Consider the following 228177-nt stretch of genomic DNA (forward strand, 5'->3'; position numbering starts at 1 on the left):
CCGCAGGCTCCAGGCCCTCGGTACGGGGCCCGCGGACGCCGACGAGGAACACCCGCCGCAGGCCGGGGTGTTCGCGCGGGGGCGGGTGGCGCAGATCGTCGCCGTACCCGGGCTCGCCCAGGCCGTCGTGCGCAAGAATCCCGACCTCAGGGACAAACTCGGCTACTTCCCCGTCCCCGGCCGAACCGCGGCACGGCCCGGTGCCGTCTTCACCGGCGGCTCCGACCTCGTGGTCCCCAAGAACACCGACGACCGCCGTGGCGCCACGGCGGTCGTCGCGGCGCTCGCCGGCGGCAAGTGGCAGACGGATCTCGCCCGGACGATGAACTACGTGCCCAACAAGACGACCCTCGCCGACGCGGTCGAGGGCGAGGAGGGCGTCGCGGCCATGGCGGCGGGCGCCGCGCAGGGCCGGGCGACCCCCTCGTCCCCGGACTGGGCCGCCGTCGAGGCCGACAACCCGGTCAAGGACTACATGACGAAAGTGCTGACCGGCGCCGATCCCGCGACGGAGGCCCGCCGCGCCTCACGCCGGATCACCCGGACACTGTCGTGACTCCGGCGGCCACCCTGCTCGGAAGGTCAGAGCGATTCGGCCGGGCCGGTGCCGGGGGACAGCGCCTGCTCGGTCCAGATCGTCTTGCCCGGCGGCGTGTAACGGGTGCCCCACGCCTGTGCCAGCTGCGCGGTGATGAACAGACCACGACCGCCCTCGTCGGCCGTACCGGCGTGGCGCAGATGCGGTGCGGCCGAGCCTGCGTCCCGTACCTCGCAGGTCAGGGTGCGGTCATGGATCAGGCGGAGCTCGAACGGCGCGCTTCCGTATCTGACCGCGTTGGTGACGAGTTCGCTGACGATGAGCTGGGTGTTGAAGGCGGTCTCGTCGTCCACGTCCCACGCGGCGAGCTGCCCGCGGGTACGGCGGCGGGCGACGGCCACGGACGCCGGGTCGGCGTCGAGCGGCCACGCGGCGAACCGGTCGGGGGGAAAGGCCCGGGTGCGCGCGACGATCACCGCGGCATCGCCGGCGCCCAGACCTGCCGGGCGTGCGTAGACGAGGGCGTCGCAGAGGTCCTGGAGCGGACGGTCGTGGTAGTCCGGCGCCGTGGACAACGGTTCTGAGGATTCGGCGAGATACGAGGTGAGGAGCGGATCACTGGCGAACACCAGGACGCTTCCGTGCGGAACCTCGACGCCGACGGTCGCGAAGGGCGCGCCCTCCGTCGCGCCCAGCCGCGGCCCGGCCGGTATGCCGGGGACGGTGACCGTGCGGTCGGGGCACACGACGAGGGGGACCAGGGGGCCGGCTGCCGCCATCGCGCACGTGCCGGTCAGAGGGTCGTGTACCGCGTACACGCAGTCGGCGGTGAGGGATTCGCGGCGCAGCGGATCGCCGAGCGGGAGCCGGGCGCGTTCGGCGGCGAGCTGGCCCGCCGTGTAGTGCAGGCGGGCGAGCAGCTCGTCGGGGGAGAGGTCGAACGCCGACAGGGAGCGTACGGCGGTGCGCAGTTGCCCCATGGTCGCGGCCGCGTTCAGACCATGCCCCGACACCTTGCCGACGACGAGGGCGGTGCGGGCGCTGGACAGGGCGATGGTGTCGTACCAGACCCCGGGATCGGCGCCGGTGACGGAGAGGTAGGCGGTGTCCAGTGACGCGTGGGTCTCCGGGCTGCGGGGCAGCAGTTGACGCTGGACCGTGGCGGCGACCGTGTGCTCCCGTGTGTAGCGCCGCGCGTTGTCGATGCACAGCGCCGTGTGGGTGGCCAGCTCGACCGCGAGGTCCCGGTCACCTTCGTCGAAGGGGGGCGACTGTCCGGTGCGGTACAGGCTGACGACGCCGAGGGCCGCGTCGCGCAGCGCCAGGGGAACCACGAGGAGCGAATGGGCTCCCGATGAGTGGATCGCCTCGGCGCGCGGGGGATCGACGGACAGCCACGGGGCGGTCGGATGGAGCGCGACCACGCGCGGGCTCAAGTCGGCCAGGGCCTGGGTGAACGGGGTCGGAGCCGGCAGGCGGCGGACATCGCCCACCGGATGGGCCTGCGGCGGCCGCGTACGGGTGCTGCGGAACGCGGTGCGCATCAGGGGCGTGCTCGCGGGCGGCGGGGCCTGCGGCGGGTCGTCGCCGCGGATCACGGCCTCCACCACCTCCACGATCGCGATATCGGCGAACGCGGGGACCACGGTCGGGACGAGTTCCGCGCCGGTCACGACCGGATCCAGGGTGCGTCCCACGTGCCGGCGCACGGCGTCGAGCACCTCGGTGCGGGTGCGGGCCCGCTCCCGCTCGGTGACGTCGATCGCGGTGACCGCCACCCCGAGCACGGACCGGCGCGGATTCTCCAGGCGCAGCGCGGTGATCTCGAAGTGCCGCTCCGGCGGCGGGTCCCCGTTGCTTCGCGCCCGGACGATGCGCTGCACCACAGGGACCCCGGTGTCCAGCACCTCGCGCAGGAGCGCCTCCAGGTCGACGCCTTGGACGAGGTTGTAGACGTCGCGGACCGGGCGCCCTTTCAGGTCGTCCAGGGGCACGCCACGCATGCCGGGGGTGGCGGTGTTGATGCGCACCACCCGCAGGTCGGTGTCCAGCAGGTGGAGCCCGATCGGTGACTGCGTGAACAGCGCCTCCAGCATCGAGGCGGTTGTCTCGTCCACTCGCCGGCCGGGATCGCTGTGCGGCACAGGGACCACCTCCGAACTCCGTCCTGTGCTTGCTCCGGCGCACGGCTACCCCGTATCCCGGCGTGTTTCCAGCGTGCTCCGCCGTCGGCGCGACCGCACCCGAAGAACGCCCGGCCCACTGATCACGGCCCCCGTGGGAGGGCTGGACGCCATATGGCGCGCACGAGCAGGAACACTGGGATGCTGAAGGGGGAGCGCTGCCCATGTCCTGACGAACAGTGGTGGTGAGCGCCATGGCAGGGCTGGAAGAGAACGGCTCGGAACCGACCGCGCCACGCGCCGATCCCCAGGGAGACCCGTTTCTGCGCACCCGGTTCGCCCTGCCGACGCGCCCCGGGACGTTCCTGCGGCGGGAGCGGTTGGTCAGGCACCTCGACCACGCCCTCCGGACACCGCTGACCATGGTCAACGGAGCCGCGGGTGCCGGCAAGACCCTGCTGGTCGCCGACTGGGCCGCGGGGCAGGACCGGTCCGTCGCCTGGCTCACCACCGACGCGGCGGACCAGGGGTGCGGAACGTTCTGGGCGTACCTGCTCCAGGCCCTGCGCGCCTGTGATGTGCCGCTGCCCGCCGAGGTCGGCTTCCCCGCGGACGCGAACCGCGTGGACCACACGCTGCTGGCGCGACTCGCCGCCGACCTGAGTGTCCGGGACCGGCCCGTGGTGGTGGTGCTCGACGAATACGACCGGGTGACCGACCCGGAGATCGCGGACCAGCTGGAGTTCGTCCTGCACCACGCGGGTCGGGGCATGCGCCTGATCTTCGTCACCCGCACCGAGCCGTTGCTGCCGCTGCACCGTTACCGGGCGGCCGGCGACATGACGGAGATCAGGGACGCGGAGCTGGCCTTCACCCCCGAGGAAGCGGCCGCGCTGCTCGAACTGCACGGTCTGCGCCTTTCGGTGCACGCGGCGCGCGGCCTCGTCGAACGCACCCGAGGGTGGGCCGCCGGACTACGGCTGTGCGCCCTGGCCGCGCAGGAGCGCCCGGATCCGGAGACGTATCTGAAGGAGTTCGAGGCCGACCGCAGCACCGTCGCCGACTTCCTGCTGGCGGAGGTGCTCAAACGGCAGCCCCCCCAGACGCAGGACCTCCTGCTGCGCGTCAGCGTCCTCGAGCGCTTCTGTCCCGAGCTGGCGAACGCGCTGACGGACCGCAGCGACGCGGAGGCCATTCTGGCCGGGCTGCACCGCGAGAACGCGTTCGTCGAGCACCTCGGGCACGCGTGGTACCGCCTCCACCCGCTGTTCGGGGAGATTCTCCGCGCCCATCTGCGGGTGCGCCTTCCCGGCCTGGAGCCCGAACTCCACCGGCGGGCCGCGCAGTGGCTGCGGCGCTCCGGATCCCTCGCGGAGACGCTCGGCCACGGTGCCGCCGCCGGTGACTGGGAGTTCACTGCCGGTGCCCTCGTCGACGACCTCGCCATCGGTCAGCTCTTCACCGGCCTTCGCTCCGACGACCTGGCCGAGCTGTTCTCCCGGATGGGGCCCGAAGCCACGAGCCCCGCGACGGAGCTCGTACGCGCGGCCCGTGACCTGTCCCGGGGTGACCTCGACCGCGGCCTGACCCATCTGCGGCACGCCGAGCAGAGCCTGGCCGGGGAACGGATGCCGACGGGGGATGACTCGGCCGGCCTGGCGGCGGCCCGGCTGAGCTGTGCTCTGCTGGAAGCCCTGGCGGCCCGCCTGACCGGTTCGCCGGGCAGGGCGGAGGCGGCCGCGGAGGCGGCCGGGAAACTCCAGGAGGAGGTGTCCTCGCATCTCCTGGACGAGCATCCCGAACTCACCGCCCTCCTGCTGACGCACCTTGGTTCGGCGCGGCTGTGGGCCGGGTGCTTCAAGGACGCGCGTGCCGCCCTGACCACGGTGGCAGCCTGCTCCGGGGGAGCTTCGACGGCGCTCCCGCGCGAGGAGTCCCTGGGCCACCTGGCCCTGATCGACTACCTGAACGGCTGGCTCGGCAGGGCGGAGCGCAAGGCCCTGGCGGCGCTGGGCGAGACGGAGCGATTCAGCCTGCCGCAGGCGTCCGGCTCCGGCATCGGACTGCTGGTCCTGGCCGCCGTGGCCGTCGACCGCAACGAACTGGGTGAGGCCCAGGCCCTCCTCGACGCGGCGGCCGACACGCACCGCGCGATGCGGGACCCGGTGAGGGAAGCGGGGCGGGCCATCGCCACCGCACGTCTGCTGCTGGCCCGCGGCAACCCGCACGCCGCGATCGAGGCGGCCGGACCGGCCGTCGCCGCGGACGTGGTCTCCCCCTGGGCGGAGGGGCACACGGCGCTGGTGGCCTCCGCCGCACACCTGGCCGAAGGCCGGCCGGAGGCGGCCGCGGAGTTGCTGCAAGCGGTGCCCGACGACCAGCCGGCGTGTGCGGTGGGGGCCGCGCGGGCCCAGCTCGCCGCGGGCAATCCCGGCGCGGCGATCGACCTGCTCGACCGGTTGCACCCCAAGGGCCGTATCGGCCCGGGGGTGACCGTCCGGGCCTCGCTGGTGCGGGCGCAGGCCGCGGACGCGGCGGGGGACTCCGCCACCTCGCGCAGGCTGGTTGCCCAGGCCCTCCAGGAGGCACGGCGTGAGCGGCTGCGGCGCCCCTTCCTCGAAGCCGGACCGTGGATCCGTCCGTTGCTGGGCACGGCGCCACTGCGCGGGCTGGCCGCGGGCTGGCTCGCCCCCGGCCCGCCGCCACACGGCGGGCCCCGGCCCGTGGACCAACCGCCGGCGCCGGTCGTGGAGGAGCTGAGTGGCCGCGAGCGCGAGGTGCTGCAACGGCTGGCCGAGATGATGTCGACGGAAGAGATCGCCGCCGATCTGTATGTGTCGGTGAACACGGTCAAGACCCACCTCAAAAGCGTCTACCGGAAGTTGGCGGTGAACCGGCGCCACGACGCGGTGCGCCGGGCGCGCGAGCTGCGGCTGCTGTGACCACGGCCCTGTGGGGGCCGGGCCGCATGACGGACCGCCGAGGCCCCCGCGGCTGGGCAGGCGCCTTCGCGGCTCGTCCGGCTCGCCCGTGGCGGGTGAGGCGCAGGGGGAGTTCTGCGGATGCGATGGGGGTGGCGGCAGGGCACGCGCCGGCCGCTGCCCGGCCGGCCGCGCCGGCGCGCCGGGCCGACTCGGCGAGGTGGACATCGTGACGCACTGGCGGGCGCTGATCGTCCTGGGCACGGCCCAGTTCCTGATGGTCCTCGACACCTCGGTCATGAACGTGTCCATCAGTCAACTGGTCGAGGACTTCGACACCGAGGTCACCGCCATCCAGGCCGTCATCACGCTGTACGCGCTGGTCATGGCGGCGTTCATGATCATCGGAGGCAGGCTCGGAGACATCTTCGGGCGCCGCCGCCTCTTCCTCCTGGGTCTCGTCGTCTACGGCGCGGGGTCGGCCCTGACCGCCGCGGCCCCCACCCTGTGGGTCCTCGTGCTGGGCTGGTCGGTCATCGAAGGACTCGGTGCCGCGATGGTGCTGCCGGCCATGGCGGCCCTCGTGGCCGAGTCCTACCGCGGGCGGGACCGGGCCGTCGCCTTCGGCGTCATCGGCGGACTCGCCGGCGCCGGGATCGCGGTCGGCCCGCTGCTGGGCGGCTGGGTGACGACGTACCTCACCTGGCGGCTGGTGTTCGCCGGTGAGGTCGTGGTCGTCCTGGCCGTGCTGTGCTTCCACCGGGTGATCACGGAATCCCCCCGGACCGGTCCGCGCCCCCGGCTGGACGGGGTCGGCGCCGCACTCTCGGCGGCCGGCCTCGCGCTGGGCGTGCTCGGTGTGCTCCAGAGCGGCACCTGGGGATGGGTGGAGCCCCGCAACCCGCCCTTCACCGTCCTGGGCTTCGCGCCGACGCTGTTCGTGATCGGCGCCGGAGTGGCCGTGCTGGCCGGCTTCCTGCGCTGGGAGAGGCGCCGGGACGCCCTCGGTGCCGAGCCCCTCGTACACCTGCCCCTGCTGGGCAAGCCCGCACTGCGCTCCGGCCTGCTGTCCCTGCTGTGCCAGAACCTCATCCTGCTGGGACTGTTCTTCACCATCCCGCTGTACTTGCAGGTGGTTCAGGGGTTCGACGCCTTCCAGACCGGACTGCGGCTGCTTCCGGTGTCCGTCACCATGCTCGTGACCTCCATGTGCGCCGCCCGCCTGGGGCGGGTGGCCGGGCCGCGCCGGGTGGTCCGACTGGCCCTGGTGACCCTGGCCGCCTCCATCATGTGGCTGCTGGCCACCATCGACCCGGTCATCGACGACGCGCAGTTCGCCGGGGCCATGGCCCTGCTCGGCGTGGGCATGGGCCTGCTCGCCTCGCAGCTGGGCAACGTCGTGCAGTCCAGCGTCGGCGAGGAGGAACGCAGCGAGGTCGGCGGGCTGCAGTTCACGGCCCAGAACCTGGGCTCCGCGCTGGGCACCGCGCTCATCGGATCGCTGCTCATCGGCGCCCTGGCCAACGCCTTCACCACGCAGGTGGAGGACAACCCGAGCCTGTCGCGGGAAGCCCGGCAGCAGACCGGTGTCGCCCTCGAAGCGGGGATCAGCTTCGTGCCCACCGAGCAGGTGCGCTCGGCGGCCGAGCGTGCCGGGCTGCCGCCCTCCGAGGCCGACGCCCTCGCGGAGTCGTACGCCTCGGCGCAGCTCGGCGGTCTGAGGGCGGCGATTCTCGCCACCGGGGGAATCACCCTCGCCGGCTTCCTGGTCACACCGCATCTGCCGAGTCGTCCGGCCGGCCGTCCGAAGCGACCCGACTCGGGCGCTCCGGCCGACGCGATCGACCGGACCCGCTGACTTCGAGGGAGGCCGCGATGGCCGAGACCGGGCACGTCACGGACCGAGCGCGCGCCGAGCGTCGGGCCCATGCCGACTACACCGGTGGCGTCTACGGATCCATGCTCGCCGCCTCGGTGGTCGTCGGCGCCGGGACCCTGGGCTCGTTCCCGTACGTGGAGCTGGTGCTGCTGCTGTTGCTCACGGGTGTGGCGTTCTGGATCGCGCATGTGCACGCCCAGTTGTTCGGGGCGCGGATGGCACAGCAGGGCCTGGACCGCCGGATCGTGCTGCATGTGTGCCGCGACGAGTGGCCGATCGTCAAGGCCGCTGTCCCGCCGGCCGCCGCCGTGGCCGTCAGCCCCCTGCTGGGCCTCGGCGTACAGGGTGCTCTCTGGCTGGCGCTCTCGGTCGCCGTGGCGGGCCAGGTCGGCTGGTCGGCGGCCGCGGCTCGACGGGCCGGCGCCTCGTGGGGCCTGGTGGCTGTCAGTGCCTCGGTGAATCTGGTGCTCGGTCTGCTGATCATCGCGTTGAAGATCTCCCTGACGCATTGACACCGATGGCGCCCGAGCCGGGCGACGCGTCACCGGCGACGTATCACCTCCACGGGGTGAGGCAGGGACGGTTCGCCGAGGCGGACGATCGCAGGGAAGGGCGCAGCCCGCCTGTCCCCGGCCACCCGGGAGAGAGCAGCCAATGCGCTACGAGATCCGCGTCGAAGGACACATGTCGGAGACGCTGACCAGAGCCTTCCCGGAGCTGGACCACGTGGTGATGTCCGGTCAGACAGTCCTGTTCGGCTCCGTCGTCGACGAGGCGCACCTGTACGGGCTGCTGGCCCGCTGTCAGTCGCTGGGACTACGGGTTCTGGAGATGCGCCAGCTGCCGGAGTGACGTGCCCCAGGAAGACACAGGACGACCGCGTGACGTGCCCCAGGAAGACACAGGACGACCGCGGTGACCGGGTGTCCTGCGGTGCCCGCCCCATCGCCCCGGCGGTGCGCACGGATCACCCGCCGGGGGTGACCCGGTGGCCGGACTCGGGCGGGACGCTGGCCCGGTGAGATCCCCGCACACCGCCCCGTCGGCGGTCCGGGACGATCCGCTCGAGCGCGCGAGGAGGAGCCATGACCGTGCCGCGTGGTCCGACACCGCATACCGGACCGGAACAGATGTCCGACCGGGCGGCCCCCGGGCCGTCGGACGGCGATCCCGCGGAAGTGCTGGCGGCACTCGGGCGCTCATGGACGTGGATCCTGGGTTCCGCGGTCGCCACGCTCGTGCCGGGCGTCCTGGTCCTGGTCTGGCCGGACGAGACCCTGCACATCCTGGCGGTCCTCATCGGCCTGTACCTGCTCGTGATCGGGGGGTTCCGGTTCGTTGCGGCCTTCTCCCGGGACGAGCACGGCGACCGGCTGCCCGGGGTGCTCCTCGCGGTGGCGTTCGTGCTGGCCGGGGTGCTGTGTCTGAGGAACCCGTTGCAGACCATTGCCGGGCTCTCGCTGATCGTCGGGATCGTCTGGCTGGTGTCCGGCATCCTGACCCTCTACACGGCCATCGCCGCCAAGGACCTGCCCCACCGCGGTTTCGTCCTCGGCGTCGCGGTGATCGCCATCGTCGCGGGGATCGTGGTGCTGGCCCTGCCGACCGAGTCGGCCCGGGCGCTGACCCGGCTGCTGGGTCTGTGGATGGTCCTGCTCGGCCTGGCCGAGGTGGCCCTCGCCCTGGCCTGGCGAGCGGCACTCCGCAGGTCCCGAGGCGCGGGGCCGCACGGACCCGGCGGGACGGTCTGAGACCCCGGCGACCGGGAGCCGCGGGGACCGTCCGTTCACCCGTCTCGGGTGATCCGCACGGACCTTGCCGTGGGCACGCTGAAGGCGGCAGAGAACGGCTGCCGGGCGAGCGCCCGGGACGGAGGAGAAGAAATGAGTGGGCAGATGTATCTCGCGTACGACTATCCGCTGCTGAGCGTCTTCTGGTCCATGCTGGTGTTCTTCCTGTGGATCATGTGGTTCATCCTGCTCTTCCGGATCATCGTCGACATCTTCCGTGACGACGACATGGGCGGCTGGGCCAAGGCCGGCTGGCTGGTGCTGGTCATCGTCCTGCCCTTCCTCGGCGTCTTCATCTACGTGATCGCCCGCGGCAAGGGCATGGGCCGCCGTGAGGTGGCGCAGGCGCGCGCGCAGCAGGAGTCCTTCGAAAGCTACGTCCGGGAGACCGCCAAGGGCGGCGGCCGGTCCAGCAGCGTCGATGAACTCGCCAAGCTGTCCGAGATCCGCGCCCGCGGTGACATCACGGACGAGGAGTTCCGCAAGGCGAAGGAACTGGTCCTGAGCGACTACGGCCCGTCGGCAGGCGCAGGCGCAGGCGCGGGTACTGGCACCGGCGCCAACGCCGGCCCCTCCACTTCCGGTCGCTGAGCGCACCGCACGAGACGGAAACGAGGCAGCAGGATGACCGCGACACACACAGCGCACGGGCAGACGGTCGACCGGCCCTGGGCCGAAGGCCTGACGATTTTCGCGGCAGTCATGCTCATGATCGCCGGCATACTCGATGTGTGCCGGGGCATCATGGCGCTCGCCGAGGACGACGTCTTCTTCAGGACACGGAACTACGTGTTCGCGTTCAACCTCACTGGTTGGGGCTGGATCCATCTCATTCTGGGCGTCGTCGCCGTGATCGTCAGTTTCGGACTCTTCCAGATGGCGCTGTGGGCGCGCGTCGCCGGGGTGGCCATCGCCGCACTGATCATCATCGCCAACTTCCTCTCCCTGCCGTACTACCCGGTCTGGTCGGTCGTGATGATCGCTTTCTCGGCGTTCATCATCTGGGCCCTGTGCGTGGTCCGGCAGGACGAGTCCGCCGACCCGTTCGCGAGCCCGCCGCACGGCATGTGAACGAGACCTGGCCGAGCCCTGACCGGCTTGCGGCCGCCGTACGCTTCGCCGTCGGCCGCAAGCCGGTCATGATGACGCTGGTCAGGGTGACGCCGGTCAGGATGACGCCGGTCAGGGTGACAGGGGAACGATCCTCACCGCACCACGCTCAGCGACAGTGCGAAACGCCCCTCCTCGTCCGTCCACCAGTGCGTCAGGTCCAGGCCGGCCGCCGCCAGTTCGGCCCGTACGCCGTCCTTGCGGAACTTCGCGGAGACCTCCGTCCGCAGCTCCTCGCCGTCCGCGAAGTCCACCGCCAGATCCAGCGCCGGAATCTTCACGGTCTGCGCCGTCCGCGACCGCAGCCGCATCTCGATCCACTCCTTCTCGGCGTCCCAGACGGCCACGTGGTCGAAGGCGTCGGGGTCGAAGTCGGCGCCCAGCTCACGGTTGACGACCGTCAGCACGTTCTTGTTGAACTCCGCCGTCACCCCCGCCGCGTCGTCGTACGCGGCGACCAGGACCGACTCGTCCTTCACCAGGTCGGTGCCGAGCAGGAACGCGTCCCCGGGCGACAGCAGGGTCCGTACGGAGGCGAGGAACGCCGTCCGTTCGGCGGGCAGCAGATTGCCGATCGTGCCGCCGAGGAACGCGACGAGCCGCGGACCCGGCGTGCCGGGCAGCGCGAGACCGCCGGTGAAGTCCGCGATCAGCGCGTGCACGTTCAGATTCGGGCGCTCGGCGATCAGCGCCTGTCCCGCCTGGGTCAGCGCGCTCTCGCTGACGTCGACCGGGACGTAGGTGTGCAGCCCGGTCAGCTCGTCCAGCAGGTGCCGGGTCTTCTCGGAGGAGCCGGAACCCAGCTCGACCAGGGTGCGCGCGCCGGTCGCGGCCGCGATCTCCGCGGCCCGGGCGATCAGGATCTCCCGCTCCGCGCGCGTCGGGTAGTACTCCGGCAGTTCGGTGATCTTCTCGAAGAGCTCACTGCCGTGCGCGTCGTAGAACCACTTCGGCGGAAGCGTCTTGGGCTTGGCGGTCTCCCCAGGTCGAGCGGGGCCGGCGCCCCGGGGGACGGCGAGGCCGTGCAGGACGTCGGCGCGCAGGGCCGCGTCCGTGGTGTCCTCGGGCAGGGTGCGGGTGAGAAGGAACGGGCTCACGTACGGGGCTCCTTCGGTGGTGCGGATGCCATGTGGGTGTGCGGTTCACCGTGTTCCGGCGGGCCCCCCTGTTCCCGCGGGTCCTTGAGCGGGGTGAGCAGGACGTCGGTGCGGCTCGCGGCGAGCAGCGTGCGGTCCGGCACCTCCTGCCAGTGCGGATCGTCGTCGTACGGTTCGGAGGCCACAACGGTGCGGCGGCCGGGCTCGGCGAGGTACCAGAGCGTGTCGCCCCAGGCGGTCGCCGCGATCGTCTCGCCGCTCGTGAGCAGCAGGTTGAGCCGGGAGCCGGGGGCCGCCGCGGCGACCTCCAGCACGGTGTCGGCCAGCGCCTGCCCCTCCTCGTCGCCGCCGCGCAGCCGGTTCAGGACCAGGGCCCAGACGAGCGCCGAGTCGCAGCGCGCCTCCAGCGACAGCAGCTCGGTGGGCGGGAGCGAGCAGGCCAGGGGGGCCAGCGAGTCGGGCCAGCCGGCGACGGCCCCGTTGTGGCTGAACAGCCAGGGGCCGGCGGCGAACGGCGCCGCCGCGGCCTCCCCGTCCGCCCCCGCCACGGTCGCGTCCCGTACGGCGGCGAGCAGCGCGGTGGTCCGTACGACACGGGCCAGGTCGGCGAAGGACTGGTCGCCCCAGATGGGCACGGCCCGGCGGTACCGCGCCGGCACCGGGTCCTCCTCGGCGTACCAGCCCACCCCGAAACCATCGGCGTTGACGGTCCCGTACCGCTGCCGCCGGGGCGCCCACGACTGCCGGAAGAGGCTGTGCGCGGGTTCCACGAGCAGCCTGCCGAGCGGCTCCGCCGGCCCCAGGTAGGCCAGGTGACGGCACATCAGGAAGCTCCCGAGCGAGCGGTGCGGAACCCGGAGAATATCTGCCGCCGGATCGGATAGTCCCAGTTGCGGAACGTACCCCGGCAGGCCACCGGGTCCACGGCGAACGAACCGCCGCGCAGCACCTTGTGCTCAGGCCCGAAGAACACCTCCGAGTACTCCTTGTACGGGAACGCCGTGAACCCCGGATACGGCTCCAGGTCGCTCGACGTCCACTCCCACACGTCGCCGATCAACTGCCGTACGCCGAGCGGAGAGGCGCCCGCCGGATAGCTTCCCGCCGGAGCCGGACGCAGATGCCGCTGCCCGAGGTTGGCGTGCTCGGGCGTCGGGTCGGCGTCGCCCCACGGGTAGCGGGTGGAGCGGCCGGTGACCGGGTCGTGACGGGCCGCCTTTTCCCACTCGGCCTCGGTGGGCAGCCGGCGCCCCGCCCAGCGCGCGTACGCGTCCGCCTCGTACCAGCACACGTGCAGCACCGGCTCGTTCGGCGGCACGGGCTCGGTGACGCCGAAACGCCGCCGCAGCCACTGCCCCTGCTCGCGGCGCCAGTACAGCGGCGCCTCGATGGAGTGGGAGCGGATGTGGTCCCAGCCTTCGGCGGTCCACCAGCGCTCGTCACCGTAGCCGCCGTCCTCGATGAACGCCTGGTACGCGGCGTTCGTCACCGGTGTGGTGTCCAGGTAGAAGGACGGCACCAGGCGCTCGTGTGCGGGCCGTTCGTTGTCCAGCGCCCATGGTTCGGCCGAGGTGCCCATCGTGAACGGGCCGCCGGGAACGAGGACTTCGGCCGGACCGGTGAACGGCGGCGCGGGCGCGGGGTCCGGTGCCGTCAGTGCCGCGGGGCCCTTGCGCAGCTGATGGGTGATCAGCATCGTCTCGTCGTGCTGCTGTTCGTGCTGCGCGATCATGCCGAAGGCGAAGCCCGCCTCCGTCAGCGGGGTGCCACGGAACGCCGTGCTCTCCAGGACGTCGAGCGCCCGGCCGCGCACCTCCGACGCATAGCGCCGGGCCTCGTCGGGCGGCAGCAGCGGCAGCGAGGGCCGTTCGGCGCGCGGGTGCTCGAACGCGTCGTACAGCCCGTCGATCTCGGGCCGCATCGCGTCACGCCCGGCGACCGCGCGCAGCAGCCACAGCTCCTCCTGGTTGCCGATGTGCGCCAGGTCCCACACCAGCGGGGACATCAGCGGCGAGTGCTGCGCGGTGAGGTCGGGCTCGTCCACGCACGTGGTGAGGAGCGCGGTGCGCTCGCGGGCGGTGGTGAGCGCGTCGAGCGCGCGGGCCCGGAGCGTGTCGGGGTCGGTCGGGGACCCGGGGTCGGTCATGTGCGGAGGTCCTTCCCGTGGAGCTGGAGCAGCAGATCGTCGGCGGGGCAGCGACCCCGGGCCACATAGCGGTCGGTGAACTCCGCCACGGCGTTCTGCACCTCGGCGGTGGCGCCGAGCCGGGGCAGCGCCTCGGCCGCGGCCGCGAAGCAGATGACGGCGGCCTCGTGCAACTCGGGGTCGGCCAGACCCTGGCGTGCGGCCTCGATCCACAGCGGATTGCACGGAGCGGGCAGTGAACGGCCGTGCTCCGCGAGGGGTTTGACCGTCCGGTAGGCGATCTCGGCGGCCTCGGGGTCGTCGAAGAGGGCCGCCGTCACCGCCAGCGGCACGATCCAGCCGTCGTCACCCGGCTGGGCGTCGATCATGCGCAGTTCGAGATGGCCGCGCGGGCGCACCGGCGGGAACAGGGTCGAGACGTGATAGTCGAGGTCGCCGCGGTCCGGCGGGGTGCCGGACCGGGTCCACTCCCGGAAACTCATTGCCTCCGGTACCTGCCAGGGGCCGCTGTCGGCCCGTATGCACATCACCGGCGCGTCCAGCACGTGCCGGGCCCAGGTCCTTCGTGGGTCGCCGTCGAGGGGCGGGGCACTCGAACGCCCCGGGTCCATGGCGGCCCACAGGTACTGCCGGGTCGAGCGCCAGCCCGTGGCCCGCCCATGGGCCATGGGGGAGTGCGCGAACGCGGCCACGAGGACCGCGCCCAGCTGGTGCGCCAGCCACCAGCGCCGCCCGTGCCCGAGCGGCCCCGGCTCCTCGTGCCCGGCGTCCAGGCACACCTGGACGGACGCGGAGGAGCACATCATGGCGCGGCCCTCGGGTCCGGCGCGGTCCAGGTAGGACTCCATGGCGTCGTAGCGCGGCTCATGGAGATAGCGGGTCGGGGGGCTCCAGGGGTCGTGGCCGTATCCACGGAGGCCGAGACCCGCCTCGCGCAGCAGCGCGCGTACCGCGTCGAGGTCGGCGGAGACGGATCCGATGCACTCCATCAGCGAGGCGGCGGGAGCGGAGCTGAGCTCCAGCTGGCCGCCGGGTTCGACGGTGAGCGCCGAACGCAGGGGCACGGTCCGCAATGCGGCGTAGGCCGCATCGAGTCGTTCGGGTGCTACCGGGAGCTGCGGCCGCCGCAGCTCGTGGACTATCCATTCCAGTTCGACACCGAGCGTGCGGGGCGGTCCGGTCTTGAAGCAGATACCGCGGACCAGAGCCTCCACATCGGCCTCGGTGACGGCGGAGCGGGGCTCCGTACAGTCACTCACCGAATCGGACATGTCGGGATCCTCCTGAGATTCCACCATGTCGCCGGACCCGGCTTCGGTTGAGCCGGACCGGCAATGACTCGTCCCACCCAAAACCCTCGCGCCGCTTCGCACAAGGGTGCACATCGTTGTTTTTCGGACCGTTTCATAAACCGAGAACCGTTGTGTCGGGGACAGGGAAACTCTGTTGCGGCGTATGTCCAGCATCGCTCACCATTCGTTCATGAGCACGACGGGGGAGATCGCGGCAGGGGAAATCGCAGGCGGGGGCCTCACAGCGTCCACGGGGGTGGTGCTGTGAGCGCGCGCCTGCGCGCGATCGCGCGGGAGACGGAGGAGATCGTCGCGGCGGGCCGGTACCACGCGTCCGACGGGCGTGCGGTGTCGATCGCCGCGGCGGTCGAGGCCGCACGGGCCGCGACCCGGGTGTATGGGCCGGACCCTGTGGAGATATCGCAGGTCGGCCCGGTCGCCACGCTCTTCGAGGTGACCGGTGAGAGCAGCCTGGAGGCGGCCCGGCGACTGACGGAGCGGGCGGGCGATCCGGTCGCCGTACTGAACTTCGCCTCGGCCCGCAATCCGGGCGGCGGCTATCTGAACGGCGCACAGGCCCAGGAGGAGGCCCTGTGCCGGGCCTCCGCGCTGTACACGTGCGTGCTGGGGGCCCGCGCGTTCTACGAGCACCACCGGGCGCACCGGGATCCGTTCTACACGGACCGGGTCATCCATTCGCCCGCCGTGCCGGTCTTCCGAGACGACCGCGGGCGCCTGCTCGACAAGCCGTATCCGGTCGGCTTCCTCACCGCCGCGGCGCCGAATGCCGGGGTCGTGCTGCGCAGCGCGCCGGAGCGGGCCCCCGAGCTGCCGCGGGCCCTCGCGGCACGCGCCGAGCGGGTGCTGGAGACGGCGGTGACGCACGGCTACCGGCGGCTGGTGCTGGGCGCCTGGGGCTGCGGAGTGTTCCGGAACGACCCCGCGCAGGTGGCGGGGGCGTTCCACGGGCTGCTGGGTCCCGGGGGCCGGTTCGCCGGGCACTTCGAGCACGTCGTGTTCGGCGTCCTCGACCGGACGCCGGGGACGGCGACCAGAGGCGCCTTCGAGCGTGCGTTCGATGGCGAGGTGCGGGGCGCTCAGCGCCAGCCGTAGCGCTCCCGCAGCCGGTGCACCACCAGGTTGAACCGCATCCGGTCCAGGGCGCAGGCCTCCCGCCGCATGCCGCTCTCGTGCAGCCGCAGCACGCGGTCCACGGCCACCCAGGAGTCGCGTCCCGACCTGTCCCAGGGCCCGCTGCCGATCGGCACCCACTCCCGGTCGCCGTCGTGCCGCTTGCTGGAGAGCTGCACCGCCAGCAGCGTGCCGGCCGCCTCCCGGGCGACGACGAGCACCGGGCGGTCCTTGCCGCGCCCGTCGTTCTCCTCGAAGGGCACCCAGGTCCAGACGATCTCGCCGGGGTCGGGGTCACCGTCGTGCGCGGGGGAGTACTCGGTCCGCACCCGGCCCACCGTGCGGGGTTCGGCCTCGGTGGTCGCGGAAGGGCCGTGGCGGCCGGGAATGTCTTCATCGGTAAAGGCAGTCACGCGGGTCACGGTAGAGCCTGCTCGGCACGGCTCGCCGAACGGGTACGGCACTTCGGGCGTACGGGGGACAACTCCCGTACGCCCGAAGCCTTACCGTTTCACCCCTCGTCCTTCTCCACCGGCACCTTCTCCGTACGCGCGGGCACGAACCCGTTGAGCCCGGCGGCGCCGCCGCCCGCCGTCCCGTTCTGGTTCATCGACGCCAGCAGCTGGCGGGCCAGACCCAGCCCCGTGCCGCCCATGGTGAGCGCCTTGGCGAACATGTCGCCCATGCCGTCGGCGCCGTTGAGCAGCACCATGTGCTCGACGTTGTTGAAGGCGCTCGCGCCCGCCTGGACTATCTCCGGCCAGTTCTCGGCGAGTTGCTGCGCGACCACCGCCTCCTGGTTCTCGGCGAGTGCGGCCGCCCGCGCCTTGATGGCCTCCGCCTCCGCGAGACCCTTCGCCCGGGTCGCCTCGGCCACCGCGAGCCCCTTCGCCTGCGCCGCGGCCGCCTCGGCCTCACCGGTGGCCCGGGTCGCCGTCGCGGAGGCGGCACCGCGCGCCTTCGTCGCCTCGGCCTCGGCGCTCGCCGCCGTCTTCACCCGGGTCGCCTCGGCCGCGGCCGCCAGCTCCGTCTCCTTGGCCTTGGCCTGCGCCGCGGAGATGCGCGCGTCGCGGTCGGCCTCGGCGCGGGCCCGGGTCTCGTACGCCTTCGCGTCGGCCGGCTTGCGGACGTCCGCCTGGAGCTGTTGCTCACGGCGGTGCGCCTCGAGTTCGGCGACCCGCGTCTCCTGGACGACGACGTCCTGGCGCGCGGCGGCGTCGGCGAGCGGACCGGCCTGCTTGGCCTTGGCGGCCGCCTTGTCACGCTCGGCCTGGTACCCGGCTTGCAGGATCTCGCTGTCCCGGGTCGCCTCCGACATCCGGGACGCGGCCAACTGCTCGGCCTCGGTGGCGAGACGGTTCGCCTCCGCCTGCGCGATCCGCGCGTCCCGCTGCACGGCGGCCGCGTGCGGCATGGCCAGGTTCTTGATGTACCCGGTCGGGTCCTCGATCTCGTGGATCTGGAGCGAGTCGACGATCAGACCCAGCTTCTCCATCTCCGTACCGCACGCGGCACGCGTCTGCCCGGTGAGCTTCTCGCGGTCGCGGATCATGTCCTCGACCGTCAACCCGCCCACGATGGACCGCAGATGACCGGCGAACACGTTGTGCACCCGCTCCGCCATCAGCTTCTGCTGGTCGAGGAAGCGGCGGCCCGCGTTGGCGATCGACACGAAGTCGTCGCCCACCTTGAAGATGACCACGCCCCGCACCTTCAGCGGAATGCCCTGCGTGGTGACGCAGTCCACGGACAGCTCGGTCTCGTTGAGATCGAGCGACATCTTGCGGACCGCTTGCACGCCCGGCAGCACCAGCGTGCCGCGCCCCGTCACGATGCGGAAACCCATGCCTTCTTCAAGGCCTTCGGTCCGATGCTTCGAACCGGAGATGATCAGTGCTTCGTTGGGCTCCGCGACGCGCCACATGAGCTTGAAGACCACAACGATGAAGATCAGTGCGAGGACTGCTGCCCCCGCCACGACGCCGACAATCATCGGCATACGCCCCCTTTGGATGGTGCCCTGACGGCACCGAACGAACGGGAGTGTGCTCCTGTGCAAGGCCGAAATACAGACGCTGACGCGTCCTTGTCGCAATCTTGACGCGTACGGCTCTCACCTGGGGGACGGGCGGCTCAACTGTCGTACGCCGCAGCCACGTAGACGGTCCGCGGCGGCAGGTACTCGATCACCATCACCACCGTGCCCGGCTCGATCCGGTCCTGCGCGGACGCCGGATACGCCAGGAAGTGTTCCGCGCCGCCGCGCACCCGGACGATCACCTCGCCGACGAGCCCGGGGCCGATCGTGCCGGTGACCCGCCCCATCAACCCGACCATCGACGCATCGTCCATGGTCACAGCGTACGGCCCGAACTCCTCCGGGTCGCCGCCGAGTCGGCGTCCGTCGAGGCCGGAGGCCACTGTTCGTGCCATCGCCGGTCCGCCTCCAGCTGGGCGGCGAGCGAGACGAGCAGGGGTTCGCTGTGCGCCGGGCCCAGCAACTGGGCGCCCACGGGCAGGAGTCCGCCGTCTCGGCCGCCCTCGGCCGGGGAGGGGCCGCCGTCCACGAAACCGGCGGGGACGTTGACGCCCGGCCAGCCCAGCACGTTCCACGGCCAGGCGTAGGGGCAGGCGGCGATCATGGCGCGGTCGGTCCCGAAACCGTTCAGGTTCACCATCGAGCCGATGTGCGGCGGGGGAGCGGCGGTCGTCGGCGCGAGGAGTACGTCGTACACGTCGAAGAGCGCCCCGACCCGCCGGTGCAGCCTGGCCTCCGCCGCCCGTGCCAGGCGCAGGGGTGCTCCGCCGAGCAGTCGGCCGAGGCGGGCGGCGTCGCGGGTGCGCCGGTCGAGGAGGTCCGGAAACGGCGCGTCGCGCACCCACTCCGCCAGGCCGGCCGTGGCCCGCGGGACGAACGTCAGTCCGATCCGGCCGTAGCGCGGCTCCGCCTCCTCGACCACGTGCCCGAGCGCCGCCAGCCGCTCCGCCAGCTCGAGGACCCGCGCCCGTACCCGGGGATCGAGCCGGGCGGGCAGCGCCGTGAACGGGGGCTTGAGCGAGAGGGCGATCCGCAGCCGGCCCGGCTCGCGCCCGACGGCCTCCAGGACGCCGGTGGCGGGCGGGCGGTGCAGGTCGCCCGCGTGGTTGCCGCTCGCCGCGTCCAGGAGCAGCGCCGCGTCGGCGACCGTACGGGCGAGCGTTCCGTTGACCGTGATGCCCTGGAAGGACTCGGGGCGCGGCCAGGTGGAGATCCGGCCGCGCTGCGGTTTGATGCCGACCAGATGCGTCCAGGAGGCCGGGATGCGGACGGAACCCGCACCGTCCGAGCCCAGGGCGGCCGGGACCAGGCCCGCGGCGACCGCGGCCGCCGAGCCGCCCGAGGAACCGCCCGGCGTGTGGTCCGGATGCCAGGGATTGCGGGTGGCGCCGAAAGCGGGCCCCTCGGTGAACGGCCACTGGCCCAGCTCGCAGGTGTTGGTCTTGCCGACGATCACCGCCCCGGCCGCCCGCAGCCGCCGTACCGCCTCACTGTCCTCGGCCCGCGGCGGGAACTCGCCCCGACAGCCGAACGCGGTCGGTTCGCCCGCCACGTCCATGTCGTCCTTCACCGCCACCGGCACCCCGAGCAGCGGCCGCCGCGCCCCCGCCGCCAGCTCCCGGTCCGCCGCCTGTGCCTCGGCGAGCGAGGCCTCGGCGCGCACCAGCCGGAACGCGTTCAGCGAGGGCTGCGTCGCCTCGATCCGGGCCAGCGTCCGCTCGACGAGCTCGCGCGAGGTCACCTCGCCGTCGGCCAGGGCCCGGGCGCACCGGGCGAGGCCCTCGGCACGCTCGGGAGGGGTGTCGGCGCGTTCGGCAGCCATGCGGGACACCTCCGGGTGGACGACGTCTACCGAACGGTAACCGCCCGGCGCCCGACGCGGTACGGGATCTCGAACTTCCGCCCCGGAAACGGGTGTTCAGGGGTGCATCTGGCCGATGAATGTCGGGAAAGCGCTTGTTCCGAGCGGAAGTTGCCCCGGTACGGAGCGCCGCCGCCGTCTTCTGCAAAGATGCCGTACGTCATGGTGCACATACCGAACGAGCCCGTCCCTTCGCCGTCCGCACCACGCTCCGTGCCGACGAGCGCCGATGTGGCACGCCTGGCGGGAGTCTCGCGCGCGACCGTCTCGTACGTGCTCAACAACACCAGCGCCGTCCGGATCAGCGAGCCCACGCGCCGCCGCGTCCACGAGGCCGCCAAGGAACTCGGGTACGTCCCGCACGCCGCGGCCCGCAGCCTGCGCGCCGGGCACAGCCGTATGGTCCTGATCCCGACGCCGAACGTGCCGGTCGGACCGCTCTACAACCAGTTCTTCAACGAACTGCAGTGGGCGCTCAGCCGACTTGAGTACACCGTGGTGCAGTACGGCGACCTGTCGCCGCACGGCGACGAGGCGGCCCGCGCCTGGGCCGAGCTGCGGCCGGTCGCCGTCCTCGTGCCCGGCGGCGGGCTCGGGCCCCAGGGCCTGGCCGTGCTCAAGCGCTCCGGCGCCCGCGCCGTCGTCACCCTCGGCGCCGAACGCGTCGAGGGCGCCCACGCGGTGCTGCTGGACCACGAGGGGGTCGGCCACAGCGCCGGCCGGCACCTGCTCGCCCGCGGCCGCCGCGCGGTAGGGGTCGTGGTACCCGAGGAGCCCGGCTTGGAGATGTTCTCCAAGCCCCGGCTCGAAGGCGTCCGGCGGGCCCTCCAGGGCACCGGGGCCACCGTCACCGAACTGCCGCTCGCCTACGAGGAGGAGGCCGCGGCCCGCCTCGCCGCGCGCTGGCGCCCGCTGGGCCTGGACGCCGTCTTCGCGTACAACGACGAGTACGCGATGCTGCTCATGCGCGCCCTCCAGGACGAGGGCATCGCCATTCCGCGGGAGACGGCCGTGATCGGCGCCGACGACCTGATGCTCGGCCGGCTGCTGCGGCCACGCCTGAGCACGGTCCACATCGAGCTGCCGTCGGGGCGCGACCTCGCGGAGCTGGTCGATCGCGCGGTACGCGATCCGGGCGTCGCACCCGAGGTGCACGAGGTGCTCGGCACGAGGGTCGTACAGCGGGAATCCAGCTGAACGTCCGGGCCCGGCTCACGGGTCACGGGTCCCGGGGAACGCCCTCGGGCGATTCGGACCCGACTCCCCGACCGCTCCCCGGAGTTGCGCCTGCCCCGGGCCCGGGGCAGGCGGCCCGTTCCTCATCACGGCATGCCGCGAACGCCGCACGCTCGACCGGGGCGATGCCTGATCCTGAGCGGGTGCTACTCGCCCTGCTGTGCCTGAGCCTGCGCCTGCTGTGCCGCGACCGCCTTGCGGACCTCGTCCATGTCCAGCTTCCGGGCCTGTCCGATCACGTCCTCCAGGGCTGCCTCGGGCAGGGCGCCCGGCTGGGCGAACACGGCGACCTGGTCGCGGACGATCATCAGCGTCGGGATCGACTGGATGTCGAAGGCCGCGGCCAGCTCGGGCTGAGCCTCGGTGTCGACCTTGGCGAACACCAGGTCCGGATTGGCCTCCGCCGCCTTCTCGTAGACCGGGGCGAACTGACGGCACGGCCCGCACCAGGACGCCCAGAAGTCGATCAGGACGAACTCGTTGTCCGTGACCGTCTGGTCGAAGTTCTCCTTGGTGAGCTCCACGGTGCTGCTCATGGCGTGTTTCCCTCTTCCTGGTGTCGGGGGCTCGGGGCAAGCCGCTGTCCACAACGCCACCCTCCGGCGCCGTATTCCGCGCGCGTACCCGTGTGGCCAGCACGCACACCAGCTACCAGACTGACCCCATGACGGAAACGGAATCCATCGCGTACGACGTCGTGGTGCTCGGGGCCGGTCCGGTGGGGGAGAACGTCGCCGACCGCACCCGCGCGGCCGGCCTGTCCACCGCGGTCGTCGAGAGCGAGCTGGTCGGCGGCGAGTGCTCCTACTGGGCCTGCATGCCCAGCAAGGCCCTGCTGCGCCCGGTCATCGCCCGCGCCGACGCCCGCCGCGTGCCCGGCGTGAGCCACCTCGCGCAGGGCCACCTCGACACGGCAGCGGTCCTCGCCCACCGGGACTACGAGGTCTCGCACTGGAAGGACGACGGCCAGGTCGGCTGGCTCGACGGCATCGGGGCCGACCTGTACCGGGGGCACGGGCGCCTGTCCGGACCCCGCGAGGTGACGGTGACGGGCCCCGACGGTGATCGCCGGGTACTGACCGCCCGGCACGCGGTCGCGGTGTGCACCGGCAGCCGCGCCCTGCTGCCCGACCTGCCGGGCCTCGACCAGGTCGAACCGTGGACGAGCCGCGAGGCCACCAGCGCTCAGGCCGCCCCCGGCCGGCTGATCGTGGTCGGCGGCGGTGTGGTCGCCGTCGAGATGGCCACCGCCTGGCGGGCACTCGGCTCCGAGGTCACGGTCCTCGTCCGCGGGAAGGGTCTGTTGCCCCGTATGGAGCCGTTCGCCGGGGAACTGGTGGCGGAGGCGCTCAAGGAGGCGGGCGCCGACGTCCGCACCGGCACATCGGTGTCGGCGGTGACCCGCGAGGGCCCGACCGTGGTGGTGCTGACGGACACGGGCGACCGCATCGAGGCGGACGAGATCCTCTTCGCCACGGGCCGCGCCCCGCGCACCGACGATCTGGGCCTCGACACGGTGGGTCTGGAGCCCGGCTCGTGGCTGTCCGTCGACGACAGCCTCCGGGTGACGGGCAGCGACTGGCTGTACGCGGTCGGCGATGTGAACCACCGGGCGCTCCTCACCCACCAGGGCAAGTACCAGGCCCGGATCGCGGGCGCGGCCATCGCCGCCCGGGCCTCGGGCGTGCCCCTGCTGGAATCGGATCCCTGGGGCGCCCACGCCGCCACCGCCGACCACGCGGCCGTCCCCCAGGTCGTCTTCACCGACCCGGAGGCGGCGGCCGTGGGTCTCTCCCTCGCCGAGGCGGAGCGGGCCGGGCACCACGTCCGCGCCGTCGACGTCGAGTTCTCCTCGGTCGCGGGCGCCGGTCTGTACGCCGACGGCTACCGCGGCCGGGCCCGCATGGTCGTCGACGTCAACCGCGAGACCCTCCTCGGCGTGACCTTCGTCGGCCCTGGCGTGGGCGAACTGATCCACTCGGCGACGATCGCCGTCGCCGGCGAGGTGCCGATCGGCCGGCTGTGGCATGCGGTGCCCTCGTATCCGACGATCAGCGAGGTATGGCTGCGGCTCCTGGAGGCCTACCGGGACGCCTAGGGCCTGTCGTCGGACGCGTCGGTGTCTTGGACCGGCAGGACGCGTCGGTCTGTTGGGCCGGCCCGGTCCGCGACGTCGCGGCGACATCAGCCGCGGCGTCCGGGGCGGCCCCTCGCCGCGTTGGCGCACGACCGGAGTACGGCCCGGTACGCGGGTCGTACTCCGGCTCGCGACGCACCGCCCCGGAGACCGCGGCCTGACCCTGCCCGAGCCGGAACTCACCATGGGGCAGGCCCTTTGGACACGGCAGCGCGGGCACCGCGTCGGGCGCCCGCGATTCTGAGCCGACCGGCGTTCTCGGTCGGGCGGCGCGCACTCAGTCGGGCAGCGCGAACCCCAGTGCCGCCGCCGCCCGTTCCGGCGTCGGCTGGCTCCACCGCAGTGCCATCGCCTCGTTCGACGACAGCGACCGCAGCTCCGCCCGGTCGAGATAGAGCATGCCGTCGAGGTGGTCCGTCTCGTGCTGGACGATGCGGGCGGGCCAGCCGGTGAACTCCTCGTCCACGGCGCGACCGTGCTCGTCCAGCGCGGTCAGCCGCACCCGGGCGGGCCGGGCCACCACAGCCTGCCAGCCCGGCACGCTGAGGCAGCCCTCGAAGAACGCGGCCCGGTCGCTGCCGACGGCCTCGTACGACGGGTTGACCAGCACCCGGAAGGGCTGCGGCACCCGCCCCCGCACCGCCCCCACCTCCTCCGGCACCGGCGCCGGGTCCTCGATGACCGCGATCCGCAGCCCCACCCCCACCTGGGGCGCCGCGAGGCCGACGCCCGGCGCCGCGTGCATGGTCAGGCGCAGGGCCTCGACGAAGCGGGCGAGGAGCCCGGGTCCGAGCTGCCCGTCGTAGGGCTCGGCGCCGCGGCGCAGCACCGGGTCGCCGGCCGCGACGATCGGCAACGGGCCGCCGGTGGCGAGGAGTTCCTCGACACGGTCGGCGAGCGGGCGGGAGGCGGAGCGGGTGTCGGGGACCGTGCGGTCACTTTCGGATGCCATCGCGTCAGCATGCCAGGCAGATCGAGCGGCACGAGGCCCGTCCCCGCGGCCATGTGGCCCAGGTCACGTACATCCGCGGGAACTCACCCGCACTCCGCCCCGACTACTGAAGCGCCACGGCCCTCCCGGGTCCCGTGCCCCGAGGTTGTCCCACGTCCCCATTCCCCATTCCCCGTCCCCCGGAGAAGCCCGCCGATGACCACCGCTCCCTCCGCCCCAGACGCTCCCTCGACCACGACGGACGAGCCCCCGCAGTCCGGTACGCCCGGGCCCGCCAGATGGGCCCCGCTGCGCCCCCTGGTCCTGCGCCTGCACTTCTACGCCGGCCTGCTCGTGGCCCCGTTCCTGCTGGTCGCCGCGCTGACCGGATTCCTCTACGCGGCTTCCTACCAGGCCGAGAAGATCGTGTACGCGCATGAGCTGACCGTCCCCGTCGGCGACACCGAGCTGCCGATCTCCCAGCAGGTCGCCGCCGCCCGCAAGGCCCACCCCGAGGGCACACTCACGGCCGTGCGCCCCTCCCCGGAGGCGGACGCGACGACCAGGGTGCTGCTGTCCGGCGTCAAGGGCGTCGACGAGGGCCACACCCTCGCCGTCTTCGTCGACCCGTACACCGGCAAGGTGCGGGGCTCGCTGGAACAGTACGGATCGACCGGCGCGCTGCCCCTGCGCACCTGGATCGACGAGTTCCACCGCGATCTCCAGCTGGGTGAGAACGGGCGCCTGTACAGCGAACTCGCCGCGAGCTGGCTGTGGGTGATCGCGGGCGGCGGCCTCGTGCTGTGGTTCGGGCGTCGGCGCGCGCAGCGCAAGGTGCGCGGGACGAGCGGGCGCCGCCGCACCCTGGGCCTGCACGGCACGGTCGGCGTCTGGGCCGCGGCCGGCTTCTTCTTCCTCTCGGCCACCGGCCTGACCTGGTCCACCTACGCCGGCGCCAACATCGACGAACTGCGCACCTCGCTCGGCCAGGCCACCCCGTCGGTGTCGGCGGCGGCGGCCGGCGAGCACGCGGGCCACGACGCCGCGGCGGGAACCGGCGGTACCGAGCACGGCGTGGGCCTCGACAAGATCCTCGCCGCCGCCCGTGCCAAGGGGCTCGGCGATCCCGTCGAGATCGTCCCGCCCGCCGACGCGTCGTCCACGTACGTGGTGAAGCAGGTCCAGCGCAGCTGGCCCGAGAAGCAGGACTCGGTGGCCGTGGACCCGGCGACCGGCGAGGTCACCGACACGCTCCGGTTCGCCGACTATCCGCTGCTCGCCAAGCTGACCCGCTGGGGCATCGACGCCCACACCGGCGTCCTGTTCGGGCTCGTCAACCAGATCGCGTTGATGGCCCTCGCCCTGTCCCTGGTCCTGCTGATCGTCTGGGGCTACCGCATGTGGTGGCAGCGCGGCCGGGCCTCCGCCTTCGGCCGGCCGATCCCGCGCGGCGCCTGGCAGCAGGTCCCTCCGCAGATCCTCGTACCGTGCATGGCGGTGATAGCCGTCCTCGGCTACTTCGTGCCGCTGCTCGGCATCCCGCTGGCGGTGTTCATCGCCGTGGACGTCGTCCTCGGCGAGATCGCCCACCGGCGTGGGCAGCGCACTTACGGAAGGCAGGTAGCGTAGCCGGACACGCGGATGCCGGAGGGAGTCGGACATGGCACAGCGCGAGGCCAACAGCCCGCACCGCGGTTCCCGGCGCCGCGGGCAGGGCGAGCTGGAGGTCCAGGTGCTCGGCGCGCTGCGCGAGGCGGACGGCCCGGTGACCGCGTCCTGGGTGCAGGAGCACCTCGGCGGCGACCTCGCGTACACCACCGTGGTGACCATCCTGACCCGGCTGCTGGCCAAGGACGTCGTCTCCCGCGAGCGGCAGGGGCGTTCCTTCGCCTGGACGCCGACCGCCGACGTCGCGCGCCTCGCCGCGCTCAAGATGCGCCGCCTCCTCGACGGTGAACGCGACCGCGAAGCCGTCCTGGCCAGCTTTGTCACCGCGCTGCCGCCGGACGACGAACAGGTCCTGCGCACACTCCTGGACGCGGCGGACACGGCGGACGGCGGTACGGAAGGCTGACGCCTCGTGGAGGTTTTGTCTTCCTGCCGCTGGTCTCGCCGCTGGTCCTGCCGCTGAGCGCCTGGCCGGTGGCGCGCCTGGCCGAGTTGCACGCGGCCGCACCCCTCTGAGGCCCGTACACGGAAAGAGGCTGAGCCCCGTTGCCACCGGGGCTCAGCCTCTGCGTCATTGCGCTACGGATACGTCGTAGCGCTACGGATACGTCGTAGCGCGACGGGTACGTCGTTGCGCTGCGGATGCGTACGGCGCTACGGAACGAGTGAACGCTTCTCGTGCGGACGGATCACCGTGCCTCGAAGTCGCCCGCGAGCGCCGAGGCGATCCGCAGCTGCGAGTCCGCCTCGTCGTCCCGCCCCTGGCGCTGGAGCGTGCGGCCCAGCATCAACCGGGCGTAGTGCTCCACGGGGTCGCGCTCGACGAGGATGCGCAGCTCGGCCTCCGCACGGCCCAACTGGGCCGAGTGGTAGTAGGAACGCGCCAGCAGCAGCCGCGGCCCGGTCTGCTCCGGCACCTCGTCGACCAGCCCGTCCAGAATCCGCGCGGCGACGGCGTAGTCCTTGGCGTCGAAGAACATCTGCGCGCGCTCCCAGCGCTCCGCGGCCGTCCCCTGGTCGTAGTACGTCGTTTCCACTGCTGACCTCCTTCGACGCTCACAACGGCCCGGTTTGGTTGAATATTCCACGACTGGGTCGGGGGGCGGTGCCGCCCTTACAGGGCCGCAAGCTCCGCGTTCGCCCGCTCCGTCACCAGCGTCAGCACACGCCCGGCCGTCTCCAGATCCTGGGCCGGGATGCCCGCGTACAGCCGGGTCGCGATCTCCTTGCCGCCGGCCTGGATGCTTTCGAACAGCTCCCGGCCGCTGTCCGTGAGCGACACCTGACCGGGTGCCGGTTCGTCCAGCAGCTTCGCGGCGATCAGCTCGTCGACGGCCTGCCGGGCGGGTGTTTCCCCGGTCTTCAGCGCACCGGTCAGGCGGTCGACGAGCCGGTCGCGCGCGACAGTTCCGCCGGCGGCCGCGGCCGCGTGCAGGGCCACCGACTCCTCGAACGTGGTGCCGGTGCGGGCCAGTACGGTCTCCAGCAGGCCGCGACCGGCGTAGTGGGCAAGGCCTATGACCTGACCGTTGACGGTGGGGTTGGTGGTGAGGTTGGTGGTGGGGTTGGTGGTGGTCACGACTGCTCCTCTGCGGCAGGTGTGCCGAGTTCGGTGGATGTGCCGGGTTCGATCGATGCGTCGAGTGGTGCGTCGAGCAGAGTTCTCAGTTCGTGCGTGAATCGCGTCGTGCGCGGGCTGTCGAGGCCGCCCAAGGGCTGGAGGAGCTGCTCCAGCAGCCGGTGGACCACCTTGATCGCCTGCTGGGCGACCTCGTGTCCCCGCGGGGTGAGCGACAGCTGGATCGCGCGCGGGTCCGCCGGGTCGCGGGTCCGGTCGACGAGGCCGCCGGACTCCAGCGCGCGGGCCAGCTTCGAGACGTAGAGCGCTTCGAGTCCGGTGTGGTCGGCGAGCTGCCGCTGGTTGGGCCTGAGCCCGGTGCGGTGCATGCCGACCAGCGTGGCGACCAGCGAATACTGCGCGTGCGTCAGCCCCAGCGGCGCGACCGCCCGGTCGACCGCGACGCGCCATTTCATCGACAGTCGCCAGACCAGGAAACCGGGGGTCGCGCCCTCGGGGGCCGTGTCGCTCACCGTGTTGCTCATGACGGATACTGTACATAGATACTATAGCCATAGCTACTATTTTCTCGTGGTGCGACGCACCGCATCCCGAAGGGACGGGGCCGATCCGGCCAGGGGAGGGGGGATGGACTGACGGACCGTCCCGGCCGGGGCTAGGTTTGCCACATGAGCAATCTTGATCGCGAGGCAGTGCCCACGCTGTGCGGCGGCCGTGGGTTCGTGGTGGCCGAGCCGGTGCGCGAACTCCTCAGCCCCCGCAAGGTCAAGCTCGGTGAGTCCACCGAAGTCCGCCGTCTGCTGCCCAACCTAGGCCGCCGTATGGTCGGCGCCTGGTGCTTCGTCGATCACTACGGTCCCGATGACATCGCCGACGAGCCAGGCATGCAGGTCCCGCCGCACCCGCACATGGGGCTCCAGACGGTCAGCTGGCTGCACGAGGGCGAGGTCCTCCACCGCGACTCGACGGGCAGCCTCCAGACGATCCGCCCGCGCGAGCTGGGCCTGATGACGTCCGGCCGCGCGATCAGTCACTCCGAGGAAAGCCCCAAGTCGCACGCGCGGTTCCTGCACGGAGCACAGTTGTGGGTGGCCCTGCCGGACAGTCACCGGCACACCGATCCGCGCTTCGAGCACCACGCGGAACTGCCGGTCGTCACGGCGCCGGGGCTCCAGGCCACGCTGATCCTGGGCGAGGTCGACGGCGCGACCTCGCCCGGCACGACGTTCACCCCGATCGTGGGCGCCGACCTGTCCCTCGCGAGCGGCGCCGACGTACGACTGCCACTGGAGCCGGACTTCGAGTACGCCGTCCTGTCCATGTCGGGCGAGGCCCACGTCGACGGCGTACCGGTCCTGCCGGGCTCGATGCTCTACCTCGGCTGCGGCCGCAGCGAACTGCCGCTGCGCGCGGAGTCGGACGCGGGCCTGATGCTCCTGGGCGGCGAGCCGTTCGAGGAGGAGCTGGTGATGTGGTGGAACTTCATCGGGCGGTCCAACGAGGACATCGCACAGGCCCGTTCGGACTGGATGGCAGGCTCCCGATTCGGTGAGGTGGTGGGGTACGACGGCGCTCCACTGCGCGCTCCTGAACTCCCGCCGGTGCCGCTGAAACCGCGCGGAAGGGTGCGCTGACCTGGGGCTCCAGCTCAAGCGCAGGCCCCTCGCGGGACGTGGCTGTTCCCGCTCGACACCCCGTTTTCCCGAGGGGCCGACCGCTCCTGCGAAGTCCATCGACGGACAGTGCTGCGTTCTCGTGTCTGGACATCTGTAGGCGGGTTTGGTCAGCCCAATGCTGGGCTGCCGCTCGCGTGTAGGGCCAGGCCCATGCTGACTTCGGTGACTTGTGCTGGGGCAAGGTGCCCCAAGTGCGTGGGCGACGAAGGGGAGAAGAAGTCCGTGACGAGGGGGCTTTTGTGAGAATCCCCCAATGCCCCGGCGTGCCGCTGCTGCCGTACTCACCCCTTGGGCGGACCGCCATGGGGAGAGTGTGGCTACAGTGACGGCCCTCGGAAGCGGCTTGTCGGCAAGCCGGGCTCTGCTTCAGAACGGGGAACGGCAGTCAGCAGGTTCTCGCCGACCCACCGTCACCGAGTACAGCTCTCACTCAGCCGCCGTAGCCGCGCTGCGCCACAGTGGCCTGCTCCGGCGGGCGCCACTGTCCGGCCCCGCCCGCGCCTTGAAGGGCGCGACGTGCCGCTCCTCAGCCCACGCCACCCACACATTGGTTACACACCGTGACCGTCCAGTAGGATCGATCCACGCGCATGTGACCTCGCTGGTGTGGGGGTGTGCGTGTCGTCCGGACTCGGTTCACGCTTCGTCGTGGTGGGTGAGGTGGCCGTCGGTGAGCCGCCAGTAGTGCTGGTGAGGAGTTAGTTGCCAGGTCTCGTCGGCAGCGATCACCTGCGTGATCCACTCGTGGAGTTGCGGGAGGGCATGCGCTCGTAGAACAGCGCGGGTTGCAGCACGTTCAGTGGCATCGACTGGGTGGACGTCTATGCGGAAGCCAACCATGTCCGGGTGGATGCCGCGGCCGTAGTTGCGGGGGTTCGGAGCGACCCATTCGGCTCCCAGGACGATGGTCCCGCTGTCATGCCCAGTGAGGAACTGCAGGTCCGTGACACGGGTCATGTAAGGGCCAAGACGCTCGTTGATGTCGGTGGTGGTCAGTGGCCAGGCACGGTGCCGGGGCAGTCTTCGATTTCGTGCGGACATGGCAAGCAGAATGGCAGAAGGTCACTGTCGGCCCTCATGGGTGTTCTGTTCGGCGGCGGTTTCCAGAAGCTGGCGAGCGGAGTTCGCGCAGCGGATCGCGGTCTACGAGTGTGCTGTCCGGACGGCAGATGCTCGCGTGGCCGTCGTACTGGACGTAGAACCGTCGTTCCGATACAGCACCAGATTCCCGTCCTTCTGGTACGTGAACGTGTAGGAGCCGTTCTGGGAGACCAGGTACTGGTCGGCCACGAGCATGTCACCGGGCAGCATGCGGTCGCCTTGGGCCGCGGGCCGTTCCGTGTCGTATATGTAGCCGAGGGCCTGGTGGTTGAGTGTGCTGGCGATGGTGGTGTTCCCGAACCAGGGATCCATGGCGTCGGGCTCGTTCTGCCCCTGTGGCGCGCCCCGTGCTGCGGCATGTATGTCAGGTCGGAGTGCTCGTACTGCCATTGGGCCCACAGGCGGTCGATGTTGGCGTGGTGCAGCCAGAACACCGGGTCGTTCGGGGAGCTCAGCGGCCTCATGTGGCCACCGACCCACTCGTGCACCCGGTTGTGGATGTTCGGCCCGATCCAGCCTTCGAGCTGGTTCCGGAAGCTCGGGTTGCTCGTCGTGTCCCAGGGCGCGCTGTCATAGGGCGTGATCTGAAGGCAGTCGGCCACGTCCTGAGCGGTGGGCAGCGAGCCGATGTGCACCCCCAGTTCCCTGGTCAAATAGTTCGCGCCGATGTCGATCTTTAGGCAGACCCATTTGCCGGCATCGAAGGCAAAACTGATGTAACCGTCGTAAATGCCGCGGCGCTTGAGTTCCAGCAGGGCGTCGACGAATGCCGATAGCTCGGCTGTGTTCATCATTGCCTGGTCTCTGCGGACGAGAGCCATCATTGCTTCAAGGGTCAGGTGTTCGCCCCCTACCTTTCAGCGTCTGACCGGATCAGGCATCCGGCAACATATGGACGGAGAAGTTGAAAAGGCTACGGACGGCGCCGACGCCGGGGGACGGACGACATGTCGGTGCCGAGGCCTTGGGGCGCGCAACGAGCCTTGCCGTGCGGTGCACTTGAACACCGGCGACGACGGCACGCCGTTGGTCGCCCACCCCCGAGCGGCCCTGGGATTCCCGCTGTCGGTGCTTGCGGCCCTCGGCGCGGTGGGCGGGGCGTTCGACGTCGGCCTGCCGGTTGACACCGCGCCAGGTCGAGCCGTCACGCCGGGGGCTCGGCCGCCAGGAGCTGGGTCGCGGCCAGTTCGCGGTAGAGGTCGTCGTCGTCGACCAACGAGTGGTGGGTACCGACGGCGCGGACGCCGCCGTGCTCCAGGACCACGATCTGGTCCGCGTCGGTGACCGTGGACAGGCGGTGGGCGATCAAGAGGACCGTGCACCGGCCCGCGGCACGGGCGACGAGTTCGCTCAGGGCCTGTTCGTTGCGGGCGTCGAGCTGGGCCGTCGCCTCGTCGAGGAGGAGCACCTGAGGGCGGCGGAGCAGGGCGCGGGCGATGGCGAGGCGCTGTCGTTCGCCGCCGGACAGGGTCACGCCGCGCGGGCCGACGGGAGTGTCCAGGCCCTGGGGCAGGCGGGCGACGAGCGCGTCGAGGCGCGTGACGGCCAGGGCCTCGGCCAACTCCTCAGGGGTGGCCGAGGGTGCCGCGTACAGCAGGTTCTCGCGGAGGGAGCCGGCCATCACCGGGGAGTCCTGCTCGACGTACGCGATCCGCCGCCGGACCTCGGCACGCGGCAGTGCGGAGATGTCCTGGCCGCCGATCCTGATCGTGCCCGCGGTCGGCTCGTAGAAGCGCTGGAGGAGGGAGAAGAGGGTGGTCTTCCCGGCGCCCGAAAGGCCGACGAGCGCCGTCTGCGTACCGCCGGGGACCGTGAAGCCGACACCTCGCAGGGCGGGGGCGCGGCCCGGGTAGGCGAACTCGACCCCGGTCAGCTCGACGGCGGGCGGCGCGGCGTGGGCGGGGGCGGCGGCGGGCGGTGCGTCGATGTCGTCCTCGACCGGCAGCCCGGCGGCCTCCTGGATCCTGCCCACCGCGCCCAGCCCCTGCTGGAGTTGGGCGGCCCCGCCGACCAGCTGGGAGACCGGACTCGCCAGGAAGAACACGTACAGGAGGAAGGCGATCAGCTCGGAGACCGACATCGTGCGGTTCGCCACGAAGGTGCCGCCCACGCCGAGCACCACCAGGAACGCGGTCTGGATGGCGGCGCCGCCGACCATGGTGACCAGCGCGCTGTATCGGGCGCCGACCAGGCCGGCCGCGTACGCCTCGTCGACCGCGTCCTCGGCGGCCAGCGTCTCACGGCCCTCGGCGCCGTTGGCCTTGACCGTACGGGCCGCGCCGAGGGTGCGGTCGAGCACGGCGCCGACCGCGCCGACGGAGCTCTGGGAACGGGCCACTGCGGCCTTGATCCGGGGCAGGATCACGGTGATCACGACGCCGACCAGGGTGAGCACCAGCAGGGTGACCCCGAGCAGCCGGGCGTCGAGCGCCGCCATCATGAACAGCGCCCCGGCGAAGGTCAGTACGCCGTTGACCGTCATGATCAGGCCCTCGGTGGCCGCGCTCTTGAGCAGGGTGCTGTCGGAGGTGACGCGGGCGATGAGGTCGCCGGGGGCGCGCCGGTCCAGTTCGGCGACCCGCAGCCGGATCAGACGGTGCACAAGACCGCGCCGTACCTGCCGGACCACCCGCTCCGAAGTGCGTTGCTGGAGCCAGGCGTTGAGGCCGGTCAGCAGGGCGCCCGCGACCAGGAACACGGCGAGCAGCGCCACCGGGGCGACCACGCCGGCGCCGTCGTCGAGGCGGTCCAGGATCGCCTGCGCGAACTTCGGCTGCACCAGCCCCGACACGCTGGCCAGCAGAGTGAGGACGAGGGAGAGCAGCAGCACCCGCCAGTGAGGCCGCGCGTAGCCGATGAGGGCGGACAAGGAGCCGGGGGGAGTAGTGGGCGTGGGATCGTCGGTCATGAGCCTCGTACTCCGGGCACGGCCGACTCGGCCGTCAGTGTTTCGAGGCGGTCGGCGGCGGACTCGCTGCCCCCCGCGGCCCGGAAGGACTCCCCGACGGCCTCGGCCGCCTTCCGGTGGCCCTGAGCCGGATCGAGGACGGCCTCGACGGCCGCGCCGATCCTCGCCGCGTCGGCGCGGCCGAACCGCAGCCGTACCCCGGCGCCCGCGTCCACGACCTGGGCGGCCACGATCGGCTGGTCGTCACGGATCGGCGCGACGACGAGCGGGACCCCGTGCCACAGGGCCTCGCAGACGGTGTTGTGCCCGGCGTGACAGACCACCGCGTCGAGCCGTTCCAGCAGGGCGAGTTGAGGAACGTACCGGCGTACGAGGACGGTGTCGGGCACCGGGTGCTCGACCACCCCGCCGGGATCGACGAGCACGGCCCGCACCCGGTCCGCGATCCCGCCCAGCGCCTCGGCGGCCGCGTTCAGGAAACGGGCGCCGGCGTCGTTGTTGGCCGTGCCGAGGCTGACGAGGACGGTGGGCAGCGCGGAGGCCTCCAGCCACTCCCAGGGGAAGTCGTCGGGGCCCGCCGGGCGGGCGGCGACGGACGGCCCCACCAGCCAGACCCGGTCCGGCAGTTCCACCGGGCCGAGCAGCGCGCGCGTGGTGTACGCGAGCACCCCGTGCGGAGAGAACCGCGGATCCGCGGCGCCGGCGCCGCCCGTGATCCGGCGGCGCAGCTCCCCGAGCAGACCGTCGAGCCAGGCCGCGACTTTGGGCATCCCGGCCAGCGGGTCGACCAGTTCGGCGGACGTGGTGGCCGAGGTCACCCAGGGCCGCCCGAGCGACTCGGCGACCAGCGCGCCCGCCACCGCCTGCTGGTCGCAGACGACGACATCGGGATCGTACGCCTCGATCGCCGCCCGCACCCCGGGCGCCATGGCGTCCGCCAACGGGACGAGGAAGCTCTCCCAGAGGAACTGGAAGGCGGCCGGTCCCTTCAGGCCGGCGGGCCGGGAAAGACCGTCCTCGGGCAGCGCGCAGGGGAAGACGACGGCGTCCGCCCCCGCGAGACCGCGGACCAGTTCCGGATGGCCCGCCCAGGCGATGTCGTGCCCGCGGGCCGCGAGGGCCGCCGCGGTGCCCACGGCCGGGTTGACGTGCCCGACCAGCGGGGGCACCACGAACAGGAATCGGCCCATCTAGCGGGCCTCCCGCAGCGCGAGCGCCTCCTGGCCGAGCAGCCAGTCGCGTACGAGGGCGTACGTCTCCTTGGTGGCCTCCACCAGCACCGAGTGGCCGAGACCGGGCAGCACGACCGTACGGCAGCGCGCCAGGGACGCTTCCAGCATCCCGGTCTGCGCGGCGAGCTTGGACGCGCCGCCGAACACGGCGAACACCGGGCAGCGGATCGCGGACAGGTCGTCGTCGAGGAGAGAGCTGAGCGGGATCTCCTGGGCGAGGGCGGTCTCGTCCAGCACCCGGCCGGCCGCCCGGAACGGCCGGGCGTTGCGCTCGCCCGGGTTCTCCCGCAGCCACTCCTTGACCTCTCGGACCACCAGGCCGCCCTCCTCGCCGACCAGGCCCTCGTACATGCTCTGCGCCCAGGCCCGGCCCGGCGGCTCGGCCTCGATGGCGATGACGCTGGCGACCCGCTCGGGGTGGGCGGCGGCCATGGCGTACGCGATCGCCCCGCCGAAGGAGTTGCCGACGAGGTGCACCGGGCGGTTCACCGCCAGTGCGTCGAGCAGTGCGTCGAGGTCGCGGACGAAGTCCTCCATGCGGTAGCCGGTCGGCGGCCGGGAGGTCTTGCCGTGCCCGCGCAGGTCGTACATGACGACGTCCATGCCGTCCTCGGCGAGCTGCGGCGCGAGGCTGAAGTAGTAGCTGGCGAGGCTGTCGATGAGCATGCCGTGGATGAGCACCACGACGGGGCGCGGGACGTCACCCGGCCCACCCATGCGCTGGACGTGTACGTCGATGCCGTTCACCCGCAGGGTCGCCACCGTCAGCCCACCTCCGCGACGGCGAGCGACCCCACCACATAGCCGACGAGGTCACCGACGGTCAGCGCGATGATCTCCTCGAGACCGCGGTCGGCCATGAACGCGGCGAAGTTGACGCGCTCGCCGTAGAACTCGCGCAGCTGGGCGGAGAGAGTGACGAGGTCGATGCTCTCCAGCTCCAGGTCGTCGTGGAAGGACGTGTCCAGGGTGATCTCGGAGTCGTCGAGCCCGTACTCCTCCAGCACGGTGCGCAGGATGGCCGAGAGGTCCGCGAGCACGGTCGCCTCGTCCGGGGCCGACCGCGGTGCGGGGCCTTCGAGTTCAGTGGTCATCTTCGCTCTCCTGAATCGTTGACGGCCGTCCAGGCCACGACGTACTCCTTGCCGGGCTGTCCGGACGGCCGGGGGATGGTCAGCGAGGAGTGCCGCACGCGGTACTCCTCGCCCGCGACACGGACGCTCACCACGGCGCCGTCCGCCGCCGTGATCTCGAACTGCTTGGGCGCGCCGCCCAGTCCGGTGCCGCGCGCCTTCGCGACGGCCTCCTTGGCGGCCCAGAAGCGGGTGAACCAGAGTCGTTCGGGGGCTCCTCGCGGAGCCTGGGCGAGGGCTCGGAGCAGCTCGCGTTCCGGCGGGGCGAGGGCGACGGCGAGGGTGCCCTCGGGACGGTCGGTCACTTCCTCGATGTCGATGCCGCAGGGCCCCTCGGTCCTGGCCATCGCCACGGCGCTCTCGCCGCGGTGGGCGATCGAGACATGCAGGGCGGGCAGGGTCCGGCCGTAGCCGCCGGTCACGAAGGGGCGGCCCGTCGGGTCGTTGCCGACCCGCACTTCGGCGGGGAAGACGGGGCCCGCGCCGCCGTCCCACATCAGATGCCGTACGGCGTCCTTGACGGCGATCCTGCCGAGCAGCCACTGCCGTCGGCCGCGCGGTGCGTGCGCCGCGTACCGCTCGCGCTCCTCGCCCGCCAGGATGTTCCGCATGATCAGCTCGCGGGTGGCCAGATCGGGCCACTCCTCGTGGACCAGCGCCCAGCCGCCCGGCTGCATCCGGGACAGGGTGTGCCGCTCGGGCTCCCGGTCCACCGCGCGGATCCGCGGGTTGCTGTCGAAGCGGCGGTCCTGCCAGCCGGTGAACTCCGCCCACACCCGGCCCCGGTACACCAGCTGCATATCGGCTTCGAGCGTGGCGTCGGTGACCGAGGTGATCCGGATCAGGCACTCCAACCGCTCCCCGGGGGCGGGGTGCGGGCCGTGGAAGCGGATCTCCTTCATGCCGACCGGGAACACCGTGGTGCGCACCGGCAGCCTGGACATGATCCAGTAGCCGAGGAGCTGTCCCACGTTGTCCAGCAGGGCGCCCGGCGCGGGCGGGCAGACGAGCACCCCGCGCACATGCCGTTCGCCGACCGCCGTCAGTTCGCGCACGCCCTGGAAGCGCGGTCCGTGGAACATCCAGCGGCGCGAGTACAGCTCCGCGGCCGTCAGCTCGGGCTTCTCCTCCGCCGCGGCCGGGAAGGTCCAGGGCTCCGCCGGGGCCGGGAAGGCCCAGGGCGTGGCAGGCGCTGACCGCCCCTGGTCGGCGGCGAGTTCGACCACGGCCTGCGCGTACGAGCCGAGCGACGCGGTGACCCGGTCCGGGCTCTCGGGGACGATCCGTACCGGGATGTCGACCGCCGGAGTGGCCGTCACCCACTGGTGCAGCCGTACGTCGTGGACGGCCACCGCCCGGCGGCCGGGGGCGGCCCGTTCCGCGAAGTCCATCAGATGGGCGATCACGGTGGTGCCGGGGACCACGGGCCAGCTGTCGGCGGGGTCGGCCCGGTCGGGCTGCTTGAAGAAGCAGTGGTCGAGGAGGTACGGCATGGTGTCGACGGACACGTGAAGGGTGGTGTCGAGGGGGCGGGGCGCGGGGGGCTCCGTCGTACGAGGGCCGGGCACCGCGGTCGTACGTGAGCCGGGCGTGGCCCGGGTGTGGTGGGTCGCCGCCGCGGCCCCGGGCCTGCGGCGGCCCGCCGACACCACGTCCGAGGCGAGCGCCGTCGCGTCCCGCAGCAGCGCGGACAACTCAGCTCCCAGCAGGCCCTGTTCGCCGAGGGTGCCGTGGTCGCCGTGGTCGCCGACGTCCCGGGGTGGTGGGGTGGCCGGGGCGCGGCGCGGGGCCAGCGCGGCGCTCACCCGGTGGCGGGTCTCCGCGTCCAGGGAGACGTTCGCTCCGCCGAGGTCCAGCCGGACCGGCCGGCGGCCGGTGCGCGCGGGTGCGGCGGCCGCCCTGCCCAGCAGCGGGGAGAGGTCCGAAGCCGCCCCGTCCGCCCACAACGCGCTCGCGACACGGTGGAGTTGGGGCAGGCCCGAGCGGTTCGGGGAGTGCGCGGCGACCACGAGGTGCGCACGGCCGTGCAGGGTGTCGCCGATGAGCGAGCCGAGGTGTCCGGCGCCGAGCTGGACGAAGGCGCGGAAGCCCGCCGCGTACATCGTGTCCACCAGCGGCCGGAAGCGGACCGGCTCCAGCAGATGGCGGACGAACAGGTCGCGGATCGCCGCCGGTTCCTCCGGGTACGGGGCTACGGTCGTCGCGGACCACAGTGGCAGCGCGGCCGGGTGGAGGGTGTAGGTCTCGGCCGCCTTTCTGATCGGGCCGAGGTAGGGCTCCAGCATCGGGGTGTGGAAGCCGGAGCGGAACGGCAGGATCTGCGAGATCAGTGCCCGGGACCGGAACACGTCGACGAGTGCGGCGACGGCGGGCTCCGGGCCGCAGATCATCGACTGGTTGGGCGCGTTGTCGTGGGAGAGGACCACGTCCGTGCGCCCGGCCAGCTCCGTCAGCACCTGCTCGGCGGGGGCGCCGATCGCGGCGAAGGCGAGCCCGGGAACGCTCAGCGCGTCGGGGTCGAAGCCGGCGAGGAAGGCGTCGACCTCGTCCGGTGCGTGGATTTCGGCGGCGGCCATCGCGGTCCACTCGCCCAGGCTGTGTCCGGCCAGCGCGTCGGGTGCGACGCCGAGCCGGCGCAGCGCCGCGTCGAGGAGCCGGCCGAGTTCGAAGACGCCGGTGCCCTGCCGGCCCACGTCGCCCACGGTGGCGTCGGCGACGGCCCGCGACCAGGGCAGCCCGAAGTGCCGGGCGACGTCCTCGGAGTTGGGCACGAACTCGGCCTCCAGGCCGGGGAAGACGAAGGCGAGCTTGCCGCCGCCGGGCCCCAGCAGCGGGCTCGGCACGAACCACACGTCGCCCCGGCCCCGCCACCCGTCGCCCTTCGCGACCGCCTTGCGGGCCAGCGCCAGCCGTTTCGCGGTGGGCCCGACGACGGCGAGCCGCACCGGATCGGCGGCGGGCGCCGGCGCGCGTTCGTCGAGACCGGCGGCGAGGATCGCGGAGTCGTCGCGGTCCAGCAGCGCGGCCATCGCCTCGGGTGTCGGCGCGGTCAGTCGCAGCACCCGCTCCGGCTCGTAGACCTGGGCCGCCCTCGTGACCGCCACCTGTTCCAGCACCACATGCGCGTTGATGCCGCCGAAACCGAAGGCGTTGACGGCGGCCCGGCGCACGGGCTGCCGGTCGTCGGCGGGCCAGGGCCGGGCGGCGCTGATGGGGGCGAACCGGGTGCGGGCCAGCGCCGGATGCGGCTCGTCGCAGTGCAGGGTCGGCGGCAGCACCCCGTGGTGGACGGCGAGGGCGGCCTTGATCAGCCCGGCGATGCCCGCGGCGGGCATGGTGTGGCCGATCATCGACTTCACCGAGCCGATGACGGCGCCCGGTTCGTCGGCGGTCGCGTCCTTCGGTGGCGGCCCGAACACCTCGGCGAGCGTGGCGAGTTCGGCGCCGTCGCCGGCCGGGGTGGCGGTGCCGTGCGCCTCCAGGAGCCCGATCGAGCCGGGTGCCGCCGGGTCGAGCCCGGCGGCCTGCCAGGCTTGACGGACCGCGCGGACCTGGCCGCCGGAGTCCGGCGCCATGAGACTGGTCGTACGTCCGTCGGAGGCGACGCCGGTGCCGGTGATCGCGGCGTAGATCCGGTCGCCGGCGCGCTCGGCGTCGGCGAGCCGCTTGAGGACGACGACGCCGGTCCCCTCGCCGATCAGCACCCCGTCCGCGCCTTTGTGGAACGGCCGGATGCGCTCGCTCGGCGAGAGCGCGCCGAGTTGGCTGAACACGCTCCAGAAGGTGATGTCGTGACAGTGGTGCACACCGCCCGCCAGCATCACGTCACACCGTCCGTCCGCGAGTTCGCGCACGGCGTGGTCGACGGCGATGAGCGAGGAGGCGCAGGCGGCGTCCACGGTGTACGCGGGGCCGCGCAGGTCGAGGCGGCCGGCCAGCCGGGAGGCGGCGAGGTTGGGTACGAGCCCGATCGACGACTCCGGCGCCTCGGGGCCGAGGCGGTCGGTGAACGCCTGCCGTACGGCCTCCAGTCGGTCCGCGCCGAGGTCGGGCAGCAGCTCGCCCAGGGTGCGTACGAGCTGGCTCGCGGTCCGCACTCGCTGGTCGAGCCTGACCAGGCCGGGGGTGAGGTAGCCGCCGCGGCCGAGCACCACACCGACCCGGTGCCGGTCGGCGGGCAGCCGGTCCGCGCCGCCCGCGTCGGCGAGGGCCTGCGCGGCCACCCGCAGCGCGATGAGCTGGTCGGGCTCGGTGGCCGGCACCGCGGCCGGCATGATCCCGAACTCGGTGACGTCCACCTCGGCCAGCTCGTCCACGAAGCCGCCGCGCCGGCAGTAGACCCGGTCGGCGCGGGGCTCGGCGCCGGGCGCGTAGTGCTCGTCGGCGTCCCAGCGGCCGGGCGGGACGTCGGTGATGGCGTCGACGCCGGAGACCAGGTTGTGCCAGTACGTGGCGAGGTCGGGGGCGCCGGGGAAGAGCACCGACATGCCGACGATGGCGATGGGTTCGGCGCGTCCGGGGGTGGTCATGGTCACCAGCCCGAGGCGGTGTACACGACGGCGGTGTCGCCCTCGGGGCCCCAGGCCAGCTCGCGCAGCAGGCTCATGGTGCCCTCGTCGGGGTCGATGAGCCGGATGCCGCGGGCGGCGTAGTGCCGCATCAGCTCGGGGGTGACCATGCCGTGGTTGCCGTCGCCGGTCGGTGCCCACGGGCCCCAGTGGACGGTCAGCCCGCGGCGGCCCGCCCCGGCGTCCGCCCAGCGGGTGCCGAGGGTCTCCAGGGCGTCGTTGGCGGCGGCGTAGTCGGACTGGCCGCGGTTGCCGAGGGTCGCGGCGATGCTGCCGAACAGCACGGCGAACCGCGGCCCGTCCGGCAACTCGCTGATCGCGTCCAGCAGTTCACGGGCGCCGTCGGCCTTCGTACGGAACACCCGGTCGTACGACCGCGGGCTTTTCTCCGCGATCAGCTTGTCCTCGATCACGCCCGCCGCGTAGACGACGGCGTCGAGTCTGCCGTGCTCGGCGTGGATCTCCTTCACCGCCCGGCGCACGGCGTCGCCGTCCAGCGCGTCCACGGTGCGGTAGCGGACCTCGGAGCCGAGTGCGGCGAGCCGGCGCAGCGTGCCACGCACCTCGCGCTCGGCCTGGATCCGGCCGATCGCCCGTTCGATCTCGGCGGGCACCCGCAGGCCGCCCGCGATGAGCGCGGCGCGCAGTTCGCCCGTGGTGACCGCGGGGGCGAGGGCGGGGTCCTCGGCGCCCTCGGGCAGGGCGGTGCGGCCGAACAGTTCGATCCGGCAGCGGCAGGCGGCGGCCAGGGTCGCGGCGAACCGGGCGGTGATCCCGCGGGCGCCGCCCACCAGCAGCACGACCGAGTCGGTGTCGAGGCCGAGCGCGGCGGCCTCGGCCGCGCCGTCACCGGCCGGGCCCGCGCCCGTTCCGCCGAGCAGGCCCAGGCCCTCCTCGGCCATGCGCAGTCCGCGACGGGTGCCCGGGGAACGTAGCACCACCGGCTCCCGGTCGTCGGCGGTGAGTTCGGCGACGAGACCGGCGGCGATGTCCTCGGGCGCGGTGCCGGGGGCGTGCTCGACGACCCGGGCCACCGTGTCGGGGTACTCGCGCGCCACGGAGCGGAAGAAGCCGCGCAGTCCGGCGGAGGTGCCTGAGGCCAGCACCCAGCGTGGGTTGCCCGCCAGCACCTGTCGGTAGACGGGGAAGGTGTCCGGCAGGACGGGTGGGGCGTCCGGCGCGACGAGGTGGATGAGGCCGTCGAACTTCTCGTCGGCCGGGGGCTCGTCGGCGGTGAGCGCGTGGGCGCCGTGCGCGGTGAGGCGGGCGGTCAGCGCGTCGGCGACGGGTCCGGTGCCGAGGAGCAGGAAGTTCCGGCCCGTCAGCCGGTCGCCGGTGGGCGCGGGCTCGGCGGGGGCGAGGTCGAACTCCCGCATCACCAGGCGCTTGGGCGCCACGACCAAGGGCTCTGCGCCGGCCGGGGCGGACTGCGGGGTGGCTGCCGGGGTGACTTCCGGGGCCCTGGCCTCGGCTGCCTCCCCTCGGGCACCCGCCACCAGCTCGGCGATGCTCGCGGCGGTGCGTGCCTTCGCCAGTTCTTCCACGTCGGTGTCGGCGGTGGTGGTGAGGCCGAGTCGGGCGGCGAGTTCGCCGGCGATTTCGGCTCGTTTGATGGAGTCGACGCTGAGGTCGGCTTCGAGGTCGAGGTCGGGTTCGATCATGTCGACGGGGTAGCCGGTGCGTTCGCCGATCACGTCGAGCACGAGTGCGAGGACGGACTCGGCGGTCGGTGCGGGGCCCGCGGCGGGAGCGGGGGCCTGGGCAGCCGGGGCCGGGGTGGGAACGGCGCCCGGTCCGGTGACCCGCTCGACCAGCGCGGTGATGGCGGCGGCGGTGCGTGCCTTGGCGAGTTCTTCCACGTCGGTGTCGGCGGTGGTGGTGAGGCCGAGTCGGGCGGCGAGTTCGCCGGCGATTTCGGCTCGTTTGATGGAGTCGACGCTGAGGTCGGCTTCGAGGTCGAGGTCGGGTTCGATCATGTCGACGGGGTAGCCGGTGCGTTCGCCGATCACGTCGAGTACGACCGAGAGCACCGAGCCCCCGGCGGGCTCGGCCACGGCAGCCACGGCAGCCGGTGCGGCGGGCGGCGCGGTCACGGTGACGGGGGCGTCGGCGTACGTGACCGGGGCGTCGGCGTACGTGGCCGGGGCGGCGGCCGGGGCCGGGGGCCGTACCGCCGGATCCGCACCGAGATACCCCAGCATCACATCCCGCTGAGCCGCGATCATCTCCCGGCTCGTCCGCAGGAACTCACTGATCAGGGCCTCGGAGCCGGTGGCTGCCACCGGTCCGGCCGAGGTGCTGTGGGTCACGAGGGCCTCCGGGACGCGCTCGGCGGGATGGAGTGCGGCGGCGGGGATCGCGCCGTCCGCCGTGCGGATCAGATGGCCGTCGACGGTCCACGCGGCGCGCACCCGGCGAGGTGCCCGGGCGGCGTCGACCGCGCCCCGGCCCTGGAAGAGCCACGAGGTCCTGACGTCCACACCGGCGACGGCCAGTTGGGCGAGCGCGGCGAGGAATCCGACGAGACCGGTGTGCCGGCCCTTCTCCAGGGCGACCGTGCGGTGCGGCCGGTCGCCGAGGACCGTGCCCACCAGCCGGGTCAGCACCGAGCCGGGGCCGGCCTCGACGAAGACCCGGGCCCCGGCCTCGTACATCGCCTCGATCTGGTCGGCGAACCGGACCGGTGCGCCGATCTGGGCGGCGAGTTCGGCCCGGATCGCCTCGGGGCTCTCCGGGTAGCGGGCGGCCGTACGGTTCGACCAGACCGGGAAGTCGGTCGCGCCGACCGGGACGTCGGCGAGCACCTTCGCGAAGGCCTCGCCCGCCGCCGCGACCAGCGGGCTGTGGAACGCGCAGGCGACCGGGATGCGCTTGGCGCCCAGGCCCTGGGCGCGCAGCCGCTCGACGGCGGTGAGCACGTCGTCCGTGGGGCCCGAAATCACCGTCTGACGGGGCGAGTTACGGTTCGCCGTCACCACTGAGCCGTCGAGTCCCGCCGCCGCCAGGGCCGCCGCGACCTCCGGTTCGCCCGCGGCGACGGCTGCCATGGTGCCGGGATCACCGTCGCCGGCGGCGCCCAGGACGGCGGCGGCCCGGCCGCGGCTGGTCCGCACCAGCGCGTCGGGGGTGAGGGCGCCCGCCGCGGCCAGTGCGGCCAGCTCTCCGTAGCTGTGCCCCGCGGCCATCGCCGGGCGTATCCCGGCCCTGGTGAGGAGCTGGAACGCGGCGAGTCCGGTGAGCCCGAGCGCGGGCTGTGCGACGGTGGTGTCGGTGATCCGCTCCTGCTGCTCCTTGCGGCTCGCCTCGTCGAAAGCCGTCGGCGGGAAGAGGACGCGGGCCGTCGTCTCGTCGAGCCGCAGATGGCGCTGGAGTTCGGGGAAGGCCACGAACAGCTCCGCGAACATCCCCGGCCGCTGGCTGCCCTGGCCCGGGAAGAGCAGCGCCACCTCGCCCGTCTCCGTGTCGTCGGCGGTGAACAGGCCCTCCTTCGGGGCGTGTTCACCCGCGACGGCCCGGCGCAGCAGCGCCGCCAGCTCCTCGGCCGACTCGGCCACGAGGGCGATCCAGGTCCGGGCGCCACGCGTGCCGGCGGACTCCGCGCGGCGGGACGCGCCGAGCGCGAAGTCCCGCAGCCGCCACGGCTCGTGGGGTCCGGGGTCCGCCTCGACGAGGGCGAGCAGCTCGGTGGCGGCGCGCACGGCCGCCGCCCGGTCCGCGCCCCGGAAGGTGAACAGCTCGGCGGGCCACTGCTGGGCGGCGGTGACCGGCGGTGGACCGTCCTCGTAGGCCCGCAGCACGACATGGAAGTTGGTGCCGCCGAAGCCGAAGGCGCTGACTCCGGCGACCCGTTCGGCCGGCGCGGCGGGCCAGGGGCGGGCCTCGGTGTGGAAGGCGAACGGGCTGCTCTGCGCGTCCCAGGCCGGGTTCGGTTCGGCGAGGTGCAGGGTCGGCGGCTTCACTCCGGTGTGGAGGGCGAGCGAGGCCTTGATCAGTCCGGCCAGCCCGGCCGCGCACTTGGTGTGCCCGATCTGCGACTTGACCGAGCCGAGCGCACACCTGCCGGGCTCGGCGCCGGCCTCCTCGAACACCCGGGTGAGCGAGCCGAGTTCGGTGCGGTCGCCGACGACGGTGCCGGTGCCGTGCGCCTCCACGAGCCCGACCTCGGCGGGCGAGACGCCCGCGTTGCGGTAGGCCCGGGTCAGCGCGTTGTACTGCCCCTCGGGCCGGGGCGCGGTCAGGCCCAGCGCCCGGCCGTCACTGGCGCTGCCGACGCCCTTGATGACCGCGTAGATCCGGTCGCCGTCGCGCTCGGCGTCGGCGAGCCGCTTGAGGACGACGCAGCCGACGCCCTCGCCGAGCGCGATGCCGTCGGCGGCGCTGTCGAAGGGCGCGGAGCGGCCGGAGGGCGAGAGGGCGTGGGCGGAGGCGAAGAGCAGGTAGTCGTTGATGCCGTTGTGCAGATCGGCGCCGCCGCACAGCACCAAGTCGCTGGTACCGCCGCTCAGTTCCTTGCACGCCACGTCGACGGCGGTGAGGGAGGAGGCGCAGGCGGCGTCGACGGTGTAGTTGGCGCCGCCGAGGTCGAGGCGGTTGGCGATCCGGCCCGCGATGACGTTGGCGAGGATGCCGGGGAAGGAGTCCTCGGTGAGCCGCGGCAGCTGCTCCGCCAGCGCGGGCGGCAGAGTGCCGAGATAGGCGGGCAGTACGGACCGCAGCGTCATGGCGTTCGACAGGTCACTGCCCGCCTCCGCGCCGAACACCACCGACGCGCGGGCCCGGTCGAAGGACCGGCTCCCGTAACCGGAGTCCTCCAGGGCCCGGCGCGCGGCCTCCAGGGCCAGCAGCTGCACCGGCTCGATGGCGGGCAGTGAGGCGGGTGGAATCCCGTACCGCAGCGGCTCGAACGGGATCTCGGGGAGGAAGCCGCCCCAGCGGGACGGGGTCTTCTCCCCGGCGCCGTTCAGGTCGTGGTAGAGGTCGGCGTCCCAGCGGGTCGCGGGCACCTCCGTGACGGCGTCCGCACCGGCGAGCACGTTCGCCCAGAAGGCGGCGAGGTCGGGGGCACCGGGGAACATGCAGGCCATGCCGACGACGGCGATGTCCAGCGGCTCGGGGGAGGCGGCGATGGCCGGTTCCTCGATGCCGAGGGCGTCCAGCCGGGCCGCCAGGAAGCCGGCCGCCCCGGTGGTCACCGAGGCGTGCAGGTCGGCGACGGTGGTGATGGCCGAGCGCAGGACGGCGACCTCTCCGGCCATGAACATGCCCTCGGCGAGCTGTCTCTCCTCACCGACCTCGTGAAGTTCGCCCCCGGCCCGCTCCAGGCCCTTGCTGGCCAGCCGCAACCGGCCGACGTTGAGCTGCTCCAGCCGCTCCCAGGCCTCCCGGCCGGGTACGTCGCGGGCGGCCAGCTCCTCCTTGACGGCGGCGAACTCGTCGGTGAACGGGCTGCGGACACAGCGGGTGGCGTGCCCGGGAGCGGTCTCCAGGAGATCGGTGCGCTCGGCTGCGATCACCTGCCGCTGGAACAGGGGCAGTACCGCGCCCGCGCTCACGGCCTCCTCGGTGAACAGATACGCCGTGCCCATCAGTACGCCCACGGCGGCACCCCGGGCGCTCAGCGGCGCGGCGAGGGCGGTCACCATGGCGGCGGACCGCTCGTCGTGCACCCCGCCCGCGAACAGCAGCTGCAACTCCGCGGCCGTACCGTTCTTGGCGCCCGCCAGGAAGTCGTCGAGCACGCAGAGCTGCGCCTCCCACAGCGGGAAGCTGCCCCGCGGGCCGACATGGCCACCGCACTCGGCGCCCTCGAAGACGAACTTGCGCGCGCCCGCCTCCAGGAACTGCTTCAGGAGCCCCGGCGACGGCACGTGCAGGAAGGTGGAGATGCCCACCGCCTCCAGTGCGGCCGCCTGCGCGGGACGGCCGCCCGCGATGATCGCGTGGGAGGGGCGGATCTCCCGTACGACCTCCAGCTGGGCGGCCTTGATCTCCTCGTCGGCGAATCCGAGGACCCCGACTCCCCAGGGCGCGTGCCCGAGGGCGTCCCTGGTCCGCTCCAGGACGGTGCGGGTCTGCTCGGCGCCGGAGAGCGCGAGCGCGATGAAGGGCAGCGCTCCGTGGCCGCTCACCTCGGCGGCGAACGCGGCCTGGTCGCTCACCCGGGTCATCGGCCCCTGGACGACCGGCAGTTCGGTCCCGAGCGCACGGCTGCCCGCGCTGTCGGGGCCGAGGGCGGGACCCGCGCTCTTGAGGGCGTCGAGGACGGCGTCACGTACGCCCCGGACCGCCGCGTGGACGGTGCCCCAGCGCTCATGGAAGCGTGCCGCGAGGAAACCGTCCTGACCGATCTCGGGCGCCGGGGCACCGTCCGGGGCACCCCGGCGCCGTACGACACGGCGGCCGTTCTCCACGGTGGTCTCGGAGCCGTCGAGCCCGGTGAGGAGTACGGAGGTGCCGGCGGGCAGTCCGGCCTCGGCCTCGGTGAGCAGGGCGAGCTGGGTGTCCAGGACGACACCGGCACCGCCGCCCGCGACGACGGCCGCCGCGGTGTGCGGGCCCGCGCCGCCGCAGGCCCAGACCGGCAGGTCCAACTCCCGGTCGGCGAGCAGCTGTTGCACCAGCACGAACGTGCCCAGTTCGCCCACGGGGCCGCCTGCCTCGTGGCCCCGGGCGATCAGTCCGTGCGCCCCGGCCGATAGGGCCCGTAAGGCCTGCTCATGGCCGGTCACCTCGACGAGCACGCGGTGGCCGGGGAAGTCGCCCGGGGTGCACGAGGCGTCGCTGGTCAGCAGGACGGTGTGCACGCGGGCGGGGAGGTCCCGCGCGGGAAAGGCATCGTTGTCGGAGAGCCGTACGCCGAAGCCGGCGGCCGACCATTCCTCGGCGAGCGCGAGTTCCGCCGCCGCCCGGCGCCCACCCGAGGTGAGGTCGAGCACGCCGAGACCGCCGGCCCGTACGGCGGCCGCGGTGACCCGTGCCGAGGGGACGGCGAGCGGGCTCACGGCGATGACGATGTCCTCGACAGCAAACAGCCCGGAAGTATCGAAATTCGACACAGGCACGCGAACGCTCCAAATCACACGAGAGTGAGGAATGGTGGGGGAGAGCGCTTGTGCTTCACAAGGCACTGCGAAGCACGCTCATGGTTATTGCGCATCCTCGCGAAAGTCAAACTCTCAATGAGACGGTCCTTGCCGGATGTAACACTGCCGACACGGCTGCATCGGATTCCTGTGTGAACGGGCGACAGCGGCCTGACCCGAGGGCGGTTGAGGGGGCGCCGACCGCAGGCCGCGCGCGTCCTCCGCCCCAACTCATCCTGCGCGTACGTGTCCTGACGGCGCGTCAGGATGGTGTCCCGATTGGATCAAGCGGAAACGCATTGTTTCCCCAGGTGTAAATTGAATCCTTAAACAGTTCCCTTTCATATAATCAAAATTCACGCTGGGCAAAAGGGTTGGATTCGGCACTTGAGTGTGAATAGCCACGATTCGTACTCGCCGGTAGATGGCTCGTTTAGGACGCACGTTCCATGGGATCAAGCCCGCTCGGTAGCGCCTTCCGGCCGCGTGGGGCGGTCGGGCCGTGGCCGAATCCAAAAGGTCTCGGGGCGGTGGCGCAGGAGGCGTACGGGGCTTTGCGGCAGGGGAAGGGGCCGCAGGATGTCTTCGGCATCGCGAGGCGGGCCGATCAGATCAACAGGCGTTCGTCGCTGTCCTGGTCGCCCTGGTCGTCCCGCGTCGGCTGCGTGCCCGAGGCATCAGCACCGGGTGTTCGCCGAATTCCGGCCAGGAACCGGCGGACTTCACTGGATCAGCGGCAGCGCGGGGAAGGTGTGGCGCTCCCAGAGGCGCCGGGAGGTTTCCTCGGGGTAGGGGATGACCTCTGGGGCCGCGTCGAGGACTTGGACCAGCCGCCGCTCGGTGTCGTACGTGGGCCAGCCGGGGTCGCCCGTCCGTGCGAACGCCGTCCAGGACGCCCGGAAACGGGATGACAGCGCCTCGGCCTCCGGTGAGGGTTCCGTACCGGCGAACAGCAGGCTGCCGAGGTCGGCGTCGAACGTGCCGAACAGCAGCGGGATGTCCAGGCCGTGGCAGGCGCCCAGTACGCCGCCGTTGCCCGGGGCCGGCCAGGTCAGCTCGTAGACGTGGGCGCGTCCGCCGCCGGTGAGCTGCGCCTCGGCCAGGTGCAGTGAGGGCATGTGGAACAGCCAGTCGGACATGACGCGTTCGTACAGCTCGCCCGGCGAGGCGTCGGGGAAGCCGGTGCGGTAGGCCTGTTCGGCGTCCGGTCCGGGTCCGAACCTGCGCAGTGCTGCCCGCGCCTCCCCGTCGGTGATCTTTCCGAGCTGTCCGGAGAGGAGGACGAACAGCCGGAATTCCTCGCTGTTGTGACCGACGATCAGTTCGACGTCCCGGGCGGTGCCGGCCGCCAGCGCCTGCCAGGGGGTGGTGGGCAGGACCTCGCCGTCGACGACGGGGGAGAAGGGGGTCAGGGTGTGGACGACCGGCCCCCACCGGTCCTCGTACTGGCGCATCGTGGCCGCCAACGCCTCGCCTGCGGCGGGTAGTTGACGTGGGTCGACGGTGGACAGATCGGCGGCCGTGGGGCGCAGGCCCGCTTCGGCGGCGATCGCGGCCGCGATGTCCTTGGCCAGTTCGTCGGAGAAGTACGTGCCCGGCACGCTCTGGGCGATGGCCCGCCGGAAGAGGCCGGACGCGCTCGGCATGGCCAGCAGCGAGGCGATTGATCCGGCGCCGGCCGACTCCCCGAAGACGGTGACCCGGCCGGGGTCGCCGCCGAACGCCGTGATGTTCTCCCGTACCCATTCCAGGGCCGCGACCTGGTCGAGCAGACCGCGGTTGGCGGGAGCGCCGTCGACCCGGGCGAAGCCCTCGATGCCGACACGGTAGTTGAGGGTGACCACGACGACGTCGCCGTCGCGGGCGATGCGGCGAGCGTCGTAGCCGGGGCTGCCGGAGTGGCCGAGCTTGTAGGCACCGCCGTAGATCCACACCATCACCGGGCGGCGGGCACCAGGGTCCGGGTCGGGTGTCCAGACGTTGACCGTCAGCCAGTCGTCGCCCGTGGGCGCGTCCAGCAGGGCGGCGCGGCCCTGGATCCCCGTCTCCTGGGGCGGCGGCGGACCGAAGGCGAACGCGTCCCGTGTCCCGTCCCAGGCGCGTACCGGGCGCGGCGCGGCGAACCGCGCGTCCCCCACGGGCGGTTCGGCGAACGGGACACCGCGGAAGACCGCCAGGCCGCCCTCCAGGCGGCCGCGCACCGTACCGGCGGCGGTGGGGACCACGGGCTCGGCGGACCCCGGCGCCGACGCGCGGGAATCGGCTGTCGTCATCGTTGACTCCTCAGTGGTTGCCGGTGGAGCGACCTGTCAGTGGCTGCTGGTGGAGCGACCTGTCAGTGGCTGCTGGTGGAGCGACCTGTCAGTGGCTGCTGGTGGAACGACATGGTGCACCCGCGGGCCCGGACCGCTCGACCTCACCCCCGCCGAGTACTGGCTCCTGGGCCGTCTACCGGCCAACGCGGAGCGTGTGCTGTCGACAGACCCCTGCCGGGTACCGCGCGGCGCCGCTGAGGTCCGGCATGCCGACGGGGCCCTCTCAGGACCTCGCCTCATACGGGCCGCCCCGGAAGTACAGGCTTCCGTACGGTCGGGGACGGTCACCGCGCTCATGCGCGGCGTCGGAGCGGTCGGCAGGTGCCGACCGCTCGGCCAGAGCGCGCAGCGTCTCCAGACCGGCCAGGACCTCAGAGCGCTGGTCCGCCCTCTTCATCCACGCCGGCAGCCGCGCGAACATGGCCCGCGTCGGCCGCACCCCGCCACGCTCGCGCACCCGGGCGCCCACGTAGGCCGACAACTCGTCGACATGCTCCTCGTTGTAGGCCCACAGGATCCGGCCGACGCAACGGGTCTGCAGCCACAGCGGCCGCCGGAAAAACGGATCCTCACTCCCGCCCGGCACCGCGCCGACCAGCCCCGCACCACGCATCTCGGGTTCCCGGTCGGCGACGGTTCCGCACCCACCGCAAGCCAGACGGCGTGGCTGGAACAACAGCTCGCTGAAGTACCTGGGCGCGGGAAGACCAGGCCGGGGAACCACGAGCGCACGGCCGCCGCATCGTGGACAGACCACCAGCATGCGGCCGGTGAACTGGGCCAACTGGCGGCCGGGGTCGTAGTGGCGGGCAGGACCGGTACCCGGCTCGGAATCCATGACGGACACCCTCGCAGGTTCGCGACGCCGCCCGCGACCGGGTTCTCGCGCGCCCTGGCCGCCCACGCCGTCCTCGCCGGCGCGGAAGCCGGGGCCAAGGAGTTCATGACGCGGCCGCGTCGAGGCCGGACGGTGGATCGGCGCCCGCTTTCGGATGACGTCACAGCCTGTCGCCGGGGCGGACCGGCCGGCATGCCTGACGATCGCAGTCGGCCGGTCATCCCTGCCCGCCCCTCGTCCGCCCGGAGGCAGCTGTGCACATCCTGCTCGTGGCCAGCGCGTTCAACAGCCTCACCCAGCGCGCCCATGCCGAACTGCGGGACCGTGGCCACACCGTGGCGGTGGAACTCGCCCTGCCCGGCGGCTCGTTGCCGGAGGCCGTGCGGCGGCACGCCCCGCAGCTCATCCTGGCGCCGATGCTGAAGACCGCGATCCCCAGGGAGGTGTGGTCGGCGCACACGTGCCTCGTCGTCCATCCGGGGCCCGTGGGTGACCGCGGACCGTCCTCTCTCGACTGGGCGATCCACGAGGGCGCCGACCAGTGGGGTGTGACGGTCCTTCAGGCCGACGAGGAAATGGACGCCGGTGACGTGTGGGCGTCCGTTCCGTGCCTGCTTCCTCCGGTGTCCAAGAGCGACCTGTACCGGGGCGAGGTCGCCGACGCCGCGCTCGCGGCCGTCCTGCTCGCCGTGGAACGCTTTGCCACCGGAACCTTCGTTCCGCGCAAACAAGCCGACCAAGCCGGCCAAGGCGGCGGCCAAGGTGGTGGCGAAGCCGACCAAGTCGGCCAAAGCGTGGCACGCCCGGAAGGCGCCCACCCGCGCACCCGTCCGTACCTCGACCAGAGCGTCCGACGGATCGACTGGGCCGAGGACTCCACACGGACCGTCGTACGCAAGCTGCGGGCCGCGGACTCCCAGCCCGGTGTGCTGGACGTGCTGCTCGGCGACGCGTGGTATCTCCACGGCGGCCACCCGGAGAGCGTGTTGCGTGGCCACCCCGGCGAGCTGCTGGCCACCAGGGCCGGGGCGATCTGCCGGGCGACGAAGGACGGCGCCGTATGGATCCCCGAGCTGAGGCCCCGGCGTGCGCCCGGGCAGCCGCCGACGTTCAAACTGCCCGCCGTACAGGCCCTCGGCGACCGGCTTCCTCCACTGCGAGAGCACACCGTGCCCCTGTTCCCGGACGCGCGGCACCCTACGTGGACGGACATCCGCTACCGGGAGGAGGGGAACGCGGGTTTCCTCTCGTTCTCCTTCCCCGGCGGCGCGATGAGCACCGCGCAGTGCCGACGCCTGCTGGACGCCTACCGGGACGCGTGCACGCGACCCACATCGGTGCTGGTGCTGGGCGGCGAACGGGACTTCTTCTCCAACGGGATCCACCTCAATGTCATCGAGGCCGCGGACGACCCCGGTGCCGAGTCCTGGGCGAACATCAACGCCATCGACGACCTCGTCGAGGCGGTCCTGACGACGACGGACCGGCTGGTGGTCTCGGCCGTCGCGGGCAACGCCGCGGCCGGCGGGGTGATGCTCGCCCTGGCGGCCGACGAGGTGTGGTGCCGCGCGGGAGCCGTGCTGAACCCGCACTACCGTCTGATGGGCCTGTACGGCTCGGAGTACTGGACGTACACCCTGCCGCGCAGGGTGGGGCCCGCGGCGGCCGAACGACTCATGCGCGAGGCGCTGCCGGTGAGCGCGGCAAGCGCCCGGCGTACGGGACTCGTCGACCGGGTGATGGAGTGCGGCCCGCAGGAGTTCGCCGCGGAGGTCGGCCGCCTGGCGGCTCGCCTGGCGGCGCTGCCGGGAACCGCGTCACGGATCACCGCGAAGAAGAGGGAGCTGGACCGGCAGGAGAGCGTCATCCCGCCGGCCGCTTTCCGCGAGCAGGAGCTGGCCCGGATGCGCCGGACCTTCCTGGACCCGGACGCCCCGTATCACGCGCTGCGTCGCGCGTTCGTCCGCAAGGAGCGGCCTCGGCGCACCCCGCCGCATCTCAGCCCCGCCGCGGTTGCGCCATCGGGCCAGATCCCCTCCGAGGCTCACGTCACTGGAACGGCCCCCCACGGCGTCTCACCGCGACCGGATGGCTGGTACGAAGAAAGCTGACGGTCGAAATACGGACTTTCACCCCATACCTCCCTAGGAGGCGGTCCCATGACTGCGGCAACGCCGGACACGGTCGGCGCTGCGGACGCCGGAGGTGCGCCCGCCGACGAGACACCCACGATCCACATTCTCTGGATCAACGCAGGGCTGAGCTGTGACGGCGACTCGGTCGCGCTGACGGCGGCCATGCAGCCGAGCATCGAGGAAATCGTGCTCGGCGTTCTGCCAGGTCTGCCGAAGATCGCCGTCCATTGGCCGCTCATCGACTTCGAGTGTGGTCCGGTCGGTGGCTCGGACACGTTCATCGAGTGGTTCTTCAAGGGGGAGCGGGGCGAGATCGACCCGTTCGTGCTGGTGGTCGAGGGGTCCATCCCCAATGAGTCGATCAAGCCGGAGGGCTACTGGTGCGGTTTCGGGGACAACCCGGAGACCGGCCAGCCGATCACCACCAGCGAGTGGATCGACCGGCTCGCGCCCAAGGCGCTCGCCGTCGTCGCCATCGGCACCTGCGCCACCTACGGTGGCATCCACGCCATGGCCGGCAACCCGACCGGGGCGATGGGCGTGCCCGACTACCTCGGCTGGGACTGGAAGTCGCAGGCCGGCATCCCCATCGTGTGCGTCCCCGGCTGTCCGATCCAGCCCGACAACTTCTCCGAGACGCTCACCTATCTGCTCTATCAGGCGGCCGGCGCCGCCCCGATGATTCCGCTGGACGACAAGCTGCGTCCGACCTGGCTCTTCGGGGCCACCGTGCACGAGGGCTGTGACCGTGCGGGCTATTACGAACAGGGCCAGTTCGCCCTGACGTACGACTCTCCGAAGTGCCTGGTCAAGCTCGGCTGCTGGGGCCCCGTCGTCAAGTGCAACGTGCCCAAGCGCGGCTGGATGAACGGAATCGGCGGCTGCCCGAACGTCGGCGGTATCTGCATCGCCTGCACCATGCCCGGCTTCCCCGACAAGTTCATGCCCTTCATGGACGAACCCCCCGGCGCGAAGGTGTCGAGCAGCGCCAGCGGCGCCTATGGCGCGGTGGTCCGCAAGCTGAGGACCCTCACGGCCCGGACCGTGGACAAGGAGCCCAAGTGGCGCCACACCGGAGACCGGATCACCACCGGGTACCGGCCACCGTGGTGAAGCCCCGCCGCACCTGACCCGCCCCCGAGATTCGTGCAACTCCCCACACTTCCCGCGCAACGAAGGGCACGGCACAAACGATGGCATCGACGACGAAGGCGGCCGGCGACGGCAGTGGCCTGGTGGAGATGGCCTGGGACCCGATCACACGGATCGTGGGCAGCCTGGGCATCCACACCAAGATCGACTTCAAGCAGAAGCGGGTCGCGGAGTGCTACAGCACCTCGTCGGTCTTCCGCGGCTACAGCGTCTTCATGCGCGGCAAGGACCCCCGCGACGCGCACTTCATCACCAGCCGTATCTGCGGGATCTGCGGGGACAACCACGCCACCTGCTCGGTGTACGCGCAGAACATGGCCTACGGCGTGAAGCCCCCGCACCTCGGTGAATGGATCATCAACCTCGGCGAGTCCGCGGAGTACATGTTCGACCACAACATCTTCCAGGAGAACCTGGTGGGGGTCGACTACTGCGAAAAGATGGTCAAGGAGACCAACCCCGGTGTCCTCGAACTCGCCGAGCGCACCGAAGCGCCGCACGCCGGGGACCACGGCTACCGCACGATCGCCGACATCATGCGGTCGCTGAACCCCATCGAGGGCGACTTCTACCGCGAAGCCCTACAGGTGAGCCGCTACACCCGGGAGATGTTCTGCCTCATGGAGGGACGCCACGTGCATCCCTCCACGCTCTACCCGGGCGGCGTCGGCACGATCGCCTCCGTGCAGCTCTTCACGGACTACCTCAGCCGCCTGATGCGCTACGTGGAGTTCATGAAGCGCGTCGTGCCCCTGCACGACGACCTGTTCGACTTCTTCTACGAGGCACTGCCCGGGTACGAGGAAGTGGGGCGCCGGCGCGTTCTGCTCGGCTGCTGGGGAGCGCTCAACGACCCCGAGTACTGCGACTTCACCTACGCCAACATGACGGACTGGGGCCGACGCATGTTCGTCACCCCCGGGATCATCGTCGACGGCAAACTCGTCACCAACGACCTCACCGAGATCAACCTCGGCATCCGCATCCTGCTGGGCAGTTCCTACTACGAGGACTGGCAGGGGCAGGAACAGTTCGTCACCCATGACCCCCTCGGGAACCCGGTGGACCCGCGGCACCCGTGGAACCAGCACACCATCCCGGCCCCGCAGAAGCGGAACTTCGACGACAAGTACAGCTGGGTCATGTCGCCCCGGTGGTTCGACGGCAAGGACCACCTGGCCCTGGACACCGGTGGCGGCCCCATCGCCCGCCTGTGGTCCACCGCCCTGTCCGGCCTCGTCGACACCGGCTACGTGAAGGCCACCGGCCACAGCGTGGTCATCAACCTGCCGCGCACCATGACCAAGCCCGAGACCACCTTCGAATGGAAGATTCCGCGCTGGAGCAACGCGCTGGAACGCAATCGCGCGCGCACCTACTTCCAGGCCTACACCGCCGCCGTCGCACTCCACTTCGCGGAGAAGGGACTGGAGGAGGTCCGGGCCGGACGCACCCAGACCTGGGAGAAGTTCGAGGTGCCGGACGAGAGCATCGGCGTCGGATTCACCGAGGCGGTACGCGGCGTCCTCTCCCACCACATGGTGATCCGCGACGGCAAGATCGCCAACTACCACCCGTACCCGCCCACCCCCTGGAACGCCAGCACCAGGGACTCCTTCGGCACGCCCGGCCCGTACGAGGACGCCGTGCAGAACACGCCGATCTTCGAGGAGAACACGCCGGAGAACTTCAAGGGCATCGACATCATGCGCGCCGTGCGCAGCTTCGACCCCTGTCTGCCCTGCGGTGTCCACATGTACGTCGGCGGAGGAAAGACGGTGCAGAAGATGCATGTGCCCACCGGGCTGAGCGGACTGGGCGGATGAGCGCGGTATCGGCGACGAACCGCGTGACCGCCGAGCAGACCGGGCGCCGTATCGAGGACGTACTGGACCGGCTGGCCGCCACCGGCGACCCGGCGGCCGGCGCGGCGGCCGAAGAACTCGTCCGGACCCTCATGGAGTTCTACGGCTCAGGCCTGGCCCGCATCCTCCACCTGCTGTCCTCCGCCCCCGGCGGTCCACGGCCCCCGGGCGACCCCCTGGCGGCCCTGCTCGGCGACGAACTGGTCGCGAGCCTGCTCGTCCTGCACGACCTCCACCCCGAGGACCGGGACGTCCGGATCGCCAGGGCCCTCGACAGCGTCCGCGACCAGGCTCTGGAAGTGGTGGCCTTCGACGAGACGAGCGGGACCCTGCGGCTGCGGACCCGGGCGGGCGCGGGCTGCGGCTGCGCCGGCACCGGCACGGCCGCCGTCCAGGCCGCCGAGGACGCGCTCGCCTGCTTCGCACCGGAGGTCACGGCCGTCGAGATGCAGCCCGCCGCCGCCCCCGGGGAGCCCGCCCTGCTCCAGATCGGCACCGGCCCGAATTCCGGCGCCGTGGCCCGTCCGGCAGCGGCGAAGACCGCATGAGCGGGACCCGGACACCCGCCCGGGCCCCCGGCCCGGGCCCGCGCGCCCCCGGCCTGCGCAGGTTCCTGACGGAGCGTCCACCCCGCCAGGAGCGGTGCGAGCTGTGCGCGGTGGCGGTGGCCGAGGCCGACCACCGCCACCTGGTCGACATCGAGAAACGGGCCCTCGTCTGCGCCTGCGTCTCCTGCGCACTGCTGATGGAACAGCCGGGAGCCGCCGCGGGCCGCTTCCGTGCCGTCCCGAACCGGTACCTCACCGACCCGGACCACCGCCTCGACGACGGTGCGTGGGAGGCGCTCCAGATCCCGGTCGGTGTCGCCTTCTTCTTCCGCAACGCGGCGCTGGACCGGCTGGTCGCCCTCTACCCGAGCCCGGCCGGAGCCACCGAGAGCGAACTCGAACCGTCCGCCTGGACGACGGTGCTCGGTGACAGCCGCCTCGCCGTGCTGCTCGAACCCGATGTGGAGGCACTGCTGCTGCGCCGCACCGACGGCCGGTGCGAGTGCTACCTCGTACCGATCGACATCTGCTACGAACTGGTCGGCCGTATGCGCCTGCTGTGGCAGGGCTTCGACGGCGGCGCCGAGGCCCGGGCCGCCCTGGAGACGTTCTTCGAGCACGTCGTGCGACGCGCCAAGCCCGTACGCGAGGTGGGCAGGCCGTGACGGAGTTCTCCTTCGAGTGCACCGGCGTACGCGCCGACCGGTACGCCGCCGGACCGACCCTCCTGTTCCGGCTGCGCGTCACCGCGGCCGACAACGCCCGCGTGCACGCACTCGCGCTGCGCTGCCAGATCCGTATCGAACCCGCCCGGCGCGGCTATGAGTCCGCCGAGGCCGACGGTCTCGCCGACCTCTTCGGCGAGCGCTCACGCTGGGGCAACACCCTCCAGCCGGTGCAGTTCGCGCAGGTCTCCCTGATGGTCCCCGGCTTCACCGGAGAGACCGAAGTCGACCTCGTCGTGCCCTGCACCTACGACATGGACATCGCCGCGACGCGCTATCTGGCCGCGCTCAAGGGCGGCGAGGTTCCGCTGCTGATGCTCTTCTCCGGCACGGCGTTCACCGGAGCCGCCGGGTTCCGGGTCGAGCCGGTTCCGTGGGACCGGGAGGCGGCCTTCCGGATGCCGGTCTCGGCCTGGCGGGAGATGGTCGAGCAGCACTTCCCCGGCTGCGGCTGGATCCGGCTGCCCCGCGACACCATGGACGCCCTGCTCGCCTACCGCTCACAGCGGGCGCTGCCCTCCTGGGAGGCGACCGTGCGGGCTCTTCTCGAGGAGAAGGGCACCACGGACCCGCCCCGGAAGGACCCCTACCTCGCGCTCACCCGAACGACCGGAGGGACGGATCTGTGACCGTGACCGCGTTCGCCGCGCAGACCGAGGCGCGGTTCGCCCTCGCCCGGCAGGTGGCCGACGCCGTTCTCTTCGAGGGCTATGTGCTCTACCCGTACCGGGCCTCGGCGGCCAAGAACCGGCTGCGCTGGCAGTTCGGGGTGCTGGTACCGCCCGAGTGGGGTGCCGACTGCGAAGAGCACGACTTCCAGCACACCGAATGCCTGATGGAACCGAAGGCGGGCGCGACGCTGTCGGTCGAGCTGCGCTTCCTGCGCGCCCGGCGGCGGACCGTGCAGCGGATCCGCCCGGACGGCGGCTTCGACACGGTTCCCGAACTCCGGCTCGACGACCGGGTCCTGGTTCCCTGGGACGAGGGAGCCGAGGAGCGCGTCGAAGTGGTCGCGGCGGTGGACGAGCTCCTGGGCGACGGTGTCACGGTTCCCTTCACCCGCCCCGCCCTGGAGGAGGACGAGCCGGTTCTCGACGCGACGGGCCGGCCCGTCGGCCGCCTGGTCCGGCGCTGCGAGGAGATCAGCGGCGCCGTGCGGCTGTCCGCCCGCGAACTCGACGGGCCCTACCGGACGCTGCGGCTGACCGCCGTGGTCGAGAACACCTCCACCTGGACACCTCCACAGGGCCGCAGCGCCGACCGGGACGCGGCGCTGCCGCACTCCCTGGTGGCCACGCACCTCCTCATGGCCCTCAGCGCCGGATCGTTCCTGTCGATGACCGATCCGCCCGAGTGGGCGAAGGGCGCGATCGCCACCTGCCGCAACCTGCACACCTGGCCCGTACTCGCCGGCGAACCCGGCCGCGCGGACCTGGTGCTGTCCTCGCCGATCATCCTGGAGGACCACCCGGCGATCGCTCCGGAAAGCCCGGGAGCGCTCTACGACGCCACCGAGATCGACGAGATCCTCGCGCTGCGGACCGCCGCCCTCACCGACGAGGAGAAGCGCGAGGCCCGGGGCACCGACGAGCGGGCGGCCGCCGTGATCGACCTCGCGGACTCGATGCCGGCCGAGGTTCTCGAACGCCTGCACGGGGCGGTGCGGAGCCTGCGTGAGGTGACCGCCCCGCCGAGCGCCGCCGGGCCGGCCGCCGGAGGGTTCCCGGACGAGTACGGGGTGCGGCGCCCGGACACCCCGTGGTGGGACCCGGCGAGCGAGGCCGGCTTCGACCCTCAGCACGACCGGGTCGTCGTGGACGGCCGCTCGTTGGGCGCCGGAAGCCGCGTACTGCTGCGACCGGGCCTGCGCCGCACCGACGCACAGGACCTGTTCCTCCAGGGCCGCAGCGCGCAGGTCGAGGCGGTTCTGCACGACGTCGACGGCGGGGTGCACCTGGCGGTGACGGTCGAGGGCGATCCGGGCGCCGACATCCGCCGTGAGCAGGGGCGGTTCCTGTACTTCCAGCCCGACGAGGTCACACCGCTGGAGGACGACGCATGAGCGGTCCCCGGGAGGTGCCCCCAAGGACCCTCGTCGCCGGCATCGGGAACATCTTCCTCGGGGACGACGGCTTCGGTGTGGAGACCGCGCGCAGGCTCGCCGAGCGGCAACTGCCCGCACACATCGAGGTCGTGGACATCGGTGTGCGCGGGGTGCACCTCGCCTATCAGCTCCTGGACGGCTACGACACCCTCATCCTCGTGGACGCCACGGCACGCGGCGAAGCCCCCGGCACGCTGTACCTGATCGAGCACGACAGCCCCGGTGGAGGCGAGCCCGAGGGAGCCCCCGTGCTCGACGGCCACCGGATGACCCCCGACACCGTCCTGGCACTGCTGGACACGCTCTGTGCCGGTACCGGCGGACAGCCGCCGCGGCGCACCCTGATCGTCGGCTGCGAACCGGCCTCGGTGGAGGAGGGCATCGGTCTCAGCCCGCCGGTGTCCGACGCCGTACCGGAGGCCGTCCGGCTGATCGACGAGTTGCTACGGGCCGACGAGCCGGGAGAGTCCGCGCCGCGGGCCACGGCCGACGGAGCCGCGAAGTGAGGAGAGACGCGATGAAGAAGACCATCATCTGCGGCGTGGCCGGCGCCGTCCTGGCCGCGCTCGTCAGGCTGGCACTTCCCGACGTCAGACGCTACTGGCGGATCCGCAGGATGTGACACGCCGCCCGTTCGAGCGCGCCGCGCCGTTGCGGCGAACGGCGTACCCCGGCGGCCGACGACGGCGTGCCGGGCTGTCGAGCCCCGACAGCCCGCCTCTAATGGAGGCCGGCGGGCCGAGCACGGCACACCTTCCCGCGCGGACCGGGCGGCCCGGTGCCGCCCGCGACAGCGGTGGTGGAAGCCGGCCCCTGGGAGGACAGAGACCGATGCACGAGATGTCCGTCGCGCTGGCCGTGATCGACCAGGTCGAGCAGGCCGCGCAGCAGGCCGGCGATGTCACGGCGGTGCGCTCGGTACGACTCCAGGTGGGTGAACTGGCCGGTGTCGTACCCGATTCCCTCTCCTTCTGCTTCGAACTGGCCTGCGCCGGAACCGTGCTGGAGGGCGCCGACCTGGTCACCGAAGAGGTGCCGGGGCGGGCCCGCTGCGCACCCTGCGCGCGCGAATGGTCCGTCGGCATGCCGCCCCGGCTGAGCTGCCCCGAGTGCGGCGGGGCGAGAGTCGACCTGCTCTCCGGCCGTGAACTACAGATCGTCAGCGTGCACTGGGAGGACGGCCGGACGCACGCGCAAACCCGCGAACCGATCTCCGAGGAGCGCTGAACCATGTGCCGTGTGGTCGACCTGCACCAGGCCGTGCTCGCCAAGAACGACGCGAGCGCGCACACTCTGCGCGCCGAACTGGCGGCTCGCGGCACCGCGGTGGTCAACCTGTTGTCCAGCCCCGGCAGCGGAAAGACCGCGCTGCTGGAACGCGAACTGCTGCTGGCACGGGAGCGGTCGGTGCCCGTCGCCGCGCTGACCGCCGACCTCGCCACCGAGAACGACGCGAGACGGCTGGCGCGTTCGGGCGTACCGGTCAAGCAGGTGCTCACCGACGGGCTGTGCCATCTGGAGGCCGGGATGCTCAGCCGGCACCTCGACGGATGGCTGCCCGACAACACCCGGCTGCTGTTCGTGGAGAACGTCGGCAACCTGGTCTGCCCGGCCTCCTACGACCTGGGCGAGACTCTGAGAGTCGTCCTCGCCTCCGTCACCGAGGGCGAGGACAAGCCGCTGAAGTACCCCACCGCGTTCGGTCTCGCCCACCTGGTCGTCGTCACCAAGACCGACATCGCCGAGGCCGTCGACTTCGACGAGGCCGCGTTCCGCGCGCACGTCGAGCAGGTCAACCCAGGAGTCGAGGTGCTCCTGACCTCGGCACGCCGGGGCCGGGCGATCGGCGCGCTGCTCGACAGGGCGCTGGCGGCCGCGGACGGCGCGCCGCTCCACAGGCCTGTCATGGCCCGACGGACGGATGTCCTCGGACCCGCCGGCCCCGCGCACGACCACGGCCACGGCGACGGCCATGAGCATGCCCACACCGGCCCCGCGCACGATCACGGCCATGCCCACCCGGACGGTACCGGCGCCATGGCCCAGACCCGCTCGTGAGTGGTCCGCGGCCCTCGGCCGTCGTCCCCGGTGACATGCCGCGGCGCCGTCGGGTCACCGTTCGGGGCGTGGTGCAGGGTGTGGGCTTCCGGCCGTACCTGTACGGCCTCGCCACCGAGCTCGCCCTGGCCGGACATGTGACCAACACGCCGGAGGGCGTCGTCGTCGAAGTCGAGGGAACACCCTCGGCCGTCGACCGGTTCTGCGACCGGATCGCCGCACAGGCGCCCCCGCTGGCCCGCGTGGAGTCCGTCCACCACCAGGACCTGCCCGCCACGGGCGGCGGCGCGTTCACCATCCTCGCCTCCCGTGCCGACGGGCCGGTACGCACCCTGGTCTCCCCGGACATGGCCACCTGCGCCGACTGCCTCGACGAACTGGCCGACTCCGCCGACCGGCGCTACCGCCATCCCTTCGTCAACTGCACCCACTGCGGCCCGCGCTTCACGATCGTCACCGGTGTTCCCTACGACCGCGCCCACACCACCATGGCCGGCTTCGCGATGTGCCCCGACTGCGCCCGGGAGTACGCCGATCCGGCCGACCGCCGCTTCCACGCCCAGCCGGTCGCCTGCCCCGCCTGCGGTCCGAGCCTGCGTCTGCTCGTTGGCCGGCAGCCGCTCGACGGACGGCCGCAGAGCGTCGCCGGGGCGGACCCGGTCACCGAGGCCCGCACGCTTCTGGCGCGCGGCGCGATCCTCGCGGTGAAGGGACTGGGCGGCTACCACCTGGCCTGCGACGCCTCGGACCCCGCAGCCGTCGCCCTGCTGCGCCGCCGTAAGGCCCGCGGGGACAAACCGTTCGCCGTCATGGCCAGGAGCGCGGACGACATCGAGCACCTCGTCCGGCTCGGTCCCGAGGAGCGAAGCCTGCTGGAGGGCGGCACCAGGCCCGTCGTGCTGCTGCGTCGGCGTACGGACCCCTCGTACCCGGCAGGAGCACCGCGGCCGGCCGAGGCCGTCGCGCCCGGCAGCCCCGACCTCGGCGTGATGCTCCCGTACACGCCCCTGCACCATCTGCTGCTCGGTCTGCCCGGCGACGCCGAAGGGCCCCGGCTGCTCGTCATGACCAGCGGCAATGTGGCCGGTGAGCCGATCGTCACCGACGACGCGGAGGCACTGGAGCGGCTGGCGCCGCTGGCCGATGCCTGGCTCACCCACGACCGGCCGATCCAGGTGCCGTGCGACGACTCCGTGGTCCGCGTCAGTGACGGAAAGCCGCTGATGATCCGCCGAGCCCGCGGCTACGCCCCGCTGCCGGTGCCCCTCCCGCTGTCCGTCCGGCCGGCCCTCGCCGTCGGCGGGGACCTCAAGAACGCGTTTTGTCTCGGGGAGGACCGGCGGGCCTGGCTGTCCGCGCACATCGGCGACATGGACGACCTCGGCACCCAGCGAGCCTTCGGGCGCGCCACGGCGCAACTGGAGTCCGTCACCGGCGTGCGGCCCAGCATGCTGGTGGCCGACCGGCACCCCGGCTACCGCTCCGCCCGATGGGCCGACCGGAACGCGGCCGGGCGGCCCGTCGTACGCGTCCAGCACCATCACGCCCACGTGGCCGCCGCGATGGCCGAACACGGGCTGGAGGGCACCCGGCCGGTGATCGGAGTGGCCTTCGACGGCACGGGCCACGGCGACGACGGCGCCGTGTGGGGCGGGGAGATCCTGCTCGCGGACTACGACGGTTTCACCCGGTTCGGGCACCTCAGGTACGTCCCGCTGCCCGGTGGTGACGCCGCCGTGCGCCGGCCGTACCGCATGGCGCTGGCCCATCTGCGCGCCGCCGGGATCGGCTGGTCGGACGACCTCGCCTGTGTGGCCGCCTGCCCGCCCGACGAACGCCGCGTGCTGGAACGCCAACTGGAGCGAGACCTGAACTGTGTCCCCACCTCCAGCATGGGCCGGCTCTTCGACGCCGTGTCCTCGCTCGCGGGCGTGTGTCACCGGGCCGGGTACGAGGCCCAGGCCGCCGTCGAGCTGGAGGCCGCCGCGCTGAACGCGCCCGTCGAGGACGTCACCGCCTACGCGTTCGCCCTCCGGGCGTCGGAGCCGGACGGGGGCGGCGCGGTACGGGCCGACCCGGCACCCGTCCTCGCGGCGATCGTCGGTGACCTGCGAGCGGGCACCGAACCGGCTCTGGTCGCGGCCCGCTTCCACCGGGCCGTCACCGGTCTCGTGCACCGGATCTGTGTGCGGGCCCGCGAGCGTCACGGGCTGGACACGGTGGCCCTGACCGGAGGCGTGTTCGCCAACACCCTGCTCTCCTCGGCCTGCGCCACGGCCCTGCGCGAGGACGGCTTCACGGTGCTGCGGCACCACCTGGTCCCGCCGGGCGACGGCGGTCTGGCGCTCGGCCAGCTCATGGTGGCCGCCCGTGACACGGCCCGGACCGCGACCACCGGCTGAGGACTGTCCCGGCAGCACCGGGCGACGCGCGACCCACAGCAAGACAGCAAGGAGAGGCCCATGTGCCTGGCGGTACCCGGCAGAGTGCTGGACATCGAGGAACGTGACGGCACCCGAATGGCCACCGTCGACTTCGGCGGTGTGGTCAAGGAGGTGTGCCTGGAGTACCTGCCCGACCTCCAGGTCGGCGAGTACGCCATCGTCCACGTCGGGTTCGCACTGCAACGCCTGGACGAGGAATCGGCGAAGCAGACGCTCGAACTCTTCGCCCAGCTCGGCATGTTGCAGGAGGAGTTCGGCGACCCCTGGGAACAGGCGGCGGAAGCGGGCGGGGCCACCCCGCCCGTGGGCGACGCCGTCATCGAGGAGGTGCGGAAGTGAAGTACATCGACGAATTCCAGGACCCGGAACTGGCGCGCCGGCTCCTCGACGACATCCACTCCACGGTGACCAGGCCGTGGGCCCTGATGGAGGTCTGCGGAGGTCAGACGCACACCATCATCCGGCACGGCATCGACCAACTCCTCCCGGAACAGGTCGAGTTGATCCACGGCCCGGGCTGTCCCGTGTGCGTGACCCCGCTGGAGGTCATCGACAAGGCTCTGGAGATCGCCTCCCGGCCGGAGGTGATCTTCTGCTCCTTCGGTGACATGCTCCGTGTGCCCGGCACCGGTCGCGACCTGTTCCAGGTACGCAGCGAAGGCGGCGATGTACGCGTCGTCTACTCGCCGCTCGACGCCCTGCGGATCGCGCGGCAGAACCCGGACCGCGAGGTGGTGTTCTTCGGCATCGGCTTCGAGACGACGGCACCCCCCAACGCCATGACGGTCCATCAGGCCCGTCGGCTCGGCATCCCGAACTTCAGCCTGCTGGTGTCCCACGTCCGGGTGCCGCCCGCCATCGAGGCGATCATGTCGGCGCCGAACTGCCGCGTCCAGGCCTTCCTCGCGGCCGGGCACGTGTGCAGCGTGATGGGCGTGGGGGAGTACCCGGAACTGGCCGAACGCTTCCGCGTCCCGATCGTCGTGACCGGGTTCGAGCCACTGGACATCCTCGAAGGCGTACGCCGCACCGTTCTCCAGCTGGAACGGGGTGAGCACACCGTCGACAACGCGTACGCCCGTGCCGTCCGCCCGGAGGGCAACCCGGCCGCGCAGGCCATGCTCGAGGATGTCTTCGAGGTCACCGACCGGGCCTGGCGAGGCATCGGTGTGATCCCCGACAGCGGCTGGCGGCTGTCACCCAAGTACCGCGACCACGACGCCGAGTACCGCTTCTCGGTCGACGGGATCCAGACGCGCGAACCGGCCGAATGCCGCAGCGGCGAGGTTCTGCAGGGAATGCTGAAGCCGCACGAGTGCGAGGCCTTCGGCACCGTCTGCACACCCCGTACCCCCCTGGGAGCCACCATGGTCTCCAGCGAGGGCGCCTGCGCCGCGTACTACCTCTACCGGCGACTGGACATCACCACCGCCGCCCGGGAGGCGAGCCCCGTTGTCTGAGACCACCGATCTCCGCGGGCCGGCGACCCTCGAGGCCTGGACCTGTCCCGCCCCGCTGCGTGACCGGCCGCGCGTCGTCATGGGCCACGGCGGAGGCGGGGCACTCTCCGCCGAGCTGGTCCAGCACGTCTTCGCCCCCGCCTTCGGGGGAGAGGTGCTCGCCCAGATGGGTGACGCCGCCGCTCTCTCGCTGGGCGGTGTCCGGCTGGCGTTCTCCACCGACTCCTTCGTGGTGCGGCCGCTGTTCTTCCCCGGCGGCAGCATCGGCGATCTCGCCGTCAACGGCACCGTCAACGACCTCGCCATGAGCGGCGCCCGCGCCGCCTACCTCTCCTGCGGATTCATCCTGGAGGAGGGCGTCGAAGTGGAGGTGGTCGCCCGGGTGGCCGAGGCGCTGGGGGCGGCGGCGCGCACCGCCGGCGTCGAGGTGGCGACCGGCGACACCAAGGTGGTGGAGGCAGGACACGGCGACGGGATCTTCATCAACACGGCGGGCATCGGCCTCATCCCGGCGGGCGTCGATCTGCGTCCGCAGCGGGTCGTCCCCGGCGACGTCGTCATCGTCAGCGGTGCCATCGGCGTACACGGTGTGGCGATCATGAGCGTCCGCGAAGGCCTGGAATTCGGTGTGGAGATCGAAAGCGACTGCGCGGCGCTCGGCGGCCTGGTCGACGCCATGCTCGCCGTCACCCCGGATCTGCATGTGCTGCGCGATCCCACGCGAGGGGGGCTGGCGGCCGCGCTGAACGAGATCGCGGCGGCCTCCGGCGCGGGGGTGGTCGTCCGGGAGCGCGACGTCCCGGTTCCGCCGGCCGTGGCCAACGCCTGCGCCATTCTGGGCCTGGACCCCCTGTACGTCGCCAATGAGGGCAAGCTGGTGGCCTTCGTGCCGCGCGAGCACGCCGACGCGGTCCTGGGCGCGATGCGGGCCCACCCGCTGGGTGCCGACGCCAGGATCATCGGCGAGGCGGTGGAGGCCCACCCAGGGATGGTGGTGGCCCGGACGGGACTGGGCGGCACCAGGGTCGTCGACCTGCCGATCGGCGAGCAGTTGCCGCGGATCTGCTGAGACGCGGCTCCGCCCGGCGAGGAGAGGACCGGGACGGCCGGGGTGGCGCCGAGCGGGCGGCGCTAACCCGGCCGATGCCTGGACGGCGGGTCCTTGGGGTCCACACCGGTGTAGGAGGAAGCGTCCTTGCTGCCGCTGGGCCGCTGGGAGCGACCCCTGCGGCCGGTGTCCTGCCTGCCCTCTTCGGACTCCTCGGCGTACTCCTCGCCGCGCGCGCTGCCGCTCTTCGCGGTCTCACCGGGAACGGACTTCGTCTCCTCCGCGGACTTCGTCCGGCCCCGGCCCCTGTCGCCGGCGTGTTCGGCTGGGTGGAAGGAGCGGTGAGCGCTCGGGTTGTCCTGCTGACGGGTCTCATCCACATCAGGTGACCAGCCGTGCTGCCCGGTACCCCGGTGACGACTCGGGCCCTCCCCGTGCGACGGCTCGGACGAATGTGATTTCTTCGGCATGGGCCGACCTGCCTGTTCAGTGTGGGAGCGCCGGCTGCGCGTCTCCGCGATGGGGAAATTCTCCCACTATGTGATGCATTGGTCACATTGTTGTCCGGTGCGGACGGGTTCCGGACAGGCCGGGATCGGTTCCGGATTCCGGTTCCGTTTCGGGTTCGACGGTGCCTCGTCCGGCGCGGGCGGCGCGGTCACCCGCGCGCGGGCATGTGTCGCCGGCCGGCCCTGGGGTACTCGCGGCGCCGGCGGAAGACAGGGATGACCGGTAGGCCGGTACCCCGACGGCGCAGGAAAGCTTGGTACCCCCGTGCTCTCCCGGGGCGGGGGCACCAGCCTGCGGCGCGGCGGTGGACACCGGTGTACGGTGTCCACCGCCGCGCCGGATGCCAGGGCCTCAGCCCCGGCGTCGCTACGGGGTTCACGACCTCCCGGGGCCGCCGCTGCCGAACGAACCGCCGGCGCCCTCGTCCCAGCGTGGCCGCTGCTGGTTCTCGCTCGGTTTGCTTCCGGACGCGTGGAGGTCGTGCGGGGTGAGCCGTTCGCTCTCGTTCGCCGCCCTGGGGACCTCGTCGGGCTCCCGCCTCTGTCGCGTCTCGTGAACCGGCCCGGACTCCGGCAGCGTGGGCTGCTCCTCGCGTCGGGGCGGTCCCGGCTCGCGGCGGCGCACCTTGGTGCCGAAGCGCACCGCCCACACCAACGCGCCGACGATGACCAGACCGCCGACGAAGGCGGCGAACATTCCGAAAGCGGCATTCGAAGCAATTGCCTCATAGTGGGTCGTGTTCATTTCTGTCGAGTACCCCGGACCTCGGCGGCGATACCCCACAGCCCTCCGATGGTGGACAGGCGCACGCGAGCGGTCCGGTGCGCGGGCTCCGGGACGGCGGCTCCGGCACGGACGGTGATCGTGCGGGTTCGCACAGCGCGCGTCCTCGTCGGCGCCGGGTTTTTTCACGATGTCCCTGAAGTGCGCGAACGTGTGGACGGGCTCAGCCTGGACAGGCGGGCCGCACGGCATCCAGTCATCCCGAAAGGCAGCGAACAGATGGGCAGCCAGAACGGCGACGACCTCATGGGCGACGAGGTGTACCAGCCCGAGGGCCCCGAGGACCGGGAGGACGAGGGCATCCTCGACCCGGAGGACACCCTCGGCGACCGCGGATCGGACCCGTACGACGAGGGATGGTCGCCGCCCGAGCGTCCGCTCGGCGTCGAGCACGAGGGCACGACCGCGCGCGAGCAGCGGGAGGGCGAGAGCCTGGACCACAGGCTGGCCGAGGAGCGGCCCGATCCTGCGCTGGAGGAGTTCGGGGATCCCGCGGACGCCGACGATCCGGGTGACCTGCGCGACGGCGAGGGAGAGCCCCTCGACGACGAGGTCGGCGACGAGCCGGCGGGCCGTCTCGTCGCCCTCGACGAGGGTGTACGCGAGGAGGCGGAGAAGGACCTGCTCGCCGAGGACGACGCGGAGAAGGATCTGCTCGCCGAGGACGTCGGCATCGACGGCGGCGCGGCTTCCGCGGAGGAGGCGGCCGTCCACCGCGTCCCCGACGAGGACGACTATCCGCTGTAGGGCCGGTGGCCCCTGTCCGGAGGTGTTCCATGGATTCCCACACCGAGCCCGGCGTCGCGGCGCCCGACCCTCACCGCTCCGAGGTCACTCTGCGGGTCAACGGCAAGCTGTACACGCTCACCGTGGACCACCGTTCCGTCCTCCTGGACGTCCTGCGGGAAGACCTCGACCTCACCGGCGCGAAGAAGGGCTGCGACCACGGCCAGTGCGGTGCCTGCACGGTCCTCGTGGACGGCCGCCGGGTCAACAGCTGTCTGCTGCCGGCGGTCGCCCAGGACGGCCGCGACATCACCACCATCGAGGGGCTCGCCGGCACTGGTGAGGTCGTCGGCGAGGAGGGACTCGCCGGCGGCGACGGTCTCGTCGAGGGCGGCGGCGCCGGACTCCATCCGCTCCAGCGGGCCTTTCTGGAGCGGGACGCCTTCCAGTGCGGATACTGCACGCCCGGACAGATCTGCAGCGCCCTGGGCGCCCTGGCGGAGGCGGAGGCGGGCCACCCCTCCCGCGTCACCGACCCCGCCAGGCCCTCCGGGCAGCCCGTACCGCTCGGCAGGGACGAGATCCGCGAGCGGCTCAGCGGCAACCTCTGCCGCTGCGGCGCGTATACGCACATCGTCGAGGCCGTCGAGGACGTGATCCGATGAAGCCCTTCGCCTACGTACGTGCCGGCAGCGTCCAGGAGGCGGCCGACGCCCATGCCTCCCGGCCCGGCGCGCGCTATCTCGCCGGCGGTACCAATCTCGTCGACCTGATGAAGCTCGGCGTGGAGCAGCCGGCCGCTCTCATCGACGTCAGCCGGCTGCCGCTCGACACCGTGGAGGAACTGGCCGACGGGTCGCTGCGGATCGGCGCCACCGTCCGCAACAGCGACCTCGCCGCCCACCCCTTGGTCCGTGACCGCCATCCGGTGCTCTCGCAGGCCCTCCTCGCCGGGGCCTCCGGGCAGTTGCGCAACGTGGCCACCACCGGCGGCAACCTGCTCCAGCGCACCCGTTGTCCTTACTTCCAGGACGTGACCAAGCCGTGCAACAAGCGGGCGCCGGGCACCGGTTGCGGCGCCCGCGACGGGGTCCACCGCGATCACGCGGTGCTCGGCCACTCGGAGCACTGCATCGCCACGAACCCCTCCGACATGGCGGTCGCGCTCGCCGCCCTCGACGCGCGCGTGGAGCTGTACGGCGCCGACGGCGAACGCTCCGTCCCGGCAGCCGAGTTCCACCGGCTGCCCGGCGACCGCCCCGAGCGGGACACGGAGTTGCGCCCCGGCGAACTCATCACCGGTGTCGTCCTCCCCGCCGCGTCGGCCGGACTTCCCTCGCTCTACCGCAAGGCCCGCGACCGCGCCTCGTACGCCTTCGCTCTCGCCTCGGTGGCGGCGGTGCTGCAGGTGCGGGACGGCGTGGTCGAGCACGTGGGGATCACCTTCGGCGGGCTGGCCCACCGGCCCTGGCGGGCCCGGCGCGCCGAGGAGGCGCTGCTGGGTGCCGCCCCGACCCGGGCCGCGTTCGAGCACGCTGTGGATCTCGAACTCGACGCCGCCCGGCCGCTGCGCGACAACGCCTACAAGGTGGACCTGGCCCGCAATCTCGCCGTCGACGTCCTGGCCCGGCTCACACCGCCCGGCGGGGCCTGAACCGGCGCCCCACAGGCAACCGTCCGGCACACCTCAGACACCCCTCAGGCAACCCGTCAGGAGGACCCCATGGCCGACGCACCCACCGCCCTGGGCGCACCCGTCGAGCGCCGGGAGGGCCGGGACAAGGTCACCGGCACCGCCCGCTACGCCGCCGAGTATCCGCTGCCGGGCCGGGCGCACGGATGGCCGGTGCCCGCGGCGATCGGGCGCGGTGCGGTCCGCGCGATCGACGCCCGAGCCGCGCTGGACCTGCCCGGGGTGCTCGCGGTGCTCACGCACGAGAACGCGCCTCGGCTCGCCGAACCGGAGGACCCCACGCTCGCCGTGCTCCAGAACCCGCGCGTACCGCACCGCGGTTGGTTCGTCGCCCTGGTCGTCGCCGAGACCCTGGAGGAGGCCCGGGCGGGCGCCGCCGCCGTCCGGGTCGACTACGCGGCCGAGGACCACGACGTGACGCTGACCGAGACCCACCCCGAGGCCTACACGCCGGACACGGCGAACGGAGGGTATCCGGCACACCGCGAACACGGCGACCCCGAGTGGGCGTTCACCTCGGCGCCGGTCCGCGTCGACGTCGGCTACCGGCTGCCGCCGCTGCACAACCACCCCATGGAGCCGCACGCGGCCACCGCCTCCTGGCAGGGCGGCAGACTCGTCGTGCACGACTCCAGTCAGGGCGCCACCACGGTACGTACCGTCCTCGCGGGCCTGTTCGAGCTGCCCGAGGACCGTGTCACCGTCGTCGCCGAGCACGTCGGCGGCGGCTTCGGCTGCAAGGGGACGCCCCGCCCGCATGTCGTGCTGGCCGCGATGGCCGCGCGCGAGACCGGCCGGCCCGTCACGGTCGCCCTGCCCCGGCGATTTCTGCCCGCCGTGGTCGGGCACCGCGCCCCCACACTGCACCGCGTCCGCCTGGGCGCCGCGGCCGACGGGACCCTGGCCGCCGTCCTGCACGAGGTCACCACCCACACGTCCCGGATCAAGGAGTTCGTCGAACAGGCCGCGACACCCGCGCGCGTGATGTACGCGGCGGCGAACATCCTCACCAGCCATCGCGTGGTGCCGCTCGACGTGCCCAGCCCGTCATGGATGCGGGCCCCCGGCGAGGCGCCGGGCATGTTCGCGCTGGAGTCGGCGATGGACGAACTCGCCGTCGAACTCGGCATGGACCCCGTGGAACTGCGCATCGCCAACGAGCCGGACGCGGAGCCCGACAGCGGCCGGCCCTTCAGCAGCCGCCATCTCGTCGAGTGCCTGCGGGAGGGCGCCCGCCGCTTCGACTGGGCCGCACGCCCCGCGGCCCCGCGCGCCAGAACGGCGGGCCCGCTGCTGATGGGCACCGGAGTGGCGGCCGCCACCTATCCCGTCCTGGTCTCGCCGGCCACCGCCACGGCGCAGGCCCTGCCCGGCGGGGACTTCGTGGTACGGATCAACGCCACGGACATCGGCACGGGAGCCCGCACCGTCATGGCGCAGATCGCCGCCCATGCCCTCGGTGTCCCGGTGGATCGGGTCCGCTCCGAGGTGGGAAGCAGCGACCTGCCGTCGGCGCCGCTGGCCGGCGGCTCCTCGGGGACGGCGTCCTGGGGCTGGGCCGTGCACGAGGCGTGCACACGACTGCGCGCACGACTGGCGGAGGGCACGGGTCCCGTGCCGGACCAGGGAATCGTCACGAACGCCGACACCGCGGGCCACGCCGACGCCGAAAGCGCCTACGCCCGCCACGCGTTCGGTGCCCACTTCGCCGAGGTCGCCGTCGACACGGTCACGGGGGAGGTCCGCGTGAGCCGACTGCTCGGCGTGTACGCGGCGGGCCGCATCCTCAACGCCCGTACCGCCCGCTCCCAGTTCATCGGCGGCATGACCATGGGACTGGGCATGGCGTTGACCGAGGGCAGCACGATGGACCCCGCGTTCGGCGACTTCACGGAGTCCGACCTCGCGGCCTATCACGTGCCCGCGCACGCCGACGTCCGCGACATCGAGGCGTACTGGGTCGACGAGGACGACCCCCATCTCAACCCCATGGGCAGCAAGGGCATCGGGGAGATCGGCATCGTGGGCACGGCGGCCGCCATCGGCAACGCCGTGCACCACGCCACGGGCGTCCGGTTCCGCGAACTGCCCCTGACGCCTGACCGGGTGCTCGGCGGCCTGGCGACGCCGGGCTCGGTGAGTGGAGGTTAGGGCCCACTGCTCAGGATCCCCTATGGAGGGGAGGAGAGGTTTGCCCGAAACGTCGGCGGGGACTCGAACGGCAGACAACGGGAACGCAAGTGCCCGAAGTGCTGGAAGTGCCCGAAGTGCCAGAGGTGCAGGACGTGCCGACAGTGCCAGAAGCTCCAGAAAGAAGATGAAGCGTTGTGACCGCGCAGACCAACCGGAAGTCCGTCGTCTCTCGCCCCAGGACGGGGTGGGCGAAGGCCCGCCACCTGCGGGGAGACGGCGTACGTACCTGTGTCTCGGCCCGCGATGACGGCGAACGCTCCTGCTCCCCGGAGCAGGGGGCCGAGGAGAACATCGTCAGGGGCGAGGACTGAGCGGACCCGTGGCCCTGACGCCGGTGAGCCCGGCCGCGGCCCCGGACAGGAGCGACAGGTGCGGGGATGAGGGGACGGCCGTATCAGGGGCTGGCCGGGTCGTAGCCGTAGGTGAGCGGCTCGTCCTGGCTGCCGAGTGCACGCCGGTAGATGTACAGCGCCTCCACGCGTACGCCCTCCGCGGGGGCGTCGAGCGGGCAGGGGTAGGTCACTTGGAGCACCGAGGGCCGGTCGGCGACCCGCATGCGCAGGCCGTCCGCCGGTCCGCCGGCGAGTACCGCCGTCTGCGATTTCGTCGAGATGCGAAGATCCATGCCCGCACTTTAGATGTTGCGCAATCTGTGAAGTTGTGTGAGCTCTGTCACTCCCAAGCTTCACGAGTTGCGCGCCCCGATGGAACCGGATGAGGTGTTCCGGCGTTCCCACGGGGGGACGGCCGATCATCGGAGCAGTGGAGGAACACCGTGGGCGTAACTCTGGCCAAGGGCGGCAACGTTTCGCTGAGCAAAGAGGCTCCGGGCCTGACCGCGGTGACGGTGGGCCTCGGGTGGGACGTGCGGACGACCACCGGTGCCGCATACGACCTGGACGCGAGTGCGCTGCTGTGTTCCGGCTCGGGCCGGGTCGTCTCCGACCTGCACTTCGTCTTCTACAACAACCTGACGAGCCCGGACGGTTCGGTCCAGCACACCGGCGACAACCTGACCGGTGAGGGCGAGGGCGACGACGAGTCCATCAACGTCGAACTGGCCCAGGTGCCGGCCGAGGTCACCAAGATCGTCTTCCCGGTCTCCATCCACGAGGCGCAGTCGCGCGGCCAGAGCTTCGGCCAGGTCAGCAACGCCTTCATCCGCGTGGTGAACCGCGCCAACAATGTCGAACTCGCCCGCTACGACCTGTCCGAGGACGCCTCGACCGAGACGGCGATGGTCTTCGGCGAGCTCTACCGGCACGGCGGCGAGTGGAAGTTCCGCGCGGTCGGCCAGGGATACGCATCGGGCCTCGCGGGCATCGCGTCCGACTACGGCGTGAACGTCTGACGGGGAGACGAGGGAGACAAGGGAGAGCGGAAGGGGGAGGAGGGCCGAACGCCCCGGCGGAGTGCGGGGGCGGTGTCCGGCTTTCCCGGGGTGTTGCGCATGGCGAAGCGAAAGGTACGGCGACAAGCCCGCCGCCTCCTGGGCGAGGACCCGGTGGCTCTCGTCTGGTGCGAGGTTCACCGCCGCATCCCCCGGCCGCCGGAGGAGGTCCACCGGGCGGCGGGGAAGGGGCGGCTCAAGCCCGGACACCACTGGCTGCTGTACGTCGGAGCCGTACTGTTCTTCTTCGTCGTCGTCCCGATGATGCTGATCGACAGGCTGGGCGGGAGGCTCGACCGGGCGCAGGCGCCTCCCCGGAGGCAGGGGCCGACGCCCGGCGGGGGCCGTGACCGCGACCCCGGCCGGGAGGCCGCGAACGGTGTCTTCGACGGCGACTGGAGCCTGACCGCGGGCCAGTTGCTGCTGCGCTGGTACGGACGCTCGCCCAACCCCAAGCGGCTCGTCCTGCTGACCCGCGACCGAGTCTGCCTGGCCGCGTCCCCGCGCCGTCGGCTGTCGCCCACCAGGGCCGGCGACTTCCGGATCGTCGCCGAGTTCCCGGCGCGCGAGGTGAGCGTCGAGGGTGAGGCCGGACAGCCGCGCGGTTTCGCCACTTTCCGGCTGTGCTTCAGCGACGGCTCCTGGCTCGAGGTCGGCAGGCTGGGCGAGCCCGAGGACGCGGACCACTTCCTGCGCACGATCGACGACTGACCGCCACGGGCGCCGACCGCGTCCTGCTCGGTTGGGCGACGCCCCCGCCGCCTTCAGTCGCCGACCGTCGTCTGTGCTCGCGTGTCGCCCTCCGGTTCCGTCGGCACCGGAGCGTCCCGGTGTTCCGGGCGGACACGGCCGGAGCGGGCGTTCAGCCGGGCGATCAGGGGCTCGGTGTAGCGGGCGGTGAGCGGGCCGAGTACGACCAGGAGCAGCACGTAAGCGGTGGCCAGCGGGCCGAGCGAGGGCTCGATCCCGGCGGTGACGGCGAGTCCCGCGATGACGATCGAGAACTCCCCGCGCGCCACCAGCGCGCCGCCCGCCCGCCAGCGGCCCTTCACGGAGATCCCGGCCCGCCGCGCGGCCCAGTACCCGGTCGCGATCTTCGTCACGGCGGTGACGGCGGCCAGCGCGAGGGCCGGCAGCAGGACAGGCGGGATGCTGGCCGGGTCGGTGTGCAGTCCGAAGAAGACGAAGAACACGGCGGCGAACAGGTCCCGCAGCGGGCTGAGCAGCGTGTGCGCGCCCTCCGCGACCTCGCCGGACAGGGCGATGCCGACCAGGAACGCCCCTACCGCGGCGGACACCTGGAGCTGCTGGGCGATCCCGGCGACCAGAATCGTCAGCCCCAGGACGACCAGGAGCAGCTTCTCCGGGTCGTCGCTGGAGACGAAGCGGGAGATGAGCCGCCCGAAGCGGAGGGCCACGAACAGGACGAGGCCCGCGGCGGCCAGCGCGACGGCCAGGGTCACGCTGCCGGCCGCCAGCCCGGCCCCGGCCACCAGTGCGGTGACGATGGGCAGGTACACCGCCATCGCCAGGTCTTCCAGGACGAGAATGCTGAGGATGACCGGGGTCTCCCGGTTGCCGACCCGGCCCAGATCGCCCAGCACCTTGGCGATGACACCGGACGACGAGATCCAGGTGACGCCCGCGAGCACCACGGCGGCCACCGGGCCCCAGCCGAGCAGCAGCGCGGCGGCCGCGCCCGGCAGGGCGTTGCAGGTGAAGTCGACCAGGCCGGCCGGGTAGTGGGCCTTGAGGTTGGAGACCAGATCGCCGGCCGTGTACTCCAGGCCGAGCATCAACAGCAGCAGGATGACGCCGATCTCGGCGCCGGTGGCGACGAACTCCTCGCTCGCGCCGAGGGGCAGCAGCCCGCCCTCGCCGAAGGCCAGTCCGGCCAGCAGATACAGGGGGATGGGGGAGAACCGCAGCCGGGCGGCCGCCCGGCCGAGCAGCCCGAGAGAGAGGATGATGGCGCCGAACTCGATCAGCAGGACCGCGGAGTGCACAGGTTCACTCCCGTCCGAGTATCGCCGCGGCGGCGTCGACGCCCTCGCGGGTGCCGATGACGATGAGGGTGTCACCGCCCGTGAGCCGGAAGTCCGGGGCCGGAGACGGGATCGCCTCCGCTCGGCGCAGTACGGCCACCACGGACGCGCCGGTCTCGGTCCGCATCCGGGTCTCGCCCAGTACCCGTCCGTTCCAACGGGAGGCCGCGGCGACCTCGACGCGCTCGGCGACCAGCCCGAGGTCCGTGGTGTACAGCAGGCTCGCACTGTGGTGGGAGGGCTTGAGCGCATCGATCAGCGAGCCCGCCTCGGAACTCGTCAGCCGCAGCGACTGCGCACAGGAGTCGGGGTCGTCGGCCCGGTACACGCTCACCGTGCGGGCGCCGTCGCGGTGCGCCACCACCGACAGATGGCGGTGTTCTCGCGTCATGAGGTCGTACTGGACCCCGATGCCCGGCAGCGGTGTCGCCCTGAGACGTGGTGCAGACACGTTTCTTCCCCTTGCTGATGGTCTTGCTGATCGCCTTGCTGACGTCTTGGTGATGGACGTTCTGAACCCTGCCCAAAACCGTCATGCTGCCATCACTCCGTACGGTGGCGACATGGGTGTCATGACGGATGGACGCGGGCGGCGGCGAGCGGAGAGGCTGGTCGGGGCGGCGGCATGGCCGCGGTCCGGGAAAGAGGGAACGCCCCGGGAGCACCGGGGGACGCCGACCGGAGGGGACGGAAAGAGGAGCGTGTCGCTGTTCCGGCGGATCTTCCTGCTCAACGCCGTCGGCCTGACCGTGGCCACCGCGTTGCTGCTGGGTCCGGTCACCGTGTCGACCCCCGTGCTGCCCGGCGAGGCGCTGGTCGTCCTCGCGGGCCTTGCCGTGATGCTCGTCGTCAACGCCGTCGTGCTGTGGATCGGGCTCGCCCCGCTGCAACGGCTGGGGCGGGCCATGGCCACCGCCGATCTGCTGCACCCGGGGGCCCGTGCGGTCGTCACCGGTCCGGCGGAGATGGCCGATCTGATCTCCACGTACAACACCATGCTCGACCGGCTGGAGACCGAGCGCGCCACCAGCGCGGCCCGGGCCCTCTCCGCCCAGGAGCGCGAACGCCACCGCGTCTCCCAGGAACTCCACGACGAGGTCGGCCAGACCCTCACCGCCGTCCTCCTTCAGCTCAGGCGCGTCGCCGACCGGGCGCCCGAGGGGCTGCGCGCGGAGGTGAGGCAGGCACAGGAGGCCACCCGCGGCAGCCTGGACGAGATCCGCCGCATCGCCCGCCGGCTACGCCCCGGTGTCCTGGAGGAACTGGGCCTGCTCAGCGCCCTCCGCGCCCTCACGACCGAGTTCACCGCCCACGGACTGAGCGTGCGCCACCACTTCGACGGCGAACTGCCACAGCTGAGCGAGGAGACGGAACTCGTGGTCTACCGGGTGGCGCAGGAAGGGCTCACCAACACCGCACGGCACGCCGGTGCCGATCGCGCCGAACTCCGGCTCCACCGGGTCGCCGACGGAGTCGAACTACTCGTACGCGACAACGGCACAGGAGCCGGCCGGGCGCCGGAGGGCGCCGGGATCCGCGGTATGCGCGAGCGGGCCCTGCTGATCGGCGCCGGCCTCGCGGTGGAGCCCGGGCCCGACCGGGGCACCGACATCAGGCTGCGCATCACGAGCACCACGAGCACGACGAGCACGACGAGCGTGATGAACGCGACGAGCACCGGCGACCGGTCCGGGCCCCGCACCGGAACCCCTCCCCACGGAGCGCGCTGATGTCTCTTCCCCCGCCCGCCCAGCGCCCGACCCGCGTCCTGCTCGCCGACGACCACGCGCTCGTACGGCGGGGCGTACGGCTCATCCTGGACGGCGAACCCGGCCTGAGCGTGGTGGCCGAGGCCGGCGACGGCGCGGAGGCGGTCGCCCTGGCCCGGACGACGGACGTGGACCTCGCCGTCCTGGACGTCGCCATGCCCCGCATGACCGGACTCCAGGCGGCCCGCGAACTCTCCCGCCGCCTGCCCGAGCTGCGCATCCTCATCCTGACGATGTACGACAACGAGCAGTACTTCTTCGAGGCGCTCAAAGCCGGTGCCTGCGGCTACGTCCTGAAGTCCGTGGCCGACCGCGACCTGGTCGAGGCGTGCCGGGCGGCGATGCGCGACGAGCCGTTCCTCTACCCAGGGGCGGAGACCGCGCTCGTACGCACCTACCTCGACCGCGTCCACCGGGGCGAAGGACTGCCCGAGCGGACCATCACCGAGCGCGAGGAGGAGATCCTCAAGCTGGTGGCCGAGGGACACACGTCGAAGGAGATCGGCGAACTCCTCTTCATCAGCGCGAAGACCGTCGAACGCCACCGCGCGAACCTGCTCCAGAAGCTGGGCTTGCGTGACCGCCTGGAACTCACCCGGTACGCGATCCGGGCCGGCCTCGTCGAACCGTGACCCGTCGCGACGCGGTGCCGCACGCACGCGCTGCGCGCCCGCCCCGACCCGTCGCAGGAAGACTGCGGCCGGGTAGGAGGACGGCACGGCCGCGCGGGACCGGCGGTCGGCAGGGCACGGCGCCCTGACGGCGATCAGCGCCGACTTCGGTGCCTCGCCGCCCGGCTTCGCGCCGGCGCACTCGCCGACCGGCCGCTCTTCGAAACTCGCCGACCGGCGCTCGTCGAGCCGTCCGCCGCGCCTCGGTGCGGCCTGGCCGCGCAAGGTTCGGCCCCGTCGGGTGTCGGCCGCGACGGGGCCACGGGAGAACCGTCCGGTGACAGGGCCACCGGGAACCTCCGGCTAGGAGACAGCCGGCTCGGGCACCCGCGGGAGGGGTTCGGGCAGTGCGCGGGGAACCGGGCGTGCCTCGCGCAGCGTGGGCCACGGAGCCGTCGGAACCAGTGGGGCATGGTCGGCGGCCAGAGCCCGGCGCGAGAACCAAATGATCTTGCCGCCGGTATTCGTGGCACAACAGCCCCAGCCGTCGCTCATCGCGGCGATCTGCGTCAGGCAGCCGCGCGGCGCGTAGTGCGGGCGGACGTCCTGGTCGCTGTCCTGCACCGCGGTGATGAGGTGCTGACCGTTCCACCACATCTCGAGGGTGGTGTTCTTGTCCGCCGCGTGCTCGTCGATCGTGTGCAGTAGCACTTCGGCACAGTGGCAGACCGGCTCGACGAGTGTCTCCAGATTCCAGTACCGGAGATGGGCGGCCAGAATCCGGCGGACGTGTCCGATCCGTTCCGGACTGACCTCCACGTCGAGGTGGTAGTAACAGGGCGCTGCGGTCTTCATTGTCGTTGGCTCCTCACCGGCGAAGCTCCAGCTTCTCCTCGCCCTTGCAGGCCGAGCCCCGAACACGAAGCGTGAGCAGTCATCGCTTCTGAGTCAGTCTCAGGGTGAGCGGGGTACTCCATTCGCGCAACCCGAGCGGACCGGTGAACAGCTGGTTGAAATCCGAACAGGACGCTCGGTGGTCTTCCGTGCACCATGGGTAAAAGTTTTTGAATCCGTAACGGGTCGACGCCGATCCGTTACGGCCATCACCTGCACCACGGTCCCCCTGTGCTTGCACGAGAAAGTAGGAGGTGACTGGAGCGATGCTGCTGCCTGCCAGAACCGAGGTCGCCAGATATCTCCAGCGGTACCGGGCGTGGGAGCGCCTGATGCTCGCTGCTCCCGACAACCTCGTGGTACGGGGAAATTTCGAGAACACGGGTTACACCCTCTGCGTGTTGATGGGGGAACGGTGCGCCCGCGAGGCCGCGGACGCCGCCGAACACTTTCTGCGCACCGGCTCGGCGGCGGCACCGCACGAGCGGAGGACACGCACCGGCTCTCCCGCGCGCACGGCAAGCGGTTCTCCCGCGCGTACGGCAACCGGTTCTCCCGCGCGTACGGCAAGCAACGCCTGAGGTCCGTCGGTCGCGTCGGCCCGGTGCGGACCGGCCCGACCGACCGCACACCACCCCATCGCAGACCGGATCGACCACGGCCGGAGGAGGCGAAACCCATGAACCGGAATCCCGTCATCGGCCGCATACCGATCCTGGACGTCCACCCCCTCGTCGAGGGCGGCAGACGTCCCGCGAAGGCCGTGGAAGGGGAGACGTTCCAGGTCACCGCCACGGTCTTCCGCGAAGGTCATGACGCGGTCGCCGCCAATGTCGTCCTCACGGATCCGCAGGGCCGCAGCGGCCCCTGGACGCCCATGCGTGAACTGGACCCCGGGGCCGACCGCTGGGGCGCCGACGTCACGCCATGGACGGTCGGCAACTGGACGTACCTGGTCGAGGCCTGGAGCGATCCGGTCACCACCTGGCGCCATCACGCCGGGATCAAGATCCCGGCCGGGATCGACACCGAACTCGTCCTCGCGGAGGGCGCCGACCTGTTCGAGCGCGCGGCGTACGGCGTGCCGGAGGGGAAGGGGCGGAAGATCCTGCTGGCCGCCGCCGACGCCCTGCGCGACACCGAGCGCCCCGCCACGTCCCGGCTCGCCGCGGCGCTCACTGTCGAGGCGGACACGGTCCTCGCGCGGCATCCGCTGCGTGAACTGCTCACGTCGTCGGAGCCGTTGCCGCTGCTGGTGGAGCGGGAGCGGGCGCTGTTCGGTTCCTGGTACGAGTTCTTCCCGCGTTCGGAGAGCGGCCGCGTGGACCCGGTGCACGGCACCTTCGCCACGGCGGCGGAGCGGCTGCCCGCGATCGCCGGGATGGGCTTCGACGTCGTCTACCTCCCGCCGATCCACCCCATCGGAACGGCGTTCCGCAAGGGCCCCAACAACACCCTGTCGGCGAGCCGCCGGGATGTCGGGTCGCCATGGGCGATCGGCTCACCGGAGGGCGGTCACGACGCCGTGCACCCAGAGCTGGGCACGATCGAGGACTTCGACGCCTTCGTACGTCGTGCGGCGGCCCTGGGCCTGGAGATCGCCCTCGACTTCGCGCTTCAGTGCTCTCCCGACCATCCGTGGGTGGAGAAGCATCCGGAGTGGTTCCATCACCGTCCGGACGGGACGATCGCGTACGCGGAGAACCCGCCGAAGAAGTACCAGGACATCTATCCGATCGCGTTCGACCGGGACATGCCGGGGCTGATCGCGGAGACGGTGCGGGTTCTGCGGTTCTGGATGGGTCATGGGGTGCGGATCTTCCGGGTGGACAATCCGCATACGAAGCCGGTGGTGTTCTGGGAGCGGGTGATCGGGGAGGTCGGCCGGACGGATCCGGATGTGATCTTCCTGGCGGAGGCGTTCACGCGGCCGGCGATGATGCGGGCGCTGGCGGCGGTCGGTTTCCAGCAGTCGTACACGTACTTCACCTGGCGCAACAGCAAGCGGGAGCTGACGGAGTACCTGACCGAGCTGTCGGGGGAGGCGGCGGCCGTTATGCGGCCGAACTTCTTCGTCAACACCCCGGACATCCTGCATGAGTTCCTCCAGCGTGGCGGGCGGCCGGCCTTCGAGGTGCGGGCGGTGCTGGCGGCGACGCTGTCGCCGTCGTGGGGGGTGTACTCCGGCTACGAGCTGTGCGAGAACACCCCGGTGCGCGCCGGGAGCGAGGAGTACCTCGACTCGGAGAAGTACCAGCTCCGCCCGCGGGACTGGGCGGCGGCCGAGCGCGAGGGACGCAGCATCGCACCCCTGATCACCTCGCTCAACCGGATCAGGCGGGAGCACAGTGCCCTGCGCCGGCTCAGGAATGTCCACTTCCACCATGCCGACAACGACGCTGTGATCGCGTACAGCAAGCGCTCGGGCCGGGACACGGTCGTGGTGGTGGCGAACCTGGATCCGCACCACACCCAGGAGGCGACGGTCTCGTTGGACATGCCGCAACTCGGTCTGGACTGGGCCGCGTTCGTGCCGGTGCGCGACGAGCTCACCGGGGAGAGCTACCACTGGGGCAGGGCCAACTATGTGCGTCTGGAGCCGGGGCACCGGCCCGCGCACGTTCTCACCGTCCTGCGACCGTCCTCACCGCAGATCGGAGGGTCACCCACACGATGATCGTCAACGAGCCCGTCCCGGACACCTTCGAGGACACGCCCGCCAAGGACCGCGATCCGGAGTGGTTCAAACGCGCCGTCTTCTACGAGGTCCTGGTCCGCTCCTTCCAGGACAGCAACGGCGACGGTGTCGGCGACCTGAAGGGCCTGACCGCCAAGCTGGACTATCTGCAGTGGCTGGGCGTGGACTGCCTGTGGCTGCCGCCGTTCTTCAAGTCCCCCCTGCGCGACGGCGGCTACGACGTCTCCGACTACACCGCGGTGCTGCCCGAGTTCGGTGACCTGGCCGACTTCGTCGAGTTCGTGGACGCGGCCCACCAGCGCGGCATGCGCGTGATCATCGACTTCGTGATGAACCACACCAGTGACCTGCATCCGTGGTTCCAGGAGTCCCGCAGCAACCCCGACGGCCCCTACGGCGACTACTACGTGTGGGCCGACGACGACAAGCAGTACCAGGACGCCCGGATCATCTTCGTCGACACCGAGGCCTCCAACTGGACGTACGACCCGGTCCGCAAGCAGTACTACTGGCACCGCTTCTTCTCCCACCAGCCCGACCTCAACTACGAGAGTGCCGCCGTCCAGGAGGAGATCCTGGCGGCGCTGCGGTTCTGGCTCGATCTGGGCATCGACGGCTTCAGGCTGGACGCCGTCCCCTACCTGTACAACGAAGAGGGGACGAACTGCGAGAACCTGCCGGCGACGCACGAGTTCCTGAAGCGGGTGCGCAAGGAGATCGACACGCACTATCCGGACACGGTGCTGCTCGCGGAGGCGAACCAGTGGCCGGAGGACGTGGTCGACTACTTCGGCGACTTCCCCTCGGGCGGCGACGAGTGCCACATGGCGTTCCATTTCCCGGTCATGCCGCGGATCTTCATGGCGGTGCGGCGTGAGTCGCGGTATCCGGTGTCGGAGATCCTGGCGAAGACGCCGGCGATCCCGTCGAGCTGCCAGTGGGGCATCTTCCTGCGCAACCACGACGAGCTGACCCTGGAGATGGTCACCGACGAGGAACGCGACTACATGTGGGCGGAGTACGCCAAGGATCCGCGGATGCGGGCCAACATCGGCATCCGCCGGCGTCTGGCGCCGCTGCTGGACAACGACCGCAACCAGATCGAGCTGTTCACCGCGCTGCTGCTGTCGCTGCCCGGCTCGCCGATCCTCTACTACGGCGACGAGATCGGGATGGGGGACAACATCTGGCTCGGTGACCGGGACGCGGTGCGCACGCCGATGCAGTGGACGCCGGACCGCAACGCGGGTTTCTCGTCCTGCGACCCGGGGCGTCTGTATCTGCCCACGATCATGGATCCGGTCTACGGGTACCAGGTCACGAACGTGGAGGCGTCGATGTCGTCGCCGTCCTCGCTGCTGCACTGGACCCGGCGGATGATCGAGATCCGTAAGCAGAACCCGGCGTTCGGCCTCGGCTCGTACACCGAACTCCAGTCCTCGAACCCGGCCGTCCTCGCGTTCCTGCGGGAGGCCCCCTCGACCGGGGGGAACGGGGACGACCTGGTGCTGTGCGTGCACAACTTCTCCCGGTTCGCGCAGCCCACGGAGCTGGATCTGCGGGCGTTCAGCGGCCGTCATCCGGTCGAGCTGATCGGCGGTGTCCGCTTCCCGGCCATCGGGGAACTCCCGTATCTGCTGACCCTGGCAGGCCACGGCTTCTACTGGTTCCGGCTCCGCAAGGACGTCACCCAGGTCACCAAGGTGAGCTTGTTCGTGAGCTCTTGATCCATGGCCCGGAAAGGAACGCGACGCCATGCCGAAGACCGCACCGCTCCGCCCGAGCCGCCTCAGCCCCGGGCCGCTGCTGACCTCGCTGGCCGGTCTGCTGCGGGAGTGGCTGCCGACGCAACGCTGGTTCGCGGGCAAGGGCCGGCCGGTCATGGATCTCGCCCTGCTGTCGGTGACCGAACTGCACCCGGGCTGTCTGCACCTCCTGCTCCAGGCCGGACACGCCGAGCAGGCCGCCGGCAGCGGTTCCGACGAGCATTCCGTCCACGACTGCTACCAACTCTTCCTAGGTGTGGGGGAGACGGTCCCGGCCCAGCCGGCCCGTGCCGTCATCGGCCGGGCCGACGAGGGCCCGCTGGCCGGCCTGATGGTCTACGACGCCCTTCAGGACCGGAGGTCGACGGCGCTGCTCCTGGAGCGGCTGCGCACCCCGGGCGTCGTAGGACCCCTGCGTTTCGAGCGGGACCTCGGGGTGACGCTGCCCGCCGGTCTCGAGCCGCGCCTTCTCGACGCCGAGCAGTCCAACTCCTCGCTGGTGTACGGGGACCGGTACATCCTGAAGGTGTTCCGCCGCGTCCAGCCCGGCATCAACCCCGACCTCGAGGTGCCCTGGGCCCTGGCCCGACAGGGCTGTGACCGCGTACCCGCGCCGGTGGCGTGGATCCGTACCTCCCTTCCATGGGGGGCGACCCTCGGCGTGCTCCAGCCGTTCCTGCCCGATGCCGCCGACGGCTGGACACGGGCGCTCCAGGCTCTGGACTCGGGCCGGGACTTCATCGACGAGGCGCACGAGCTGGGGCGGGCCACCGCCGAGGTGCATCTGGCGCTGGCCGCGGCCTTCCCGCTCGAGTTCCAGCAGCGGCACCACAACGGACGGCTCGCGGCCGGGATGACACGGCGCCTGGAGGCCGTGGCCCGGTCCGTACCGGAACTCCTGCCGCACGCCCCCGCCCTGCGCTCGGCCTTCGACGCGCTCGCCGCCGTCGACACACCCCGTCCCGCCCAGCGGATCCACGGCGACCTGCATCTCGGCCAGGTGCTGCGCACCGGCCGACGCTGGCACCTCATCGACTTCGAGGGCGAGCCGGCCCGCCCGCTCCCCGAACGCCGTCGTGCCCAGTCGCCCGTGCGTGACGTCGCGGGCATGCTGCGGTCCTTCGACTACGCCGCGCACGCGCGTCACCCGTGGCGGCCGGACTGGGCCCGGCGTTGCCGGGACGCCTACTGCGGGGGCTATGCGGACGAGGCGGGCTGGGATCCGCGCGAGGAGCCCGAACTGCTCCGCGCATACGAGACGGACCGGGCGGTGTACGAGGTCCTGTACGAGGCCCGGCACCGACCCGAGTGGCTGCCGGTACCCATGGCGGCGATCGCACGGCTTGCCGACCGGCAGCCGCTGGGCGCAAGGAGGCCGCAGTGAACGCACATGCTGTTCCCCCCATCTCCACCCCGGCCCCGCCGTCCGGCGCTCGGCCGGCCCCGGTGGCACCGGGTGACCGCGACCGGCTCCTGTCCGGGACGCATCACGACCCGCACTCCGTGCTCGGCGCGCATCCCGTGCCCGGCGGGGTCGCCTTCCGGGTGCTGCGCCCGTACGCGCTGTCCGTCACCGTCGTCACCGACGACCTGCGCACCGAGCTGCACGACGACGGCGCCGGCTTCTTCACCGGCCTGCTGCCGCTGCGCGCCGTACCGGACTACCGGCTGCACGTGGCCTACGAGGGCACGGTCCACGAGACCGAGACGCCTACCGCTTCCTGCCCGCGCTCGGCGAGCTGGACCTGCACCTCATCAACGAGGGCCGGCACGAGGAGCTGTGGACGGCGCTCGGCGCCCGGGTGATGACCCACGCGGGGGTCCTGGGTACCCGCTTCACCGTCTGGGCGCCGAACGCGCGCGGCGTCAGGGTCTGCGGGAACTTCTGCCGCTGGGACGGGGCCGCGTTTCCCATGCGCTCGCTCGGCTCCTCCGGTGTGTGGGAGCTGTTCGTGCCCGGCATCGGCGAAGGCGAACTGTACAAATTCGAGATCACCCGCCCCGACGGCACACACACCGTGCGCGCGGACCCGATGGCCCGCCGTGCCGAAGTGCCCCCGGCGACCGCCTCGATCGTGACGGAGTCGTCGTACGCGTGGGCGGACGGGGCGTGGATGGCCGCGCGCGGCGAGCGTCCCGTGCACGAGTCGCCGTTCTCCGTGTACGAGGTCCACCTGCCGTCCTGGCGACCCGGACTGACGTACCGCCAGCTCGCCGAACAGCTCCCCGCCTACGTCGCCGACCTGGGCTTCACCCATGTCGAGCTGCTGCCCGTCGCGGAGCACCCCTTCGGCGGCTCCTGGGGTTACCAGGTCACCGGCTTCTACGCCCCCACCGCCCGCCTGGGCACCCCCGACGACTTCAAATACCTCGTCGACGCCCTGCACCGGGCCGGCGTCGGCGTCCTGATGGACTGGGTGCCCGCCCATTTCCCCCGCGACGACTGGGCCCTGGCCGAATTCGACGGACGCCCCCTCTACGAACCCGAAGACCCGCAGCGCGCCGCGCATCCCGACTGGGGAACCCTCGAATTCGACTACGGGCGCAAAGAGGTACGCAATTTCCTCGTCGCCAACGCCGTGTACTGGTGCGAGGAATTCCATATCGACGGGCTGCGCGTGGACGCCGTCGCCTCGATGCTCTACCTGGACTACTCCCGCGAGGAAGGGCAGTGGAGCCCGAACGAGTTCGGCGGCCGGGACAACCCGGACGCGGTCGCCTTCCTCCAGGAGATGAACGCCACCCTCTACCGGCGGGTGCCCGGGGTGATCACGATCGCCGAGGAGTCCACCGCCTGGGACGGCGTCACCCGCGCCACACATGACAACGGCCTCGGCTTCGGCCTGAAGTGGAACATGGGCTGGATGCACGACTCCCTCGGCTATGTGCAGCACGAGCCCGTGCACCGCAAGTACCACCACCACGAGATGACCTTCTCCATGGTGTACGCCTACAGCGAGAACTACGTCCTGCCCATCTCCCACGACGAAGTCGTGCACGGCAAGCAGGCGCTGGTGTCGAAGATGCCGGGCGACTGGTGGCAGAGGCGTGCCAACCACCGTGCCTACCTGGGCTTCATGTGGGCCCATCCGGGCAAGCAACTCCTCTTCATGGGGCAGGAGTTCGCCCAGGGCGCGGAGTGGTCGCCGGAGCACGGGCCGGAGTGGTGGCTGCTGGACGACGAGTACCACTCGGCGGGCGACCACCGGGGCATGCGGGACCTCGTACGCGATCTGAACACGCTCTACCGCGCCGAGCCGGCCCTGTGGGAGCGCGACACCGACCCCTCCGGCTTCGCCTGGGTCGTCGGTGACGCAGCCGAGGACAACGTCTTCGCCTTCCTGCGCCACGCCGCCGACGGCACCCCGCTCCTCGCCGTCAGCAACTTCTCCCCGGTCGTCCGCCACGACTACCGTCTCGGCGTCCCCGACGACATCCCCGCCTGGCAGGAAGCCCTCAACACCGACGCCGCCCGCTACGGCGGCAGCGACCTCATCTGTCCCGACCCCGTCAAGCCCGAGTCCGGCGAGATCCGGCTGACCCTGCCGCCGCTCGCCACCGTCTGGCTCCGGCCGGCCTGAGCCGTTCCCAGTTCCCCTTCGGAGAAAATGGGCCCGCGGGAAATTCGGTCCCTGGGAAACTGCGGGAATTTCCCAGGGCCGCCGTCGCCGTTACGATTCCGATTCGGCCGAATGCGCGGTGTCACATCACCAAAGCAATTGTTTTGACGGCGAACCAGGGGGGAATTTCCTCCCTAGTGCTTCGGACAGGAGGCACGTCCGATGGGAGCTGCCCGTCAGGCCCCCGGGTGTGTCCCGAGAGTTGCGTGCGCGCCCTCCCATGGCGACTGTCCACTCAGCACCGCTTGAGGGAGTTGCAAGCACCCATGCGCACCACGACTGGAACGAAGCAGCACCCGCATGACGACGCCCCCGACACGGCCGCGGACTTCGAGCGGCTGTTCGGATTGCCGGACGGGCGCGAGCGGCAGGCGCTGCGCGACGAGATCGTCCGCGCCTGGCTTCCCATGGCGGAGCGCATCGCGTGGCGCTACCGGGGGCGGGGCGAGTCCACCGAGGACCTCTGCCAGGTCGCGGCAGTCGGTCTGGTCAAGGCAGTCGACCGCTACGACCCGGCACGGGGGAACGCGTTCGAGAGCTATGCCGTCCCCACCATCACGGGCGAGATCAAGCGGCACTTCCGGGACCACATGTGGGTCCTGCATGTACCGCGGCGTGTCCAGGACCTGCGCAACCGGGTGCGGGTGGCGGCGAAGGAGCTGTCCCAGACCGTGCCGGGGCACGAGCCCACCGTCACGGAGATCGCCGAGCACGCACAGCTGAGCGAGGACGACGTACAGATCGGCCTGGAGGCCATGGACACCTTCACCGCCCTGTCGCTGGACGCTGAGCTGCCCGGAAGCGACGACGGCTACGCGCTGTCGGACGCCTTGGGCGGCCCCGACTCCGGCTACGACCTCGTCGTCGACCGTGAGGCCGTCAAGCCTTCCCTGCGAGCGCTGCCCGAACGCGAACGCACCATCCTCTACCTGCGCTACTTCCGCGGCATGACCCAGAGCAGCATCGCGGAGCAGCTCGGCATCTCGCAGATGCACGTCTCGCGCCTGATCAGCGGCTGCTGCGCCAGGATGCGCGAGGAGACGCTGGCCGATGTCGCCTAGCGAAGGAGCCGGAACGCATGCGGCCGCCCGGACGAGTCCGTCGATCCGGGCGGCCGTATGCGGCGAGCTCACTGCCGAACCCTCCCGGGGGCGGTTTGCCAGCGTGCCGTCAGTTCCCGGAGTAGCCCCGGTGGGCCATTCGAAACTCCGCTTTCCCGGCGAGACGCGAACGGCGCGGGGCGACGGCGTCAATCAGCCGGCGGAACCGGCGGTGCCCCCGGCAACTGTGTGGGCCCGCAGCGGTCGAGGGTGTCCTCCAGGGTGGCGCGGACATCGGGCGGCAGGTCGTCCCCGCTGTGTCCCCAGATGAGGATCATCTCCGCGACGCACCGCAGCTTGATGTTCGTGTGCTGCGAGACCTCCCGGAGCACGGCCCAGCCCTGGTCGGGTGTCACCCGGCCCAGGGCGACCAGCACACCGATGGCCTGGTCCACCACCGCATGGGAGGTGACGGCCTCCTTGAGCTGGCCGATCTCCTCCTCCAGCTCGACGATGCGATCCGGTTCGGCAGCGGTGGCATGCGGCTCGTCAGGACCTGAACGGGGCTTCGAAATCATCGTCCCCTCCGCGGGCGTCACGCCGTTCGGCGATGTCTGGCGTCCCTTCCATCCTCACCGTTGGGGCCGGTGTGGGCGAACCGGGCCCTGAGCGGACCTCGAACGGGCCTTGAGCGAGTCGTGAGTGGCCTTGACTGGGTTGTGAGTGGGTCTTGACAAGTGAGTCTATCTACACAACTTTGGAGGTCGAAGCCCACATGGGCGTGGGTGATGCGATGGCGGGGAGGTCCTTGGTCGTGGAGTGGACGGGTGCGAGGTATGCGGACGGGCCGACGGTCGAAGTGCCGGTCTGGATCGATGCTCCGCCGCAGCGGGTGTGGGAACTGGTCTCGGACATCGCGCTGATGCCGCGGACCAGCCCCGAGCTTCAGTCGGTGGAATGGCTCGACGGCCGCCGCGGGCCCGCCCTGGGCGCCCGCTTCGTGGGCCGCAGCAGCCACGAGGCACTGGGGGAGTGGGCGACCACCTCCCACGTCGTACGGTACGAGCCGCCACGGGTGTTCGCCTGGGCGGTGGAGGACCCCGAACTCCCCTCCTCGGTCTGGCGGTTCGAGCTGGAGGAGCGGGACGGCGGCACGCTGCTGCGGGAGTGGATGCAACTCGGCCCCGGCCGCTCCGGGCTCTCGTACGCCATCGACCGGATGCCGGACAAGGAGCAGAAGATCGTCTTCGTACGGATGCGGGAGTTCGAGACCAACATGGGTGCCACCCTCGATGTGATCAAGAAGCTCGCCGAGGGCGGCCGGGACGAGGTGGAGGCGTGATGCGTACGTCGACCACGATCGAGGCGTCCGGCGGCACCTGGCGGGAGACGGTGGACTACGTCACCGAGGCGGAGAAGCTGGGTCTCGACATCTGCTGGGTGGCCGAGGCATGGGGCTCCGAGGCGCCCTCGCCCCTGGGATACCTCGCCGCACGCACCCAACGCATGCTGCTCGGCTCCGGCATCATCCAGCTCGGCACGCGCACCCCCATGGCCATCGCCCGGGCGGCGATCACGCTGTCCAACATCTCCGAGGGACGTTTCCTCCTCGGGCTCGGCCCGTCCGGCCCGCAGGTGATCGAGGGGCTGCACGGCGTGCCGTTCGCGCGTCCGCTCGCCCGGATGCGGGAGACCGTCGAGATCCTGCGGTGCGCGGCGACCGGGGAGAAGGTCTCGTACGCCGGACGGGAGTTCACCCTTCCGCTGCCGGGCGGGGAGGCCCGGCCCATGCGGCTGTCCATGCGCGCCGAGCACGACATTCCCGTGTACCTCGCCACGCTCTCGCCGAAGATGCTGGAGCTGACCGGCCGGATCGCGGACGGCTGGCTGGGCACCAGCTTCGTGCCCGAGGGTGCCAAGGAGGCGTACTTCGACCATCTGGACAAGGGGCTCGCGGCAGCGGGGCGCACGCGTGCGGACCTCGACATCTGCCAGGGCGCGGAAGTCGCGTTCGCCGCGGACGAGGAAGCACTGCGGGTGATGATCGCGGGCCGGAAGAAGGAACTCGCCTTCAGCCTGGGCGGCATGGGCTCGGCCGGCACGAACTTCTACAACCAGGCCTACAGCCGCCAGGGCTGGGCCGCCATCGCGGCCGAGGTCGGCGAGCGCTGGCAGGCCGGCGACCGTGCCGCGGCGGCCGCCCTGATCACCGACGAGATGGTCCTCGCCACCACCCTGATCGGCACCGAGGACATGGTGCGCGAGCGGCTGCGCGTCTGGCGGAACGCCGGCGTCGACACCGTTCGCCTCTACCCGGCGGGCGACACCCTCGACGCGCGGCTCACCACACTCGGGCGCGCCCTGGACCTCGTACGAGCGACGGACTGAGGAGCGGCGTACGGGTGCGGGGTCGGGGAGCGGCGTACGCGTGAGGGACCGAGGGGCAGCCGCCGACGCGGCCGCCCCTCGGTCCGGTGGCGCTCCTACGCGGCCAGCGTCACCGACTCCACCGCCGGTGTCCGCAGCGTTCGCCGGGCGGTGGCCAGGCTCGTGCCCAGCGTCACCGCCGCGGCCACCGAGGCGATCGTGAGCCAGATCCCCAGGCCTTGGTGCGGCCACGGCGAATCCGTGCGCACGACGGTGAAGGGAACGATCCCGGCCAGCCCGGCGACGGATCCGAGGAGGACGCCGGTGACCGTCAGGATGACGCTCTCGACTCCGACCGTCCCCAGCACCTGTCCCGGGGTCGCCCCCGCCAGCCGCTGCTGCCCGAACTCCCGGCCGCGGTAGGTCGTCGCCGCGTACAGGGAGTTGATCAGCATGACGCAGGCGAAGACCACGATGATGCCGACGACCACGAGGTTCAGGGTCTCCAGGTTCTTCGCGTCGATCGACTTCGGGACGCCCGAGGCCTTGATCGCGTCGTTCTCGGCCGCCTGCATGCAGAGCGTCGCCGTCGCCACGGCGGTGAAGAGGACCAGCGGCATCAGCACGGCGGACGCCTCGGCGGTGCGCTCCCGCAGGGTGCGTACGGCGAGCCAGCCGCTCGCGCCGGCCGGCGAAAGCCGGTCGAGCAAGCCCTTCAGCAGCCGGGGCGAGAACAGCGCGAGCCCCACCGAGATCAGGATCGCCCCGTAAGCGGGCGGCGCCATCAGGGCGGCGTCCTTCGCCGAGAAGGCGAAGGTGGAGCAGACCGCCGCCCCGCCGGCCGCCAGGGCCGCGTAGGCGAAGAACTTCCGTGCCCCGGCCCGGGGTTCGCGCCGCCGTGTCGCCCGCCGCACCGCCAGGAACGCGGCGCCCGCGGCCGCGAGGACCGTGATGTCGATACCGGACATCAGGGCGACGGGGCCGAAGGAGTGGTCGACGGAGCCGGCGACCTGTCCGCTGTCCTGGAAGACGCTCAGCAGCGCCCGCCCGCCGAGCATCGCCGGACCGATCGCCAGCACCGCACCCACCAGGGCCACGACCACCGACTCACCCACCACCATCCGTTTGATCTGCGCCGGAGTCGCCCTCGAGCAGCGCAACAGGTCGATCTCGGCGCCGCGTTGGCGGACGTTGACCGTCAGCGTCGAGGCCACGGCGAAGAACACCAGCAGGGTGCCGTAGCCGCCGACGACGCTCGCCGAGGTGGTCAGCGACTCCGCGCTCACCGGGTCGACGCCCCGCTGCCCGGCGGTGTCGTACATCGAGTTGAACGTCATGATGATCGCCGCCCCGAGGAACGCGGACAGCAGCGTGGCGAGGAAGCGCCCGGGGCGCTGCCGGACGGAGCGCACGGCCAGAGCGAACACGGCTCACACCCCCGCCGTCACGTCGTCGCCCAGGTGCGCCAGACGCTCGGCGACCGCGTCGACCGTCGGGCCGTGCAGTTCGCCCGCGAGGCGCCCGTCCGCGAGGAAGACGACCGAGTCGGCGTACGAGGCCGCCACCGGGTCGTGCGTCACCATCACGACCGTCCGGCCGTGCACCCGCACCGCCTGCTGGAGCAGCCGCAGCACCTCGCGCGCGCTGCGGGTGTCCAGCGCGCCCGTCGGCTCGTCCGCGAAGATCACGCGGGGTTCGGTGACGAGCGCACGGGCGATCGCGACCCGCTGACGCTGGCCACCGGAGAGCTGGTCGGGCCGGTGGCCGAGGCGGTCGCCGAGCCCCACGGCCGTCAGCGTCTCCCGCGCCCGCTGCCGGTCGACGCGCCGGCCGGCGAGCTTCAGCGGCAGGATCGTGTTCTGCGCCACGGTCAGCGTCGGCAGCAGGTTGTACTGCTGGAAGACGAAGCCGACCCGGCCGCGCCGGAACCTCGTCAGCGCGGCCTCGCTGCCGCCCGTCAGCTCCGTGCCGTCCACCCTCACGATGCCGCTGTCGGGACGGTCGAGTCCGGCCGCGCACTGCAACAGCGTCGACTTCCCGGAACCCGACGGCCCCATCACCGCGGTGAACGTGCCGCGGGCCAGGCTGAGGGACACCCCGTCGAGGGCGGTCACGGCACTGTCGTCACTGCCGTAGGTCCTGGTGACCTTGACCAGGCGCAGCGCCTCCGCGCTCGGGGCGGACCCCGTGTCCTTGCGGCGAAACATCGTCATCACTCTCCGTCCGGCACGCCCTGTGCCCTGCCCAAGACGCTACGGAGAGCGCGGCCCCGCCACATGGGGCGCAGAACCCGTATTGCCGGGTGTACCCAGCGACACCCCGTACGGGTCACCAGAACGAGCCGACCCCCGCGCCCGCCCGGTGCAATGGACGGGTGACCGCGCCCCCGGACGACTGCCTCGCGCGCAACGAGTGGATCTGCGGGGAGTACCTGAGCAGCCGCCGCCAGATCCTCCTCGACGCGGTGGTGCAGCACCTCCAGCTGACCGCGGTCTCGGTGCTCGTCGGCCTCGTCATCGCCCTGCCGCTGGCCGTGCTGGCGCGCCGCTGGGGCTGGGCCGCCGGGCCGGTCCTCGCCGTGACCACGATCCTCTACACGATCCCGTCCCTCGCGATGTTCTCGCTGCTCCTGCCCGTGTACGGGCTCTCGGCCGCCCTGGTCGTCGCGGGGCTCGTCCTCTACTCGCTCACCCTGCTCGTACGGAACATCCTCGCCGGTCTGCGCGCCGTTCCCGAGGAGACCCGGCAGGCCGCGCGCGGCATGGGGTACGGGCCCGTCCGGCTCCTTCTGACCGTAGAGCTGCCCCTCGCCCTGCCCGCCGCCATGGCCGGGCTCCGGATCGCGACGGTCTCGGCCGTCTCCCTGGTGACCGTCGGCGCGATCGTCGGCTTCGGCGGGCTCGGCAACCTCATCTACGCGGGCATGAACACGTACTTCAAGGCCCAGGTGCTGACCGCGTCCGTGCTGTGCGTGGTCATCGCCGTGGCGGCCGATCTGCTGCTGCTCGGTGTGCAGTGGCTGATCACGCCCTGGACGAGAGCGCAGCGCGGATGAACACCCTGACCGGCGCGTGGGACTGGCTCACCGACCCGGCGAACTGGGCGGGCGCCGACGGCATCTGGCACCGGCTCGTCCAGCACCTCGTCCTGACCGTCGTCTGCCTGGTCATCAGCTGTCTGATCGCCCTGCCGGTCGCCCTCGTCCTCGGCCACCTCGGCAAGGGCGGTGCGCTCGCCGTCAACATCTCCAACGTCGGCCGTGCGGTGCCCACCTTCGCCGTGCTGGTGCTGCTGCTCCTCACACCGCTCGGCAAGTGGGGGGAGGGGCCGACGGTGGTCGCCCTGGTCCTGTTCGCCGTGCCGCCGCTGCTCACCAACGCGTACGTCGGGATGCGGGAGGTCGACCGCAGTGTGGTGCGGGCCGCCCGCGGCATGGGCATGACCGGGCGACAGATGCTGTTCCGCGTGGAACTCCCCCTTTCCCTGCCCCTTGTCATGAACGGGGTGCGGATCGCCGCCGTACAGCTCGTCGCGACCGCCACCATCGCCGCGCTGGCGGGCGGCGGCGGGCTCGGCCGGATCATCACCGCGGGATTCAATCTGGCGAGCACGCCGCAGGTGGTGGCCGGAGCCGTACTCGTCGCCGTGTTCGCGCTGATCGTCGAGGGCGTCTTCGAGGCCGCCGAGCGGCTGGCACCGTACTGGGCGCGAGGCCCGCGGTGACGTGGCGCCCGGCGCTGGCGGGCCTGCTCCTGCTCACGGGGTGCACCACCGGCCCGTCCCTGGAGAACCGCGACGAGGTCACCGCGCCGCCCGGCGACAGCAGACACCTCACCATCGGCTCGGCCGGATTCACCGAGAGCGACCTGCTGGCCCAGATGTACGCGCTGCTGCTGGAGCGGGCCGGATACAAGACCTCGATGCTGACCGTCGCCAACCGTGAACTCTACGAACCCGCACTGGAATCGGGGCAGATCGATGTCGTCCCGGAGTACGCGGCCACCTTCGCGGACTGGCTCAACGCCAAGACCCACGGTACCGACGCCCCGGCCGTGGGCTCACCCGATCAGAACGCCACGATGAGCGCCCTGCGCAAGCTCGCCGCGCCCCGCGGGCTGACCGTTCTCGACGCGGGCAGGGCGGTCGACCAGAACGCCTTCGCGGTGACGAAGGCGTACGCCCGGCAGCATCACCTCAAGACACTGAGCGACCTCGGCGGGTCCGGGCTGAAGGTGCGGCTCGCGGCGGGCGACGAGTGTGTGCAACGCCCGTACTGCGAACCGGGGTTGAAGAAGACGTACGGCATCGACATCACCGCCGTCGACCCGAAGGGCGTCGGCACCACGCAGGCGAAGCGGGCGGTCCAGAGCGGGCAGGACCAGATGGTGCTGACCACCACGACGGACGCGACCCTGGACGAGTTCGGGCTCGTCCTGCTCGCCGACGACCGGCATCTCCAGAACGCCGACAGCATCGTGCCCGTGGTCAACCGTGCGCAGGCAGGCAGCGAGCGGGTCACCGGGGCGCTCGACCGGCTCAACGACGTGCTCACGACCGGTGACCTGGCCGCCATGAACCAGCAGGTGGACAGCTGGCGGCGGCTGCCGAAGGACGTGGCCCGGTCCTACCTGACGGAGAAGGGCCTGCTGAAGTGACGGGCCGGTGCTGCGGGGCAGACGGGAGTTTGGCGACAGGCCCTAGGCATCCGCGACCGAGTCGAACGACACCTGCCCGCGCGGCACACCCAGCGCGTCCGCGTCCACCGAACGGCGCAGCGCCTCATGGAGCTTGGCCGGGGTCAGCACGCCCAGGAAACGTGCCCCGTCCAGGACGGCGACCCAGCCCGCGTCGTGCTGGAGCATCACACCGAAGGCCTCCTTCAGGGGGGCGCCCACCGGCACCCAGGAGTTCATCCGGTGGGCGAGATCGCGCACGGCGCCGCCGGCGCCGAGCTCGTCGACGCCGACCCAGCCGTGCAGGTCGCCCCCGGCGTCCAGGACGACCGCCCAGCGGGCGCCCTCCGCGTTCAGCCGGGCAGCCGTCCGCTCGGCGGCCTCGTCGAGGCGGGCGATCGGCGGCTGTTCGAGATCGTCCGCCTCGATCTCGGTCACCGACAGCCGCTTCAACCCGCGGTCGGCGCCCACGAACTCGGCGACGTACGGCGTGGCGGGCGTTCCGAGGACCGCCCCCGGCGTGTCGAACTGCTCGATGCGCCCCTGCCCGTACACCGCGATCCGGTCGCCGAGCCGCACCGCCTCCTCGATGTCGTGCGTCACCAGCAGCACCGTCTTGCGCACCGCCTCCTGCATTCGCAGGAACTCGTCCTGCAACTGCTCCCGCACCACCGGATCGACCGCGCCGAACGGCTCGTCCATCAGCAGCACCGGCGGGTCGGCGGCCAGCGCCCGCGCCACCCCGACACGCTGACGCTGACCGCCCGACAACTGGTCCGGATAGCGGGCGCCGTACGTCTTCGGGTCGAGGCCCACCAGGCCGAGCAGCTCGGCCGCGCGCGCCCGCGCCTTCGGCTTCTTCCAGCCGATCAGCGAGGGCACGGTCGCCGTGTTGTCGAGGATCGTCCGGTGCGGGAACAGACCCACCTGCTGGATCACGTAGCCGATCCGCCGCCTCAGCCGCACGGGGTCGACCGCCGCGATGTCCTCGCCGTTCACGAAGATCCGCCCCGAGGTCGGTTCGATCAGCCGGTTCACCATCATCATGGTGGTCGTCTTGCCGCAGCCCGACGGACCCACGAGCGTGACGAGTTCACCCTCGGCGACCTCGAAGGACAGGCCGTCCACGGCTGTGGTGCCGTCCGGATAGCGCTTGGTGACCTGTTCGAACCGGATCATGACCTCACGCTAACCGCGCCGGTCGCACGCCGCTACGCCGTGACCGCCCCGGGCCGGCCGCTCACCAGCACCACCTCCAGGATGCGCGGACCGTGCACTCCCTCGACCCGGTCGAGCTCGATGTCACTGGTCGCCGACGGACCGGAGATCCAGGTCAGCGGGCGCGTCGGGTCGAGGCGCAAAAGGGCCTGGGGCACCGAGGAGACCACCTGGTCCGGCACGCGTACGACACAGATGTGGTGGTCCGGCACCAGAGTGACGCGGCGGCGGCCCTGCTCCGGGCCGCCGTCCAGCACGAGGGTGCCCGTCTCGGCGATCGCCACCGTGCACGCCGTGACCACGCTGTCGACCCGGTCCAGCTCGTGCGCGGTGCTGTCGGCCCGGTCGGGGACGCGCGGGACCCCGGTCGCCGCCAGCCATTCCCCGTCCAGACCGGGCGGCACGAGCACCGACGTCGAGCCGCGGTCCGCGAGCAGCCCGGCGATCACCGCCGGCAGTCCGTCGGCCGTGCAGCGGTGCACGATCGCCCGGTAGTCCGCCAGGTTCTCGGCCAGCAGGTCGACCGTCTCCGCGACGCTCCGGGCACCGTGCTCGCGCAGATAGCTCCGGTCGACCGCCTGCTCGTACGGCGTGTCGTCCGATACGTCGGCGAGCGCGCGCCGCACCCGGCCGAGGATCACGTCCCTGCTGCTCACTTCGCGTCCTTTCCACCGTGCGTACGCTGCCACCAGTCGCGGAACGGCTCCGCGGGCACCTCCGGCAGGTCCCGGCTCGCGCTCCACGCCTTGCCCGGGCCGGGCAAGGTACGGGGATGGAAGCGGCGCGTCCGGGACGCGAGCCGTTGCCCGGCGCGCAGGGCGCCCGGGTGGCTGAAGGCCCAGCGCGCCCCGCGCATCGCGGCCCGCTCGGCGGCGTGCCCCTTCGCCGGCTTCAGTACGACCTTGGCGCCCTCCCGCGTCACGGGGCCGCCCTCCACGATCCGCTCGCGCAGATGCACCAGCACCTCGGGGATGTCGATGGCGACCGGGCACACCTCGTAGCAGGCGCCGCACAGCGAGGACGCGTACGGCAGTGACGCGTCGATCTCGCTCGCGGTGCCCCGGAGCTGAGGGCTGAGGATGGCGCCGATCGGACCCGGGTAGACCGATCCGTAGGCATGGCCGCCCGCCCGCTCGTACACCGGGCAGACGTTGAGACATGCCGAGCAGCGGATGCAGCGCAGCGCCTGGCGGCCGACCTCGTCGGCGAGCGTGTCGGTGCGGCCGTTGTCGAGGAGGACCAGGTGGAAGGTTCGCGGGCCGTCCCCGTCCGTGGTGCCCGTCCAGGTCGAGGTGTACGGGTTCATGCGCTCGGCCGTCGAGGAGCGGGGGAGCGTCTGGAGGAACACCTCCAGGTCCTGCCAGGTCGGCACGATCTTCTCGATGCCGACGACCGAGATCAGCGTCTCGGGGAGGGTGAGGCACATCCGGCCGTTGCCCTCCGACTCCACGACCACCAGTGTGCCGGTCTCGGCGACCATGAAGTTGGCACCGGAGACGCCGACCTTGGCGCGCAGGAACTTCTCGCGCAGGTGGAGGCGGGCGGCGTCGGCGAGCTCGGCGGGCGTGTCGGTGAGGCCTTCGGGCGCCGGACGTCCCCACGCGCCCATCTCGGAGCGGAAGATGTCGCGGATCTCGCCGCGGTTGCGGTGGATGGCGGGGACGAGGATGTGCGAGGGGCGGTCCTTGCCCAACTGCACGATGAGTTCGGCGAGGTCGGTCTCGTAGGCGCGGATCCCCTCGGCTTCGAGCGCTTCGTTGAGGGCGATCTCCTGGGTGGCCATGGACTTGACCTTGACGACCTCGGTCTCGCCGGTTTCCTTGACCAGCCGGGTGACGATCCGGTTGGCCTCGTCGGCGTCGGCCGCCCAGTGCACCGTGCCCCCGGCCGCCGTGACCGACTCCTCCAACTGCACCAGATACCGGTCGAGATGACGGAGCGTGTGATCCTTGATCTGCTTGCCGGCCTCGCGCAGCGCGGCCCAGTCCGAGACTTCCGCGACCGCTTTGGCACGCTTGGCGCGGATCGTATGGGTCGCGTGGCGCAGATTGCCGCGCAGGGTCCGGTTGTTCACCGCGTCATGGGCCGCCTCAGGGAAGGCCGGCATCCCGACGAACGTCCCGCTCATGCGCTCGGCTCCTCTTCCGTGCTCGCCAGGATCTCCGCGATGTGCACCGGCCGCATTGCGGTGCTCAGCCGGGCCATCGTGCCGCCGATGTGCATCAGACACGAGTTGTCGGCGGCGCACAGCACCTCGGCGCCCGTCGACTCGGCGCTGCGTACCTTGTCGGTGCCCATCGCCGCGGACACGTCGGGGTTCTTGACGGCGAAGGTGCCGCCGAAGCCGCAGCACTCGTCGGCGCCGGGCAGCTCCCGCAGCTCCAGCCCCTTGACCGCCTGGAGCAGTCGGCGCGGCCGGTCGCCAAGCCCCAGGCTGCGCAGACCGTGGCAGGTCGGGTGGTACGTCACCGTGTGCGGGTAGTACGCGCCGACGTCCGTGACACCCAGCACGTCCACCAGGAACTCGGTCAGCTCGTACGTCTTCGGCACGACCGGCGCCAAGGTCTTCGCCAGTGTGTCCCCGCGGCCCTCGGCGCGTGCCCGCTCACCCATCCGCGGATACAGCTCCCGCACCATCGCGCCGCAGGACCCGGACGGCGTGACGATTGCCTCGTACTCCCCGAATACATCGGAGAAATGCCGTGCCAGCGGCTCCGCCTGATGCCGGTAGCCGGTGTTGTAGTGGGCCTGTCCGCAGCAGGTCTGGTCCATCGGGAAGTCGACGTCGACACCCAGCCTGGTCAGCAACTTCAGCACGGCGCGGCCCGTGTCCGGATACAGCGTGTCGTTGACACAGGTCAGGAACAGGGCGACACGCATCGCGGCTCCTTGTGCTCGGTCATCGGATGAGTGCAGCGTACGCGGCGCGAAAGCCGGAGGGGAGACCCGTTCACCTGCCGGTGAGCCGCGCCTCGGCCGCCTGCCACCGCGCGGGGTCGCCGCGCGGCTCGTACCGCGCCAGGGGCTGGGTGCGGGCGACGAGTTCGCGCATGGCCGCACGGTCGCCGACCAGGCCGCCCGCCCGGGCCTGGACGAGGACGTTGCCCAGCGCGGCCGCCTCCGCCGGACCGGCCACGACCGGGAGCCCGCAGGCGTCGGCGGTGAGCTGGCACAGCAGTGCGTTGCGGGTGCCGCCGCCGACGATGTGGACGACGTCGACCGGGTGGTCGGCCAGGGACTGCGCCTCGGCGACGGCCCTGCGGTGGGCGAGCGCGAGCGAGTCGAGGATGCAGCGGGTGATGCCCGCGGGGGAGTCGGGCACGGGCTGGTCCGAGGCGCGGCAGGCGTCGGCGATGCGCTGCGGCATCCGGCCGGGGGCCAGGAAGGCGGCGTCCCCCGCGTCCACGACCGACCGCAGGGGCGGCTGCTCGGCAGCGGCGGACAACAACTGCGGCAGGTCCGGGTCCCCCCACTCCCGTACGCACTCCTGGAGCAGCCACAGCCCCATGATGTTCCGCAGATACCGGACCGTGTCGTCGAGGCCCAGCTCGTTGGTGAAGTTGGCCAGCCGGCTCGCCTCGGTGAGGACGGGTGCGTCCAGCTCCAGGCCCGCCAGGGACCAGGTGCCGGTGCAGATGTACGCGAAGCGTTCGCGCACGGCGGGCACCGCCGCCACCGCCGACGCCGTGTCGTGCGAACCGACCGTCGTCACCGGGACCGGCCCGGTCAGCCCGGTCTCCGCCAGCACCTCGGGCCGCAGCACGCCCGCCGGGTCACCGGGCCGGCGCAGCGGCGCGAACAGCCCGAGGTCGATGCCGAGCCGCCGGGCGATGTCGTACGACCAGTCGCGCGTCCGCGGGTCGATCAACTGGGTCGTCGAGGCATTGGTGAGCTCCGTGCCCGCCTCGCCCGTCAGCCAGTACGTCAGGAGATCCGGGACGAGCAACAGACGCTCGGCGTGCGCCAGTTGGGCCGAGGAGCGGGCTGCCGTCAGCTGGTAGAGCGTGTTGAAGGGCGCGTACTGGAGTCCGGTCGCCGCATACAGCTCGGCGGCGGGCACATTGGCCCACACCTGCTCCGCGATCCCCTCGGTGCGCGCGTCCCGGTAGTGCACCGGGTTGCCGAGCAGCGCGCCGTCGGCGTCCAGCAGGCCGTGGTCGACGGCCCAGCTGTCGATGCCGACCGAGTCGACCCGGCCCGCGGCCCGCAGCCCGTCGAGGACGCCCGCGTACAGCGCGAGGATGTCCCAGCGCAGCCCTTCGGGCACGCGGACGGGCCGGTTCGGGAAGCGGTGCGCCTCGGTGAGATCCAGTGAGCCGGGGCCCACGCGGCCGACCATGACGCGTCCGCTGGACGCGCCGAGGTCGACCGCGGCGTACGTGTGCACAGCGGTCACCGCAGGAACGCGGCGGCGACGCCGGCGTCGACCGGGACGTGCAGGCCGGTGGTGTGGGTGAGGTCCCCGCCGGTCAGGGCGAAGACGGCGTTCGCCACGTGCTCCGGCAGTACCTCCCGCTTGAGGATGGTCCGCTGGGCGTAGAACTCGCCGAGCTTCTCCTCCTCGATCCCGTAGGTCGCCGCCCGCTGGGCACCCCAGCCGCCCGCGAAGATGCCGGAGCCGCGGACGACCCCGTCCGGGTTGACGCCGTTGACGCGGATTCCGTGCTCGCCCAACTCGGCGGCCAGCAGCCGTACTTGGTGGGCCTGGTCGGCCTTGGTCGCGGAGTAGGCGATGTTGTCGGGGCCGGCGAAGACGGCGTTCTTGGAGGCGATGTAGACGATGTCGCCGCCCAGCTTCTGCTGTGTCATCACCCGGGCCGCCTCGCGCGAGACGAGGAAGGAGCCGCGGGCCATGATGTCGTGCTGGAGGTCCCAGTCCTTCGCGGTGGTCTCCAGGAGGGGCTTGGAGATGGAGATGCCCGCGTTGTTGACGACGAGATCGACTCCGCCGAAGGCCAGCACCGCCGCCTTGAACGCCTCGGCGATCTGCTCCTCGGAGGTCACGTCGACGGTGACGGCCACGGCCTTGTCGGGACCGCCCAGCGCGGAGGCGACGTCGGCCGCGTTCTCCGCGTTGAGGTCCGCGACCACCACGCACGCGCCCTCGGCCACCAGCCGCTCGGCGATCGCCTTGCCGATCCCGCTCCCCGCCCCCGTCACCAGCGCCACCCGGGTCGCCAGCGGCTTGGGCTTCGGCAGCCGCTGGAGCTTGGCCTCCTCGAGGGCCCAGTACTCGATGCGGAACTTCTCCGACTCCTCGATCGGCGCGTACGTCGAGACGGCCTCGGCGCCGCGCATCACGTTGATCGCGTTGACGTAGAACTCGCCGGCCACGCGCGCGGTCTGCTTGTCCTTGCCGAAGCTGAACATGCCGACGCCGGGGACGAGCACGATCGCCGGGTCGGCGCCGCGCATCGCGGGGGAGTCGGGCAGGGCGTGCCGCTGGTAGTAGGCGGCGTACTCCGCCCGGTACTCGGCGTGCAGTTCCGTCAGGCGCGCGACCGCGGTGTCCAGGTCGGCGGTGGGCGGCAGATCGAGGACCAGCGGCCTGACCTTCGTACGGAGGAAGTGGTCCGGGCAGGACGTGCCGAGGGCCGCCAGGCGCGGGTGTCCGGCGCTCGCGAGGAAGTCCAGGACGACCTCGGAGTCGGTGAAGTGACCGACCTGGGGCCGGTCCTGGGCGGCGACGGCACGGACGTACGGCGCCAGCGCCGCCGCCCGCTCCCGGCGCTCGGGGGCGCCGAGCGCCGCGTACCCCTCGATCACCGGCCCGAAGGGCTCGGCCTTCCCCCGCTCGGCCAGGAAGGCCTCGGCGGTGCGGATGATGTGCAGCGAGTTGCGCTCGCACTCCTCGGCCGTGGCGCCCCACGCCGTGATGCCGTGGCCGCCCAGGACGCACCCGATCGTCTGCGGGTTGGCCTCCTTGACGGCCGCGATGTCCAGGCCGAGCTGGAAACCGGGCCGGCGCCAGGGCACCCACGCCACGCTGTCGCCGAAGCACTCGGCGGTCAGCTTCTCGCCGTCGGCGGCGCAGGCCAGCGCGATACCGGAGTCGGGGTGCAGATGATCGACGTGGGCCGCGTCCACCAGTCCGTGCATCGCCGTGTCGATGGACGGCGCCGCACCGCCCTTGCCGTGCAGGCAGTAGTCGAACGCGGCCACCATCTCGTCCTCGCGCTCGACACCCGGGTAGACGCCCTTCAGCGCGTGCAGCCGGTCGAGCCGCAGCACCGCGAGACCGGCCTCGGTCAGCGTGCCGAGGTCGCCACCCGACCCCTTGACCCACATCAACTCGACGTCGCCACCGGTCACGGGGTCGGTGGCGGTGCCCTTCGCGGAGGCGTTGCCGCCGGCGTAGTTGGTGTTGCGAGGATCGGCGCCGAGCCGGTGGGACCGGGCGAGGAGAGCGGCGGCTTCGGGGTGGGGTGCCATGGTGTGATCAGTCCTTCGGGAAGAGATGTACATGTACTGAGGCGCCCTGAGGGGGCCCGGGGCGGTGTCCGAAGCGCGGCTTTGCCGCGTGGGCGCGGCCGGCCGCAGTGGCCCGCGGCCCGCCACCGGCCTCACCCGGTGGACGCGGCGCTGCGATCACGCTCCCCAGCCCGCCTGCTGACCACCCACCCGCTCCTCGGCGATCTTCGACGCCCACCCGGACCGCCGGTACGCGGCGACCGGGTCCGGGTCGAGCCCCGTCTCCTCGCGCAGCTCGGCGAGCAGCGGCCGTACATCGGTGTTGTACGCGTCCATGAGGACCGCGTTCGCCTCCAGCACGTCCCCGGACCGCTGCGCCGACCGCAGCGCCTCACGATCCACGAGCAGCGCCTTCGCCGTCGCCTCCTGGACGTTCATCACCGAGCGGATGATCGCCGGGATCTTCGCCTCGATGTTGTGGCACTGGTCGAGCATGAAGGCCACGTCGGACGTGAGGCCGCCGCCGCGGATCACCTCGTACATGATCCGGAACAGCTGGAAGGGGTCGGCGGCGCCCACCATCAGGTCGTCGTCGGCGTAGAAGCGGGAGTTGAAGTCGAAGCCGCCGAGCTTCCCCTCGCGCAGCAGTGTGGCCACGATGAACTCGATGTTGGTGCCGGGTGCGTGATGCCCGGTGTCGACCACGACCTGCGCCCTGTCACCGAGCTTGAGGCAGTGCGCGTACGCCGTGCCCCAGTCCGGCACGTCCGTCGTGTAGAAGGCGGGCTCGAAGAACTTGTACTCGAGCAGCATCCGCTGGTCGTCACCGAGCCGCTCGTACACCGTGGCCAGCCCTTCGGTGAGGCGGTCCTGGCGCTCACGGACATCGTCCTGGCCGGGATAGTTGGTGCCGTCCGCGAACCACAGCTTCAGGTCCTTCGAACCGGTCGCGTCCATGATGTCGACGCACTCGAGCAAGTGATCAAGGGCTTTGCGGCGCACGGCCGCCTCGGGGTGGCAGATGCTGCCGAGCTTGTACGCGTCGTCCTGGAAGGTGTTGGAGTTGATCGTCCCCAGCTTCAGCCCGCGCTCCTCGGCGTACTCGGCGAGCTTCGCGTAGTCCTCGACCCGGTCCCAGGGGATGTGCAGTGCCACGGTCGGCGCGGCACCCGTGTACGCGTGCACCTGCGCGGCGTCGTCGAGCTTCTCCTGGGGCGTGCGGGGGACTCCCGGCTGCGCGAACACCTTGAAGCGGGTCCCCGAGTTCCCGTACGCCCATGACGGCGTCTCTACGGCCTGGGTCTTGAGGGCGGCCTTCACCGCGGCGAGCTCGGTCACGTCAAGGCTCCTGTGACTTCGGGGGTGGAAGACTTACGTATGAAACGATTCAGGAGGCGAAGTTATGAGTCGCCCGAGGGGCTGTCAAGCCCTCGGGAATGAGTCATTTCCCGTGACTCTTTGGTGACCTCCGAGTATCGAAAAATTTCGACCCGTACCCATTGACGCGACCTGGATGGCTTGTCTAACGTCCCGGCAATCCAGTTGAAACCTTTCACGACGCGGTGAGGGCAGTCCCGCCGGCGTCGTCGAGGAGCCCCCATGACCCACCCGTCCGACACGGGTCCGGCCCCCGTGCTGGCGCTCGAGGACATCTCCAAGTCCTTCGGCGCCGTGCGCGCCCTGCGGGACGTCTCCCTCGAGCTGTTCCCCGGCGAGGTGCACGCGCTCGCCGGTGAGAACGGCGCGGGGAAGTCGACCCTCATCAAGACGCTCGCCGGGGTGCACCGACCGGACGCCGGCCAGGTGCTGCTCGACGGCCGGCCGACCGTCTTCCACGGTCCCGCCGACGCCCGGGACGCGGGCATCGCCGTGATCTACCAGGAACCGACGCTCTTCCCCGACCTGTCGATCGCCGAGAACATCTACATGGGCCGCCGGCCCCGCCGCTCCTTCGGCCGTATCGATCACAAGGCCACCCGGGCCGCGACCGCCGCGCTGATGCGGCGCCTCGGCGTCGAACTCGACCCCGAACGCCCCGCGCGCGGACTGTCCATCGCCGATCAGCAGATCGTCGAGATCGCCAAGGCGCTCTCCTTCGACGCCCGGGTCCTGATCATGGACGAGCCGACCGCGGCCCTGACCGGCAGCGAGGTGGCGCGTCTGTTCGGTGTCGTCCGCACGCTGCGCGAGCAGGGCGCGGCGGTGCTGTTCATCTCGCACCGCCTGGAGGAGATCTTCCAGATCTGCCAACGGGTCACCACCCTGCGCGACGGTGCCCTGATCTCCAGCGAACCGCTGGACGGCATGACGGAGGACGACCTCGTACGGCGGATGGTCGGCCGCGACCTCGACGAGCTGTACCCCAAGCAGGAGGTGCGGGCGGGCGAGGTGGCGATGAGCGTGCGCCGCCTCACCAGGGAGGGCGTCTTCACCGACGTCTCCTTCGACGTCCGGCGCGGCGAGATCGTCGGCCTGGCCGGGCTCGTCGGCGCGGGACGCACGGAGGTGGCACGGGCCGTCTTCGGCATCGACCGCTGGGACGCGGGCGAGGTCGAGGTCGAGGGACGCAGGCTGACGAACGGAGCCCCGTCCACGGCCATGGCCGCCGGGCTCGCCCTCGTCCCCGAGGACCGGCGCGCCCAGGGGCTGGTGATGAACATGTCCATCGAGCGGAACATCGGGCTCACCGGACTGCGGACTACCGTCCGGGCCGGGCTCGTGGACCGGGGCGCCGAGCGCAGCCGCTCCCTCGACTGGGCCGCCAAGCTCCAGGTCAAGTACGCGCGCATCGCCGACGCCGTCTCCACGCTGTCCGGCGGCAACCAGCAGAAGGTGGTCCTCGCCAAGTGGCTCGCCACCGGTCCCAGGGTGCTGATCGTCGACGAGCCGACCCGCGGTATCGACGTCGGTACGAAGGCCGAGGTGCACCGGCTGCTCTCCGCACTGGCCGCGGACGGAGTGGCCGTCCTGATGATCTCCTCCGATCTGCCCGAGATCCTCGGCATGGCCGATCGCGTGCTCGTGATGCACGAGGGCCGCGTCACCGCCGAGATCCCGCGCTCCGAAGCCACCGAGGAATCCGTGATGGCCGCGGCCACCGGGAGGGCCGCCGCATGACCGCCATCGAGCGGGCTGCCCCTACGACGCCGACAGCCGCCTGGAGGGCCGCCGCATGACGGTGACCGCGCCCAATCCCGCCCCCGCCGCCGAGGTGCCCGAGTCCAGTGGCACGCGGCTGGTCGACCGTGTCTTCAAGATGCGCGAACTCGCCATCCTGGCCGTCTTCCTGGTGATGATCGCCCTCACTCAGGCGGGCAACAGCGAGTTCCTGTCCGAACAGGGCATCAAGGACCTGTTGCTGAACGCGACCATCCTGGTGCTGGTCGCCACCGGCCAGTCGCTGGTCGTGATCACCCGGAACGTCGACCTGTCGGTCGGCTCCACGCTCGGCATCAGCGCCTTCGCGGCCGGTACGTATCTCCAGGGCGGCGGAAACCCCGTCGTCGCCATCGTGCTGGCCGTCCTGCTCGGCGTCGGCTTCGGCCTGCTCAACGGACTCCTCGTCAGCCTCGGCCAGGTGCCCGCACTCGTCGTCACCCTCGGCACCCTCTACATCATCCGGGGCATCGACTCCATCTGGGTCGGCTCACGCCAGATCACGGCGGCCGACCTCCCCGGCGGCTTCGTGGACTTCGGCTCCGGCGGCATCTCGGCCGTGCCCTGGCTCGCGCTCATCGCCCTGGCCGTGCTGATCGCGACCGCCTACTACCTCAAGCACTTCGGCAGCGGACGCGAGCTGTACGCGCTCGGCTCCAACCCCGAGGCCGCCCGCCTCGCCGGCATGCCCGTCCGCAAGCGGATCCTGGCCGCGTACACCTTCTGCGGAGGCCTCGCCGGGCTCGCGGGCGCGCTGTACCTGGCCCGGTTCGGGAACGTCGACTCCGGTACGGGCAACGGCTACGAACTCACCGTCGTCAGCGCGGTCGTCGTCGGCGGCATCGTCTTCACCGGCGGGTCCGGCAGCGTCTACGGGGCCGCTCTCGGCGCGCTGCTGCTCACCTCCGTCAACAGCGTGCTGCCGGCCCTCGGCGTCAGCTCCGTGTGGGTGCTCGCCATCAACGGCATCCTGCTCATCCTCGCCATCGCGGTCGACCGGATCGTCGCCCTGCGCGTGGCGGCCGCCCTGAAGAAGAGGAACGCCCGTCATGGCTGACTCCAACTGGACGCGGGCCATCCGCTGGGACACGGTCGTCGGCGCGCTCCTCGTGGTCGTACTGCTGCTGTCCTTCGGCTTCGTCGACGGCTTCGGCAACGGCCTCAACCTGTCGTTCCTCATCGGCAACACCCTGCCGATCGCGCTGATCGCCCTGCCGATGACCCTGCTCGTCGTGGCGGGTGAGATCGACCTGTCGGTCGCGTCGACGGCCGGGCTCTCCGGTTCCGTGCTGGGCGCGCTGTGGAACCAGGGCATGGCGATCGAGACGATCATCCCGCTCTGCCTCCTCCTCGGAGTCGTCTGCGGGCTGGTCAACGGCCTGCTGGTGACCCGGCTCGGGCTGCCCTCCCTCGCCGTCACCATCGGCACGCTCGCCGCCTACCGGGGCATCGCGCAGATCGTGCTCGGCTCGGACGCGGTGACCGACTTCCCCACCCAGTACCTGGACTTCGCGGCCGGACGCATCGGCGACACCTTCCTCCCGTACGCCTTCCTGCCCTTCCTCGTGCTGCTGGCCATCGCGGTGGTCGCACTGCACGCCACCCCGTTCGGGCGGTCGCTGTTCGCGATCGGCGCGAGCGAGGAGGCCGCCCGGTTCGCGGGCCTGCGGGTCAAGCGCCAGAAGCTGATCCTGTTCACCCTGACCGGCCTGATGGCCTCGCTCACCGGCGTCCTCTGGGCCCTGCACTACGCCAGCGCCCGCTACGACAACGCCACCGGGCTCGAACTCTCCGTCGTGGCGGCCGTGTTGCTCGGCGGCATCGACTTCGACGGCGGCAAGGGCACGCTCGGCGGCGCGATCGCGGGAGTCTTCCTGCTCGGCGCGCTCCAGAACGTGATGAGCCTCGTCAATGTCTCCGCGCAGTCGCAGATCGTCGTCACCGGCGTCCTGCTCGTCGTCTCCGTGCTCGGCCCGCGGGTCGCACGGCAGATCTCCGTCGCGAGGGCGGGGCGCAGAGCCCCCTCAACTCCGACCCCGACTCCGTAACCAGGCACCCTCGTAAAGGACCCCCGCCATGCGCAAGTCATCCCTCCGCCGCACCTGTGCGGCCCTCGCCGCCGTCACCTCCCTCGCCCTCGCCGCCACCGCCTGCGGCGGCACCACCAAGGACGACGTGAAGGACGACAGCGGCTCCGCCGCCACGGCCGGCAAGGCCGACCCGAACGCCGCCACCAAGAAGGGCCTGACGGTCGGCTTCCTGCCCAAGGCGGTCAACAACCCCTACTTCACCTCCGCCGACAAGGGCGGCGAGAAGGCCCTCGAGGAGCTGGGCTCCAGCTACAAGGAGGTCGGCCCGAGCAGCGCCACGGACACCTCCGGGCAGGTCAGTTACGTCAACACGCTCACCCAGCAGCAGGTGGACGCGATGGCCGTCTCCGCGCAGGACCCGGGCGCCCTGTGCACCGCGCTCAAGCAGGCCATGAAGAACGGCATCGAGGTCGTCACCTACGACTCCGACACCAAGACCGGCTGCCGCAACGCCTTCGTCTCCCAGGCGAGCGCCGAGGACCTGGGCCGCACCGAGGTGCAGCTGCTCGCCGAGCAGATCGGCTACAAGGGCGAGATCGCGATCCTGTCCGCCGCGCAGACCGCGACGAACCAGAACACCTGGATCGGCTTCATGAAGGACGAGCTGAAGGACCCCAAGTACAAGAACGTGAAGCTGGTGAAGGTCGCGTACGGCAACGACGACGCCCAGCAGTCCTTCCAGCAGACCCAGGGCCTGCTCCAGGAGCACCCCAAGCTGGCCGGGATCATCTCCCCGACCACCGTCGGCATCAAGGCCGCCGCCCAGTACCTGTCCGGCTCCAAGTACAAGGGCAAGGTCAAGCTGACCGGTCTCGGCACCCCGAACGACATGCGCAAGTACGTCAAGAACGGCACCGTCGAGGGCTTCGAGCTGTGGGACCCGGCCAAGCTCGGCGAGCTCGCCGCGCGCACGGCCGTCGCGCTGTCGTCGGGCCAGATCAGCGGCAAGGAGGGCGAGACCTTCAAGGCCGGGGACATGGGCTCGTACACCATCGGCAAGGACGGCGTGATCAGCCTGGGCAAGCCTACCGTGTTCGACGCGAAGAACGTCGACCAGTTCAACTTCTAGCCGCGGAAGGGCTTTTGATGCAGCGCGTGTGCTTTCTGCTGAAGGTCCGGGCGGACCGCCTCGACGAGTACCGCGAGCGGCACGCCGCCGTGTGGCCCGAGATGCTGGACGCGCTCTCGGCCACCGGCTGGCGCAACTACTCGCTCTTCCTGCGCGAAGACGGCCTGCTGGTCGGCTACGTGGAGACCGAGGACTTCGCGGCCGCCCGGGCCGGTATGGAAGCCACCGGTGTCAATGCGCGCTGGCAGGCGGAGATGGCGCCGTTCTTCGAGTCGCTGGACGGCGCCGGGCCCGACGAAGCGATGAAACCCCTGACCGAAGTCTTCCACCTCGCCTGACCCTGGAGCCATGGACATGAGACGACGCACCCTGTTGGCAACGGCGCTGCTGGGTGCCGTGGCCGCCCCGGGCACCGCCCGGGCGGCCGATCCCGGCCCCTCGGTCACCCTGACCGGCAGCACCCTGCTCGACGCCCGGGCCGTGTACTTCGTGTCGTACGACGGGCTGGTCAACAACAACGCGTTCCAGAAGAACGGCCTGCTGACGTACAAGGGCCACCAGTACGCGGCCTGGTACACCGCCGACCGCAGCGCGGTCGTCGCCCGCCGGACGCTCGGCGCGTCGAACTGGTCGACGCTCACCCTCGCGCACCGGCTCAAGAGCGACGACTCCCACAACGTCATCTCCATGGGCGTGTCGAAGACGGACGGGCGTCTGCACCTGAACATGGACTCGCACAGCGACGGCTTCTTCTACGTGAAGTCGGCGGCCGGACTGCTCGACAATGCCCCCGCGTGGACGTCCGCCGCCTTCGGCTCCGTAGGGACCACACTCGACGGACTCGCCCTCACCTCGCAGTTCACCTACCCACAGTTCATCGCCACGCCCGAGGGCAGGCTCCAGCTCAGCTACCGCGCGGGGATCTCCGGGAACGGCCGCAACGCGCTGGCCGAGTACGACGGTTCGTCCTGGACCGCGCTCGGCGAGTGGTCCGGCTCGACCGGCACGTACACCAGCGAGCACGGCTCCAGCACGGCCCGGAACATGTATCTGCACGGCATCGACTACGACACGAACGGCAGGCTGCACTCCTTCTTCACCTGGCGCGAGCAGTCCGCCTCCGTGATGTGCGACAGCGGTGGCATCACCAACCACGACACGGGCTATGTGTACTCGACCGACCGCGGCCGGACCTGGCGCAACGACGCGGGGACGCTCGTCGGCACCACCGGCGGCTCCGACCGGGTCGCCGTCACCGACACCGGACTCGTGATCGACCCGCTCAACCCCGACCACTCCCTCATGAACCAGGAGAGCCAGGCCACCGACTCCACCGGCCTGCCGCACGCGATCATCAGCTACGTCCCCGGGCGCTTCGGCCAGTGCACGACGAACTACGTCACCGACCGGACCGCGAACGGCCGTGCCTTCCACCTCCGCAAGAACGCCTCCGGCGGCTGGACCAAGACCGAGATCCCGATCGCCCTCAACTCCAGCCAGCGCACCAAGCTGGCCCTCGACCGGTACGACAACGCCTACGCGATCATGCCGTTCGGCCGGATCGCCGCCGCCTCCAAGTCCTCCGGGTACACGGACTGGAAGCTCCTGTACGACGGCGGCGGCCTGAACGCCTTCGGCGAGGTGGTGATCGACGAGACGCGGGCCGGCCAGGACGGCGTGCTGTCGGTCATGTACCAGGAGAAGTCCAGCGGTACGACGCCCTCGGCGCTCCATGTCCTCGACTTCGGGCTGCCCGCGTGAGGGGGGCCGGCGCGGCCGGGCGCGCATGTAATGTGAGGGCTTGCCTGCCGTTTCCCGTTTTCGTGGAGGTCTCCGCCTGATGGCCCAGTCGGTGGGTATCAAGGACGTGGCCCGCGCCGCGGGGGTTTCCGTGGGGACGGTCTCGAACGTCATCAACCGCCCGGATTCGGTCGCCTCCGAGACCCGGGCCCGGGTGCTGTCCGCGATCGACCGGCTCGGCTACGTCCGCAGCGAGTCCGCGCGCCAGCTGCGCGCCGGGCGCAGCCGGATCATGGGCCTGCTCGTCCTCGACATGGGCAACCCCTTCTTCGTGGACGTCGCGCGCGGCGCCGAGCGGGCCGCGCGCAAGGCCGGGCTCGGCGTGATGGTCTGCAACAGCGCGCAGAGCGCCGGCGAGGAGTCCGACTACCTGTCGCTCTTCGCCGAGCAGCGGGTGCGCGGGGTGCTGCTGACGCCCGCCGACGCGACGGGCCGCAACATCCAGGCGTTCCGGCGCCACGGCATCCCGTTCGTCCTGGTCGACCGGGTCGCCGAGGGCACCACCGAGTGTTCGGTCTCCGTGGACGACGTGGCGGGCGGAGCGCTCGCCGTACGGCACCTCGTCGACGCCGGGCACCGCTCCATCGCGTATGTGAGCGGGCCGCCGGGCCTGAACCAGGTCAGCGACCGCCGGACGGGCGCGCTCAACGCGCTGGCCGAGGCCGGGCTGGGGCCGGACTGTCTGCGCGAGCTGCCCACCGAACGCCTGGACGTGGCAGCCGGCCGCGACGCCGGCGCCCGCATCCTCGGCCTCGCCGACCGCCCGACCGCCGTGTTCTGCGCCAACGACCTGCTCGCGCTCGGCGTGCTCCAGGCCATGTACGCGGCCGGGGTCGGCGTCCCCGACGACCTCGCGATCGTCGGCTACGACGACATCGAGTTCGCGGCCGCCGCGGCCGTCCCGCTCACCTCCGTGCGCCAGCCCGCCGTGACCATGGGCGCGCTCGCGGCGGAACTCCTCCTGGAGGAGACGGAAGCCGAGACGGCGCCGACCCCGCACGAGCACAGGCGGGTCGTCCTCCAGCCGGAGCTGGTGGTGCGGCGCTCCAGCCTGTCGGCGCGCTGAGCGGCCGTTCAGTTGCCGTACTGAGCGCCCGGTCAGTACGGATTTCTTGATCCCCGGGCTCGGCCGCCTGCGGAACCTGTGTTCAACTGGGACGCAGCCTGGAATCCGTACGTCTCGGGAGCCCTGTTGACCGTCACCTATCGCCAGCCCGGTGTCGTCCTCACCGACCACCACTTCACCGTGCCCCTCGACCACGACGACCCGGCGGGGGAGTCCATCGAGCTGTTCGCCCGCGAGGTCGTCGCGAGCGACAAGGCGCACCAGGACGGACTGCCCTGGCTGGTCTACCTCCAGGGCGGCCCCGGCTTCGGCGCCAACCGCTTCGTCGGCACGCAGGCCTGGCTCGGGCGCGCCGTCAAGGAGTTCCGGGTCCTGCTCCTCGACCAGCGCGGCACGGGGCACTCCACACCGGCGAACCGTCAGACGCTCCCCCTGCGCGGCGGCCCCCGGGAACAGGCCGACTACCTCACGCACTTCCGCGCCGACTCCATCGTCCGCGACTGCGAGGCCATCCGCCCCCGGCTCACCGGCGGCGCCCCCTGGACCGTACTCGGCCAGAGCTTCGGCGGCTTCTGCACGGTGCACTACCTGTCGACGGCGCCCGAAGGACTGCGCGCCGCCCTCATCACCGGCGGACTCCCCTCCCTCGACGCCCACGCGGACGACGTCTACCGGGCCGCGTACCCGCGCATCGAACGCAAGGTCGCCGCGCACTACGCCCGCTACCCGCAGGACGTCGAGCGGGCCCGGCAGATCGCCGAGTACGTGCTCCGGCACGAGCCGGTCCTGAACGGCGGCTACCGGCTCACCGTCGAGGCCTTCCAGTCGCTCGGCATCCTCCTCGGCGGCGGCGAGGGCAGCCACCGCCTGCACTACCTCCTGGAGAACGCCTTCGTCCGCACCCCGCAGGGTCCGGCCCTCTCCGATGCCTTCCAGGAGGACGTCCAGAGCCTCCTCTCCTACGCGGGCCACCCGCTGTACGCACTCGTCCACGAGGCGTGCTACGCCCAGGACGACCGCCCCACCGCCTGGTCCGCCGAGCGCGTGCGCGCCGAGTTCCCCCGGTTCGACGCCGGCAAGACGCTCACCGAGGACGGGCCGCTGCTGTTCACCGGTGAGTCCGTGCACCCCTGGATGTTCGACGCCGACCCCGCCCTGCGTCCGCTGCGCGAGACCGCCGAGGAACTGGCCTCCCGCACGGACTGGCAGCCGCTGTACGACCCCGCCCGCCTCGCGGCCAACGAGGTGCCGGTCGCCGCGGCCGTCTACCACGACGACATGTACGTCGACACCGAGCACTCCCTGCGCACGGCCCGCGCGATCCGGGGCCTGCGCACCTGGGTGACCGACGAGTTCGAGCACGACGGGGTGCGCGCGGGCGGTCCGCGCGTCCTGGACCGGCTGCTCGCCCTGACGCGCGACGAGGTCTGAGGCCCGGGGCCGGTGCGGTCGCGGCAGACCGGCCGCGACCTCCGGACTCTTCAGCGCGGGGAGCGGATCGTGATTTGATCATCACGGCCCTGAACCGCCGACCGGAACGCGGCAGGGCTCCGCGGACGAGTGGGGGAGCGATGGGCGACGGGGGAACGATGAGCGAGAGCGATCTGCTGGCGGGCCGGTTCGAGGAACACCGCAGGCACTTGAGGGCCGTGGCCTACCGGATGCTGGGCTCGCTCAGCGAGGCCGACGACGCGGTGCAGGAGACCTGGCTCAAGCTCAGCCACGCCGATGTGAGCGAGGTCAGGAACCTCGCCGGCTGGCTCACCACCGTCGTCAGCCGGGTCTGTCTCAACATGCTGCGCTCGCGTGCCTCGCGCCGCGAGGAGCCCATGGACACCTTCGTGCCCGACCCCGTGGTCAGCTCCCTGGAGCGCATCGATCCCGAACAGGAGGTGCTCCTCGCGGACTCCGTCGGGCTGGCCCTGCTCGTGGTCCTGGAGACGCTGGAGCCCGCCGAGCGGCTCGCGTTCGTGCTGCACGACATGTTCGCGGTGCCCTTCGACGACATCGCGCCGATCGTGGACCGCAGTTCGGCCGCGACCCGTCAGCTCGCCAGCCGCGCCCGCCGCCGGGTCCAGGGCTCCGCCCCGGCGCCCGATCCCGACCTCGGCCGGCAGAAGCAGGTGCTCGACGCCTTCCTCGCGGCCTCGCGCGGCGGTGACTTCGAGGCGTTGCTGTCCGTCCTCGACCCGGACGTGGTCCTGCGCGCCGACGCGGGGGCCCTCGCCGGGGGTGTCGCGGTGTCCAAGCTCGTCCGGGGCGCGGCGGCGGTGGCCGAGCAGGCGCTCATGTTCCGGCAGCTGGCGCAGTTCTCGCGGCTGGTGCTGGTCAACGGCGCGGTGGGCGTCGTCACCGTGCTCGACGGGCAGCCGATGGGCGTCATGGGCGTCACCGTCGCGGACGGCAGGATCGTCGACATCTGCATCCTGTCCGACCCCGACCGACTGGCCCGCCTCGACCTCCCGGCCGGCTAGGGCCTGGCCGGCCGATCACGGGGGAGGGAAGCAGCGGCGCCCCTGGGCGGTGCGGGTGCCGGTACCGGTGGGCGGGGCCATGGGGGGTCTCCCTGCTTGAGTGAAGCCGAGAGCTTGGGGGAGTGCGTGGCCCCCCGGGGGGTCTCCGCCGTAGTCGGCCGGATCGGCGGGATCGGCTTTCGCGCCGGGCGGTCGGGTGGTCGGGCGGTCGGTTGGGTCGGGATCGGGCTTCCCGACGGGCGGCGTGGGTGGGGCGGAGTCCGTCGTAGGGTGGCCGGTATGCGAGACACCCCGGTTGACCTCTCCGAACTGCGAGCCGACTGTGCGCAGTGCTTCGGCCTGTGCTGCGTCGCGCTGCCCTTCGCCGCCTCGGCGGACTTCGCGATCGACAAGGACGCCGGGAAGCCCTGCCGCAACCTCCAGGGCGACTTCCGCTGCGGCATCCACCTGGAACTGCGGCCCCGGGGCTTCTCGGGCTGCACGGTCTACGACTGCTTCGGCGCCGGGCAGAAGGTCTCGCAGATCACCTTCGGCGGCCAGGACTGGCGGTCGGGCACCCGGGAGCACGCCCGGCAGATGGTCGACGTGTTCCCCGTCGTACGGCAGCTCCAGGAACTGCTCTGGTACCTGGCCGAGGCGCTGACCCTGCCCGCGGCCCGCCCCGTCCACGCCGACGTTCGCCGCGCGCTGGAGGCGACCGAGCGGCTCACCCGCCAGACCCCGGAAGAACTGGAGCAGTTGGACGTCGGCGCGCATCGGCAGGAGGTCAATGTGCTGCTCCTGCGCACCAGTGAACTGGTCCGGGCGGGCGGTGGCCGCCGCAAGAAGGACCGTCGAGGCGCCGACCTCGTCGGCGCCCGTCTCAAGGGAGCCGATCTCCGGGCGGCCAGTCTGCGCGGCGCCTGCCTCATCGCCGCCGACCTCACCGGCGCGGACCTGCGCGGCGCGGATCTGATCGGTGCCGACCTGCGCGACACCGATCTCACGGACGCCGACCTCACCGGCGCGTTCTTCCTGACCCAGCCGCAGCTCAACGCGGCCAAGGGCAGTGCCGGCACCAAGATCCCGGCGTCACTCACCCGCCCCGGTCACTGGACAGCGGGGACCTGAGGACACCTCCGGGTTCGCGACCGGGACGTCCTCGACGGCGGGCACCCGCCGGTCCAGCCGCAGCCGCAGCCCCTCGGGCATCAGCGTCAGCCGCTCCGCCACCCGCAGCCGGTACCCGGGCTCGGCCCGCAGCTCGTACCGGCGCAGCAGCAGTCCCAGCACCAGCGTCGCCTCGTGCAGCGCGAACTGGCGCCCGATGCAGGCCCGTGCCCCCGTCCCGAACGGTTTGAAGGTGTGCGCGGCCCGGGAACGCACCGCCTGCGCGTCGAACCGGTCGGGGTCGAACCGCTCCGCGTCCGCGCCCCACACCCCCGGATCCCGGTGCAGCATCGCCGTCAGGACCAGCGCCCACGCGCCTTCCCGCATCGGATGGACGCCGCCGAGGACCGTGTCCCGGCGGGCCTCCCGGGCGAAGGCGGGCGCGGTCGGCCACAGGCGCAGCGACTCGTCCAGAACCCGCCGCACGTAGCGCAGCTTGGCGACTTGGTCGTAGCCGGGCCGGGCCGTGCCGCCCCACACGCGGTCCACCTCGGCGCGGGCGCGCGCGGCGACGTCCGGGTGCCGGGAGAGGTAGTGCAGGGCGAAGGAGAGCGCGCCCGAGGTGGTCTCGTGGCCGGCGACCAGGAACGTGATGACCTGCCGCCGTATGTTCTCCGGGGCGAGCCGCTCCCCGGTCCCGGGACGCGCGGTGTCCAGCATCCGGTCGAGCAGGTCGCCTTCGCCGCTCGTGGTCCGGCGGGCGCGCACCAGGGCGTCGACCGTGCGGTTGAGGTACGCCAGATCGGCGGCGTTGCGGCGGGTGGCGGTGCGCAGCAGCAGCGGAGCCAGCGGCTCCGGAACGACGTTCCGCCGCTGGGCGTACGTCAGGGTGCCCACCATCGCGGTGACGAAGGGATGCGGCCGGGCGCGTTCGAACGAGCCGAAGTCGTGCCCGAACCCGGTGCGCGCGATCGTCTCCAGCGTCAGCTTGGTCATGTCGCCCGGCACGTCCACGGCACGGCCTGCCGTCTGCTCCCGGTCCCAGTGGTCGATCAGCCGCTCGGTCACGGCCAGCATCATCGGGTGGTACCCCGCCATGGCCTCACGGCTGAAGCCCGGCGCCAGGACGTCGTGGCCGAGCTGCCAGTTCGGCTCGTGGTTGTACGCCGTGAACAGGCCGTCGCCGGCGACCGGCCGCAGATTGGCGACGCCCAGGCCCACGTGCTTGGCGAACCGCGACTCGTCCGCCAGTTCGGCCGCGAGGTCCGCACCCCCCACGAAGACGATCTCCTTGCCGAAGGCCTTGCGCCGGAAGACCGGGCCGAGCCGGCGGCCGATGCGCAGCGAATCCTGCACGGGAGTACGGACGTTGACGCCCAGCACATCGCCGACGACTGGAAGCCGGTGGGGCGGATGCGGGATGCGGTGCAGCTCCGGCCAGCCCAGCTCCGCGCTGCGGAACCCCTTGGGAATCACGGTCCGCGTCGACTGCGCCATGACGCCATCTCCCTTGTGTCCACGGTGAATCGAGACTGTTGTACGTGGGTTCAATAGCGGGGTTCAGTGTCGTCCCGCTGTTGAACCGACGTCAAGTAAGGTGCGGGCATGGCCGCTAACCAGGGCGAGCGCACCCGTCGCAGGCTCAGCACCGAGGAGCGCAGGGAACAGCTGCTGTCCGTCGGGGCGCGGCTCTTCTCGGAGAGTCCGTACGACGAGGTGTGGATCGAACAGGTCGCCGAGATCGCCGGTGTCTCGCGCGGACTGCTCTATCACTACTTCCCGACCAAACGGGACTTCTTCGCGGCGGTCGTCGAGCGTGAGAGCGGGCGGATGCTGCGGATGACCGCGGCCGTCCCCGGGATCCCCGTGCGCGAACAGCTGGGTGCGGGCCTGGACGTGTTCCTGGAGTACGTCGAGGCGCACGCCCACGGCTTTCGCGCGTTCCACCGTGCCGACGCCGCCGGGGACCAGGCCGTACGGACGGTCTATCGGCAGGCGCTGGCCGCGCAGGAGCGGCAGATCCTGGCGGCGCTCGCCGCGGATCCGGAGATCGGCCGGTCGCCCGAGGAGGAGCCCGAGCTGCGGATCGCCGTACGCGGGTGGCTGGCCTTCACCACGGCCGTCTGTCTGGAGTGGCTCCGCGGGGCCGAGCTGACCCGGGAGCAGGTGCGCGATCTGTGTGCACGGGCGCTGCTCGGTGTCATCGCGCTCTGACCGGAAGCGGCTGCGGTGGTGAAGCCTGGTTGGCGTACGCCCCGATCTTCGATAGGTTAGGCAAGCCTTACCTAAGGAGGTTGGAATGGGTGACCGTCACACGTGGACGGCCGCGCCTGCCGCGGCGGAACGCGCCCGCTCCGTGCTCGCTGCCGCATGGTCCTGCGCGGTGACCGCGGAGGGCGGCCGGGAAGAGTTCGTCGGCACGCACACCGTGGCCGCGGACGGCGTGGTGCTGCTGCCCGTGCCCGAGGACAGTGCGCTGCGGGTCGCCGCGATCTGCGCGCCACGCGGAGAGCCGTCCGCCGTGCTGGAGTTCGCCGATGTGGCCCCCGTCCCCGTACGGAACCGGATCCGTGCCCGGCTCTGGATGGCCGGCTGGTTCGCCCTGGAGGAGGGGCACTTGGCGTTCCGGCCGACGCGCGTGGTCCTGCGCGGCCGGCCCGCCGGGGCGGTCGTCGTCGACCTCGACGAGTTCGCCGCGGCCGAGCCCGACCCGCTGGCCGCGGCCGAGGCCGGGCTGCTGACCCACCTCGCCGACGCCCACCCGGACGCCGTCGAACGGCTCACCCGCCTCGTCGAACACGACAGCCTGCACGGCGCCGTACGCGTACAGCCGCTCGCCGTCGACCGGCACGGGCTCACCCTGCGCGTCGAGCGGGCGCGTGGCGACGTCGACGTACGACTGCCGTTCCACCGGCCTGCCGACGACGTGGGACAGCTCACCGAACGTATGCACGTCCTGCTCGCCCAGGCCGCCCAGGCCGCGCGCCCCCGTGCGCTACAGCGGCAGCGCGCAGACGGCGACGGGTGACGCGAACGGCTCGCCCGCGAGGCGGAGTTCGCCGCTCTCGCGGTCGACGTGGAAGACGCTGACCGTGCTCGACCGCTGGTTCGCCGCGAACAGCAGCCCGCCGTCCGGCGAGAACGCGATGTGACGCGGGAAGTCGCCGCCCACCGGAACGGTGTCCAGCAGCCTCAGTCGCGCGCCGTCCGCCTCGACCGCGTACCGCGTCAGGCTGTTGTGGCCCCGGTTGGCGAGATACGCGTACGACCCGTCCGAGGTCACCAGGATCTGCGCCGGGTAGCTGGTGCCTGCGCCCGTGCCGGTGGACTGCGGGTCGCCCGGGGTCAGACGGCCGGTGGCCGGGTCGTAGGCGCAGACGGCGACCGTGTTGTCGACCTCGTTGGCCAGGTAGGCGAAGCGGCCCCGGGGGTGGAAGGTGAGGTGGCGCGGGCCCGCCCCCGGCCGGGTGTGCGCCTGGGAGGCCTCGGTGAGCGTGCCCTTCGACAGGTCGAGGCGGTAGCTGTAGACGGTGTCGGTGCCCAGGTCGACGGCGAGCACGTGGCCGCCGTCGGGGCTGGTGAGGAACTGGTGGGCGTGCGGCCCCTCTTGGCCCGGCCCTGGCGGCGGACCGGAGTGCGTGACCAGGTCCATGCGCTCGCCGAGCGCTCCCGAGGAGCCGATGGGGTGCACGGCCACGCTGCCGGAGGAGTAGTTGGCGCTCAGCAGCCAGCGTCCGCCCGGGTGCACGGACAGATGGCAGGGGGCCGCTCCGCCGGTGCCGCGCGCGCCGAGAACCTTCTTGTCCGCCAGTCGTACGGCACTCACGCCGCCGTCCTGCCGCTCGTTGACGGCGTAGAGCGTACGGCCGTCGGGGTGGACCGCCAGATACGACGGGTCGCCGACCTGGGTGACGGTGCCGGTTCCGGTGATCTTGCCCGTCTTCGGGTCGTAGGTCGCCAGACCGATGCCCGCGCCGCCGCCGTCGACGGAGGTGTAGGTGCCGAGGTACAGCGGGCGGGGACCGGAAGGCTGTGACTCAGTGGTCTCGGGCGTGGGCGCCGGGGCGGGGCTTCCGGGTGGGGTCGTCCTGGGGCTGTCACCGGGGGCGACCGGCGCCGGGATCGTCGTCACCGCGGTGGCGGCCGTGACGGCTCCGAGGAAGCGGCGCCTGCTCCAGCCGCCGCTCCGCGGGCCCCGCGTCGGTTCCGCACCACTGCTCATGCCTGCACCTCGGGTGTCGATCGTCTCGGCTGCGACAGCCACCTTGACGTGAAGCGACCACCGAGTGCAAGAAGGGCAACGGGAGTTGCGCAGGGTGCAACGCCCATCCGGGTGGTGTGCGGCGGCTACCAGTCGCCGTCCCCGACCGGCTTGCCCGGTGCGTCGCCCAGCGGCTTCACCTGGTGCGGTGAGGGCTCCTGCCAGGGCTCGTGGTCGTCGCCGAGCCAGTCGCCCACCGGCCGCACCTTGCCGAGCGTGTCCGTGGGGGCGAGGTCCGCGGCGTCCTGGTCGTAGTAGTCGAACCAGGGGAGTCCCGCGCGGGTGTAGGCCGCGCGGTCCACGGGGGAGGGCGGGGGCGCCTCGCCGGTGATGCGGCGCCACTCGGGAGGCGTCACGAGATGCACGAACACCCGACCGGCCGGCTTCTCGGCCCAGGCCCCGAGCGGCCGGTCGTCCCGGTAGACCTCCTGGCGCATCGAGCCGCCGACACCGAGACCCATCGCCGCGGCGCCGCGCGACCGGCGCGAGGGCGCACCGGCCGGTGCGGGCGCGGCGCCCGGTGCGGCGGGTGCCGCCATGGGCATCGCGGTGCCGTACCCCCCGGGCGCCGGGGGCATCTCCCGGCGTGCCTGAGCCTTTCGGCGCTCCGCGTCGCGCCACGCGGCCAGTTCCCCGTCGTTCAGCGGGAAGGACTGGAGCTGTACGCCGCCCCACACCTCCTCGCCGGTGACCTGGCCCTCGACGGTGGCGCCGAGGCCGAGGGGCACCGCCACGAACTGACGGACCGTGCCCTTCCCGGAGTTGATGCCGTCCAGCCACGGCTGGCGCGGCAGCACCACGTAGTTCTGCGGGTCGCGGGTCAGCCGGGAACTCCACGGCTTGCCCGACACGGCACACACCTTGCCCACGCCGACCTGGAGCGCGGCCGGCTCCGAGGTGCCCGCGAAACTCAGCCACATGGCTTCCCGCAGATACACCGGCAGCATCACACCGCCGCGCGACCGCCATGCGGCGGGCACCGTGTCGGGGTAGTCCTCGACGCGGCGCACCGGAAACTCGCCGAGCCCCGGAGGCAGCTCGTGCGTGCCCGTCTCGGGCAGCCGCAGGGTCCGGATGAACCGGACCTGTACTCCGCCCGGCAGTCGCAGTGTGTTTCCGTCGATCCGCACGGTGCCCTCGGTCATGAACGCCCGCTCCCCTCGTCGTCGCCGTCGTGCTCGCTCGGTGATTCCTCAGGTAGAACGACCCGAAGAGGCCCGGTGGTTCCGGCGCGGCAGGCGCACGACCCCCATACGCTGCCGCAGGCGGGTGAGGCGTGATCTGCGCTCGCGCTGCTCGCGGGTGCTGCGGTCCAGTTCCTCGAACAGCCGCCGGGAGCGGTGTTCGATGTCGAGCTCGTCCAGGATGCGGTTGACCTCCGTGAGAATGGCGCCGCGCAACTGCCACTGGCTCGCATCCCGTTGGATCTCCTCGAGCAGCAGCTGGGCCAGCTTGTCCCGGGTCGCCGCCGCGGTCGTCAGCTCCGCGGCGAGCCGGGACTCCGCGTTCTCGGCGCTGCGACTGACATCGGTGGTGACCAGCACCGCGAAGCTGACGATGGCGTTCCCGATCTCGGAGAGGAGCTGTTCCAGCACCGCGCCGGTCTCCGGCTCCAGCCAACGCTGCAGATCGCGCGCCTTGGCGAAATCGGCGAGGGTGCGGGCGAGGACCCGCAGCACGACCGTGCAGATCTCCAGCGTGTCCAGGCCGGTGCGCAGCACGATCCGGTACAGCAGCCCTTCGCGGACCCGCGGATTGAGCTTCAGGCTGTCCTCGGCCTGTCGCAGCGCCGCGTCGACCTGCACGATGTCGTGGTCGAGGCGGCGCGCCTCGTACAGCCGGGCCGTCGCCTCCTCGATGGGCGCGCGGCCCGCCGCCTCCTCCCCGATGCGCAGCATCAACTGACGGATCCGGCGCGCCAGGTCCTCGATGGACTCCGCGGCTTCGCTCACCCAGACCGGGGGAGCGAAGAGCACATTCGTGCCGAGCCCCACGACCGCGCCGATCAGCGTCTCCACCACCCGCGCCCAGGCGGTGTCCCCGACCCGGGTCACGCCCAGGACGAGCATCGCGCTGATCGCCACCTCGGGCACGAACTCGCTCACCCGGACGAGATGTCCGACGGCCAGCGAGGCGAGGATGATCAGGCCCAGACTCCACCAGGTCAGTCCCACCAGCACGCTGAAGCCGATGGCGATGACGACACCCGTCACCACGGAGTTCACCCTGCGCCAACTGGTGGTGAGGGTGGCGTAGAGCGTGACCTGAACGACGAGGAGGGCCGTCAGCGGCGCGGTGAGCGGTGCGGGTTCCGGGCTCAGGTGAAGGGCGATGACGTACGCGACAGTCGCGGCCGCCGTCGAACGCACCGACTGGACGACCACGGGCTGGCGCCACTTCCCGACCTGCGCGGTGGCCGCCGCCCACGCATCACGTACATCTCGCATCCTTGGCCTTTTCCCGTTTCACAGCTGCACCGAACGTATCTATTGAGGACCGAAACTGTCCGTAAGTGAGCCTAGGTTGTTCCCGCCTGCCGGAAATCAGGGAGGGGATCGCCCCTGGGCAACGTCAAGGGGCATCGAACTGCTCGTACAGGCACACGCGTACCTGCGCGGGACGGTCGCGGCCGGGCCGGAGCAGGCCTGGGGAGCGCCGACGCCGTGCGGAGAGTGGACCGTACGCCAGGTACTCAGCCACGCGCGACTCGATCAGCAGGCGTACGGCGCCGCCGTCACGGGGGACGGGCGGCCGGAGTCGGACTCCTTCGCGCCCGCGGACGCGCTGTCCGGCGACGCGCGGGCCGAGCTGGACGCGGTGCTGCGCCGGGTGGCGGACGTGTACACCGCACTGCCCGCCGACGCCGAGCAGGTGCCGACCCCGCTGGGCCCGCTGCTCCAGCCGCCATGGACGCCGGCGTGCACGCCTGGGACATCGCCGTGGCGACGGGCCTGGACATGCCGTTGGACGAGGAGATGGCCGACGGCATCTGGGCCGCCGCGGAGCGTCTCGCGGATCATCTTCGCGACGCGTACGGGGTGTTCGCTCCCGTGCGCGAGGTGCCCGAAGGTCCCAGCCGGGCCGAGGCGTTGCTCGCCTTTTTGGGCCGGGATCCGCACTGGGCGGCTCCCGCGTCCTGACCCGGCGCTTCCGGGTGAGCCGCGTCGGCCGGTCAGCGCGGCTCACCGGGGCACGGTGCCACGTGGTGGGCATGGCCGTACGGCCGCGTGGCCGCATGGTCGCCGTCGTGCATGCTCGCGGTCGCTGAGGCAGGCCTCAGTCTTTGCCGCCGGGTTTTCCCCACCCCCGGCGGCAGGCCTGCCGGATGGTCCGGGCCCGGGCCGGGACGAGAGCCTTGGATCATGAAACGGCATCGGACTGGATTGGCCCTGGCCCTGCTCCTCACTCTGGGGACCGTGGCGGCCGGCGTGGCGCCGGCCGCCTCCGCGACGACGAGCGGACCGGTCGTCCACGCCCTCGAAAGCGGCGCCCACCCCCTGCGGACCGTCGAACCGCAGGGCGACACGAGCGATCTACGGCCTCTCGACGGCATGATCGGCGGCGCCCGGGTCGTCGGCCTCGGCGAGGCCACTCACAGCTCCCACGACTTCTTCGCCCTGAAGCACCGCGTCTTCCGCCATCTGGTCGAGGAGAAGGGGTTCCGCACCTTCGCCCTGGAGGGCAGCTGGAGCACCGGACAGCGGCTCGACGACTACGTGCTGCACGGCAAGGGCGACCCGCGGCGCATCATGCGCGAGGAGTTCCAACGCGACTACCTGTGGTGGAACAACACCGACTATCTGGCGCTCGTCGAGTGGATGCGCGCGTACAACCTGCGGCATCCGCACGACCCGGTCCGCTTCATGGGCGACGACATCGGCTGGGTCGGACCCGAGCTGTACGACGCCGTCACGGACTATGTGGCCCGCACCCGGCCGGAGCTGACCGCCCGCTTCGACGAGCTCTACCGCGGACTGCGGCCCACGGTGGCGACGGGCACGTACATGGAGCAGTACCTGAACAAGCCGTACGCCGAGCGCAGGGAGATGGCGGACCGCACCGGCCAGGCCCTGGAGCTGCTGAAACGGCAGTCACCGGGCGCGGACCGGGCGGCGTACGAACGGGCCGTGCAGAACGCGACGGCACTCGACCAGGTCGCCCGGCAGTACGCCTTCGACTTCACGGACCCGCGGCAGATCGCCGCGAGCATGCGCTACCGCGACTCCGCGATGGCGGCCAACGTGCTCTGGTGGCAGCGGCACACCGGCACCAAGGTGCTGCTGGCGGCGCACGACGCCCATGTCGGGTACCGGACGTACGATCCGGCCAACTACCCGAAGATGCAGGGCGCCTTTCTGCACGACCGCCTCGGCTCCGGGTACGTGAGCGTGGGCCTCACCTTCGACCGGGGCTCGTTCAACGCCACCGGACAGGACGGCGCCATCCACCGCTGGACGCTGGGACCGGCCGGCCCCGGCACCAATGAGCGGACCCTCGACCGGGTCCGGTACCGCGACTACGTACTCGATCTGCGCCGGGTCGCCGCACCGGCGCGGGAGTGGCTGGACAGGGCCCGGCCCACCCGCAGCATCGGCACCGACTACCCGGACGGCCCGCACGACATCGCGCTCGCGTCCACCCACGACATACTCATCCACCTGCACCGGGTGGAGGCGGCGCGGCTGCGGGACCAATAGGGACCGACAAGCCGCCCGCGCGTCGGCTCTACAGCTTGTCCAGGAAGGCGGACAGATTGCCCACCATCCGGGCGATCTGCTCCTCCACGGTGAGGCTCTCCTCGAAGCGCGTCCCGGACTCCGGGACCTTCCTGCCGCGCACGTACAGGGAACAGGCGAGGTCGGCGCACATGTAGACGCCGACCGAGTTTCCCTCGCGCCCGGCCGCGCCCGTCTTGCGAGCCGTCATCAGGGACACCCCGTTGCCCGGGTGGGTCGTCACACACAGCGAGCACATGCTGCGGTGCAGGAAGCCGCGTCGCGAGGACGGGAAACGCAGTGTCACGCCGACCAGGCCGTCCGCGCGCTCGGTGACCAGATAGCTGCGATCGGGCGCCCCCGGATCCCGCCAGCCGAGGAAGTCCAGGTCGTCCCAGGGGCGTTCGTCCAGATCGCGGGGTATCGCCAGGCGCTTGGCCTCGCCCTTCGAGCAGTTGACGAAGGAGTCGCGGATGTCCTGCTCGGTGAGTGCTCTCATGGGGAGGTTCTCCTGGGGGTGCGGGCTTCGGCAAAACCTAGGGGTTCTAGGTTTTGCCGAAGTTACCCAGTCGAAGGATGGAGATCCAATGGTTTTGAGTGCCGGGGCGCGCCTCAGTCCGTGACCGCCTCCGGTGGCCACACCCCGGAGCTGAGCACGCCCAGCGCGTAGGCGCGGGCGACCAGTTCCGTACGGTTCGCCGCGCTCCACCGCTCGGACAGCCGCCGCAGGTGACAGGTGACGCCGTCCGTCGTCAGTCCCGTCTCCCGGGCGGCTCGGGCCGCCCTGAACGAGCCGGCCGCCTGGCGTCCGCCGGTCTGCCGGGCCTGCCGCCCCGTCGCCCCCCCCACCGGCGCCCCGGTCGGGGGCGGGTGCACTTGGCGAACGCCTCTTATGGCTTAATTTAGGACGTGACAGGCCGGAAGGGGGCCATATGGCGGCGCGGAACGGGCGGACGGTGCGTGATCTGCGGCGGGGCAATCGCACCGCCGTGCTGCAACGGTTGTATTTCGAGGGCCCGATGAGCCGCTTCGAACTGGGGCCGGCCACCGGGCTGAGTTCCGGTTCCATCAGTAACGTGGTCGCCGAGCTGGTCGCCGACGGACTGGTCGAGGAGGCCGGCAGCGTCGACTCCGACGGTGGCCGCCCGCGCATCCTGCTGCGCGTCGCGCCCGGCAGCGGCCACATGATCGGCGTCGATGTCGGCGAGACCCGGGTACGTGTCGAGCTGTTCGACCTCACTCTCACCGAACTCGCCCGCACCGAAAGGCCGTTGGAGCGTGGGTGCTACGACGTCGAGGTCGTCGTCGGGCACATCCGCGACGGCGTCGACGAGGTGCTGACGGCCGCGGACATCGCGCCCGAACGGCTCCTCGGGGTCGGTGTCGGCGTCCCCGGCATCGTGGAACGCACGCCGGGGCAGGGCGCGGTCGTCCACGGCCAGACGATCGGCTGGAACGCCGTCCCCCTCGAATCCCTGCTCCGCTCCACCGGCCGCCTGCCGGACACCGTCCCGTACTTCACGGACAACGGGGCCAAGACCCTCGGCCAGGCCGAGATGTGGTTCGGCGCCGGACGCGGTGCCCGCAGCGCCGTCGTGGTGCTCTTCGGCTCCGGTGTCGGCGCCTGTCTCGTCACGGAGGAGGTGGACAGCGGCCGGGCGCTGGAGTGGGGCCACCTGACCGTACGGGTCAGGGGCCGCCGCTGCCGGTGCGGCGCCCTGGGCTGCCTGGAGGCGTACGCGGGTGCGGAAGCGCTGCTCGACCGCTGGCGGGAGGAGGGCGGACGCCCGCCGGAGCACACCGACGAGGAGACCGCGCTGACCGCGATGCTGGCCGCGGCCTACCCGCCCGGGGGCGCCGACCCCGACCCGGCCGCCCTCGCCGTCCTGGAGGAGACCGCGGAATACCTGGGCGCGGGTCTGTCCGACCTGATCAACCTCTTCCAGCCCGAGCGCATTCTCATCGGCGGCTGGGCGGGTCTCCAGCTCGGCTCCCGGTTCCTGCCCGCGGTGCGCCGGCACGCGACGTCGTACGCACTGCGTCACCCGGCCGAGCGCGTCTCCATCGACCTCGGCAGGCTCGGCCCCGACGCGGTCACGGCCGGCGCGGCCATCCTGCCGCTCGCCGACTTCTTCGCCCGGGGCGGGCGGCGCGCGGAGCCGGCGAGCGAGGGGCCGTCGCCCGCGTGGCGTACGGCGCTGGAGGAGCGGCCGCCGCGCTGAGACCGGCGGGGCTCGGCGGACCGTTCACCTCGCTGTGTCGCTCTGTGCCTCGCTGCGCCGGGATCACGCGGTTGGCCTGCGGTTTCCGGGACGACGGGTGTTTCGGCTGCCGTGCCCGAGGTACTCGCGCGGCGCCCAGGGGGCCCCGCGAGCTCTGCGCGGGGTCCGCCGCCCTCCCGCAGAATGGAGCATGCCGTGACCGAGCACCGCCAAGAGGCTCCCGGCGAGAACGGTGACCCGATCCCGCGGGACCTGCCGGACCAGCAGGCCCGCGAGAGCGAGGATCCGTGGGACGCCGCCCCCGCAGGAAGCGGCAAGGACGACCTCGACGACGAGCCCGACCTCGACGTCCCCGACACGGACGAGGCGGGCACGGGCCGGCAGGGCGCTCCGCACGCGGCCGCCGTGAACCCGGAGCACCCCGTGCCGGACGAGCCCGCCGACTGACCCGAACAGGGAGATCTCATGGGCCTGACCGACCGGTTACGTGACTGGCCCGTCCGCAGCGGGAGCGAGTGGACGAGAGGGCGTTGGGCGGAGCCGGCCGGGCACCCGCCGTCGGTCGCGATGCGGGCACCCGTCGTCGGCCGCGAGGCGAGAGACGGGCGCTGGGAGAACGGGTGCGGTCGGGGGTGGCCGGGCAGTGGGGCGCCCTTGCCGGGGGAGTCGTGACGCCGGTGAGAACGGCGTGGCCGTTGGCCGGCCCGGCTTCGCGGCGTCGTCCCGGCCGCCCCGGCCCGCCTCAGGCGCGGGACGCGAACGCGTTCACTCCGGTGAGTTCCGCCGAGAGGTCCCACAGGCGGGCCGCCTGCTCCGGGTCGGTCGCCCAGTCCTTCACGCCGCCCCGCTCGCCGTCCGCGGACGCCGGCTCGGCGATGTCGCAGTCCTCGCAGTACACCCCGCCCATGCCCGCCAGCTGCGGAGAGGTCGCCGCCCACACCTGGGTGGCCGCGCCTTGCTCGGGCGTCTTGAAGGCGTCGGGGTGCACGAGGTCGCCGTTCTCGTCGATCCACCCCCGCTCGACCATCTCCTCCTTCGCGAGATGACGCTGCAACGGGGTGAGGATGCCACCGGGGTGCAGGGAGAAGGCCCGTACGCCGGACTCCCGGCCGAGCCTGTCGAGGTGCACGGCGAACAGCACGTTCGCGGTCTTGGCCTGCCCGTACGCCTCCCACTTGTCGTAGTCGTGCGTCCAGTGCACGTCGTCCCAGCGGATCCCCGAGAGGTGGTGGCCCCCGGACGACACGGAGACGACACGCGCCCCGCCCGGCTCGACAGCCGGCCACAGACGGTTGACGAGCGCGAAATGGCCCAGGTGATTGGTGGCGAACTGGGCCTCCCAGCCGGGCCCGACCCGGGTCTCCGGGCAGGCCATGATCCCGGCGTTGTTGATCACGATGTCGATCGTGCGGCCCGAGGCGAGGAACCGTTCGGCGAAGCCCCGCACACTCTCGAGGTCCCCGAGATCGAGCTCGTCCACCTCCACCCCGTCGATGCCCGCCACCGCCTCCCGGGCGACGTCGGGGCGTCGTGCGGGGACGACGACCCGGGCGCCCGCCCCGGTGAGCGCGCGTGTGGTTTCCAGGCCGAGCCCGGAGTACCCGCCCGTCACGATCGCGAGCTGTCCGGAGAGGTCGATGCCGTGAAGTACGTCGACCGCGGTGCTCGTGGCACCGAAACCCGAGCCGATCTTGTGCTGTGCAGTGTTCATGGGACGCACGCTACGAATTGGAGAGCACTCGAAGTCAAGTGGACCTCGCCGGGCAAAGAAGAGCCCCGACCGGATGGGGGAATCACGGTCGGGGCGGTCTGTGGTGGGTGCGCGGGGCGGTCGCCTCTCGGTGGACGGCTCCACAGGGCTTCAGCCGAACGATCGTCCCTGTGAGCACTAGGTGAGGCCCGGGGACACTGTCCCCTCCACACCCACAGTTTGTTCAAAGAAAAACTACCGGAGGGTGTTCCCCCACGTCGACGCAGGTGGGGTGACGTGCGTCACGCCGCTCGGGACGGTCCATGCCACGGCGCCTCACGCCTTCGGCGCCAGCGCGCTGTCCGGCAGTAGCGCGAGCAGATGCTCCGGATCCCGGTAGATCGCGTCCGCCCCCGCCTCCACCAGATCCGCCCGCGGGATGCCCCCGCACAGGACGCCCACGCAGGTCACCCCGGCCCGGCTGCCCGCGCGCATGTCCCAGACCGTGTCGCCGACGAACACCGCGTGCTCGGGCGGGATGCCGACCAGGCCCAGCGCGTGCTCGACGGGCTCGGGCGCGGGCTTGCCGGCGGACACGTCGTCGGCGCTCGCCGTGGCCTTGATGGCGTCGTCCGCGTCGATCGCCCGGCGCAGCGCGGACAGTTCGGAGCCGCCCGCCGAGGTGGCGAGCACGACCGTCCAGCCGTCGTCGTCCAGCCGCTTCAGCAGCCGCCCGGCGTCCTTCAGCGGGTGCAGCCGGTCGAAGTACGTTCCGTACAGGGTCTTGTGGGCGGCGCTCAGCGCGTCGACCTCGTCCTGGTCCCGGTCCTCCCCCAGGAGATGGGCGATGAGGTCCTGGGAGCCCAGGCCCACCGACCGGTGGATGTCGTGCATCGGCACCTGGTGACCCGCCTGCCGGAAGGCCTCCCACCACGTCGTGACATGCAGATGGTTCGTGTCGACGAGAGTGCCGTCGACGTCGAACACGGCGGCGCGTTCCATGAGCTGTCCTCTCCTCCTCCTACGCCGTACGAGTACCACGTCAGACGGGGTCCACGCCCGCCGGTGTCTCCCGGTCGCGGGCCCAGGCGAGCAGTTCCTCCATGGTCCAGGTGGTGATCACCCGCTCGGCGGGCACCCCGCACTCCTCGGCCCGGGCGCAGCCGTGGATCTGCCAGTCGAGCTGGCCGGGCGCGTGTGCGTCGGTGTCCACGGAGAACAGGACACCCGCCGCGACCGCACGGCGCAGCAGGCGCCGCGGCGGGTCGAGCCGCTCGGGCCGGCTGTTGATCTCCACAGCGGTGCCGGACTCCGCACAGGCGGCGAACACCTCGTCCGCGTCGAACTCCGACTCGGGCCGTCCGCGCCCGGTCAGCAGCCGTCCCGTGCAGTGCCCGAGGACGTCCGACAGCGGGTCGCGTACGGCGGCGACCATACGGCGGGTCATCGACCGTGCGTCCATGCGCAGCTTGGAGTGCACGGACACCACGACCACGTCGAGCCGGGCCAGCAGCTCGGGCTCCTGGTCGAGCGACCCGTCGTCGAGGATGTCGCACTCGATGCCGGTGAGCAGCCGGAACGGAGCCCAGCGTTCGTTGAGCGTGGCGACCACCGCCAGCTGCTCGCGCAGTCGCTCCGGAGACAGGCCCCGGGCCACCGTCAGCCGCGGCGAGTGGTCGGTGAGCACCGCCCACTCGTGCCCGAGCCGCGCCGCGGTCCGCCCCATGTCCTCGATCGGGCTTCCGCCGTCCGACCAGTCGGAGTGCAGATGGCAGTCGCCGCGCAGCAGCGCCCGCAGCTCCTCGCCGCCCTGCGCGAGCGGCGCACCGGCCTCCCGCTCCAGCTTCTCCAGATAGCCGGGCACCTGCCCGGCCAGCGCCTCCCGCACCACCTGCGCCGTCTTCGGGCCGATGCCCTTCAAGGACTCCAGCGACCCGGTGCGGACCAGCTCGGCCACCTCGTCCGCGGGCCGTGCGGCCAGTACGGCGGCGGCGGTGCGGAACGCGCGGACACGGTAGGTGGGAGCCTGACCCCGCTCCAGCAGGAACGCGATCCGGTCCAAGGCCTCCAGGGGGTCCATGACCACCTCCTCCGGCCTTCCAGACTTGCCCAGACGCGGCATGTCCGCACAACGGGAGCGGCGGGCCCGTCCGTACGATCGCGGAACGCCGACGCCGACCGCCGCACCCTGCTCACCCGGCTGGACGAACCCGGCGACGGCGGTCGCCCGCCCGCACGCCGGGCCGGGGCGGCGGCGGTCCTCGAACCGCTTCGGCGGCTCACCCACGCGAACCGCTCTACGCTCGAGACATGACCGAAATCGCATGCCCCTACGTCACCCACCCGCGGATCATGGTGCTCGGGGTACAGCCGGGCAAGCCGCCGTTCCGGATCGTGGAGATCGACGGTGAAGTGGTCGCCGAGGCGAGAGCGATCACCGACGTCCTGACGGTCGCGGCGGAGGCCGGCATCACGGTCCACGACCTCGACGACCCGGACGTGGTCCGCTGGGTCGGCGGCGACAAACACCACTGGACGCTGCGCTAGGGCCTGTCGGCTCCGGCCGGCTCCCGCGCGTCGTCGCGTCGCCCTCGTGGTGGTGGAACACGCGGTGAGCCCGGCCGGCACCGACGCCGGCCGGGCTCACCGCTCGCCTGCCCGGCGGTCTGCTCTCTATGGCTCGCTGTGGCCGGGGCGAGGCTTGTTCAGCCGACCTTCCACTTCTGGTTCGCCGCGCCCGAGCAGGACCAGATCTGCAGCCGGGTGCCGTTGGCCGAGTTGTTGCCGGTCACGTCGAGGCACTTGTTGGCCTGCGGGTTGACGATGTCGCCGGCCGCGGTGACCACCCATTTCTGGTTGGCGCTGCCACCGCAGTCCCACAGCTGGACGGTGGAGCCGTCCGCCGTGCCGTTCTCCGTGACGTCGAGGCACTTGCCCAGCGCGCGGAGCGTGCCGTCGGAGGCCACCGTCCACTTCTGGGCGGTGGTGCCGTTGCAGTCGTAGAGCTGGACGGGGGCGCCGTTGGCCGAGCTCGAACCGGCCACGTCCACGCACTTGCCGGCCAGTCCGGTGATGGGCGCGCCGCTTGAGCTGTCGCCGGTCGTCACCTTCACGTCGTCCACCACGAGCTGCTGCGGGAAGGCCGTGGAGCTGTTCGGATCGCCGGGCCAGTAGCCGCCGACCGCGAGGTTGAGGATCAGGAAGAACGGCTTGTTGAACGCCCAGGTCTTGCCGCCCAGGTCGGCGGGCGTGCGCCGCTGGTAGACGGTGCCGTCCACCGACCAGGTGATGGAGTCGGGCGCCCAGTCCACGGCGAATGTGTGGAAGGCGTCCGCGAAGGCCTGGCCCCCGGGCAGCGAGTACGCGGCACCGATGCCGCCCGTGCCGGAGTAACCGGGACCGTGGATGGTGCCGTGGATGGTGGAGGGCTCGAAGCCGACGTTCTCCATGACATCGATCTCGCCCGAGTTCGGCCAGCCGACCTGTCCGATGTCAGTGCCGAGCATCCAGAACGCGGGCCACATGCCCTGCCCGCGCGGTATCTTCATCCGCGCCTCGACCCGACCGTACGCGGCCGAGAACTTCCCCGAGGTGTTCAGGCGGGCCGAGGTGTACTCACAACGGCCGTACCAGCACTGGTAGTTGCCGGGATTGTCCTTGCGGGCCGTGATGACCAGATGGCCCTGGCCGTCCAGGGCCGCGTTGTTGTTGCCGGAGGTGTAGTACTGCCTTTCGTGATTGTTGACGTTGTCGCCGGTCTCGACCTGCCATTTCGAGGAGTCGACGGCCGAACCGGCGGCCCCGTCGAACGTGTCCGAGAAGGTGGCCGCGGCAGCGGCCACCTTCTCGGACGAGGCCGCCTTGGGGGCGGCGTCGGCTGCATCGGCGGGACCGATCGCGGCGGAGGCGATGAGCGCCGCGGAGAGTGCGGCGAACAGACATCGGCGGAGCAGGCGTGGGGAGTCCACGACTCTCCCTTCTGTACGGCTGCCCGGGGGACGGGTGTGCCGACTGGGGTGGGGGGTGCATGCTTCGCCTCTTGATTTAAGGAATGAGGTAAGGGGTTGTCAAGTCGGTGGTCCGGACCAGTAGTTGCTCAGCTCTTGCCCTTGCCGCCGCTCGTGTCCTGCCGCCGCCTCCGGCGCGGATGCACGGCCCGCCCGAGTCGCCGCCCCAGCAGCAGATAACCCAGCAGCGCGCCCGTCGTGTTGAGGATGACGTCGTCGATGTCGAAGGCGCGCCCGGTGATGAGCGCCCCCTGGACCAGCTCGACCAGCAGCATGACCAGCGCGGTCAGTACCCCGACCCGCACCAGGCCCCGGGTGCGCGGAGCCACCATCGGCAGCAGTACCCCGAACGGCACCCCGAGCAGCAGATTGCCGCCGATCTGCTTGACGGCGTCGCGCAACTCGGGCCGGCTCAGATAGGCGTGCAGGGAGCGGCCCGGATGCAGGTTGTTGTGGGTCAGCGCCTCCGAAGCGGGCGACGGCTCCAGGGTCAGCCGGGCCAGCACCGCGGCGAACGCCACCATGGTCGCGAAGGCGAGCACCATCGCCAGCAGTCGCACGGGAAGCGGCAGTGGCCGGTGCTCCGGCGGTGGTGCCGTCGAGGTGCGACGGCGGCCGAGGCCGAATTTCGAGGTGCCGGTGCGTAGCTCGGTACGGGCCATCCAACCCTCCAGGTTCAACTTCCCTCTGTCGCATGGCGGCTACCCGCTGTCCGGCCGCTGATGTCCGGTGCCCGGTGCCCGACGGCCGGGACGAGCCGTTGTCGGTGCCGGTCCCCGTCCCCTCTTCGGTTTCCGCTACCACCGGTGGGGCACTTGGGGCACCAGCCCGTCGCGCGCCGCCGTCGCGCGGAGCCGGGGCGATGCTTGGATGGCGGAACCGGCAATTCCATGCAAAGCGGAGAAAGGGGACGGCAGATGAACCCGCGTACGGCGCTGTGGGCCTGGCTTGAAGTACTCGCCTGGTGGGCCGTCCTCGCCCTCCTCTGGCTGGTGTTCATCAGCGCGGTCGACACACTGGAGCTGATCGTGGGGGCCTCGGCCTCGTGCGCCGGAGCGGTCGCGGCGCGCGGAGCGCGGCGGGCGATGAGCGCGCGGTGAACGGCTGGACCGTCGCGGCCACGGTCACGATCGCCGGCGGAGTCGGGGCCACCGTGTGGGGCGTCGCCACCGGGCCGTTGAGCCGCCGGGTCGTCGCCCAGAACCTGTCCTGCGCACTCGCCTGCCCCGGACTGCTGCTGCTCGCCCAGGGATACGAGAGGCCCGCGTACGTCGATCTCGCCCTGGTCCTCGCCCTCCTCGGCCCGGTCGGCACCCTCGTCTTCGCCCGGCTGCTCGCCGACGACCTCGCGCAGGACCCGCCGCGTGCCCGGGCCGTCACGGTCGCCGTCGCGTGCTTCGGCGGCGTGGTCGTACTGGTCCTGTGCGCGGCCGCCGGACCCGGCCGGGCCATGATGAAACTCCTGGTGACCGGGGCGCTGCTGATCGGCGGAAACCTCCTCGCCTCCCGCGCCCTGTCCGGAGGATTCTCCGGGGGCCGCCGTGGATGACCCCCTGATCTTCGTCGCCCTGCTGCTGGTCGCCGCCTCCGCGACCGCGGCCGTCGCCGTCCGCGACCCCGTGCGCCAGGCCCTCGTCCTGTCCGTCCTCGGTATCACCCTCGCCGTCCTGTTCACCGTGATGCAGGCGCCCGACGTGGCGCTCTCCCAGCTCGCCGTGGGCGCCGCGCTCACCCCGCTCCTGTTGCTCCTGTCCGTGCGCAAGGTCGGACGCCGGGCCCGGCAGGGGAACCGGAAGGGGAAGGGGAAGGCACGGTGACGCGGCGCGTACGGCTGATCGTCCTGGCCGTCGGCGGGGCGGGCCTCGCGGCCCTGCTCGTCGCCGCCTGTCTGCGGCTGCCCGGCTTCGGCGGGACACGGCACCCCTACGGAGACCGGGTCGTCCGCGCCTCCCTGGCCCGGCACACCGCCAACACCATCGCGTCCGTCAACTTCGACCAGCGTGCCTTCGACACCCTCGGCGAGATGGGCATCCTCTTCGCCTCCGTCCTCGGCACCGTCGTCCTGCTGCGCCAGACCCGCGACGAGCGAAGCGCGCGACCGGAACCCGAGGACGTCGCACTCCCCGTACGCCGGTACGCCCTCGTCGTCCTGCCCGTCGCCCTGCTCACCGGCCTCTACGTCATCGCCCACGGCCAGCTCAGTCCCGGCGGCGGCTTCCAAGGCGGCGTCATCGCGGCCACCGCCCTGCACCTGCTCTACCTCGGCGCCGACTACCGCGCCCTGGAGCGCATCCGGCCCGTCGGCCTGTACGAGATCGGCGACGCGCTCGGCGCCTGCGCCTACCTCGTCCTCGGCCTCACGGGAGTCGTCGCGGGCACGTCCTTCCTCGCCAACACACTGCTCCCGTACGGCACCTTCAACACCCTGTCGTCCGGCGGCACCGTCCCCCTGCTGAACGCGGCCATCGGCGTGGAGGTCGCCTGCGCGGTCGTCGTCCTGCTCGCCCGCTTCCTCGACCAGGCCGTCGAGATCGAGGAGGGAAGCGGGAAGTGAAGAAGGAGAGTCAGGAGAGAAAGGGCAGACGGGGCACGCGGGAAAGGCAGGAAAGGCAGGGCAGGCGGGACCGACAGGACAGACAGGGCAGACAGGAGAGGAAGGGGAGCGGCACGTGATGTCCGTACTGCCGTATCTCGTCGCCGTGTGGATCTTCCTGACCGGCTGCTACGGGCTCGCGACCAGCCGCAATCTGATCCACGCCGTGGGCTGCCTCGCCGTCTGCCAGTCCGCCACCTACGTCCTGCTGCTGACCGTCGGCTACCGCGACGGCGCCACCGCCCCCGTCTACTCCGACATCAAGCCCGGCTCGCGGCCCGTCGTGGACCCCGTCGTGCAGGCCCTCGCCCTCACCGACGTTGTCGTCGGCGCCACCGTCACCGCCCTGCTGCTCGCCCTCGTCCTCCAGGTCTCCAAACGCCACGGCACGGTCGACCCGGACGAACTGCGGGAGCTGCGCGGCTGATGAACCACCTGCTGCCGCTGCTCGTCGCCCTGCCGCTGCTCGGGGCCGCCCTCCTCGTCATGGCCGGCCGCCGGCTGCCGCGCGTGGCCGCCGAGTCGGTCGGCTGCGCGGTCTCGGCCGGTACGGCGGCCCTGGCCGTCGTCCTGCTGCTGAACTCCTCGCCGCCGCTGGTGGAATGGGTCGGGGGATGGCTGCCCAGGGACGGCGAGAGCGTCGGGATCGTCCTGGTGGGCAACGGCGCGGGCCTCGGCATGGCGGCGCTCGCCTCCCTGCTGACCGTGTCGGCACTCGCGTATTCCTGGCGCTACTTCGAGGAACCGCCCCACCACGCGGGTTCCTTCCCGGCGCTGATGCTGCTCTTCCAGGGCGGCATGTGCGGCTTCGCGATCGCGGGGGACCTGTTCGACGCGTTCGTGTTCTTCGAGCTGATGAGCGTCGTCGCCTACGCGCTGACCGGGCACCGGGTCGAGGAGGCGAAGGCGGTGCAGGGCGCGCTGACCTTCGGCGTCGTCAACTCGCTGGGCGCGTACGCCATGCTGATGGGCATCGCGTTGCTGTACGCGCGCACCGGCGAACTCGGACTGACACAGATCGGCCGCAAGCTCGACGCGCACGGCGGGCCCGACGCCCTCACCCTCGCCGCCTTCGTTCTCGTCCTCACCGCGCTGCTGGTCAAGGCGGCCGCCGTGCCCTTCCACTTCTGGCTGCCCGACGCGCACGCGGTCGCGCCGACACCGGTGTGCATGCTGCTGTCCGGCGTGATGGTCGAACTCGGCGCGTACGGAGTCTGGCGCGTCTACGGGACCGTCTTCGCCGGCCCCGGCGGCATCCCCGCGGCCGACCTGGAACGCGCCCTGCTGGTGCTCGGCGTACTGACCAGCGTGGTCGGCGCGGTCCTGTGCTGGTACCAGCGGCATGTGAAACGGCTGCTCGCGTACTCGACGGTCGCCCACATGGGGCTGTTCCTGATCGGCATCGGCACGCTGACGCCGGAGGCGGACGACGGCGTCGCGCTGTACGTCCTCGGACACGCCGGGGTGAAGGCGGCCCTGTTCGCCTGCACCGGAATCCTGCTCGACCGGTACGGCAGCGTCGACGAACACGCCCTGCACGGGCGTGCCCGGGAGCTGCGCGGGGTGGCCGTGCTGTTCCTGATCGGCGCCCTGGGCCTCGCCGGACTGCCGCCCTTCGGCACCGCACTGGGCAAGGCGATCACGGAGGAGGCGGTGGGCGGACCGCTCACCGTCCTGTTCGTCGCCGTCTCGGCGGTCACCGCGGGCGCGGTGCTGCGGGTCGTGGCGCGCGTGTTCTACGGGCTCGGGCCGAAGCCGCGGAAGGAGTCCTCGTACGAGACCACCGGCACCGGCGAGGAACCCGAGACCCGGCACCGGCTGCGCCGGATCCCGGACACCATGACCACCGTCCCCGCGGTGCTGCTGGCCGCGGCGCTCGCCGTGGGCGCGGTGCCCGGCTTCGCCGGTGTGGTGGCACGCGCCGTGAACGAGGCCGGATCCGGTGGGGCGGTCACCTCACCCCACTGGACCCTGGCCGGCGTCGTCCTGGGACTGACCTCGACGGCCGTGGCAGTCGGCCTGGCCGCCCTCGCCGTGACCCGCCCGAAGCTGCTCGGTGAGCAGCGCTGGACCGAACCGCTGCGGCACCTTCAGTCCGGGTACATCGGGGACTACGTGGCGTGGCTGCTGGCGGGGGCGACGCTGCTGGGTGCGCTGGCCCTGCCCGGCGTGCTCGGCGGCTGAGCCGGCTGACGCGGCCGCTCAGGCACCGTAGGTCACGTGCACCTCCTTGAAGCCGAGCGAACGCAGCAGCCCGTCCAGCATGCTGGTGGTGTTCTCCTCGGCGCGTTCGGCGAGTTCGCTGTCCTTGGCGGCCTCCCCGATGTGCTTGACCGCGAGCTTCTGCACGGCGCGTTCGCTGTTGGGGTTGTCGGAGAAGAGGTCGCCGAGCCGGTCCAGCAGACCGCGCTGCTTGGAGACGGCATAGGAGCGGTCGGCGTCGAGCGCGGGCTTGCCCAGCACCGCGTGCGGCAGCCTGATCGTCGCGGACGTGCGGTCGCCGTTGACCTTCACGTCGTCCTTGCCGAGCCCGCCGAGGTTCACATACGCGTCCACGGTGCCCGCGCCCACATACAGCGTGCGGGTGCCGCGGATCGCGTCCGGCAGGAGCTTGGCGTCCTTCTCCAGGTCCACGACCACCTGGAAGTTGCCCGAGGCCGCGTCGTAACGGCTCATGTCCTGGATGGACTTGAGGAGTGTGGGCCCGGACCGGTCGTGGGTGTCTTCCCCGAACAGGTCGCGCAGCCCCGGAAGCACGCTGAGCCGCAGCCCGGCGAACAGCACCACGAGTACCAGGACGAGGGCGGTGACCGCCTTCAACCAGCCGGGCATCCGTTTGCGCTCACTGGACGTCGAGCCGGGCGTCTGCTTGATGGACGTCGTCATGTCGACAGTCCTCCCTTCTCTACCCGAGTGCCCGCCACATCCCCCGACAGAACGCACGGTTGGCCAATTGATGACGCGGGCTACTCGATCAGCGCAGTGCGCGGTCGCCCGAAGGCCTGGACCACCACACCCCCTCCCCGTGCGTCAGCCCCGGCAGCCGCAGCTCGACGTCGCGCACGCGCCGGGCCGGGAGTTCACCGGTGATCAGCCAGGCCGTGCGCCCGCCCGTCGTCTCCCGGAACTCCGCGTCGTACGCGGCCAGTTGCGCTGTCACCGGGGCCGGCGCGTCGAGGGAAGCCCTCCACGGCGGAGAGCGGCAGTACCGCCCCGTCCAGCACCTCCAGGGCGCGCTCGGCCTCGGCGATGAAGTCGGGGTGCTTCGGGGTGTCGATGGGGTTGATCTGTACGGCTCCGGCGGTGAAGGCGGCGACGGCCGAACGGATGGTGATGCCGCGCCGCCGCTCGATCTCCCCGTCGTCCGTACGGGTGTCGCCGGCGTCGATGCTGCCGAGGCGGTCGATCGCGCCGGGGTTCCGAGGAATCGGCGCATTCCGGTCCCCTGAGGTCGGGCGTGTGGCGAGGTCGTGACGCGGCACCCGCCACGGCCGACCGCAAATGAATTTCCCGGGGGTCCGGTCAGTAGCATGTGGCGCGCAGCCCGGATTCGATCATGCGAGGAGCGGACCGTGCGTGACATCGCCGTGTTCAGCGGTAGTGCCCATCCCGAGCTGGTGGCGGAGGTCTGTGCGCATCTCGGTGTGCCCCTCAGTCCGTCCCGGGTGAGCCGGTTCGCCAACGACTGTCTCGAGGTGCAGCTTCAGGCCAACTGCCGCGAGCGGGACGTGTTCCTGGTGCAGCCGCTGGTCGCCCCCGTGCAGGAGCATCTCGTCGAGCTGCTGCTGATGTGCGACGCGGCGCGCGGGGCCTCAGCGGGGCGGATCACCGTCGTCATGCCGCACTACTCGTACGCCCGTTCGGACAAGAAGGACGCGCCGCGCATCTCGATCGGCGGACGGCTGGTCGCCGATCTGCTGGTGGCCGCCGGGGCGAGCCGTGTCCTGGCGATGACGCTGCACTCCCCGCAGGTCCACGGCTTCTTCTCGGTGCCCGTCGACCACCTTCACGCCCTGCGGGAACTGGCCGCCCACTTCCGCGGCCACGACCTCTCCCGGACGACGGTCGTCTCGCCCGACCTCGGCAACGCCAAGGAGGCGGCCGCCTTCGCGCGGATGATCGGGGCGCAGGTGGCCGCGGGGGCGAAACAGCGGTTCGCGGACGACCGGGTCAGTATCAGCGCCGTCATCGGCGACGTCGTGGACCGGGATGTCATCGTGCTGGACGACGAGATCGCCAAGGGCAGTACGGTGCTCGAACTCCTTGACCGGTTGCGGGAGTTGGGGCCGAGGTCGATCCGAGTGGCCTGTACGCACGGCCTGTTCGCGGCCGGCGCGCTCAAGCGGCTCAGCGAGCAGCCCGACGTGCTGGAGATCGTGTGCACGAACACCGTGCCGGTCGCCGCCTTGGAGCGCACCGGGAAGCTGCGGGTCCTCTCCATCGCGCCCGCCCTGGCCGAGGCCGTGCGGCGCATTCACAACGGCGAGTCGGTGAGCGCCCTGTTCGACGCGCCCCAGGGCGAATAGGTGGCGTGCGGTCCTCGAACTCGGCGCGTGCGGAGCTGAGTTCGAGGGCTTGGGCTCGCCCTCCGTGAGGGCGGCAGGGGGGGGCAGGGCGGCAGGGTGGCAGGGCTGTGGGGCGGCGGGACGGCGGGCGCTGGGCGCCCGGCAGGTCACCAGGATCCGGACGTGGCCTCGGCCTGCCGCAGGGCCTCGTCCAGCGACGCGGCGGGGGGTAGCAGCGTCCGCAGGCCGGTCAGGCGCAGGATGCGCAGCGTCAGCGCGTGCGTGCAGACGAGCCGCAGCTGTCCGCCCCGTCCGAGGACCCGGCTCCTGGCCCGGTACAGCAGGCGCAGCCCCGAGCAGTCGAAGAACTCGACGGGGCCGAGGTCGATCACCACGCGCGCTGCCGGGCGTCCCGTCACGGAGTCGAGCACGGGGATGATCTCCAGGGCCGCGGCGATGTCGATCTCGCCGCGGAACTCGAGGACCGTATGGCCGCGTACCCGGTGGACGTGCAGATGCCGGGTGCGCGGTGCGGGGTCCTGCGGCATGACGGCATCGCCTCCAACCGGCTCCACATGGCGGGGCTTCAGGTCACCGGTCCGGGGTGACGACGTCCTTGAGTGCTAGGACGCGACACCGGGGCCCGGGGATGCTCAACACCGCTCCCCGCACTGCAAGTTACCCTCGATGGAGTGAATTTGAGCATGTTCGATTGACATATGTCTTCGAATTGAGACTACGACCGTGCGCGCCGGGCGTCCATGGCAACGCGTGCCGGGCGCCTACGACAGTGCGTGCCAGGCCCGGGTCAACGCCCGGCGGAACTGATCGGCCTGGTGTGCGCTGAAGTCCCGGATCATCCGCTCCTCCAACTCCTGCCGGCCGCCGTCCTGACACCCGCGACGACTGTCATCGTCGTCGACGAGGTCGCCGAACGGCTCCCCTCGGCACGAGGACTGGGCGCCACGCACACCGTGAACGCGGGCGACGCCGACGCCGCCGAGGCGGTGCTCGCCCTCACCGACGGCAAGGGCGCCGGCGGGTCGTGGAGACGACCGACGGCACGGGCGCCCGCGGGGTCGTGGAGACCACCGGCGGCGTCGCCGTGCCGCGCAAGGGTGCCCGACGCGCTCGCCGCGCGCGGCACCCCGGTCGTCGTCGGCGCCCCGCCCTTCGGTACCGAAGGGCGGGGCGATCAAGCCGGTGCTGACGTTCACATGGTCAGCACGAGCTTCCCCGTGGTGCGGCCGGTGTCGCCGAGCGCGTGCGCCTTGGCGGCGTCGGCCAGGGGGAAGGTCTCGGCGATGGTCGCGCGTAGCTTGCCCGCCTCGACGAGCTCCGCGATCGCCTTCATGCCGGTGTGCGAGGCGTCCACGAGCATCCTGAGCGCCCGTACGCCGAGCCGCTCGGCCTCCTCGTAGAAGTCGTCCGACCCGACCGGCAGGATCGACACCACGATCCCGCCCGGGCGCAGTACGCGCAGTGAGCGCAGGGAGTGGTCGCCGCCGATCGTGTCCAGGACGATGTCGACGTCCCGCACGGCCTCGGCGAAGTCGGTCTCCCGGTAGTCGATCGTCTCGTCCACGCCGAGCCCGCGCAGGAAGTCGTGCTTACCGGCGCTCGCCGTACCGATCACATACGCGCCGCGGGCCTTGGCGATCTGCACGGCCACGTGGCCGACCCCGCCGGCCGCCGCGTGGATCAGCACCCGCTGGCCCGGCCGCACGTCCGCCGTCTCGACCAGGGCCTGCCACGCGGTCAGGGAAACCAGCGGCAGCGCGCCCGCCTGGATGTGGTCGACCCCGGACGGCTTGTGCGCGAAGGCGCGGGCCGGGGCGGTGACGTACTCGGCGTGCGAGCCGTGGCCGAACGGGTAGGACAGCATGCCGAAGACCTCGTCACCCGGCTTGAAGCGGGCGACGCCGATCCCGGTCGCCTCGACGACGCCGGAGACGTCCCAGCCGAGGACGAAGGGCGGCTCGCCGAGGAAGCCGCCGGTGGCGCGGTGCTTCCAGTCGGTCGGGTTGACCCCGGCGGCACGCACCCGGACCAGCACCTCGTTGGGCCGCGGCGCGGGGCGTTCCGTCTCTACTTCCTTGAGGACCTCGGGACCGCCGAGGACGTCCTGACTGATGGCTCGCATGGTGTTCACAGTGCTCATGGTGGTCCAGCCTGCCGGGGTTCGCCCGTCAGGAGAATGGCATGATTGCCAATATTCGATAGGATCGTGCCATGCGGCATGTGGAACGCGTGGTCGTCCTGGCGCTCGACGGCGTCTACCCCTTCGAGCTGGGCATCCCCAGCCGGATCTTCGGCGCGGCCGACGGCCGGTACGAGGTGGTGACCTGCACGGTCGACGGGAAGCCGGTGCGCAGCAACGCGGACTTCTCGGTCATGGTCGAGCGCGGCCCCGAGGTGCTGCGTACGGCGGACACCGTGGTGATCCCGCCCGTCACACCGGCCTCGGTCACCGCGGAACTCCCGGCCGAGGTCACCGCCGCGCTCGCGCAGATCCGGCCCGGAACCCGCATCGTCTCCATCTGCACGGGGGCGTTCGTGCTGGCGGCGGCCGGTCTTCTCGAAGGGCGGCGGGCCACGACCCACTGGCAGTTGGCGGACCACTTCCGGCGCATGTTCCCGCACGTGGCACTGGACCCGGACGTACTGTTCGTCGACGACGACCCGATCCTCACCTCGGCAGGCGCCGCCTCCGGGGTCGACGCCTGTCTGCACATCGTGCGCAAGGACCACGGCAGCGCGCTGGCCAACTCGGTCGCGCGGCGCTGCGTGGTGCCGCCGTGGCGGGACGGAGGTCAGGCGCAGTACATCGAGCACCCGGTTCCCGGGCCCACCACCACCGGCACGGCCGCCACCCGCCAGTGGGCGCTCGAACGGCTGGGCGAGCCGCTCGCGCTGGCCGATCTCGCCGGGCACGCCCGGATGAGCCTGCGCACCTTCGCCCGGCGCTTCGGCGACGAGGTGGGCATGAGCCCCGGCCGCTGGCTCATCCAGCAGCGCGTCGCCCGCGCCCGCCAGCTGCTGGAGTCCAGTGACCTGCCGGTGGACCAGATCGCCGGCGAGGTCGGCTTCGCGACCGGGGCCTCACTGCGGCAGCACCTGCACGCGGCGATCGGAGTCTCACCACAGGCGTACCGCCGTACGTTCCAGACGGCCCGCTAGTGCCGCAACAGGCAACGTTCGCCCCGTCGCGACGCCCGGCACGCGCCCCCAAGCTTGACGGGCAAACGTTGCCTGCCGCGGCACTAGAGCGCGCCGGGAGGCGGCGGTCCAGCTCGGTCGCCGGGCCCGTCCATGGCAGGGCAGGGCTCAGCCGGCGGAGCCGTCCGCGTCGAGCAGGATCCGGGCCAGCTCCGTCGGCCGGGAGAGCATCGGCCAGTGGCCGGTGTCCAGCTCGACCAGCCGCCAGTGCTCGCTCTTGAGCAGCTCGGCCACGTCGTCGGTCGGCTCGGGACCGTCGAGCAGGCACTTGATGTACGTCGCCGGAAGTTCGCCGAGCGGACGTGTCAGCACCGCCGGCTCGGACAGGGTGGCGCCCGGGTGCGGGGTGGCGCGGCCGACGAACCGTGCGATCTGCTCCTCGGTGAGGCCCTGGCCTTCGAAGTCGGGCGCAGTCAGGGGCGGCCAGACGTCGCCGTTCGCGGCGAGTACGGCCTCGAACTTCGCCGGCCCCTCCCACCAGGTGGAGACGAACGACTCGTCGACGGCCGGCACGTTCGAGTCGACGAACACGACGCGCGTCAGCCGGTCGCCGATCCGCTCGGCGGCCTGCCCCACCGGGATGCCCGCATAGCTGTGTCCGACGAGCACCACCTCACGCAGATCGAGGCGCTCGACCTCGTCGACGATGTCCCGCACATGCGTCTGCTGCCCGGCCGGCACACCCTGCTTGTCGGCGAGGCCGGACAGCGTCAGCGGATGGGCGCCGTGCCCGGCCGCACGCAGGTGAGGCACCACCTCGTCCCACGCCCACGATCCGAGCCACGCGCCTGCCACCAAAACGAATTGAGTCATGGCGGCAACGTAACGCGGGGGTCTGACATCGCCGCCCCAACACCTCGGCGGGTGCGCCCCCTTGGCCGCCGGGCCGCCCGAACGTTCCCCGCCCCAAGTGCGTCGGAGGAGGGACGGGTACGGCGTTCGGCGGACAGGAGCGGGAATGCGCAAGGGGATCGCGGCGGTGGCGGTGCTGGTCGCCATGACGGCGTCGGCAGGGTGCGACGACGGGAGCGGGGCCGATCTCGTGGTCACCGGAACGCCGCCGGCGACGCCGTACAGCGGGCCGCTGAAGGTCCCGTCCAAGAACCTCGACGAGGACAGCGCCCGGGCGGTGCGGCTCGTGGCGGGGGCGGCCGGGCGAGCCCTGGAGTGCGACGGCGAGATCTACACGGGGGCGTCGGACGGCTCGTGGAGCCGGGACGACGGCGGGGCGACGCCCGAGGAGGGGCTCCAGGCGTACTTCGACCTGGAGCAGGCCGAGGATCCGCACTACGGCTATCGCGTCGAGCGCGAGGAACGGGACCGGGTCCTGTACTCCTTCGACGTCCACGGCCGTACCAAGGTCGCCGTCGTCGTCGCCAAGGACCAGAAGGGGCGGCCCGGTTGGGGTCCGGAGTCGAGCGCGTCCTGCGACCCGGCCGAACTTCCGGCGAGCTTCACGGACTCCAAGCCCTACGAGATCTGGACCGACCGGGACGGCCGTCGCGTGGCAACGACGGTGGTGAGCAGCAATGACGGCCCGGAGCACTGCGGCTGGCAGTCCGCCGTCTTCCTGTACACCGGCCGGGGTGAGGGCGTGAGGCACTACGTGCGTGATCCGCACGGGGTGCTGGGCCGTCAGCTGCTCACCTCCGCGTACGACGGTCATGTCCGTATGCCCGCCGACGCCCACGACACGGGATACCGCCTGAACGACCGGGAACTGTGGTTCACCGGCGACAGGTCGAAGGCCTACGTACGCACGTCCGACGGGGTGGAGCTCTGGCCGGCCACGAAGGAGAGTGTGGGCTGCAAGTGATTGACGACGCCCAGGTCAGCGGCTGCGGTGCAACGCGACCAGCAACTGCCAGGCCTGATCGGCGATGTCGTCCGCCGTCGCGTCGAGGAGGCCGTGCAGCCAGTCGGCCAGCACCCCCGCGAAGGTCGCCGCCACGGCGGAGGCCACGAGCGGGGCGTCGGCCGCGCCCGCGAGGGTGCGTTCGCTGAGGCTGCGGGCGCGCAGATCACGGTGCAGTACGCGGCCGAGCGGGCCGCCACCGCCCGGGCTGAGCAGGGCGCGGTACAGGGCGGTGTGCGGGGCGAGGCCGGCGAGGAACGCGCGCAGTGCCTCGGGTGCGCGGACCGGGTCGGGGCGGCCGCGCCAGGCGTGCAGCGCGTCCACCGCGTCGCGTACGACATCGGCACAGGCGTCGACCGCCAGCGCCTCCAGGTCGGCGTAGTGCACGTAGAACGTGGCGCGGCCGACCCCGGCCCGGCGTACCAGCGCGGCCACGCTGACCTCCTCCAGCGGGTGCGCGGCGCACTCGTGGAGGAGGGCCTCCCTCAGCTTCGCGCGGGTGCGGGCGGCCCGCGGGTCCTCCCATGGCACGGGGCTCACCGGGCTCAGTGCGCGATGAGTACGGCGGCCAGGGCGAGAGCTCCTGGCAGGGCCTGGGCGAACAGGATGCGGCGGTTCGCGGTGAGCCCGCCGTACACGCCGGCGATCACGACGCACACCAGGAAGAAGACCTGCACACGGAATCCGGTCGGGTCGCCGGCGATCAGACCCCACACCAGGCCCGCCGCGAGGAAGCCGTTGTAGAGCCCCTGGTTCGCGGCCAGCGGCGCCGTGGCCCGCGCCATCTCCGGGTCGAATCCGTGCAGCCCCCGCCCGGGCTTCTTCTCCCACAGGAACATCTCCATGACCAGGATGTACGCGTGCAGGGCGGCGACCAGCCCGACCAGCACGTTCGCGAGGATCTCCATCGTCGACAGGCTCCGTTGTTCGTTCGGCCACTTCATGGACAGGTGTCCACTATAGCTGGACGGGTGTCCATGAAAATCCCGGGGTGCGGCGGGTGACGGCCGTGGCGGAAGCCCGGTGACGGTCACGGCGGTGCGGTGACTCCCTTTACGGTGATCTTGGCGCTCGTGCGACTTCCCATGTCGTCCCGCGCCCCTGCGTGCCGTTGGTCACGTGGCCGTGTTCTGCCTTGGTGAAGGGGGAGTTGACGTGTCGGGCAGCATCGCGCCGGTCGGCTGGAGCGAGAGTGAACGGGGGATGTGGGCCGCCTTCCGCCGTGGCGAGTGGTACGCGGACGGGGGCGAGGTCCGGGCCTCGGCCGTGCGCAGGCTGCTGCTCGCCCCGCCCCAGGCCGAGCCCGGCCATCCGGCCCGCCTGCGACTGCGGGACGTGCTCGTCACCGGACGCCTCGACCTGGAGGAGGCCGTCGTCGCGGCAGCGCTGCGACTGCGGAACTGCCGCTTCGAGCACGCGCCCCGTCTGGACGGCGCGTCCCTGGGCGCCCTGGAGCTGCGCGACTGCACTCTGCCGGGCCTGTCGGCGGTGGGCGTGACCATCGGCTGGAAGTGCGAGATCAGAGGCTGCCGGGTGCAGGGCGCCCTGGACATGCACGGGGCCTCGATCGGCGGCACCCTGCATCTGGAGGACAGCCGGCTGACCGGCGGTGCCGACCTGCGGGACAGCTCGGTGGGCGGCAGCGTCATCCTCCGGCGCGCCGCACTCCTCAACCCACGGGGCACGGCGCTGCACGCCAACCGGCTGCACATAGGCGGCGACCTGGACTGCCGCGGCGGACTCGTCGCGGAGGGCACCGTCGACGTGTGCGACGCCCGGGTGGGCGGCGGCGTCCGCTTCGAAGGGGCCTCGCTCACCGCCGAGCACGGGCCCGCCCTGCGCGCCCACGGCATCGACGTGGGGGCCGAGTTCAAGTGCTGCGAGGGCTTCGTCGCGCACGGCAGACTGTCGATGAGCAGCATCACCGTACGCAGCCAGCTCTGCTTCAAGAACGGTTCCATCGACGTACCGGCCGGACAGCCGGCGCTGGTCAGCCGCCGCTCCACCGCATCCGACCTCGACCTGAGCTTCAGCGGCCCCGTGCACGGCACCGTGGACCTCAGCCACACCCGGTTGACCCTCCTGACCGGCGCGCCGGGCGAGTGGCCCCTGGCGCTGCGCATGGAAGGCGTCGTCTACGACAGTCTCCTGCCCCAACTCCCGGCCGCGGAACGGCTTCCGCTGCTCGCCCGTGACCCCGAGGGCTTCACCCCGCAGCCCTACGAGCAACTGGCGGCCGTGTACCGGCTGCACGGCCGGGACGCCGAAGCGCGCACCGTACTGCTCGCCAAGCAACGGCGGCTGCGGACCACCCTGCCCTGGCCGGGGCGCGTATGGGGAGGGCTGCAGGACCTCACCGTCGGATACGGCTACCGGCCGATGCGCGCCGTGTGGTGGCTGTTCGCGATCATGCTCAGCGGCACCCTGCTGTTCACGGCCTGGCCGCCACAGGCCGTCGAACCGGGCAAGCCGCCCCACTTCCAGGCCGCCATCTACACGTTCGACCTGCTGCTGCCGCTCGTCGACTTCGGACAGGAACAGGCGTTCAGCCCGCGCGGCGGCCTCCAGTGGGCGGCGGTACTCCTCATCTGCCTGGGCTGGCTGCTCGCGACCACGGCGGCGACGGGCGCCAACCGGATGCTGCGCCGGGCGTGAGCCGGCCGGGGGATCGTAACCGGTCACCTTTGCAGGCTCGGGCGTGTCATCTCCGTAGGACGCGGGACGGTCTTCGTGCAGCGGGGCGGTCCGGTCCGAACGACGCTCACTCACAAGGAGGCTGTACCAGGATGACGACCCCACCCGCCCGCACCGCGAAGCAGCGCATACAGGACACCCTGAACCGGCTCGAACTGGACGTCGACGCCTGGGTGTCCACGGCCGGAGCCGACGGAGGAGCGCCGTATCTGGTTCCCCTGTCCTACCTCTGGGACGGTGAGACATTCCTGGTCGCCACCCCGGCGGCGAGCCCCACCGGACGCAACCTCAGCGAGACCGGCCGGGTGCGCCTGGGTATCGGACCCACCCGCGACCTGGTGCTCGTCGAAGGCACCGCGCTGCCGCTGGAGCCCGCCGGCCTCCCGGACGGCGTGGGCGACACCTTCGCCGAGAAGACCGGCTTCGATCCGCGCCGGCTCACCACCTCCTACCTCTACTTCCGGATCAGCCCGCGGCGTGTGCAGGCCTGGCGCGAGGCCAACGAGCTGTCCGGGCGCGAACTGATGCGGGACGGGGAGTGGCTCGTGACCGACTGAATCCGTGGGACGGGGTATCCGGGAGCGTAGAGACGGCGGCTGGTGCCGCCGTCCGCGCCCCGGAACCCGTGACGGAGGAAGCATGGCACTCGTAGTGGCAGGCGTCGTGGTCCTGGACTGCGCCGAGCCCGAGAAGCTCGCCGCGTTCTACAGGGAACTGCTCGACGCCGAGGAGACGGACGCGACCGCGAACCGGGTGGAGATCCGGGGAGCCGACGGGATGCGGATGGCATTCCGCCGCGATGTGATGGCGACGCCGCCGAGCTGGCCGCGCCCCGAGAACTCCCTCCAGGCCCATCTGGACTTCCACGTCGAGGACCTCGACGCGGCGGAACGCAAGGTCGTCGGCCTCGGCGGCCGCCCGCTGGACACGAAGGACGCGCAGGGCCCGTTCGAGGAACGCGGTTACGCCGACCCGGCCGGCCACTCCTTCACCCTGCGCTGCGCACGGCCGACAGCGCCGAAGCAGGGGTGAGCGGCGGGCCGGGCGGCTGCGGCCGGGTCAGTCCCGGCCGCCCTTGTTCCCGTCCGGCCACACCCCCGTGGACCGTTCGACGGCCTTCGCGCCCGTGCGGTCCACCGCGCTGCGGACTACCGCGAAGATGGCGCCCTGGACGGCCGCGGCGAACAGGATCTCGCCCCAGCCGCGGTCCTGGTCCAGCGCGTCGGGGGCGTTGTCCTCGTGGCGAATCGCCTTCCACGCCTGCTGGAAGGCGAGCCCGGCCAGCGCTCCGCTCGCCCAGCTGAGTGCGAACCCCAGAGGCTTGTATACGAGCGGGAGCTTCATCTTCTTCTGCTTGTTCCTGGCCATCCCTGTCTCCTGTGTCCTGTCTTCCGTCGTAGCCCGTCAGGGTCGTCCCTGAGCCGGGATCTCCTCGTCCTCGCGCACCGGCCCGGGCGGTGTCCCGTCGCCGAACGGCCGGCCGCCCAGCCGCTCCCGGTGATGGGGCGTGAGCCAGCCCGCGAGGTCCGGCCCGAGCGGCACGATGCCGGTCGGATTGATGCCGGTGTGGACCTGGTAGTAGTGCCGTTTGATGTGGTCGAAGTCGACGGTGTCGCCGAAGCCGGGCGTCTGGTAGAGGTCGCGTGCGTACGCCCACAGCACCGGGTGCTCGGTGAGCTTCCAGCGGTTGCACTTGAAGTGGCCGTGATACACGGCGTCGAAGCGGACGAGCGTGGTGAACAGCCGGATGTCCGCCTCGGTGATCGAGTCCCCGACGAGATGGCGCCGGTCCGCCAGCCGCTGTCCGAGCAGCTCCAGGCGGTGGAAGACTCCGGCGCACGCCGCCTCGTACTCCTTCTGGCCGGTGGCGAAGCCGGCCCGGTAGACGCCGTTGTTGACGTCCTCGTAGATGTCCGCCATCACCTCGTCGATCTCGTCGCGCAGCCCGGCCGGATACAGGTCCGGTGCCCCCTGCCGGTGCAGGGCCTTCCACTCGGTGGCCAGATCCAGGGTGAGCTGCTGGTAGTCGTTCGTGACCAGCTTCCCGCTCGGCACGTCCACAATCGCCGGCACACTGACGCCGCCCGGATACTCCGGCTGCCGTGCGTCGTACGCCTCACTGAGGTACCGGATGCCGAGCACGGGGTCGCGGCCGTCCGGGTCGAGGGTGAACCGCCAACTGCGGTCGTCCTGGACCGGATCGACGACACCCAACGACAGCGCGTCCTCCAGACCGAGCAGCCGCCGCGACACCAGTGCCCGGCTCGCCCAGGGGCAGGCGCGGCTGGCGATGAGCCGGTAGCGGCCGGCCTCCACCGGCCGGCCGTCCCGGCCGTCGGCCGTGATCCGGTCCGTGAAGTGGCTCCTGGACCGCTTGAACGCCTTCCGTCCGTACGCGCTGTTGCCGTTGCCCTCGCTCATGGCGTCTCACCTTCCCGCTGTGCCCGGATACGAGTGCCCCGCTGAGCGCCCCCCGATTCGCCGAGCCGGTCACCGTGTGAGACGAGCCGACGGGGGAAGGCGGCGAAAGTGAGCAGGACATCCTCTTCGGACTCTTCGAACCACGCTTCTTCGACCCCCGCGGACTCTTCCGCGGATTCCTCCGAGGACCCTTCTGCGGACTCGTCCGCGGACGCCTCGGACCGCAAGACCCGGATCACCGTGCTGGTGGCGCTGGGCGCCAACCTGGTGATCGCCGTGGCCAAGGCCGTCGGCGGCCTCCTCGCGGGCTCGCCGGCGCTGCTCTCGGAGGCGGCGCACTCCGTGGCGGACAGCCTGAACGAGGTCTTTCTGCTGGCCGCCCTGCGCCGCAGCCGCCGGCCGGCCGACCAGCGGCACCCGTTCGGCTACGGCAAGGAACGGTTCTTCTGGTCGTTGCTCGCGGCCGTCGGCATCTTCGTGATGGGCGGCTGCTTCTCCTTCTTCCAGGGCATCGAGGCGCTGCGGAGCGGAGCCGAGGAATCGCACAGCGGTTATGTGGCGGGCCTCATCGTGCTCGGTGTGGCGCTCCTCGCGGAGGGCGCGTCCCTGCTGCGGGCGCTGCATCAGGTGCGCGGGCAGCGGGGTTCCGCGGCGGAAGGGCTGCGGGACCCCGCGCTGCGGACGGTCGTCGCCGAGGACGGCACCGCGGTCCTCGGCGTCACGCTGGCGATGATCGGCATGGCGCTGCACATGGTCACCGGGCAGGTGGTCTGGGAGGCGGCGGCCTCGATGGGGATCGGCGCGCTGCTCGTCTACGTCGCCTACCGGCTCGGCCGCGACGCCCGTGACCAGCTCATCGGGCAGGCCGCCGACCCCGAGCTGAGCGGGCGGATCCGGGCCCTGCTGGAGGCACAGCCCGAGATCGACAGCGTGGAGTCGCTCCTCACCATGCAACTGGGCCTCCACTCCACCCTGGTCGCCGCCCGCGTCGACCTGGTCCCGGGCCTGGACAGCGAGGAGGTCGAGGACGTCGCGGTGCGCATCAAACGCTCGGTCGCCCATCTGATCCCGGAGGCCGACCAGATCTTCCTTGACGTGACGGACGCGCGAGCGCTGGCGGCGGACCGGGCGGGGGAAACAGAAAGCCCCGCCGCGACGGGGGAGCGCGGCGGGGCCTGAAGGACGGGTGCCCGGCGGCCAGGGGTTCATGCCCGCGGATTCGGAGGCGGTCGCGAACAGCTGGAAGCCGGAAGATGTGAGGTCGTCCTCCCGTCGGTACGGCGAGGAGAGGCGGCCCATACCGGAACGGGGGAGTGCGGTACGGGCCGCCGCCGTGCCCGGTGTCAGCCGGCCGGCTCCAGCACGAAGACGGGGATCTCGCGGTCGGTCTTCTCCTGGTACTCGGCATACGGGGGATAGGCGGCGACCGCCCGCTCCCACCACTGCGCCTTCTCCTCGCCGGTGACCTCACGGGCCGTGAACTCCTTGCGCACGGCCCCGTCCTGGAGTTCCACCGCGGGAGTCCCCAAGACGTTGTAGTACCAGACCGGGTGCTTGGGCGCGCCACCCAGCGAGGCCACCGCCGCGTACTTCCCGTCGTGCTCGACGCGCATCAACGGCGTCTTGCGGATCTTGCCGCTCTTGGCACCCAGGGTCGTGAGGATGATCACGGGCAGCCCCGTGTCCATGAGCGTCGTTCCCTTGGTGCCGCCGGAGCTCTCGTACAACTCCACCTGGTCACGTACCCACTGCGTCGGGCTGGGTTCGTACTCGCCCTCAAGAGGCATGACTTCCGTCCCATCGTCGCGTACGACTGCTGTCTCGTCGCGCGGCCTCACGAGCCAACTCCCAAGACCGCGCACCCAGGATTCAACACCAGCGGGCAGCGGATTCATCCGCAACGGCGAGTCGCGGCGCACCTGCCCGGCGCGGACGGTCACTGGTTTTCCGGTCACGCCGGCGACATCAGCATGCGCACCGCCAGCCCCAGGATCACCGCGCTGGACAGGAGCGCCGTCACCAGCCGACCGCGCCGCCCGGTCAGTGCCCGCCCGAGCAGCGCACCACCCCCGGCCAGCAACACCTGCCAGCTGGCCGAGGCGACGAAGGCGGCGAGGACGAAGACGCCCTGCTCCAGCGGCAGTACCGCCTGAGCGGCCCGGCTGCCGAGCACGAGTGCGGCGAAGTAGATCACGGTGGTGGGGTTCAGCAGCGTGATCCCCAGCAGCCCGAGGTACGCCCGGGCCGGGCTCGGCGGGGTCCGCCGGGCCGCGGCGGCGTGCCGCGGCGAGCGGTAGTGGCGAACCGCGGCCGTCGCGCCGCGGACCGCCAGCGCGATCAGCACCAGCCCCGACGCCCAGCGCAGTGGTACCAGCACCGGCTGGAGCGCGGCGGCGAGCGCCGAGCCGCCGAGCGCGGCCACCAGGGCGTAGAGCCCGTCCGCGGTGGCGACGCCGAGCGCGGCGCACACCCCGGTCCGCAGGGACGTACGGGCGGTGAGGGAGACGAGATAGGTCGCGACCGCTCCGACGGGCACGGCGATGCCGTAGCCCGCGAGAAGCCCCGCGACGAGCGCGGCGGTCACGACCGCGGAAGCGTAGGCCTCCGCGGTCGGCCGGGCTGCTGCTGGACCCGCACCGGACGAGCGGCGGTGGGGGTCGGCGGCAGCAAGGCTTCGATGGTGGACATGCGCAGATGCTGGGGCCGCGGGGCTGTCCGCGCAAGCGAATTACGGGGATCTTCGGTGTCCCGTCGGGTGGGCCGCCGTCGTCCTGTCGGGTGGGCGCGGACGTGTCAGGTCAGCGTCGTCGGATCGACGGCGCCGGCCAGGGCCGCCATGCCCGCGTCATTGGGGTGCAGTCCGTCGCCGCTGTCGTAGCCGGGGGCGAGGGCGCGGGGATCGTCCGGGTCCGCCATCACCCGCTCGAAGTCGGCCACACCGTCGAAGTGCCGGCCGGTGCGGATCCACTCGTTGGCCTCCTCGCGGAGGGCGTTCTGGGCGTCCGTGAGCGTGCGGGAGGGCAGCAGGGTCCCGCCGATGACGCGTACGCCCGACTCGTGCGCCTCGCGGATCAGGGAACGGTAGCCGTCGACGAGGTCGCGTGCGGTGAGCGGGCGTCCGGCGTCGTTCTCGCCGCCGAGGATGTCGTTGATGCCCGTCAGCACGATCACCGCGCGGATCCCGGGATGGCCGAGCGCGTCGTGTGCGAAGCGGCGCACGCCCGCGGAGTCGGTCCAGTCCGACAGCAGCCCGGTTGCCGCCGGTGCCGGCGTTGACGACGGCCAGCCGGGGCGCGTCCACAAGATCCGGCCAGCGGCGGTTGGCGCCGGTGGTCGTGTTCGCGCCGTCCGTGATCGAGTCCCCGAAGGCGACCAGGGTGCCGTCCACCTCGTCCGTGGTGACGGTCAGCCCGGCCAGGAAGTACCAGGAGGTCTCCGTGGCGGTGAACCCGTCGAGGCCGTCCTCGGCGGTGAGATCGCCGGAGCGCGGCGCGGAGACGTATGTCGTCTCGAAGGCGTCCCGGTGGTGGGTCGAGGGCCCGGTCGAGCCCGGCAGATACACGCTGACCAGCAGATTTTGCCCGCGCTCGACATCGACCGGCAGCACGTCCGTGAGCAGTTCCCGGCCGCGGCCGATCACCGCCTTCGTGGCACCGTCGAAGGAGACCGGCCGCGGCGGCCGACCCTCGGGGGCCACACTGACGGCGCCCACGGTCAGCTCGGCCGGGCCGTGGAGGTTCGACAGCCGCAGGCGCGCACGGGTTCCCCCGGCGCTCGGACGAACCACCATACGCACGGTCTGGTCGCGGAAGGACCGGCCGAAGGGCACCATGCTCGGAGCCCATACGGCGACGGTCTGTTGTATGCCGGTCATGGTCACCCTTCTTCCCGGCCGTCGCGTTCGTACCGCGGGGGCTTCAGGCTTCACGGCGGTGGACGACGGGTGCCTGCCCGCATCGGTGCGACGGGGTTCGGCCAGTTCCGGCATCCCGTGGACCTGGCCGAAGTTCGAGTGGCACTAAAGGTGCCTTGGGCATCTAATGGAGATCGGCAAGAGCAAGTCTTCGCCTGCGAGGTCTTTCATGACAGAGCCCGGTACGTCCGTGTCAGCGCCCGTCGCCTTCCCCCAGGACCGCACGTGTCCCTACGACCCGCCCACAGCCTACGACCCGCTGCGCGAGGGGCGTCCGCTGTCGCGGGTCTCCCTCTACGACGGACGCAGCGTGTGGGTGGTCACCGGGCACGCCGCCGCCCGTGCACTCCTCTCCGACCAGCGGCTTTCCTCCGACCGCACGCTGCCCAGGTTCCCCGCGACCACCGAGCGGTTCGAGGCCGTACGCACCCGCCGGGTGGCGCTGCTCGGTGTGGACGACCCCGAGCACCGCACCCAGCGCCGCATGCTGGTCCCGAGCTTTACCCTCAAGCGGGCCGCCGCCCTGCGCCCGCGCATCCAGGAGACCGTCGACGGGCTGCTCGACGCCATGGAGGCACAGGGCCCGCCGGCCGAGCTGGTGAGCGCGTTCGCGCTGCCGCTGCCCTCGATGGTGATCTGCGCCCTGCTCGGCGTCCCGTACGCCGACCACGACTTCTTCGAGTCCCAGTCCCGCAGGCTGCTGCGGGGCCCCGGGATCGCCGAGGTCCAGGACGCCCGTGCCCAACTGGACGACTACCTGTACGCGTTGATCGACCGGAAGCGGAAGGAACCCGGGGACGGGCTCCTGGACGATCTCATCCAGGAGCAGCTGAACCGGGGCACGGTGGATCGCGCCGAGCTGGTCTCCCTGGCGACGCTCCTGCTGATCGCCGGACACGAGACGACGGCGAACATGATCTCGCTCGGTACGTTCACCCTGCTCCGGCATCCCGAACAGCTGGCCGAGCTGCGGGCCGAGCCGGGCCTCATGCCCGCCGCCGTGGAGGAGCTGCTGCGTTTCCTGTCCATCGCCGACGGGCTGCTGCGGGTGGCCACCGAGGACATCGAAGTGGCCGGTACGACCATCAGGGCCGATGAGGGCGTCGTCTTCGCGACCTCCGTCATCAACCGCGACGCGGCCGGCTTCGCCGAGCCCGACGCCCTGGACTGGCATCGCTCGGCCCGCCACCATGTCGCCTTCGGTTTCGGCATCCACCAGTGCCTCGGGCAGAACCTGGCCAGGGCCGAGATGGAGATCGCCCTGGGCACGCTCTTCGAGCGGCTGCCCGGCCTGCGGCTGGCGGCGCCGGCCGACGAGATCCCCTTCAAACCGGGCGACACGATCCAGGGGATGCTGGAACTCCCCGTGACCTGGTAAGAGGCTGCGGTCCATGCACAACGACAGCAACAACAGCAACGGCAACAACTCCCACAGCAACGGCAACGTCAACAGCAACGGCAGCAACAGCGACGACAACGTGATCGTGATCGACCGGGACCTCTGCATCGGTGCCGGGCAGTGCGCCCTGACCGCGCCCGGTGTCTTCACCCAGGACGACGACGGATTCAGCGAACTGCTGCCCGGCCGGGAGGACGGGGCAGGCGACCCGATGGTGCGCGAGGCCGCACGGTCCTGCCCGGTGGGGGCCATCACGGTCCCGCGGTCGGCAAGCTGACGCCTGAGGGGGCCGCGGGCCCGGGCCGCTCGCCCGCCCTGGACGGCCAGGTGGAGCCGGCGCGGGTGTACGGGGCCGGCGACGATCACCTCGTACGACGTGATCGGGTCCTCCTCGACCGGCGGGGTGAGCGCGACGCGCGGTCGTCCGCCCGGCGCCATGAGGACTCCCACGGCCCGTTCACGAGCGCCGTCCCCGCGACGCGCGACCGTCGGCGGAGCAGCGGTACGGTCTGCTCCGCCACGGCCCGCGCACCCTTCAGCTCCGTCGCCGCGCCCGGCGGCAGGGCCGCGGTGTCGGGGGCCGACGCTGCGGCGGCCCCGCTGCCGACGGCTCGGAAGGGCCGGTTAGCGGCAGGCCTCCAGGAGGACCCGCGCGGCCTGCTTCGCCTGATCGGCGGGGTCCGTCGTGCCGTTGATGCCGGCGGTGACCATGGCGCCCTCGGCCAGCAGGTACAGCTGGTCGGCCAGGGACGCGGGCAGGCCGGCGTCGGAGACCAGGCCGGCCAGATAGCCCCGGAAGGCCTGCTTGTGGGCGCGGACCTGGGCGGCCACGCGGGGTGAGACGGCGCCCAGTTCGCCGTACGAGTTGATCCAGGCGCACCCGCGGAAGTCGCTCTCGGCGAACCACTGTCGCAGCCAGTCGAACACCGCGAGGATCCGCTCCCCGGCGTCCCGGTGGTGGTCGACGTGCGCCGCGAGCCGCTCCCGCCAGTGGATGTCGCGTCGCTCCAGATACGCCTCGACCAGCTGTTCCTTGGCGGGGAAAAGCTGGTAGAGCCGCTTGAGCGAGACGCCGGACGCGCCGCGGATGTCATCCATGCCGACGGACTGGATGCCCCGGCCGTAGAACAGCTTCTCGGCGGCGTCCAGCGCCTGCTCGCGGGCGACTGCGATCTCCATGAACGGGCCACTCCTTGGCGTTCCCAGGTGCTCTTGACGTAGAGAACCATCGTTCTCTACGTTAGCAGCCAGGGTCCTGAGAACGTACGTTCTCCATGTTCGGCCCGTCAGACGGAGAGGCATCCCATGACCGACGACCGCCCGCCCCTGCCGCCCTTCACCCGTGCGACCGCGGCCCAGAAGGTCCAGGCCGCGGAGGACGCCTGGAACACCCGAGACCCGCACAAGGTCTCGCTCGCCTACTCGCCGGACTCGGTCTGGCGCAATCGCGACACCTTCGTCACCGGCCGCGCCGCCATCGTGGAACTGCTGACGGCCAAGTGGGCGCGCGAGCGGGAGTACGCCCTGCGCAAGGACCTCTGGGCCTTCGACGGCAATCGCATCGCCGTCCGCTTCCAGTACGAGTGCCAGGACGCCGACGGCCAGTGGTGGCGCTCGTACGGCAACGAGCTGTGGGAGTTCGACGAGCACGGACTGATGACGCGCCGGGAGGCCGGCATCCACGACGTGCGGATCGAGGAGCGGGAGCGGCGGATCCTCGGGCCCCGGCCGGAAGCGGAGCGAGGGCGGTCCTTCCCCGTTCAGTAGGGTTCCCGCGTGACTGAACAGGCCGAGAAGCCCTTCCTCTACCTCGTTGTCTGCGCCGCCGGAATCGCCGCGGACGTCGGTGAGTTGATCACCGCGGCACAGGAGCGCCACTGGCAGGTCGGCGTCATCGCGACGCCGCTCGCCACGGGCTTCTTCGACACCGCCGCGGTCGAAGCGCGGACCGGCCGCCCGCTTCGCTCGGCCTGGCGCTCCCCGGGTGACCCGCGCCCCTTCCCGGCACCCGACGCCGTGGTCGTCGCGCCCGCCACCTTCAACACGGTCAACAAGTGGGCGGCGGGCATATCCGACACCCTCGCGCTGGGCACCCTGTGCGAGGCGTACGGACTCGGTGTCCCGATCGCCGTCCTGCCCTGCGTGAGTGCGGCGCTGACGGCCCACCCCGCATACCGGGCGAGCCTGGAGCGGCTGCGGGGCATGGGGGTGCGGTTCGGCGACCCGTACTCCGGGGACGTGGGGGAGGACGGCCGGCGCCCGGAGTTCCGGTGGGAGCGGGCCCTGGATCTGCTCGACGGCCGATGACGGTGCCCGCGGCCCCCGACGCCGCGGCGAGGACGGCCGGTTGCCGTCAGTGGCCGGAGCATCGCGCGCTGCTCCGGCCGGAGGTGGTCACCGTGGGCGCGTACGACCTCCACGGTCTTCCTGCCCGCCTCGCTCCGGCCCGGTCGCGGCTCCACGGTGACCCGGCCGTCCACACCGGCGCCGCCGCGCAGCCAGGGACGGCGGCCGGCGAGGCCGCCCCGAGCAGCAGCCGACGGCGTACGGTCGCCCGCGTCGTCGCGGCCTGACGTCAGCGGGTCCGGCGGATGTAGTCCGTGCTGCCGGGCGTCGACACCAGCACGTCCCGGCGCACGATGCTCAACCGGCCGCCGTAGCCCGAACGGGCCTTGCGCAGACCGCTGTCGGTGTACTCGATGACGAGCACCCGGTCGTCGAACGCCTTCGCGTACGCCCCGCACTCGTCGTACGCGCCGCACTCCTCCGCCACCGCGAAGTCGAGCCCCGCCTTCTTTCTCACCCCGGCCAGCTCCACCGTGTTCTTCTGCGCGATGGCCAGGTGCCGGGCGTGCGCGTGGGCCGAGAGCAGGCGGACGAAAGCGGTGGCGTCCTGGGCGGTGAGCAGGTGCCGGGAGCGGGTGTAGCTGTCGTAGTTGTCCGGTTCGACCGCGTCGAAGCCCTTGGCGGCGCAGCCGTCGATCCAGCGGTTGACGCGCGCCGCCACCCGCTCGCGCTTGGCCGCCGTGCCGATGTCGAGCAGCGGCTCGTCCCAGTCGCGGTCGATGACCACCTTGCCCCGCGCGTCCCGCAGCAGGAGATCGGCGGGCCACTTCCCCCGCTCGCTCGGCTGGGCCTGGAAGGCGTTGACGTAGCAGACGTTGTAGAGGCCGGGCGCGGGCGAGGCCGCACGGTCGCGGCTGACGACGCGGACGCCGGACGGCGGGCGGTAGGCGCCGCCGATCTGGTAGTCGAAACCGGCGTGGAGCGGGGGGAGCCGGACGGAGGTGGGCGCGGTGGCCGTGGCGTCCGGCTTCGGTTTCGGGGAGGCGTCGGTGGGGCCTCCGTCGGCACCGCAGCCCACGAGCGCCGTGAGGGCCATCAGCGCGGCGGCCGTGCCGGCTCCTGCGGCACGGGCAACACGCTTGACGGGCATGTCCGCTCCATCAATCGCGAGTACGACCCCGCCTCGGACGCTTCGGCGTTCCTGGCGACTCTGGCCGGGCTTGGACGTGACTCCGCTACCGGCTGGGCGCACCTCTGTGTGCCGGAGCGCGCGGCCCGGCACGCCAAGATCAAAGCCGTTCGCGACGGCCCGCGTCAAGGCCGTGCCGCCGTCGTGGTCACGATCACGCCACCGCGCGGGCGGCCGGTCGCCCGACGGGGGCGCGACACGGCGACGCCCCGCCGGCGCTCGGTCCGCTCATGGAGCCCCGCGCCCCGGCCGGGTGAACCTTCCCGTGGAACCCTGACCCGCGGTCTATTGTCAGGACATGACAGGAGACCGCATCGCGCTGGCCGTCCACGACCACGGGGGCGACGGCTCACCCCTGCTCCTTCTGCACGGCGCCCGGCGCACCCTCGCCGACTGGGCCGCCGTCGCCCCGCTCCTCGTACCGCGGCACCGGGTGCTGTCCGTCGATCTGCGCGGCCACGGTCTGTCCCCGTCCGGGCCGTGGAGCCTCCCCGAGGTGCTGGGCGACATCGAAGCGGTCATGGAGGAGTACGGGATCCCCGGCGCGCTGCCGGTCGGCCACTCCCTCGGCGGCATGATCGCGGTGCTGTACGCCCTGGAGCACCCGGAGGTGACACCCGGCGCGGTGAACCTCGACGGATACGGGTGGGGGCGACCGGACCAGTACGTCGGGCTCGACGCGGAGTTTGTGGCGGAACACCGCCGGCGGCTGCCGAAACTGGCCGCCGCGACCTGGGGACAGCCCCTGCTCGCCGGCGGACTCAAGGACCTGCTCGCCCGGGAGCGGGCGACGTCGGACCGGCTGGGCATCCCGTACGAGCTGCTGGAGGCGGGCGTACTGCGCTCCGTCCGCGAACGGCCCGGAGGCGGCCTCGAGGTGCGCCCCGAGCGCAGGCACGCGCTGGAAATGCTGGACTTCATCGAGTCGTTGGACCTCTTCGCCCTGTTCCGGCGGATGACCCGCCCCCTGCTGCTCGGCTGCGCTCTGCGGCCCGCGGCGTCCGTCCCGGGACTGAAGTGGTTCGACGACCTGATGGCCGCCTACGCCCGAGGGCTCGCCCGCGACCTCGCCGAACTGGCCGCCCAGCGACCAGATGTGACGCTCGCTCAGATCGACAGCACACATGACATGCTGCTGGAGAACCCGAGGGCGGTCGCCGACGCCATCCTCGACTTCGCCTCCTGACGCCGGCCGTACCGAAGCCCGCTGGACGGGGGCGCCGCCCGAACCTGCCGAGCCGGCTGGCGGCGGCGTGTCGCTCTCGCCGTCCCGTCTCGCGCACCTCGTCGCCGAGCCGCTCGGCCGGTCCCCGATGCGGGCGCTGCGCGACGCCGGGCTGCCGCACGCCGCACGGCTCCTGGAAGCCACCGAGCTGTCCGTCGAGCGCGTGGCCGCCGCCTCCGGATTCGCCGACCCGTTCCCCTTCGGCCGGGCATTCCGGCAACGCTACGGAAGCCCGCTCGGCCGTCTACCGGACCGGCCTCGAACGCAACGGTCCCTGAATTCCGGGCAGAAGGGGGACGGGACGTTACCCGAATTCCCGCCGTAGGGCGAACCGGCTGACCTTTCGTCAACTTCATGGCCCCCGCATGAATTGTGGAAAGTGAGGAGGGCGCTTGTTGACTCTCGGTGACCTGTGCAAAAGTGTGATCGTCAGCGCGCGGTCAATTGATTTTTCCGCTGCGCGTCTACGGCGTTCCTGTTCGCCGCCCGCTTCGAAAGAGCCGTCCGGGACGGGTGTTCGGGATGTCGGACCCCCACAAGGATGCTGCCTCCGTGTTGCCGGTCGGGCAGTGCGTCCAATGGTCTGGACTATTTCCTGCGGAACTTTGGAGGAAAGTGGACGTGAATGATGGGGTCCGGTCGAATTCCCCCGACCCCGCCGCGTCGCACGAGGTGACGGACGAGCAACTCGCGGCCGAGCTGAAGAAGTTCGCCGGGAAGCGGACCGTGCACTATCCGGTGAGCGAACTCCTCGCCCGGCACTGGGAGGAGGCCTTCTCCTACGCGCGACTGTGCACGGACGGGGCGCACCCCGCCGGAATGCTCACCACGGCCGCGTTCACCAGGCTGTTCGAGGAAGCCGCACGCCAGGGCGGCCCGACGGCCGCCTGGCGTCCCCAACTGCTCGTCGCGATCCGCCGGATCGCGGCGGAATGGGACTCCGACCACCGCCGGCCACTGCTCCATCCCGAACTGCGCTCCGACCCCGGGGCGACGGGCCGGGCCGCGGCCCGGCTCCTGCCGCCGGAGAACCGACGGCTCGTGTCCCGCGCGTTCCAGCGACTCGCCGAACCCGCCCGCTGCCTGCTGTGGCACACCCAGGTGGAGGGCGAGGCCATCGACATACCGGCCGCCCTGCTGGGCCTCGACGCCGACGGCGCGGCCGTGAGACTGGAACGGGCCCGCGAACAACTCCGTGAGGGCTGCCTCGACGTCCACCGGGAATTCGCCGCCGGGGACGAGTGCCGACGCTACGCGCGTCTACTCGACGTCTCGCTGCGGCGCGGCGACGATGCCCTCGACCCCGATCTGAGCGACCACATGGCCGGTTGCGCGCACTGCCGGTGCGCCGCGGAACAGCTCAACCGCTTCTACGACCGGCTCCCGGTACTGCTGGCCGAAGGAGTGCTCGGCTGGGGTGCGCGGGAATACCTCGACTCACGGGGCGAACGCGCGCCCGGGACCGTGGAGAAGGCGGCGGGCCGCCCGACCGCCGCGGCGCCGCCGGCCGTCGTGGCCGACGCCCGCATGGACTTCACGGCCGACACGGGACCGGATCCCACGGCCGGCATGCCCAAGGACTTCGCGGCCCACGCGGCACCGCGTTTTCCGGCGGGCCGCACATCGGCGGGATTCGGACCGGACGCACCGCGGGACTTCCAGGCCGGCACGGGACAGGGCCCCACGGCCGGCACGGGACAGAGCCCCACCGTCGGCACGGGACCGGGTCCCACGGTCGGCACGGGACCGGGCATCCAGGCTGGCGCGGGACCGGGCATCCAGGCCGGCGCGAGACCGGGTCTCACGGCCGACACACCGGACTTCGAGTCCGACAGGCCGGATTTCGCAGCCGCCACGGGTCCGGACGGCACGGAGGGCACGGCCGAGACAGCCGACACGGCACAGGACTTCACGGCCGGCATGCCGGAGGACTTCGCGGCCCACGCAACACGCGAGTTCCCGGCGGCCGGCACGTCGCCGGGCTTCGGGACGGACGTACCGCCGGACGTCGTGGCCGACGCGGCGCAGGACTTCGCGGTCGCGGCCGACGCGCGGCTGGACTTCGCCGCCGGTCCCGACGAGGGGCTCCCGCACGCGCCCCGGGAGAACAGGAGCCCGCACCGCTCGGCGGACCCGCACGCACCCGGCCACGGCGGCACCGCGCGGTACCCGGCCGACGCGAACGCAGGTGCGGGCCCGGCGACCGATACCGGCAGCGCGCGTCACGCGTCCGACGCGGGCGCGGGCGCGCGCCCGTCGACCGACACCGGTGGGAGTGCGCGTCACGCGGCGGGGCCGGGTGACGGCTCCCGTTCGGCGCGCGCCGTGCCGCCCGCGGGTCCCCGTTCGGCGCACAAGGCACGTCGGCGCGCCCTGCGCCGCCGTCGGCACGTCGCCCTCGCCGTGCTGACGGTGAGCGCGTGTGTATTCGTTCCGCTGGCCCTGTGGTCCGGTTCCTGGTCGGGCGGGGGCGGCACGGCCGCCGGCCGCTCGTCCGGCGAACCCGGCACCGGCACGGAGTCGGGCAGCTCCGGCTCGCTGCCCTGGGTCGGCGCCGCCGCCGCCGCGCCGAGCGGCACCGTCCAGGGACGGATCCGCAACGCGGACAGCGGGCTGTGCATCGGCATCGGCAAGAACAAGGCCGTCGCCGGGGCGGAGGCCGTGCTCGTCGACTGCACGTCGTCCGCGACCCAGCGCTGGGAGTACGAGACGGACGGCCTGCTGCGCAGCCTGGCCGCGCCCGAACTGTGTCTGGACTCCCACCTCGGCTACTCGGTCCAACTCGCGGCGTGCGCGGGGGAGTCCCAGCCAGGGACGAAGAACGTGCGGTACGACTTCACTCTCCAGGGCTCGCTCGTGCCGCGCTGGAACCAGGACCTGGCCCTGACCTCCGCCTCCGGCGGCCGCGGGGCCGCGCTCGTGCTGAAGCCGCGCACGGACAGCGAGTCCCAGCGCTGGCTGGCCGACACCTCCAACGATCTGGAGATGCAGTCGGTCAACTGGGGCATCGGCAGTGAGTCCACCGCTCCGACGACCAGGTCCGCGAAGTCGTCAGCGACGCCCACCCCGGCCGGCACGCCCACGACCGGCACGCCGAAGTCGTCCCGTACGCCGTCGACCGGTTCCGTCACCTCCGGGGGCGCCTCCGGAGGCTGGTGCTATTACCCGTACTGCTCGTCGAACGGACAGGGTGGCTGGCCGACCTCCGGAGGCTCCGGCGACTCCGGCGGAGGTTACGGCGGCGGCGGAGGCTACGGCGATTCCGGCGGTTCCGGCACGGGGAACGGCGGAGGCGGCGGTGGCCGGGGATGACCCTGGTGTCAGGCGCCGAAGAGCTGGAGTGACAGCCACAGTGCCGTCACGGCCGGGACGAGTGCCGCCGGTACGGCGATCAGGCCGAGCCGGGTGAATTCCCTCAGGTCGACGCCGTGATCGTGCTGGTGCAGGATCCGCCGCCACAGCAGGGTGGCCAGGGATCCCGCGTACGTGAGGTTGGGGCCGATGTTGACGCCGAGCAGCATGGCGAGCACCGGCCCGGACCCCGCGGGGGCGGTCAGCGGCAGCAGCACGAGCACGGCCGGCAGGTTGTTGATCAGGTTCGCCAGCACGGCGGCGAGCGCGGCGATGGCCAGCAGGGCGGGCAGCCCGGTCCCGTCGGGCAGCAGGCGGCCGAGGGCGTCGGAGAGCCCGTTGTCCACGACCGCCCGTACGACGATGCCCAGCGCGAGGACGAAGGCGAGGAAGCCGGGTGCCGCGGCCCGCACCACGGTGAGCGGGGTGGCGCGCCGCCGGACCAGCGCCCGGCCGGCGAGCACGAGCGCACCGGCCAGGGCGGACCAGGCCGGGTCGATGCCGAGCGCGGAGGCCACGACGAAGCCCGCCAGGGTGCAGACCACGGTGACCAGCGCGAACAGTGGCATCGCGGGCGGTGCCTCGTCGACGGCCGCCGACGAGGCGGCCGTGCCGAGGTCGCGGCGGAAGAAACGCCGGAAGACCACGTACTCGGCGCCGATGGCCACCAGCCACGGCAGTGCCATCAGTGCCCCGAAGTGGGTGAAGCTCAGGCCCGCGGCGCTGAACGCCAGCAGGTTGGTGAGATTGGAGACCGGCAGCAGCAGCGAGGCCGTGTTCGACAGGTGGGTGCAGGCGTACACGTGCGGCTTCGGCCGGGCGCCCATGCGGGCTGCCGTGGCGAACACCACGGGTGTGAGCAGGACGATGGTGGCGTCCAGGCTGAGTACGGCCGTGATCGCCGAGGCGAGCGCGAAGACGGCGGTGAGCAGTCGCCCGGGGCGGCCCGCCGCCCACCGCGCCATCCAGGCTCCGCAGGCCCGGAAGAGACCTTCGTCGTCGCAGCAGCGGGCGAGCACGAGGACCGCGGCGAGGAACCCGATCACCGGCCCCAGGTGCTCGGCCTCCTCGCGCACGTGGTCCCAGGAGATCGCTCCGGTGGCCATCGCGATCCCGGCGGCGGGCACCGCGACGACCGCCTCCGGCCAGTTGAAGGGACGCACGACGGCACAGACGAGCACGGCGACGAGCAGGCCGATGGACAGGGTCTCGGCGAACGGGGTGTTCAGGTCTCGGTCCTCCCGGACACAGTCGGCTTTCCCACCCCATCGAACCAGGTACGCCACGAACCACCACCGACGGGGTCGTCCCATCGGCCGACCGGCCCCGGCCCCTCACTCGTACGTCAGCGGGAGCTCCGCCCAGATCGTCTTGCCGTCGGGCGTGTGCCGGCTGCCCCAGCGCTGGGTCAGCTGGGCGACCAGGAGCAGTCCGCGGCCGCCCTCGTCGAAGGTCCTGGCGCGGCGCAGATGGGGGGCGGTGTGGCTGGCGTCGGACACCTCGCAGATGAGCGTGGTGGCGTCGTGGATGAGGCGGAGCCGGATGGGGTGGTCGCCGTACCGGATCGCGTTGGTGACGAGCTCGCTGACCACGAGCTCCACGGTGAACGCGGCCTCGCTCAGGTGCCACGTGTCCAGCTGCCCCACCACCTGCTTGCGGATCGCCGCGACCAGCGCCGGGTCCGCGGGGATGTCCCACGTCGTGACCTGGGACGCGGGCAGCCCGTAGGTGCGGGCGAGCAACAGCGCCACGTCGTCGGCCACTCCGCAGGCCGGGAGCAGGGCGTGCAGGATCCGGTCGCAGGCCTCGTTCAGGGAGGAGCCGCGGGAGCCGGACAGGGCGTCGCACAGCAGCTGGTGGCTCGCGCCGACGTCCCGCTCCCGGCTCTCGATCAGACCGTCGGTGTACAGGCCGAGCACGGTGCCCTCGGGAAGGTCGACCACGGCGGACTCGAAGGGCAGCCCGCCCAGGCCCAGCGGCGGGCCGGCCGGCAGCTTGATCTGCCGCGGCCGCGCTCCCGGCGTCATCATCACCGGCGGCGGATGCCCGGCCCGGGCGATCGTGCACCGGCGGGAGATCGGGTCGTACACCGCGTACAGACAGGTGGCGCCCACCTCGCCGGTGGTCCCGTCCTGCCCGGCCTCCGCGGACAGCCGTACGACGAGGTCGTCCAGGTGGGTGAGGAGCTCGTCGGGAGCCAGATCGATGTCGGCGAGCGTCCGCACGGCGGTGCGCAGCCGCCCCATCGTCGCGGACGCCTGGATGCCGTGGCCGACGACGTCGCCGACGACCATGGCGACCCGCATCCCCGACAGCGGGATCACGTCGAACCAGTCGCCGCCCACCCCGGCGCGGGCGGCCGGCAGGTAGCGGGACGCCGCCTCCAGCGCGGCTGTCAGCGGCAGGGTCCGCGGCAGCAGACTGCGCTGCAGCGCCAGCGCGGTCTCGCGCTCGCGGGAGAACCGGCGCGCGTTGTCGATACAGACGGCGGCCCGGGCCGTCACCTCCTCGGCCAGCAGGACGTCGTCCGCCGTGAACGGATCGGGCCGCCGGAACCGGGTCAGGACGGCCACCCCGAGGGTCGCCCCGCGGGCCTGGATCGGTACCGACATCGAGGAGTGGATGCCGTACTCGTGGATGCGCTGTTCACGCCGCCGGTCCCAGCCGAGCCACTCGGCGAGCGTGGCCCGGTCGTCCGGGGCGACGATCGTCCGGCCGGCCACCAGTGAGTCCGCCTGCGGCGAGGAGGCGGGGTAGACGTCCACCTGTCCGGGCCTGACCACCGCCTCGGGGGAGCCGGGATTCACCGACTGGTGGGCGGCGCGGCGCAGCGAGACCGGTGCGGTGAGCGACCTGGGGTAGGGCTCGGCCCCGTCCTGCGACGGGTCCAGCAGATCGACGCTGACGAAGTCGGCGAGCGCCGGTACGCAGACGTCCGCCAGCTCCTGGGCGGTGCGGGTGACGTCGAGGGTGCTGCCGATACGGACGCTCGCCTCGTTCACCAGCTGCAGCCGCTCCCGGGCCAGGTACTGGTCGGAGAAGTCGTGGGCGGTCACACAGGCGCCGTGCACCCGGCCGGCGTCGTCGGTCAGCGGGGCGAGCCGGGCGAGCCAGGCGTGTGCGCGCTCCTCCCCGCCGGAGCGCATGTACGTCTGCACATCGCGTCTCTCCCCGCTGGCGAGCACCTCGCGCAGGTGCCGCTCCATCTCCTCGTTCTCGGGCTTGCCGCCGATCTCCGAGAGCCGCAGACCGCGGATGCGGTCCTCCGGAAGTCCGATCATGTCGGCCATCGCGTCGTTGATGCCGTGCAGCCGCAGGTCGGTGTCGTAGACCGCGGTCGCGCACGGCGACATGGTCAGCGCGCTCCTCATCAACGGGTCGTCCTGCGGGCGCGGGCCGAGGCCGCCCAGCGGGGTGACCAGCAGCCAGTCCCCGGCGCCGTTGGCGGGGGCCCGCTGTCTGTGGTGGGCGAGCAGCCACACGGACAGGGTGCGGCCGTCGCGGTGGCGCAGCTCGAGGGTGCCGCTCCAGCGGTCGCCGGACGGCCGCGGCGGATGTCCGGCACCGCCGAGGACCAACAGGTCCGCGACCGGACGGCCCTCGACCTCCTCCGGCGTGTAGCCGAGGAGCCGGCGGGCGCCCTCGTTCCAGTCGACCAGGACGCCGCTCTCGTCGATGACAGCCCGAGCCGTGGCGGCCTCGCCGCCGGAAGGCAGGTCCGGGCTCATCGTCGCCACTCCCTTGCGCACACTCTCAGTGAACAGGCGCGTCACACGGGTTCCAGCCTAGTGCGTGCCCCGATTCCGCACCCGGAACATGACTTCACGGCCCGCATCCGGGCGCCGCGGGCCGGCGCCCGTCCGTCCCGTCCTGCCGCGGTGGCGATCCGGCCGATGCGACGCGAGAGACAGAAGTGAGTGGACGGACCCTTGACGCGCATAAGTGTTCCTCCGTCAGAATCTGTTTGTTCACGATCAGTTGTGAGTACTTTTGAGCCGTTAACGAGGGAGAGTCGCCATGACGGTCACTCGCAGATCGGTTTTGATCGCCGGTACGGCCGCTCCGGCGGCCGGCGCACTCACGGGCATCGGGGGCGCGCCGGCCGTGGCCTCGGCCGGCGCCCCGGGCCGCCACACCGTCGCCCTCCGCGACGGCTGGCGCTTCGCGCTGGTCAACCCCGGCGGGATCACCGACCCGACCGGCGCGTACGCCGACGCCGCCGACCCCGGCCACGACGACTCGGGTTGGCGCGAGGTCGCCGTCCCGCACGACTGGAGCATCGAGCAGACGCCCACCACGCAGTACGGCACCACGAGCGGCACCGGCTTCCTGCCGGGCGGCCTCGGCTGGTACCGCACCGCCTTCACCCTGCCGTCCGCCCTCGCCGGCAAGCGGATCTCCGTCGAGTTCGACGGCGTCTACATGGACTCGTACGTCTACTGCAACGGCACGGAGGTCGGCCGCCACCCCTACGGATACACCGGGTTCGCGTTCGACCTCACCGACCTGCTGCACACCGACGGCACCACCGAGAACGTCATCGCCGTCAAGGTGCAGAACCGACTCCCCAGCAGCCGCTGGTACTCGGGCAGCGGCATCTACCGGGAGGCCCGGCTCGTGGTCACCGAGCCGGTGCATGTGCGGCGCTGGGGAACGTACGTCACGACGCCGGACATCACCGAGGAGCGGGCGGTCGTACGGGTGCGGACGACCGTCGTCGACGCGTCGGGTGCCGGGAGCGAGGTCCAGGTCGTCTCCCGGATCGTCGGCCCCGACGGCCGTACCGCCGCCCGTACGACGTCCACGGTGACCGTCGCTGACCAGGGCACCCAGACCCATGAACTCACCGTGAAGAAGCCCCAGTTGTGGGACTTCGCGCACCCGCACCGCTACACCCTGGAGACCGAACTCCGGGTCGGCGGCAAGCGGACCGACACCCACCGCACCACCTTCGGCATCCGCCGTGTCACCGTCGACCCGGACGAGGGCTTCCATCTCAACGGCACCCACGCCAAGATCAGGGGCGTCGATCTGCACCACGACCAGGGCGCGCTCGGGGCCGCGATCAGCATCGACGCCGTACGCCGCCAGATGACCATCATGAAGTCCATGGGCGTCAACGCCTTCCGCACCTCCCACAACCCGCCCTCGCCCCAGATGATCGAGGTCTGCGAGGAACTGGGCATCGTGATGGTGGTGGAGGCCTTCGACTGCTGGCGGACCGGCAAGACGAGGTACGACTACGGCCGGTTCTTCGACGAGTGGTGCGAGAAGGACGCCACCGAGATGGTGCTCGCGGCCCGTAACTCGCCCGCCGTGGTCCTGTGGTCCATCGGCAACGAGATCCCCGACTCGACGTCCACCGCCGGGCTCGCCATGGCCGACCGCATCATCGGTGCGATCAAGGCGGCCGACGACACCCGCCCGCTCGTCATCGGCTCGGACAAGTACCGCAACGTCCCGGCCAAGGGCTCGGCGGCCGACCTCATGCTCGCCAAGCTCGACGGACTCGGCCTCAACTACAACACCGCCAAGTCCGTGGACGCCCTGCACGCCGCCTACCCCCACCTCTTCCTCTTCGAGTCGGAGTCGTCGTCGGAGACCTCGACCCGTGGCACGTACCAGGAGCCCGAGCACCTCAACACGGGCGAGAACCACACGCCCGGCAAGCGCGCGACCTCCTCGTACGACAACAACCTCGCCTCCTGGACGATGAGCGGCGAGTACGGGCACAAGAAGGACCGGGACCGGAAGTGGTTCGCCGGGCAGTTCCTGTGGTCGGGCATCGACTACATCGGGGAGCCCACGCCGTACGACGTCTTCCCGGTGAAGGCGTCCTTCTTCGGCGCGGTCGACACGGCCGGCTTCCCCAAGGACATGTACCACCTGTTCAGGAGCCAGTGGACGAGCGAGCCGATGGTCCATCTGCTGCCCATGAGCTGGAACCACCAGGCGGGCGACACGGTCGAGGTCTGGGCGTACGCCAACGTCGACACCGTCGAACTGTTCCTCAACGGAAAGTCCCTGGGCACCAGGACGTTCGACACCAAGAAGACCACCGACGGCCGTACGTACTTGGAGACGACGGAGGCCACCGGCGACGACAAGACGGTCACCGACGGCCCCCACCCCGGGAGTTACACCAGCCCGAACGGCAGCGCGGGCAAGCTCCACCTCGTCTGGAAAGTGCCCTACGAACCCGGGGAGCTGAAGGCGGTGGCCCGCCGCAACGGCAGGGCGGTCGCCACCGACGTCCTGCGGACCGCCGGTGCGCCCCACGCCGTTCGCCTCACCCCCGACCGCTCGGCACTGGCCGCCGACGGCCGGGCGCTGTGCTTCGTGACCGCGGAGATCGTCGACGCCCGCGGTGTGGTGGTGCCCGACGCCGAGCACCTGCTCTCCTTCGCCGTGAGCGGCGGCTCCCTCGCCGGCGTCGACAACGGCCGGGAGGAGAGCGCCGAGCGCTACCAGGCAAGCACGCGAACCGCCTTCCACGGCAAGGCACTTGCCATCGTGCGCTCCGGTACGAAGGCGGGGACCCTGAAGGTGACCGCACGCTCGGAAGGCCTGCGTACGGCCACCGCGACCGTGCGCACCACCCCCGCGCGCTCCACGGCGACCACCCCCGCCGCCGAGTTCCGGCCCGACCACCCGGCGGCCCCCGACTCGCCCTCGGCCGACGCGAGTTACTCCGGCCGCCCCGACACCCTCCCCGCGGCCATGCTCGACGGCGACCCGACCACCGGCTGGTCCAACGCCTTCGCCAAGTCGGCCACGGCTCTGCTGCCCGCCTTCAGTGGCGCCCGGCCCGAGGACTGGGTGTCGGTCACCTGGGCCCGCGCCCGCGCCTTCGACCGCGTCGAGGTGTCCTTCACCGTCGACGCGACGCACACCCGGCCCGCCTCCGTCGAGGTCCAGGTCGGGGACGGTGACCGCTACACGCCCGTGTCAGGCGCCACCGTGGACTGGGCCACCGGGTCCGACGCGCCGACCGTGGTCACCTTCGACGCGGCACGCGGCGCACGGCTGCGTCTCGTCCTGACCAGCGCACACCCCGGCGCCGCCGACGGAGCGGTACGGATCAGCCGGCTGGAGGTCCCGCCCAGCTGACGGCAGCCCCCGCTCGCGCGCGGTCGGCGTGTACCGCCCGCGCGAGCGGCTGCCGCACGGTGACGTACGCGGTGTGCGGCAGCCGCTCTGAAGGCACCGCCGCCGGGCGGCCGGCCTCGCCCCTTCGGCCCCGTCCACCAGCTCGCCCGGGCCGCCCGCGTTCTGCGGGCCCACCTCGGAGAGGCGGACCTCGCGGCCTGGGCCGCACCGGGGGCCTGGCCCTGCTCAAGCCCCTGCCGAGCGCCAACGCCCGCTTCGCCCGCGCCACGGCGGTCACCCACATGTTCGTCAGCGGGGTGGGGTTCGACCCGCCGTACGGCGCGCTCGTCGACCTCGTCCGCGATCCGATGTCCGGCGAGGCGGACGTCTATGGCGCGGCGGACCGGCTGCGTTCCTGGCAGATCCGAGCGGATGCGGCCTCCTCGGGGCCGCCGACCGAGGGCGGAAGGATCGGGGTCGGCGGCCCGTTTCGCGCGGGAGAGCCGCCGTCCTGCGCGGGGCCTCCGAGAAGGGCCGCTTTCAGTGGACTACGGAGTTCCGCGCGCCGGGAGCGTGCGCGGGGCGTCGGCGCGTGCGCCCGGTTCACACGGGGCGCATGGAATATCGAAAGCCGGTGCGAGCAGCGCGAGTTGCTCCGTGGACCTGACCATTTTTCAAATGGTGTGGATGTTGTTCAAGTGCCTTGTTGGGCGTCAGTCACGTGTGCAAGGGTTACCTTCCTGCGCATGGGAAACGGTCGGGTCCGCATCTCTGTTCGCTATTCCGGGCTGTCGACGAGCTCAAAAGGCTCATCGGCCGACGGCCCGCCGCGTGGCCTCCGCCCTCGGACGTTTTCCTGACGCTTCCGTCAAGAAGGGCCGCATCAACCGGACTCTTTTCGACGAACAGAACTTTGTGTGCCATCTTGCGCCGTGGAAGGAAACCCCTCCGTGCACACCCCCCACCCTCCTCGCCCGCTTTATCCCCCGCGCCCGGCCATGCCTCCCGGAGAATCGGACGAGAGTCTCGGCGGCCAGCTGAGAGGCCGGCCGGAGGGCGCGGCCCCCCATCCCGTCGCGCTGCTGATGGCGCGGCACTGGGAGTCGACGTACGACTACGCCGTCATCTGCCTCGCGTCTTCGGCGAACGTCGCGTCCATCGTCACCGCCGGCGCCTTTCAGCAGGTCGTCGGGCGCCTGATGCGGTCCGGCTCCGCCGCCGCCGTGCGGCCCGCGCTGCTCGTGGCGGTGCGGGACACGGTCCGGGAGTGGTCCGCCGAAGAGCGGATATCCGGCGTTCTGCCGGAGCTGAGGAAACCCGCCGGGGGGCGTGGTATGCGGGCCGCGAAGTCCCTGACACCCGAGAATCGGGTTCTCGCCGAGCGCTCTTTCCTGACGCTCCCGGGCCTCTCCCGATGCCTGTTGTGGCACACCGAGGTCGAAGCCGAGAGCATATCCGTACCGGCCGGTTTGTCGGGCATCGGCACCGACACCGCGACGGCCGCTCTGGAACAGGCCCGCGAACAATTCCGTGAAGGCTGTGTGCGCGCCCACCGGGAGCTGGCGCCGACCAAGGAATGCCGCCTCTACAACCGGCTCCTCGATGTGCCGATTCGCCGTGGTGGCGCCTTGCTTCCCGATGTCCAGCGGCATCTTCTGGGGTGCCGCTTCTGCCGTAACGCCGCCGAGCAGCTCAGCCATTTCGAGGGCGCGCTCGGCGGTCTGCTCGCCGAAGCGGTACTCGGCTGGGGTGCCCGGCGCTATCTCGAGTCCAGACCGGGACGCACCCCGTACGGAGGGCGCGCTCGGGGCGTGTCCGGCTCGGGCGGGCGCCCGGGCAGCGGCGGGCGCCACCGGCTGCTGGCCCAGATCCCCGCCCCGGGCCGCCGCACCCCGGTGGGGGAGCGCGGCGCGCGGGCAGTGCTCACCGGCGTCGGTATCGCCTCCGCCGCCGTCCTTGCCACCTTCCTCGTCACGGGCCTGTGGTCGAACGACGACGGGAACGTCGACCCGACCGCCTCCACGAGCGCGAGCGGCGGCCGTACGACCGTCTTGCCCACCCCCGGCTCGCAGATCCCGCCCACGGTGTCGTCGCCCCCCGACTCGGCCGGCCTGCCCACCACGCCCCGGCAGACCCGGCTGCGCAACCTCGCCGCCGACCTGTGCCTCGACGTCCGGGGCGAGGCGAAGGCCGGCGCGGGAACCAAGCTCGCGGTGTGCTCCTCCGCATGGACCCAGCAGTGGACGTACGAGAAGGACGGACTGCTGCGCAGCGTGGCCGACCCCGAACTGTGCCTGGACTCCGGTGCGGTCGACGGGGTCGCGGAGCTCGGCCGCTGCGTCGCCGAGAGCTCCGCCCACGGCGGCGACGTGCGTTACGACCTGACCGTGCAGGGCGAGGTGCTGTCCCGCCGCAAGGGCAGCCTCGCCGTCACACCCGGCAACACCGATCCGGACGCCGACATCGTCGTCAAGGTACGGGACGGTTCCGACAAGCAGCGGTGGCTGACCGACTCCCCGTCGGACCAGCCCGAGTCGCTGTCGATCGCCGGTACGACACCCCCGTCGGCCACGCCCGCCACCGATGCGCCTGCCGCCACCCCCGCGCCCACGCCCGTGCCCGCGTCACCGGGCACCCGGCTCACGGACGCCCCGGTCGCCTCGTCCGCGCCCCCGTCGGAGAACTACGGGGAACGCCGGTCCCTGACGGTCACGGACACCTCCACCCCCGAGCCGGTGCTGCCGCTGACCGTTCACCTGCCCGACCTGCTGGGCGAGATCGGCGTCGGCCTGTAGCGGCCGAACGCGTGGCTGCCGCCCCACGGCGACAGCCACGCGCCGCCGGCCCACAACGGCGAGGCGACGTTGCCGCGCGGCAACAGGACCTAGGACACGAGGTCGCGCGGCGTCTCGCCGGCCACGAAGTCGGCGGCGTTCTGGACGGCGGCCAGTGCGATCCGGACGAGCGTCTCGCGGGTGACGCCGGCGACATGCGGCGACAGGACCACGTTCGGCGCCCTGAGCAACCGCAGGGCGGACGTGGGCGGTTCGGGGTCGAAGACGTCGATGCCCGCTCCGGCGAGCGCGCCCTTCTCCAGTGCGTCCGCGAGGGCGTCCTGGTCGATCAGGGCGCCCCGGGCGGTGTTGATCACGAACGCGGTGGGCTTGAGCAGCGCGAGCCGGTCGGCGTCGAGGAGATGGCGGGTCGCCTCGGTGAGCGGCGCGTGCAGGGTGACGTAGTCGGCGGTGCGCAGCAGCTCGTCGAGCCCGACGTGACGCGCCCCGCCGAGCCGGGCCTCCCTCTCCGCGCCGACGCGCTCCCGGCCCGCGTACACGATGCGCATGTCGAACGCGACGGCACGCCGGGCGACTTCCTCCCCGATGTGCCCGAGCCCGACGATGCCGAGGGTCTTGCCGGACAGCTCCGTGATGGACCGCTGGAGCCTCGGCAGCGCCCAGTCGGCGTCGACGAGCGCGGTGTGCGCCGGGACCAGCTGCTTGGCCAGGGCCAGCATCAGCGCGAACGTCTGCTCGGCCACGTTCTGCTGCTCCGCGCCGCTGGAGCCGATGTTGCACACGGGCAGGCCCCTGGCGCGCGCGGCGTCCAGATCGACGTAGTCGAAGCCGTGGCTCGCGCACTGGATGAGCTGCAACTCCGGTGCCGCGGCGATGTGTTCGGCGGTCACCGGGCCGAGGCCCGTGATGATGACGTGGGCCTCGCGCAGTGCGGCGGGGTCCTCGTCGGTCGCCTCGACGACGGTGACGCGGGCCTGGCCGGGGAAGACCGAGGCGAGCGCGGCCCCCGCGCCGCGGCCGCCGACATGGGGCGGGACGACGGCGAGGACGTTCTTGGTGACGGTCATACGGTTTCCTCGATCAGGTCGTCGGGGCTGAGCGTCCCCGGCCCGGCGTGCCCGGACAGCGCCAGGGTGAGGTCGAACTCGGCGAGCAGACAGCGCACGACGTGCTCGACGCCCGCCTGCCCGTCGAGTCCGAGCCCGTACGCGTACGGTCGTCCGACGAGCACCGCCCGCGCGCCGAGCGCGAGCGCCTTGAAGATGTCGTCGCCCGTGCGGATCCCACTGTCGAAGAGGACGGTCAGCCGGTCGCCCGCCGCCTCCACCACACGCGGCAGCGCGTCGGCCGCCGCCACGGAACCGGCGACCTGGCGGCCGCCGTGGTTGGAGACGACCACACCGTCCATCCCGGCGCTCGCGGCCCGCCGGGCGTCGTCCGGGTGCAGGATGCCCTTGAGGACGATCGGGCCGTCCCAGTTCTCCCGCAGGAACTCGAGGTCGGGCCAGGTCTTGCCGGGGTCCGCGAACATGCTCACGAAGTGCATCACGGCAGCGTTCGGATCCTCGTGCACCGGCTTGGCCAGGCCCGCCCGGAACGCCGGGTCGGTGAAGTAGTTGGCGGTGCCCACGCCGTGCAGGAACGGCAGATACGCCTGGTCGAGATCCCGCGGCCGCCAGGCCAGCAGCGGCGTGTCGAGGGTGACGAACAGCGCGGTGTACCCGGCCGCCTTCGCCCGGTTCAGGAAGCTCCGGGTGACCTCGCGGTCCTTCGCCCAGTACAGCTGGAACCAGCGCTCCGCGTCGCCCATCGCCTCCGCGACCCGCTCCATGGGGGTGCTGGAGGCCGAGGACAGGATGTACGGGACACCCTGCGCGGCGGCGGCCCGCGCGGCGGCGGACTCCGCGTCCGGGTGCATGATCGACAGCACGCCGACCGGGGCGAGCGCCAGCGGCGCGGGCAGCGTCCGCCCCAACACCTCGACGGACAGGTCGCGTTCGTGCACATCACGCAGCATCCGGGGCACGATCCGGCGCCGGTCGAGCGCGGACCGGTTGGCGCGGGCGGTGCTGCCATTGCCCGCGCCGCCCGCCACATAGCCGACCGGACCGGGGCCGAGCCGCTGCTCGGTGAGTTCCTCCAGCCGAGTCAGATCGGTGGGCAGCCGCGGTACGGCACCCGTCATTCCGTTCAGATAGATCTCGTACTGGAAGTCGGCCCAGTGCTTGGCCATCCGTACGTCCCGCCTCTCGTCCGTGAGACCGCGCTGTACGCCGTCGATCCTGGCGACTGCGACAAGATCCGTCCACTGTGGTGCGCACATCGCCCGGTGGGAACCCTCACCCGGTGACAGGCGAGTCCGCAGACCTCGGAGAACGCAGCCGGCAGCGGACGGTCGCCGAGCCGCGGCTGCTCCGCCTCTGAGCGATGTGGCGCGGAGAGAAGGATGGCCGGTGTCGCCGCCGGGGTGTGCGGCGTGGGCGAATGCCGTCCTTACGGGGTCTGCCGAAATCCGTCCGTCGCCGGGGCGTCTCGCGCACCGTTCAGCCGGTCGGGTCGGCCCCCGGCGCGGCGCGCCAGCCGTGCCACCGGTGCACGGTGATCGCGATCACCGGACCGCCCGGCGGCCGCTGCCGGTACGGCGCGTACTTCTCCCGCAGCACGGCGAGCACCGCGGCGTACTCCTCCCGGACGCGGGGCTCCGGCGCGTCGGGCGGCAGGATGCGGGCGCGGCCGTCCGCCCGCACCCACCACAGCCGGTCCCAGTCCTCGTCGTACGCGTCCACGAGCAGGCAGACGGCCGGGTGGGCGGCGATGTTGCGCAGCCGCTTGAGGCGCGGCGACCTCTTGGGCTTCCAGTCGACGGCGGTGACGACCTCGGCGCCGTGCCGAGCGAACACGACCGGCACCAGGTGGGGGCGTCCCTCGGTGTCCACCGTCGCCAGGCGTGCCACCCGCGCCGCCATGAACCGGCGGCGCGCCTCGTCCTCGTCCATGTCCGGCACGGTGCGCTCCGAATCTCCGGCCGCCGGAAGCCGGTACAGGCAGCCGGATGCGTAGGCCGCCGGAAGTCGGTACAGGCAGCCGGAAGCCGGCGCAGGCCGCCGGACGCTGTCACCGGTAGGCGGACACGGCCTCGGCCAGCTCGTCCAGCGTGCGCAGCGTCTCGTCCTCCGGCTGGGTCGGCAGATAGAGCAGGACGCGCTCGACGCCGAGTTCCGCGTAGGTGTCGAGCGACTCCCGGTCGTGCTGGGCCGCGTACACCACCACGGCCGGCCGGTCTCCGGCCGTCTTGCGCATGCGCTCGATCTGCGCGCCCAGCTCCTTGGGCGGTACTCCGCTGGGCATCCACGCCGCCCCGTACTCGGCGACACGGGCGAAGGTGCGCTCGCTGCCGCCGCCGACCCAGATCGGCGGGTGCGGCCGCTGGACGGGCTTGGGCCAGGAGTAGACGGGGGCGAAGTCGACGAAGTCGCCGTGGAACTCGGCCTCGTCCTTGGTCCACAGTTCGATGATCGCGCGGATCCGTTCGTCCATCAGCCGGCCACGTTCGGTCGGATCCGTCCGGTGGTTGCGCATCTCCTCCCGGTTCCAGCCGGCGCCGACACCGAACACGGCACGGCCGCCGGAGACCAGATCGAGGCTGGCCACTTCCTTCGCCGTGTGGATCGGATCGCGCTGGACCACCAGCGCGATCCCCGTGCCCAGAAGCAGCTCGCTGGTCACCGAGGCGACCGCGCCGAGCGCCACGAACGGATCGAGCGTGCGGTAGTACACGCGCGGCAGCTCGCCGCCGCCCGGGTACGGCGTCTCCCGCTTCACCGGGATGTGCGAGTGCTCGGCCAGGAGCAGCGCGTCGAACCCGCGCTCCTCCAGGGCCGGCCCCAGCGCCGCCGGACCGATGCCCTCGTCGGTGAGGAACGTCGACACTCCGAACTTCATCCGCGACCACCTCGTCTCGAATTCGCCCCCTGTTGACAGTGTGGTGCGGTACCCCCGAGGGGCGCAGTCATACGTACGCCGGACGGACGTGGGCCTCACCCGTGCCCCGGGTGCGTCGCTGCGTCGGTGCGACGTCCGGCGTCGCGTGGATCACTCCTCGGCGGCGGGGCTGTCGGCGCTGTCCTGGGGGTCGGCGTCCGGGCCCTGCGCCCGTACCCGCTGCACATGTTCCAGCGAGTCGCGCAGCTCCGCGAGCCAGTCGTCCGTGTGGCGCTGGACCAGTCGTACGCACCAGGCGAGGGCGTCGCTGCGGCTGCGGGCGACTCCCGCGGCGATGAGGGTGTCGAGGACCTGGCGCTCGGGCTGCCGCAGCCGGGTCATGACGGGGGCGGCGACCTGCGTGAACAGGGCGCGCTCGCCCCCGCACTCCACCCCCCAGGAGACCTTCCTGCGGAACCGGTGCTCCGCCTCACGTGCCACCGCGACCCGCTCGTCACGGGTGCGCTCGCGGAACTCCTGGACCCGGGACTGGACCGCGGCCTCCTTCTCGGCGGCCGAGGCGCCGTCGGTGAGCCGGGGCTCGGGAATGCGGCCGACAACGGTGATCTCCTCCCGGTCGACCGCCACCTCCACCAGGCTCTCGAACAGATCGTCGGGCAGGCGGCCGGCGAACCAGCCGCGCAGCTTCTCGCGTTGCTCCGAAGTAATCATGTAATGACCATTACTCCATCGTGAGGCAAACGCAAGGGGTCCGGTCGGGGTCTGCCATGAGCTGAACCGGAATGTTTCAGGCCTATTGCCGAACCGTGGAGATCCGGCCAGCGGGTCACCCCGGGTGAGCGGCAACCGCTCAGTTCTGGGGATCGGGCGTTCGAACTCTGTCACTTCACGCCACTGATTCAATACTCAAAGTTACCGAAAGCTGTGGGGTCGATGTGTGTTTCCCGCCCGGACTCGGCAGACTCGCGCTCGCCGAACCGGCACCGGACCGGCCTGACTTCGCCTCATGTGCGAGCGGAGCAGAAACGGTTCACCAATCAAGCGGAAGGATGCACACAATGCCGAACACCGCACGCTGGGCAGTGACCCTGACCCTGACCGCCACCGCCGTCTGCGGCCCCCTCGCCGGGGCTTCCCTCGCCACCCCGAACGCCGCCGCCTCCGGGCTCTACGCCCCCTCGGCCCTGGTGCTCACCACGGGCCACGGCCAGAGCGCGGCCACCGCCACCCCTGAGCGCGCCGTCACGCTGAACTGCGCCCCGACCGCCTCGGGCACCCATCCGGCCGCCGTCTCCGCCTGTGCCGAACTGCGGGCGACGGGCGGCGACTTCGATGCCTTGAGTGCCAGAAGCGATGCCATGTGTACCCGGCAGTACGACCCTGTGGTCGTCACGGTCGAGGGCGTGTGGCAGGGCAAGCGCGTCGCGTACGAGCGCACCTTCGCCAACGAGTGCGTGAAGAACTCCTACGGGACGACCGTCTTCACGTTCTGAGGACCGGGATCGCGCGGACCCGTGAACGTGGACCGAGGCCCGTAGCTGGGGAGTGCGAGCCTCGTCGCGGTGCGCCACGTGATCTCGCATAGGGGCCGGCCGGACGGAGTGGGGCCGTCCGGCCGGCCTCCTGCGTCAGTCGGACGTGAGGGACCAGCGCCCCACTTCGCGATAGCCGGAGTCGTATACGGCGGAGCCGTCGCCGGGCTTCATCTCGTAGTGGTGGAGATTGCCGCCCCAGTAGCGCAGGATCCGCCCCAGCTCCGTGGCGGTCTCCTCGCCCCAGGCCGCGTTCTCCAGGTCGACTTCGAGAACGAACTTCACGTACGTGCCTCCGCTTCCGGATCGTCGGGTGCCGACCGCCATCGTGCCATCACCTCAACTCCCGGTCCGGTCAGAAGTGTTGGCCCGGTTTCTGAAAACGTTCGCCTCCGGTGCGCTGAAGTACTTCGCCGAGCCCGGGGTGTCCGACGAGCGCGGCCTGTTGGGCCTCGGCTGGTACCGGCCCTGTCTCGGCTGAGGTATTGACAGGTGATGGCAGTTGCGGGAGCCGAAGCCCCCGCACTTAATGCATATGATGTGCAGGTGCATGAATGCAGCATCAGGGCGGCGACCCCCGGCGACCTCGACGGTGCGCGAGCCGTGATGCTCGACACCGTCTACCGCGACTTCGGCACCGGCTACGTTCCGCGCTGGCACGGCGACATCATCGATCTCGCGGGCGCCTACCTGGCCTCGCCCCGCCACACTCTGCTGGTCGCGCTCGATGGCTCCGACGGCGAGGTCGCCGCTACGGCCGCCCTCGACTCCCGCGGCCCGGCCCATCCGCCCAACCCCCGCCCGCTGGCCCGGCGTTACCCGTCGGGGGAGACAGCGCAGCTGCGGCGCGTGTACGTCCGCCCGGGGCACCGCAGACGCGGCCTGGCCCGCCGCCTGGTCGGCGAGCTCCTCGCCTTCGCGGCCGCGGACGGCGGCTACCGCTCCGTCTATCTGCACACGGATCCGGGGATCCCGGGCGCCGAGGCCTTCTGGCGCTCGCTCGGAAAGGCCGTGTGGGACGAGCGCGAGGAGCCAGGCGGTTCCGGTGTCGTCCACTTCGAAGTCCCCTTCGCCTGAGGCGCGCCCTGCCCCCGGTGGTCGCACTGCGCCGCCCGGAGCAGTCGCGTCACCGGTTGGAGTCGTCCGGAATGCCGGTGCGGGTCCGCTCCGGTAGCCGTGGAGCATGCGCTTTCTCGGCGAGCTGGACCAGCGGCTGTTCACCCGGGTGGCCGCCGCGCGGCTTTCCGGCGCCGATCCGGCGCTCATCCGGCTCAGCCGCGCCGCCGACCACGGGCGGCTGTGGTTCGCCGCGGCCGCCGTGCTCGCGACGGCCGACGGGCGCACCGCCAGACGCGCCGCCGTGCGCGGTGTCGGCTCCCTCGCGCTGGCCTCGCTCACCGTCAACACCGTCGCCAAGTGGGCCACCAGGCGCCCCCGGCCGCTGCTCGACCTCGTACCGCAGATCCGCCACCTCACCCGGCAGCCGCACACCACCTCCTTCCCGTCGGGACACTCCGCCTCGGCGGCGGCGTTCGCGACCGGCGTCGCCCTCGAGTCCACCGGCTACGGCGCACTGGTCGCGCCGCTGGCCGCGGCGGTCGCCTTCTCTCGGGTCTATGTCGGCGTGCACTACCCCGGGGACGTCCTGGCCGGTATGGCGATCGGCGCCGGCGCCGCCGCGCTCACCTGCCGCTGGTGGCCGCCGCGCCAAGGGGTCCCGGAACGGGTGCGTCCCACCACCCACGCACCCGCGCTGCCGGGCGGCGAGGACCTGGTCGTCCTCGTCGACGGGCGGGCCGGAACCGGACTGCCCGGCGCGGTCCTGCCGGCCGTCGAGCGCCTGCGCGTCCTGCTGCCCCGGGCCGAACTCGTCGAGTTCGGCCCGGACGACGACTTCGCCGCGCTGCTCGCCGGGGCGGCCGGCCGGGCCGCGCGGCGCGGCGGCGCGCTGGGCGTGTGCGGGGGCGACGGCAGCGTCGACGCGGCGGCGCGCGCCGCGGCCCGCCACGGGCTCGCGCTCGCCGTGTTCCCCGGCGGCACCCTCAACCACTTCGCCCTGGACGTGGGCGTCCCGGACTTCGACGACACCGCCGTCGCGGTCGCCCGGGGCGAGGCCGTCGCGGTGGACTTGGGAGTGGCGGCACCGAAGGAGGGGCACGACGTGCTCTTCCTCAACGCCTTCAGCATCGGGCCGTATCCCGAACTCCTCCGGCTCCGCGAGCGACTGGAGGGGCGATGGGGCAAGTGGTCCGCCGAGGCCGTCGCCCTCGCCCGGGTCCTGCGCACCGCGACCCCCGTGGAACTGCGTATCGACGGCCGCCCCCGACGCCTGTGGCTGCTCTTCGCCGGCAACGGCCACCACGTCCCCGACGGCTTCGCCCCCGCCTTCCGGCCGCGCCTGGACGACGGACTGCTCGACCTGCGCCTGATCGACGGCGACCGCCGCTACGCCCGTACGCGCGTGATCGCCGCCGCGCTCGCCGGCACGCTCGGCCGTTCCCGGGTCTACAGCGCCGCCCCTGTGTCCCGGGTCCGGCTGGAGGGCCTCGGCGGCACGCGGAACCTCGCCTACGACGGTGAAGTCACCTGCGCGCCGGATCAGTTGACGCTGGAGAAGCGTGGTCGCGGACTCGCCGTGTACCGGCCGGCCGTGCCGTGCGCCGAACCGGCCCGGCGGGCCCGCCTCGCCACCGCGATGGCCCACCACCGAAAGCGGAAGAGGGGCCGCCGTCTCCCTGCGGACGGCGGCCCCTCGGTCTAGTCGGCGCTCACATGTGGACGACCGGTGCGGCGTCCGCGGCCTGCTCAGGCTTCCCGGGGCGATAGAGCAGGAACGCGATCACCGCGCCCGCGACGAAGAAGACCGCCGACCACCAGAACGCGGTGGTGTAGCTCTCGATCGTCGCCTGTGCCCGGACCAGCTTGCTGGTCGCGTCCTTGCCGGACAGATAGCCGGTCGCGGCGCTCGCGGCCAGCGTGTTCAGCAGCGCCGTACCGATCGAACCGCCCACCTGCTGCATGGCGTTGACCGTCGCGGAGGCGACACCCGCGTCCTCGGGCCCCACCCCGCCGGTGGCGAGCTGCATGGCCGGCGGCATCACCATGCCGAGGCCCACGCCGATCACGATCAGCTGCGGCAGCACCGCGGTCGCGTAGTGCGAACCGGTTCCGATGCCGGTCAGCCAGGCCATGCCGACCGTGGCGATCGCGAAGCCCAGCGGGATGACGGCCTTCGGCCCGATCCGCGGCAGCAGCACCGTGGTGCCGAGCTGCGCCGTCACCATCAGCGCCCCGACCATCGGCAGGAACGCCACACCGGTCCTGGTGGGGCTGAAGCCCAGGTTCAGCTGAAGGTAGTAGGTGAGGAAGAGGAATACACCGAACATGCCCGCGCCGGTGATGAGCACGGCGAGGTACGAGGCACCGCGGCTGCGGTCGAGCAGGATGCGCAGCGGCAGCAGCGGGTGTGCGGCACGCGTCTGCCACCAGGCGAAGGCCGTCAGCAGCACACCGCCGGCGATCAGGAAGCCCCAGGTCCGCGGCGAACCCCAGTCGTGCGTCTCGGCGTTGGAGAAGCCGTAGACCAGGGCGAAGAGACCTCCGGCGACCAGCACCGTACCCGGCACGTCCAGCTTGGAGTTCGTGGCGTCGCGGTGGTTGCTCAGCGACAACCAGCCGCCGGCGAAGGCGACCACGGCGATGGCCACGTTGACGTACAGCGTCCAGCGCCAGTCGAACGCGTCGGTCAGGATGCCGCCGAGCAACAGGCCCACCGCGCCACCGGCGCCGGCGATGGCGCCGTACACGCTGAACGCCTTGGCCCGCTCCCGCGCGTCGGTGAACGTCGTGTTCAGGAGCGAGAGCGCGGCGGGCGCGAGGAGCGCGCCGAAGACCCCTTGCAGGGCACGTGCGGTGACCAGCATCTCGAAGCTCGTCGCGGCGCCGCCGAGCGCGGAGGCCAGCGCGAATCCGGTGACGCCGGCCAGGAAGGCGGGCTTGCGGCCGAAGAGGTCGGCGATGCGGCCGCCGAGCAGGAGCAGCGAGGCGAACGCCAGCGCGTACGCGGTGACGACCCACTGCCGGTTGCCGTCGGAGAACCCGAGGTCCGCCTGCGCCGACGGCAGAGCGATGTTCACGATGGTGGCGTCGAGGACGACCATCAACTGGGCTATGGCGACGACCGCGAGGATCCACCACCGCCGGGACGAGGCCGCGGGCGGCGCCTGCGCGGCACCCGTCCGGGTGCTTTCGGTCAGAGTCTTCTGGGACATGGGGGAACCACTCCAGGGAAGCCGTTCGAAGAGAAACGTAAACGAAACCGTTTCGTACACATCGAGGCTAGACCACTCCCAGCGAAACGGCAACGTTTCGCTGGGAGTGAGCCGCGACGCCCCCCCGCCCAAGGACCGAGGCACCATGTCAACCGAACTCACCGGTACCCACCTCACCCTCCCCGACGGCCGCCCCGCCGTCCGTTTCAGCCGTGTCTACGACCATCCCGCCGACCGCGTCTGGCAGTTCGTGACCGACCCCGACGAGCTGGCCCGGTGGTTCCCCTCCCGCGCCGAGATCGAGCTGCGCCCCGGCGGCACGATCACGTTCAGCGGCGACCCGAACATGGAGAACTCCACGGGCCGGGTCATCGCCGTCGACGTGCCCGGGCACCTGTCCTTCGAGTGGGGCGGCGACGAACTCCACTTCGACCTCGAACCCCTGGACGGCAAGCGCACCCGCTGCACGCTCACCAACGTCCTGGCGGACGCGAAGGCCGCCGCCCGCAACGCCGCCGGATGGGAGGTCTGCCTCGCCGCCCTGGACGCGAGGGCGCGGGGCGAGCGGCTCGAAGGCCCGCACGCGGGTGCCACGGCGCCCTGGAAGGAGATCTACCGCGGCTACGTCGAGGCGGGGTTCCCCTCCGGTGCTCCGGTCCCGGGCCTGGACTGACCGGTCACGCCAGCTGCCGCCGCACCAGCTCGTGCAGCCGCCCGCCCGTGTCCGCGAGCAGCTGCGCGGGCGGCCCCTGCTGGGCGACCCGGCCGTCCTCCATCACGATCACGCGGTCCGCGTCCATCACCGTGGACAGCCGGTGGGCGATCACGACACGGGTGGCGTTGAGGGCCTTCGTGCTCTCGATGACCGTGCGCTGCGTCTCGTTGTCGAGGGCGCTGGTGGCCTCGTCGAAGAAGAGGATGCGCGGTCGGCGGATCAGCGCCTGGGCGATCATCAGCCGCTGCCGCTGGCCGCCGGAGATCGCCCCGCTGCCCTGGACGATGGTGTGCAGCCCCATCGGCATCCGCTTGATGTCCTCGGCGAGCCCCGCCATCTCGGCCGCCGCCATCGCCTCCTCGGGCGTGTACGGCTCGGTGCCGCAGATGCAGTCCAGGATCGACCCGGTGAAGGGCTGGGCGTGCTGCAGTACGACACCGCACTGCCGGCGTACGGCCGACTGGTCGAGGGCGCCCAGGTCCTGGCCGTCGTACAGGACACTTCCCGAGACCGGCTTGTCGAAGCCGATCAGCAGCCGCAGCAGCGTGGACTTGCCGCAGCCGCTCGGGCCGACGATCGCCACGAACTCGCCCGGCTTGATCTCGAAGGACACGTCGTCGAGGACGAGCGGACCGTCGTCCGCGTACCGGAAGGAGAGGCGCCGCGCCTCGATGCCGCCGGACAGGACGCCGGGGCGGGTGCTCGCCGTGCGCACCTCCGGAGTCGCGTCGAGCACCGGCTTGATCTCCTCGAACATCGGCAGCGCGGCCACCGCCGAGACGAAGGCGCCGGTCAGCTGGGTGACCGACGTCAGCAGCATGGTCACCGAGGTGTTGAAGGTGAGGAACGCGGCCGCCGACATCGCCCCCCGCGCCGGGCCCGCGAGCAGCATGAACATCAGCAGCGAGCAGAGCGGCAGATACACCGCGCCCAGCACCGTGGTGAGGTTCTTGATGCGGCCGACCTTCTGCTGGAGCTCACGGCTGCGCGCGAACTCGCCCGCCCAGGCGGCGTACGCGTAGTTCTCGGCCGCCGCGACCCGCAGCTTGGGCAGACCGCGCAGAGTCTGGAACGCCTGGTTGTTCAGCTTGTTGCTGAGCACGACGAGACGGCGCTGCCAGCGCACCTGCCACAGGCCGAGCCCCAGGAACACACCGGCGATGACGACCAGCATCCCGATCGCCGCCAGCGCCATCGGCGCGCTGTACCAGAACAACAGTCCCAGGTTCATCGCGCCGACGGTGACCGACTGGGCGACCGTGGGGCCGACGCCCGCCAGCAGCCGGCGTATCGAGCTGATACCCATCGCCGCGCTGGCCAGCTCGCCGGTGGAGCGGGAGGTGAAGAACTTCGTCGGGAGCCTGAGCAGCCGGTCCCAGACGGCCGGCTGGAGCGTCGCCTCGATCCGCCCCTCCATCCGCAGGAGGGTGAGGTTCTGGAGCAGCATGAACGCCGCCGACACGACGCTCGTGATCATGATGGCCAGACAGACCTGGACGATCAGACCGTGCTGGGCCTTCGGCACGTACTCGCCGAGCACCTTGCCGGTGGCGATCGGCACGAGGGCGCCGACCGCCACCGTCACCAGACCACTGGCCAGGAGATTGCGCAGATCGCCGCCGGTGCCCCGCATGCTGAACCGCATCAGCCGCAGCGGACCCAGACCCCGCTCGGGCAGCGGGCGGTAGAACATGACGGCACGCGGCTCGAACTCCTCCGCGTTGGCCTTCTCGATCGGCGTCTCGCGGCCGGACGAGGGCTGCACGGCGACGTATCCGCCGCGCCGCCACAGCAGCGCGACCGGCGCGCCGGACAGGGCCCGGTGGCCCACCAGCGGGCCCGTGTTGTCGCGCCACCAGCGGCCGTCGAGCCGTACGGCCCGGGTGCGGACACGCGAGGCGATCGCGACGCGCTCCACCGGGTCGAGCCGGTCGCTCTCGGTGCCGCTCTGCGCGGGCTCGGCGAGCGCGATCCCGGCCGCGCCGGCGACCAGCTTGCAGGCCGCGTACGTGGCATCGGCGTCGGCCGCGGTGGTGCGCTTCGCCGACGACTTCCCGATGGACGCCAGCAGCGTGCGGTCGGCCTGGACGCGCACGGCCTCGCCCGCCTTGATACCCGCCGCCGTACGGTGCTCGTGGCTGCGCTCCAACTGCTCGATCCACCGGTCGAGGGTGGCGAGCAGCCGGTACTGCTGGTCGACCATGCCCTGCCAGACGCCGGGATCCATCAGCAGGTCGGCCGCCGCCTCCTCGCCGTACAGCGAGCCGTACTGCACGCTACCCGGCGGGACCTGCATCCAGAAGACGTCGTCGTCGGTCGGCGCGGCGGCCCGCTCGGTGGCCATCGGCGCCTGGAAGAGGATGGAGAGGCCGCGGCCGACGCCCAGGGCGAGGGCGTACTCCAGCGGACTCGTGGTCGGCGGAACGTACTGGGCGTTGCCGTACTCGTCGTACGACCAGGTCTGGGTGCCCCCGGACTCGTACAGCTCGCGCAGCGAGATCCGGCGCATCACGCACTCCCGCAGCGGCCTGGCGACCAGGGTGTGCTGCGGTCCCGCGACCGGGCCGAGCAGCAGCGAGCCCGCTTCGAGACGGCCGAGGTGGTGCCACTGGCCCTGCTGGACGGCGTCCACCGCGAACAGGTCCATGGCGCCGGCCGCCACCAGCCACAGCACCTGCGGCCCTTCCAGATCGAGGCGGCCGAGCCCCGAGCAGTCGTACGGGGTGCCCATCGAACCCAGGGCACCGAGGACGAGGTCGCCCTCGTGAACCGCCGTCATCTCACCGCTCCCTGACCAGCTGGGCATACGCGCCGCCGGCCGTCACCAGGGCGTCGTGCCGCCCCCGTTCCACGATCGTGCCGTGCTGGAGCACCACGATCTCGTCGCTGTCGCGCACGGTGCTGAGCCGGTGCGCGATCACCACACAGGCACAGCCGCGCTTGCGCAGATTGTCGATGACCGTCTGCTCGGTCTCCGCGTCCAGCGCGCTCGTCACCTCGTCGAGGACCAGGATGCTGGGGTTGCGCACCAGCGCCCGCGCGATCTCCAGGCGCTGGCGCTGACCGCCGGAGAAGTTGCGCCCGTCCTGCTCGACCCGGCTGTGGATGCCGCCCGGGCGGCGCGTGACGACGTCGTACAGGTCCGCGTCCTGAAGCGCCGCGACCACCGCGTCGTCCGGGATCGACGGGTCCCACAGCGCCACGTTGTCGCGGACCGTCCCCTCGAAGAGGAACACGTCCTGGTCCACGAAGGAGACCGAAGCCGCGAGCGCCCCGCGCGGGATGTCCGCCAGCCGCTGCCCGTCGATGCGGATCACGCCCTCCCAGGGGGCGTAGAGACCCGATATCAGCCGGGAGACCGTGGACTTGCCGCTTCCGGAACCGCCCACCAGCGCCACCTGCTGTCCGGGGCCGACCGTCAGGCTGAACCCGCTCAGCAGCGGCTGGTCGAGCGGGCTGTAGCCGAACGTGATGTTCTCCAGTTCGACATGGCCCTGCAGCCGCCGGGTCGACTCGCCACCGCCGGGGCGGGCGTAGAGCGGGTCGGCCTGGAAGTTCTCGACGTCCTTGAGACGTGCCACGTCGGCCGCGAAGTCCTGGATGCGGCCCGCGACACCGTTGAGGCGGGTGATCGGCGCGGTGAAGCGGGTGACGAGGGCCTGGAACGCGACAAGGAGACCGACCGAGATGCCGCCCTCCACCGCGCGCAGGCCGCCGATCCAGAGAATCAGCGCGCTGTTGAGCGTCGCGAGCGTCGGCGCGACCACGCCCAGCCAGGCGCTCGGCACCCCGAGGCGCTGCTGCTCCTCCAGCGTGGTGGCGTGCTGCCCGGCCCACTTGCGGAAGTAGCCGTCCTCGCCGCCGGTCGCCTTCATCGTCTCGATCAGCTGGAGACCGGTGTAGGCCGTGTTGGTCAGCCGGGCGCTGTCGGCGCGCAGCTTCGCGGTACGCGTCGCCCGCAGCCGTATGACGACCCGCATGGCCACGACGTTGAGCAGTGCGACGCCGATGCCGACGGCCGTCAGCTGCGGGTCGTAGGTGTAGAGGAGGACCGCGTAGAGCACGACGACGATCGCGTCGACGCCGGCCGCCGCGAGGTCACGGGCCAGGGTCTCGGCGACCGCGTCGTTCGACTGGAGCCGCTGGACCAGGTCGGCCGGGCTGCGCTGGGAGAAGAAGGTGACCGGAAGCCGCAGCAGGTGCCGCAGGAAGCGGGCACTGGAGAGCGTGGAGGAGATGACGCGGCCGTGCAGCAGGTTCGCCTGTTGCAGCCAGGTCAGCGCGATCGTCAGCGCCACACAGGTGCCCATCGACGCGAACAGCACGCCGAGCAGCGAGGTCTGGCCGCCGATCAGGAACATGTCGATGTAGGTACGGCTCAGCGCGGGCATCGCCGCGCCCACCGCCACCAGCAGCAGGCTCGCGAGGACGGCGGCGGGCATGGTGCCCGAGGTGCCGCGCAGCCGGGCCGGCATGGCGCCCAGGACACCCGGCCTGCGGCCGCCCTTCTCGAAGTCGGGGCCCGGCTCCATGACCAGGACGACGCCGGTGAAGCTGGTGTCGAAGTCCTCCATGGGCACGAACCGGCGGCCCTTGCCGGGGTCGTTGATGTGCACGCCCCGCCGGCCGAAGCGGCGCCCCATGCCGTCGTACACGACGTAGTGGTTGAACTCCCAGAACAGGATCGCGGGCGCCTTCACCTCGGCGAGCGCGGCCGTGTCCATCTGCATGCCCTTGGCCGTCAGGCCGTAACTACGGGCCGCCTTGAGGAGGTTGCTGGCCCGCGAGCCGTCCCGGGAGACACCGCAGGCGATGCGCAGTTCCTCGAGGGGGATGTGCCGGCCGTAGTGGCCGAGCACCATGGCGAGGGAGGCGGCGCCGCACTCGACGGCCTCCATCTGGAGGACGGTGGGGGTGCGTACGGTCTTCTGCCGGCTCTTGGGGACCGTGCGCTTCGGCGGGGCGGCCCGCCGTCTGCCGCGCGCCGACGGCGGCAGGGTGTCCTGGGGAGCGGTCACGGGAGCAGCCAATCGACGGGACGCTGATCGGCCAGCCGGATCGAACCCGTGGCCAGGGTCATGGAAGCGAGGGTGTACGGCGGCCCGTCCGCTGAGGACCACTGGTAGCCGCTCTTCGTGCCGGACGACCGGTCGAGCCGGACCAGGACGGCCACCGGCCGGCCCTTCTTGGTGAACTGCTCGCCCAGCTGGCTGTCGCCGAGGAACGCGGCGATCTGCTGCCGGGTCTGGACGGTCCGGTCGACGGACTTCACATGGCCGTGCAGCACCCCGTACTGCTGGGTCGGCACCGACTGGACGGTCAGGTCCACCGCCGCGTTCGCCGGAATCGAGGAGGCGTTCTCGGCCGGGACGTACACCGTCGCGTACAGCGGGTCCGAGGCGTGGGCGACCTTCTCCACGGCGGCGACGTTCGCGCCGGTCTGGATGATCGCGCCGATCGTGGCGGCGAGCGCGGTGATCCGGCCCGCGGCGACGGTGCGCACCAGAGTGTCGCCGTCGTCCGTACGGACCTTGAGGACGGGCGAGTTCGCCGGCAGCCGCTCGCCCTCCTTGGCGAGGACCGCGGTCACCTGCCCCGCGACGGGGCTTTGCAGGACGTAACTGCCCTCGCCGTGCGTGAGGACGGCGGGTGCGCCGACCGTGGAGGCGACGGAGCCCGTCACGGCCCACACGGAGGCGGCCGCCATGACGACGACCGTCACGGACAGGACGAGCCAGCCCTGGGGGCGTGCGAAGCGCACCGGGAGGTCGAGCTCTTCGGGCGACTGCAGCTTGGCGAGGGCCTGTTGGCGGAACTGCACGGAACTTCCCTCACCTGTCGGAGAGATTTACGGCATCCGTGAGTCCCGGAACCGCCAAGGCGGTTCCCAAGGAAATACAGAGCATACGGTGGATCAGAAATCGCTGGATGCGATCAAGATCAGAGACCGGCGACCAGGTTGGTGACCGGGGCGGTGTTCAGGCCGGTCACACCCTCGACCGTGCCGACGGCCGTGCCGACGACGGCGGAGACCGGGGCAACGCCGTCGACCAGGCCGGTGACGGTGCCAACGGCGTTCAGGGACAGACCGCCCGAGACGGCGTCGAGGTCGGCGTCGGAGATCTCGGCGGTCACAACCTGGGGGGTGGAGTTCATGATGGAACTTCCCTTCGTATGGGTATTCGTAAGGGGGAGAGCGGCCCCCCTCTGGGGACAGACGGTCGGCCGCGACCGCGGGCGCCGGGCACCCGTTGCCGGGAACCCTGGGGCGGCCCCCGCGGTGCAATGGATCAAAGCACGGTGGCGTGGCGCGCATCCAATCAACCGGGCCTCTCACCTGCGCACTTGCACTCCGGGAGCGGTGATCCGTGCAGGCGTGCGCACGTCTCGGCGGCGACTTCTTCACATGCTGCGCGACATCGGCTCGTGCCTCCCCTTGCCGCCCCGACCCCGAATGGGACACTCCGGTCGCAATCGGTTGGACGTCGTGCGCAGGGCTGTGCAAATGCGCCGCCTGCCGTGACCCGCTTGCGCATTCGATGTGCAGATTCGCTGAAGCCGGGATTCCGCTCGGCGTCGGCAACTGACCGTCATCGCCCGATGGCGCTGCGTACTTCTCAGTCCAGAAGCGCGTACACCGTGCTCGCCCGGGCCGCGATCTCGTCGCGGCCCTCGGCGGTCATCGTGATGTCGGCGAAGGCCATCCGGCGGCCCAGGCGCGTGAGTACCGCCTCGACCAGCACATCGGCCTCCGTGACCGCGCGCTGGAAGCTGGTGGACTGCTGAACCGTCGTCATGGGGACGAAGCCGCCGCGCGCCGCCGACACCGCGATCACCGTCGCCGTGTCGGCGGCGGCCAGCAACGCCTGGCCCGACAACGCGCCGCCCTCCCGGGCGAGTCGCGCGGACCACGGCAGCCGGAGCACCACCCGGCGGTCGTCCACCTCCTCGACCGACAGGCCGAGATCGAGCACCCAGGGCGCGAAGTTGTCGGCGAGGATCTTTCCGGCTTGGGCAGGGGTCACCGTCATGGCGTGATGGTGCCCGCCGGCCCACACGGGCAGACGTGTATGCCGCGTATTCCACCCTTTCGCACGAGCCAATCTCGTGAATCGCAAAGGCAGTTGAACACCTCGCGTGGCACGTGCGTATCAACAGGCATCCAGGCGCCCCCCAGTTCAGCTGCCGGACGGCGGCAACGGACCCCGTCCCCAGGAGGTCAAGAGTTGAGTCACAAACGCATACCCAAGCGCAAGGCCGCGATCGCAGCGGGAAGCGTGGCGGCGCTCGGAGCGGCGGCACTTCTACTCCCCAATGCCAACGCTTCCCAGACGGACTCGGGGGACTCCACCCCGAGGACGTTCAAGTCGGCCGATGTCTCGGACCTCGCCTCACAGCTCGCCTCGCAGCTTGGTGACGCCTTCGCCGGTTCGTACTACAACGCCGACAAGCAGCAGCTCGTCATCAATGTCGTCGGCGACGACAGCAACGTGATCAACCAGATCAGAAAGGCCGGCGCGGTCCCCAACCAGGTGCAGAACAGCACCTCCACGCTCCAGGCCGCGGCCAAGACGCTCAAGACCGATGCCACCATCCCCGGCACGGCCTGGGCGGTCGACCCGAAGACGAACGAGATCCGGGTCACCGCCGACTCCACCGTCAAGGGCGCCAAGTGGGACACGCTGACGGCGACGGTCAAGAGCCTCGGCTCGGGCGTGGCGACCGTGAAGAAGTCCGCGGGCACGTTCAAGACGTTCGTATCGGGCGGCGACGCCATCTTCGGCGGCGGTGCGCGCTGTTCGCTGGGCTTCAACGTCACCGCGGGCGACGGCAGCCCGGCGTTCCTGACCGCGGGGCACTGCGGTGTCGCGGCCGCCGCATGGTCGGACTCGCAGAACGGCCAGCCGATCGCCACCGTCGACCAGGCCACCTTCCCCGGCGAGGGTGACTTCTCGCTCGTCAAGTACGACGACCCGAACACGCAGGCGCCGAGCGAGGTCAACGTCGGCAACGGGCAGACCGTCCAGATCTCCCAGGCCGCGGAAGCCACGGTGGGCCAGCAGGTCTTGCGGATGGGCAGCACCACGGGCCTCAACGACGGCAACGTCACCGGCCTCGACGCCACGGTCAACTACCCCGAGGGCACGGTCACCGGTCTCATCCAGACCGATGTCTGCGCCGAGCCGGGCGACAGCGGCGGCTCCCTGTTCACGCAGGACGGCAGCGCGATCGGCCTGACCTCCGGCGGCAGCGGGGACTGCACCGTCGGCGGCGAGACCTTCTTCCAGCCGGTCACCACGGCGCTGGAGGCGGTCGGCGCGACGCTCGGTGCGGGTGGCGCCGCGGGCGCCGGCGACGAGTCCGCCGCGCCCGGCGATGAGGCGACCGACCCCGCGGGCGAGGCGACCGACCCGGCAGGCGAGGCGACCGACCCGGCAGGCGAGGCCACCGACCCGGCCGGTGAGGCGACCGATCCGGCCGACCAGTCGGGCAACGACGGCGCCGAGCAGTCGGGCAACGACGGCGCCGACCAGTCGGGCAACGACGGCGCCGACGACGGCTCCGGCCTGGTGTCGAGCAACTGACCCGGACGTAAAAGCGGTTCTGTCCGGACTGTGGAACGGTCCGGCCCTCCGGCGGGAGGGCCGGACCGCTCCGCGTTCCCGTCCGGTCAGGAAGCCCGCGCCCTCAGCAACAGCAACGCGATGTCGTCGAGCCGTTCCTCGGCCGTCGCGGTGTGCCGCACGAGCCGGTCGGCCAGCTCGTCCAGCGGCTCGTCGCCGCTCTCGGCGAGCCGCTCGCCGAGTTCGGCCAGGGCGTCCTCGATGTCGATTCCCGGGGACTCGATCAGCCCGTCCGTGTAGAGCGCGAGCACGGAACCCGGCGCGAGCGCGAACTCGGTCGTCGTATAGGTGGCGTCCGCGTCGATCCCGAGCAGCGGGCCACCGGCCAGGTCCAGCACCCGCACCTGTCCGTCGGGCTTCCTGAGCAGCGGCGGCGGATGCCCCGCCCGGGCCATGACCACCCGCTGCCGCGCGGGGTCGAGACGCAGATAGACACAGCTCGCGAAGAGGTCGGTGCCCAGGTCGATCATCAGCCGGTTGGTGCTGCGCATGACCTGCCCCGGCGCCTGCCCGACCGTCGTGTACGCGCGGACCGCCGTACGGATCTGGCCCATCAGCCCCGCGGCCGTGACGTTGTGCCCCTGCACGTCCCCGATCACCGCGGCGGCCCGGCCGACGGTCGCCACCAGGTCGTAGAAGTCGCCGCCGATCTCCATGCCCTGGGTGGCGGGAAGATAGCGGGCCGCCGCTTCGATGCCGGGCAGCGACGGCAGGGAGTGCGGCAGCAGCGCCGCTTGCAGTCCGTGGGCGAGCTGGTGCTTGGCGTCGTACAGCAGCGCCCGTTCCAGCGCGAGCGCGATGAGCCCGCTGAGGCTGGTCAGGATCGCCCGTTCGTCCGCCGGGAACGCATGCGGCTCGGCGTACGCGAGAACGCAGGTGCCGACCGGACGTCCCGAGGCGATGAGCGGCAGAAAGGCCCACGCGGCCATCCCGTCAGGCGTCGTGCGCCGTGCCGGATACAGGTGCTCCAACTGCCTGCGGGACTCGAAGAAGGCGGGCACTCCGCTGGTCAGGACGTGGGCGCCGGGGATCTGCGCGGTGAGCGGTTCGCCGTCGAAGCGCTCCGCGATCGCGGCGTCCGGATAGCCGCGGTGCCCGAGCACACGCAGCCGCCCGCCCCGCGATCCGAGCAGGATCAGGGCCTGGCTGCCCACGGTGGGTGCGAACTCCGACGCGATCAGCTGCACCACGTCCTGCACCCCCACCGCCTCGGTGAGGGCGCCGGCCAGGCTCAGCACATGGGAGATCGTCACCAGCCGCGTCGTGGCCTCGCCGTGCCGCGGCTCCGCCCGGGCCATCGCGGAGACCGCCCGGGCGCGGGAGATGCGCACGCTCAGCCCGTTGGTGCTCGGGTAGAGGCGGAAGGAGAGCCAGTCGCCCGGCGGGCGCAGCGCCACGAACGACGTCACATGCTGGCTGATCAGCGCCGCGCGGTAGCAGTCCTCGTACGCGGGGTCGTTGAGCCAGGGCAGCGAAGCCCACAGCTGGGCGCCGAGCAGGTCGCCGACCGGCATGCCGAGCAGCTCGCAGGCCGCCGCGTTGGCGTAGCCGACCCGCCCGTGCAGATCGAGCGCACACAGCCCGTACGGCAGCCGGGCCGCCATCCGGACCGCCTCCCCGGCGCCCAGCGTGCCCGCCATCGCCGCCGTGGCGCCCGGGGTCGGCAGATCAGGTTCGGGACCCACCGGGTGGCCCTTCTCGACGGCGTGTGCCAGCCGGGTCGCGAGCCGGTCGCAGGCCACGCCTAGCTGGTCGCGCTCGCGGCTCGACAGCTCGGGCGGGTGCGAGTCCGGCCAGGTCACGAAGAGCGCGCCGTACACGGTGTCGGCGCACGCCAAGGGCAGCGCCGCCAGCGCGAACGAGTAGGGGAGGACCACCGCGACGCGCGGATAGCGGCCCGCCATCTGCTCCTCGCCGTTCACCCAGACCAGCCGCCGCTCCCGCACCGCCTCGGCGACCGGGAGCGGCGCGCTCAGGCCCACCCGCTCCCAGGGTGCGGCGAAGGCCCGGGGCAGCCCCGCCATGACCGCCATCTCCAGGACCGGCTCGTCGGGGGCCAGCAGATACACCGCCCCGGAGTGGGCGTGCACGTCTTCCATCAGCGCGGCCAGCGCCAGCGACAGCAGTGGACCGCCGACCGGCGCCAGGGCGGACGGCTCCCGCCGGGACGCCTGCCCGTCGGACACGCCGACCACCTCCTCGCACGGCCGCGCGACGGATCCCAGGGTCAAGGCTCCCTCCTGGCGGCCCTTCGCGCACGGCGGGCGGCACGGCGCCGGAGCCCGGCGCCGGGGTGGCCCGGGCATCGCGCAGGGAAACGGCACCGGGAATCGGCACCGGCCCAGGGAATCGGCACCGGGAATCGGCACCGGCCCAGGGAATCGGCACCGGGAATCGGCACCGGCCCAGGGAATCGGCCGCGGGAATCGGCACCGGCCCAGGGAATCGGCACCGGGAATCGGCACCGGCCCAGGGAATCGGCACCGGGAATCGGCACCGAGAACCCGGCACGGAGGAGACCCCCTTTACCCCGGGAGCACGTACTCATGCCCCCGCAGTGGAAGCGTGGCGCGGCGCGCGAGCGCTCCGAGTGCGCCCCCGCGCACCCTGATGGCTGGTTATCCGCGCCCACACCTGGTCGCATCCGCCAACAATGGGCACGCGCTCAGGACGGGTGGAGCGGCTGACGGCTGACGGGGAGTTGAGGGCGGACGTGATCCGGGTACTTCTGGTGCACGACGCGTGTCTGGTGCGATCGGTACTGGCGGAGTGGCTCCGCCGGGAACCGGATCTCGGGGTGTACGACACGACGTGGCGCGGCGCACCCGGGCGGGTGCGCTCGGTGCGGCCGGACGTCTGCGCGGTGGACCTGGACTGCGCGGACTCCCACGGCGTGCCGCCGCTGGCCGACGTGTGCGGCCGGGGCGCGGGCAGCCTGACGGCCCCCCGGCTTCTGGTGCTCGCCCATGCGAACAGACCGGGCCTGCTGAAGCGGGCGGCGGAGGCGGGGGCGCTCGGGTACGTGGACAAGGAGGGCTCGCCTGAGCGGCTGGTGTCCGGGATCCGCAGGGTCGCCGAGGGGGAACGTTTCGTCGACGACTCGCTGGGCTTCGGCTTCCTCAAGGCCGCGGAGATGCCGCTGACCAGACGCGAGCTGAGCGTCCTGTCACTCGCCGCCGGGGGCGCCTCCGTCGCGGAGATCGCCGGAAGTCTCCATCTGTCCCACGGCACCGTGCGCAACTACATGTCCGCCATCACGCGCAAGACCGGGGCACGCAACCGGATCGACGCCATCCGGATCTCGCAGGGGGAGGGCTGGGTCTGAGGCGGGCCGCCGGGCGGGGGCCGGGACCGGCACCGAGGCGGCGCCGGAGGAGGCGGGGACGGTGGGCGACCATGTGCCCACCAGGTCGCGGTACAGGGCTGAGCGCCGCAGCAACTCGTCGTGGTCGCCGTACTCGGTGCGCCGGCCGTCCATGACGAGCACGCGGTCCGCGCGCAGGGCGGAGCTGATGCGGTGGGCGACCACCACGAGCGTGGTGCCGGCACGCTCGGCGAACGCGCGCTCCGCGCGCTCCTCCGCCGCGGGGTCCAGGTGACAGGTCGCCTCGTCGAGCAGCACGACCGAGGCGTACGAGAGATACGCCCGGGTCAGCGCGATCAGCTGTCGTTCGCCCGCGGACAGCGCCGCCGGGTCGAGCCGGGCAAAGGGCCCGCCCAGCCGCTCCAGCAGCGGGGCCAGGCCGACCGCCTCGGCGGCGGCCAGCAGCTCCGCCCCGGGTACGGGATCAGGCCGCAGTTGGGTGAGGTTTTCCTCGAACGTCCCCCCGAAGACGTACGCCTCCTGCGGGATGAGGACCCGAAGTGCGCTCGCTGTGTGTCCGGGCACCGGATGCCCGCACAAACGGACCGTGCCGCGCCGCGGTTCGAGGAGTCCGGCGATCAGTCCCGTGAGGGTGGACTTGCCGATGCCGCTGGGGCCGACGACGGCGAGCCGGGTGCCGCGCGGAACGGTGAGGTCGAGGTCCTTGATGACGGGGTCACTGGCGGGGCCGTAGGCGAAGGTGAGGGAGGAGAGAACGAGTGCGGGTGTGTCGGAGGGCACGGCGGCCGGCGGCACGCGGATTCCACCGGTGGCCGGCGGTGGTGCCGCGATGCCCGGGCCCAGGCGGCGCAGCACCACCGCCAGCCGGGAGCCGCTCGTGCCCAGGCCGTGCACCAGGTTCTGCAGGGCGGGGAGCAGGGACTGGGTGACGTAGGCGAGAGCGCCGACGAGCGCGCCCGCGCTGACGCCGCGCGCGAGGAGCCAGGGGGCGGTGGCGAGCAGCAGCACGATCGGGAGCTGTCCGCCGACGGCGAGGGCCGCCACGCGCAGCACGCCCCGGTGGGCCAGTGAGCGGGCGGCGCGCACCTCGGCGTCGATGCGCTGTCCGGCGTCGGCGGCTACGTGCTCCTCCGCGCCGCCGGCCGTGATGTCCCTGAGGCCGGGGCAGACGGCCCCCAGGTGGGCGGCGAGGCGTTCGTCGGCGACGAGGAACTCCTCCTGCCGGCGGGCCAGTGGCCGCAGGGTCGCCACAAAGAGGGCCACCCCCGCGGCGAGCGGGGGAGCGACCACGAGCAGGAGCAGCGGCGCGAGCGAGAACAGCCCGACGAGGGCGCCGACCGTGGTGAACACGAACGAGCGCGACACCATCACCAGACCGGCGAACGTGTCGCGGGCGATCTCCACTTGCTGTGTCAGCCCGGAGAGCGCCCCGCCGTCGGCCTCCCGCACCCCTCGGTCGACCACACGTCGCACCAGTCGGTCGCGCAACGGCTCGACGAGCGCGGCGACACCCCCGTACACCCGCCCGGTCCCGAAGGCCCCGACGAGAACCGCCGCCCCCGCGATGCCCAGCCAGCCCAGCCCCACCCCCGCCCGCCCGGACAGGAAACCCTCGTCGAGGGCCCGCGCCAGGGCGTACCCCAGCAGAAACGTCTGTCCCGTCTCCAGCACCGACCACGCGGCCAGCCGGACGACCACTCGCCACCGTTCGCGCAACAGGAGCGTCAGTTCCTTCACCCCGCGCCGCCGTTCCGCTCGGTGCCGCTCGACCCGAACACCTCCCGGTACGCCGCCGACCGCCACAGCTCCGCATGCGTGCCCACCGCGCGCACTCGCCCCGCCGCCAGCCAGACCACCGCATCCGCGCGTGCGGCCGTGGACACCCGGTGGGCGATGATCAGCCGGCTGCTTCCCGGGGTGTGGCGCAGGAGTGCCTCGGTGATGTGGCGCTCGGTGACCGTGTCGAGGCTGGACAGGGCGTCGTCCAGGACGAGCAGGCGGCTGTCGTGGGCGAACGCCCGGGCGAGGCCGAGGCGTTGGCATTCGCCGCCCGACAGCGGGGCCTCGGCACAGGGGGTGGCGTAGCCGTCGGGCAGCCGGCGTACGAAGCTGTCGGCGCGCGCCGTGGCGGCGGCCTGCCGGACCCGGTCGGGCGGGGGAGAGGGGATGCCGAAGGCGATGGTGTCCTCGATGGTGTCGCCCAGCAGGGCGGGGCGCTCGAAGGCGTGGCCGACGGCTCGGCGCAGTGCGGTCCTGTCCAGGTCGCGCAGGGGCACGCCGTCCAGCAGTACGTGCCCGTCGTCGGGGTCGGCGAGCCGTCCCGCGAGGGCCGCGAGCAGGGACTTGCCCGAGCCGGAGCGGCCCACCACGGCGACCGTGCGGCCGGCGGGCACGACCAGGTCGACGCCGTCGAGCACGGTACGCCCGCCTCGCCGGACGGTGACCGAGCGTAGCTCCAACCTTCCCTCGCCGGGCGGGAGTTGACGCGTGCCGTACACCGGTGCGGGCTCGGTCAGCACCTCGCCGAGGCGCCGGGCCGCGGCCCGCGCCCGGATGAGCCCCGAGAGCTGCCCGACCAGCACACCGACGCCGGTCGCGAGCACGGCGTACCGCGAGGCGGCGAGCAACTCGCCGACGGACAGCCGGTGATGGACGAGGAGCACGCCCCCCACGGCCACCACACCCAGCTGGAGCAGCGGTGCCACGGCGACCGCCTGTGCCGCGGCGCGCCCTTGCACCCGCCACATCCGCCGCCCCTCGCGGGAGAGTTCCGGCAGCGGCCGCAGGATGCGGGCCACCTCCTTGTCCGCCGTCCCGCCGGCCGCGATGGTGCGCGCGCCGCCGATCGCCTCCGCGAGCGCGCCGGCGATCCGCCCCTGGACATCCTGGTAACGCGCCACGCACTGGGACGAGTCGCGCGCGAAGGCACGCAGCAGCAGGGTCAGGACCGGTGCTCCGCCGAGGAACACGGCTGCCAGCAGGGGATCGATCAGGCCGAGGGCCACCACCGCGCCCACCGGCCCGGCGAGGGCGGCCAGCAGCGTCGCGGCGGTGGCGGGAGCGGTTCCGGCCTGTGCCGCGTTGCCGACGAGCCGCGCCACCAGCTCACCGGGGCCGAAGCGCTCACCGGCCCGGGGACCCACGGCGAGCACATGCCCGACCAGTCGCTGCCTCAGCCAGGCGGTCGCCCGGGCGTCGGTCGTGCCCGCGAGCACGGTGTGGCAGGCGTCGAGCAGGGCGATCAGGAGGACCAGGCCGGTGCACCACAGCACCCAGTGCGTTCCCGCCGCGTCACCGGGGCGGGTCAGCAGCAGGTCCAGGGCCCGGCCCAGGGCGGCCGGCAGCAGCAGGCTCGCGCCCGAAGCGGCCGCGGTCGTCAGACACAGGGCCACGCAGCGGGAACGGCTGTGCCGGGCGGCCGAGCGCAGCAGCGTGCGGGCGGCCGCCTCGTCCGCGGCACCGGTGCCGTCCGGTGCCGCTCCGTGACCGGAGGGAGTCTTCATACGGCTGTGGCCTCGCATCCCGAGCCGTGGCCCGCGCGTTCAGGACCGCGGGCGGCCCCTCCCCGAAGAGGGGAGCGGACCGCCCAGGGCCGTGCGTGCACCGTGTTGTCAGAGACAGAGCAGAACGCTCGCCGCGGAGACGCAGGAGAGCAGGCTCACGGTGCTCGCGCCGCCGCCGCCGGTGTGCTCGTCGGACTCCATCGTCTGCAGGTCGAGAAGTGCCATCTCGGTGTCCTTTCCTAGGTGGGGACGGGGTGTTGAATCACGACTCCGGTAGTGGAGCCGCGTCTAGTGGGCGCCGCGAAGCGGCGGGAGGAACGGCAGCCGGGCCCGCGTCTGTCCGTCGAGGGCCGCGCCGAGCGCGAGCAGGCACCCTGCCGTTCCGGTGCCCAGGTCCATGGACAGACGCATCATCTGGTGTCCGGGGAAGGCCAGTTGGCCCTGGTAGGACATCGCGAACCAGCCGAGCCCGGCGACCTGTTCGGCGAGCCGCTCGGGGGTGGCGCCGGGCGCGCTCGTGCGGCTGAGGTGGAGGATCATGCCCGCGCGGCCCTGGAAGAGCCCGGGCTGCGCGTAGAAGCGGGAGGTGGCGGCGGTGAGGATGCCCGAACGCGCCCCCTCGAACGTGCCATGGCCGTCGTCCCCGCCCAGCGCGAGAAAGTCGTCGACGACCATCCCGAGGCCCACGCTCCCGTCCCCGAGGTACGGCAGCGTGCGCCAGCCCTCGTCGACCTCCAGGCCGCCGCCTTTCTGGACGACGCAGCACTCCAGGTCCTGCCGCAGTGCCTCGGCGGCCGCGTCGCGCAGCTCGGGGGCGCCGGTCTCCTCGTACTCCCTGAGCAGGAAGAGGGCGATCCCGCTCGCGCCCCGCAGCAGCCCGGCGCGCCGTCGGGGAGGGGCGGGCCGCGGCTCGGCGAGTCGTCGGACGAGCAGGCGCGCGGCCTCGGCGGCCCGCTCGCGCAGTTGTGTCTCGCCGGTGGTGTGCGCGAGCCGGCCGAGGACCAGGCCGAGTCCGGCGAGGCCTCCGTGCAGGTCGGAGGAGAGGTTCTGCCAGCGCTCCCGGAGGATCCCGTCGACCAGGTCCAGGGCGCGCTGCCGGTGCCCGAGCAGGTCGAGGACGTAGGCGACGCCCGCGAGCCCGTCGTACAGGCCGAGGGGCGTCCCGACCGGCGCCGGGTCCGTGTGGTCGAGCAGCCAGCGCTCGCCCTCCTCGTACCGGTCGGCTCCGGTCTGTTCGAGGACGTACAGCACGCCCGCGGCTCCGTGTGCGAGCCCGAGCCCGCCGCCGTCGGAGAACTGGGCGACGTCGCCGGGGAAGAGCCGGTCGTCGCGCTCCGGGGTGGCCGAGGCGAGGATGGCCTTGACCATCGAGTCCCGGCTGTAGGGCCAGTCACCGGGGTCGACCGGTGCGGTGTACGAGGTGGTCGGCCTGACCGGAGACGGGCGCGAGGTGGCCGAAGGGGAGACCTTGTCCCCCTCGGGGTCCGGTGCCTGCCTGCGCCCGGTGATCTCCGCCACCGCCTCGTCCAGGAACTCCCGCGGAACATCGGGGAACTGTCCGGCGACGACCTCCGCCAGATGCGCGGCCTTGGCGCGGTCGACCACGAAGAGCGTGGTGACCGGCAGGAACAGGGCGAGGCGCAGACACGCGAGCGCGTACCGGTCGACGTCCGGGCCCGTGCGGTCCGGCGGCGCGAAGAAGCCCGGATGGGCGACGACCTGGCGGCCGTTCTCCTCGATCGGGGCCGCCGCCTCGAAGTCGAGCAGGGACACCGACTCCTCGTCCGGCGCGACCATGATGTTGAACACGTGCAGGTCGTTGAAGACGATGCCGCGCGCGTGCACCGCGTGCACGGCCTGCTCGACCGCCCGGTGGATGCGCAGCGCCCAGGCCGTGTAGGCGGCGACGGCGTCCGGCTCGGGATCCGGCGTGAGCAGCGGGTGCCGCTCGGCGAAGAAGGAGTTGAGGGGCCGCCCCTCCAGAAAGTCCATGACGAGGAAGCGGTGGTCGCCGAGTGTGAACCAGTCCCGCACCTCGGGCACCACACCGAGCCCCGACACCTGCTCCAGCGCGTACTTCTCGCGCTCCAGGCGGGCGATCGCGTCGGCCCCGTCCGAGGCGAGCCCCGCGTGCGGCCGGCCCTCCTTGAGGACCACCTTGCGGCCGTCCCGGGTGTCGGTGCCCGCGTACACCCCGCCGCCGTTGGAGAAGTGCAGGGCCTTCTCGATGCGGTACGGCAGGTCGCCGACCGTCGTGGTGTTGCGCGCCGCGAGCTGCGGTTCGAGGAACGCGGGCAGCGTGACCCACTCCGGAACCTGGAAGGAGGGCTGCCGCCGGTCCGGCACCAGCGTCCCCTCGCCGTCGCGGACCGCCGGGACGAGTGAGCCGCGCTCGTCCACCACGAAGGAGCGGGCGAAGGCGCCGTACCGCACGTACAGGGGACCGTCGTTCCAGCGCAGGTCCGTGAGGATGTACGGCCCCTCGCACCCGTCGAGCCGCTCGCCCAGCTCGCGCAGCACGAGGTGCAGCTGCTCCTCGTCGGCGGGATAGATGGTGACGAACTTGCCGCTGGTGTCGCGGCCCGCGTACTTGGCGTTGCGTAAGTGCAGCAGATGGGGCCCCGGTACGAACTTGAAGGGGATCCGGCGCGGGACGCAGTACTCCCACACGTCCGTGGCGATCCGCTCCGCGTTCGCCCGGGTGGCCGAGGCGTGGATCTTCCATCCCTGGGCCGGCCCCGGCAGCGCGGTCCCGGCGTCGTCGACCGGCGTGAACGTCAGCCAGTCGCCGATCCGCGCGCTCCGCCACCCGTCGGGCACCTCGCGGCACGCCGGCCCGTACAGCGGAGCGGCACCGGACGCTCCCACGGACAGCCGGTCGGGCGTCTCGTAGAAGTGTCTGTCCGCCAGCGCGTACACCTCGTACCGCTTGTCCATCCCATCCCCCTCGGTCTCGTGTCACCGAGCCTTCCAGCCCGTGCGGGGGCCGGACAGTCACGCCTGTCACGAGAACTCCGTGAGGAACGCATGCGTAAAGTCATGTTCGGCACGTTTCGAGCGGAGAGGCTCCACCACGGGCCCGGCAGGCCGGGCGGAGGGGTTCCACCGCGGGACCGGCGGACCGGCCGGAGGCGCTCCGCCAGGGGTCTTCCGGACCGAGCGGACGGGCTCCGTCGCAGGCCCCGGGGATGCCGGAATGGTCACAGGGGCTGCGCCCACGTCCCGGAAGCGCTGTAATTGCGGACGTGGCCAGTGAGCGCGTTGCGGGACGCGGAGCGAGAACGTCGCGTGCCGAACTTGCCCTCAAATCGCTCGGCCCGGACCTGGAACCCCGAGAACGACTGCACCGCATCCTCGAACAGGTACTCGTTTTTGCGGGAGCGATGGTTGCCGCGGCCTACACGCACAGCGAGGACGGGGACCAGCTGTGCCTCGCCGAGTCGGCCGGGGTGCCGAGGAGCCTGTACGGGCTGCGCGACTCCTACCCGCTGACCGGCGGCACCCCCGCGGCGGACGTCCACCGCTCCGGGCAGCCGCTCTGGCTCACCCCCGAGGACCTCGGCCGCTGCGCCGATGCCCGCCGGCTGCCGAACGGGGACTTCTCCCTGGCCGTGCTGCCCCTGGGCGACGGCGGTTGCCTGGCCGCCGTCAGCGAGCGCGCCGGAGGCTTCGACGCCGACGACCGCGAGTGCCTCCGGTTGCTGGCCGGGTCCGTCGCCTGCCCGGCCCCGGCGGCCCCGGCCCTGACCGGGTCCACCGACTCCGGCGAGCCGGCCGACAGCTCCTTCAGCCTGGCCATGGACTCCGGGCGGATCACGGTCGACGACGAGGTGCTGGAGCTGTTCGGGATCGGCCCGGACGAGTTCGACGGCAAGGTCGAGACCCTGCTCGCGCTGACCGTGCCCGAGGACCTGCCGTCCCTGATGTCGGTCGTGGAACCCGGCCACATGTCCATCGGCGACCGCGAGCTGGAGTTCCGGATCCTCCAGCCCTCAGGCGGGCCGAGGTGGCTGCGGCTGCGTGGCCGCCTGCTGCCCGCCGAGCAGGGCCGTCCGGCGCTGCTCGTGGGGTCGGTCGCGGACGCCTCCCGGATGCGGGCGGGTGTCAGCGACGTGACCCGCGTCCAGCGGCTCGCCGCGGCCCTCGCCACCGCGGGCACCGTCCGCGAGGTCGGCCGGGCCGTGGTGACCGCCCTGCGCAAGCCGCTCCAGGCCGACCGGATCGCGCTCGCCGAACTGGAGGGCGACCGGCTCGTCGTCACCGTCCTCGACCCGCCCGAACCGGATTCCTGGCCCGAACTGTGGCGCAGCGAGTGGCGCTCGGAGTGGCCCGACGCGCCCGTACGCGCCATGCCGACCCTGGCGTCCGCCCTCAGCGAGGGGCGCGCCGCGATCTGGCCCGCCGGGACCCCGTTGGAGCCGGCGGTCGCGGACGTCGGCCCCGGCGGTCTCGCCGTGCTGCCCCTGGCCGCGGGCGGCCGGATGGCCGGCATCTGTCTGATCGGCTGGGACGCCCCGCACGACTTCGGCCCCGACGAACGTGCCCTGCTCACCGCCGCCGCGAATCTCGCGGGCCAGGCCCTGATGCGCGCCCACGCCTTCGACGCCGAACACGAGCTGGTCGGCATGCTCCAGCGCAGTCTCCTCCCGCGCCGGCTGCCCCGCCTGCCCGGCGCGGTCGCCGTGGCCCGCTATCTGCCCACCACGGCGGGCCTGGAGCTCGGCGGCGACTGGTACGACGTCATCCCGCTGCCCGACAACCACGTCGCCCTCGTCATCGGCGACGTCCAGGGTCACAACGCCCAGGCCGCCACCCTCATGGGCCAGATGCGTACGGCCCTGCGCGCGTACGCCGTCGAAGGGCACCCCCCGGACGTCGTCGTCTCGCGCGCCAACCGGCTCCTCATGGACCTGGAGACCGACCTCTTCGCCACCTGCTGCTACGTCGACGTCGACATGGAGGAGGGCTCCGCCTGGTGCGTACGCGCCGGCCACCTGCCGCCCGTGCTGCGGCACCCGGACGGCAGTACCGAGGTCGTCGAGTCCGAGGGCGGGCCGCCCCTCGGCGTCGTCGCCCAGGCCGACTTCCCGATGAGTCCGCTGCGGCTCCAGCCCGGCACACTGCTCGCCCTGACCACCGACGGCCTGGTCGAGTCCGCCGAGCTCGACATCGAGGTCGGCCTCGCCCGGATGGCCGCCGAACTCGCCGCCTCCGACCCCGCCCACCTCGGCCTCGTCGCCGACGCCCTGCTCGCGGGCGCCAACCGCAGCGACGACGTGGCACTGCTCCTCATGCGCTACGAGGGCATGGCGCTGCGCCCGCTGCGCGAGAGCTGGACGGTGTGGCGCGTCCCGGAGGCGGTGCGGCACGCCCGCCGCTTCACCCGGCGCACCCTGCGTTCCTGGGGTGTGGCGGAGGAAGCGGACGCCGCGCTCCTGGCCGTCTCCGAACTCGTCACCAACGCCCTCGTGCACACCGACGGCCGGGTACGTCTCGACCTCACCCTCATCAACCACCGGCTGCGCATCGCCGTCGCCGACTCCTCACCCCGTACGCCGATCAAGCCCACCAGCATCGGCTGGGAGGCCACCGGCGGCCGCGGCATCCTCCTCGTCGAGGCCATGTCGGCGGCCTGGGGGAGCGTCCCGGTCAGCGGCGGCAAACAGGTGTGGGCGGAGATCGTCCTGGAGTCCGCTCCCCGCGTGCGCGACGCGACCGGCGCGGCACCCTGACCCTGCGGCGCGGCACCCTGACCCTGCGGCGCGGCACCCTGACCCTGCGGGGCGGGACACGGACGCGGGGGCGTCCCGGAACCGCCCATGACACCCTGAGGGCGTGCGCCTCCTGCTGATGTCCGACACCCACCTCCCACGGCGCGCCAAGGAACTCCCCGCGCGTCTCCTCGCCGAACTCCCCCGCGCCGACGCGGTGATCCACGCCGGCGACTGGGTGGACGCCGCCACGCTCGACCTGCTGGAGAGCCGCTCCACCCGGCTGATCGGCGTGTACGGCAACAACGACGGCCCCGACCTGCGCGCTCGCCTCCCGGAAGTGGCCCGCGCCGAACTCGACGGTCTACGCCTCGGCGTGGTCCACGAGACCGGCGCCGCCCAGGGCCGCGAACGCCGCTGCGCCGACCGCTTCCCGGACCTCGACGTCCTGGTCTTCGGCCACAGCCACATCCCCTGGGACACGACGACGGACACGGGCCTGCGCCTGCTGAACCCGGGGTCGCCGACGGATCGGCGTCGGCAGCCGTACTGCACGTACATGACGGCGGCCGTGACGGGCGGCAGACTGACGGACGTACAGCTGCACCGGTTGCCGCCACGGAGTTGACGCGCCGCGACGCTCCGGCACCTGGAAGGCGGGCTCTCCGTCTCCTCACCGCGGCTTGGGCGGATGGATCGCCCCGCCGGTCGCGGTCAGCGGCGTCCCGCTGCCGCCCCACCGCAGCGCGACGATCTCGGCGGCGACGGACACGGCCACCTCCTCGGGCGTACGCGCCCCGAGGTCCAGCCCGACCGGTGAGCGCAACCGGGACAGTTCGTGCCGCGAGAGCCCCGCGTCGGTCAGCCGCTTCATCCGGTCGTCGTGGGTACGACGGCTGCCCATCGCCCCGATGTACGCGGCGGGCCTGCGCAGCGCTTCCTCCAGCAGCGGCACGTCGAACTTGAGATCGTGCGTCAGGACGCAGATCACCGTGCGCGCGTCGGTGGTCGTCCCCCGCAGAAAGCGCTGCGGCCAGTCGACGACGACCTCCACGCCCGCCGGAAAGCGCTTCGGCGTGGCGAAGACCGGGCGGGCGTCGCACACCGTGACCCGGTAGCCGAGGAAGTCGCCGATGCGGGCCACCGCCGCCGCGTAGTCGATGGCACCGAAGACCAGCATCCGCGGGGGCGGCGCGAAGGAGTGCAGAAAGACGGTGACGGAGTCCTCGCGCCGCTCGCCGTTCGGCCCGTAGTGCCGCAGCCCCGTGGCACCCAGCGCGAGTTCGCCGCGCGCGTCCGCGGTGACCGCCACATCCAGCCCCGTCGACCCCAGTGACCCCGCCACCCCCTCCGGCCACACGGTGAGCGAGGCCCCGCGCGGTGCGGGTCCGTCGGTCACCGTGGCCACCGTCGCCGGCCGGCCGGCGGCCACGGACTCGGCCAGCGCACCGAACGACGGGTCCTCGTCCGGCGTCACCCGGCGCACCAGCAGGGTGATCTCGCCTCCGCAGGTGAGTCCCACGGCGAACGCGTCCTCGTCGCTGTACCCGAACGTCTCGAGCCGCGCCGCACCCGAGTCCACGACCTCCTGGGCGAGCTCGAAGACCGCGCCCTCGACGCAGCCGCCGGACACGCTGCCCACCACCTCGTCGTCCGGCCCCACGGCCATCGCCGCTCCGGGATCGCGCGGCGCGCTGCGGCCGACCGCCACCACCGTGGCGAGACCGAAGGGGGATTTCGCCGCGTACCACCGGCTCAGCGCCGGGAGGATGTCCCGCATACGTGCTCCAGCACTCAAGGCCCTGCTCCTGTCACCAGCGTCGCATCCGGCCGCGAGCGGCGCCGGATCGCCACGCTCCCAGCCGCGCGTGCCGTGCACAGGGACTTGTTGAGCGTTAATCCTTTGCCGTGTGCGTCGGGCGCCTGCTGCACTACGCAAGACAAGCCGTCGCAGATCGAGGAGCAGCACATGCGCGCACCGTTCGTGTCCACCCAGGAAGGAATGACCCCCTCTTCAAAGGACATGACACGCGGTGCACACGCTGAACCTCGGAATTCTCGCGCACGTAGACGCCGGTAAGACCAGCCTGACCGAGCGGCTGCTGCACACGGTCGGGGTGATCGACGAGATCGGCAGCGTCGACGAGGGAAACACCCAGACCGATTCCCTCGCGCTGGAGCGTCAGCGCGGAATCACCATCAAATCGGCCGTCGTCTCCTTCGCGATCAACGACACCACGGTCAATCTGATCGACACCCCGGGCCACCCCGACTTCATCGCCGAGGTGGAGCGGGTACTGAGCGTGCTCGACGGAGCGGTGCTCGTCGTATCGGCCGTGGAGGGCGTGCAGGCCCAGACCCGCGTGCTGCTGAGGACGCTGCAACGGCTGCGGATCCCCACCCTGCTCTTCGTGAACAAGATCGACCGTGGCGGGGCGGGGGAGGAGCGCGTCCTGCGCGCCATCGCGGCACGCCTGACCCCGGCGATCGTCCCCATGGGCCGGGCGGCCGGACCGGGCTCGCGCGACGCCCGCTTCATCCCGTACGAGGCCCATGACCCGGGCTTCGGCGCGCGGCTGCTCGACGTCCTCACCGAGCACGACGAGGAACTGCTGGCCGCGTACGTGAAGGACACGGTGTCGTACGGCCGGCTGCGCACCGCCCTCGTCGAGCAGACCCGGCAGGCCCTGGTGCACCCGGTGTTCTTCGGGTCGGCGACGACGGGTGCGGGCGTGCCCGAACTGATCGCCGGGATCAAGGAGTTGCTGCCCGCCGCCGAGGGAGATCCCGACGGGCCGGTCTCGGGCACGGTCTTCAAGGTCGAGCGGGGACCGGCAGGGGAGAAGATCGCGTACGCGCGGCTCTTCTCCGGGACCGTACGCACCCGCGACCGGCTGCTGTTCCGCGACGGCGAGGAGGGCAAGGTCACGGCCATCAGCGTCTTCGACCAGGGTTCGGCCGTCCGGGAGGCGTCCGTGGCCGCCGGGCGGATCGGCAAGCTCTGGGGGCTCGCGGAGATCCGCATCGGCGACACCTTCGGAGAGGTGCCGAAAGCGGCGGAACCGTCCCGCCATTTCTCACCGCCCACCCTGGAGACGGTCGTCGTCCCCGGCGGACGGAGCGACGGAGGAGCCCTGCACCTCGCGCTCACCCAACTCGCCGAACAGGACCCGCTGATCAATATGCGGCAGGACGAAATCCGCCGGGAGATCTCCCTCTCCCTGTACGGAGAAGTGCAGAAGGAAGTCATCCAGGCGACCCTCGCCGACGCGTTCGGACTCGACGTCACCTTCCGCGAGACGACCCCGATCTGCGTCGAACGGCCGGTCGGCACCGGTGCGGCGGTCGAGTTCAACGGAAAGGGCCCCCATCCGTTTCTCGCCACCGTGGGGCTGCGCGTCGAGGCGGCACCGGTCGGCTCGGGGGTGGAATTCCGGCTCGAGGTCGAACTCGGGGCGATGCCGTACGCGTTCTTCAAAGCCGTCGAGGACACCGTGCGGGAAACCCTCGGTCAGGGAATCCACGGCTGGCGGGTCACCGACTGCACGGTCACGATGACGCACTCGGGATACTCGCCGCGCCAGAGCCATGCCCACCAGGGATTCGACAAGAGCATGTCCAGTACGGGCGCCGACTTCCGCGGGCTGACCCCACTGGTCCTGATGGACGCCCTGAGGCAGGCGGGCACCAGGGTGCACGAGCCCCTGCACCGCTTCGGCCTGGAGGCCCCCGCGGACACGCTGGGAGCGGTGCTGCCCGTCCTGGCCGGGCTGCGCGCCGTGGTGCGTACGACGCGGATGCGGGAGGCCGTCTGTGTGCTGGAGGGTCTGGTTCCGGCGGCGCACGTGCATGAACTCGGGCAGGTGCTGCCGGGGCTGACGCGGGGCGAGGGTGAGCTGGAGACCGCGTTCGACCACTACGCGCCGGTGGCGGGAGGAACGGTCCCGAACCGCCCGCGTACCGACCACAACCCGCTGGACCGCAAGGAGTACCTGCTGAACGTCACGCGGAGGGTGGGCACGTGAGGGAGTGACACAGGTCAGGTCGAGGGGAGAGCGGTGCGCAAAAACGCGAAACTTACTCATGAGTCAGAGGTGTTGACGTTCCACCGAAGTGCCCGGACTGTAGTGGACATGTCGAAGTTACGCGCGCGTCTGCTCGGCGTTCTCGTGTCGCTCACCGGCCTCCTCGGGGCAACGGGCGCCCAGCCCGCGGCCGCCGACTCCCTTCCCGACTCCCTCTGGTTCGACGCCTCGGCGTCGGCCGCCTTCACCGTCCAGAACGGGCGCTTCAGCGACGGCCTCGGCCGCGAGGTCGTCCTGCGCGGCTACAACGTCTCCGGCGAGACGAAGCTGGAGGAGAACAGCGGACTGCCGTTCGCCTCGGTCGCCGACGCCAGGAAGTCGGCGACCGCCCTGCGCACCCTCGGCGGTGGCAACTCGGTCCGCTTCCTGCTCTCCTGGGCCCACGCGGAGCCGGTGCGCGGCCAGGTCGACACGGCGTATCTCGCCGCGGCGACCGCCCAGATGCGCGCCTTCCTGGACGCCGGCATCCGCGTCTTCCCGGACTTCCACCAGGACCTCTACTCCCGGTACCTCTTCAACTCGGGCAGCTGGTACACCGGCGACGGCGCCCCCGAGTGGGCGGTGGACGCGGGCGACTACCCGGCCGAATCGTGCGGCATCTGCCTCTTCTGGGGGCAGAACATCACGCAGAACGGGGCGGTGACGCAGGCGTCGCACGACTTCTGGCACAACGCGTACGGGGTGCAGGACGCCTTCCTCGCCACCGCCCAGGCGACGATGGCGTACATCCAGCAGAACCTGAGCGCCGACGAATTCAACGGCGTGGTCGGCTTCGATCCGTACAACGAGCCGCACGCGGGCACGTACGACTCGGGTGAGACGAGCCGCACCTGGGAGCAGAACGTCCTGTGGCCCTTCTACAAGAAGTTCCGGGCCCGGATGGACGCGGCGGGCTGGCAGACCAAGCCGGCCTTCATCGAGCCGAACCTGTTCTGGAACGCCAACATCGACTTCCAGAAGCAGGAGGGCGGCCTGCTGGACGCGGGCACGCTCGGACCGCGCTATGTCCTCAACACCCACTTCTACGACCAGAAGGCGATCTCCGGCGTCCTCATGTGGGGCAAGGCGGCGGACGGGCAGTACGCGACGGACTTCGGGAAGGTCCGCGACCGGGCCGCCGGGGCCGGCACCGCGGCGGTGGTCAGCGAGTTCGGCCACCCGCTGTCGGGGTCGGTCTCGGACAAGGCGCCGACGGTGGTCAAGGCGATGTACCAGGCACTCGACTCCCGCCTCCCCGGCTCCACCTGGTGGTCCGACCCGACGGGGTCCGGGCCCGTCCTGTCCGGCGCGCAGTGGCAGTGGGACATCTACAACGGCCGCCACCACGAGCTGGAGAACGGCAACCCCGACAAGGTCCTCACGAGCGGCGACGCCTGGAACGACGAGGACCTCTCCGCGGTGAGTCTGAACGACTCGGGCACCGCGGTCCTCAGGCAGGACGCCCGCCTGCTGGACCGCCTCTACCCGAGCGCCACCGCCGGCGCGACGGTGGCGTTCACGTACGAGGACCGTTCCCGGGACGGCTCGACGACCCTGACCTGGAACCCGGTCCCCAGTTCGCTCCCGAACGTCTCCCGACTGGTGGGCTCGGGCCAGTACGGCCTGCTCGTGTGGCGTTCGAACGGCTCCACGGCCCCCACGGAGCTCCACCTCCCGGCGTCCTTCCCGGCCGCTTCCACGACGGTGGTCTCCGACCTCGGTACGACGTCCGGGCTGCCCGCGTACACGAGGACGACCCCGGTCGGACACGCGGCCGAGCCGGGCGGCACCGGCAGTCACCGCCTGCTCCTGACGGCGGCGGACTCGGGCACGGTGCACTACGCGCTGGTCACGAACGGAGCGACAGCCCCGTCCGCGGGCCTGCTGAGCGCGGCACGGGCGGAGCTGTCGTCCTGGGCTGCGACGAAGGTCGGCTAGCGGGACGCGAATGAGCCGACGGGCCCGTTGGGGGAGGTCAACTCGCCGACGGGCCCGTCCAGTCCGCCGGGACATGGGCCAGCCGGACCCGCTGCGGATGGTCGCCCACCGGCACCGACACCGTCTTCTGTCCCGTCGCGAAATCGATCGCCGTGACTTGGTCGGCGCCGCTCTCCGAGACGACGCAGTCCTTTCCGTCGCCGCTCACCGTCGCCCAGTACGGCTTGGAGGCGGGGACGAGCGGGCCCTCCTGGAGGGTGGAGCGGTCGACGACACTCGTGTAGTCGTCCATCGTGCCGGCGACGCACAGCTTGGTACCGGACGGGTTCATCGAAATGCCGTGGTGGCGCGAGTCGTTGACCCAGGTCGTGCGGTCCTCGCTGGTCGCCGGATTCTTCGGCAGGGTCTTCACCCGGGTGATCCGGTCGGAGGCCACGTCGTACTCCAGGAACCCGTTGAAGAACGACACCTGGAAGTAGAGCTTGGACTCGTCGGGGCTGAAGACGGCCGGACGGACCGCGTCCGAGTAGTCCGTGAGGCCGATCGCGTCCAGCCGCTGCCGCATGTCGACCACCTTCACCTGCTGGAAGGTGGTCGCGTCGACGACGGTGATGCGCCGGTCGCCCTTCGTCCAGTCCTGCCACGGGGCGTCGAGCGAGGTGTTGACATCGCCGATGGCCATGTTCCAGATGTACTTGCCGTCCTTGGTGAAGATGTTCTCGTGCGGCTTGTCGCCCGTGGCGAACGAGCCCAGCTGCTTGCCGGTGTCGATGTCCAGCACATGCACGGTGTTGGCCGTCGAGGCCGACACCGCGACCCGCGTGCCGTCGGGTGACACCGCCATGTGGTCGGAGCGGTAACCCGAGACGGGGAAACGCCAGTTGACCTTCCCGGTGGCGAGGTCGATGGAGACGACATCGGCGAAGCTCGGCCGGGAGACGACCATCGACCTGCCGTCCGGCGTGGAGTACATGTCGTCCACGAGCTGGTCGTGGCCTTCCCCTACGCCGTTGCGAATCGCCATGAAGTAGATCCATTTGATCGGATCGGCGTTGATCTGCGCCAGCCGCTGCTCCTTGTCGGGGACGACGTTGATCCGGCCGATCTTCGCGAGGTCCCCGGTGGACTTGATGACGTCGGCGGTGCCGTCCCAGTTGTTGCCCACGAACATCACCTCGCGCAGCGCGGCGGCGGAGTCCTGTGCGGAGGCGGTGGTCGCGCCGGCGCCGACGGTCAGCGCGAGGGCGGCGGCGATCGCCAGGAGGTGCCTGGATCTGAGGACAGACATGGCGGGTCCCTGTCTTTGGTGGGGGCATGACAACAGAGTGTTGACGTGCCCGCGGCTCGGAGAATCTGAATACGCCTGCGTTCAGAGTGGACTTACTGGAAAGTAAGGAGGGGGTGGCTCTCTCCACAAGACTCCGGGCACGACAAAATCGAGCGACAGGCGAACACATCGGCGAGCGAACGAATGGCCGAACGGGTGTGGGAGGACGTGTGACGGGCAGGCTCAGGCAGCCGACCGGCCGCTACGGGGGCAAGTCCGCGGAGGAGCGGCAGGCCGAACGGCGTGGGCGGTTCCTGGACGCGGCCCTCCAGCTCTTCGGCGACACGCCGGGCTTCCGCGCCACCACGGTCGCCGCGCTCAGCGAGGCGGCGGGCCTGTCCACCCGCCAGTTCTACGAGGAGTTCCGCACCCTCGAGGACGTGCTGGCCGCCCTGCACCTCCAGGTCAACGACTGGGCCGAGACCGCCGCCCTCGCCGCTCTCGCCGACGCCCGGCACCTGCCGCTCGCCGAGCGTGCCGACGCGATCTTCCGCGCGTACGCGGCGAACGTCACCGCGGACCCGCGCCGGATCCGCATCACCTTCGTCGAAATCATCGGCGTCAGCCCGCGGCTGGAGGAGCAGCGGCTGCAACGCCGGTCCCGCTGGGTGGACCTCATCTGTGCCGAGGCCGCCGCCGCGGCCGCGTGCGGTGAGGCGGCACCCCGCGACTACCGGCTGGCGGCCGCCGCCTTCATCGGCAGCGTCAACGGCCTCCTGCACGACTGGCGCGCCGGCTGGGTGGACGCGACCCTCGACGAGGTCGTCGACGAACTCGTCCGCCAGCTGCTGGGGATCCTGCGCCCGGCCGGGTGGCAGCCGGACGCCTGACCCGTCTTTCCGGCTCTCCGGCACGATCCGCCGGACGGACATGTCCTAGTGAGCTGGTTCGGAGATGCGTGAGCAGTAACGGCAGATCCGGTCGAGGATCTGGTCGGCGGTCTTGGTCCACTTGAACGGCCGGGCCTCCTCGTTCCAGACCTTGATCCATTCCTCAAGCGCGGCCTTGAGGCTGTCCAGCGAGCAGAACACTCCGCGCTCCAGGCAGCGCCGCTCTAATTCGGCGAACCACCGCTCGACCTGACTGATCCACGACGAGTACGTGGGGGTGAAATGCAGGCGGAACCGGGGATGCGCGAGCAGCCACTTGTGCACCACCGGTGCCTTGTGGGCGGAGAGGAAGCCCCTATGTTTCGTCAAGCCGCAGAGGGGACCTGGTTGGTGGCTCGGGGCTGGATGTGTCGGTAGAGCTCGCGGGCGACGTACCGCTTGAGGCATCGGATGATCTCGCGCTTGGACATGCCCTCGGCGGTGCGTCGCCGCAGGTAGGCCTGGGTGCGTTCGTCCCAGCGTATGCGGGTCTGCACGATGCGGTAGAGGGCGGCGTTGGCCTGGCGGTGGCCACCGCGGTTCAGGCGCCGCCGTTGTGTCTTGCCGGAGGACTGCTCGACCGGGCTGACACCGCACAACGCGGCGAAGGAGGCTTCATCGACGAGCCTGTCGGGGTTGTCACCTGCGGCAATGAGGAGGACCGCGGCGCTGTCGGGTCCAACGCCGACGAGGTCCAGCATCTGGGGCCGGCAGGCACGAACGGCCCTGGTGGTGCGGCGGGTGAGCTCTTTGACCTCGTCGGACAGGTGCTGGACACGGCGGGCGAGCAGGCGCATCGTGAAGACGGCCTCGCCCCGGTAATCCGCGTCGAGGGCCGCGCAGGTGGCGACCAGCGCAGGGTTGCTCAGGCGGGTGAGGAGTTCGCGCAGATCCGGGTCGATGGACATGAGGACAGCCTTGAGCTGGTTCAGCGCCTGGGTGCGGGCCTTGACCGCCGATTCCTTGGCCAGCCGCAGGACCCGCATGTCCTCTACGGGCCCGTCCGCGCTCTTCGGCACGGTGGTGGCCCGTCCGGACAGCACCGCACGAGCGGCCGCGTCCGCGTCGATGGCATCGGTCTTGCCGCGCTTGCGCCGGGTGGCACGGTCGGGCTGGTTGACCTCGATGACGTCGATGCTTTGCCCACGCAGCATCTTGGTCAGTGCGGCTCCGAAGGAGCCGGTGCATTCGACACCGGCCCGGCGCAGGACACCGAACGACCTTGCCCAGGTGAGCAGTTGGCGATAGCCGATGGCGGTTGCCGGGAACTCCTGCTGAGCGAGCGAGGCACCCAGGGTCGTGATGACCGCAGCAACATGGACATCCTTGTGGGTGTCCACCCCCAGGATCACGTCCTCGGCCTCCTTGGCCGGGGCGGGGACCCGCTGCGCGGGCAGCGTCGGCTGGGGCATGCTGGTGACGGTCACGAGGCTCCTTGGACTGGGTCTGGTGGCTGACACCGGTCCGGTGGGCGGTCAGAACTGTGACGGTGCTTTGTGCAGCAAAGCCCCTATCGGGACACGTTCACCGGGCCGGCGGCAGTACGCACCGCAGGAGGCCGGGGCCGACAGTTCCACTCCAAGGCAGCTGTGGCCAGTTGTCGCACGGGTCAGGCTCCGGCCCCCCCTGCGGCACACCATGATCCTCACAGTTGTCGCAGATCACGTGGACCCCCAGGCCGGGCTCGGTCTGGCGGTCGATCTCGTCGAGGAAGTCCCGGAAGTCCACGGCCCGGTGCTGCGCGGACAGCTTCGTGATCACCCTGCCCGTCGCGGTGTTCAGGGCGGCGAACAGATCGACCGTGCCATGCCGGACGTAGTCGAAGCTGCGCCGCTCGGGCACTCCGGGCAGCATCGGCAGCACCGGTGCCGTCCGTTCCAGAGCCTGGATCTGCGGCTTCTCGTCCACCGCGAACACCGCAGCGTTGGCCGGCGGGGCGAGGTAGAGGCCGACGACATCACGGATCTTGTCGGTCAGAAGCGGGTCCGGAGAGATCTTGAAGGTCTCGGTCCGCCATGGCTGCAAGCCGAAGGCGTGCCAGATCCGCAGCACGCTCGCCGGGGAGATCCCCACGGCCCTGGCCAGCTCCCGCTTCGACCAGTGCGTCGCGCCCTCGGGGGTCTCCTCCAGCGTGCGCACCACCACCTCCTCCACCTGGGCATCGGTGATGGTGCGCGGCACCCCCGGGCGCGGCTCGTCGGCCAGCCCGTCCAACCGGTCGCGCAGGAATCTCGCCCGCCACTTGGTCACCGTGCCCCGGTTGACGCCCATCCGCGCGGCCACCGCGGTGTTACTGCCGCCGTCCGCGCAGGCCAGCACAATCCGTGCCCGTAACGCCAGGCCCTGAGCAGTCGTCCGGCGCCGGGCCCATCCCTGCAACATCCGCCGCTCGGCATCGGATAACACCAGCGGCGCAAGCCTGCTGTCGCCCATCCCCACAGCAGACCGCAAACCACCAGCCCCGTCACCGCCCAAGCCCCGATCCGAAACGGAACACGACTCAAGTGGCGACGGCAGAACTCAAAACCAGCTCACTAGGCGACGCCGGCCAGGAGGCGGGGCGACGTCGCGGTGCTGCTGGATGGGGGTGAGTGACCTGCGGGGGCGTGGCATGGGGCCGTTAAGGTCGCGGTCCATGCGGACGATGCGGTCCTGACGCACGGTGAGCGGGGTATGTCGGGCGGCTTCGCGTCGCTCGCGCAGGCGCCGGTCGTGGTCGGCGACCACGGCGGCCCAGTCGCTGCCGAGGCGGTCGGCCAGCTGGTGGCGTAGCGCGGTGCGCTGCCGAGGGGGGGTGGCAGCCCAGATCCCCTCGGTCGTCAGCTGGGGGTTCGCGAGGGCCCACTTGAGGCATGCGGTCGCGATGGGGCAGGCCTGGCAGGCGGCCTTTGCCTGTTCGGCGCGTGCTGTGTCGGAGTCGCCGATGTCGTGGGCGAAGAGCTGTGGGGTGGCGCGGCAGGCTGTGGGGGTGGGGGAGCAGGGGAAGGGGATGCGGGAGTCGGTCTCGGTGGATCGCCTCATGGCAGGGCTCTCCCGAAGGGTGTGGGTGGGGTGATCAGGGCGCTGGCAGGCGTGGTCGTCGTAGTCCTTGCCGTGCTTGGGCTGCGCGTCGGAGGCGAACCTGCCGAGGCGCGCCTGGGTGGGGTTCGCGGTGATCCAGCCCTCGGCGCAGGATGGACGGGCTCGCCGTGGTGGGAGCGCATCGGGGTGGGCTGTTCGCACAGCGCGCACGGCAGATCTTGCCAGCGGTCGAAATGCCGGGCGTCCCGCCAGTCCAGGAGGCCGCCCGGGGCCGGGATGAGGCCCGGCTCCCATAGCGGCGCCCTGTTGCGGCGCCGGGCGGGCGCGCTCATCCGACGGTCAGGTGGGTGCCGGGGCGGCCCGGGCGGCGTCCGTGGACCGTGGGTGTGTAGGCGTCCTGGCGGGTCGCCACGTAGCCGGACGGCTTCTCACGGGTCTTGACGCGGTACATGGCCATATCCGCGCCGCGCAGGAGGCGGGAGGCACTGGCCGTGTCGGGCAGGTCGACGGCGCGGGCGGCGCCGATGGACACGGCCGGGCGCAGGGTCTGCCCGTCATGGTCGACGGGCTGAGCCAGCAGCTCGCGCAGCACCGCGATTTCCCGGACTGTCGCAGCGGGTGGCAGGAACAGGGCCGCTGCGAATTCGTCGCCTCCGAGCCGTGCGGCGAGTCCGCCGCGGACGGCTGCCCATGCCCCGATGCGGTGTCCGATGGCCGCGATGAGGGTGTCGCCGGCGGCGTGCCCGAGGGTGTCGTTGATGGACTTCAGGCCGTCGGCGTCGGCGACCAGGACGTGCAAGTGCTCGCGGTGGGTGCGGGCGAGGCGTGCGGTGCGGTCCATGAGGACGTCGCGGCCGGGCAGTCCCGTCAGCGGGTCCTTTCGGGCAGCGTCCAGTTGGCGGCGCACGCGCACGTCGTCGGCGAGCAGCGCGGCCAGCGCGAGCGGCACGGTGGCTGCGACGATCAATGTGCGGGACCGCTGACGTAATGCGGTGGTGGCAGGCATCATGGTTCTCCTGTTCTCGCCCCTCGGGGCGGAATCGAGAGAGGCGCACCCCGAGCTGTGCAGGCCGTGGGGTGCGCCTCTTGCTGTGATCATTCGTGTCCGGTCGGGCCTTGTGGTCGGGCATGCTGGGTGGTGCTTCCGTCTCGTGACGGGGATAGGAAGTACCCGGGTCGGCCGACTGCGCCCTAGCCGATGCTGCGGCCGTCCTGGGACCCACCCGGCGCGGAGGGGATCACGCCGCCAGGTCGTGGCGCTCCTGCACGTGGCGGGCATCGGAGAGGCGGGCGGCCCCGAAACAGCCACCCCTGCTCCTTCGTCCGCATGAGCGACACCAAAGTCACGGGCATCGATCATGCGGAACCCTCCGAAGCGGCTCCCCGAGTCAGCTTGAAACGGCTCCCGCAGAAATGACACAGCCACGCGTCACAGCGCGGCGCCAGCGGCGGCCACGGCGAGCAATGCCATGGCGGTGAGGCTGAGGTCGACCGCGCGGCGGAGGTGGCGGTACTTGCGGACCGCGAGGCTAGACAGCACGCGGACGCTGGAGGCGCGCCGGTCTCCTTCCATGCAGGCGCGGATCTCGTCTTCGTCGAGTCGCGCCCAGTAGGGGAAGGAAGCGCGGTCGTCGCCGCGGAGGCGGGGACGGACGACCAGGAGCAGGAGTGCGGCTGCGATGCCGAGGGTGAGGACTGCGAGTGCGCCGAACGTCTTGGTCGGCTGCGGCAGGTCCTTGTCGGCGACGGACGCGAGTCCGGCGAGCACGGCGCCGTTGAAGGCGAGGAGTAAGGAGGCCTTGCTGTCGGTGCGTCCGATCTCGCCTGCGACTGCGGCGCAGGCGGCGTCCAGATTCTTGTCGGTGAGCGAAGCCGGGACCACGGTGGTCATGGGCGGTCGTTCTCCTTTATGCGGCGGGTTGGCGGGCGGGTGCGGGGATGTAGCTGAGCGGGTCGGCGGGGGTGCCGTCGTGGCACTCAAGGCAGCTTCCTAGGCTGCGCAAAGGTGTTGGCGGAGTGCACTTGTTCCGTAGCCGCGGTATTCCAGTGCCAAGTCGCCGCGTGTCGGCGTCCTCGTCGAAGTGCCCAACCGGGTACGGATGAACGTGCTCAGGCGCCAAGCCGTGGGCATTCTGTGCGGGAGGTCTCGGAAGGGCTCGTGGTGCGATCCCGAGACAGGGATGATCACCTCATGATGCGAGGTGCCTTCGACGACGTCCCCGTGACCGCACTCTTCCCTCTCCTGGAGGCTGCGGATGTGGACTCCTTGAATCAGGCGGCTGGCACGGTCGATACGGCTCGTGCAGGTAGAGACACGGCGGATTGGGAGTGGGCCCTGGAACACGCAGGCTTCCCAGGCACACAGCTGGGGACTCCGGTCGTCCTTGGGCTGGATGTCATCGAGCACGCCGAGGGAGGCGACCAGCTGGAATTTTTGCTCCAGGTGGTGTGGACCGACCTAGGTCGGCTCGCGGTCGACACGGCGGTGAACGTGGCCTGCTGGTGCGAGACCGATCACGCCACCCATGACATCGACGCCCTGAGGCTCGTGGTTGGCGAGGAGACCTCGTTGCCCGAAGCATTCCGTGCCGGCGCTGAACGTCTGACCGGCTGGCTGGCCGATCCTCACGACGCCGACCACTGGCGTGCCAAAGCGGGATTGCCTCCCCGGTGGGTCCCCTGAGGGTCCGGCGCCGAGCACGTTCGTCTGTACCGGACTGGGTACGTTCACGTGCACGCCGACACCGCGGAAGCCGCGTGGGCCATCGCCTGTCCTCGGACAAGCAGGGCAAGGAACGGGCTGGCTGCGTTCCTTGCAAGGCAAGATCGGTCGTGTGATACGCGATCCTCGTGACGATGCCGAGTTGCTGGCCCTGGTTCGCCGCTATGTCACGCCCGAGCGGCGTTATCTAAAGCTCGGCGGCGGCTTGCTGCGCATGCAAAGTCGAGGGCGGGCTACAGTCCGCGGGCGTCGGCGAGGCTCGCGGCCTGTTCGAGCATGCGCATCGGGACACGGCCGGTGCCCCAGGCGTCGTTGAAGCCGGGCACCGAGTCGACGTCGTCGCCGAACTGGCGGCGGATCGCGTCCAAGAGCACGGTGGCGGCGTCGGCTTCCAGGTGGCGGTCGCCGCCGGCTTCGATGCGGATGGCTCCGAGCATGCAGCGGGCGCCGTCGGCGTCGACCAGGGCGTCCTTGCACCAACCGCCGCTGACGAGTCGCTGGTGGGCGCGCTGCAGGAGGGCCGCGACCGGTGTCGGGTACAGGTCGGGCAGCGGGGCGGGTCCTGTGTTGAGGGGGCCGGTGACAACGTCGGTCAGGTCGATGGGCTTGGTCTCGATGTGGGCGGTGTTGACCTCATACGCGATGGCCGCTTCGTCGAGGCGTGCCGTCATCGCTGCGTTGACGAGAGTGAGGCGTTCCTCGAGGGACAGCGGTGGGGCGGCTGAAGGCGCCGCGGTGGTCGGATCAGGGCGGCCGAGGGAAGGCAGGCGGGTGGACATCGGCGCTCCGTACGCTCGCAGGCGCTGCCGTCATTCGGGCAGCGCCTGCGGGGTGTGGTGGTGGGGATGGGCGGGCCGTGGGCGTCAACGTGGTTGGCGCGCGGGGCTGTTGCCCGCCTGTAGCGAGGGCGGGCAGCCTGTAGGCAGGGCGGCCAAGGGGAGGCGCGGCGTGAAATTCGTGTTCGTGTGCGGCTGGTGCAGCGAGGAATGCGTGGTGTTCTGTCGGCGGGCTGGATTTTGGGGGAACCAGTTCGAAGATCCTGAAGAGTTCGACTGCTGGTCCTGCGGGGGGACGAGCACGACGCCGTACAGCCCCTGGACTCCGGCTGATTGAGGTCACCGACAGCAGCTGGTGCCGCGTCTTTTCTTCGCCGGGGGTCCTGGTCTACAGGCTGGAGATGAGTCCGGCGAGTGAGGTGAGCGCGCTGTTGATGAGGGGCGCCAGGCCGGTCGCGGCGAGGGTGAAGCCGAGCAGGGTGCAGGCGAGCATGGATCCGAACCTCACGTAGCCGCCCTTCATCAGGACGGCCACGATGACGGCCAGCAGCACGGCGGCGGACACGGAAAAGGCCACGATCGGTCTCCTTGGTGGGTTGGTCCGGCCGGGGCGTCCAGCCGTCAGCTGTGCGAACGGGGCCCGGGCCAGGGGCGCGGGCCGCTCTACGTGCGTCAGTCCTGGAGGACCGGTCCGAGGTCGGCGCGCAGTTCGCGGAGCACGTCCTCGTCGGCTCCGACCGGCACCAGGACCTCGCGGGCCTTGCTGCCGTCGGCCGGGCCGACCAGTCCGCGCTCTTCCAGCGCGTCCAGCAGGACGCCGGCGAGAGCGAACCCGACGCGCAGCTTGCGCTGCAGCATCGACTGCGATCCGAACCGGGTGGTGACCACCAGATCGGCGGCCAACATCAGCAGCTCACCGTCGACTCCTTCGGGCAGCTGCTCGCTGTCCGGGCTGTCCCGGTCGGGGGCGGCGGTGACGTCGGTTGCGGCCGGGGCGTACAGGCCGTGGTCAACCTGCTTGAGGCGGCCGTCGGCGACCAGGTCGGACAGGACGTTGCGGATGGTGCCGGCGGCCGCGTCGACCTGGTCGCGGACCTCCTTGGCCGTCATCTCCCGGTCGACGACCGCGAGGATCTTGTCTTTGACGGTGGTCTTCTTCGGCTTGCGGGCCGCCGGCGGGGGCGGGGTGAACGAGCCGATGAACGCCGCGCCCCCGCCGTCAGCGTCGTCGTCTTCCTTGCCGGTGGGCGGGGGCATCGTCCACTCGTGCCACAGACCGAGCGCGCTGAGGGCCTCGATCTCGCGGTCAGTGAGCGTGTTGATGGCGCCGCTCTCCGGGAAGATCTCGTCGAGTCCGTCGGGGGAGCCGTCGTCGGGCAGGTGCACGTACAGGGTGCGCATCATGGTCGCGTCGGAGCCGGTGACGGTGTGCCCCATGCCCTGCGTGGTCTCCCCTGGGACATCGGTGGCGGTGCCGAGCATGCGGTCCATCAGCGACATGTGCGCGCCGAGCCGGTCGGGAATCGGCGGGAGGTCTGTGTCTGCGGCGAGGCCGCCGGTGGCCTGCCGGGCGGCGATCCCGCCGGTGATGCGCAGGACGACACCGATGCCGCCCTGGACCTGGTCGCGCAGCGAGCTGCTGCCGCCGAGTTTGTCGAGGTTGAGGGACTGCCCGGCGAAGATCACGCCGATGCCGAACTTGCGTCCCTCGCGGGCGAGGACGTCCGTCATCTGCGCGATGTCGTCGCCGAACAGGTCGTCCCCGACGAGGCTGTTGAACTCATCCAGGACCAGCGTCAGGGCCGGGTAGGGGGAGTGCGGGGAGTAGTCGTGGCCGGCTTCCTCGTTCATCTGGCCGCGGATGTCCATCAGGGCGACCGCGGCCTTCAGCAGCCACCAGGTGAAGATCGCGCCGGAGCCCTGCCGGTCGACGTGCCGGCCGACCGCGGACATCTGCGCGTCGGGCCGGGCGGAGGTCACCCAGCTCGCCATCCCGGCCAGCGCCCACGCCGCGCACATCAGCGCCAGCGAGACGGTCTTGCCGGAGCCGGTGACACCGACCAGGAAGCCGTGGAAGGTGCCGGACGCGGAGCGCATGTGGACTTTGGCGTCGGTGCCGTCGTGGGCGGTGCCGATGGTGTAGCGGCCGTAGGCGTCCAGGGTGAGCAGTGCGCGGGTGGCACGGCGGGCCACCCGCAGCGGCGCGGCCTCGTAGAGGGTGACGAGGACTTCGTTGCCGCGGCTTTCGGTGACCAGCCGCATCTCTTCGGCTTTGACGCCGAACGCGGAGCACAGCTGGTCGTAGTTGACGCGGGCGACCTCGCCGGGCTCGACCTGGGCGAGGATCATGCCGCGGGCGGGGAGCTGGCCGCGGGCGGGCTGGCGTTCCACACGGACGATGGTGCTGCCGGGGATAGCGCCGCCGGGCCGGGAGATGAGCGCCGACCAGAGGTCGTCGATGCTGCGGCCGCCTTCCTGGGTGGGGGCGACGGTGAGCCGGATGCGGCCGGGCCCGTGCTCCGTCTCGCGCAGCGACACGGCCAGCGTCGGCACACCGAAGCAGGCGGCGATGGCGTCGGCCTCAATCCGGCCGACGGGCTTGCCCTGCGGAGCGACGATGTCGCAGCTGAAGTCCGGGTGGCTGGCCGACACGATCTGCTGCACATTCTCCAGCCGCGTCTGGGGCGCCACTTCGTGCTGGTCCCACAGCCGCATCACCAGCCCGGCGAACCCGGACGGGTAGACGGTGGTCAGGTCGCCGGGCGGAGTCCAGGTGGAGCGGCTGGCGGGCAGCCAGGCGGACATCAGGGCACCCCATCCGAGGGCGAGGGGGATCTCCCACCAGCTGTTGCCAGGGGCGACGGCGGCCGCGGTGTAGACCGCGCTGCCGGTGAGCGGTCCAAGGAGCCGCTGCCCCGAGCGGATCGCCTTGCGGAAGTCGCCGGCCTTGACGCGCTGGTACAGCCACCAGGTGCTGACACCGCTGATCGCGGCGACGGACGCGTGGGCGGGCAGCAGCTCCATGCTGGGCAGCACCGCGAGGGCGGCGGTGGATGCCCCGTAGGCGGCGAGTTCTGTTTTCGCCCGTGTGGGCATCCTGCGCATCACGGCAGATCAGTCCTTTCCGCATTGAGGGCAACCACGTGGGGGCTGCACCCGGATCGGGTGCAGCCCCCACGAGGTCGTGCGAGTCGTTCGGTCGGGTGCTGGTCAGATGGGCCGGTAGAAGCCGGGCTTGGCCTGTCGGGCCCTCGATGCGGTGGCGGCGGCGTGGATGGGCCCGTACTCCGCCTGGTGGGCGGCCTTGACCTCGATTGCGGCCTGGTGAGTCTGCTCGGCCGAGCTCAGCAGCCGCTTGCAGCCGCCGACGACCTGCCCGAACGCTTCGCCGACCTCGGCGACGGCCGCGACGTGCCGGGCATCGGCCTCCGCGGACGCGCACAACTCCGCGACGACCACCGCCGAATCGGCGTTGACGCGCATCCGCTGCGCGAGCTGCTCGGCGTGCTCGAACAGGCCGGCTGCCGCCTTCTGCAGCGCCGTGAACTTGGTGACGATGGACAGGTAGCCGTTGGCGGCGCCGTCCGCTGCGACGGCAGGGGCAATCTCTCCCATGCGATGTCTCCCCGGTCAGTTCTCGTTGTGGATGCGGGCGCTGGGCGCGGCCAGGCCTGCGTCGAGGGCCGCGGTCTGGGTGGGCCGGTAGTCCCGCTCCATCGCGGTCTCTTCCGCTTCGGCGAGTTCCGCGGCGTTCAACGCGGCCTTGGCCATGCGGTTGGCGTTGACGGCGAGCATCCCGACGCTCTCCATCAGCACGCCCATGGCGCGCACGGTGCGTGCTCCCGTGATGTTGTGGTTGTTGGCCAGGTCGTTGGCCATCACCTCCAGCTCGGCGAACAGGCGCCGGGCCTGCCTGGCCAGGTTCTGGCAGTCGTCGTAGGTCTCCATCCCGGCGGTGGTCAGCAGGGTCAGCGCTTTCACAGCACCGTCCAGGCTGATCTCCGTGGCGTGCCGGCCGACCATGGCGTTCGCGGGCGGGGGCGTCACCTGGATGACGGGCGCCGAGCTGGATGCGGATGGGGGCATAGGGATGGGGTCCTTTCTGCGGGTGGTTCCCGGCCGGGTGCCGGCCGGACGTTGCGGAGCACGCGAAAGGGCGGGCGGGCCCTGCGCGGGCAGTTGTCGGCGAGGTGGGGCGATGGCGTCCGGCTCCCAGCGGCGGGCGTGCGTTCCGGGCGGGTCGACCTGCTCCACCGTGATCGTGATTTCCGGCCCGGAGCTCGTGTCGAACGGCGAGCTACGGGGACCGGCGTAGCGGGGGCCCGGTCCCTTTCCTGCACCGGGACCGGAGGTACCCGAGGGGCCGCCGCCGTTGCCTGAACCGGGCGGGCTGGGCGGGCTGGTCGGGCCGTTGGCGTTGGGGGAGCGGCGTCGGCCGGTGCGGGGGCCTGCCTGGGCCTTCCACCGGTCGCGGCGTTTGGCCCACCGCTCATTGACCGCCTCGAACACAGCCGAGCGGAAGGTGACCCGCCCGTTCGGCGACCAGCCGTCGTTACCGCCCTTGGTACCGGCCGCCCCGCCGTTCCCGGTCTTTCCCGCCGCGTCCGTGGATGCGGGGTTGCGGGCCTGGCGGTTCTTCCACCGGTCCTGCAGCCGGTCACCGGCCGCCTCCCAGAACGTCGGCGCCGTAGCGCCGCCGCCTTTGCCAGACCGGGTCTTCTTCAGCGCATTCTGGATGGCAGCCGCCCGGTCGTGGGCAGCTCCCTTCTGCTGCGACCCGCCGCCGGCGCCTGCTGGGCGAGGGTGTTTGCCCTTGCCCCACCAGTCGGCGACGGCCTGCCGCGGCGAGCGGCGCCCCGCCCCGCCACCACCCTTGCTGCCCCCGGTGCCGCCGCTCGTGCCGCCCGGGCCAGGGCTTCCCTGACCCTTGCCGCTGCCCTTGCCGTTGGCATTGCCGCGGCCGCCGCCGGCCCCCGGGCCGCGACCCCCGCCGCCGAACAGCCCGGCACCTGCCCGGCCGCCCCCGCTGCCGCGTCCCGCCGTGCCGTCCGAACGGCCACGGTGAGCACCGTTTCGGGAGCCGACGCCGAACAAGCCCGCTCCGGAACGGCCTTGGCCAAACCGGCCGGAGGAACCCTGCGGAGAGCCGTTGAACAGCCCTCTGCCGCCACCCCGGGAGCCGCCCGGACCGACGCCGCCGCCCCGTGCGGGGCCGCCGGAGCCCCGTCCGAGCGCGCTGCGGCCGTAGTCACGGCTGGACTGCACGCCCCCGCCACGATGGGCCTTGGCGCGTGCCGCGTCGGCTTCCGCGCCGTGCCGGGTGGCATCGGCGCCGGCCTTCGCGGCCAGCAGCTCCATCTCCCGCTGGTGCGCGGCGGCTTCCGCGCGGCGGGGCCCGGATTCCTGGATCCAGGTCTGCAGCCCCTCGAACGCGGCCAGGGCGATCGCGAGGATCGCGGCCAGCGACAGCGCGCCGGCGCGCGGCGCCCCCGCATCGGGGGGCTGCTCGCCCTCGTTCAGGCCCTCACTGCGCAGCGCCGCCCCCGCCGTCGGGGGCGGCGCGTGGGGTACTTCGGGGGCGTCGAACGCGGAAATTCGAACAGGCCCGGGGTCGGTGACGCTGTCCTCGTCGGTGCCGCCCAGGGTGGGTGCGGGCGGCACGGGCGGGGGCGGCGGGGAGCCGATCCGGGGCAGATGACGCAGGTTGTCCGGGGGCTCGTCGTCGGACACAGGCCCTCCTCTCACGGTGACTGCCGGTGAGGGGGAAGGGGCGCCTCGCACGTGTACACGTACGCGTGGTTGGGAGCCCCGTCAACCCTCATTTCGGCGGTGATGATGATGACGATGACGATTACTGGCAGTGATCCCGGTAGATCCGTTCCAGCTCCGCCGACAGCGCGTTGAACACGCCGTGGTCGCCGGTGCGGCGGGCCTTCTGGATGGCGGAGACCTTCACCAGATCGAGCCAGACGCGGAAGAACTCCTCAGGCCCGCGCTCGCCTTGAGCGCGGGCCTGTTCGAATCGGCTGTTCCAGTGGGCCGCCTTCCTCGGGGACAGCGGCGGCCCTGCCATCAGGCGCCCCGCCGCTGCTGGCCCGGGCCGAAGAAGTCACCCAGCAGCCGGGCCTGGCCCGCCGGTTCGCCCTCCTCCGTGCCGGGGGCGAGACGCTGCAGGGTCTGGTTGGCGCTGTTGTAGGCGGTGACCTGCACGTTCTGCTTACGCTGCGCCTTCTTCAGCGCCTTGTCCTCGCGCCGGCGCAGCACCACGTCGGGCTGGGTCTCCTCGTACGCGGCGACCACGCTGTTGATGGCCTTCGCGGCCCTGCGCATGGCGCGCGCGGTGTCCCGCAGCGGCTTGACCCGCTTACGGGCACGGGACGCTGCCGACAGGCCCCAGGGCAGGTCACCGTCCAGGCGGCGGCCCTTCAGGTCGGCCTGGACGGCGTCGGCGAGAGCGTCGTAGGCCTGCGCGTCGGAGAGCAGGCTGCCGCGGTGCTGGGCCTGCCAGCCCTCCCGCTGCCCGGGCACCGCCAGCGCCTGCACGCCCGTCGTCACGCGGGATGCAATGTCCTTACTCATCAGGGGTTTTCTCCTCAGGTGGGGTGGTGCAGGGATCCGGATCCGGGTGAAAGTGGGGGTGGCGTCACGGCGCCTTCACCGCGTCCCCGAGTTGTCATCAGCAGCTCGGGGGGCCGGTGGAACCGTCGGACGGTCGTTGTGCCAGGTCAGGGCCGGTAGCCGCCTGCCACAAGCTCGGCGGCCTCCTGGCGGTACTCGGAGGCGGTGCCGGGCGAGGTGACCACGAGTTCGCGCTGGATCTCGGCGAGCGGCAGCCGGTCGGCCATGCCGTCGACGGCGAGGATCATCCGGGCGACCTTGCGGACCGCGCGCTGGCGGGGCGTGAGCTTCGCGGCGTCCTCGATTTCGACCGCGCGCCGCTCGATTTCGGCGGCAGCCAGTCGCGTTTCGGCGGCGGCCAGTTCGGTTTCGGCTTCCCGTCGCCGGGCCGCCTGGGTGTTGGCGTCGGCGACCGCGCGCCGCTCTGTTTCCTGCGCCGCGAGTCGCTCGGCTTCGGTGGCGCGGCGGCGCGTTTCGGCAGCAGCCCGCTCTGTTTCGGCAGCAGCCCGGTCAGCTTCGGCAGCACGCTGGCGGGCTTCTGCGATCTCCACCGTCTCGACTGCCTGAGCCTCCGCCACGGCGACCCGGTCGGCCTCCGCCGCGAGCTTCCGCTTCTCGGCTGCCTGGCGCTCCAGTTCGGCCGCTCGGGCGTCCGCAGCGGCCTTCGCCTCGCGCTCCTGGGATGCCTGGCGCTCTGCGGCTGCCTCGCGGGCGCGGGCTTCGGCGATGACGGCCGTCTCCAGTGCCTGCTCTTCCAGCTCTGCGGCGCGCTCCGCGGCACTGGCCTGGGCTCGGGCGTGGGCGCGGGCCTGGGCTGTGGTGCCCTCTACGCGGGCGCGGACGGTCTCCAGCTCGCCGTCGGCCTCCAGCCGCCTGGCTTCGGCCTGCTTCTGCGCGAGCTCCCGGCGCGTCTGCGCGTCCAGGCGCCGGCGCTCCGCCTCCTCCGCCCGAGCCTCCGCCTCGCGTTCCTGCTGCTCAGGCAGCGCGAGCGCCTGAGCGACGGTGTAGCCGTGAGCGGCCATCGTCATCGGCAGCAGCTCATCCTCACTCGCCTTGCTCAAGTCGCCATGCTTCCGCTTGAGCCACTGCTCGTAGGCGGTGAGGTCCTGCTGACGGCGGATCATCTCCGGGTACGACCGGATCCCGTGCAGCCTCATCCGGCGGTAGAAGCGCGGGGTGGCGACCGGGGCAAGGATCCAGCGGTGCAGCGGGATCCGGTCAGCCGCCGTACCCGCTTCGAGCTGCGTTTTCTTGATGAACAGCCTGCGCGCGGCTTCCACGCCGATCACGAAGAGCAGCGGCATGACGCCGTGCGAGGCGGCCCTGACCGGGTCGCCTGCAATGTGGCCCTGCGAACTGGCGTTGAACCAGATCGTCGCGAACGTCATGCCGTGGGCGGCCATCCGCAGCAGCGGCCACGGGGTGTCCTTGCGAATGAGGTACAGGTCCAGCGCGAGGAACACGATGATCGACGCGTCCACGCCGACCGGGAACCAGGGCGCCAAATCCGCACTGAATCCCCAGGTCAATGCCTTCTTCGCCAGGGTGCTGTACGACATCGCGAAGCCGATGGCGCCGATCAGCGGCCCCCCGATCGCAGCGGCGACCGACAGGACGGTCATCAGCCGGTCATGCGCGGGCTTGATCGCGTTCCGCTTCTGTGTCCGCGAAACGTTGGACGCCGCTCCCGAAACGGTCGGCGGCGCGTCCGAAACGGCGGTCGGCGGGCGCGAAACGGGGGTGTCGGGTGCCGCGCGCTGCGGCACTTCAGTGATCGTCACGGGGGCCTCCGGGAGAGGGGGTCAGGGGTGTGCGCGAAACGGCGAGGGCTGCCCGCGAAACGCGGGCGGCTGCTCCCGAAACCGGGGTGGCTGGAGCCGAAACAGCCGACGGCCCGCGGTGCGGGCCGTCGGCTGAGGCGCCGGCGCGAGGGCCCGGTTCAGAAGCGGTTGGGGGCGAGCTGGCGGCCGGTGTCGTGGTCAGCGGTCAGGTGCGCGACGGCCGCGAGCCGGGCCCGCTGCTCGTCGATCGTCTTGACGAGCCGGGCCACGAGCGGGGTGTCGTGCTGGTAGTACGGGGTGGCCCGGTAGGCGCTGACGTGGTCGACCAGCCAGCCCTGGATGTCGACCCCGAGTTCAGCGGCGACGACCGCCAGGTCCACCTCGTCGGACCAGTCGTCGACGGCGCTGTGCTGGTCGTCGACGACGACCGAGAGTTGCTCCGCGATGTCGTCCCAGTCCGCAGCCATCTGCCGGGCGACGCGGTGCGCGTCCAGCAGCCGCAGCACCTGCGAGCGCCACCGGTCGTCGGGGAGCGTCGCGAACTCCGCGAACCGGGACATCATCGTGTCGTGGGCGATCGTCCAGGCCGACCACCGTAAGGCTGCGGTCTCCAGCAGCGGGGCGGCCTGCTCGCGCATCCGGCGCTTGGACCACAGGACGCGGGCCGCGGTGTACTGGTGGCCGATCATCGTGCGCTGCTCGGAGGTGAGCGCAGGATCGCGGTACATCTCCAGCGGCGAGGACGGTTCGCTCTCCCGGCCGGTGAACTCCCGGAAGAGAAAACGCACCTGGTCGGGGCCGTTCTGCTCCACACGCAGGTAGTGCGGGTGGTGGTAACGAGCGGTGCCGGCCGCCAGGAGAGCCGCCGCGTCAACGGGGGCCGGGGCGACCGGGGCCGGGGCGGCGGGGGAGAGGTGCGAGTCATCGAGCGCGTGGGCGAGCGGGATCGTGTGCACCATGTGCTGCTCTCCTTGTTGGAGTGTGGTCCG

At 71.9% G+C, this 228177-nt stretch carries 197 protein-coding genes and 9 pseudogenes (1 of these 206 running past the window's edge); 104 read left to right on the top strand and 102 right to left on the bottom strand.

Going from position 1 to position 228177, the window contains the following annotated elements; all coding sequences use genetic code 11:
* Positions 1–556, top strand: partial view of an extracellular solute-binding protein gene (locus tag GTY58_RS38035; RefSeq protein ID WP_010988724.1) — the end only. 695 nt of this gene lie to the left of the window's left edge; 556 of the gene's 1251 nt are visible here — the last part of the coding sequence; its start codon lies beyond the left edge, outside the window; its stop codon occupies positions 554–556.
* A gap of 26 nt (positions 557–582) precedes the next feature.
* Here GTY58_RS38035 and GTY58_RS38040 read toward each other — a convergent pair whose 3' ends face one another.
* A complete protein-coding gene (locus tag GTY58_RS38040) occupies positions 583–2655 on the bottom strand; it encodes a SpoIIE family protein phosphatase (RefSeq protein WP_242432220.1) in 2073 nt (690 codons plus the stop codon).
* 260 nt (positions 2656–2915) lie between these two features.
* Here GTY58_RS38040 and GTY58_RS38045 point away from each other — a divergent pair, with 260 nt between their 5' ends.
* The 7 genes from GTY58_RS38045 to GTY58_RS38075 all read left to right on the top strand — a co-directional run bounded on the left by GTY58_RS38045 (position 2916) and on the right by GTY58_RS38075 (position 10322).
* Complete coding sequence (locus GTY58_RS38045; protein ID WP_171033147.1) at positions 2916–5603, top strand: LuxR C-terminal-related transcriptional regulator; 2688 nt, start codon at positions 2916–2918, stop codon at positions 5601–5603.
* A 208-nt stretch (positions 5604–5811) separates the two neighbouring features.
* Positions 5812–7440: an MFS transporter gene (locus tag GTY58_RS38050; RefSeq protein ID WP_037647211.1), complete on the top strand. Its 1629-nt coding sequence runs from the start codon at positions 5812–5814 to the stop codon at positions 7438–7440.
* Positions 7441–7457: 17 nt separating this feature from the next.
* Positions 7458–7973 (top strand): hypothetical protein, encoded by a 516-nt coding sequence (locus GTY58_RS38055; protein WP_037647115.1) that lies wholly within the window; start codon positions 7458–7460, stop codon positions 7971–7973.
* A gap of 142 nt (positions 7974–8115) precedes the next feature.
* On the top strand, positions 8116–8313 hold the full coding sequence (locus GTY58_RS38060) for a hypothetical protein (protein WP_010988729.1): 198 nt from the start codon (positions 8116–8118) through the stop codon (positions 8311–8313).
* A gap of 233 nt (positions 8314–8546) precedes the next feature.
* The gene (locus GTY58_RS38065) at positions 8547–9212 is read left to right on the top strand and encodes an HdeD family acid-resistance protein (protein ID WP_010988730.1); all 666 of its coding nucleotides are present in this window, start codon (positions 8547–8549) and stop codon (positions 9210–9212) included.
* 132 nt (positions 9213–9344) lie between these two features.
* A complete protein-coding gene (locus tag GTY58_RS38070) occupies positions 9345–9842 on the top strand; it encodes an SHOCT domain-containing protein (protein WP_010988731.1) in 498 nt (165 codons plus the stop codon).
* Positions 9843–9875: 33 nt separating this feature from the next.
* Entirely contained in the window at positions 9876–10322 is a 447-nt protein-coding gene (locus GTY58_RS38075; RefSeq protein WP_010988732.1) for a hypothetical protein, read from the top strand.
* Positions 10323–10456: 134 nt separating this feature from the next.
* On the opposite strand, the gene egtD is transcribed toward GTY58_RS38075, so the two are convergent.
* From egtD to egtA, 4 genes are read right to left on the bottom strand one after another with little or no spacing between them, the layout of a single operon-like run.
* Entirely contained in the window at positions 10457–11458 is a 1002-nt protein-coding gene (gene egtD, locus GTY58_RS38080; RefSeq protein ID WP_010988733.1) for an L-histidine N(alpha)-methyltransferase, read from the bottom strand.
* Positions 11455–12282, bottom strand: a complete 828-nt coding sequence (gene egtC, locus GTY58_RS38085; protein WP_010988734.1) for an ergothioneine biosynthesis protein EgtC — start codon at positions 12280–12282, stop codon at positions 11455–11457. The genes egtD and egtC overlap by 4 nt, the downstream gene beginning before the upstream one ends.
* Positions 12282–13604 (bottom strand): ergothioneine biosynthesis protein EgtB, encoded by a 1323-nt coding sequence (gene egtB, locus GTY58_RS38090; protein WP_010988735.1) that lies wholly within the window; start codon positions 13602–13604, stop codon positions 12282–12284. The genes egtC and egtB overlap by 1 nt, the downstream gene beginning before the upstream one ends.
* Positions 13601–14875: an ergothioneine biosynthesis glutamate--cysteine ligase EgtA gene (gene egtA, locus GTY58_RS38095; RefSeq protein ID WP_010988736.1), complete on the bottom strand. Its 1275-nt coding sequence runs from the start codon at positions 14873–14875 to the stop codon at positions 13601–13603. The genes egtB and egtA overlap by 4 nt, the downstream gene beginning before the upstream one ends.
* 285 nt (positions 14876–15160) lie before the next feature.
* On the opposite strand from egtA, the gene GTY58_RS38100 reads away from it, so the two are divergent.
* Positions 15161–16009: a TIGR02452 family protein gene (locus GTY58_RS38100; protein WP_037647116.1), complete on the top strand. Its 849-nt coding sequence runs from the start codon at positions 15161–15163 to the stop codon at positions 16007–16009.
* Here the strand turns inward: GTY58_RS38100 and GTY58_RS38105 are convergent.
* The 4 genes from GTY58_RS38105 to GTY58_RS38120 all read right to left on the bottom strand — a co-directional run bounded on the left by GTY58_RS38105 (position 15994) and on the right by GTY58_RS38120 (position 19887).
* Positions 15994–16440 carry a type II toxin-antitoxin system PemK/MazF family toxin gene (locus GTY58_RS38105; RefSeq protein WP_037647212.1) on the bottom strand — a complete coding sequence of 149 codons (447 nt, stop codon included), beginning with the start codon at positions 16438–16440 and terminating at the stop codon, positions 15994–15996. The genes GTY58_RS38100 and GTY58_RS38105 overlap by 16 nt on opposite strands.
* Before the next feature lie 98 nt (positions 16441–16538).
* Positions 16539–18026 carry a flotillin family protein gene (locus tag GTY58_RS38110; RefSeq protein WP_037647117.1) on the bottom strand — a complete coding sequence of 496 codons (1488 nt, stop codon included), beginning with the start codon at positions 18024–18026 and terminating at the stop codon, positions 16539–16541.
* A 134-nt stretch (positions 18027–18160) separates the two neighbouring features.
* Positions 18161–18385, bottom strand: coding sequence for a hypothetical protein (locus tag GTY58_RS38115; RefSeq protein WP_037647214.1), 225 nt, complete (start codon positions 18383–18385; stop codon positions 18161–18163).
* Entirely contained in the window at positions 18382–19887 is a 1506-nt protein-coding gene (locus GTY58_RS38120) for an amidase (protein ID WP_037647118.1), read from the bottom strand. Before GTY58_RS38120 ends, GTY58_RS38115 begins: the two co-directional genes overlap by 4 nt.
* 189 nt (positions 19888–20076) lie before the next feature.
* Here GTY58_RS38120 and GTY58_RS38125 point away from each other — a divergent pair, with 189 nt between their 5' ends.
* The gene (locus GTY58_RS38125) at positions 20077–21123 is read left to right on the top strand and encodes a LacI family DNA-binding transcriptional regulator (protein ID WP_171033146.1); all 1047 of its coding nucleotides are present in this window, start codon (positions 20077–20079) and stop codon (positions 21121–21123) included.
* A 185-nt stretch (positions 21124–21308) separates the two neighbouring features.
* On the opposite strand, the gene trxA is transcribed toward GTY58_RS38125, so the two are convergent.
* Positions 21309–21698, bottom strand: a complete 390-nt coding sequence (gene trxA, locus GTY58_RS38130; protein ID WP_010988742.1) for a thioredoxin — start codon at positions 21696–21698, stop codon at positions 21309–21311.
* A 128-nt stretch (positions 21699–21826) separates the two neighbouring features.
* On the opposite strand from trxA, the gene GTY58_RS38135 reads away from it, so the two are divergent.
* Positions 21827–23260: an NAD(P)/FAD-dependent oxidoreductase gene (locus GTY58_RS38135; RefSeq protein ID WP_010988743.1), complete on the top strand. Its 1434-nt coding sequence runs from the start codon at positions 21827–21829 to the stop codon at positions 23258–23260.
* A 316-nt stretch (positions 23261–23576) separates the two neighbouring features.
* Here GTY58_RS38135 and GTY58_RS38140 read toward each other — a convergent pair whose 3' ends face one another.
* Positions 23577–24251 carry a peptide deformylase gene (locus tag GTY58_RS38140; RefSeq protein WP_010988744.1) on the bottom strand — a complete coding sequence of 225 codons (675 nt, stop codon included), beginning with the start codon at positions 24249–24251 and terminating at the stop codon, positions 23577–23579.
* A gap of 195 nt (positions 24252–24446) precedes the next feature.
* Between GTY58_RS38140 and GTY58_RS38145 the strand changes: the two genes are divergently transcribed.
* Together GTY58_RS38145 and GTY58_RS38150 are read left to right on the top strand one after the other, a co-directional pair.
* The gene (locus GTY58_RS38145) at positions 24447–25859 is read left to right on the top strand and encodes a PepSY-associated TM helix domain-containing protein (RefSeq protein WP_010988745.1); all 1413 of its coding nucleotides are present in this window, start codon (positions 24447–24449) and stop codon (positions 25857–25859) included.
* A 31-nt stretch (positions 25860–25890) separates the two neighbouring features.
* Positions 25891–26304 (top strand): BlaI/MecI/CopY family transcriptional regulator, encoded by a 414-nt coding sequence (locus GTY58_RS38150; protein ID WP_010988746.1) that lies wholly within the window; start codon positions 25891–25893, stop codon positions 26302–26304.
* A gap of 283 nt (positions 26305–26587) precedes the next feature.
* Here the strand turns inward: GTY58_RS38150 and GTY58_RS38155 are convergent, their stop codons facing one another.
* The 3 genes from GTY58_RS38155 to GTY58_RS38165 form a co-directional block, all read right to left on the bottom strand.
* Positions 26588–26935 (bottom strand): tetratricopeptide repeat protein, encoded by a 348-nt coding sequence (locus GTY58_RS38155; RefSeq protein WP_010988747.1) that lies wholly within the window; start codon positions 26933–26935, stop codon positions 26588–26590.
* Positions 26936–27012: 77 nt separating this feature from the next.
* Positions 27013–27477, bottom strand: coding sequence for a winged helix DNA-binding protein (locus GTY58_RS38160; protein ID WP_010988748.1), 465 nt, complete (start codon positions 27475–27477; stop codon positions 27013–27015).
* Entirely contained in the window at positions 27474–28001 is a 528-nt protein-coding gene (locus tag GTY58_RS38165) for a MarR family transcriptional regulator (protein WP_010988749.1), read from the bottom strand. Before GTY58_RS38165 ends, GTY58_RS38160 begins: the two co-directional genes overlap by 4 nt.
* 144 nt (positions 28002–28145) lie before the next feature.
* Here GTY58_RS38165 and GTY58_RS38170 point away from each other — a divergent pair, with 144 nt between their 5' ends.
* Positions 28146–29111 (top strand): pirin family protein, encoded by a 966-nt coding sequence (locus GTY58_RS38170; RefSeq protein WP_010988750.1) that lies wholly within the window; start codon positions 28146–28148, stop codon positions 29109–29111.
* 678 nt (positions 29112–29789) lie between these two features.
* Here the strand turns inward: GTY58_RS38170 and GTY58_RS38175 are convergent.
* The 10 genes from GTY58_RS38175 to GTY58_RS38220 form a co-directional block, all read right to left on the bottom strand.
* The gene (locus GTY58_RS38175) at positions 29790–30194 is read right to left on the bottom strand and encodes a hypothetical protein (protein WP_037647119.1); all 405 of its coding nucleotides are present in this window, start codon (positions 30192–30194) and stop codon (positions 29790–29792) included.
* A 102-nt stretch (positions 30195–30296) separates the two neighbouring features.
* Positions 30297–30566, bottom strand: a complete 270-nt coding sequence (locus GTY58_RS41125) for a hypothetical protein (protein ID WP_037647121.1) — start codon at positions 30564–30566, stop codon at positions 30297–30299.
* 832 nt (positions 30567–31398) lie between these two features.
* The gene (locus GTY58_RS38185) at positions 31399–33162 is read right to left on the bottom strand and encodes an ABC transporter ATP-binding protein (RefSeq protein WP_010988752.1); all 1764 of its coding nucleotides are present in this window, start codon (positions 33160–33162) and stop codon (positions 31399–31401) included.
* The gene (locus GTY58_RS38190; RefSeq protein WP_010988753.1) at positions 33159–34352 is read right to left on the bottom strand and encodes a glycosyltransferase; all 1194 of its coding nucleotides are present in this window, start codon (positions 34350–34352) and stop codon (positions 33159–33161) included. The genes GTY58_RS38185 and GTY58_RS38190 overlap by 4 nt, the downstream gene beginning before the upstream one ends.
* The gene (locus GTY58_RS38195; RefSeq protein WP_010988754.1) at positions 34353–35156 is read right to left on the bottom strand and encodes an alpha/beta hydrolase; all 804 of its coding nucleotides are present in this window, start codon (positions 35154–35156) and stop codon (positions 34353–34355) included.
* A gap of 2 nt (positions 35157–35158) precedes the next feature.
* Positions 35159–35488 (bottom strand): phosphopantetheine-binding protein, encoded by a 330-nt coding sequence (locus GTY58_RS38200; protein WP_037647123.1) that lies wholly within the window; start codon positions 35486–35488, stop codon positions 35159–35161.
* Complete coding sequence (locus GTY58_RS38205) at positions 35485–40056, bottom strand: type I polyketide synthase (RefSeq protein WP_010988756.1); 4572 nt, start codon at positions 40054–40056, stop codon at positions 35485–35487. Before GTY58_RS38205 ends, GTY58_RS38200 begins: the two co-directional genes overlap by 4 nt.
* A gap of 2 nt (positions 40057–40058) precedes the next feature.
* Positions 40059–47156, bottom strand: a complete 7098-nt coding sequence (locus GTY58_RS38210; protein ID WP_010988757.1) for a type I polyketide synthase — start codon at positions 47154–47156, stop codon at positions 40059–40061.
* Between the two features lie 743 nt (positions 47157–47899).
* Positions 47900–49450: a carboxylesterase family protein gene (locus GTY58_RS38215; protein WP_042494035.1), complete on the bottom strand. Its 1551-nt coding sequence runs from the start codon at positions 49448–49450 to the stop codon at positions 47900–47902.
* A gap of 265 nt (positions 49451–49715) precedes the next feature.
* A complete protein-coding gene (locus GTY58_RS38220) occupies positions 49716–50330 on the bottom strand; it encodes a hypothetical protein (RefSeq protein WP_010988759.1) in 615 nt (204 codons plus the stop codon).
* Between the two features lie 254 nt (positions 50331–50584).
* Here GTY58_RS38220 and GTY58_RS38225 point away from each other — a divergent pair, with 254 nt between their 5' ends.
* The 14 genes from GTY58_RS38225 (at position 50585) to hypE (ending at position 65890) form a co-directional block, all read left to right on the top strand.
* Entirely contained in the window at positions 50585–52441 is a 1857-nt protein-coding gene (locus tag GTY58_RS38225; protein WP_037647125.1) for a hydrogenase maturation protein, read from the top strand.
* Positions 52442–52489: 48 nt separating this feature from the next.
* Entirely contained in the window at positions 52490–53578 is a 1089-nt protein-coding gene (locus tag GTY58_RS38230; RefSeq protein ID WP_010988761.1) for a hydrogenase expression protein HypE, read from the top strand.
* Positions 53579–53658: 80 nt separating this feature from the next.
* Entirely contained in the window at positions 53659–55443 is a 1785-nt protein-coding gene (locus GTY58_RS38235; protein ID WP_010988762.1) for a nickel-dependent hydrogenase large subunit, read from the top strand.
* On the top strand, positions 55440–56030 hold the full coding sequence (locus GTY58_RS38240; RefSeq protein WP_010988763.1) for a hypothetical protein: 591 nt from the start codon (positions 55440–55442) through the stop codon (positions 56028–56030). Before GTY58_RS38235 ends, GTY58_RS38240 begins: the two co-directional genes overlap by 4 nt.
* Positions 56027–56695 (top strand): DUF5947 family protein, encoded by a 669-nt coding sequence (locus GTY58_RS38245; protein WP_010988764.1) that lies wholly within the window; start codon positions 56027–56029, stop codon positions 56693–56695. Before GTY58_RS38240 ends, GTY58_RS38245 begins: the two co-directional genes overlap by 4 nt.
* On the top strand, positions 56692–57384 hold the full coding sequence (locus GTY58_RS38250) for a DUF6084 family protein (protein ID WP_010988765.1): 693 nt from the start codon (positions 56692–56694) through the stop codon (positions 57382–57384). Before GTY58_RS38245 ends, GTY58_RS38250 begins: the two co-directional genes overlap by 4 nt.
* A complete protein-coding gene (locus GTY58_RS38255; RefSeq protein ID WP_010988766.1) occupies positions 57381–58817 on the top strand; it encodes a hypothetical protein in 1437 nt (478 codons plus the stop codon). The genes GTY58_RS38250 and GTY58_RS38255 overlap by 4 nt, the downstream gene beginning before the upstream one ends.
* A complete protein-coding gene (locus GTY58_RS38260; protein ID WP_010988767.1) occupies positions 58814–59365 on the top strand; it encodes a hydrogenase maturation protease in 552 nt (183 codons plus the stop codon). Before GTY58_RS38255 ends, GTY58_RS38260 begins: the two co-directional genes overlap by 4 nt.
* Before the next feature lie 325 nt (positions 59366–59690).
* Positions 59691–60086 (top strand): hydrogenase maturation nickel metallochaperone HypA, encoded by a 396-nt coding sequence (gene hypA / locus GTY58_RS38270; protein ID WP_010988768.1) that lies wholly within the window; start codon positions 59691–59693, stop codon positions 60084–60086.
* 3 nt (positions 60087–60089) lie between these two features.
* Positions 60090–60917 carry a hydrogenase nickel incorporation protein HypB gene (hypB, locus tag GTY58_RS38275; protein ID WP_010988769.1) on the top strand — a complete coding sequence of 276 codons (828 nt, stop codon included), beginning with the start codon at positions 60090–60092 and terminating at the stop codon, positions 60915–60917.
* Positions 60918–60952: 35 nt separating this feature from the next.
* On the top strand, positions 60953–63319 hold the full coding sequence (gene hypF / locus GTY58_RS38280; RefSeq protein ID WP_010988770.1) for a carbamoyltransferase HypF: 2367 nt from the start codon (positions 60953–60955) through the stop codon (positions 63317–63319).
* Positions 63320–63379: 60 nt separating this feature from the next.
* Entirely contained in the window at positions 63380–63700 is a 321-nt protein-coding gene (locus tag GTY58_RS38285; protein ID WP_010988771.1) for a HypC/HybG/HupF family hydrogenase formation chaperone, read from the top strand.
* Positions 63697–64821, top strand: a complete 1125-nt coding sequence (gene hypD / locus GTY58_RS38290; RefSeq protein WP_010988772.1) for a hydrogenase formation protein HypD — start codon at positions 63697–63699, stop codon at positions 64819–64821. The genes GTY58_RS38285 and hypD overlap by 4 nt, the downstream gene beginning before the upstream one ends.
* The gene (hypE, locus tag GTY58_RS38295; protein ID WP_010988773.1) at positions 64814–65890 is read left to right on the top strand and encodes a hydrogenase expression/formation protein HypE; all 1077 of its coding nucleotides are present in this window, start codon (positions 64814–64816) and stop codon (positions 65888–65890) included. Before hypD ends, hypE begins: the two co-directional genes overlap by 8 nt.
* A 62-nt stretch (positions 65891–65952) precedes the next feature.
* Here hypE and GTY58_RS38300 read toward each other — a convergent pair whose 3' ends face one another.
* A complete protein-coding gene (locus GTY58_RS38300) occupies positions 65953–66249 on the bottom strand; it encodes a hypothetical protein (protein ID WP_306292883.1) in 297 nt (98 codons plus the stop codon).
* 505 nt (positions 66250–66754) lie between these two features.
* Positions 66755–67123, bottom strand: a complete 369-nt coding sequence (locus tag GTY58_RS38305; protein ID WP_037647128.1) for a DUF6479 family protein — start codon at positions 67121–67123, stop codon at positions 66755–66757.
* Positions 67124–67381: 258 nt separating this feature from the next.
* On the opposite strand from GTY58_RS38305, the gene GTY58_RS38310 reads away from it, so the two are divergent.
* The 5 genes from GTY58_RS38310 (at position 67382) to GTY58_RS39945 (ending at position 72085) form a co-directional block, all read left to right on the top strand.
* The gene (locus tag GTY58_RS38310; protein ID WP_010988776.1) at positions 67382–67909 is read left to right on the top strand and encodes a DUF5709 domain-containing protein; all 528 of its coding nucleotides are present in this window, start codon (positions 67382–67384) and stop codon (positions 67907–67909) included.
* Between the two features lie 29 nt (positions 67910–67938).
* Positions 67939–68553 carry a 2Fe-2S iron-sulfur cluster-binding protein gene (locus GTY58_RS38315; RefSeq protein WP_037647130.1) on the top strand — a complete coding sequence of 205 codons (615 nt, stop codon included), beginning with the start codon at positions 67939–67941 and terminating at the stop codon, positions 68551–68553.
* Positions 68550–69542 carry a xanthine dehydrogenase family protein subunit M gene (locus tag GTY58_RS38320; RefSeq protein ID WP_010988778.1) on the top strand — a complete coding sequence of 331 codons (993 nt, stop codon included), beginning with the start codon at positions 68550–68552 and terminating at the stop codon, positions 69540–69542. The genes GTY58_RS38315 and GTY58_RS38320 overlap by 4 nt, the downstream gene beginning before the upstream one ends.
* A gap of 69 nt (positions 69543–69611) precedes the next feature.
* The gene (locus GTY58_RS38325; RefSeq protein WP_010988779.1) at positions 69612–71732 is read left to right on the top strand and encodes a xanthine dehydrogenase family protein molybdopterin-binding subunit; all 2121 of its coding nucleotides are present in this window, start codon (positions 69612–69614) and stop codon (positions 71730–71732) included.
* A 176-nt stretch (positions 71733–71908) separates the two neighbouring features.
* A complete protein-coding gene (locus GTY58_RS39945; protein ID WP_010988780.1) occupies positions 71909–72085 on the top strand; it encodes a hypothetical protein in 177 nt (58 codons plus the stop codon).
* 83 nt (positions 72086–72168) lie between these two features.
* Here the strand turns inward: GTY58_RS39945 and GTY58_RS38330 are convergent, their stop codons facing one another.
* Entirely contained in the window at positions 72169–72399 is a 231-nt protein-coding gene (locus tag GTY58_RS38330; RefSeq protein ID WP_010988781.1) for a hypothetical protein, read from the bottom strand.
* A gap of 150 nt (positions 72400–72549) precedes the next feature.
* Here GTY58_RS38330 and GTY58_RS38335 point away from each other — a divergent pair, with 150 nt between their 5' ends.
* Positions 72550–73125, top strand: a complete 576-nt coding sequence (locus GTY58_RS38335) for a TerD family protein (protein ID WP_010988782.1) — start codon at positions 72550–72552, stop codon at positions 73123–73125.
* Positions 73126–73224: 99 nt separating this feature from the next.
* Positions 73225–73875, top strand: coding sequence for a hypothetical protein (locus GTY58_RS38340; RefSeq protein WP_037647221.1), 651 nt, complete (start codon positions 73225–73227; stop codon positions 73873–73875).
* Positions 73876–73928: 53 nt separating this feature from the next.
* On the opposite strand, the gene GTY58_RS38345 is transcribed toward GTY58_RS38340, so the two are convergent.
* Together GTY58_RS38345 and GTY58_RS38350 are read right to left on the bottom strand one after the other, a co-directional pair.
* The gene (locus GTY58_RS38345; RefSeq protein WP_010988784.1) at positions 73929–75170 is read right to left on the bottom strand and encodes a cation:proton antiporter; all 1242 of its coding nucleotides are present in this window, start codon (positions 75168–75170) and stop codon (positions 73929–73931) included.
* Positions 75171–75174: 4 nt separating this feature from the next.
* The gene (locus GTY58_RS38350) at positions 75175–75660 is read right to left on the bottom strand and encodes a TrkA C-terminal domain-containing protein (protein ID WP_037647132.1); all 486 of its coding nucleotides are present in this window, start codon (positions 75658–75660) and stop codon (positions 75175–75177) included.
* Positions 75661–75910: 250 nt separating this feature from the next.
* Here GTY58_RS38350 and GTY58_RS38355 point away from each other — a divergent pair, with 250 nt between their 5' ends.
* Together GTY58_RS38355 and GTY58_RS38360 are read left to right on the top strand one after the other, a co-directional pair.
* A complete protein-coding gene (locus GTY58_RS38355) occupies positions 75911–76939 on the top strand; it encodes a sensor histidine kinase (protein ID WP_242432219.1) in 1029 nt (342 codons plus the stop codon).
* The gene (locus GTY58_RS38360; RefSeq protein ID WP_010988787.1) at positions 76939–77610 is read left to right on the top strand and encodes a response regulator; all 672 of its coding nucleotides are present in this window, start codon (positions 76939–76941) and stop codon (positions 77608–77610) included. The genes GTY58_RS38355 and GTY58_RS38360 overlap by 1 nt, the downstream gene beginning before the upstream one ends.
* A gap of 342 nt (positions 77611–77952) precedes the next feature.
* Here GTY58_RS38360 and GTY58_RS38365 read toward each other — a convergent pair whose 3' ends face one another.
* Positions 77953–78444, bottom strand: coding sequence for a hypothetical protein (locus GTY58_RS38365; protein WP_010988788.1), 492 nt, complete (start codon positions 78442–78444; stop codon positions 77953–77955).
* A 305-nt stretch (positions 78445–78749) separates the two neighbouring features.
* On the opposite strand from GTY58_RS38365, the gene GTY58_RS38370 reads away from it, so the two are divergent.
* From GTY58_RS38370 to GTY58_RS38395, 6 genes and pseudogenes are all read left to right on the top strand, one after another.
* Entirely contained in the window at positions 78750–79064 is a 315-nt protein-coding gene (locus GTY58_RS38370; RefSeq protein ID WP_078234598.1) for a DUF5133 domain-containing protein, read from the top strand.
* A gap of 98 nt (positions 79065–79162) precedes the next feature.
* Positions 79163–81160: an alpha-1,4-glucan--maltose-1-phosphate maltosyltransferase gene (locus tag GTY58_RS38375; protein WP_010988790.1), complete on the top strand. Its 1998-nt coding sequence runs from the start codon at positions 79163–79165 to the stop codon at positions 81158–81160.
* Positions 81157–82908, top strand: a complete 1752-nt coding sequence (gene treS / locus GTY58_RS38380) for a maltose alpha-D-glucosyltransferase (RefSeq protein ID WP_010988791.1) — start codon at positions 81157–81159, stop codon at positions 82906–82908. Before GTY58_RS38375 ends, treS begins: the two co-directional genes overlap by 4 nt.
* A gap of 28 nt (positions 82909–82936) precedes the next feature.
* Positions 82937–84331, top strand: a complete 1395-nt coding sequence (locus GTY58_RS38385) for a hypothetical protein (protein ID WP_010988792.1) — start codon at positions 82937–82939, stop codon at positions 84329–84331.
* Positions 84332–84351: 20 nt separating this feature from the next.
* Positions 84352–86528 (top strand): annotated as a pseudogene (gene glgB / locus GTY58_RS38390) (1,4-alpha-glucan branching enzyme).
* Between the two features lie 305 nt (positions 86529–86833).
* Positions 86834–87628, top strand: a complete 795-nt coding sequence (locus tag GTY58_RS38395; protein ID WP_010988795.1) for an RNA polymerase sigma factor SigF — start codon at positions 86834–86836, stop codon at positions 87626–87628.
* A 188-nt stretch (positions 87629–87816) separates the two neighbouring features.
* Here the strand turns inward: GTY58_RS38395 and GTY58_RS38400 are convergent, their stop codons facing one another.
* The gene (locus GTY58_RS38400) at positions 87817–88185 is read right to left on the bottom strand and encodes an ANTAR domain-containing protein (protein WP_042494044.1); all 369 of its coding nucleotides are present in this window, start codon (positions 88183–88185) and stop codon (positions 87817–87819) included.
* A 236-nt stretch (positions 88186–88421) separates the two neighbouring features.
* On the opposite strand from GTY58_RS38400, the gene GTY58_RS38405 reads away from it, so the two are divergent.
* Together GTY58_RS38405 and GTY58_RS38410 are read left to right on the top strand one after the other, a co-directional pair.
* Complete coding sequence (locus tag GTY58_RS38405) at positions 88422–88949, top strand: SRPBCC family protein (protein ID WP_037650924.1); 528 nt, start codon at positions 88422–88424, stop codon at positions 88947–88949.
* Entirely contained in the window at positions 88949–89995 is a 1047-nt protein-coding gene (locus tag GTY58_RS38410; RefSeq protein WP_037650923.1) for an LLM class flavin-dependent oxidoreductase, read from the top strand. Before GTY58_RS38405 ends, GTY58_RS38410 begins: the two co-directional genes overlap by 1 nt.
* 95 nt (positions 89996–90090) lie before the next feature.
* Here GTY58_RS38410 and GTY58_RS38415 read toward each other — a convergent pair whose 3' ends face one another.
* Both GTY58_RS38415 and GTY58_RS38420 read right to left on the bottom strand, forming a co-directional pair.
* Positions 90091–91401 carry an FtsX-like permease family protein gene (locus GTY58_RS38415; protein WP_010988799.1) on the bottom strand — a complete coding sequence of 437 codons (1311 nt, stop codon included), beginning with the start codon at positions 91399–91401 and terminating at the stop codon, positions 90091–90093.
* 3 nt (positions 91402–91404) lie between these two features.
* Positions 91405–92187, bottom strand: coding sequence for an ABC transporter ATP-binding protein (locus tag GTY58_RS38420; protein WP_037650921.1), 783 nt, complete (start codon positions 92185–92187; stop codon positions 91405–91407).
* A 161-nt stretch (positions 92188–92348) separates the two neighbouring features.
* On the opposite strand from GTY58_RS38420, the gene GTY58_RS38425 reads away from it, so the two are divergent.
* Genes GTY58_RS38425 through GTY58_RS38435 form a run of 3 tightly spaced genes read left to right on the top strand, consistent with a single transcriptional unit; the run spans position 92349 to position 94629 of the window.
* Positions 92349–93029 (top strand): ABC transporter permease, encoded by a 681-nt coding sequence (locus GTY58_RS38425; protein ID WP_037650919.1) that lies wholly within the window; start codon positions 92349–92351, stop codon positions 93027–93029.
* Positions 93026–93697, top strand: coding sequence for an ABC transporter permease (locus GTY58_RS38430; protein ID WP_010988802.1), 672 nt, complete (start codon positions 93026–93028; stop codon positions 93695–93697). Before GTY58_RS38425 ends, GTY58_RS38430 begins: the two co-directional genes overlap by 4 nt.
* Entirely contained in the window at positions 93694–94629 is a 936-nt protein-coding gene (locus tag GTY58_RS38435; protein ID WP_010988803.1) for an ABC transporter substrate-binding protein, read from the top strand. The genes GTY58_RS38430 and GTY58_RS38435 overlap by 4 nt, the downstream gene beginning before the upstream one ends.
* Positions 94630–94671: 42 nt before the next feature.
* On the opposite strand, the gene GTY58_RS38440 is transcribed toward GTY58_RS38435, so the two are convergent.
* From GTY58_RS38440 to rhaI, 7 genes are all read right to left on the bottom strand, one after another.
* Positions 94672–95826, bottom strand: a complete 1155-nt coding sequence (locus GTY58_RS38440; protein ID WP_010988804.1) for a betaine/proline/choline family ABC transporter ATP-binding protein — start codon at positions 95824–95826, stop codon at positions 94672–94674.
* Between the two features lie 32 nt (positions 95827–95858).
* Positions 95859–96521, bottom strand: coding sequence for a lactate utilization protein C (locus tag GTY58_RS38445; protein ID WP_037650917.1), 663 nt, complete (start codon positions 96519–96521; stop codon positions 95859–95861).
* On the bottom strand, positions 96518–97993 hold the full coding sequence (locus GTY58_RS38450; RefSeq protein WP_010988806.1) for a LutB/LldF family L-lactate oxidation iron-sulfur protein: 1476 nt from the start codon (positions 97991–97993) through the stop codon (positions 96518–96520). The genes GTY58_RS38445 and GTY58_RS38450 overlap by 4 nt, the downstream gene beginning before the upstream one ends.
* On the bottom strand, positions 97990–98745 hold the full coding sequence (locus tag GTY58_RS38455) for a (Fe-S)-binding protein (protein ID WP_010988807.1): 756 nt from the start codon (positions 98743–98745) through the stop codon (positions 97990–97992). The genes GTY58_RS38450 and GTY58_RS38455 overlap by 4 nt, the downstream gene beginning before the upstream one ends.
* A 70-nt stretch (positions 98746–98815) precedes the next feature.
* Complete coding sequence (locus GTY58_RS38460) at positions 98816–100252, bottom strand: rhamnulokinase family protein (protein ID WP_037650915.1); 1437 nt, start codon at positions 100250–100252, stop codon at positions 98816–98818.
* A gap of 5 nt (positions 100253–100257) precedes the next feature.
* Positions 100258–102297, bottom strand: coding sequence for a bifunctional rhamnulose-1-phosphate aldolase/short-chain dehydrogenase (locus GTY58_RS38465; protein ID WP_010988809.1), 2040 nt, complete (start codon positions 102295–102297; stop codon positions 100258–100260).
* 156 nt (positions 102298–102453) lie between these two features.
* Positions 102454–103614: an L-rhamnose isomerase gene (gene rhaI / locus GTY58_RS38470; protein WP_010988810.1), complete on the bottom strand. Its 1161-nt coding sequence runs from the start codon at positions 103612–103614 to the stop codon at positions 102454–102456.
* Positions 103615–103875: 261 nt separating this feature from the next.
* Here rhaI and GTY58_RS38475 point away from each other — a divergent pair, with 261 nt between their 5' ends.
* The 10 genes from GTY58_RS38475 to GTY58_RS38520 all read left to right on the top strand — a co-directional run bounded on the left by GTY58_RS38475 (position 103876) and on the right by GTY58_RS38520 (position 115041).
* Positions 103876–105393: a sugar ABC transporter ATP-binding protein gene (locus GTY58_RS38475; protein ID WP_010988811.1), complete on the top strand. Its 1518-nt coding sequence runs from the start codon at positions 103876–103878 to the stop codon at positions 105391–105393.
* A gap of 55 nt (positions 105394–105448) precedes the next feature.
* Entirely contained in the window at positions 105449–106489 is a 1041-nt protein-coding gene (locus GTY58_RS38480) for an ABC transporter permease (RefSeq protein ID WP_010988812.1), read from the top strand.
* Positions 106482–107480: an ABC transporter permease gene (locus GTY58_RS38485; protein ID WP_010988813.1), complete on the top strand. Its 999-nt coding sequence runs from the start codon at positions 106482–106484 to the stop codon at positions 107478–107480. The genes GTY58_RS38480 and GTY58_RS38485 overlap by 8 nt, the downstream gene beginning before the upstream one ends.
* Positions 107481–107508: 28 nt before the next feature.
* Entirely contained in the window at positions 107509–108591 is a 1083-nt protein-coding gene (rhaS, locus tag GTY58_RS38490) for a rhamnose ABC transporter substrate-binding protein (RefSeq protein ID WP_010988814.1), read from the top strand.
* Between the two features lie 17 nt (positions 108592–108608).
* Positions 108609–108929 carry an L-rhamnose mutarotase gene (locus GTY58_RS38495; protein ID WP_037650913.1) on the top strand — a complete coding sequence of 107 codons (321 nt, stop codon included), beginning with the start codon at positions 108609–108611 and terminating at the stop codon, positions 108927–108929.
* 16 nt (positions 108930–108945) lie between these two features.
* A complete protein-coding gene (locus GTY58_RS38500; RefSeq protein WP_037650965.1) occupies positions 108946–110352 on the top strand; it encodes a BNR repeat-containing protein in 1407 nt (468 codons plus the stop codon).
* Between the two features lie 79 nt (positions 110353–110431).
* The gene (locus tag GTY58_RS38505; protein ID WP_010988817.1) at positions 110432–111457 is read left to right on the top strand and encodes a LacI family DNA-binding transcriptional regulator; all 1026 of its coding nucleotides are present in this window, start codon (positions 110432–110434) and stop codon (positions 111455–111457) included.
* Positions 111458–111583: 126 nt separating this feature from the next.
* Positions 111584–112888, top strand: a complete 1305-nt coding sequence (locus GTY58_RS38510) for an alpha/beta fold hydrolase (protein WP_037650963.1) — start codon at positions 111584–111586, stop codon at positions 112886–112888.
* Between the two features lie 158 nt (positions 112889–113046).
* Entirely contained in the window at positions 113047–113931 is an 885-nt protein-coding gene (gene sigJ, locus GTY58_RS38515) for an RNA polymerase sigma factor SigJ (protein WP_037650961.1), read from the top strand.
* Positions 113932–114210: 279 nt separating this feature from the next.
* Positions 114211–115041, top strand: a complete 831-nt coding sequence (locus GTY58_RS38520) for a pentapeptide repeat-containing protein (RefSeq protein WP_010988820.1) — start codon at positions 114211–114213, stop codon at positions 115039–115041.
* Here GTY58_RS38520 and GTY58_RS38525 read toward each other — a convergent pair.
* Positions 115003–116517, bottom strand: coding sequence for a cytochrome P450 (locus GTY58_RS38525; protein WP_010988821.1), 1515 nt, complete (start codon positions 116515–116517; stop codon positions 115003–115005). The genes GTY58_RS38520 and GTY58_RS38525 overlap by 39 nt on opposite strands.
* 108 nt (positions 116518–116625) lie before the next feature.
* Here GTY58_RS38525 and GTY58_RS38530 point away from each other — a divergent pair, with 108 nt between their 5' ends.
* Both GTY58_RS38530 and GTY58_RS38535 read left to right on the top strand, forming a co-directional pair.
* Complete coding sequence (locus tag GTY58_RS38530) at positions 116626–117234, top strand: TetR/AcrR family transcriptional regulator (RefSeq protein WP_010988822.1); 609 nt, start codon at positions 116626–116628, stop codon at positions 117232–117234.
* Positions 117235–117319: 85 nt separating this feature from the next.
* On the top strand, positions 117320–118048 hold the full coding sequence (locus GTY58_RS38535; RefSeq protein ID WP_010988823.1) for a DUF2470 domain-containing protein: 729 nt from the start codon (positions 117320–117322) through the stop codon (positions 118046–118048).
* Here GTY58_RS38535 and GTY58_RS38540 read toward each other — a convergent pair.
* The 3 genes from GTY58_RS38540 to GTY58_RS38550 all read right to left on the bottom strand — a co-directional run bounded on the left by GTY58_RS38540 (position 118016) and on the right by GTY58_RS38550 (position 121728).
* Entirely contained in the window at positions 118016–119242 is a 1227-nt protein-coding gene (locus GTY58_RS38540) for a lactonase family protein (protein WP_010988824.1), read from the bottom strand. The two genes, GTY58_RS38535 and GTY58_RS38540, sit on opposite strands and share 33 nt — an antisense overlap.
* A 125-nt stretch (positions 119243–119367) precedes the next feature.
* On the bottom strand, positions 119368–120426 hold the full coding sequence (locus GTY58_RS38545; RefSeq protein ID WP_010988825.1) for a hypothetical protein: 1059 nt from the start codon (positions 120424–120426) through the stop codon (positions 119368–119370).
* Positions 120427–120474: 48 nt separating this feature from the next.
* Positions 120475–121728 (bottom strand): aromatic acid exporter family protein, encoded by a 1254-nt coding sequence (locus GTY58_RS38550; protein WP_010988826.1) that lies wholly within the window; start codon positions 121726–121728, stop codon positions 120475–120477.
* Between the two features lie 76 nt (positions 121729–121804).
* Between GTY58_RS38550 and GTY58_RS41770 the strand changes: the two are divergent.
* From GTY58_RS41770 to GTY58_RS38560, 3 genes and pseudogenes are all read left to right on the top strand, one after another.
* Positions 121805–122131 (top strand): annotated as a pseudogene (locus GTY58_RS41770) (maleylpyruvate isomerase N-terminal domain-containing protein); the annotation flags it as partial.
* 68 nt (positions 122132–122199) lie between these two features.
* A complete protein-coding gene (locus tag GTY58_RS41775) occupies positions 122200–122421 on the top strand; it encodes a hypothetical protein (RefSeq protein WP_242432125.1) in 222 nt (73 codons plus the stop codon).
* A gap of 222 nt (positions 122422–122643) precedes the next feature.
* Entirely contained in the window at positions 122644–123978 is a 1335-nt protein-coding gene (locus tag GTY58_RS38560) for an erythromycin esterase family protein (protein ID WP_037650910.1), read from the top strand.
* A gap of 28 nt (positions 123979–124006) precedes the next feature.
* Here GTY58_RS38560 and GTY58_RS38565 read toward each other — a convergent pair whose 3' ends face one another.
* Both GTY58_RS38565 and GTY58_RS38570 read right to left on the bottom strand, forming a co-directional pair.
* On the bottom strand, positions 124007–124495 hold the full coding sequence (locus tag GTY58_RS38565; protein WP_010988829.1) for an FBP domain-containing protein: 489 nt from the start codon (positions 124493–124495) through the stop codon (positions 124007–124009).
* Between the two features lie 113 nt (positions 124496–124608).
* Positions 124609–124776 (bottom strand): annotated as a pseudogene (locus GTY58_RS38570) (diguanylate cyclase); the annotation flags it as partial.
* Between the two features lie 152 nt (positions 124777–124928).
* On the opposite strand from GTY58_RS38570, the gene GTY58_RS38575 reads away from it, so the two are divergent.
* Together GTY58_RS38575 and GTY58_RS38580 are read left to right on the top strand one after the other, a co-directional pair.
* Positions 124929–126218, top strand: a complete 1290-nt coding sequence (locus GTY58_RS38575; protein ID WP_010988831.1) for an ROK family transcriptional regulator — start codon at positions 124929–124931, stop codon at positions 126216–126218.
* A gap of 195 nt (positions 126219–126413) precedes the next feature.
* Positions 126414–126665 (top strand): hypothetical protein, encoded by a 252-nt coding sequence (locus GTY58_RS38580; protein ID WP_037650906.1) that lies wholly within the window; start codon positions 126414–126416, stop codon positions 126663–126665.
* Positions 126666–126960: 295 nt separating this feature from the next.
* Here the strand turns inward: GTY58_RS38580 and GTY58_RS38585 are convergent, their stop codons facing one another.
* The 3 genes from GTY58_RS38585 to GTY58_RS38595 all read right to left on the bottom strand — a co-directional run bounded on the left by GTY58_RS38585 (position 126961) and on the right by GTY58_RS38595 (position 129988).
* Positions 126961–127929 (bottom strand): oxidoreductase, encoded by a 969-nt coding sequence (locus GTY58_RS38585; protein ID WP_010988833.1) that lies wholly within the window; start codon positions 127927–127929, stop codon positions 126961–126963.
* A 315-nt stretch (positions 127930–128244) separates the two neighbouring features.
* Entirely contained in the window at positions 128245–128910 is a 666-nt protein-coding gene (locus GTY58_RS38590; RefSeq protein WP_010988834.1) for an HAD family hydrolase, read from the bottom strand.
* Positions 128911–128950: 40 nt separating this feature from the next.
* Positions 128951–129988, bottom strand: coding sequence for a PHP domain-containing protein (locus tag GTY58_RS38595; protein WP_037650904.1), 1038 nt, complete (start codon positions 129986–129988; stop codon positions 128951–128953).
* Between the two features lie 230 nt (positions 129989–130218).
* Between GTY58_RS38595 and GTY58_RS38600 the strand changes: the two genes are divergently transcribed.
* Entirely contained in the window at positions 130219–130455 is a 237-nt protein-coding gene (locus GTY58_RS38600; protein ID WP_010988836.1) for a hypothetical protein, read from the top strand.
* Between the two features lie 158 nt (positions 130456–130613).
* On the opposite strand, the gene GTY58_RS38605 is transcribed toward GTY58_RS38600, so the two are convergent.
* Positions 130614–131876, bottom strand: coding sequence for a family 16 glycosylhydrolase (locus tag GTY58_RS38605; RefSeq protein WP_010988837.1), 1263 nt, complete (start codon positions 131874–131876; stop codon positions 130614–130616).
* 128 nt (positions 131877–132004) lie between these two features.
* The gene (locus GTY58_RS38610) at positions 132005–132577 is read right to left on the bottom strand and encodes a VanZ family protein (RefSeq protein WP_062804700.1); all 573 of its coding nucleotides are present in this window, start codon (positions 132575–132577) and stop codon (positions 132005–132007) included.
* 255 nt (positions 132578–132832) lie between these two features.
* Between GTY58_RS38610 and GTY58_RS41130 the strand changes: the two genes are divergently transcribed.
* The 6 genes from GTY58_RS41130 to GTY58_RS38640 all read left to right on the top strand — a co-directional run bounded on the left by GTY58_RS41130 (position 132833) and on the right by GTY58_RS38640 (position 136692).
* On the top strand, positions 132833–133015 hold the full coding sequence (locus tag GTY58_RS41130) for a hypothetical protein (protein ID WP_037650901.1): 183 nt from the start codon (positions 132833–132835) through the stop codon (positions 133013–133015).
* Positions 133012–133464: a monovalent cation/H+ antiporter complex subunit F gene (locus tag GTY58_RS38620; protein WP_037650899.1), complete on the top strand. Its 453-nt coding sequence runs from the start codon at positions 133012–133014 to the stop codon at positions 133462–133464. The genes GTY58_RS41130 and GTY58_RS38620 overlap by 4 nt, the downstream gene beginning before the upstream one ends.
* The gene (locus tag GTY58_RS38625; RefSeq protein WP_010988840.1) at positions 133457–133732 is read left to right on the top strand and encodes a DUF4040 domain-containing protein; all 276 of its coding nucleotides are present in this window, start codon (positions 133457–133459) and stop codon (positions 133730–133732) included. Before GTY58_RS38620 ends, GTY58_RS38625 begins: the two co-directional genes overlap by 8 nt.
* Positions 133729–134469 carry an MnhB domain-containing protein gene (locus GTY58_RS38630; RefSeq protein WP_010988841.1) on the top strand — a complete coding sequence of 247 codons (741 nt, stop codon included), beginning with the start codon at positions 133729–133731 and terminating at the stop codon, positions 134467–134469. The genes GTY58_RS38625 and GTY58_RS38630 overlap by 4 nt, the downstream gene beginning before the upstream one ends.
* Positions 134470–134587: 118 nt before the next feature.
* Positions 134588–134935, top strand: a complete 348-nt coding sequence (locus GTY58_RS38635) for a sodium:proton antiporter (protein WP_037650897.1) — start codon at positions 134588–134590, stop codon at positions 134933–134935.
* Entirely contained in the window at positions 134935–136692 is a 1758-nt protein-coding gene (locus tag GTY58_RS38640; RefSeq protein ID WP_010988843.1) for a complex I subunit 5 family protein, read from the top strand. The genes GTY58_RS38635 and GTY58_RS38640 overlap by 1 nt, the downstream gene beginning before the upstream one ends.
* Positions 136693–136710: 18 nt before the next feature.
* Here the strand turns inward: GTY58_RS38640 and GTY58_RS38645 are convergent, their stop codons facing one another.
* Together GTY58_RS38645 and GTY58_RS38650 are read right to left on the bottom strand one after the other, a co-directional pair.
* Complete coding sequence (locus tag GTY58_RS38645) at positions 136711–137394, bottom strand: DUF4230 domain-containing protein (RefSeq protein ID WP_010988844.1); 684 nt, start codon at positions 137392–137394, stop codon at positions 136711–136713.
* Positions 137395–137690: 296 nt separating this feature from the next.
* A pseudogene (locus tag GTY58_RS38650) lies at positions 137691–137927 on the bottom strand (GTP-binding protein); the annotation flags it as partial.
* Between the two features lie 153 nt (positions 137928–138080).
* Here GTY58_RS38650 and GTY58_RS38655 point away from each other — a divergent pair.
* The gene (locus GTY58_RS38655) at positions 138081–139034 is read left to right on the top strand and encodes a ribose-phosphate pyrophosphokinase (protein WP_010988846.1); all 954 of its coding nucleotides are present in this window, start codon (positions 138081–138083) and stop codon (positions 139032–139034) included.
* A gap of 146 nt (positions 139035–139180) precedes the next feature.
* On the opposite strand, the gene GTY58_RS38660 is transcribed toward GTY58_RS38655, so the two are convergent.
* Complete coding sequence (locus GTY58_RS38660; protein ID WP_078234601.1) at positions 139181–139561, bottom strand: anti-sigma factor antagonist; 381 nt, start codon at positions 139559–139561, stop codon at positions 139181–139183.
* 234 nt (positions 139562–139795) lie between these two features.
* Positions 139796–139891 (bottom strand): annotated as a pseudogene (locus GTY58_RS41135) (MarR family transcriptional regulator); the annotation flags it as partial.
* Here GTY58_RS41135 and GTY58_RS41140 point away from each other — a divergent pair.
* Positions 139889–140197, top strand: a pseudogene (locus GTY58_RS41140) (zinc-binding dehydrogenase); the annotation flags it as partial. The pseudogenes GTY58_RS41135 and GTY58_RS41140 overlap by 3 nt on opposite strands.
* 29 nt (positions 140198–140226) lie before the next feature.
* Here GTY58_RS41140 and GTY58_RS38670 read toward each other — a convergent pair.
* Positions 140227–141174 (bottom strand): NADP-dependent oxidoreductase, encoded by a 948-nt coding sequence (locus GTY58_RS38670; protein ID WP_010988848.1) that lies wholly within the window; start codon positions 141172–141174, stop codon positions 140227–140229.
* Between the two features lie 71 nt (positions 141175–141245).
* Between GTY58_RS38670 and GTY58_RS38675 the strand changes: the two genes are divergently transcribed.
* A complete protein-coding gene (locus tag GTY58_RS38675; protein WP_010988849.1) occupies positions 141246–142193 on the top strand; it encodes a helix-turn-helix domain-containing protein in 948 nt (315 codons plus the stop codon).
* A 147-nt stretch (positions 142194–142340) separates the two neighbouring features.
* Here GTY58_RS38675 and GTY58_RS38680 read toward each other — a convergent pair whose 3' ends face one another.
* Complete coding sequence (locus GTY58_RS38680; protein WP_010988850.1) at positions 142341–143045, bottom strand: alpha/beta hydrolase; 705 nt, start codon at positions 143043–143045, stop codon at positions 142341–142343.
* Between the two features lie 145 nt (positions 143046–143190).
* On the opposite strand from GTY58_RS38680, the gene GTY58_RS38685 reads away from it, so the two are divergent.
* The gene (locus GTY58_RS38685) at positions 143191–144048 is read left to right on the top strand and encodes a hypothetical protein (RefSeq protein WP_037650891.1); all 858 of its coding nucleotides are present in this window, start codon (positions 143191–143193) and stop codon (positions 144046–144048) included.
* A gap of 15 nt (positions 144049–144063) precedes the next feature.
* Here the strand turns inward: GTY58_RS38685 and GTY58_RS38690 are convergent, their stop codons facing one another.
* Complete coding sequence (locus tag GTY58_RS38690) at positions 144064–144618, bottom strand: TetR/AcrR family transcriptional regulator (protein ID WP_171033208.1); 555 nt, start codon at positions 144616–144618, stop codon at positions 144064–144066.
* A 14-nt stretch (positions 144619–144632) separates the two neighbouring features.
* Positions 144633–144995 carry a DUF1304 domain-containing protein gene (locus GTY58_RS38695; RefSeq protein ID WP_010988853.1) on the bottom strand — a complete coding sequence of 121 codons (363 nt, stop codon included), beginning with the start codon at positions 144993–144995 and terminating at the stop codon, positions 144633–144635.
* Between the two features lie 247 nt (positions 144996–145242).
* On the opposite strand from GTY58_RS38695, the gene GTY58_RS38700 reads away from it, so the two are divergent.
* The 3 genes from GTY58_RS38700 to GTY58_RS38710 all read left to right on the top strand — a co-directional run bounded on the left by GTY58_RS38700 (position 145243) and on the right by GTY58_RS38710 (position 147813).
* Positions 145243–146742, top strand: coding sequence for a hypothetical protein (locus tag GTY58_RS38700; protein ID WP_048894238.1), 1500 nt, complete (start codon positions 145243–145245; stop codon positions 146740–146742).
* Between the two features lie 131 nt (positions 146743–146873).
* Positions 146874–147338 (top strand): pyridoxamine 5'-phosphate oxidase family protein, encoded by a 465-nt coding sequence (locus GTY58_RS38705; RefSeq protein WP_010988855.1) that lies wholly within the window; start codon positions 146874–146876, stop codon positions 147336–147338.
* Between the two features lie 82 nt (positions 147339–147420).
* Complete coding sequence (locus tag GTY58_RS38710; RefSeq protein WP_010988856.1) at positions 147421–147813, top strand: VOC family protein; 393 nt, start codon at positions 147421–147423, stop codon at positions 147811–147813.
* Positions 147814–147840: 27 nt separating this feature from the next.
* On the opposite strand, the gene GTY58_RS38715 is transcribed toward GTY58_RS38710, so the two are convergent.
* Complete coding sequence (locus GTY58_RS38715; protein ID WP_010988857.1) at positions 147841–148149, bottom strand: DUF4235 domain-containing protein; 309 nt, start codon at positions 148147–148149, stop codon at positions 147841–147843.
* A 36-nt stretch (positions 148150–148185) separates the two neighbouring features.
* On the bottom strand, positions 148186–149202 hold the full coding sequence (locus tag GTY58_RS38720) for a glutathione S-transferase C-terminal domain-containing protein (RefSeq protein WP_010988858.1): 1017 nt from the start codon (positions 149200–149202) through the stop codon (positions 148186–148188).
* Positions 149203–149436: 234 nt separating this feature from the next.
* On the opposite strand from GTY58_RS38720, the gene GTY58_RS38725 reads away from it, so the two are divergent.
* Positions 149437–150381: a cation diffusion facilitator family transporter gene (locus GTY58_RS38725; protein WP_242432124.1), complete on the top strand. Its 945-nt coding sequence runs from the start codon at positions 149437–149439 to the stop codon at positions 150379–150381.
* A gap of 164 nt (positions 150382–150545) precedes the next feature.
* Here GTY58_RS38725 and GTY58_RS38730 read toward each other — a convergent pair whose 3' ends face one another.
* The 3 genes from GTY58_RS38730 to GTY58_RS38740 form a co-directional block, all read right to left on the bottom strand.
* On the bottom strand, positions 150546–150989 hold the full coding sequence (locus GTY58_RS38730; protein WP_010988860.1) for a nitroreductase family deazaflavin-dependent oxidoreductase: 444 nt from the start codon (positions 150987–150989) through the stop codon (positions 150546–150548).
* Positions 150990–151153: 164 nt separating this feature from the next.
* Entirely contained in the window at positions 151154–151786 is a 633-nt protein-coding gene (locus tag GTY58_RS38735; protein ID WP_010988861.1) for a LysE family transporter, read from the bottom strand.
* A gap of 209 nt (positions 151787–151995) precedes the next feature.
* A complete protein-coding gene (locus GTY58_RS38740; protein ID WP_010988862.1) occupies positions 151996–152505 on the bottom strand; it encodes a GDSL-type esterase/lipase family protein in 510 nt (169 codons plus the stop codon).
* Between GTY58_RS38740 and GTY58_RS38745 the strand changes: the two genes are divergently transcribed.
* The 3 genes from GTY58_RS38745 (at position 152475) to GTY58_RS41145 (ending at position 154791) form a co-directional block, all read left to right on the top strand.
* The gene (locus tag GTY58_RS38745) at positions 152475–153224 is read left to right on the top strand and encodes a hypothetical protein (protein ID WP_148663783.1); all 750 of its coding nucleotides are present in this window, start codon (positions 152475–152477) and stop codon (positions 153222–153224) included. The genes GTY58_RS38740 and GTY58_RS38745 overlap by 31 nt on opposite strands.
* 60 nt (positions 153225–153284) lie before the next feature.
* Positions 153285–154493, top strand: a complete 1209-nt coding sequence (locus tag GTY58_RS38750) for a cytochrome P450 (RefSeq protein ID WP_037650886.1) — start codon at positions 153285–153287, stop codon at positions 154491–154493.
* Between the two features lie 100 nt (positions 154494–154593).
* Positions 154594–154791 (top strand): ferredoxin, encoded by a 198-nt coding sequence (locus GTY58_RS41145; protein ID WP_037650952.1) that lies wholly within the window; start codon positions 154594–154596, stop codon positions 154789–154791.
* A gap of 347 nt (positions 154792–155138) precedes the next feature.
* On the opposite strand, the gene GTY58_RS38760 is transcribed toward GTY58_RS41145, so the two are convergent.
* Positions 155139–155693 (bottom strand): TetR/AcrR family transcriptional regulator, encoded by a 555-nt coding sequence (locus tag GTY58_RS38760; protein WP_010988866.1) that lies wholly within the window; start codon positions 155691–155693, stop codon positions 155139–155141.
* Between the two features lie 126 nt (positions 155694–155819).
* Here GTY58_RS38760 and GTY58_RS38765 point away from each other — a divergent pair, with 126 nt between their 5' ends.
* Genes GTY58_RS38765 through GTY58_RS38775 form a run of 3 tightly spaced genes read left to right on the top strand, consistent with a single transcriptional unit; the run spans position 155820 to position 157087 of the window.
* Complete coding sequence (locus tag GTY58_RS38765) at positions 155820–156281, top strand: nuclear transport factor 2 family protein (RefSeq protein ID WP_010988867.1); 462 nt, start codon at positions 155820–155822, stop codon at positions 156279–156281.
* A 9-nt stretch (positions 156282–156290) separates the two neighbouring features.
* The gene (locus GTY58_RS38770) at positions 156291–156821 is read left to right on the top strand and encodes a flavoprotein (RefSeq protein ID WP_010988868.1); all 531 of its coding nucleotides are present in this window, start codon (positions 156291–156293) and stop codon (positions 156819–156821) included.
* Positions 156818–157087, top strand: coding sequence for a hypothetical protein (locus GTY58_RS38775; RefSeq protein WP_037650884.1), 270 nt, complete (start codon positions 156818–156820; stop codon positions 157085–157087). Before GTY58_RS38770 ends, GTY58_RS38775 begins: the two co-directional genes overlap by 4 nt.
* Positions 157088–157089: 2 nt before the next feature.
* Here the strand turns inward: GTY58_RS38775 and GTY58_RS38780 are convergent, their stop codons facing one another.
* The gene (locus GTY58_RS38780) at positions 157090–157950 is read right to left on the bottom strand and encodes an endo alpha-1,4 polygalactosaminidase (RefSeq protein ID WP_037650881.1); all 861 of its coding nucleotides are present in this window, start codon (positions 157948–157950) and stop codon (positions 157090–157092) included.
* A gap of 337 nt (positions 157951–158287) precedes the next feature.
* Between GTY58_RS38780 and GTY58_RS38785 the strand changes: the two genes are divergently transcribed.
* From GTY58_RS38785 to GTY58_RS41780, 3 genes and pseudogenes are all read left to right on the top strand, one after another.
* Positions 158288–159175 carry an alpha/beta hydrolase gene (locus tag GTY58_RS38785; protein ID WP_010988870.1) on the top strand — a complete coding sequence of 296 codons (888 nt, stop codon included), beginning with the start codon at positions 158288–158290 and terminating at the stop codon, positions 159173–159175.
* Positions 159176–159242: 67 nt separating this feature from the next.
* Positions 159243–159539: pseudogene (locus tag GTY58_RS38790) on the top strand (helix-turn-helix domain-containing protein); the annotation flags it as partial.
* A gap of 494 nt (positions 159540–160033) precedes the next feature.
* The gene (locus tag GTY58_RS41780) at positions 160034–162526 is read left to right on the top strand and encodes a ricin-type beta-trefoil lectin domain protein (RefSeq protein ID WP_306292884.1); all 2493 of its coding nucleotides are present in this window, start codon (positions 160034–160036) and stop codon (positions 162524–162526) included.
* 8 nt (positions 162527–162534) lie between these two features.
* Here GTY58_RS41780 and GTY58_RS38800 read toward each other — a convergent pair whose 3' ends face one another.
* Positions 162535–163794, bottom strand: a complete 1260-nt coding sequence (locus tag GTY58_RS38800; protein ID WP_037650949.1) for an arsenic transporter — start codon at positions 163792–163794, stop codon at positions 162535–162537.
* Between the two features lie 105 nt (positions 163795–163899).
* Complete coding sequence (locus GTY58_RS38805) at positions 163900–166293, bottom strand: SpoIIE family protein phosphatase (protein ID WP_037650947.1); 2394 nt, start codon at positions 166291–166293, stop codon at positions 163900–163902.
* A gap of 289 nt (positions 166294–166582) precedes the next feature.
* On the opposite strand from GTY58_RS38805, the gene GTY58_RS38810 reads away from it, so the two are divergent.
* The 3 genes and pseudogenes from GTY58_RS38810 to GTY58_RS38820 all read left to right on the top strand — a co-directional run bounded on the left by GTY58_RS38810 (position 166583) and on the right by GTY58_RS38820 (position 172449).
* Positions 166583–169675, top strand: a complete 3093-nt coding sequence (locus GTY58_RS38810; RefSeq protein ID WP_010988874.1) for a glycoside hydrolase family 2 TIM barrel-domain containing protein — start codon at positions 166583–166585, stop codon at positions 169673–169675.
* A 215-nt stretch (positions 169676–169890) separates the two neighbouring features.
* Positions 169891–170079: pseudogene (locus GTY58_RS38815) on the top strand (toxin Doc); the annotation flags it as partial.
* 573 nt (positions 170080–170652) lie between these two features.
* Positions 170653–172449, top strand: coding sequence for an RICIN domain-containing protein (locus GTY58_RS38820; RefSeq protein ID WP_078234605.1), 1797 nt, complete (start codon positions 170653–170655; stop codon positions 172447–172449).
* Positions 172450–172538: 89 nt separating this feature from the next.
* Here GTY58_RS38820 and GTY58_RS38825 read toward each other — a convergent pair whose 3' ends face one another.
* The 5 genes from GTY58_RS38825 to GTY58_RS38845 form a co-directional block, all read right to left on the bottom strand.
* On the bottom strand, positions 172539–173516 hold the full coding sequence (locus tag GTY58_RS38825; RefSeq protein WP_010988876.1) for an NAD(P)-dependent oxidoreductase: 978 nt from the start codon (positions 173514–173516) through the stop codon (positions 172539–172541).
* Entirely contained in the window at positions 173513–174682 is a 1170-nt protein-coding gene (locus tag GTY58_RS38830) for a lactate 2-monooxygenase (RefSeq protein WP_010988877.1), read from the bottom strand. The genes GTY58_RS38825 and GTY58_RS38830 overlap by 4 nt, the downstream gene beginning before the upstream one ends.
* Positions 174683–174992: 310 nt before the next feature.
* The gene (locus tag GTY58_RS38835) at positions 174993–175445 is read right to left on the bottom strand and encodes a TIGR03668 family PPOX class F420-dependent oxidoreductase (protein WP_107083000.1); all 453 of its coding nucleotides are present in this window, start codon (positions 175443–175445) and stop codon (positions 174993–174995) included.
* Positions 175446–175563: 118 nt separating this feature from the next.
* Complete coding sequence (locus GTY58_RS38840; protein WP_010988879.1) at positions 175564–176391, bottom strand: LLM class F420-dependent oxidoreductase; 828 nt, start codon at positions 176389–176391, stop codon at positions 175564–175566.
* Between the two features lie 150 nt (positions 176392–176541).
* Positions 176542–177102: a hypothetical protein gene (locus GTY58_RS38845; RefSeq protein ID WP_037650874.1), complete on the bottom strand. Its 561-nt coding sequence runs from the start codon at positions 177100–177102 to the stop codon at positions 176542–176544.
* 347 nt (positions 177103–177449) lie between these two features.
* On the opposite strand from GTY58_RS38845, the gene GTY58_RS38850 reads away from it, so the two are divergent.
* Entirely contained in the window at positions 177450–177884 is a 435-nt protein-coding gene (locus tag GTY58_RS38850) for a protease inhibitor (RefSeq protein ID WP_010988881.1), read from the top strand.
* A 135-nt stretch (positions 177885–178019) separates the two neighbouring features.
* Here GTY58_RS38850 and GTY58_RS38855 read toward each other — a convergent pair whose 3' ends face one another.
* Positions 178020–178208: a hypothetical protein gene (locus GTY58_RS38855; protein WP_037650946.1), complete on the bottom strand. Its 189-nt coding sequence runs from the start codon at positions 178206–178208 to the stop codon at positions 178020–178022.
* Between the two features lie 261 nt (positions 178209–178469).
* Between GTY58_RS38855 and GTY58_RS38860 the strand changes: the two genes are divergently transcribed.
* Positions 178470–179000 carry a GNAT family N-acetyltransferase gene (locus GTY58_RS38860; protein ID WP_037650944.1) on the top strand — a complete coding sequence of 177 codons (531 nt, stop codon included), beginning with the start codon at positions 178470–178472 and terminating at the stop codon, positions 178998–179000.
* Positions 179001–179106: 106 nt separating this feature from the next.
* The gene (locus GTY58_RS38865) at positions 179107–180684 is read left to right on the top strand and encodes a bifunctional phosphatase PAP2/diacylglycerol kinase family protein (RefSeq protein WP_010988884.1); all 1578 of its coding nucleotides are present in this window, start codon (positions 179107–179109) and stop codon (positions 180682–180684) included.
* 7 nt (positions 180685–180691) lie between these two features.
* Here GTY58_RS38865 and GTY58_RS38870 read toward each other — a convergent pair whose 3' ends face one another.
* A complete protein-coding gene (locus GTY58_RS38870) occupies positions 180692–182194 on the bottom strand; it encodes an MFS transporter (protein WP_010988885.1) in 1503 nt (500 codons plus the stop codon).
* Between the two features lie 145 nt (positions 182195–182339).
* On the opposite strand from GTY58_RS38870, the gene GTY58_RS38875 reads away from it, so the two are divergent.
* Positions 182340–182867 carry an SRPBCC family protein gene (locus GTY58_RS38875; RefSeq protein WP_037650872.1) on the top strand — a complete coding sequence of 176 codons (528 nt, stop codon included), beginning with the start codon at positions 182340–182342 and terminating at the stop codon, positions 182865–182867.
* Positions 182868–182871: 4 nt separating this feature from the next.
* Here GTY58_RS38875 and GTY58_RS38880 read toward each other — a convergent pair whose 3' ends face one another.
* The 5 genes from GTY58_RS38880 to GTY58_RS38900 form a co-directional block, all read right to left on the bottom strand.
* Positions 182872–185688, bottom strand: coding sequence for an NHLP bacteriocin export ABC transporter permease/ATPase subunit (locus tag GTY58_RS38880; protein ID WP_010988887.1), 2817 nt, complete (start codon positions 185686–185688; stop codon positions 182872–182874).
* A gap of 1 nt (position 185689) precedes the next feature.
* Positions 185690–187906, bottom strand: a complete 2217-nt coding sequence (locus tag GTY58_RS38885; protein ID WP_107083002.1) for an NHLP family bacteriocin export ABC transporter peptidase/permease/ATPase subunit — start codon at positions 187904–187906, stop codon at positions 185690–185692.
* Between the two features lie 17 nt (positions 187907–187923).
* Positions 187924–188730 (bottom strand): HlyD family efflux transporter periplasmic adaptor subunit, encoded by an 807-nt coding sequence (locus GTY58_RS38890; protein ID WP_010988889.1) that lies wholly within the window; start codon positions 188728–188730, stop codon positions 187924–187926.
* Between the two features lie 119 nt (positions 188731–188849).
* Positions 188850–189065, bottom strand: a complete 216-nt coding sequence (locus GTY58_RS38895) for a hypothetical protein (RefSeq protein WP_010988890.1) — start codon at positions 189063–189065, stop codon at positions 188850–188852.
* A 461-nt stretch (positions 189066–189526) separates the two neighbouring features.
* Positions 189527–189940 (bottom strand): PaaI family thioesterase, encoded by a 414-nt coding sequence (locus tag GTY58_RS38900; RefSeq protein WP_037650938.1) that lies wholly within the window; start codon positions 189938–189940, stop codon positions 189527–189529.
* Positions 189941–190135: 195 nt separating this feature from the next.
* Between GTY58_RS38900 and GTY58_RS38905 the strand changes: the two genes are divergently transcribed.
* The gene (locus tag GTY58_RS38905; RefSeq protein WP_010988892.1) at positions 190136–191494 is read left to right on the top strand and encodes a S1 family peptidase; all 1359 of its coding nucleotides are present in this window, start codon (positions 190136–190138) and stop codon (positions 191492–191494) included.
* A gap of 86 nt (positions 191495–191580) precedes the next feature.
* Here GTY58_RS38905 and GTY58_RS38910 read toward each other — a convergent pair whose 3' ends face one another.
* Positions 191581–193728 (bottom strand): SpoIIE family protein phosphatase, encoded by a 2148-nt coding sequence (locus GTY58_RS38910; RefSeq protein WP_037650934.1) that lies wholly within the window; start codon positions 193726–193728, stop codon positions 191581–191583.
* 458 nt (positions 193729–194186) lie between these two features.
* Between GTY58_RS38910 and GTY58_RS38915 the strand changes: the two are divergent.
* Positions 194187–194774 (top strand): annotated as a pseudogene (locus GTY58_RS38915) (response regulator transcription factor); the annotation flags it as partial.
* Here the strand turns inward: GTY58_RS38915 and GTY58_RS41785 are convergent.
* From GTY58_RS41785 to lanKC, 4 genes are all read right to left on the bottom strand, one after another.
* Positions 194700–196595, bottom strand: a complete 1896-nt coding sequence (locus GTY58_RS41785; protein WP_010988895.1) for an ABC transporter ATP-binding protein — start codon at positions 196593–196595, stop codon at positions 194700–194702. The pseudogene GTY58_RS38915 and the gene GTY58_RS41785 overlap by 75 nt on opposite strands.
* A complete protein-coding gene (locus tag GTY58_RS38925; RefSeq protein WP_042494068.1) occupies positions 196592–198361 on the bottom strand; it encodes an ABC transporter ATP-binding protein in 1770 nt (589 codons plus the stop codon). The genes GTY58_RS41785 and GTY58_RS38925 overlap by 4 nt, the downstream gene beginning before the upstream one ends.
* A gap of 108 nt (positions 198362–198469) precedes the next feature.
* Positions 198470–198586: a SapB/AmfS family lanthipeptide gene (locus GTY58_RS38930; RefSeq protein WP_010988897.1), complete on the bottom strand. Its 117-nt coding sequence runs from the start codon at positions 198584–198586 to the stop codon at positions 198470–198472.
* A gap of 63 nt (positions 198587–198649) precedes the next feature.
* A complete protein-coding gene (gene lanKC, locus GTY58_RS38935; RefSeq protein WP_010988898.1) occupies positions 198650–201298 on the bottom strand; it encodes a class III lanthionine synthetase LanKC in 2649 nt (882 codons plus the stop codon).
* Between the two features lie 251 nt (positions 201299–201549).
* Between lanKC and GTY58_RS38940 the strand changes: the two genes are divergently transcribed.
* Both GTY58_RS38940 and GTY58_RS38945 read left to right on the top strand, forming a co-directional pair.
* On the top strand, positions 201550–204093 hold the full coding sequence (locus GTY58_RS38940; RefSeq protein WP_010988899.1) for a SpoIIE family protein phosphatase: 2544 nt from the start codon (positions 201550–201552) through the stop codon (positions 204091–204093).
* 103 nt (positions 204094–204196) lie between these two features.
* Entirely contained in the window at positions 204197–204700 is a 504-nt protein-coding gene (locus GTY58_RS38945; RefSeq protein ID WP_010988900.1) for a metallophosphoesterase, read from the top strand.
* A 45-nt stretch (positions 204701–204745) separates the two neighbouring features.
* On the opposite strand, the gene GTY58_RS38950 is transcribed toward GTY58_RS38945, so the two are convergent.
* Positions 204746–205852 carry an XdhC family protein gene (locus GTY58_RS38950; RefSeq protein ID WP_010988901.1) on the bottom strand — a complete coding sequence of 369 codons (1107 nt, stop codon included), beginning with the start codon at positions 205850–205852 and terminating at the stop codon, positions 204746–204748.
* 253 nt (positions 205853–206105) lie between these two features.
* Here GTY58_RS38950 and GTY58_RS38955 point away from each other — a divergent pair, with 253 nt between their 5' ends.
* Positions 206106–208097, top strand: coding sequence for a TetM/TetW/TetO/TetS family tetracycline resistance ribosomal protection protein (locus GTY58_RS38955; protein WP_010988902.1), 1992 nt, complete (start codon positions 206106–206108; stop codon positions 208095–208097).
* 108 nt (positions 208098–208205) lie between these two features.
* The gene (locus GTY58_RS38960; protein WP_037650928.1) at positions 208206–210074 is read left to right on the top strand and encodes a cellulase family glycosylhydrolase; all 1869 of its coding nucleotides are present in this window, start codon (positions 208206–208208) and stop codon (positions 210072–210074) included.
* Between the two features lie 37 nt (positions 210075–210111).
* On the opposite strand, the gene GTY58_RS38965 is transcribed toward GTY58_RS38960, so the two are convergent.
* Positions 210112–211362, bottom strand: a complete 1251-nt coding sequence (locus GTY58_RS38965; RefSeq protein ID WP_010988904.1) for a YncE family protein — start codon at positions 211360–211362, stop codon at positions 210112–210114.
* 209 nt (positions 211363–211571) lie between these two features.
* On the opposite strand from GTY58_RS38965, the gene GTY58_RS38970 reads away from it, so the two are divergent.
* Positions 211572–212231 carry a helix-turn-helix domain-containing protein gene (locus GTY58_RS38970; RefSeq protein ID WP_010988905.1) on the top strand — a complete coding sequence of 220 codons (660 nt, stop codon included), beginning with the start codon at positions 211572–211574 and terminating at the stop codon, positions 212229–212231.
* Positions 212232–212276: 45 nt separating this feature from the next.
* Here the strand turns inward: GTY58_RS38970 and GTY58_RS38975 are convergent, their stop codons facing one another.
* From GTY58_RS38975 to GTY58_RS39000, 6 genes are all read right to left on the bottom strand, one after another.
* On the bottom strand, positions 212277–212600 hold the full coding sequence (locus GTY58_RS38975) for a transposase (RefSeq protein WP_237528950.1): 324 nt from the start codon (positions 212598–212600) through the stop codon (positions 212277–212279).
* Positions 212597–213682, bottom strand: a complete 1086-nt coding sequence (locus tag GTY58_RS38980) for an IS110 family transposase (protein WP_037653208.1) — start codon at positions 213680–213682, stop codon at positions 212597–212599. Before GTY58_RS38980 ends, GTY58_RS38975 begins: the two co-directional genes overlap by 4 nt.
* Before the next feature lie 112 nt (positions 213683–213794).
* Positions 213795–214703: an IS630 family transposase gene (locus tag GTY58_RS38985; RefSeq protein WP_237528952.1), complete on the bottom strand. Its 909-nt coding sequence runs from the start codon at positions 214701–214703 to the stop codon at positions 213795–213797.
* An 87-nt stretch (positions 214704–214790) separates the two neighbouring features.
* Positions 214791–215291, bottom strand: coding sequence for a WhiB family transcriptional regulator (locus tag GTY58_RS38990; RefSeq protein WP_078936784.1), 501 nt, complete (start codon positions 215289–215291; stop codon positions 214791–214793).
* Positions 215292–215619: 328 nt separating this feature from the next.
* Positions 215620–216297 carry a GGDEF domain-containing protein gene (locus GTY58_RS38995; RefSeq protein WP_218006215.1) on the bottom strand — a complete coding sequence of 226 codons (678 nt, stop codon included), beginning with the start codon at positions 216295–216297 and terminating at the stop codon, positions 215620–215622.
* Between the two features lie 423 nt (positions 216298–216720).
* Positions 216721–217182 carry a Pycsar system effector family protein gene (locus tag GTY58_RS39000; RefSeq protein ID WP_010988911.1) on the bottom strand — a complete coding sequence of 154 codons (462 nt, stop codon included), beginning with the start codon at positions 217180–217182 and terminating at the stop codon, positions 216721–216723.
* Between the two features lie 330 nt (positions 217183–217512).
* Between GTY58_RS39000 and GTY58_RS39005 the strand changes: the two genes are divergently transcribed.
* Entirely contained in the window at positions 217513–217974 is a 462-nt protein-coding gene (locus tag GTY58_RS39005; RefSeq protein ID WP_242432075.1) for a hypothetical protein, read from the top strand.
* A 272-nt stretch (positions 217975–218246) separates the two neighbouring features.
* Here the strand turns inward: GTY58_RS39005 and GTY58_RS39010 are convergent, their stop codons facing one another.
* The 9 genes from GTY58_RS39010 to GTY58_RS39050 form a co-directional block, all read right to left on the bottom strand.
* Entirely contained in the window at positions 218247–218792 is a 546-nt protein-coding gene (locus tag GTY58_RS39010; RefSeq protein ID WP_010988913.1) for a hypothetical protein, read from the bottom strand.
* A gap of 385 nt (positions 218793–219177) precedes the next feature.
* A complete protein-coding gene (locus GTY58_RS39015) occupies positions 219178–219366 on the bottom strand; it encodes a hypothetical protein (protein WP_010988914.1) in 189 nt (62 codons plus the stop codon).
* Between the two features lie 95 nt (positions 219367–219461).
* Positions 219462–221894, bottom strand: a complete 2433-nt coding sequence (locus GTY58_RS39020) for a DNA translocase FtsK (RefSeq protein ID WP_037652619.1) — start codon at positions 221892–221894, stop codon at positions 219462–219464.
* A 105-nt stretch (positions 221895–221999) separates the two neighbouring features.
* Positions 222000–222404 (bottom strand): hypothetical protein, encoded by a 405-nt coding sequence (locus GTY58_RS39025; protein WP_010988916.1) that lies wholly within the window; start codon positions 222402–222404, stop codon positions 222000–222002.
* A 15-nt stretch (positions 222405–222419) separates the two neighbouring features.
* Complete coding sequence (locus tag GTY58_RS39030; RefSeq protein WP_037652621.1) at positions 222420–224519, bottom strand: hypothetical protein; 2100 nt, start codon at positions 224517–224519, stop codon at positions 222420–222422.
* Positions 224520–224640: 121 nt separating this feature from the next.
* The gene (locus GTY58_RS39035) at positions 224641–224862 is read right to left on the bottom strand and encodes a hypothetical protein (RefSeq protein ID WP_010988918.1); all 222 of its coding nucleotides are present in this window, start codon (positions 224860–224862) and stop codon (positions 224641–224643) included.
* Positions 224862–225368, bottom strand: coding sequence for a hypothetical protein (locus GTY58_RS39040; protein ID WP_010988919.1), 507 nt, complete (start codon positions 225366–225368; stop codon positions 224862–224864). Before GTY58_RS39040 ends, GTY58_RS39035 begins: the two co-directional genes overlap by 1 nt.
* 146 nt (positions 225369–225514) lie before the next feature.
* Positions 225515–227188 (bottom strand): DUF2637 domain-containing protein, encoded by a 1674-nt coding sequence (locus GTY58_RS39045; protein ID WP_010988920.1) that lies wholly within the window; start codon positions 227186–227188, stop codon positions 225515–225517.
* Positions 227189–227346: 158 nt separating this feature from the next.
* The gene (locus tag GTY58_RS39050) at positions 227347–228147 is read right to left on the bottom strand and encodes a hypothetical protein (protein ID WP_010988921.1); all 801 of its coding nucleotides are present in this window, start codon (positions 228145–228147) and stop codon (positions 227347–227349) included.
* Positions 228148–228177: the final 30 nt, after the last annotated feature.

It is taken from the genome of Streptomyces sp. SID5469 (genome assembly GCF_009862865.1).
In the GTDB taxonomy this organism is placed as follows: domain Bacteria; phylum Actinomycetota; class Actinomycetes; order Streptomycetales; family Streptomycetaceae; genus Streptomyces; species Streptomyces avermitilis.

What these genes read in the sequence shown, in the direction of transcription:
- GTY58_RS38045 (WP_171033147.1), top strand. Translation starts at nt 2,916, where the DNA reads ATGGCAGGGCTGGAAGAGAACGGCTCGGAACCGACCGCGCCACGCGCC.
- GTY58_RS38055 (WP_037647115.1), top strand. Translation starts at nt 7,458, where the DNA reads ATGGCCGAGACCGGGCACGTCACGGACCGAGCGCGCGCCGAGCGTCGG.
- GTY58_RS38060 (WP_010988729.1), top strand. Translation starts at nt 8,116, where the DNA reads ATGCGCTACGAGATCCGCGTCGAAGGACACATGTCGGAGACGCTGACC.
- GTY58_RS38065 (WP_010988730.1), top strand. Translation starts at nt 8,547, where the DNA reads ATGACCGTGCCGCGTGGTCCGACACCGCATACCGGACCGGAACAGATG.
- GTY58_RS38070 (WP_010988731.1), top strand. Translation starts at nt 9,345, where the DNA reads ATGAGTGGGCAGATGTATCTCGCGTACGACTATCCGCTGCTGAGCGTC.
- GTY58_RS38075 (WP_010988732.1), top strand. Translation starts at nt 9,876, where the DNA reads ATGACCGCGACACACACAGCGCACGGGCAGACGGTCGACCGGCCCTGG.
- egtC (WP_010988734.1), bottom strand. Translation starts at nt 12,282, where the DNA reads ATGTGCCGTCACCTGGCCTACCTGGGGCCGGCGGAGCCGCTCGGCAGG.
- egtB (WP_010988735.1), bottom strand. Translation starts at nt 13,604, where the DNA reads ATGACCGACCCCGGGTCCCCGACCGACCCCGACACGCTCCGGGCCCGC.
- egtA (WP_010988736.1), bottom strand. Translation starts at nt 14,875, where the DNA reads ATGTCCGATTCGGTGAGTGACTGTACGGAGCCCCGCTCCGCCGTCACC.
- GTY58_RS38110 (WP_037647117.1), bottom strand. Translation starts at nt 18,026, where the DNA reads ATGCCGATGATTGTCGGCGTCGTGGCGGGGGCAGCAGTCCTCGCACTG.
- GTY58_RS38120 (WP_037647118.1), bottom strand. Translation starts at nt 19,887, where the DNA reads ATGGCTGCCGAACGCGCCGACACCCCTCCCGAGCGTGCCGAGGGCCTC.
- GTY58_RS38125 (WP_171033146.1), top strand. Translation starts at nt 20,077, where the DNA reads ATGCCGTACGTCATGGTGCACATACCGAACGAGCCCGTCCCTTCGCCG.
- trxA (WP_010988742.1), bottom strand. Translation starts at nt 21,698, where the DNA reads ATGAGCAGCACCGTGGAGCTCACCAAGGAGAACTTCGACCAGACGGTC.
- GTY58_RS38135 (WP_010988743.1), top strand. Translation starts at nt 21,827, where the DNA reads ATGACGGAAACGGAATCCATCGCGTACGACGTCGTGGTGCTCGGGGCC.
- GTY58_RS38140 (WP_010988744.1), bottom strand. Translation starts at nt 24,251, where the DNA reads ATGGCATCCGAAAGTGACCGCACGGTCCCCGACACCCGCTCCGCCTCC.
- GTY58_RS38145 (WP_010988745.1), top strand. Translation starts at nt 24,447, where the DNA reads ATGACCACCGCTCCCTCCGCCCCAGACGCTCCCTCGACCACGACGGAC.
- GTY58_RS38150 (WP_010988746.1), top strand. Translation starts at nt 25,891, where the DNA reads ATGGCACAGCGCGAGGCCAACAGCCCGCACCGCGGTTCCCGGCGCCGC.
- GTY58_RS38165 (WP_010988749.1), bottom strand. Translation starts at nt 28,001, where the DNA reads ATGAGCAACACGGTGAGCGACACGGCCCCCGAGGGCGCGACCCCCGGT.
- GTY58_RS38170 (WP_010988750.1), top strand. Translation starts at nt 28,146, where the DNA reads ATGAGCAATCTTGATCGCGAGGCAGTGCCCACGCTGTGCGGCGGCCGT.
- GTY58_RS38175 (WP_037647119.1), bottom strand. Translation starts at nt 30,194, where the DNA reads ATGTCCGCACGAAATCGAAGACTGCCCCGGCACCGTGCCTGGCCACTG.
- GTY58_RS41125 (WP_037647121.1), bottom strand. Translation starts at nt 30,566, where the DNA reads ATGGATCCCTGGTTCGGGAACACCACCATCGCCAGCACACTCAACCAC.
- GTY58_RS38185 (WP_010988752.1), bottom strand. Translation starts at nt 33,162, where the DNA reads ATGACCGACGATCCCACGCCCACTACTCCCCCCGGCTCCTTGTCCGCC.
- GTY58_RS38190 (WP_010988753.1), bottom strand. Translation starts at nt 34,352, where the DNA reads ATGGGCCGATTCCTGTTCGTGGTGCCCCCGCTGGTCGGGCACGTCAAC.
- GTY58_RS38200 (WP_037647123.1), bottom strand. Translation starts at nt 35,488, where the DNA reads ATGACCACTGAACTCGAAGGCCCCGCACCGCGGTCGGCCCCGGACGAG.
- GTY58_RS38205 (WP_010988756.1), bottom strand. Translation starts at nt 40,056, where the DNA reads ATGACCACCCCCGGACGCGCCGAACCCATCGCCATCGTCGGCATGTCG.
- GTY58_RS38215 (WP_042494035.1), bottom strand. Translation starts at nt 49,450, where the DNA reads ATGACGACAGCCGATTCCCGCGCGTCGGCGCCGGGGTCCGCCGAGCCC.
- GTY58_RS38220 (WP_010988759.1), bottom strand. Translation starts at nt 50,330, where the DNA reads ATGGATTCCGAGCCGGGTACCGGTCCTGCCCGCCACTACGACCCCGGC.
- GTY58_RS38230 (WP_010988761.1), top strand. Translation starts at nt 52,490, where the DNA reads ATGACTGCGGCAACGCCGGACACGGTCGGCGCTGCGGACGCCGGAGGT.
- GTY58_RS38235 (WP_010988762.1), top strand. Translation starts at nt 53,659, where the DNA reads ATGGCATCGACGACGAAGGCGGCCGGCGACGGCAGTGGCCTGGTGGAG.
- GTY58_RS38240 (WP_010988763.1), top strand. Translation starts at nt 55,440, where the DNA reads ATGAGCGCGGTATCGGCGACGAACCGCGTGACCGCCGAGCAGACCGGG.
- GTY58_RS38245 (WP_010988764.1), top strand. Translation starts at nt 56,027, where the DNA reads ATGAGCGGGACCCGGACACCCGCCCGGGCCCCCGGCCCGGGCCCGCGC.
- GTY58_RS38260 (WP_010988767.1), top strand. Translation starts at nt 58,814, where the DNA reads ATGAGCGGTCCCCGGGAGGTGCCCCCAAGGACCCTCGTCGCCGGCATC.
- hypA (WP_010988768.1), top strand. Translation starts at nt 59,691, where the DNA reads ATGCACGAGATGTCCGTCGCGCTGGCCGTGATCGACCAGGTCGAGCAG.
- hypB (WP_010988769.1), top strand. Translation starts at nt 60,090, where the DNA reads ATGTGCCGTGTGGTCGACCTGCACCAGGCCGTGCTCGCCAAGAACGAC.
- hypF (WP_010988770.1), top strand. Translation starts at nt 60,953, where the DNA reads ATGCCGCGGCGCCGTCGGGTCACCGTTCGGGGCGTGGTGCAGGGTGTG.
- GTY58_RS38285 (WP_010988771.1), top strand. Translation starts at nt 63,380, where the DNA reads ATGTGCCTGGCGGTACCCGGCAGAGTGCTGGACATCGAGGAACGTGAC.
- GTY58_RS38305 (WP_037647128.1), bottom strand. Translation starts at nt 67,123, where the DNA reads ATGAACACGACCCACTATGAGGCAATTGCTTCGAATGCCGCTTTCGGA.
- GTY58_RS38310 (WP_010988776.1), top strand. Translation starts at nt 67,382, where the DNA reads ATGGGCAGCCAGAACGGCGACGACCTCATGGGCGACGAGGTGTACCAG.
- GTY58_RS38315 (WP_037647130.1), top strand. Translation starts at nt 67,939, where the DNA reads ATGGATTCCCACACCGAGCCCGGCGTCGCGGCGCCCGACCCTCACCGC.
- GTY58_RS38320 (WP_010988778.1), top strand. Translation starts at nt 68,550, where the DNA reads ATGAAGCCCTTCGCCTACGTACGTGCCGGCAGCGTCCAGGAGGCGGCC.
- GTY58_RS38325 (WP_010988779.1), top strand. Translation starts at nt 69,612, where the DNA reads ATGGCCGACGCACCCACCGCCCTGGGCGCACCCGTCGAGCGCCGGGAG.
- GTY58_RS38330 (WP_010988781.1), bottom strand. Translation starts at nt 72,399, where the DNA reads ATGGATCTTCGCATCTCGACGAAATCGCAGACGGCGGTACTCGCCGGC.
- GTY58_RS38340 (WP_037647221.1), top strand. Translation starts at nt 73,225, where the DNA reads ATGGCGAAGCGAAAGGTACGGCGACAAGCCCGCCGCCTCCTGGGCGAG.
- GTY58_RS38360 (WP_010988787.1), top strand. Translation starts at nt 76,939, where the DNA reads ATGTCTCTTCCCCCGCCCGCCCAGCGCCCGACCCGCGTCCTGCTCGCC.
- GTY58_RS38365 (WP_010988788.1), bottom strand. Translation starts at nt 78,444, where the DNA reads ATGAAGACCGCAGCGCCCTGTTACTACCACCTCGACGTGGAGGTCAGT.
- GTY58_RS38370 (WP_078234598.1), top strand. Translation starts at nt 78,750, where the DNA reads ATGCTGCTGCCTGCCAGAACCGAGGTCGCCAGATATCTCCAGCGGTAC.
- GTY58_RS38375 (WP_010988790.1), top strand. Translation starts at nt 79,163, where the DNA reads ATGAACCGGAATCCCGTCATCGGCCGCATACCGATCCTGGACGTCCAC.
- treS (WP_010988791.1), top strand. Translation starts at nt 81,157, where the DNA reads ATGATCGTCAACGAGCCCGTCCCGGACACCTTCGAGGACACGCCCGCC.
- GTY58_RS38385 (WP_010988792.1), top strand. Translation starts at nt 82,937, where the DNA reads ATGCCGAAGACCGCACCGCTCCGCCCGAGCCGCCTCAGCCCCGGGCCG.
- GTY58_RS38395 (WP_010988795.1), top strand. Translation starts at nt 86,834, where the DNA reads ATGCGCACCACGACTGGAACGAAGCAGCACCCGCATGACGACGCCCCC.
- GTY58_RS38400 (WP_042494044.1), bottom strand. Translation starts at nt 88,185, where the DNA reads ATGATTTCGAAGCCCCGTTCAGGTCCTGACGAGCCGCATGCCACCGCT.
- GTY58_RS38410 (WP_037650923.1), top strand. Translation starts at nt 88,949, where the DNA reads ATGCGTACGTCGACCACGATCGAGGCGTCCGGCGGCACCTGGCGGGAG.
- GTY58_RS38420 (WP_037650921.1), bottom strand. Translation starts at nt 92,187, where the DNA reads ATGACGATGTTTCGCCGCAAGGACACGGGGTCCGCCCCGAGCGCGGAG.
- GTY58_RS38430 (WP_010988802.1), top strand. Translation starts at nt 93,026, where the DNA reads ATGAACACCCTGACCGGCGCGTGGGACTGGCTCACCGACCCGGCGAAC.
- GTY58_RS38440 (WP_010988804.1), bottom strand. Translation starts at nt 95,826, where the DNA reads ATGATCCGGTTCGAACAGGTCACCAAGCGCTATCCGGACGGCACCACA.
- GTY58_RS38450 (WP_010988806.1), bottom strand. Translation starts at nt 97,993, where the DNA reads ATGAGCGGGACGTTCGTCGGGATGCCGGCCTTCCCTGAGGCGGCCCAT.
- GTY58_RS38455 (WP_010988807.1), bottom strand. Translation starts at nt 98,745, where the DNA reads ATGCGTGTCGCCCTGTTCCTGACCTGTGTCAACGACACGCTGTATCCG.
- GTY58_RS38465 (WP_010988809.1), bottom strand. Translation starts at nt 102,297, where the DNA reads ATGGCACCCCACCCCGAAGCCGCCGCTCTCCTCGCCCGGTCCCACCGG.
- GTY58_RS38475 (WP_010988811.1), top strand. Translation starts at nt 103,876, where the DNA reads ATGACCCACCCGTCCGACACGGGTCCGGCCCCCGTGCTGGCGCTCGAG.
- GTY58_RS38480 (WP_010988812.1), top strand. Translation starts at nt 105,449, where the DNA reads ATGACGGTGACCGCGCCCAATCCCGCCCCCGCCGCCGAGGTGCCCGAG.
- GTY58_RS38485 (WP_010988813.1), top strand. Translation starts at nt 106,482, where the DNA reads ATGGCTGACTCCAACTGGACGCGGGCCATCCGCTGGGACACGGTCGTC.
- rhaS (WP_010988814.1), top strand. Translation starts at nt 107,509, where the DNA reads ATGCGCAAGTCATCCCTCCGCCGCACCTGTGCGGCCCTCGCCGCCGTC.
- GTY58_RS38495 (WP_037650913.1), top strand. Translation starts at nt 108,609, where the DNA reads ATGCAGCGCGTGTGCTTTCTGCTGAAGGTCCGGGCGGACCGCCTCGAC.
- GTY58_RS38500 (WP_037650965.1), top strand. Translation starts at nt 108,946, where the DNA reads ATGAGACGACGCACCCTGTTGGCAACGGCGCTGCTGGGTGCCGTGGCC.
- GTY58_RS38505 (WP_010988817.1), top strand. Translation starts at nt 110,432, where the DNA reads ATGGCCCAGTCGGTGGGTATCAAGGACGTGGCCCGCGCCGCGGGGGTT.
- sigJ (WP_037650961.1), top strand. Translation starts at nt 113,047, where the DNA reads ATGAGCGAGAGCGATCTGCTGGCGGGCCGGTTCGAGGAACACCGCAGG.
- GTY58_RS38520 (WP_010988820.1), top strand. Translation starts at nt 114,211, where the DNA reads ATGCGAGACACCCCGGTTGACCTCTCCGAACTGCGAGCCGACTGTGCG.
- GTY58_RS38525 (WP_010988821.1), bottom strand. Translation starts at nt 116,517, where the DNA reads ATGGCGCAGTCGACGCGGACCGTGATTCCCAAGGGGTTCCGCAGCGCG.
- GTY58_RS38530 (WP_010988822.1), top strand. Translation starts at nt 116,626, where the DNA reads ATGGCCGCTAACCAGGGCGAGCGCACCCGTCGCAGGCTCAGCACCGAG.
- GTY58_RS38535 (WP_010988823.1), top strand. Translation starts at nt 117,320, where the DNA reads ATGGGTGACCGTCACACGTGGACGGCCGCGCCTGCCGCGGCGGAACGC.
- GTY58_RS38540 (WP_010988824.1), bottom strand. Translation starts at nt 119,242, where the DNA reads ATGAGCAGTGGTGCGGAACCGACGCGGGGCCCGCGGAGCGGCGGCTGG.
- GTY58_RS38545 (WP_010988825.1), bottom strand. Translation starts at nt 120,426, where the DNA reads ATGACCGAGGGCACCGTGCGGATCGACGGAAACACACTGCGACTGCCG.
- GTY58_RS38550 (WP_010988826.1), bottom strand. Translation starts at nt 121,728, where the DNA reads ATGCGAGATGTACGTGATGCGTGGGCGGCGGCCACCGCGCAGGTCGGG.
- GTY58_RS38560 (WP_037650910.1), top strand. Translation starts at nt 122,644, where the DNA reads ATGAAACGGCATCGGACTGGATTGGCCCTGGCCCTGCTCCTCACTCTG.
- GTY58_RS38565 (WP_010988829.1), bottom strand. Translation starts at nt 124,495, where the DNA reads ATGAGAGCACTCACCGAGCAGGACATCCGCGACTCCTTCGTCAACTGC.
- GTY58_RS38575 (WP_010988831.1), top strand. Translation starts at nt 124,929, where the DNA reads ATGGCGGCGCGGAACGGGCGGACGGTGCGTGATCTGCGGCGGGGCAAT.
- GTY58_RS38585 (WP_010988833.1), bottom strand. Translation starts at nt 127,929, where the DNA reads ATGAACACTGCACAGCACAAGATCGGCTCGGGTTTCGGTGCCACGAGC.
- GTY58_RS38590 (WP_010988834.1), bottom strand. Translation starts at nt 128,910, where the DNA reads ATGGAACGCGCCGCCGTGTTCGACGTCGACGGCACTCTCGTCGACACG.
- GTY58_RS38595 (WP_037650904.1), bottom strand. Translation starts at nt 129,988, where the DNA reads ATGGACCCCCTGGAGGCCTTGGACCGGATCGCGTTCCTGCTGGAGCGG.
- GTY58_RS38600 (WP_010988836.1), top strand. Translation starts at nt 130,219, where the DNA reads ATGACCGAAATCGCATGCCCCTACGTCACCCACCCGCGGATCATGGTG.
- GTY58_RS38610 (WP_062804700.1), bottom strand. Translation starts at nt 132,577, where the DNA reads ATGGCCCGTACCGAGCTACGCACCGGCACCTCGAAATTCGGCCTCGGC.
- GTY58_RS41130 (WP_037650901.1), top strand. Translation starts at nt 132,833, where the DNA reads ATGAACCCGCGTACGGCGCTGTGGGCCTGGCTTGAAGTACTCGCCTGG.
- GTY58_RS38635 (WP_037650897.1), top strand. Translation starts at nt 134,588, where the DNA reads ATGTCCGTACTGCCGTATCTCGTCGCCGTGTGGATCTTCCTGACCGGC.
- GTY58_RS38640 (WP_010988843.1), top strand. Translation starts at nt 134,935, where the DNA reads ATGAACCACCTGCTGCCGCTGCTCGTCGCCCTGCCGCTGCTCGGGGCC.
- GTY58_RS38645 (WP_010988844.1), bottom strand. Translation starts at nt 137,394, where the DNA reads ATGACGACGTCCATCAAGCAGACGCCCGGCTCGACGTCCAGTGAGCGC.
- GTY58_RS38660 (WP_078234601.1), bottom strand. Translation starts at nt 139,561, where the DNA reads ATGCCGCAGGACCCCGCACCGCGCACCCGGCATCTGCACGTCCACCGG.
- GTY58_RS38670 (WP_010988848.1), bottom strand. Translation starts at nt 141,174, where the DNA reads ATGAGCACTGTGAACACCATGCGAGCCATCAGTCAGGACGTCCTCGGC.
- GTY58_RS38675 (WP_010988849.1), top strand. Translation starts at nt 141,246, where the DNA reads ATGCGGCATGTGGAACGCGTGGTCGTCCTGGCGCTCGACGGCGTCTAC.
- GTY58_RS38680 (WP_010988850.1), bottom strand. Translation starts at nt 143,045, where the DNA reads ATGACTCAATTCGTTTTGGTGGCAGGCGCGTGGCTCGGATCGTGGGCG.
- GTY58_RS38685 (WP_037650891.1), top strand. Translation starts at nt 143,191, where the DNA reads ATGCGCAAGGGGATCGCGGCGGTGGCGGTGCTGGTCGCCATGACGGCG.
- GTY58_RS38695 (WP_010988853.1), bottom strand. Translation starts at nt 144,995, where the DNA reads ATGGAGATCCTCGCGAACGTGCTGGTCGGGCTGGTCGCCGCCCTGCAC.
- GTY58_RS38705 (WP_010988855.1), top strand. Translation starts at nt 146,874, where the DNA reads ATGACGACCCCACCCGCCCGCACCGCGAAGCAGCGCATACAGGACACC.
- GTY58_RS38710 (WP_010988856.1), top strand. Translation starts at nt 147,421, where the DNA reads ATGGCACTCGTAGTGGCAGGCGTCGTGGTCCTGGACTGCGCCGAGCCC.
- GTY58_RS38715 (WP_010988857.1), bottom strand. Translation starts at nt 148,149, where the DNA reads ATGGCCAGGAACAAGCAGAAGAAGATGAAGCTCCCGCTCGTATACAAG.
- GTY58_RS38720 (WP_010988858.1), bottom strand. Translation starts at nt 149,202, where the DNA reads ATGAGCGAGGGCAACGGCAACAGCGCGTACGGACGGAAGGCGTTCAAG.
- GTY58_RS38730 (WP_010988860.1), bottom strand. Translation starts at nt 150,989, where the DNA reads ATGCCTCTTGAGGGCGAGTACGAACCCAGCCCGACGCAGTGGGTACGT.
- GTY58_RS38750 (WP_037650886.1), top strand. Translation starts at nt 153,285, where the DNA reads ATGACAGAGCCCGGTACGTCCGTGTCAGCGCCCGTCGCCTTCCCCCAG.
- GTY58_RS38760 (WP_010988866.1), bottom strand. Translation starts at nt 155,693, where the DNA reads ATGGAGATCGCAGTCGCCCGCGAGCAGGCGCTGGACGCCGCCGAGAAG.
- GTY58_RS38765 (WP_010988867.1), top strand. Translation starts at nt 155,820, where the DNA reads ATGACCGACGACCGCCCGCCCCTGCCGCCCTTCACCCGTGCGACCGCG.
- GTY58_RS38775 (WP_037650884.1), top strand. Translation starts at nt 156,818, where the DNA reads ATGACGGTGCCCGCGGCCCCCGACGCCGCGGCGAGGACGGCCGGTTGC.
- GTY58_RS38780 (WP_037650881.1), bottom strand. Translation starts at nt 157,950, where the DNA reads ATGCCCGTCAAGCGTGTTGCCCGTGCCGCAGGAGCCGGCACGGCCGCC.
- GTY58_RS38785 (WP_010988870.1), top strand. Translation starts at nt 158,288, where the DNA reads ATGACAGGAGACCGCATCGCGCTGGCCGTCCACGACCACGGGGGCGAC.
- GTY58_RS41780 (WP_306292884.1), top strand. Translation starts at nt 160,034, where the DNA reads ATGCTCACCACGGCCGCGTTCACCAGGCTGTTCGAGGAAGCCGCACGC.
- GTY58_RS38805 (WP_037650947.1), bottom strand. Translation starts at nt 166,293, where the DNA reads ATGAGCCCGGACCTGCCTTCCGGCGGCGAGGCCGCCACGGCTCGGGCT.
- GTY58_RS38810 (WP_010988874.1), top strand. Translation starts at nt 166,583, where the DNA reads ATGACGGTCACTCGCAGATCGGTTTTGATCGCCGGTACGGCCGCTCCG.
- GTY58_RS38820 (WP_078234605.1), top strand. Translation starts at nt 170,653, where the DNA reads ATGCCTCCCGGAGAATCGGACGAGAGTCTCGGCGGCCAGCTGAGAGGC.
- GTY58_RS38825 (WP_010988876.1), bottom strand. Translation starts at nt 173,516, where the DNA reads ATGACCGTCACCAAGAACGTCCTCGCCGTCGTCCCGCCCCATGTCGGC.
- GTY58_RS38830 (WP_010988877.1), bottom strand. Translation starts at nt 174,682, where the DNA reads ATGGCCAAGCACTGGGCCGACTTCCAGTACGAGATCTATCTGAACGGA.
- GTY58_RS38835 (WP_107083000.1), bottom strand. Translation starts at nt 175,445, where the DNA reads ATGGACGAGGACGAGGCGCGCCGCCGGTTCATGGCGGCGCGGGTGGCA.
- GTY58_RS38840 (WP_010988879.1), bottom strand. Translation starts at nt 176,391, where the DNA reads ATGAAGTTCGGAGTGTCGACGTTCCTCACCGACGAGGGCATCGGTCCG.
- GTY58_RS38845 (WP_037650874.1), bottom strand. Translation starts at nt 177,102, where the DNA reads ATGATTACTTCGGAGCAACGCGAGAAGCTGCGCGGCTGGTTCGCCGGC.
- GTY58_RS38850 (WP_010988881.1), top strand. Translation starts at nt 177,450, where the DNA reads ATGCCGAACACCGCACGCTGGGCAGTGACCCTGACCCTGACCGCCACC.
- GTY58_RS38865 (WP_010988884.1), top strand. Translation starts at nt 179,107, where the DNA reads ATGCGCTTTCTCGGCGAGCTGGACCAGCGGCTGTTCACCCGGGTGGCC.
- GTY58_RS38870 (WP_010988885.1), bottom strand. Translation starts at nt 182,194, where the DNA reads ATGTCCCAGAAGACTCTGACCGAAAGCACCCGGACGGGTGCCGCGCAG.
- GTY58_RS38875 (WP_037650872.1), top strand. Translation starts at nt 182,340, where the DNA reads ATGTCAACCGAACTCACCGGTACCCACCTCACCCTCCCCGACGGCCGC.
- GTY58_RS38880 (WP_010988887.1), bottom strand. Translation starts at nt 185,688, where the DNA reads ATGACGGCGGTTCACGAGGGCGACCTCGTCCTCGGTGCCCTGGGTTCG.
- GTY58_RS38895 (WP_010988890.1), bottom strand. Translation starts at nt 189,065, where the DNA reads ATGAACTCCACCCCCCAGGTTGTGACCGCCGAGATCTCCGACGCCGAC.
- GTY58_RS38900 (WP_037650938.1), bottom strand. Translation starts at nt 189,940, where the DNA reads ATGACGGTGACCCCTGCCCAAGCCGGAAAGATCCTCGCCGACAACTTC.
- GTY58_RS38925 (WP_042494068.1), bottom strand. Translation starts at nt 198,361, where the DNA reads ATGAAGACTCCCTCCGGTCACGGAGCGGCACCGGACGGCACCGGTGCC.
- GTY58_RS38930 (WP_010988897.1), bottom strand. Translation starts at nt 198,586, where the DNA reads ATGGCACTTCTCGACCTGCAGACGATGGAGTCCGACGAGCACACCGGC.
- lanKC (WP_010988898.1), bottom strand. Translation starts at nt 201,298, where the DNA reads ATGGACAAGCGGTACGAGGTGTACGCGCTGGCGGACAGACACTTCTAC.
- GTY58_RS38940 (WP_010988899.1), top strand. Translation starts at nt 201,550, where the DNA reads ATGCCGGAATGGTCACAGGGGCTGCGCCCACGTCCCGGAAGCGCTGTA.
- GTY58_RS38950 (WP_010988901.1), bottom strand. Translation starts at nt 205,852, where the DNA reads ATGCGGGACATCCTCCCGGCGCTGAGCCGGTGGTACGCGGCGAAATCC.
- GTY58_RS38960 (WP_037650928.1), top strand. Translation starts at nt 208,206, where the DNA reads ATGTCGAAGTTACGCGCGCGTCTGCTCGGCGTTCTCGTGTCGCTCACC.
- GTY58_RS38965 (WP_010988904.1), bottom strand. Translation starts at nt 211,362, where the DNA reads ATGTCTGTCCTCAGATCCAGGCACCTCCTGGCGATCGCCGCCGCCCTC.
- GTY58_RS38980 (WP_037653208.1), bottom strand. Translation starts at nt 213,682, where the DNA reads ATGCCCCAGCCGACGCTGCCCGCGCAGCGGGTCCCCGCCCCGGCCAAG.
- GTY58_RS38985 (WP_237528952.1), bottom strand. Translation starts at nt 214,703, where the DNA reads ATGGGCGACAGCAGGCTTGCGCCGCTGGTGTTATCCGATGCCGAGCGG.
- GTY58_RS38990 (WP_078936784.1), bottom strand. Translation starts at nt 215,291, where the DNA reads ATGAGGCGATCCACCGAGACCGACTCCCGCATCCCCTTCCCCTGCTCC.
- GTY58_RS38995 (WP_218006215.1), bottom strand. Translation starts at nt 216,297, where the DNA reads ATGCCTGCCACCACCGCATTACGTCAGCGGTCCCGCACATTGATCGTC.
- GTY58_RS39000 (WP_010988911.1), bottom strand. Translation starts at nt 217,182, where the DNA reads ATGACCACCGTGGTCCCGGCTTCGCTCACCGACAAGAATCTGGACGCC.
- GTY58_RS39010 (WP_010988913.1), bottom strand. Translation starts at nt 218,792, where the DNA reads ATGTCCACCCGCCTGCCTTCCCTCGGCCGCCCTGATCCGACCACCGCG.
- GTY58_RS39020 (WP_037652619.1), bottom strand. Translation starts at nt 221,894, where the DNA reads ATGCGCAGGATGCCCACACGGGCGAAAACAGAACTCGCCGCCTACGGG.
- GTY58_RS39025 (WP_010988916.1), bottom strand. Translation starts at nt 222,404, where the DNA reads ATGGGAGAGATTGCCCCTGCCGTCGCAGCGGACGGCGCCGCCAACGGC.
- GTY58_RS39035 (WP_010988918.1), bottom strand. Translation starts at nt 224,862, where the DNA reads ATGGCAGGGCCGCCGCTGTCCCCGAGGAAGGCGGCCCACTGGAACAGC.
- GTY58_RS39040 (WP_010988919.1), bottom strand. Translation starts at nt 225,368, where the DNA reads ATGAGTAAGGACATTGCATCCCGCGTGACGACGGGCGTGCAGGCGCTG.
- GTY58_RS39050 (WP_010988921.1), bottom strand. Translation starts at nt 228,147, where the DNA reads ATGGTGCACACGATCCCGCTCGCCCACGCGCTCGATGACTCGCACCTC.